Consider the following 230686-nt stretch of genomic DNA (forward strand, 5'->3'; position numbering starts at 1 on the left):
TGTGCTCTAACCAGCTGAGCTACAAACCCTTAATACCCTTAGCATTTCAAGTGTTAGCAGTGTCATGCATCAGATATACTTTTTTAGCTGGCTTCACTTAGGATTATAAACCCAACATACGCAGATATATTTATGGTTTTAAGTACCCTAAAGTGGTGGGCTCGCCGGGATTCGAACCCGGGACAACCTGATTAAAAGTCAAGTGCTCTACCAGCTGAGCTACGAGCCCTAAATACGCTCTCGATGTCATTCCAGCTAAAAGCGGGAATCCATACTTAAAAGCCATATATAATAAGCTTTACTTTATCGTTTGAAAAGGTTATGTTGTCAACTATCGTTTAAAAAGGTTATGTTGTCAACAATTATTTTGTGTTGTCAACACTTAAATTTTAGTAAATATAGTCATATGGTAGTTTATGCACTCTGATGTTGCAATTATTATTCCTTCAAGACTTGATTCAGTAAGACTTCCCAAAAAACCTCTACAACTTGTAGGGGGAATCTCAATAATTGAGCGTGTTCTTAAGCAAGTATATTTAACCAAACTAAAAAATATTTATGTGGCAACTGATTCAGAAACTATAGCTAAAAAAGTTACTGATTGCAGTGGACAATTTATTATGACAAACCAAGAATGTCAAACTGGTACCGAACGTGTATACGAAGCATTTCAGCTAATCCCTAACAATCACCATATTAATTATATCCTGAATGTACAGGGTGATATGCCTTTTGTTGAACCGGAATCAATTATCAAAGTTATTGAAAGCCTAAAGTCCAGTAGCCATGATATTATGACCCCAGTAGTGAAAGTTGGTATAGATGCCGTAAATGGTCATAGTAATGTCAAAGTTATTACTGACCATAATGATAAGGCTTTGTATTTCTCTCGTAATCTCATTCCACACGGTGCAGAAGAATTTCTATATCATGTAGGAATGTATGGCTTTCGCAAAGAAGCATTAACTAAATTCATAAACTTACCTGTTTCAACTTTAGAATTAAGCGAAAAACTTGAACAACTAAGAGCATTACAAAATAACATGTCCATAGGGGTATGTTATGTTAACAATATTCCTATCTCTGTTGATACAATAGAGGATTTAAACAAGGCTATAGAGTTTTATCAAAAAAATATCAGTTAATAAATTATTTCCGTAGCATAATTAACGCAACAAACCTGCCCTGAGGCAAGCTGAATCCTTATGCTCCCGTTCTCATCTATGTCTTTAAAAATTCCTGAAATTTTTGTGTTTCCATCATTTACAGTAACCGTCTTACCTAACTTATAAGCTCTTTTAAGCCAATATTGTCTTATTTTACTAAACCCTTCTTGTTTCCATCTACTAAAATATTTTGCAAAGTTAATCATGAGAAGCTCTAATAAATATTCTAGATCTTTTACTTCTATATTCTCATCAGATAAATTGGTTGCCAATTGATCAATATTTAAAGAGCTTCCCTTAACGTTGATGCCAACACCTATAATGAGATAATTATTATCATTTATACTAATAGACTCAAGCAATATACCTGATACTTTCTTGTCATTTATCAAAACATCATTGGGCCATTTTAATTTAATAGAATTTTCTGAGCTAGCAGTCAAAGAATTGATAGTTTTATAAACAACAATAGCCATAACAAAAGATAATAGCGGAATATAGCTAAGATTAATCTTATGATTTAATAATATACTAACATGCAAATTCCCTAGACTAGAATGCCAAATTTTACTATTTCTTCCACGCGATTTTGTTTGATTTTTTGCCAATATTACATAGTTACCATCAGGACAAGTCTTAGCCATCCTAATCGCTTCAGAACTGGTACTATCTATCTCATCAAAAACTAGTAGCTTATATTTTTTCTGCCACGACATAGCTATAAACCATCCATAGCATCAGCAAATGGTTGGATAAAAACACACAGAAGCAATAAAACTCCAATAATCAAATAGCATATAAATTTTAAGCTCTTAGGTGTTGGTACTAAAACTAGTTTCAAACTTTCTCGTTTCAAACTTTTATCCGCTTCAAAAAAATACATAAACTTAACTATTTTCAGGTAATAATAAGCCGCTACAACACTTGTGCCAATAGCTATAAATGCTAGAGTAAATTGTTTCTCTATAATAGCCTGATAGAAAACGCTGTATTTCGCAAGAAATCCTGCCAGTGGTGGAATGCCTATCATAGAGAACATGATAATCGCAATCCCAGCAGCTAACGCCTTACGGGTAGAAGCAAGACCTTTAATATCATCAAAAGTTGCTGAATCTGATTTTTTACCTAGCAGAGTAATTAGGCAGGCAAAAAAGCCAGTGACAGAAGCAGCATAAATAACCATATATAGTAATGCTACTCTATCACCGTAAGGAGTATGAAAAGAAATAGCCATTAAAACATAGCCTATATTTAGAATAGTGCTGTAACCCATTAGCCTTTTGAGGGAGGTTTGTCTAATAGCACCAGCTGCCCCAATAAGCATGGACAAAATCGCAGTGATTTTTATTAGATCAACTGAAATTTGCTTATAATCTCCAATTACCATAGTCATTATATTTAATAATACCACCACATTACCAATTTTTGTGGCAGCAGAGAAATAGGTAATTGAAGGAATGGGAGACCCTTCATATACATCTAACGTCCAACTATGCAAAGGAGCAGCTGATAATTTAAATAAGATACCACTTAAAAAAAACACTAAGCCCACTATTAAACCAATATTTGGCTGCGGTGAATGATTCAATTTCTGAAAAATATTACTATAATCTAAACTACCGCCAAATCCATAAATAAAAGAAATGCCAAATAACGTTAGGCAGCTAATCAAAGACCCAAGAATAAAATATTTTAACGCTCCTTCTGATGCTTTAATATTATTCAGATTAAAGCCAGCTAATACATAGGCTACCAGTGCCTGTAACTCCATAGCAACAAATAAAAGTAAAAAATTACGGGCTGATATAGTAATAAAAACACCAACAGTAGAAAGTAGCACTAAGGTTATAAATTCTGTTTTAAACTCCTCCTTGGTGATTTTACAATATGCCTGATAAATCATCATAGTCATTATTGAAAATAATAAAATAAAGAATTTAAAACCAACAGTAAAATGATTAACGACAAAAGAATTACGAAAAGCTATTATACCATTACCTGAACCTTGTAAAGCAAGATACTGCAACTGTTGAAAAGCGACAATAAGTAATATTGCCGATAGTAATATCTGAGTATACCTTTCGCCTTTCAAGTGTTGGCGTTGTGGCACGATGGAACTTCGCGTAGGAACAACGGTTTGACTACGCCTAGTCTGCTCACCACTCGCAGACCTAGCCAACTCTTGAAATTCATCAGGTATATTGCTAATGGTTTTAGTTTTTTTACTAAATAACACTGCATATGTCTGAGTAAACAAAGCTAGTAAGGTCAGCATTATCTCAGGTAAAATAATTACAAATTGTTTAAAAATTGGGTCTGTCATATTGCAAATTTCTAAGTTTTTATATAAATGCTAATATATATTATAAAATCGCTAGGTTCTGTTGACAAAAATTATAACGTAACCATATTAAAGTTCCAACGAAATTTAGAAAAGCTAAGAAAGTGGCTGGAGCCTTATCAAATCTAGAAAATATACGCCTAAAATGTTTGATTTTACCAAATAAGCACTCAATTAAATATCGTTCCTTATAAGTATGTTTATCATATTCACGTTGTACTTTACGGTTAGATTTTGGTGGTATAACAATCTCATACCAATTGCAATAATGAACACGGTGTATTTATCCAATCTCTATACATAATTGATTTTACTAAATCTACATTATGAGCAAGTTGATTCCAAGCGTAACAAGCCATAGTAACGATATCTTTATATACACCATAACATTGGTTAGACAAGAAATGATTTTTAATCCATTCCCAAACTTGTTCCATTGCATTAAGTTCCGGTGCATAGGGCGGAAGCGGTATCAAAGTGATATTGCTTGGCACAGTTAGTTTTTTGGCTGTGTGCCAACCTGAATTATCCGTTAGTAAAGCTATATGTCGGTTGCCTTGAATACTGCGAGAAAGCTCTTCTAAGAATTTATTCATTGCCTGTGTGTTTGCATATGGTAAAATTAATGCACAAGCTTCTCCTGTCTCATGGCAAGCAGCTCCGTAAATATATGTTGAAATAAATTGCTGTTGCCTGTTGCCCAACTCTAGTTTCATCCTGAGACCATATATCAACTTTACATCTATCGATATTTTTTGCTAATAATTTTGTTAACATGTCTGGAAAGTTTTTTTATATCTATTTTGAGTCTCTTGATTTGATTTTGGATGCATTGAACGAGAAGTAATCCAGCTAAAACCAAGGCGGTGCATAGTATTGTAGACTGTTTTTAAAGCACATTTAGCACCATATTCCTCAACTAACATGATATGTAGCTCCTTTCCAGTTATATACCCACCAGTTTTACTTTCACTGAGCGTATTGATTTTATCAAAAATAGCAGACTCTTGTATACTGTTAATCTTCCTAGGGGCACCGCTTCTTTGTGATTCAAATAATCCTTCAAAACCATGATTCCTAAATCTTCTGAGCGATGATTGCACAGTTTTCCAGTGTGACTTCACTATTTCAGATATGGCTTTAAAAGATTTGCCTAATTGAAGGTGATACATCGCCAATACACGTATACGATTTCGACCATGCGGCTCATGTTTCATCATTTTTATAAAATCATGACCTTCAAAACCTTGCGGTAATATTAACCTAGCTATTTGAGTACCTATTTATCAGTTAAAAACCCATTTTATAACACCGTGTTCATTATTGCAATTAGTATTAAACCATTTATAGCTTACTTTTCTACTACCTCTTCGGTTTATCCACTTATGTACCATTTGTACAGTTCTATAGTAAAACTTATACCAATTGCAATAATTAACACGGTGTTAATTATTGCAATTAGTATCAATTCTTAGAAGAGCTTTTTCGCAGTATTCAAGGCAACCGACATATAGCTTTACTAACGGATAATGCAGGTTGGCACACAGCCAAAAAACTAACTGTGCCAAGCAATATCACTTTGATACTGCTTCCGCCCTATGCACCGGAACTTAATGCAATGGAACAAGTTTGGGAATGGATTAAAAATCATTTCTTGTCTAACCAATGTTATGGTGTATATGAAGATATCGTTACTATGGCTTGTTACGCTTGGAATCAACTTGCTCATAATGTAGATTTAGTAAAATCAATTATGTATAGAGATTGGATAAATACACCGTGTTAATTATTGCAATTGGTATAAAGCCTCTTCTTCTTGATTACCTTTGATATATCCAGATGAGCAAGCATGTGCTCTCACAATAGTTGCATCAATCATAATTGATTCCATATCTGCATCTACTTTAACATAATCCATTAAATCATCCCATATACCTTTGTCAACCCATCTCTTAAATCTGCGATAAATACTGTACCAACAACCATAATCATCAGCTAGAAAACGCCATTGGCAAACTGTTCTAACAATAAACCATATTGCTTCAATAAAATGTCTCATTTTTTCTTCATTCTTGTTGTGTATACCATTTCTTTCATTACAAAATGATAAAATTACTTCGCATGCTTGTTCTTCTATGTAATACTTCATATTGGTAGTTCCTTTTTTTGATAACTAGAAACTACCATTGCTTCTTACTATGGCAACTTTTTATTCCTCTTGCCTAACTATAATTTTTGTCAACAGAACCTAGCATGAAGTACGAATAGTAAAAAATATTCAATTATATTTATCAAGTACCATAGCCATAATCTTACTAGCTATAGGGGCTGCTGCCCTGCCTCCACCTCCACCATGATCTACAAACACTAAAACAGAGTAACGAGGTTGTAGGTAAGGAGCAAACCCAGCGAATATAGCGTGGTTACGCCTTTCCCAAGCAATTGACTCTTTATTTAAATCATCATTGATATTAGCCTTTGATTGCACTTGTGCCGTACCTGTTTTACCAGCTAATTGATGCCCTTCTGTCAAAATTCTACTATAATAGGCAGTCCCACCTTGCGTATTAACTGCTCTATACATGCCTTCTTTTAAAATATCTAGATATTGTTGATTTATATTAATCTGATCGAATACTGACCCATCTTTTACTGATATATCTTTAGCAATTTTAGGATTATACAATTTCCCATTACTGGCAATTGCTGTTACAAATCTAGCTAACTGGATTGGAGTAGCTGATAAGAACCCTTGCCCTATCGATAAATTAAGAGTATCACCAATCGTCCATTTAGAGTTAAATTTTTTTATTTTCCACTCTTCTGAAGGAACAAAACCTGATGCTTCACCGGTTAAATCAATGCCAGTTTTTGTACCAAAACCAAAATTTCTTGCCATATCTAATATTCTTTTATGACCTATCAAGCGAGCTATTTCATACATATAAGAATTACAAGAATATTTGATAGCATTATACATATCAACGATGCCATGACCATGACGATTCCAACATCTAGCACTATTATTACCTAATACTGAAGCACCAGTACAATTAACAGTTTTAGTCGGTTTAATGCCATTCTCTAATCCAGCTAAAATTGTAATAATTTTAAAAATAGATCCCGGTGGGTAAGTACTTTGTATGGTCTTATTAATCAACGGCTTATAGGGATCATTGACTAAACTTTGCCAGTAATCTTGGGATAATTTTATAAAATTATTAGCCTCAAATACTGGTGACATAGCAAGCACTAGCACATTACCATTATTGGTATCGATAACTATTGCAGAGCAACCTTGTTTATTTAAGTATGGCTGCACTCTTTGTTGTAGTTCCACGTCAATATTTAGATGTAAGTCCTCACCTTGCTGGCTTTGAATATTGGTGATTTCTCTTACTTGTTTACCCAAGGCATTTACTTCTATCTGCTTATAACCAAATTTTCCACGTAACTTGTCTTCATAATATTTTTCTACACCAAATTTTCCAATATTAAAATCCCCTAAATTGTTAATTTGTAAATCTTGTTTTTCTTGCTTATTAATCTTTCCAGTGTACCCTATCACATGACAAGTCGCTTCTGAAAAATGATAAAATCTTGAATAACTAGCATCTACAAAAATAGAACTTAAATTTAACTTTTGTTCTTCAATAAGTGACATTTGTTGCCAGCTAAGATTATCTAGTATAACCAAAGGAATATGTTTATTGGCTTTTTTTATTTTTTGCTTAATGTAATTTTGTTCTTCTTCGGATAATTCTAGGATATTGGCAACTAGAGCTAATTCGTTTTTGTAATCATTGCCATTATGTATGTCAAGTAACAACCTAAAACAAGTTTGGTTTGTAGCCATAATGTTACCGTTGATATCATAAATTTGCCCTCTAAAAGGTGGAATTAGAATAAAACTTATACGATTTTTATCAGATAAAGTACGATATTTATCATTTTCAAGCAACTCCATAAAAAACATTCTTCCAGCCAATAACGAAAGCAATGTCAGTTTTCCTGAACCTATGAGAAAAGCCCTTCTTGATATTAACTGGCTATATAATATTTTACTATTTAGCATGTTTTCTAAAATATTCTAATGCTTTATCAAGTGGAATTCGTAGCAAATTATATGAGAATATAGTAGTTAGATACTGCATTAATATCATAAAATACCCCTCCGAAGATAAGCCTTTGCTTAAAATCAGCAAATATCTAAAATGTAATATAAAGAAATAATAGAAACAAAAGACGATAAAATTTGTTAAATAACTTCTAAGTACAAAAAATTTTCCTGTGAATTCTAAAATTATGTGAGCAATTATCAGAACCAAAGAATTTGTACCAATTGGCATGGAATATAACTGGTCAAAAGTTATTCCTGCTAAAAATATTAGCCAAAAACCAATATGATAAAATGTAGAAAAATAGTAGAGTAAACTAACTTCAAAAGCTGGGAAAATAATAGATTCTCCATTAATTCTAAAATTTTCTAACGGAAAAATTAATAATAACAAACAGAATTCTAATAATATTATTTTACCAAATATTGGTGATAACATTTGTGATAAATTGCCAAAAAACTTCATACTAATTTCAGTTCTTTAATTACTGATGAAATAATCGGTAATGTTAGATCATATTTTCTTATGAGATCCAATACCAGTTTAGCAGATTCTCGACCCTCCACTAAGTATAAATTTTCATTTAAAAATTTATTAACATCTAAGTGCTTCCCTAATTCATAACCAAATCTACTATTTCGCGACTCTTTAGAATAACAAGTTAGCACCAAATCCCCTAATACGCCTGGAGCATATAAAATAGAGCTATCCTCTAATTCTCCGTCAATGGCCTCAGATAAAATTTTTATTTCTTGAAGCCCCCCCGTTATCAGACCTGCTTTAGCATTCTGTCCATAACCTTTTGCCTCATACCAACCACTTTTTATCGCTACAATATTTTTAACAGCAGATGCCACTTGAATTGCTACCACATAGTCAGTTATAGTAACCTTAAATTGTTGTGATATTAAACTAATTGCCAATCTTCTTGAAAGGTCAATGTCTACAGAAGCAATAGTTACCGAACTTAATAAATTTTGGGCAACTTCTTTAGCTAGGTTAGGTCCAGCGATAAACGCCAATGGATTATTTGGTAATATCTTTTTTACTTTATCGGATAGTAGTTCTGTAGGATCTCTAGAAAAGCCCTTAGTTGCAACTAATAACGCCACATCCTTAGATATCCCAGTATCTTTTAATATATTCAGAGTATCATGAAAAGCAAAAGATGGTACAGCAATAATTATTACTTCTTGATCTAAAATAGCTGCCAACTCACTATACGGCACTATATTACTTGGTAATGTAACATCGCTACCCAAATATTTGCTATTGGTTTTACTATTTTTTATTTCTTCAACAATATTATTATCACGTAAAAATATGGGAGCATTATCGTAACATCTTGCCACTTGACAGGCTAGTGCAGTTCCCCAACTACCGCCACCATAAACAGCAATATTTTTAAACTTGTTCATACCAAAATTTCTGAAATCATATGATTATCTTCTATAGCAACTAGCCGAGCCTTAACAATTTGTCCTACGTCAAAATTACCTTCAAGCTTTACCGGAATAAAATTTTCTGTATGAGCCATGTTATTTTGTTCTACAAGTAGCTCTACTTCCTGCCCTATATTCCTGTCGAAAAATTTTTGTAATTGTTGTTCTCCGGCAGTTCTTAAAATTTCTGCTCTTGCTTTTCTAATCGATTTTGCTATTTGCGGCATTCTTGCAGCCGGAGTTTCATCGCGTTCAGAATATGGAAAAACGTGTAAATACTGTAAATCCGCCTCAGAGATAAGTCTTTTGGTATTGTCAAACATTACATCAGTTTCCGTCGGAAAACCAGCTATAATGTCTGAACCGAATGATACATTTGGCCTTAAATTACGCAATTTATGACAAAAATCAATAATATTTTGACGATTATGGCGACGTTTCATACGCTTAAGTATCATATCATCACCAGCTTGTAAACTAATATGAAAATGCGGCATAATCTTTGGTATATAGGCCATAAGATCAAACAAATCATCATCGATCTCAGCTACATCAATTGAAGATAATCTAAGCCTCTTTAGTTCTGGAACCAAGCCAATAATTCGTCTAATCATCTGAGCAAAAGTTGGAGTTCCTGGCAAATCTGGTCCATAAGCAGTCACATCAACACCTGTAAATACTACTTCATTGTAACCATTTTCTACTAATGCCCTTAACTGTCGTACTATAGCACCCATCGGTACTGACCTACTATTACCTCTACCATAAGGTATCATACAGAACGTACAACGATGATTACAACCATTTTGCACCTGAATGAAGGCACGAGATCTACCATCAAAACTACTCACCATATGATTAGCAGTTTCAGTAACCGACATTATATCATTTACTACCACTTTTTCTTCGGTAAATTGATAATTGCTAGCAATCAATTTTTCCTCATTACCAAGTACTTTATCAACCTCAACCATATTAGCAAAAATAGCTGGGTTATTCTGAGCAGCACAACCAGTAACAATAATTCTTACATCAGGATTATTTCTTTTAGCCTTACGAATTGCTTGACGTGATTGTTTTTCAGCTTCCTTAGTAACAGCACAAGTATTAAATACTATAACATTTTCAAGACCGGAAAGAGCTAAGTTATTTTTGATCACTTCACTCTCATAAATATTTAATCTGCAACCAAAAGTTATAACTTCTTGGGTTACAACTTCTTGTAATTTAGTCATAAAAAAACTCCCCGTGCGAAACTAAAGTAGCAGGACCAGTCATTATTATATTCTCACCTTGCTTTGACATTTGTAGACTACCCAATTGAAATACTACTTGACAAGGAGAGCTAATAAATCCTAGCTTGACCCCAGAAGCAAAACTAGCACATGCTCCACTACCACAAGCAAGAGTTAAGCCTGTACCTCTTTCCCAAACCGATAAATAAATTTTATTATTCTTGATTGAAGCAAAATTAACGTTAACACCATCAGCAAATAATTCTTTTCCCTGTAATTTTGCTCCTATTATTTCTTTATCTTCAATAGAGAGATCACTAAAAATAACAAAATGTGGATTACCAATATCGGCACAGATAACTTCCTTGATGTCGATCATATAACGTTCTACAACCGGCCAGATTTTTTCGGATGAAGGCATCCAATCTTCCTCGAAACTAACTATCCCTCTATCTACTTCAATCTCGTTCTCATTCAGTATCTTGCAAGATAATTCTTTTCCATATACCCTCAAAGTGATTTCCTTTATACCTAAATCAAGATATATCAGCTTGGTAAGACACCTTGAAGCATTACCACATAATTTGGCACTTGATCCATCTTGGTTATATATAATCATCTCATAGTAATTTGGTTTTTTATCATAAATAATAAACTGATCACAACCAATACCAGTATGGCGATTGGCAATCTTTAGAGATAATTGTTGCAAATCACAATTTTTAGGTAAATCACGCTGACTGATAATCACAAAATCATTACCTAAACCATGCATTTTAGCGAAATTGATTTTTTTTAACACGAGAATATCTTTAGTTGTTGGAGTTTAGGTTGCTACAAAGCAACTTAGCTATTATACCAAATATATGAAATTTATGTAGAAAATAATATACTCCTTGTTAGTATCATACCTATAATGATATTAACAACTAATGAATAACTATTAAAAATATATCATTGCATTAGCCAAAAATTAAAAGAACTTTATATGCCTTATTTGCAAAAATTTGTATTTGACTCACCTGTTATGTGTTTTCTATTTAGGAGGAAAAGTTGAAGGTTGCAATATAGAAATACATGATGTTGTATTTGCAGTCGGGAAATCTGATATTGAAATTTCTCAAAAAATTAAAAGCAAATGGTGTGGTATAAAAACATCTCTACATGTTGATTCTTGGTTCATACTATCTAGTCTTAATGGTTTTGATGTTAAAATTACGGAAATAAAACCTCAATCTAGTACCAATCATTTATATTTTGTTAACCTTGGTTCTTATAAGAGAAACTTTTTTGGAGAAAATCATTTTATCACTTTTGTTGTTGCACAATCGAGAAGCCAAGCTATTGAACAAGCAAGCAGAGAAGTGTCTAATACCAATTGCAATAATTAACACGGTGTATTTATCCAATCTCTATACATAATGTAGATTTAGTAAAATCAATTATGTATAGAGATTATCTATGGATAAATACACCGTGTTAATTATTGCAATTGGTATTAGACACGACGACCTTAATTCTTGAAGTTCACCGAGTATACTTTAGACTTGCTGCATAAATCAAAGATAGTTGAGGGATTTTTAGGAGAAACGCAGCCGAGCACCGCAGCGTACACAGACGTACGTGAGGAGCGGAGGCGAGTTTCGACGACAAAATCACCAACTAGATTGACTTATACAGTAAGTCTTTTGTTTTAATAGGAAATGACTCCTTGCATAACTAGTTGTAAAGAGTTATTTTAAGGTCATTGGAATCTAAATAAGTGATTAAATGGACTTTAATTCAAGCAAACTTAAAAATGGTCTAACTATTCTTACCTATAATATGTCTAATGTAAATTCTGTAGCTATTAATGTCATTGTTAATGTAGGTAGCCGCTATGAACAATCTTCAGAAATAGGCATATCCCATTTTCTTGAACATATGGCATTTAAAGGCACAACAACTAGGTCTGCTAAACAAATTGCTGAAGAATTTGACTCTATAGGAGGACATTTTAATGCATATACCTCGCTTGAACAAACTGTTTATTATTCAAAAATATTGAATGAAAACTGTTATAAAGCTTTAGAAATACTGGCAGATATCATCCAAAATTCAGTTTTTTCAAAGGAAGAAATAGCCAAAGAATATCAGGTGATTCTACAAGAAATTGCTCATGTTCAAGATAACCCTGATGAACTTATCCACGAGAAATTTTACAGTAGTGCTTATGAGAATCAAGCACTTGGCAGGTCAATTCTAGGAACTCACGACAGCTTGGCTAAATTTGATAGAGAACATTTTAGTAATTACGTTGACAAACATTATAATGCCGAAAATATTTACTTATCAGTAGCAGGAAATATTTCCCATGAGCAAGTTGTAGAATTTGCCACAAAATTATTTTGTTCATTAAAAAATAAACAAAACAGTCATTTTGAGAAAGTTAGATATACAGGGGGACATAGCTTTATTACCAAAGATCTTGAGCAAACTACTCTAGTTCTAGGTTTCGAGAGTGTGCCGTATTTTAACATACAACAATTATATCATACGCAAGTTCTTTCACTAATACTTGGCAATGGTATGTCATCGAGATTATTTCAACAAATCAGGGAAAAACTTGGACTGGTTTATTCAATTGGTAGCTATAATAGCTCCTACTATGATAGTGGGATTTTTGGCATATATGCCTCCACTAATCATGATAAACTACCATTCCTTACAGAACAATTAGTTAATGAAATAAAAAAAGTTTCTACAGACATCAAAGACTCAGAAATTGATAGGGCTAAAGTACAACTAAAAACTAGTATCTATATGGCTCATGAAGAATCTTCTTATAAATCAGAAGAAATTGGTAAGAATTTTGCTGTTTTTGGCAAATATATACCTACTGAACAAACTATTGAACATATTATGAATATAACAAAACAAGATATAATAAATATTGCTAACAAAATATTTGTTACAAAACCTACTTTATCTATTATTGGTCCTAAACCACTTGCCATAGATTATCAAGAATTATGCCATAAGCTAGCTTTATGAAATCGGTGCTATTAACTAGAAGTTTAGAGGATAATAATGAAACCATTAGAGAATTGGAGAAAAATTGTAGTTTTAAATATATCTGTTCTCCTTTAGTGGAATATCAAGCTTTGCCATTAAATAGCACCATTTTGCATAATTATGTTAATATAATTGTCACCAGTAAATTTGCTGCTAGAATCCTTGCTGAGCATCAAGAGGTAGAACAAAAGAACGTATGGATAGTTGGCAATTCATCAAAGTTAATTATAGAACAAAGAAATTTTGTAGTACGATATGTTGCTACAAATATTCAAGACCTACTAGAAAATATCCCTCAAGAAATATATGAGCAAACCATATATTTATCGTCAAATGAAATTACTCAAGATTTGCCTCAAAAAATAAAAAGACACATTATTTATCGGGTAAAATACGCGACCCAGCTGTACCAAATAGCAGAGATTGAAAAGGGCATCAATTTTATTTTACTATATTCACAGAACAGCACTAAGACTTTCATTGAATTATTAATAAAAAATAATTTGCTAAAACTACTAGATAATAGTTTAGTGATTACTATAAGTGAAAAAGTAGCAAATATTATTAGATATTTTGCCAAAAATGTGGTTTATTGTGATAATGGACAGCCGCAACAAATGTTAGAGTTATTAATTTATAATGCAAAAATCAGAAACTAATATAATAAAAGTTCGTAGTAATAATCCTATTATTCTTACAATTATTCTAATTGTGTTATTTGCCATATCAATAGGTTACATGACTTTTTTAAATAATAAAAAAGTAGATACTGAACTACCTGACAACCCAACTACTTCTAAACCAGCTACTATATCAGAAAATGTTGTACTTCAAAAAGATAGTAGTTTGAATCAAGAAGAAGTCTTATTAAACCACCAACCCAAATCATCTAAGCCCCCCCCTAATTATAGCATTTATTTACTTAGCGTTAATCTTTTAGTGATAAATTTTTTACAAGATAAAGATTATACACAGCAAATTCGTCAAATTGAAACTGTAGAGTTACCTACAAAAATAAAAAATATTTTGCTAGACCTACACAATTATAATGAAAATTATTTACTTAATAATAGTCTAGGTTTAGTCAAGATATTTCCAAAAGCAAATTGTTGGATCGAGAAATTTATTAAGATTGAAAGGAAATCTAGTTTTACCAAAGATAAAGAAAAACTAAAGTTGAGAATAATAGGCAATCTAGATTTTTTTATTAATTTCTTTTATTCAGAAGAATTACAGCAAAAATTTGTAGAGTAAAATAATGATAAGATTATTAATAATTTGTATTACATTTTTGTTATTATATTTAGGCTTTTCTGTCTTAAATCAGCTTGACTCAACATTAACCTTAAATTTATATGATTATTATATAGAAACCTCCTTTTTTACTTTCATTACTTTATATATATTATTTACACTTTTTAGTGCTATTTTTTTAAAAATAATATTTCTAATTATTGACCTACCTGCTAATTTACAAGATCTTTTCTTTTCCAAAAGAGCCACTACTGATAATGACCTACTGATGAAGGCGATGGCAGAATATATTGCTGGTGAAAAATCAAAGTCAGTAGCAACTAGTCAGAAAATAGCTTACCGTTTAAGCAAAGAAAACAAGGTATTTCATACTTTACTTTTAGCAGAAGCAGAATTAGATACTTCAATAAGAATACAATATTTTCAGGAATTAGAGCAATCTAAACATTATAGTGCCTTTGTTACTAAAAGACTTGCACAAATATTTTATCAAAATAATATGTATGAAACAGCTGAGAATTATGCTGTTAGATCATTTAACCTAAATGAATTTGATAGTGAAACTTTAGAAATTTTACTTGATTGTTATGCTAAACTTTCTCTGTGGACAAAATTTATCTTTGTGGTATCCAAACTTAACAGAGTTGACACACAAAAACTAGAGTCTATAAAGAACAAAATAGCTGATTATTATTTTGACGCTGCCAAAAATATGCTGGAAGCTAATCAGGAAAAAGATGCTATCCATTATTTAGAATCAGCTATTAAACTTATACCTTCACACATCTCCGCATTAAATCTTTATCTACCTCTGAACTCTTCTAGCTGGAATAATAAAAACATTGAAATATTAAAAGCTGCCTTCGCAAATAACCCTTCTTTTGAGATTGTAGAATTATACAAGCAATTTTCTTCTGTACCTCCTTTAAGAATTTATGAAGATCTAGTAACGTTAGTAAACCCTAAACAATATTTAGGGCTATTTTTAGCTATAGCGGCTTATTTAGACTTACCGGGAAAGATTAAAAATCTTAAAAATAAACCTGTACTATTACCTTTTCATGATATTTGAGATTAATATATCTCCTGAGAAGGATCTTTTTCGGGAGGGATATTATGGAAAGCATCATTATCTTGACCTTGGTGTTCTTCTTGATAATCTAATACTGGTATATCATGAATTTTGAATGCTTCCATAATACTACTAGCAGAAGTAATTTTACCAGTTGTTGGATCTATTGGTAACAATTTAATTGATTCTGGTACTTTAAATGCCAGTGATGGAATATCAGAATAAGCCTTCTCCATAAAATCAATAAATATAGGCAAGGCAACAGTTGGACCTGTTGCAGTTCTTCCTAGTGTTTTTGGCGTATCATAACCAATATATGTTCCGACAACTATTTTTGGAGTAAAACCAATAAACCAAGTATCCATACTATCGTTGGTAGTACCACTTTTACCAGCTATAACCTTACCAAGTTTTTTTGCAGCGGTTGCCGTACCTCTTTCAACTGCTCCAGTGAGAAATGAGATAATCTGATAATCACTTGCTTCATCGGTAATCATCCGATAGTCGGGTTGAGGTAGGATAGGGAGTGATAAGTTATCAGTAAGCTGGGAGTCAGATACATCACAATTTTTACATTCTCTATTATCTCTACGATAAATTATTTTACCATTACGATCTTTAATTAGCTCTACGAAATGCGGCATAACTTTTTTTCCTGAATTAGCAATTATTGCATAAGCATTGGTCATTTTTTCTAGTGTGGTTTCGAGCGAACCAAGCACCATAGAGTAAAATCTCTTCGGCTCATTATTAATACCAAATCGCTTGATTATCTCAGCAACTTTGCTTAGCCCTATAGCTTGTGCTACCCTAACAGTAACAAGGTTTCGTGATTTCTCAAGCCCTATACGCATAGTAATTGAACCTAGAAAATTCCCTTTATAATTTTTTGGTCGCCAAACTGGCATGCCAGGACCTTGCGGAATCTCTATTGGACCATCTTCAAAAATTCTATTTGGCTGGATTGCGTTTTCTAAAGCAGCAAGATAAACAAAAGTTTTACTGAGTGACCCTGGTTGTCGCAGTGCCTGAGTAGCACGATCAAATTTACTAACTGTGAAATCATATCCACCAACGCTGGCAAGTACCTGACCTGTTGTAGGATTCATCACTATAATCGCACCATTAACAGTAGGAATTTGCCGCAAATAGTAATTAGCATTTACTTTTTCGACTACTACAACGTCACCTTTCTTTAAAAGAGTTTTTACTGATTTAAGATCATTTTTTGCCCACTTCATTTCTGATAAAACTATTTTTGACTGACTCAAGTCACAAAGACCAATTTCTGCTTGATTATCCGAAACATTTAACACAACAGCTAATTGATATTCTAAAATAGCTGGAGGCTTTGCTACTTTATTTAAATTATCTTGCCAGTTATTTAGATCAATATTAGTTATGACTCCTCTAAAACCATGCTTCCTATCATATGCTCTTATACCTTGCCTAAGAGCATTTTCTGCAGCTTGCTGATAACCAGCATCAAGTGAAGTAATGACCGTTAACCCTCCAGTATAGAAATATTCTTTACTGCCAATTTTACTAATGACTTCTTCCCGTACTTGCACAGCATAATAACCGGCTGTAACGGTTTCATTACGATCCCGCTTTTGCAAAGTAATAGGACTATCTACTGATTCTTTTGCTGTCTCTTGAGTTATATAACCATCTTCCAACATTCTCATAATAACATAATCTCTACGATCTTTCACCCTAGCATAATTTCTCTCCGGATTAAAATTTGATGGTGCTTTTGGTAGACCAGCGATAAAAGCTGATTCGGCAACAGTTAAATCTTCAATAGACTTATTAAAATAATTCTGAGCAGCCATGGCAACTCCATAAGCTCCCCTACCAAAAAATGTTTGATTAAGATATAACTCCAAAATTTGATCTTTAGTAAAAGTTTTTGAGACCATATATGATAAAATCGCCTCTTTAATCTTACGTTCTATCGATACCTCAGAGCTTAATAAAAAATTCTTAACTACTTGCTGGGTAATAGTTGACCCTCCTTCCACTCTACGACGGTGTACGATATTAGAGATATTTAATATTGCTGCTCTGATTATACTTATAACATCAACTCCTGGATGTTCAAAGAAATTCTTATCTTCTGCTGAAATAAACGCCTCTATGAGAGAGCGTGGTACACTACTAATAGGTACAAAAACTCTACGTTCCAAAGCATACTCCTCAATTAATTTTCCATTTTGTGCATAAACTCTTGTTACCGATGGTGGATGATAATCGGCAAGTTGAGAATAGTCCGGTAAATCCTTAGAGTAATGATATAACAAATATATACACACACTAAGTGCTATTAACCCTAATATTGTAAATAATTTAAAAAATATATAAAAAAGTTTGAGCATTTTTGATAGTGTGTTTCTTACATTTATTCAAGTAAAAGTTTTATTTTATATAATATCATCATCTAATACCAATTGCAATAATTAACACGGTGTATTTATCCAATCTCTATACATAATTGATTTTACTAAATCTACATTATGAGCAAGTTGATTCCAAGCGTAACAAGCCATAGTAACGATATCTTCATATACACCATAACATTGGTTAGACAAGAAATGATTTTTAATCCATTCCCAAACTTGTTCCATTGCATTAAGTTCCGGTGCATAGGGCGGAAGCGGTATCAAAGTGATATTGCTTGGCACAGTTAGTTTTTTGGCTGTGTGCCAACCTGCATTATCCGTTAGTAAAGCTATATGTCGGTTGCCTTGAATACTGCGAGAAAGCTCTTCTAAGAATTTATTCATTGCCTGTGTGTTTGCATATGGTAAAATTAATGCACAAGCTTCTCCTGTCTCATGGCAAGCAGCTCCGTAAATATATGTTGAAATAAATTGCTGTTGCCGAACTTTACGGGGTCTAGTGCCACGCTTAGCCCATATACGAGTTAAGATACCTTGTTGCCCAACTCTAGTTTCATCCTGAGACCATATATCAACTTTACATCTATCGATATTTTTTGCTAATAATTTTGTTAACATGTCTGGAAAGTTTTTTTATATCTATTTTTGAGTCTCTTGATTTGATTTTGGATGCATTGAACGAGAAGTAATCCAGCTAAAACCAAGGCGGTGCATAGTATTGTAGACTGTTTTTAAAGCACATTTAGCACCATATTCCTCAACTAACATGATATGTAGCTCCTTTCCAGTTATATACCCACCAGTTTTACTTTCACTGAGCGTATTGATTTTATCAAAAATAGCAGACTCTTGTATACTGTTAATCTTCCTAGGGGCACCGCTTCTTTGTGATTCAAATAATCCTTCAAAACCATGATGCCTAAATCTTCTGAGCCATGATTGCACAGTTTTCCAGTGTGACTTCACTATTTCAGATATGGCTTTAAAAGATTTGCCTAATTGAAGGTGATACATCGCCAATACACGTATACGATTTCGACCATGCGGCTCATGTTTCATCATTTTTATAAAATCATGACCTTCAAAACCTTGCGGTAATATTAACCTAGCTATTTGAGTACCTATTTATCAGTTAAAAACCCATTTTATAACACCGTGTTCATTATTGCAATTAGTATTAATTCCTATCCCGAATTCACGTAAATTGGATCACAGCACCATTTCTCCGCTCAAACTACTTGCCCCAGCCTCGGTAATTTTTACGTCGATAATCTGACCGAACAAATCTTTTGCAGGGTTTATTACATGCACCGACTGCATATAACATGTTTTCCCTATCAGTTGATTGTCCAATTTACCGTCACGATCAAATAATACTGGCATTATTTTGCCAATATAACTTTCATTAAACAATAATTGTTGGCGAGATATTTCTTGCTGTAAAATTGCTACACGCCTAGATTTTATATGTTCAGGCACTTGCTCTTTAACCGCAGCAGGTGTAGCAGGTCTTGGACTATATTTAAAAGAATAACACTGACCATAACCAACCTTCTTTACTATATCTAAAGTGTCAGCAAAGTCTTCATCCGTTTCTCCGGGAAATCCCACAATAAAATCAGATGAAAAGACTATATCTCTTCTCGCATTTCTTAAACGATTAATAATATCAAAATAATAATCTCTGTTATGTCTACGATTCATTGATTTTAAAATTTTGTTAGAACCTGACTGTACTGGCAAGTGTAAAAACGGCATTAATTTTGGCTCAGACCCCATGTAACAGAATTAAATCTTCTGTCATATCAATAGGATGAGAAGTAACGTATCTAATACGCTCAAGACTTGGTATTTCTGCTATGTAGCTGATTAGATCTGCTAAACTATACTCTTTGCCTTCAATAGTTTTTCCATGATAAGCATTAACATTCTGACCTAGCAAGATTACTTCTCTTGCTCCGTTTGAAACGGAGCTTATAATTTCCCTGATATTTGTTCTAGACTCCTTGAGAATTTTGCACCCCGAGTATAAGGTACAACACAGAAAGTACAAAATTTGTCACAACCTTCTTGAACTGAAATAAGGCTACTTACTCCTTGTATATTAGACTGTTCAGGTAGCTTATCAAATTTAGCTTCTTCAACAAAATCCAATTTAATTACATGTTTTTCATGTCTAGCAATTTTTGCTATCAACTCTGGTAAATCGTAGTAAGATTGTGGTCCTACTACTATATCTACATAACTAGCTCTTCTAAAAATTTCATCAGCCTCAGCTTGTGCAACACATCCAGCAACAGTAACGATTACATTACCTTCTCCCTTTGATTTTCTATCATCTTTAATTTGTTTGATGCGACCAAGCTCGGAATACATTTTTTCTGCAGCTTTCTCCCTAATATGACAAGTATTTAAAATAATCATATCAGCTTGGTACATAGAATCAGTTGGCTGATAACCAAATGGGTCTAGCAAGTCCTGCATCTTGATGGAGTCATATACATTCATTTGACATCCATAAGTTTTAATAAAGAGCTTTTTTTTCACGTTTTTTACTTAACAAAAATAAATTAGGTTGCATTATATATAATACTGTAAAAAATATGACATATTTTTTTGGAATGATTTTATTTGAGGTTATTGAGGTTTAGAAAGTTATGAAGCTTATAGTATACTCAGGTAGAACTTCAAGAATTGGCGTTGTCGTGTCTAAAGATCGAAGCTGCTCCGTTACTCATGTACGCTACGCCGCTCGATTTTGCTACTGCCTAGCTCTTTTGTTATGTATCTCATCTAAATATTTTATAGTTTGCTGCCTTCCCCAATGTTTTGTATATAATCTGTAATATCTTCAAGATCACGTTTCGCACTATTTGTAAATTTACACTGAACCATTAAGCTTTATTTTTAAGTTATCAAAAACAACCTTATGAGAGTGTATTTTATTTTTTGCTAAGTCATCTAATCCTTCAGAAATTGCAAGTTTTAATACTTGTTCTTTAAAAGATTCTAATTCATGAAACTCTTTATCAGAAACTATTACAGCTATAGGCTTGCCATGTCTACTAATGCTGATAGGTTCTGTTTGCACTTTGGTAAGTAATTCACCAAACTCACGTTTTACTTCAGTTGCATTTAATTCTTCCATGATAATAATTATTATAATTAATAATATTAATTAGAACATAAATTATTAATATAATCAAGTTAATTACAATGTCTTTTCCTTTTGGAACATTACATTATGCCAATCACTAAAAGTTTGATTCTTAGTTCTTATTTGTACAAAATTATAGAATATTTTTAAGGTATTATAACGATCCCACTTCCATTGACAACGATAATTTTGATCACTAGGCTTACAACTTGGGACTAACTTATACCAATTGCAATAATTAACACGGTGTATTTATCCAATCTCTATACATAATTGATTTTACTAAATCTACATTATGAGCAAGTTGATTCCAAGCGTAACAAGCCATAGTAACGATATCTTCATATACACCATAACATTGGTTAGACAAGAAATGATTTTTAATCCATTCCCAAACTTGTTCCATTGCATTAAGTTCCGGTGCATAGGGCGGAAGCGGTATCAAAGTGATATTGCTTGGCACAGTTAGTTTTTTGGCTGTGTGCCAACCTGCATTATCCGTTAGTAAAGCTATATGTCGGTTGCCTTGAATACTGCGAGAAAGCTCTTCTAAGAATTTATACTAATTGCAATAATTAACACCGTGTTAATTATTGCAATTGGTATTATAGATTATCAGTGACAATTGTTACCTAAATTTCAGTGCTATGTGTATTATTCAATCCCCAAAGAGACATCGTTTTCCAGTAATCATTATTAGCCATGCAGTATGGTTATATCATCGAGTCAATAATAGTTACAGAGATGTACAAGAACAGATGGCCTATCGAGGTATTATTTTATGTCATGAGACAGTAAGATTTTGGTGCAATAAATTTGCGGTTTATTTTCAAGATGTTATCAGAAAGCGAGAGAGGAAACCAACTGATAAATGGCATTTAGATGAGATGAATATTAAGATTAAAGGCGAGGTATTGATATTATGGAGAGCTGTTGACTCTGAGGGGCATGAATTAGAAGTATTACTGCAGAAGCGTCGTAACAAAAAATCAGCTATTCGTTTTTTATCAAAATTATTGGGTCATTATCCAGCTCCAAGAGTAATTGTTACTGATAAGCTCAGAAGTTACATTAAGCCGATTAAGCTTATGTGCCCTAAAACTGAGCATCGCACTCATAAAAGACTAAATAATCGTGTTGAGAATGCTCATCAACCAACTAGGCGCAACGAGAAGATATTAATTAAATTTAAGCATCCTAATTCAGCCCACTGTAAATTATCACTGATGGGAAAAGTCAGAAATATATTTGCCGTAAATGTTGGAAGATATAGTAAAACAGCAATTGAGCAAAGAATTGCATTTGCATCAGCTAAATCCATTTGGGACGAAGCCACTCAAAGACTTCTTGCTGCCTGAAATCTAAAAATATAGCTCTTTTTGATACTATTTTACTTAACTTGACGGTGCCAGAGCTAGGCAGTAGCAAAGTCGAGCAGCGTAACGTACATGAGTAATGGGGCAGCTTCAATCTTTAGGTCACGGGAATCTTAATTCTTGAAGTTCTACCTAAGTAGAATAAATTTATTTAAACATTATCTCCAGTAATTCGTACTATATTTGCCCCGCAACTGGTTAGTTTTTTCTCCAATGTTTGGTATCCACGATCTAAGTGGTAAATTCGGTGTATTCTTGTTGAATCGTTGGCGGCAAGTCCAGCTAATACTAGGGATACTGATGCTCTGAGGTCGCTTGCCATTACTTCTGCTCCTGTCAAAAAAGGTATACCCCGTATTATAGCACTCTTTCCGTTAACTGTTATATTTGCACCCATTCTGCATAATTCAGGAACATGCATAAAGCGATTCTCAAAAATATTTTCTGTAATTATAGAAGAACCTTTGCAAAGAGTCATAAGGCTCATAAACTGAGCTTGTAAGTCTGTTGCAAAACCTGGATATGGGTTTGTATGGATGTCCACAGGATTTAATTTACCTACATAAGAGACTCTTAAACCATTATCAATAGGTAAAATTTCTATACCAGCTTCAATAAGTTTTAATACTATATTTTCAACGATATTATTGCTGATTCCATAAATGTTTAAATTGCCTTTAGTAATAGCAGCAGCAATCATGTAAGTACCGGCTTCAATACGATCCGGCATAATTGAATAATTGACATTTTTTAAATGAGATCTACCAATTATTCTTATTTCGTTTGTAGCAATTCCATCTATTTCTGCACCCATTTTGCTAAGACAATGGCACAGATCAATGATTTCTGGTTCTCTAGCACAGTTAAATAATATTGTTTCTCCTTCAGCCAAAGTAGCAGCCATTATGGCGTTAATTGTTGCTCCAACAGATATTTTATTAAAAACAAAATGTACAGCTTTTAATCTACCTTTAATTGTAGCATTAATATAACCATGATCGACGTCAATATTTGCCCCCATAGCTTGTAGAACTGCTACATGTAGATCCACTTGTCGAGCACCTATAGCACATCCTCCAGGTAAGGAAACCTTAGCTTTAGAAAATCTAGAGAGTAGAGGCCCTAGAATCCAAATAGAAGCACGCATTTTACGTACTATATCATATGGTGCAGTAAAATTATTAATATTGCTGCTGTCGATATCCATGCTCAATTGATCTTGATGATCAGTTACAGTAACAACGCTACCTAAATTCTCAAGTAATTTTTTCATTGTGAGAATATCAGTAAGCTTTGGAACATTGTTAATACTAAGCTTATCTGTAAGTAATGCTGCAGTCATAATTGGTAGGGTCGAATTTTTAGAACCACTAATGCTAATACTACCTTCAAGAGGGATACCGCCTTTAATTATCAAACTTTCCATGGAAAAATCCTATATATTACTTAACAAAAACCTGAAAATTAGTTTACCACTTTTCAAGTTTTTAGGTAAAAAGGTAAAAATTGAGTAGCAAAATTGAAGTAAAGGCTTCGATTTTGCTACAAAACAATAATAGATATCTTTGACAAAATCTACTTTTGTTGGTAATTTATTCGTGCTATCGATGCTCTGCTCCTCACATACATCATCGTCCGCTGCGGGTCAATATTCCGTGGCTTCTTTAAATTCCTCAGCATAAGTGAGTTTGCCAAAGTCTAATCAATATCAAGTTTTACTGTTTTTCTCTCCTTTATTGTCAAGAGCTGTTCCAAGTATGTCTCCTAGACTAGCAGCACTATCAGCAGAACCATATTCTTTGATAGCTTTTTCTCTCTTTTCTATTTCAAGTGCTTTTATTGACAAAGTAACTTTACGAGATTCCTTATCAATGGTAATGATTTTTGCATCAATTCTGTCATTAGGGACAAATCTTTCAGTTTTTTGATCAGCTTTTTCACTAGAAAGATCAGCTTTTTTGATGAAGCCCGGTATTTTGTCGTCTAAAATAACTTCTATCCCATCATCTTTAACTTCAGTAACTGAGCAAGTAACGACCATATTTTTTTTGTACATGCCAAATTCATCTTGCTGGGGGTCAAAGCTTAGTTGTTTAATACCTAAGCTTATACGTTCCTTTTCAATATCAATTGATAAGACTTTACACTCTATTTGATCATTCTTTTTATATGTTTTTAACAGCTCAGTACCATTGCCTTCCCAACTTATATCTGTTTCATGAATCATACCATCAATGTTGTCATCAAGTGCTACAAACATACCAAAGTCAGTGATATTTCGTATTGGTGCTTTAATTATACTACCTATTGCATGACTATGTGCAAACCCAATAATTGGGTTATCTTGACACTGTTTAATACTTAGAGATATTCTATGTTTATCGGTATCAACTTCTAGAATTGTGAATTGAACTTCTTGACCAATAGTAAGCATTTTCTTAGGATGTTGATTTGATTTTACCCAACTAATTTCACTTGAATGAACGAGTCCTTCAATACCATCTTTTAATTCAATAAATACCCCATAATCAGCAATATTTGTTACTTTGCCAGTCATTATTTTGCCAACGGGGAATTCTTCTTTTATACTTTGCCATGGATTATGATCAAGTTGCTTCATACCAAGTGAAATTCTCTTAGTTTCTTCATTAAATTTTATAACTATAACCCTAACCTTTTGATCTAGAGATAAAACTTCAGAAGGGTGATTTATTCTGCTCCATGAAATATCAGTAACGTGCAATAGACCGTCTACATTACTTGAATTACCTAAAGCAATAAACGCACCGTAATCAGTGATATTTTTTACTGTACCATCTAATATTATTCCTTCCTTAATTTTCGATAACATTTCGTCTCTAGCCTCAGATCTTGATTCCTCAAGTATAGCTCTTCTAGAAACTACGATATTACCAAGTTTCTTATCCATCTTTAAAATTTGGAATGGCTGCTTGATACCCATTAACGAAGCAATATCTTTTATTGGTCTAACATCTACCTGACTTCCAGGTAAGAAGGCCACAACCCCTGATACGTCAACAGTAAATCCACCTTTAACACGTCCGAATATTACACCATCAACAAACTGTTTATTGGCACATGCAATTTCTAAATGTCCCCATGATTCTTCTCTAATGGCCTTTTCACGACTTAATATAGTTCTACCGTTACGTCCTTCAATTTTCTCAATATATACATCAACTATCTCGCCAACTTCTGGTAAAGGTTGATTACTAACTAGAGCAAATTCTTCTATAGGAACTCTGCCTTCATTCTTTAATCCAACATCAACTATGATAATGCCTTTAGCAATCCCTACTACTTGACCTTTGACAACAGTACCTTCTTTGACGTGACTAGTACTTACGGCTTCAAGCATTTGTGCAAAATCTTCGTGAGATTGAATGCTAATTTCAGCAAGCTGAGAAACAAATTTTTTCTTAAATTTTTGCATATTATTCTCTAATACTAGTTGTGCCGTCTAGTATAAAAATTATAGTTAATTGAGTTGAATTTACATAAGCAAGTTGTTCTTTGCCTTAAGTAATCAAATTCAACTAAATTAACTATGCATGGTTAATAAAATGTAGATAAAACAACCTATGACACATAAAATATGTTGATGTTACCTAACTGAAATAAACTCCATGATCTTATCAATCACTTCTTTTGGTGATAGATAAGAAGTATCAATTTCTAAAGCTCCTTGTGGTGGAAGAGTTGGAGCAATATCACGCTCTATATCACGTTTGTCTCTTATTTTTAGTTGTTTCAAAACTGTATCAAATATATATTCTCCTTCTTTTTCTTGCAACTCTTTATATCTTCTCTTTGCTCTAATAACAATATCTGCTCTGATAAAAATCTTTAAGTCAGCATTTGGGACCACTACTGTTCCAATATCTCTACCTTCCATTATAATTCTAGGAGTTGTTTTTATTAATTTTCCTAGATATTTTCCTAGGTTATTTCTTACTTCCGGTATAATAGCAATTTTTGATGCTACATTACCTACAATCTCACTATCAAGTTCTGAATTTTGTACATATTCCGTAGATTTAGATAATTCAATTATTCCATTTATGTCAGTAAGATCAATTTTTTGGTTTATACAAGAAATAGCAAGGCTTCTATATACAATACTTGATTGAAAGTAAGTAAGCTTAAGTTTTTGTGCTAACATTTGACCAATTGTACTCTTACCCGATGCTGCTGGACCATCCAGTGCCACTACAAAATTATTGCTAATATTAAAAGCTTGAGATTTTAAGGTCATTTACTTAATAATTTTATGCTGAATTCTAGCTGAATATTTAAAATAACGCAAATAAAACTTGAAATTGAAGCTATTATGGATTAGACATGTTACTATGAAAACTTAATATATATTTCAAATGATTTGAAGAATTGGGACAACAAACAAGGGGTACCCGGACTAGGCGTACATTTGCTGCGTGAGTACGCGATAGACTCTGCAAGTACTTGAAAAAGCAATTCTTTAAAGCAGAAGAGTATACTTTGTTGTTTTAAGTATAAAATTAAATCAGAAAAGCAAGGGCGGTTAGCTCAGTTGGTTAGAGCATTACGTTGACATCGTAAAGGTCAGAGGTTCGAATCCCCTATCGCCCACCAGCATATCTCCAAGCTTTGCTTAATCTGCTAATTTTACCTACATACTCCGTATGCTCACTATATGCTCATCGCGTTTTTAAAAAAAGTACTCTAATTGCTACCGTTAAGTTAAGAGAAATGTAAATTAAGTATTGAGCAAATGTAGGGAATAATTTATAGATTATCAGTGACAATTGTTACCTAAATTTCAGTGCTATGTGTATTATTCAATCCCCAAAGAGACATCGTTTTCCAGTAATCATTATTAGCCATGCAGTATGGTTATATCATCGATTCAATAATAGTTACAGAGATGTACAAGAACAGATGGCCTATCGAGGTATTATTTTAAGTCATGAGACAGTAAGATTTTGGTGCAATAAATTTGCGGTTTATTTTCAAGATGTTATCAGAAAGCGAGAGAGGAAACCAACTGATAAATGGCATTTAGATGAGATGAATATTAAGATTCAAGTCGAGGTATTGATATTATGGAGAGCTGTTGACTCTGAGGGGCATGAATTAGAAGTATTACTGCAGAAGCGTCGTAACAAAAAATCAGCTATTCGTTTTTTATCAAAATTATTGGGTCATTATCCAGCTCCAAGAGTAATTGTTACTGATAAGCTCAGAAGTTACATTAAGCCGATTAAGCTTATGTGCCCTAAAACTGAGCATCGCACTCATAAAAGACTAAATAATCGTGTTGAGAATGCTCATCAACCAACTAGGCGCAACGAGAAGATATTAATTAAATTTAAGCATCCTAATTCAGCCCACTGTAAATTATCACTGATGGGAAAAGTCAGAAATATATTTGCCGTAAATGTTGGAAGATATAGTAAAACAGCAATTGAGCAAAGAATTGCATTTGCATCAGCTAAATCCATTTGGGACGAAGCCACTCAAAGACTTCTTGCTGCCTGAAATCTAAAAATATAGCTCTTTTTGATACTATTTTACTTAACTTGACGGTGCCCTTGTTACGCTTGGAATCAACTTGCTCATAAAGTACAACGTGAATATGATAAACATACTTATAAGGAACGATATTTAATTGAGTGCTTATTTGGTAAAATCAAACATTTTAGGCGTATATTTTCTAGATTTGATAAGGCTCCAGCCACTTTCTTAGCTTTTCTAAATTTCGTTGGAACTTTAATATGGTTACGTTATAATTTTTGTCAACAGAACCTAGAGAGATAAGTTAAAATCGTCCCTTTAAAGGAAAGAAATAAACCGTCATATATGGACTTCGTCCATATATGACGGTAATTTAGATATATATGATAAAAACACTGTTGCATTTTCCTATTGTTAGAATTTACCTAATATTTCATTTTATTACTCGTATTCTATTAAGCTCATATGCTTTATGGCAACAACAAATAACCATATATGATCTAGTGTCAATTTTTGTTATTGGTACATTTAATGATCTAATATCTCTTTGTTATTTTTTACCAGTAATTTCGCTTGTTATCATTGGCTTCTACAAGTTATTGGCTCGGTATAAATTTTTGTATGTAAGCTGCTCTTTTATCGCTTATTTTTGTACTATTGCTTTACTAATATTTATTGCCATTGCCGAGATTATCTTTTGGGATGAGTTCGGTGTTAGATTTAATTTTATTGCTGTAGATTATCTAATTTATACCCATGAAATCATTGGTACTGTAAAGGAATCTTTGCCCTATATAGAAATATTACTAGGCATTATAATTATTACACTATTAATTGTTTTTTTCTTGAGAAAATACATAATTAATCAAGCAAGTACTCTAAATGGCAAGAAACATATTTTTTGTGTGATAATGCTATTTTTGCTTAGCCTAGTTGCTTTTAATTTCTATAACCCTAATAAAATTGCTTTTAATTCTAATAAATATGCTATCGAACTTGCTAAAAACGGTCCATATGAGTTTTTCTCTGCCTATTTTAATAATAGCTTAGATTATAATAAATTTTATCCAGTAATTGATAAAAACCAGGCTTTAAATATCGTTCGCAGCAATTTATCGAAAGAACAACAAATATACTCAAATGCTACTACTATAGAACGTAATATCAGGGCAAGTTCTTTTAACAGTAATAAATATAATATTATTTTTATTACTGTAGAAAGTCTGAGTGGCGAATTCATGGGAAAATTTGGTAATCAACAAAATATTACGCCAAATTTGGATAAATTAGCTGAGCAAAGCATATTTTTTACCAATCTATATGCAGTAGGAACTAGAACAGTACGAGGTTTAGAAGCTATTACTTTATCAGTACCGCCAACTCCTGGCTCTTCTATTATCCGTCGTCCTGATAATCAGTCATTATTTAATATAGCTACTATTTTTAAGAATCAAGACTATGCTGTTAACTTCCTATTCGGTGGCTATAGTTACTTTGATAATTTACAAAATTATTTTCATGGTAATGGCTATAATATAGTTGATCAAGGTAATCTAAAATCCAACGAAATAAGTTTTGCTAATATTTGGGGAGTAGCTGATGAGGATATATTAATAAAATCACTAGAGTTAGCTGATCAAAATTATAAGGAAGGCAAAGCCTTTTTCTCATTAATTATGACTACCTCTAACCATCGTCCTTATACTTTCCCCGAAGGTAGGATTGATTTGCCATCTGGTGGTGGACGTCGTGCAGCTGTTAAATACACTGACTATGCTATTGGTAAGTTTCTTGCATTAGCTAAAACTCACCCTTGGTTTGATAATACTATCTTTGTTATTACGGCTGATCATTGTGCATCAAGTGCTGGTAAAACTGATTTACCAGTTAATAAATATCACATACCTCTATTAATATATGCTCCCAATATATTAAAACCACAGATAGTTGATAATTTAGCCAGTCAAATTGATATTGCTCCTACTATTTTGGGATTATTAAATTTTTCGTATAATAGTAAGTTTTTTGGTCAAGATATATTAAACATGCCAGCAAACAGAGCTTTTATCAGTACTTATCAATTGCTTGGCTTCATGAAGGATAATCACTTAGTTATCTTACGACCACAGGAGCAAGCGAAAACTTATAAATTAATTGCTGAAGATAAAATAGAGGTTGAGAATATTCCTAGTTTAGTGGAAGAAGCTAGTAGTTTTTATCAGGTAGCTCATGATTTATATATTCAGGGTGAAATGAGGGAATAGATTTCTTGAATTATATCTAATAGTAGCTTTTTTTAAATAAAAATCTACTATTAGATGCAATGAACCTAAGAGATTATAAATTAATTTTTAGACTTGCCAAAGGCACCGTCAAGTTAAGTAAAATAGTATCAAAAAGAGCTATATTTTTAGATTTCAGGCAGCAAGAAGTCTTTGAGTGGCTTCGTCCAAAATGGATTTAGCTGATGCAAATGCAATTCTTTGCTCAATTGCTGTTTTACTATATCTTCCAACATTTACGGCAAATATATTTCTGACTTTTCCCATCAGTGATAATTTACAGTGGGCTGAATTAGGATGCTTAAATTTAATTAATATCTTCTCGTTGCGCCTAGTTGGTTGATGAGCATTCTCAACACGATTATTTAGTCTTTTATGAGTGCGATGCTCAGTTTTAGGGCACATAAGCTTAATCGGCTTAATGTAACTTCTGAGCTTATCAGTAACAATTACTCTTGGAGCTGGATCATGACCCAATAATTTTGATAAAAAACGAATAGCTGATTTTTTATTACGACGCTTCTGCAGTAATACTTCTAATTCATGCCCCTCAGAGTCAACAGCTCTCCATAATATCAATACCTCGCCTTTAATCTTAATATTCATCTCATCTAAATGCCATTTATCAGTTGGTTTCCTCTCTCGCTTTCTGATAACATCTTGAAAATAAACCGCAAATTTATTGCACCAAAATCTTACTGTCTCATGACTTAAAATAATACCTCGATAGGCCATCTGTTCTTGTACATCTCTGTAACTATTATTGAATCGATGATATAACCATACTGCATGGCTAATAATGATTACTGGAAAACGATGTCTCTTTGGGGATTGAATAATACACATAGCACTGAAATTTAGGTAACAATTGTCACTGATAATCTATAAATTATTCCCTACATTTGCTCAATACTTAATTTACATTTCTCTTAACTTGACGGTGCCCGGTGTATTTATCCAATCTCTATACATAATTGATTTTACTAAATCTACATTATGAGCAAGTTGATTCCAAGCGTAACAAGCCATAGTAACGATATCTTCATATACACCATAACATTGGTTAGACAAGAAATGATTTTTAATCCATTCCCAAACTTGTTCCATTGCATTAAGTTCCGGTGCATAGGGCGGAAGCGGTATCAAAGTGATATTGCTTGGCACAGTTAGTTTTTTGGCTGTGTGCCAACCTGCATTATCCGTTAGTAAAGCTATATGTCGGTTGCCTTGAATACTGCGAGAAAGCTCTTCTAAGAATTTATTCATTGCCTGTGTGTTTGCATATGGTAAAATTAATGCACAAGCTTCTCCTGTCTCATGGCAAGCAGCTCCGTAAATATATGTTGAAATAAATTGCTGTTGCCGAACTTTACGGGGTCTAGTGCCACGCTTAGCCCATATACGAGTTAAGCTACCTTGTTGCCCAACTCTAGTTTCATCCTGAGACCATATATCAACTTTACATCTATCGATATTTTTTGCTAATAATTTTGTTAACATGTCTGGAAAGTTTTTTTATATGTATTTTGAGTCTCTTGATTTGACTTTGGATGCATTGAACGAGAAGTAATCCAGCTAAAACCAAGGCGGTGCATAGTATTGTAGACTGTTTTTAAAGCACATTTAGCACCATATTCCTCAAGTAACATGATATGTAGCTCTTTTCCAGTTATATACCCACCAGTTTTACTTTTACTGAGCGTATTGATTTTATCAAGAAGAGCAGATTCTTGTATAGTGTTAATCTTCCTAGGGGCACCGCTTCTTTGTGATTCAAATAATCCTTCAAAACCATGATTCCTAAATCTTCTGAGCGATGATTGCACGGTTTTCCAGTGTGACTTCACTATTTCATACCAATTGCAATAATTAACGCAGTGGTCTAAGATGGGTTTTTAACTGATAAAAGGTACTCAAATGGCTAGGTTAATATTACCACAAGGTTTTCATGGTCATGATTTTATAAAAATGATGAAACATGAGCCGCATGGTCGAAATCGTATACGTTTATTGGCGATGTATCACCTTCAATTAGGCAAATCTTTTAAAGCCATATCTGAAATAGTGAAGTCACACTGGAAAACCGTGCAATCATCGCTCAGAAGATTTAGGAATCATGGTTTTGAAGGATTATTTGAATCACAAAGAAGCGGTGCCCCTAGGAAGATTAACACTATACAAGAATCTGCTCTTCTTGATAAAATCAATACGCTCAGTAAAAGTAAAACTGGTGGGTATATAACTGGAAAAGAGCTACATATCATGTTACTTGAGGAATATGGTGCTAAATGTGCTTTAAAAACAGTCTACAATACTATGCACCGCCTTGGTTTTAGCTGGATTACTTCTCGTTCAATGCATCCAAAGTCAAATCAAGAGACTCAAAATACATATAAAAAAACTTTCCAGACATGTTAACAAAATTATTAGCAAAAAATATCGATAGATGTAAAGTTGATATATGGTCTCAGGATGAAACTAGAGTTGGGCAACAAGGTAGCTTAACTCGTATATGGGCTAAGCGTGGCACTAGACCCCGTAAAGTTCGGCAACAGCAATTTATTTCAACATATATTTACGGAGCTGCTTGCCATGAGACAGGAGAAGCTTGTGCATTAATTTTACCATATGCAAACACACAGGCAATGAATAAATTCTTAGAAGAGCTTTCTCGCAGTATTCAAGGCAACCGACATATAGCTTTACTAACGGATAATGCAGGTTGGCACACAGCCAAAAAACTAACTGTGCCAAGCAATATCACTTTGATACCGCTTCCGCCCTATGCACCGGAACTTAATGCAATGGAACAAGTTTGGGAATGGATTAAAAATCATTTCTTGTCTAACCAATGTTATGGTGTATATGAAGATATCGTTACTATGGCTTGTTACGCTTGGAATCAACTTGCTCATAATGTAGATTTAGTAAAATCAATTATGTATAGAGATTGGATAAATACACCGTGTTAATTATTGCAATTGGTATTATTCTAATGAATAGTCCTTTTCCTCTACCAAACCAACATTCATATTCTTCTTGAGCTATTGGTTTGCGTTCCGACCATGGCAAGTCCTTAGCTTCCAATAGCACAAATTCCCCAGTATCATATAGCAAAATTCCTTCATTTCTAATATCACGAAAAAAATACTTACCTTTCGCGAGTTGGTTATTTACAAAGTGAATAGGCTCAAGTATCAGTGTCACTGATGGTTCTTTCATAGATACTAATGGATCTTTGGTAATATCTATGGGGAATTTTCTATCTAATCTTTTATATATGTTATATTTTAAGTTAATAGCTTGATATCCAGCATATTTTCCTTTCTTTAAGACCAGTAACAGATCTATATCGCTCTCATAAACATAGGTTAATATGATTCTCTGTGTACACGTCTTGTACCCAATCCCCTCTAGCATATGAGCCAAATAAAACTATCATTGCTATTTTTGATTTGCTAGCAGCTAAAATTTCTTGGACAATAATGTCTAATCTTTCTTTAATAACTAATGAACGTTCAGGTAATGTGGTTTGCATAAGATTACTTTTATTAATCCATCAGATTACTATAACATAAAATAATGCTACCACTAAGAAGGCAATCGTTATAATGCAAAATATTTTAAGTAATATAATTAACCCTGTGCGGAGCTTAATACAACTAATATAATCTTCAATTACCACACGCATACCAAGCATTGAATGATAGAAAGCGGTAATAAGCAGTATTCCTAAAGGGACCATATTGTAAGGTCTTTGTAAAGTACTAACAAAATGAGTAAAACCCTCTCTAGTAGCATATTTAATAAAAAATATTAGCCAAATAGAACAAATTGCTAAAATAATAGCTGTTATTCTTTGATGCAACCAGTGATTCGAACCACTTTTTGCCGAACCAACCCCTTTAGCTTTTGCCAACTCTGTCCTTAAATTATTATTCATATAGAGGCCTTAAGTTAAATTATTATTTCACTTTACGTATAACACCCATGGCAATTTAAAAGTCATAGGAAAAACAACCTAGCGTCATTGCGAGGAGTGCGTAAGCACGACGAAGCAATCCATTTCTAATTACTTTATAGATTGCTTCAACCACTACGTGGTTTCGCAATGACGTCTTGTACTTTTCTGCAATTTTTAAATGCTATACGTAAGGTGAATCACTAATAGACACTTAGAAATTTATAAACAATAGATATCTTTCGAAACTCGCTTGTGCTGAGGAATTTGAAGAAGTCACGGAACGCAAAACCACAGCATACTTAGGCGTACGTGAGGATTTGAGTACCGGAACGACGTACAAATTACCAGCATAAGTAGAGTTTCGAAAGATATCTAATATTAACAACCTGTTCTGGTTAGCTATAACAACCAGAAAACTAACATTATCAATATCGAAGCTACTACCACAAACCAACCTGTGAAGTTAATAGCCCTTATTGAAAAGCAATGCCCACTATCCCAAATTAAGTGACGCACCCCATTACATAAATGATAAAACCATGCAAAACTTATGAATATTAGAGGAATTCTAAGTAAATTACATTTAAAGCACTGTAAATATTCAGGATCAAATTTACTAAAAGCTAATAAAATAAAGCACCACGACAATATTGATAGTCCAAAAAATAAGCCTATCCCCGTTATACGATGCAAAATAGACAAAACGGAGCTTATCTGCTTTTTATATATCGTCAAATGAGGAGAAGTAGGTCTACTATTATAAATTTCCTGCTTTGTTTTTGTCATAAGTTTCTGTCATAAATTATCTATAGGTGTAATCTATATCCTAAAACAAATTCAGGATGAAGCCCCTATAACTCTAAATAGCAACAGTATAAATGCTAGTTAGAAAATACTCAAGTTTTCATATTGTATTGTATTGTATTGTATTGTACAATAACTATTATACAATAATGAAGTTAATTTTATGAGAACGATGAGTATTAGTTTAAACGAGACCTTATATGATAAATTAAAATATATGATTCCTTCTAAAAAAATTAGTAACTTTGTAAGCAATGCTATTGCTAAAGAATTAGAAAAAAAGGAACTGGAACTTACTTTGGCATATAAAGATGCAGAGCAAGATAATGAACGTCAAAATTTGCTAAAAGAGTGGGATGCAATAGATGACATTAGTAAAAAATAAAGAAATAATACGAGGCAATATTTATTGGGTAAATCTTGATCCAACAATTGGAACTGAAATGCAAAAAATAAGACCTGCAATAGTTATATCTAATAATATTCAGAATAAAATATCTAGTAGAGTAATAATTATCCCCATTACCTCAAATATTAATAATATTTTTCCTTTTGAAGTAAGAGTTATAGTTAACAACAAAACTGCAAAAGCGTTAACTGATCAAATTAGAACCATAGATAAATCTAGATTGGGAGAGTTTATAGAACAGTTGAATAAAACTGAGATTATTAATATTGAAAAAGCTATTAAAGTTACTTTAAGTTTAACTTAAGTAACCTAGGTTTGATATAACAAGTTATCAGTATCATCTCTGCTCGGGTTGATGACATAGGGACTATTACTCCTTATACTTCATCTCCATAGAGTAAGGCACAACCTTTGAAAATATTTTACCAATTATTGGTACTTTAGTGATAACGTTACTTGCAAAAAAGAAAGAAGGTATTACATTACCTTTAAGCTTCATTTGATGTTGATTAGTATCAATTGTACCTTGCATTGTAAAATCAAAAAATGGTCCGGTAGCTGATGTATCAGCAATATTTATGGTATTACATATATAACTAAATCTACCTGTCATGTTCCTAAACATGATATCCTTATTATTTAATATAAAACTCATAAAACCTGGGAAAGAAACAACCGATACCATTCTAGTAAGAAAAGGCACATCGGTAGTAACAAAATGCTTGATATCAAATGTTCCATCTACGATTGGTATCACTTCTCCCTTTCTAGCATCATATCTTTTTGTATCAAGTGTCAGATTTATAATACCAGATTTCATTTTATTATACATACCAATACCTCTAAATAAAGCTCCAGCATTATCACAGGTAACTATCCATTGTTCTAGATCTTTTTTATCTGTAAGTAGCATTTTAAAAGATTTAGTACCAATTTTTGAATTTAAAGAACCAGAAAAACATTTGATTTTATTACAATCAATTTGTAAATTAAGCTTATCAAGCATTATATTATTTTTTAACCTTACCCTATCTACATCAACTGTTAAATGAATATTTTTTGGTTCTCCTTCTTTCTCTAAGAATTGCATCATATTAGATTCAGACAAATCTAGTTGTTTCCCATGAATCTGAGCATTCAAGCTATCTTTACCTAAAAGCAATTTTCCTACTAGATCAGTCGTATCATACTTCATCACAGGTAAAGTAACATCATACTTATCTTCTGCTACTTTAACCTTACCAACTATTTTTAAGTTATTTTCTCCCGAAAGATTAAAATCAATATCACCATTTAGGTTATTATATAACTTGCCAGTTAAAGTAAAGTTAGCTTCACTACCAAGTTTTTTATGTATAGATATTTTATCAATATAAAATTCTAAGTTTTTGAGGTTAGTATTGGCTTTAATTAAGCTTTTCCCATCTTTTTGCTCTTTATATTCAAAATCTAAGACACTACTACCTGAGATTAACTTTAATATACCAACCTTTTGGTTATTACCCATAATGGTAGTTTTTACTTTTAATAGATTCTGGTAATCATCTTGGTTATTATCAGTGACATTAACATCGATAAGTAAATTACTGTCATAGCCATTAATTTTACCTATACCGATCAAATTTACCTTATCGCCATTAAATGTTCCAGTTATTTTAGCATTTTTTAATATGACATTGTCACTAAATGCTTTGCCATTTACTCCCGTTATTATTGTAGAAATGTCATAAGTATTTTTGATAACTGGGCTAATCGGTATTATTATGCCAATTTTTGAGTTAGCGATTCCAGTAATCTTTTTAAGATCGATCCCTTGTTTTTTTATCTTGTTATAATCCTCATTTGATATGAAATCAATTAAATCGTTAACACTCCCCTTAGCATCAGCATTAACAATAAAATTTGATTTATCCATCCCTTGCCAATCAAAAGTTATTACCCCACCTGAAATAAGACTATTACTACTATATGCTTGATTTAATATGAACTTAACAGATAGCCCAGATATAGTAACATCAGTATCAATTTTTCGTAAAGGGGGATAGTCTTTATCATATTGATATTCAAGATCTACAACATGCAGCTTAGCCTTCAATGCAGTTTCTAAGGAAATATTCTTTTCTAAAGAATTTTTATCAAAATTAAAATCAAATTCTCCATTTCTAATATAACCACCTTTCATATATTCCTGTAGAAATAAAATTACTTGATTATCAGGAATAATTTTCTCAGCAATTTGATAAATCATTATAGGAATATTCTGAGCATTACCACTTGCTTGAATTATGCTACCATCCAATACACTATTGAATAATAGATAGGCTTTATCACCAAACTCTAGTTTGCAATTGATCGATTTCTTAGAAGCTCTAGAAATTTTACTGTTATAGGAACAACATCCTTCACCATCAGGTAATTTTTCACCATAACTATCAAGCAAAGAAATATTTTTTATAGGACCTAAGTTTAACTGTGTTTCAATCTTATTTTTAAAAAAATCCACAATGGATATAGCAGATATTTTGGCATTTATTACTAGTTGATGATCTTTAGAGATTAAGGAAAAACTATCTATGTCAATAGTACTAAGAATTAAAGGCTTGGTTGTTATATCATCAATAATAAAACTGATTTTGAAATTAGTAATTTCACCTTGGGCGTTATTTGCTAAATCCATAAAGATTTTATCGATTGATAGAATATTATTTCTTACTTGTAAGTTACCTATCCGTATTTTCATAGCTTTTTTATCAAGGTAAAATTCTATTATTTTCTTAATTGGCTTATCTAAATATCCTTTACTACTACTTAATATTAATAAAGTTAAAATTACTACAATTGTGCAAACTATTATGCTTAGGTTAATAAAAAATCTTTTAATGAGCATTATCTTGTTATTTAGTACTTGATCAGTTAATATATACTTTGCAGCAATATAGCACAACAAACTTGTTGCACTAAGTATATACTGAAAAAAATTTGAAAATTATTTATGAATATTAGACTTCATTTTATAGGTACTGGTTACGTTGGATTAGTATCTGGCGTAATGATGAGTTACTTAGGACACGACGTTACTTGCTTAGATACCGATATTTCTAAAATCGATCAGCTTAAAAAAAATATTTTACCAATTTATGAACCAAAATTAGCTCAGTACCTACCGCCATTAGTAAAGTCTAGTAAGTTGAAGTTTACAGCCAATTACTCGGCTGAATTAAGAAATGCCCAAGCGGTATTTATTACAGTAGGAACACCACCACTACCTTCAGGGGAGGCAGATTTACAATATATTTTTACTGCTATCGATAATTTATGTGAATGGATCAACGATGATTGTTTGATTGTTATTAAATCAACTGTACCTCCAACAACATGTAACCAAATTATTGATTATTTAAAAAAAAGAAATCTTAAATTTCCTATTGCCTCAAATCCTGAATTTCTTAGAGCAGGTACTGCTGTAGATGACTTTTTAAACCCTGATAGAATATTAATTGGCACAAATAATAAACACGCAGAAGATTTATTAAAAAAGATCTACCTGCCTTTGACTACAAAGAATATATCTCTTATATGTACTGATTTGGTTACGGCAGAACTTACCAAATATGCCTCAAACGCTTTCTTAGCAACAAAGATTGCTTTTATTAATGAAATGGCAAATTTATGTGAGAGGACTGGGGCAAATATCAAAGAACTATCGATTGCTATGGGACTCGACAAGAGAATAGGTAAAGAATGTTTAAATGCTGGTCCTGGATTTGGTGGCTCATGTTTTCCTAAGGATCTCTTAGCACTTTCACAAATAGCGTGTCATTATCAATGTAACTTACAAATAGTTAATTCTGTTATAAGTAGTAATGATCATAGGGTTTATGATATGGCGGATAGGATTGATTATATAATAAATGATAATTTGACTAATAAAAATATTACCGTATTGGGTCTTACTTTTAAGGCTGGTACAGATGATATTAGAAGCAGCCCTTCTATTAAAATCATCAAAATTCTAGTTGATAAAGGAGCTAATATTATAGCCTTCGATCCAATAGGTATGGATAATGCTAAAAAAGAGCTAAAAAATATTTTTTTTGCCGATTCAGCACTTAGTGCTTGCCAAAATAGTGATATAATTGTAGTGGCAACTGAATGGTTGGAGTTTAAAGATTTAGGTTGGTCACTTATTCGCCATCAAGTTAGATCTCCTATAATTATTGATTTCAGGCACATTCTTGACGGAGATATGCTAAAATCTTTTGGGTTTAAATATTATCTTATTGGTACACAATATGAAATTTGATTTTATTCACTTAAGAGTACAAAGCTCATATTCATTTCTTGAGAGTGCTTTAACAATTGATCGTATAGTAGAGCTGGCACAATTATACAAAATGCCAGCGATTTGTTTAGCAGATAAGGGTAACTTATTTGGCTCACTAGAGTTTGCTCTAGCTAGCTGCAGGGCAGGAGTACAACCTATAAATGGGGCAATTGTAAACGTTGCTTTTACTAAAGATAATTTTGGTGAAATGGTGCTGATTGCTAAAGATGAGGTAGGTTACAAAAATTTACTAAAAGCAGTTAGTGCTAGTTTCACTGAAAATGATCGCAAAATTTGTAATCATATTACTTTTGATGATTTAGTTAAGTACCATGAAGGGCTTATTATCTTATCCGCTTATACTGATGGGATAATTGGTAAAAGCCTGATTGATGGGAACGAAGAATTAGCCATTTTTTGGACCACTAAGCTACAAAGCATTTTTGGTGATCGTTTCTATTTTGAGATTATGCGGCATAATTTAGCAATAGAACAATCTATAGAAGTAAATTATATAAAAATAGCCGATGACCTTGATATTCCACTAATTGCTACCAACAAAGTATTGTTTAGCGATGTTAACATGCATGATGCACATGATGTATTATTATGTATATCTGCTGGTGTTAGTAAAGAAGAGGAGAATCGTAAAAAGGTTAGTACTGGTTGTTATTTTAAATCACCAAAAGAAATGCTAGAACTTTTTAGTGATTTACCTGATGCTGTACAAAATACCGTCCATTTAGCCCAAAGATGCCATTTTATGGCACATGCTAATCCACCAATGTTACCAAATTTCTCTAGTCTAGATATTAATGAAATAGATCTAATTAAGCAAAACTCCACAGCAGGATTACTATCAAGACTTGATACAAAATTTAAATGGGAAAATATTGCCATAGATAAACAGCAAGATATTAAACAACAATATCTCACTCGTCTTAATTACGAACTAGATATTATTTGTCGGATGGATTTTGCTGGCTATTTTCTTATAGTCTCTGACTTCATAAAATGGAGTAAAGAGCAAGGTATTATGGTAGGACCTGGTAGAGGCTCTGGGGCGGGTTCAATAGTTGCTTGGAGTCTTCTTATCACTGATCTCGATCCTATTAAATTTGGTCTACTATTTGAGCGTTTTTTAAATCCTGAACGTATATCAATGCCAGATTTTGATATTGATTTTTGTCAAGAACGGCGAGAAGAAGTTATTAATTATGTACGTTCTAAATACGGGGATAATAAAGTTGGTCAAATCATCACTTTTGGTAAGATGCAGGCAAAAGCTGTTATCAAAGATGTATCACGAGTTCTTGGCTTGCCTTATAAATATGCCGAATATCTAACTGAGCTGGTGCCATTTAATGCTGTTACTCCCGTTACATTAAATCAGGCTATAAAGGAAGTAAAGGAGTTGAACAACGCCGCCCATGGCAGTGGTCTATATAATTTAGATGGTCAAGAGGAGCTAATAAGACAAGTATTGGATACATCCTTAGTGCTTGAGGGACTTAACAGGCATGCTTCTACACATGCAGCGGGAATCGTTATAGCTGGCAAAGATTTAGTAGAAATATTACCAGTTTATAAAGACCTAAATTCGGATATGTTGGTAGTACAATATTCCATGAAATATGCTGAGATTGCTGGTTTAATTAAATTTGATTTTTTAGGTCTGCAAACTCTGACTATTATTACTAAATGTCTAGAATTATTAAAACAGCAAGACATAAATATTGATTTTACTAATATGCTATTTGATGATCAAAAAACTTATGAACTGCTGTGTAGTGGCAGAGCTACCGGTGTTTTCCAGTTTGAAAGTAGTGGAATGCAGGATGCTTTAAGACGTCTTAAACCTGACTCTATCCAAGATATAATAGCGTTAGGAGCATTATACCGCCCTGGTCCTATGGATAATATCCCAACTTATATTGCTTGTAAGCACGGTTTGCAGCTACCAGATTACTTGCATGAGATGCTTAAACCAATTTTAGAAGAGACTTATGGAGTTGTTATATATCAGGAACAGGTCTTAGAAATTGCCAAAGTAATTGCCGGCTATAGCTTAGGTGGAGCAGATTTACTTCGTAAAGCCATGGGCAAAAAAATAAAATCTGAAATGGCAGAGCAAGAAGAAACTTTTATTAAAGGTGCAATAGCTAACAATATTTCACGCCAACAAGCAGAGTCTATTTTTACAACAGTGGCTAAATTTGCTAGCTATGGTTTTAATAAAGCACACGCCTCAGCTTATGGTGTAATATCTTATCAAACCGCCTATCTGAAAGCAAATTTCCCAGCCGAATTTTTGGTAGCTTGTTTAAATCTTGAATTAAATAATCATGATAAAATCAATCTATTCATGCAAGAAGCTAGAAATAACAACATTACTATTATTCCTCCTAATATCAATCTTTCCACTGGTTATTTTAGTACTACTCATGAAGAAGGAAAGACATTTATCATCTATGCCCTAGGTGCTATCAAAAGTGTCACAGCTACTTTTGGCAAAATATTAGCAGAAGAAAGAGTTAAAAATGGTAAGTTTAAAAATATTATAGATTTTATTGAGAGGCTATCGCTTAAATCTATTAATCGAAAATTATTAGAGAATCTTATTAAAGCCGGGTGTTTTGATACGTTACATTCTAATCGTAATCAGTTACTGTTAAGTATCGCTAAACTTTTAGCTTACGCCTCTTCCTATCATGCAGAAAAAGTTTCTGATCAATTTAGCCTGATTAAGGTAAATTCTGCAAGTCAACAAGTGTTAATTGAAGCAGAACCACTTGATAATAATACTGTCTCTTCTTATGAATTTGAAGTATTAGGACTATTCATTACGCTACATCCATTATCAAGATATCAAGATTTGCTAGCTAGGCTTAATATTGCAACATCACTTGACTTACAAAATAATAGTGGTGCTACTTCTAATAGGCAGATAAGGATAGCTGGGGTAATACAAAAAAAAGATTCACGTATGTCATCTCGTGGAAGGTTTATAACCTTACAACTATCTGATCAGTTTGGTATTTTCGAATTAACTATTTATAGTGAAGAAATACTTAAAAATTTTGTTCACTTACTTGACATTCAATGTCTAGTTGTGACAAACTGTGATTTGTTTAAGGATGCTGGAGGAACAAGGTTAATCGCTAAAAGTTTCACAACTATTGACGATATAATGAATGAAGAACGACTAGAGATAAAACTCTATCCACAAAATCATTATGAACTATGTCAAATCGTTGATTTGCTTAAAAACCGTATTAGCCCTGAACGTAGTAATACAAGAATAATTTTACTGCTTAAAGTGAGTATACAAGATGAATTGCAAGAGTTGGCTAGGTGTACAAGTGGTGAGCGGACTAGGCGTAGTCAAATCGTTGTTCCTACGCGAAGTTCCATCGTGCCACAACGCCAACACTTGAAAGGCAAAAGGTATATAAATAATAACTTTACTGCTCGAGTCCATTTACCAGAAATTTTATGTCTAGAAACTGAAGATTTTGAATTTTTAAATCGGTTTATGTTAGGTTCTAGTTAACCTGAATTCGATGTAACAAGTTACATCGAATTCAGTATTATATATAGAAACAATCAGGTTTGAAGCGGCTGCCCAACTGATTGTTAAAATATAATACTCCATTCAATATGTGATTTTAATTATTAAAATCACATATTGAATGATGAAAAAAGTTAAAAAATCGTCTATTAGCGAAGTGCTATTGTAAGGGGCACCGTCAAGTTAAGTAAAATAGTATCAAAAAGAGCTATATTTTTAGATTTCAGGCAGCAAGAAGTCTTTGAGTGGCTTCGTCCCAAATGGATTTAGCTGATGCAAATGCAATTCTTTGCTCAATTGCTGTTTTACTATATCTTCCAACATTTACGGCAAATATATTTCTGACTTTTCCCATCAGTGATAATTTACAGTGGGCTGAATTAGGATGCTTAAATTTAATTAATATCTTCTCGTTGTGTCTAGTTGGTTGATGAGCATTCTCAACACGATTATTTAGTCTTTTATGAGTGCGATGCTCAGTTTTAGGGCACATAAGCTTAATCGGCTTAATGTAACTTCTGAGCTTATCAGTAACAATTACTCTTGGAGCTGGATAATGACCCAATAATTTTGATAAAAAACGAATAGCTGATTTTTTATTACGATGCTTCTGCAGTAATACTTCTAATTCATGCCCCTCAGAGTCAACAGCTCTCCATAATATCAATACCTCGCCTTTAATCTTAATATTCATCTCATCTAAATGCCATTTATCAGTTGGTTTCCTCTCTCGCTTTCTGATAACATCTTGAAAATAAACCGCAAATTTATTGCACCAAAATCTTACTGTCTCATGACTTAAAATAATACCTCGATAGGCCATTTGTTCTTGTACATCTCTGTAACTATTATTGAATCGATGATATAACCATACTGCATGGCTAATAATGATTACTGGAAAACGATGTCTCTTTGGGGATTGAATAATACACATAGCACTGAAATTTAGGTAACAATTGTCACTGATAATCTATAAATTATTCCCTACATTTGCTCAATACTTAATTTACATTTCTCTTAACTTGACGGTGCCGTATATTGTTATAAAGCATGACTTTAAATATAAGAGAGTCGCCAAGAAAGAGGTAAAGTAAGGAAAGAATATTAAGTGAAAATGTGATTTATCGACTTCGAATTATTGATCTTTAATTTTAATTCATCAAGGTTGAATGTTATGTTGACAATCGCTCCCCCCTCGTACTTGTTTGCTAACTCTAGTGTTGCACAATGATCTTGTGCTATTTTTTTGATAATGGCTAGTCCTAAACCAGTTCCTTTAGATCTAGTTGTTATATAGGGTTCTGTAGCCCTATCAATTAAATTTGCTTGGAATCCTACTCCATTGTCATTTATTGTAATACTGATCTGATGGTTAGACTTGGTTATAGAAACAGCAATAACACCTTGTTGAAATCTAGTAAGTCCTATAGATTCTTCGGCATTTTTTAATAAATTAACCATAATCTGATTAATTTGAGTTGTATCACAGATAAAATCTATGTGTTGATCAGTTGTGATGAATTTATATAATATTTTATCATTAATTAATTTTCGTGATTCAACCATATTCTTTATAAGAATTACTATATCACAATCCATAAATATTGGGGCTGGTAGTCTTGCAAAATTAACAAATTCAGAGACAATTTTCTTAATATCGTCAGTATGACGTACAATCATCTGTATGTATTTGTTGAACTCTGTCTTATCTTCAACTTGATTACTAAATTTCCTAAGTAATCTTTCGGAGGCAAGATGAATAGGTGTCAAAGGATTCTTAATCTCGTGAGCTACTTTCCTTGCTACGTCAGACCAAGCAAGTGCACGCTGAGCTATAACTAGATCTCTTTGTTGATGGTCAATTTGTTTAATCATCCTATTAAAAGCTGAGGATAAAACGCTTATTTCATCTTTATTAACAAGGTCTTCTGGTACTTGAATAGTTAAGTCACCATTTTTAACCTTTTCAGTAGCAATCACTAATTTCCGAATAGGCTTTACTATCTTTGTAGCAAAAATCATTCCCCAGCTTATTGCAGCTAATAGCAGTAATAAAGCAATAAAAATAAATACTATAGAAAATTTGATCTGCATACTGGATATATGTTTTTTAAGACGATAATATTCTTCAGCTGCACCGTTAGTTTTATCAATATGATCAATAATTTTAGCATCAATCAATCTACCTACCAACAAATATATATCATTATGATCTTTAAGTTTTGTAAGCATTCGAATCTTTTTAGGATCAGATTTTATTTCAACAATTTCTCCTAGCTCAGCTCTTTTCATTAAATGAGCTGGAATAGTAGCAAATGAAATTGCGAAACTTAAGAATGTATTAGCAATAACAGTATTAGTAGGTCTATGAAAAACTATAGCTTCATCAAGAGAACGCATCTCAACTTCAGTATTTAATGCTTCATTAAATGAAAGGGGATTATGTATTAGATTATAATACATCTCAGTTAAATCATCAGCGACAGATAATGCTGTTTCTCGTAACTGCAGTTTATGTTCGTCTATATAAGATTCTGCGACTATTATCGACTGATCAAGCACAGCAGAAATCTTTTTATCGAACCAAGATTGAATGCCAAAATTAAAAAAATATGCTGAAAAGACTGAAACAATAATGGTTGGGATTGTAGCAATTAAGCTAAAGGCAATAATGATACGATTTTGTAATTTCGAAGACGTCTCCCTTTCACCTTTATCAATAAAATCTCGTAAAAATTTACGAGCTAATAAAATGCCTAAAAGTAAGAATACAGCAAGATCTACTAATATAAGCCCTATAACTCTACTTGGGTCTGGACCAAGAGATTTCGACTCAATTGAAATCACATAATAAGTCGAGCAAGCCAATATAATGGCTACAATTATTAGAACAAATATTAATTTACCGCTACTACAATATTTTTTAAGATCTCGATAAAAGTAATTCAACATTTTTATTATTCAAAATCATTTGAGTATGCTAGGTTCTGTTGACAAAAATTATAGTTAGGCAAGAGGAATAAAAAGTTGCCATAGTAAGAAGAAATGGTAGTTTCTAGTTATCAAAAAAAGGAACTACCAATATGAAGTATTACATAGAAGAACAAGCATGGGAAGTAATTTCATCATTTTTTAAGGAAAGAAATGGTATACACAACAAGAATGAAGAAAAAATGAGACATTTTATTGAAGCAATATGGCACCGTCAAGTTAAGTAAAATAGTATCAAAAAGAGCTATATTTTTGGCACCGTCAAGTTAAGAGAAATGTAAATTAAGTATTGAGCAAATGTAGGGAATAATTTATAGATTATCAGTGACAATTGTTACCTAAATTTCAGTGCTATGTGTATTATACTAATTGCAATAATGAACACGGTGTTATAAAATGGGTTTTTAACTGATAAATAGGTACTCAAATAGCTAGGTTAATATTACCGCAAGGTTTTGAAGGTCATGATTTTATAAAAATGATAAAACATGAGCCGCATGGTCGAAATCGTATACGTTTATTGGCGATGTATCACCTTCAATTAGGCAAATCTTTTAAAGCCATATCTGAAATAGTGAAGTCACACTGGAAAACTGTGCAATCATGGCTCAGAAGGGCACCGTCAAGTTAAGTAAAATAGTATCAAAAAGAGCTATATTTTTAGATTTCAGGCAGCAAGAAGTCTTTGAGTGGCTTCGTCCCAAATGGATTTAGCTGATGCAAATGCAATTCTTTGCTCAATTGCTGTTTTACTATATCTTCCAACATTTACGGCAAATATATTTCTGACTTTTCCCATCAGTGATAATTTACAGTGGGCTGAATTAGGATGCTTAAATTTAATTAATATCTTCTCGTTGCGCCTAGTTGGTTGATGAGCATTCTCAACACGATTATTTAGTCTTTTATGAGTGCGATGCTCAGTTTTAGGGCACATAAGCTTAATCGGCTTAATGTAACTTCTGAGCTTATCAGTAACAATTACTCTTGGAGCTGGATAATGACCCAATAATTTTGATAAAAAACGAATAGCTGATTTTTTGTTACGACGCTTCTGCAGTAATACTTCTAATTCATGCCCCTCAGAGTCAACAGCTCTCCATAATATCAATACCTCGACTTTAATCTTAATATTCATCTCATCTAAATGCCATTTATCAGTTGGTTTCCTCTCTCGCTTTCTGATAACATCTTGAAAATAAACCGCAAATTTATTGCACCAAAATCTTACTGTCTCATGACTTAAAATAATACCTCGATAGGCCATCTGTTCTTGTACATCTCTGTAACTATTATTGACTCGATGATATAACCATACTGCATGGCTAATAATGATTACTGGAAAACGATGTCTCTTTGGGGATTGAATAATACACATAGCACTGAAATTTAGGTAACAATTGTCACTGATAATCTATAAATTATTCCCTACATTTGCTCAATACTTAATTTACATTTCTCTTAACTTAACGGTGCCCAAAGAAGCGGTGCCCCTAGGAAGATTAACAGTATACAAGAGTCTGCTATTTTTGATAAAATCAATACGCTCAGTGAAAGTAAAACTGGTGGGTATATAACTGGAAAGGAGCTACATATCATGTTAGTTGAGGAATATGGTGCTAAATGTGCTTTAAAAACAGTCTACAATACTATGCACCGCCTTGGTTTGAGCTGGATTACTTCTCGTTCAATGCATCCAAAATCAAATCAAGAGACTCAAAATAGATATAAAAAAACTTTCCAGACATGTTAACAAAATTATTAGCACAAAATATCGATAGATGTAAAGTTGATATATGGTCTCAGGATGAAACTAGAGTTGGGCAACAAGGTATCTTAACTCGTATATGGGCTAAGCGTGGCACTAGACCCCGTAAAGTTCGGCAACAGCAATTTATTTCAACATATATTTACGGAGCTGCTTGCCATGAGACAGGAGAAGCTTGTGCATTAATTTTACCATATGCAAACACACAGGCAATGAATAAATTCTTAGAAGAGCTTTCTCGCAGTATTCAAGGCAACCGACATATAGCTTTACTAACGGATAATGCAGGTTGGCACACAGCCAAAAAACTAACTGTGCCAAGCAATATCACTTTGATACCGCTTCCGCCCTATGCACCGGAACTTAATGCAATGGAACAAGTTTGGGAATGGATTAAAAATCATTTCTTGTCTAACCAATGTTATGGTGTATATGAAGATATCGTTACTATGGCTTGTTACGCTTGGAATCAACTTGCTCATAATGTAGATTTAGTAAAATCAATTATGTATAGAGATTGGATAAATACACCGTGTTAATTATTGCAATTGGTATAAGTACATTAATCTTAATGCGATATAAAACTTGTTTAACAAATTATATCATTTGGAAAATCTGTCTTATTTATAAATTAATAATTTGATCTTGACAGGGTAATAGTTTTTATTAATATTACAGGTATATTCGATGCTTTTGAAGAATTGCCTTCGTAAATACTTGCGAATTCTTGATAGTAAAGTACTATATAATAATCTAAATTAATAATTAAAGTAACAGTGTGCATTTTATGTTATACGAGGATGTTGATAATTTACACAATATCACTGATATTATTAGTACTAAATTGCAAGAGAATTCTATAGTAGCGAAGATATCTTGCAGATTAAAAGACCCTTATTCTATCGTAAAGAAATTGGTAAGAAAAGGTATTGGTTTTTATCAATTAACTGACCTCATTGCTTTTAGAATTATAGTTGATACGCTAGAAGACTGTTATAAAGTACTGGATATTATTAATGATATATATCCTAGTAAGCATGAAAAATATAAAGACTATATTGTTAATCCCAAAGATAATGGCTATAGTTCCTTGCATATTGTGACTACTATTGGTATATCTAGACGTAATGTGGAAATACAAGTACGGACTAGTCAAATGCATGATATAGCAGAGTTTGGCATCGCTAATCATGGTGAATATAAAGAAGCACAAGAAGCAAGGATAAAAAAATTATTTTCTCCAGAATTACTTAATATAATTGTTCTGCACATCGGACTAAATAATTTATATAAACTTTTTGAACAATTTAATTGGACTATGTCTGAACTGGTTGCTTACGAACAAGAAATTAAAAATTTTTGGGATAATTTTCAAGATAACTTGCAAACAATACAAGAGCAATTTATAAAAAAAATAAATAATGTAGAACCGTTAGAGAGAAATTTTGTCTAACTAATCCAAGGTTGGCGGTTGGCTAACCCTATAAATATTTGTGGGTAATAGTAAACTCTACTATCTAGAATAACGTCCATAACTGTCGAAAGTTAGTAAATAAATACATCTTCTCTATACGTCTATTAGCAAGGAGGGTTGTAAGACCGACGGAGCAATCCAGTAACATAATTTATCTATAGGTTGTTTCCCAGATTGCTTCGCTTACGCTCGCTAATAGACGCTGTGGTATACTGCTCGTAAATGAAGAGTTGGTAGACGATAGTATAACTTCAAGAAGAGCTAGGAGTGTCAAAGTCGAGCAACGGAGCGTACATTAGTACGTGAGCAGCGGAGATCTTTAGACACGACAACGCCAATTCTTGAAGTTCACCGAGTATATAGGTATTTATAAACTTTCAACAGTTGTGGGATAACATCAGAGTTGGTCATGCCAATCATTATAAAACTTGCCTAAATCAAGTCTTATTCTTTTCGATCGCTCAGCAGTGATTATAGAATATATTGTTTCAAGAGTGGTATCAAAATCATCGTTAATAACCACGTAATCATATTGTTTGGCATAATACACTTCTTTAGTAGCCAATTTCACACGCAACTTTATTGATTCTTTACTATCTTGCCCTCTATTTTTAACTCGTTGTTGCAAAATACTAAGACTCGGTGGCAAAATAAAAATTGTAATTACATTTTGCAAGGTTTTTTTTATTAGCTTTGTACCTTGCCAATCTATATCAAACAAAACATCTAACCCTTGACTTAGTAAGTCTTCTACAACTTTTTTAGGTGTTCCATAATAATTATTGTAAATATTTGCATATTCAAGCAATGCATCTTGCTCAATTAATTTATTAAATTCCTCTTTGGTCTTGAAATAGTAACTTACTCCATCAACTTCATCTGTTCTTGGCCTTCTAGTAGTTGCAGAAATGGATAATCTAAGATTCCTGTCGATTTTTAAAACTGCTTTAGCTAAGCTAGATTTACCAGTAGCCGAGGGCGAAGACAAAATAATAGCTAATCCTTTACTTCTAAGAGATAGTAGCATTCTTGGTGAAACCTTTATATAGCAATAGAATTTTATCTTTTAATATTAATTTTTGTTTCTTTAACTGCCTGACTTTAGTATTATCTTGCAAATGCAAAAATCCGGTATTTATTAGTCTTTCTAAATCATTATGTTTTTTTTGTAAACTTTGTATGTGGCTCATGAGACTCATCTGCAAACTCCATAATCAGTTAAAAGCTTGGTTTTTTGTAAACCAAGCATCATTTTAATATAAGCAAATACACTTTGAAAGGAAAAAATATAGCTATGACTAGCGATAATAAAAAAAAATTGCTTGTGGCAATCTCTGGAGCTTCTGGAGCAATATATGGTATAAGGTTACTTGAGATTCTGAGGCAGATAAATATTGAGAGTCATCTAATTATTTCAAAATCTGCTCATCTTACCATATTACATGAGACGAATTATTCCATAGAACAAGTAAAAGATCTAGCAGATTACTGTTACAATCTTTCTGATATTGGTGCTAGGGTTTCTTGCGGTGCTTTTAGGACATTTGGTATGCTCATAGCTCCATGTAGCATGAGAACTCTTGCATCAATTGCTGGCAGTATTGAGAATAATTTAATCAGTAGAGCAGCAGGGGTTACACTAAAAGAACGAAGAAAACTGGTGTTGATGATAAGAGAGACTCCTTTACATCTAGGTCATTTAGAAAATATGTTAAAAGTAACGAATTATGGTGGGATAATTGCACCTCCAGTACCTGCTTTTTATAGTTTACCTAAAACCTTGGATGACATGATAAATTATTCAATTTCGCGGGTTCTTGATATTTTTGATATTAATACTGATTTAATAAAACGTTGGGATGGTATGCCTACAAAAATTTAAAATCTATTAGTGCTTGAAAAGGCACCGTCAAGTTAAGTAAAATAGTATCAAAAAGAGCTATATTTTTAGATTTCAGGCAGCAAGAAGTCTTTGAGTGGCTTCGTCCAAAATGGATTTAGCTGATGCAAATGCAATGCTTTGCTCAATTGCTGTTTTATACCAATTGCAATAATTAACACGGTGTATTTATCCATAGATAATCTCTATACATAATTGATTTTACTAAATCTACATTATGAGCAAGTTGATTCCAAGCGTAACAAGCCATAGTAACGATATCTTCATATACACCATAACATTGGTTAGACAAGAAATGATTTTTAATCCATTCCCAAACTTGTTCCATTGCATTAAGTTCCGGTGCATAGGGCGGAAGCGGTATCAAAGTGATATTGCTTGGCACAGTTAGTTTTTTGGCTGTGTGCCAACCTGCATTATCCGTTAGTAAAGCTATATGTCGGTTGCCTTGAATACTGCGAGAAAGCTCTTCTAAGAATTTATTCATTGCCTGTGTGTTTGCATATGGTAAAATTAATGCACAAGCTTCTCCTGTCTCATGGCAAGCAGCTCCGTAAATATATGTTGAAATAAATTGCTGTTGCCGAACTTTACGGGGTCTAGTGCCACGCTTAGCCCATATACGAGTTAAGCTACCTTGTTGCCCAACTCTAGTTTCATCCTGAGACCATATATCAACTTTACATCTATCGATATTTTTTGGTAATAATTTTGTTAACATGTCTGGAAAGTTTTTTTATATCTATTTTGAGTCTCTTGATTTGATTTTGGATGCATTGAACGAGAAGTAATCCAGCTAAAACCAAGGCGGTGCATAGTATTGTAGACTGTTTTTAAAGCACATTTAGCACCATATTCCTCAACTAACATGATATGTAGCTCTTTTCCAGTTATATACCCACCAGTTTTACTTTTACTGAGCGTATTGATTTTATCAAAAAGAGCAGATTCTTGTATAGTGTTAATCTTCCTAGGGGCACCGCTTCTTTGTGATTCAAATAATCCTTCAAAACCATGATTCCTAAATCTTCTGAGCGATGATTGCACGGTTTTCCAGTGTGACTTCACTATTTCAGATATGGCTTTAAAAGATTTGCCTAATTGAAGGTGATACATCGCCAATAAACGTATACGATTTCGACCATGCGGCTCATGTTTCATCATTTTTATAAAATCATGACCATGAAAACCTTGTGGTAATATTAACCTAGCCATTTGAGTACCTTTTATCAGTTAAAAACCCATCTTAGACCACTGCGTTAATTATTGCAATTGGTATAATTCTATAGACCAAGAACATTATCATTATGATGTGAGATTTTTATTAAAAACCGTTTGCAACGACTATTTTATAAAAAATTCTGAATCAAACGAATTACGATGGATAGAATTTGCTTCTAATTATCAAGAACTTGTGCTAGATAATTCAGTAGAAAGGATGATAAAAAAGTACAATCTTATGCTTTGAAGGGCACCGTCAAGTTAAGAGAAATGTAAATTAAGTATTGAGCAAATGTAGGGAATAATTTATAGATTATCAGTGACAATTGTTACCTAAATTTCAGTGCTATGTGTATTATTCAATCCCCAAAGAGACATCGTTTTCCAGTAAGCATTATTAGCCATGCAGTATGGTTATATCATCGATTCAATAATAGTTACAGAGATGTACAAGAACAGATGGCCTATCGAGGTATTATTTTAAGTCATGAGACAGTAAGATTTTGGTGCAATAAATTTGCGGTTTATTTTCAAGATGTTATCAGAAAGCGAGAGAGGAAACCAACTGATAAATGGCATTTAGATGAGATGAATATTAAGATTAAAGGCGAGGTATTGATATTATGGAGAGCTGTTGACTCTGAGGGGCATGAATTAGAAGTATTACTGCAGAAGCGTCGTAACAAAAAATCAGCTATTCGTTTTTTATCAAAATTATTGGGTCATTATCCAGCTCCAAGAGTAATTGTTACTGATAAGCTCAGAAGTTACATTAAGCCGATTAAGCTTATGTGCCCTAAAACTGAGCATCGCACTCATAAAAGACTAAATAATCGTGTTGAGAATGCTCATCAACCAACTAGGCGCAACGAGAAGATATTAATTAAATTTAAGCATCCTAATTCAGCCCACTGTAAATTATCACTGATGGGAAAAGTCAGAAATATATTTGCCGTAAATGTTGGAAGATATAGTAAAACAGCAATTGAGCAAAGAATTGCATTTGCATCAGCTAAATCCATTTGAGACGAAGCCACTCAAAGACTTCTTGCTGCCTGAAATCTAAAAATATAGCTCTTTTTGATACTATTTTACTTAACTTGACGGTGCCGTATTTTTTTATAGATAAATCATAAAAAAATACTAAATCTGCTTAGTGGCAAGATAATTGCTGTTATAATAGTCTATGTTTAAATATTTAAGTCTAAGTATTAGTTACATGATTAACATGTCCAAACTACCTAAACTACAAGTTTTACTAAAAAAACTACATAAATTGGTTGTATATTTTTTATATAAAAGAAATATTATTATTTTAATAGGCGATAAAGGTACATTTCTTTGTGCTTTAATACACGATAAAATTGTGGATACTTTATTTGTTCCTGCTGAAAACCAAGATAATTTAGACTCCTATAAAGAATTTTTTGGTAAATTCAAAAACTATTACGTTTTCTTCTTATTAAACGGTTCTGCATGTGAAGTACGCCATGATATAGTACCTGTACTACATTCAATAGTAAAAACCAATCCTGTAGAAAAGTTTATAGAGGAGTATTTTTCTATAGATGATATAGTTGCTTACAATGTCTATAACATAAATACCAAATATAGTGAGGTGTGGAATACCTTGCTGGTATCTACTCCTTATACCCCACCTTTAAGTAAGTTACTTGAGAATCTTTTGGCAAGTAAGAGGAAAAAGTTTGGTGGGATTTATTTTTTAGCTTTGGAATGGAAAACAATTATAGATAAAATTGTAAAAAATGTTGAAAATAATAAGTATAGTGAATATTTACAAATTTTTGTATGTATTTTAAGTACAAATGGTATTAAACTTGTTGTTAAACATCAAGGTAATATAATCTCAATTCAAACATTTGATTATCCAGCTGATAAGTCAGCCTTATATATTCAAGGTATAATTGAACAAGAAGTGGAAGATTGTTTGATATCTTGTAAAAGCTATATTGATAGTTTAACCCTTAAAGTTTGTATAATTCTTATAGTAGACCAAAGTCTAAAGTTGTTATTAGAACAATCCAGTTTTGGTGAACATCCAGTAATATGTAAGTCTAGCAGTGTATTAGGTGATAATAGCAAATTTTCAGATGCAATGGTTGTCAAGTTATTTAATGAACAAAAAAGCTTTCTAGCCTCTAACAAATATTTAGAATCCATAGCTAAACTCAATATTATCAGTTCTTTAATTTTCAAACCATTTATCACTATAATAATAGTATTGATATTTGCTGCATGTGTTATCAAAATTAAAACCGTAGCAAATTACAGAAAATTGGATCTTTTAAATTCACACTATTTTAGTGCTGAACAAGATTATTATAATGTTAAGCAAGCCTATCCATATATTCAAAATACCACTAATTTAGCTGATTTATACGTATTTGAAGCATTATTGCAAATCCCCGTACCAACGCCATTTGACTCGTTAGAAAAGTTTTTAACAAATTTACCACCTAATCTGCACCTAGAGGAGATTAAATGGCAAAGGTCGGATCTAGATAATACGTTATTATCATCTAATCAGTATATAAAAATCGAGATATTATTAAAATTTATCGTTAGTAATATGCTAGTTGAAGATGCTACTCAGCTCTTAAAACAAGAAATTGTAAATTTTAGTAAAATATTTAGCAATATGGATATTAATTTTACGATATTTACTGATCAAATATTAGAGTTACCTAATAGAGTAGTAATACCTGCTGAGGTTATTATTACTAAGAAAAAAGGATAAGAGATGCTTAAGAAAAAAGGATAAGAGATGCTTAAAAATTTTATTGTTCATCTAAAAAATGTTATATTCTTTAAGTTTATTATGTGTTGTCTGTGTATTTCTACTATTTTATGGTTGCTGCAAAGTATTAATAAAGATTATATGGAATCAATTGCCAAGAATCAAAATATAGAAGAATCTCTAGCTCAAGAAACGTTAAAGTTGTATTCTATAATAAATTCTAAACATAAAATACTAGAAACTTATGCAAGATATTCAAAACTATTATCTATTTCTGCTAGACAAAATTGTTTAGAACGAGCAAGGTTAATAACAACAATTGATAGTTTCTCAAAAAAATACAACTTAAATGAGCCTATTACTATATCAATTAAACAAGAATTCTTAAGTGGTATTAACCCAATGGTGGGAACAAAGCAGGATACTATAAGGATAAAGAATTATGATGTTTACATAAGATTTGCCACCAAAGATTTTGCAACTTTCTTGACAATTATAAGAGAAATCTATTCTTGTATGCCGGAGAATACTATTGTACTATCTATAGACATAAAGAAAGAAGATGTATTAGAACCTAAGGTTGTTTATAAACTATCAACAGAAAGAACACCTGATATGATATTTACAAAACTTAACATGCGTATAAGAGAAATAACGGCAAATAAGTAATTGTAATCTCAAGTAGTTATCGTATATTGTTTATAACAAAACTATTAATAAATCTTAGAGAAGTATATGAATATTGTTGTAAAAAAGTTAGTAAGAGTTATCATTATTTTAAATATTATTTTTATTGCAGAAGTGACGATGGCTAGTAACTCCTCATCAAAAGAAACAAAAGATTATATCGCTACTAGTCAATATTACCATAATTTGATATCCAGTAACGATATGGCAGAGCTTAATATGTTTTTAAGTTTATTACCCAAAGGAGGGGAGCTTCATCATCATTTTAGTGGAGCTATATATGCAGAAAATTATTTAGATCTTATTAATAAGGCTGGTTTTTGTATAGATAAAAATAGCTATCACGTGCAAAAAAATAAACCAAATAAACTAAATAAAACATGCCTTAGTATTACTGCTCTCCAAGATAATTATGATCTATATACCGCTCTTTTAAGTCGCTGGTCATATGGTAGATTCTTTTACGATCATAACTGTACTCAAGAAGATGGATTAAAACATTTCTTTAATGTTTTTGGATATGTAGGTCCAATAGAAGCAGTTGATGTCAAAAGTAGTTTGACCTTATTAAAAGTAAGAGCTAAATCAGAAAATATCCAATATATTGAAACTATATTGTTCTTAGCCCCAATTAGTGAAAATCCTGCACTTGATAAGGTTAATCAACTAACAAGTAATACAGATGATGCCACTATCAATAGTGTTTTAAGTCAGGCTGTTGATGTTTTAGATAAAGATAGCATTATACAAAATGAAATCGCTCAAAATTTACGTGAAATCGTATCTAACTCCAAAGATATTGATGATGATGATTTTAGTATGCGATTTCAACCATATGTAGTACGTTTCAACAACCCATCGCTGATATTTTCTGGATTATATTCAGCGTTTTTAATGGTAAAGAATAATACCAAATTTGTTGGAGTTAACATTGTTGGTAATGAGGCTCATCCTATTGCTTTACGTGATTATAAGTTGCATATGAAAATGTTTCGTTTCTTAAAACAAAGATTTCCTAATGTAAAATTGTCGCGCTGCACTCGGGAGAGCTTACTTTAGGCCAAGTTACTCCTGAAGAATTGAGTTATCATATTAATGAAATGATGCGGTTAATGTGGCAGAGGCAAACCGTATAGGACATGGTGTCGATATTATGCATGAATCTAACCCCTACCAATTAATCAATACATTATTAAACAAAAATATACTTGTAGAAATTAATTTGACTAGTAATGAAGCGTTACTAGGATTACAAGGTAACGATCATCCAGTGAGACTTTATATGCAGTATGGAGTACCAATTGCAATTTCTACTGATGATCCAGGGGTGTCACGTAATAATTTAACTGATGAATATTTACAATTTGTCACTCGCTATAAACCATCTTATGATAAGCTAAAAGAAATAGTGTCTAATAGTATTAAATATTCTTTCTTAACAGAAGATGAAAAAACTAAGCAAATTGACTTACTAAATAAAAAATTTATTTTTTTGAGGATACGATAGCTTCATTTGTAAAAAAACACTCTCATGTTAAAAAATAAAGAGCCAAAGACTAATGAACATCTTTAGCAGTATAAACATTTATATATGTAAAAAAAGAATAAGTGCAGAGTTATTTAATAATATAACAAAACATGCATGTTTAACACTTGCTAATATAATAGCTATTGATTACGAAATTAGACTTAAATCAACACCTGAGATTGATGTCCATATAAGTAATTGTATTGGTAAATTAAGAGTTTTTCTTGGTCAGAAAGTTATTACGGATGATAGTTTTTCAACAGTTTTAATGTTATTTTCAGTAGCAATATCTCCTGATGCAGTAGAATATCAAGATAGAGGTAATATTCTAAACAAATCAGAAGACATAATAATTGATACACTAATAAGTACAAATTTTGCTAAGGCAAATTCTGAAGAGAGGAAAGTAATAAAACAAGTGTTAAAAGATTTACTGGCAGCAAGGAATAGTTATGAATTAACAAATTTTATACAGCTTGAACCAGAAATATTTTGTACAACGGTAATGCGTGCGGTAAAAAAATATCAAAACCCAAAGGAAGTCAGCACTAATGCTAGATTAGAAATTAATAGAATATTAAATGTTGCAGTAAAACATAATAAGAAAATTGAAATATTTAAACAAGCAACCAGCAAAATTATAACTGCTATTTTTGTTTTAGCAGTTGGGGCTATCAGTGTTGCAACAGCTGGTGCCACATTTGCTTTTATGGTAGTACCAGCTTCTATTCTAGCAATAGAATATGCTCCCAAAATCGGCGAGAAAATTGGTGGGATGATTCTCAGTACTGATAAATCCATGAGAGCACAAGAACAAAAAATTACTACTCTAAAAACTAATTTATGGAAAAATAATAAGGAATTCTTGTCTCAACAGCGAGCAGTAGAGTCTAATGTATCCATGCAAAAATTAGATAGTCAAATAAAGTCGGTAGTCAATCTAAAATCTAACAAATTAAATATAATAAAAGATCAGCTATCGGATAACTTACCTAGTAAAAAGTCTTTACAAAATAACAAAAATAGCAAATCTTCAGGACAAATTAAACAAAGGTAACAATATGCTAGTAACTTGGATTCTCCTTATATTTGCAGGATTATTTGAGGTAGGTTTCTCTATATCGCTGAAGTTGTCAGAGGGTTTTACCAAAGTAAAACCCATTATAGCTTTTATTATTTTTTCTATATTGAGTTTTGTTTGTCTAAGTAAAACTCTAGATAAACTTCCTCTTGGTACTGCTTATCTTCTGTGGACTGGTATCGGAGCTGTAGGAACAGTAATAGTAGGGATGGTGTGTTTTAACGAGCCATACTCTGCCATGCGAGTTTTCTTTATTACGACTATGATAATTTCTATGATAGGGCTTAAGTTGTCTTAAACTTATGATCAGGCTTATTTATCCTAAATTTTGGCACACCAAGAACATTATAGCATATTTATTATTACCACTAAGTTGGTTATATCTTTTTGCTAGTTATTTAAGAAAAATAATTGCACGCCCTATAATATTTCCTTGTAAAGTAATTTGTGTCGGTAATATAAGCATTGGAGGTACTGGTAAAACTCAAATAGTGATCTTCCTTGCGAAAATGTTGAAGGCTATTAATATTGATTTTATAATTATTACTAAAGGTTATGGCAGTAAACTGAAAACGGTGTTGTTAGTTGAACCACATCATACAGCACTAGATGTTGGAGATGAAGCAGTAATGCTATTAAAATATGGTAAAGTCATAGCTAGCAAGAAAATTCAATATATACTGCCTTTTATACAGAAAATTAAGCCAAAGGTGGTTATAGTAGATGATGCAATGCAGAATCCTAATTTTTATAAGGATATTGTTATTCTGTCAGTTGATGCTGACAGGTTATTTGGCAACGAATTGTTAATTCCAGCCGGTCCTTTGCGTGAGTATCCTAAACAAGCTATTGAAAAAGCGGATATAGTCATTCTTGTCGGTTCGAGTAATGTTGCTCCTTTTTTCTTACATAAGGAGCTTCCCTTTTTTCAAGCCCAAATAGTTCCAACTATAGACATAGATAAAACAAAGAGATATTTTGCGTTTAGTGGTATAGGTAATCCTGAACGGTTTTTTTCTACATTAGAAAATTATGGATTACAGTTAGTTGGTAATAAAATTTTTCCAGACCATCATCAATATCGTGAAGAAGATTTAGACTATTTAAAAGAACAATCAGAAAAATCTAATGCTCTTCTAATAACAACTAGAAAAGATTACGTAAAAATATGTTATACTAACTTGTCAATAATATGTTGTGATGTACATTTATTACTAAATAATCAAAAATTATTAGCAGATTTAATATATGAAAAAATTCTTTAAAAATATTAAGTATTTGCTTGAGTATTTTTTCGTTTTAATAGTACTAAAGATATTAGGAACATTTGGTATCGACAAATCTGTACAAATTTGTCGGTATATAGCAAGGAAAATAGGTCCTCTATTGCCAGTCAATAAAATTGCAAAAGAAAATATTCAAAATATTTTTGGCAAGAATCAGACAAATGGTCTAAGCATGGAGACTCAAGTAACCATTGATCAAGTATGGGATAATTTTAGCAGTTTTATAGGAGAATTCCCATATGTTAATAATATGTCAGAGGAAGAATTATCTAGAAGGGTAGAAATAATCGGACTTGATAATATAATAGAATTTCAGAAATCACAGCAACCTTTCTTATTATTTACGGGGCATTTTGCTAATTGGGATTTTGCACTTAAAATTATAAATAAATTTTATCCTAAATTTGCTATTATCTATCGTAAATTAAATAATCCTTATATTGATAAGCTGATTAATGATAGGCGTAAAACTAGTGATATAAAGCTAATTCCAAAAGGAGAAAAGGGTGCAAGAGATCTCATATCTGCAATCAAATCAGGATACGCAATTGGCATGCTTGTAGATCAAAAAATGAATAATGGCATTGAAGTACCATTTTTAGACCGACCGGCCATGACTGCTCACGCAATTGCTAAAATTGCCTTACAATTCGGCTATCCGATTATACCATTACAAGTGGTTCGGACTAATAGTAATAACAGTTATTTTAAAGCTATTATCCATCCACCAATACAATTACAAAAAACTAATAATAGTAAAACAGATTGTTATAATATAATGTTTACCATTAACCAAATTTTAGGTAATTGGGTTAAAGAAAATCCAGGCCAATGGTTTTGGTTTCATAATAGATGGAAGAATAATAACTATGCCCCAAATGACAAAATCTGCAAATAATAACATGTAGCCGAAAATGTAAATTTAATAAGTACTGGCTAAAAGTTTTTTTGCAAAAAAAGTATGGCTAAAAACCATATAGTAATCAAACATATCCAAAGCCCACCTCTAATGTCATATGTACGCTTGATTAGGATTTTTAGAGCATCTTCAGTTTTTTTAGCTTCTCTTATACACTCTGATCTCATGGCAACTATGTAACCTGATATAGTCATAATCTTGCTATATAGTTGTTTTAGATCTTTATCATTAAAATCATTTTGCATAAAACCCTCTTACTATGATTGTAGGTAAAATATTCCTATTCATTATTAGATAGGGTAGTTGAGGTTGCATTTTTAAAAAGAAAGTTGCTAAATAAGCAAGAATAAATTTGATTACTGAACAAATATTGTATATATTCATAAGGCATTTCCTTTTATGATTGAGGTTTTGTGCTTAACTAACAATTTAGTATTATTTCGTTTTTATTCAACTTACCTATATTTGTAGTAGTTGAATTTATGTACTGAATAGTTTTAGTTTTTAAAGTTTATCTTACTAAATAATTCCTTTAGTAAGATAAACAACTTTACTGTGACAATTTTTTATTGTCAAGAAAAAACCGTTTTTCACGGATCAAATTTATAAAAAAAAATATTTACAATGGGCTGGATTGAAAATATAAAAGAATTCCTTAGGAATAAAATGGAAGAGAATCAACTAAAGGCAAGTGATCTTGCTGAACTTGCAGTCATTCCTACGACTACTATGAGAGGGATGTTGAGTAATCGACGTCCTGAAATAAAGAACATAATCAAACTTGCAAATTATTTTGACTGCTCTGTTGATGAAGTCCTAAATAGAAAGGGATTTGAGCCTCAAGAAAAACAAGAATATATGCAACTATCTCCAGAAGCATTAAGTGCTAATTTGAAGAGTTTTATCACCGAAAAGATGAATAAAAACAAAATGACTCAATACGAATTAGGAGTAGAAGTTAGTGATAGTCCAGACAGCATTCGAGCTTTTTTAAGAGAAGATGGTAATAAGCAAAAAATGCTAAGTACTGGAGCAGTTATAGCTATTGCTGATTATTTTAAAGTTTCTATTGATGAAATACTAGGTAGAACTTCGCAGCTTGGAAGAGAGAAGAAGGTAGACATATCTTTAGGTAACTTAAAAACATTGAGCCCTGAAGTTCTAAAAGCCGCTCAACTGATTGGGAAATCCATTGCAAGTGATATATCACCTAAAGCTCTGACTACAGATAATGTTGCTCCCAGCCATGTGAGTTCTTTAATTAAGAAATCGCCTAATAGTACCAGAGGAAGATAATTCTTTTTTATTGATAATAATTTAATGCAAGAACGTATTAGCAATATTAGGGGGCTTTTCGCTAAGTATAAAATAGATGCCTATATAGTACCGTCTAATGATCGATATTTTAGCGAGTATGTTCATGAAAGTGCTAAACGACTGCAATATATGACTAACTTTAGTGGGTCAAATGGTATTGTGGTGATCTGTAAAGATCAGGCGGTATTTTTTACAGATGGTCGTTATCTAGAACAAAGTAAGCGTGAACTAGAACCAAAAATTTTTGAGATTTTTGATATTAAAGATTTACCCTATTTTCCTTGGGATGATTATTTAGGTAATGATGGTATATTAGGATATGATGCGAAACTCTTCACTAATGTTAAGTTAAAAATATTTTCTAAAATAAAGCCTCGTTTACATAAAGTATCTAATAATTTAGTAGATCAAATTTGGCGTAATAGACCAGCAGAGCCATCATCAAAAATATGTATTTATGATGATAAGTTTGCTGGTCAATCGTATAGTGATAAAATTACCATGTGTCGTAATCTACTCACTAAATATTCTGCAGATACCATGATTGTTACTGCAGCAGATTCAATATGCTGGTTATTAAATCTCAGAGCAAGTGACATTCCATATTCACCATTGATGCTTGCTATTATAGTCCTAATCACTAAGAACCAACTATATTTATTTATTAATCCAAATAGGGTAGACCAAGATATTATACTTGCTCGTCCTCATGTAACTATCTTACCTTCTGCACAATTTGCTGATATATTGAGTCAAGCTAATAAAGTCCTAATTGACGAAAACTTCACTTCCAATTATATCATAGATTTGCTAAGCACTAAGATAATAGAAAAAATAAATGATCCTTGTCAATTAGCTAAAGCCCGTAAAAACGATATTGAAATTAACCATGCAATTAATTCCCATATTAAGGATGCGGTGGCACTATGCGAATTCTTTGCATATTTATTCGAACTACCAAATTTGCAAGATCAAACTGAATATGATTTAGGAGCAATATTAACAGAGTTTAGATTTAAGCAAGATCAATATGTTATGGATAGCTTCCCGACTATATGTGGCTTTAAGGAAAATAGTGCTATAATTCATTACCGAGCAACAAGCACGGGGGCAAAGAAAATCTTGGGTAAAGGTATATTATTAATTGATTCTGGTGGTCAATATAACGGTTGTACTACTGATGTAACTAGGACTTTTGCTATAGGTGGGTATCCTAACAAAGAACAAAAATTACGTTACACTCAAGTTCTTAAGGGGCATATTGCTTTGTCGATGATTAAGTTTCCAGTTAATCTTATTACTGGAGGTAATTTAGATGTGCTAGCTAGGCAGTTTTTATGGAGAGATGGACACGATTACCCACATGGTACAGGTCATGGTGTTGGTAGCTTCTTAAGTGTTCATGAAGGACCGCAAAATATTAGTTTACGCAGTAACATTATTCTAGAACCTAGTATGATTGTATCTAACGAGCCAGGTTATTATAAAACAAACGAATTTGGTATTAGAATAGAAAATCTGATGTATGTCAAAAATACTTCACAGGATGAAAATTATCTAGAGTTTGATACTCTCACCCTTGTTCCTTATGCAAAAGATTTAATAGATCGCAGAATGCTAAACGCAGATGAGATAAATTATATAAAACAATACTATCAAAAAATTAAACAACAAGTTTATCCTCTACTTTCAATTAGAGGACAGAAATGGTTAAGTAATCAATTACTTTTCTAGCTTGTTGATTTCTTCAATACTCAAACCGGTAATCTTGGCTATATACTCAGACGTCATATTTTCTTTAAGTAAAAGGCACCGTCAAGTTAAGTAAAATAGTATCAAAAAGAGCTATATTTTTAGATTTCAGGCAGCAAGAAGTCTTTGAGTGGCTTCGTCCAAAATGGATTTAGCTGATGCAAATGCAATTCTTTGCTCAATTGCTGTTTTTTACTATATCTTCCAACATTTACGGCAAATATATTTCTGACTTTTCCCATCAGTGATAATTTACAGTGGGCTGAATTAGGATGCTTAAATTTAATTAATATCTTCTCGTTGCGCCTAGTTGGTTGATGAGCATTCTCAACACGATTATTTAGTCTTTTATGAGTGCGATGCTCAGTTTTAGGGCACATAAGCTTAATCGGCTTAATGTAACTTCTGAGCTTATCAGTAACAATTACTCTTGGAGCTGGATAATGACCCAATCATTTTGATAAAAAACGAATAGCTGATTTTTTATTACGACGCTTCTGCAGTAATACTTCTAATTCATGCCCCTCAGAGTCAACAGCTCTCCATAATATCAATACCTCGACTTGAATCTTAATATTCATCTCATCTAAATGCCATTTATCAGTTGGTTTCCTCTCTCGCTTTCTGATAACATCTTGAAAATAAACCGCAAATTTATTGCACCAAAATCTTACTGTCTCATGACTTAAAATAATACCTCGATAGGCCATTTGTTCTTGTACATCTCTGTAACTATTATTGAATCGATGATATAACCATACTGCATGGCTAATAATGCTTACTGGAAAACGATGTCTCTTTGGGGATTGAATAATACACATAGCACTGAAATTTAGGTAACAATTGTCACTGATAATCTATAAATTATTCCCTACATTTGCTCAATACTTAATTTACATTTCTCTTAACTTGACGGTGCCTATATGCATTTTCCAGTTAGCAATAATAAGTTTTTTCATAAAAATCGCTTGCAGATATTAGTGTACAGAACTATTGTAGTATACTACAAAAACTTGCAGAAGAAATTTATAATTTATGTTAAATAATATTAGAAACACTGCTGATAGTTTTGTAATGCGTGTTTTACTTGGAATGATTGCCTTTGCATTTGTTGGATGGGGAATTAAAGATGTATTACAGACTACCAATAATTTTGATTTGATTACATTTTCTGATGCAAAAACTATTAGTGAAGAAGATTTTCTAAAAGCAAAAGCCGAACAAATTCGTGTTATTCAAAAACAAACTGGAACACATCTTAGTGAAGAAGATATAAAGCAGTTGAATATTGATAATTTTATTATTAAAAAACTTATCAATAATCGCATTATGAATTATTTAGTACACTATTATAATCTAGATATAACTGATGATACTGTGATTCAGTTTATTAAAGAATCCGCTAATTTTAAGAATGAGCAAGGTCTATTTGACATAGCACTCTTTAAAGGTTTTTTAAAAAACTCTTATATTAATGAGGAGGACTATGTATTTGATGTTAAAGAACATACCTTAAAGAATACTCTAATTAGTATTTTTATAGAATCATTTCAAACACCAAAAATAATGGTCAAAAATATCGTAGACTATATGGCCGAAACAAGAGATGTCGACCTTGTACAAATTGACTTAAAAGCCCAACCTAAAGGTGCGTTTATGACTTATGCAACTCCGGTCGAGTTAGAAGAGCTATACAAGGAGAATCAAGAGTTATTTGAAATACCAGAAAAACGTAGCTTGTCTTATGTAAAAATATCAAGTGAAGTGTTAGGTAAGCAAATTCATAATAGCGATGCAGAATTATTAAAGTTGTATCAGGATAACCAAGAAGAATTTGCTAATAAAAAATTTAGCGAGGTACGAAAACAGGTTAATGAATTATTGCAACAACAAAAAATAGAAGAGCTGAAGCTACTGTTAGCAAAAAATCTAGAAGATGATGTGGCAGCTGGTTCAAGTTTAACAGAAATTGCCAAAAAATATGAATTACCAATACAGAATTTAGATTCTGTAAGTTATAAGGATTTAACTAATAATATACAAGATGAATTTCAAGAGTTGGCTAAGCCTGCGAGTGGCGAGCAGACTAGGCTTAGTCAAACCGTTGTTCCTACGCGAAGTCCCATCGTGCCACAACGCCAACACTTAAAAGGCGAATGGTATGTTGATCTTGGCAAAAATGCTGACAGTATTTTTGATCTTGCAGAAGGAGAATTATCATATCCAATGGAACTAACTGATACAGGAGCTTTTATATTGGTTGAGATTAAATCTATTCAGCCAAGTAAACTACAAGAATTCTCGGCAGTCAAGGATCAAGTATACGAACTATGGTATAAACAATATATTAGAAAGATAAATTTAGGAAACATAGAGAGTCTTGCTAAAGAATATAAACCTGGTAAAAGTAAAAAACCTCTAGATATTACTACCAACCAAGCTGCAACTTTTTCTAGGTATGAAGTTCATAATAATCAGCAATTACCAACAGAATTACTATCAGCAATTTTTAATGCTAACATTGATTCCAATACTCCAGTTTTTCAGTCACAAGATAGGGCGTATTTTGCTTACGTAAAATCAAAAAGAATTGATAAGATGAAAAGGCAAGAAATTCAGAAAAAAAATGAAGTAGATATTGCAGTAGCCATAAGAAACAATGCTATGGATGAGCTGATTAGCTATGCCATCAAGAAAAATAAAATGAAACAAAATAGTATGTGATCATGATATAAATTAGATAACTAATTTTAACTATATTGTTACTAAACCTTGCATATTAATATATATTAAGATTATAATATGTCATATTAATATAATTTTAATTATGTGTTTATTATGTCAAAAGATCGTACGCTATTAGTAAGGCTTTCTACCGCAAAACAATTACTTGAGAATAAAATTTATAAGACAGAACGAGCTATAAAGTTGTTTGCTACTGATAGTAGTGTTTATGAGATATTGAAGGCTGCTAATTTGGAGGAATGTTGTAATTTTGTAAAAACTACGGAAGATAGATCATCAGCTAGTCAGGAATTAAAAGCTAGTTTAAAAGGTCTGCATAGTCAACAATCTGTCTTATCAAAGTATAATACAGTTAATTGCAAAAAGTTTGAAGAACGTAGTGACCAAATACACACAATAATTCAAGCTAGAAAGTTACTTAAATGTATTGACCAACATGATTTTAAGGAAACACTGAAGATTGCTGGGTTGAGCTATATAATTAAGAAGGGTGCACCAGGAATAACTAGAATATGGATAACAGAAAATACTTTTTTTGAAAATTTGGATAAATATTTAGAAGTTAAACGGGAAGAATATAAGATAATACTAGAAGCACATCAAGCTGAATGTGGAGCAAGTACTCCAGCACTACCCCTATCAACTCTTCTTGAAGGATCAAGTAACTGTAATAATACGTATGTTACTAATAACAACCATCCAGCAGTAGCTTCTGCACCACCTAGTGTACTACCACTTAATCAACATTTATACCCACAATTATCTCCAAATATTACAACTACAGCCCATACAGTGCACTATCCGCCGAAAGTTCGTAAACATGCCCCACCACCTCCATATAGTGAAGCAGTGCATGATGTTTCAAGATCAGAATCTGATGAGAATAACCTAGAGTTTTCAGGTATTGTATATCATCATGATTAAGCTCAGCTTTGTGGTTATACCACAATTGTTGAAAGTTAAAAAACGGCACCGTCAAGTTAAGTAAAATAGTATCAAAAAGAGCTATATTTTTAGATTTCAGGCAGCAAGAAGCCTTTGAGTGGCTTCGTCCCAAATGGATTTAGCTGATGCAAATGCAATTCTTTGCTCAATTGCTGTTTTAGGCACCGTCAAGTTAAGAGGGCACCGTCAAGTTAAGTAAAATAGTATCAAAAAGAGCTATATTTTTAGATTTCAGGCAGCAAGAAGTCTTTGAGTGGCTTCGTCCAAAATGGATTTAGCTGATGCAAATGCAATTCTTTGCTCAATTGCTGTTTTACTATATCTTCCAACATTTACGGCAAATATATTTCTGACTTTTCCCATCAGTGATAATTTACAGTGGGCTGAATTAGGATGCTTAAATTTAATTAATATCTTCTCGTTGCGCCTAGTTGGTTGATGAGCATTCTCAACACGATTATTTAGTCTTTTATGAGTGCGATGCTCAGTTTTAGGGCACATAAGCTTAATCGGCTTAATGTAACTTCTGAGCTTATCAGTAACAATTACTCTTGGAGCTGGATAATGACCCAATAATTTTGATAAAAAACGAATAGCTGATTTTTTATTACGACGCTTCTGCAGTAATACTTCTAATTCATGCCCCTCAGAGTCAACAGCTCTCCATAATATAAATACCTCGCCTTTAATCTTAATATTCATCTCATCTAAATGCCATTTATCAGTTGGTTTTCTCTCTCGCTTTCTGATAACATCTTGAAAATAAACCGCAAATTTATTGCACCAAAATCTTACTGTCTCATGACTTAAAATAATACCTCGATAGGCCATCTGTTCTTGTACATCTCTGTAACTATTATTGAATCGATGATATAACCATACTGCATGGCTAATAATGATTACTGGAAAACGATGTCTCTTTGGGGATTGAATAATACACATAGCACTGAAATTTAGGTAACAATTGTTACTGATAATCTATAAATTATTCCCTACATTTGCTCAATACTTAATTTACATTTCTCTTAACTTGACGGTGCCTTAAAAATAGATTTTTTTGTAGGTCAAATTTCAGGAAATTTGTCTGAGAAGTTACATATGAAATTTTTAGTAAAGTAAGAAAATCCTGAAACCCTGATAGGGATTGGCGGGAGTGATGGGACTCGAACCCACGACCTTCTGCGTGACAGGCAGACGCTCTAACCAACTGAGCTACACCCCCTTTATCAGGCTTACTATGATATACTACTCGTAAATGAAGAGTTGATAGACGAAGATCAAAATTATGATAGTAGCAGGAGTCGAAGGGTCAAGGAGCGGAGAGTACATTTAGTACGTGGCTACCTACGATCCCTGAAGACAACAACGCAATTCTTGATTTTCATCGAGTATATATAGGTAAGCCGTAATATATATAAAGTCAACTCCCCTGTCAAGAACTCATCAGTAACTAATTGAACTTGATTGCTTATAGGCACCGTCAAGTTAAGAGAAATGTAAATTAAGTATTGAGCAAATGTAGGGAATAATTTATAGATTATCAGTGACAATTGTTACCTAAATTTCAGTGCTATGTGTATTATTCAATCCCCAAAGAGACATCGTTTTCCAGTAAGCATTATTAGGGCACCGTCAAGTTAAGAGAAATGTAAATTAAGTATTGAGCAAATGTAGGGAATAATTTATAGATTATCAGTAACAATTGTTACCTAAATTTCAGTGCTATGTGTATTATTCAATCCCCAAAGAGACATCGTTTTCCAGTAATCATTATTAGCCATGCAGTATGGTTATATCATCGATTCAATAATAGTTACAGAGATGTACAAGAACAGATGGCCTATCGAGGTATTATTTTAAGTCATGAGACAGTAAGATTTTGGTGCAATAAATTTGCGGTTTATTTTCAAGATGTTATCAGAAAGCGAGAGAGAAAACCAACTGATAAATGGCATTTAGATGAGATGAATATTAAGATTAAAGGCGAGGTATTTATATTATGGAGAGCTGTTGACTCTGAGGGGCATGAATTAGAAGTATTACTGCAGAAGCGTCGTAATAAAAAATCAGCTATTCGTTTTTTATCAAAATTATTGGGTCATGATCCAGCTCCAAGAGTAATTGTTACTGATAAGCTCAGAAGTTACATTAAGCCGATTAAGCTTATGTGCCCTAAAACTGAGCATCGCACTCATAAAAGACTAAATAATCGTGTTGAGAATGCTCATCAACCAACTAGGCGCAACGAGAAGATATTAATTAAATTTAAGCATCCTAATTCAGCCCACTGTAAATTATCACTGATGGGAAAAGTCAGAAATATATTTGCCGTAAATGTTGGAAGATATAGTAAAACAGCAATTGAGCAAAGAATTGCATTTGCATCAGCTAAATCCATTTTGGACGAAGCCACTCAAAGACTTCTTGCTGCCTGAAATCTAAAAATATAGCTCTTTTTGATACTATTTTACTTAACTTGACGGTGCCGCTTCGATCTTTGGTCGCGAGAACGCCAATTCTTGAAGTTCACCGAGTATATAAGGTGAAATAATCAGCAATTTCTTTAAATTATTAAGCCTTTTACTTGTGATTTCCATAGTTTTTTGTACAATTTACTGTTTTTTAGTAATTCCTCATGTTGTCCATCTTCAACTATGCTACCTTCATTAAAAACCAAAATTCTATCCATATTCAACAAAGTTGATAATCTATGAGCTATAACTAATACAGTTTTATTTTGCATTAAGTAATATAGAGAATCTTGTATCAACTCCTCAGTCTCAGTATCTAGACTACTTGTTGCTTCATCAAGAATTAATATTGGAGCATTCTTTAATATTGCCCGTGCTATTATTATTCTCTGCCTCTGACCACCTGACAAGTTATTACCCCTTTCACCACATAAGCTTTGGTATCCTTCTGTTAGGCTCTCAATAAATTCATGTATATGAGCTAGTTTTGCTGCCTCTATTATCTCTTCTAAGCTAGCATCTTTTTTTCCATATCTAATATTATCCATGACTGTCCTATGAAATAGGATTGGTTCTTGCGGTATTATACTAATATTTTCTCGTAAAGAATCTTGAGTTACATATCTAATATTTTGCCAATCAATTAGAATTTCTCCTTGGTCTATATCGTGCAACCGTGTAATAAGATTAATAAAAGTTGTTTTTCCTGAACCAGAAAACCCTACTAATCCGACCCTTTGTTGACTCAAAATTGTAACGGATTTATTCTCAAATAAATTATTATTATGGTAATATTTAAAACTAACATTTTTAAATATTATCTCACCTTTTGTAACCTTTAGAAGATGGGCATTCTCAATATCTTCTATAATATGAGGTTTCATTAATGATACACTTTGATTAAAAGAACCAAACTCTTCGAACATATCTCCTACTTCCTGCGTTAGATCCCAAATTTCACTACTAACCGTTATAGATAAAGTAAGTATCAACACGCAATCTCCTATAGTTATTTGCATTTGACTACGAAGTTGAGCTAGATAATAAACCATTATAAAAATCATTATAGAACAAGCTATGCCTAGTACAATACGTAGCTTAAACATAAAGAGTTGCATAATTTGTTCATTAACTACAGCATCATCTATCCTTACTTCTAGATTCTGGCGTTCAAATTTATGAGAAGTAAACATCCGTATTGCACCAATATTTGCAATTGCATCAACAATACTGCCGGCAACTATTGATTTGCTTCGTGCATAATTTACTGAATATTTGTTTATTGTACTTGAACAGATAACACTAGTCCCTACAAAAACACAAATATGTATAAGGAATATAGTAGCAAATATTTGATGTATCCAGTACATTGTTCCAAGAGCAAAAACAATTATAGCTAGTTTGTATAGAATTTTCTCTCCAAATAAAGACAAAACCATTTCAAAAGATCTAGCCCCTTCAGTAATACGATTGGTAATATGACCAGCAAGGTTTTCTTGAAAAAATCTATGATTATGGTACTGAGTGTAATTATACATTTCGTCTAATATCTGAGCTTTGATATATGGCATGGTTTTTAGATAAATATAATCATAAATTCGCCACATAGTATTTACACATACCCACCAAAATGCATATATTATTGCCCAAAACAACATGGAGGAAGGTAGGTCTTTAACTGTTTCATTAGAAAAAGACTCAATCAAATTTATAACTTTTTGTAGCAACACACTATCAATAGCTGGTATCATTCCCCGTATTATGCATAACACCCCTAAAATAGTTAGTTTAATTCTTCTTTTCTTTAAAAAATAGAAAAATAACCTTATTGCAGACTTTGAAAAATCAAAACCTTCTAACACAGCACACACCTCATTACAAAAAAAACTAATTAGACTAAATAACCTAAATTAATCTAACAACAAACTCTTGCCACCTTATTACTAAACTATTATAAAAACGTACAGAATATCTGAAGTTGTTTAGAATGAAAGAAAAAAACGTACCTATTTTGAATACCCCAACTAAGAAAACTACAAACTCATTAGATACTGATAATAATCCCTTTTTTAATGTTAGGTATATTTGTCAATCAACGACTCTAATTACTGAATCTATACAAAAAGGCTTTGATGTTGCACAGTTACCTAATGGAGATATTACAGTTACAGAAATTAAAACAGTAAATGTTCATTATCATTGGGATTCTTTTAAACAAAAATTTGTTAAAGTAAGCCAAAGTTAGCATTATACACTATAAATATATTATTTTTTTGCAAAATATACTTAGTGTATGTATAATATGTATATAATTAAGTGAATCGATTGTGTAATTAATTTATGGTAATAATATGCTACTTAAGAACATAGTAACCTTCATTGCTGTTACTTTATATTTTAGTCTATCAATATGTTTTGCAACTACCATGCCAAGTAATAACAATCCAGCAGCATCATTAGAAGCATCAGCTCCTACTGCATTAACTGCATCTGTTACAATACTAAATGCTTGGGCAAGACCTTCTGCTACTGTTAGCAAAAATAATAATTCTGCAATATATTTTGAGATTTTGAATGACTCTGACCTCGATTACAATTTGGTAAATATTTCTTCAGATATAGCTAACAAGGTTGAATTACATAAAAGTTTTGTTGATGAAAAAGGGGTTAGTAAAATGGTAAAACTTGATAAGCTAGTCATCCCAGCTAAAAGTAGTGCTATTTTACAACCGGGTGGTATGCATATTATGCTCTTGGATCTAAGAACTATACTAAAAGTTGGTGATAATTTTGATTTATCCTTATATTTCGATAATGGTCTTCAGAAAGTTGTTCAAGTAGAAGTAAAAACAAAGTAGTTAGTCGTTCTTATAATAGACCTCTTTCGAAACTTGCTTATGCTGAGGGATTTGCAGGAGACGCTTCACCTCGAACCGCAGCGTACTCTAATTCCGTTACGGATTCGAGTACCGCATCATTCCAAATCACCAGCAGAAGTAGAGTTTCGAAAGAGGTCTAATGAATGGATATTTGCCTTATATGCCAGCTATTGTTAACTCTAGTATCGGTAGTCTAGATGTCATCCTATGCTGGCAAAGCTTTCCTTGTTTGTTGTTCCCATTCTTTAGATCATCCGAGTATACTCTTTTGCTCCTACGAATTGTTTTTTGAAAATATCATGGATTCGCATGCTCATCATTCATTTTCAAATCCAATTCTTCAAATTATTTGAGTATATACGTGAATCTCCTACAGTTTTGCGAAACTAATTATTTAAATTAACCTGAATTCGATGTAACAAGTTACATCGAATTCAGTATTATATATAGAAACAATCAGGTGTAGAACCGCTTCAAGAGTGCATTTTTCCTTATAACAAAGCAAGTATCGATATAAGAATTATTAATTCTTATATCGCACTAAGGTTAAAGTAGAAGAATATATAAATATTTTAATGAGGATGCTCTGCTAATTAAAGCTGCTAATTAAAGTTTTAGTACTTTTAATTTTTAACTATATCATTTATATTCGGTAATTTAAACATAGTATGTGTAATTATATATGACCATTATGTCTGATAATTGGATAAGAAAAATGTGTATAGAACACGATATGATTGCACCTTTTACTGACACGCAGGTTAGATTGAATACTTCAGAGAGAATTATTTCTTATGGTTTATCTTCATACGGTTATGATGCAAGAGTCTCGAAGGAATTTAAAATATTTACTAATATTAATTCGGCAATAGTTGATCCAAAAAATTTTGATGAATATAGTTTAGTAGACAGAGAGGTTGATGTTTGTATTATTCCGCCAAACAGTTTTGCCTTAGCAAGAACAATTGAGTATTTTAAAATTCCAAGAGATGTGCTAGTTATCTGTGTTGGTAAATCAACCTATGCAAGATGTGGTATAATTGTTAACGTAACGCCGTTAGAACCGGAATGGGAAGGGCATGTAACATTAGAGTTTTCCAATACTACCCCACTGCCAGCAAGAATTTATGCTAATGAAGGAGCATGTCAATTTTTGTTTTTAAAAGGTGAACAAACTTGTAATATATCTTATGCCGATCGTTATGGGAAATATATGAAACAAAAAGGTGTTACCCTTCCAATAACTTAAAATTTAAAATGTAAAGGATTATATTATTATGAAAGATACTAACCAAAAAGAAATGCCTCATATCGCTGTTAATGCACAATACATAAAGGATTTATCTTTTGAAAATCCAGACGCTCCGAGAGCTTTAGTATCTTTGGAACGTAATCCACAAATTGACTTATTCCTAGACCTCAATATTTCTAATTTACCTGAAGAGAATTTTTATGAGGTAGAATTAAGTATAGAAGCTAAAGCAATGAGTGAAAAGCATAGACTATTTATAGTGGACTTAAAATATGCAGGGGTTTTTAATTTAATTAATATAGAGGAAGATCAACACCAAATAATACTAGCAATTCATTGTCCAGCAATGATTTTCCCATTTGCTAGAAAAATTATTGCTGATGTCACTCAGGATGGTGGTTTCCAACCATTGATGATTGACCCGATTGATTTTGGTGCTTTATATCATAAAAAAATGCAAGAAAATGATAATTAACCATTCACCTTACGTATAGCATTTAAAAAGGCACCGTCAAGTTAAGTAAAATAGTATCAAAAAGAGCTATATTTTTAGATTTCAGGCAGCAAGAAGTCTTTGAGTGGCTTCGTCCCAAATGGATTTAGCTGATGCAAATGCAATTCTTTGCTCAATTGCTGTTTTACTATATCTTCCAACATTTACGGCAAATATATTTCTGACTTTTCCCATCAGTGATAATTTACAGTGGGCTGAATTAGGATGCTTAAATTTAATTAATATCTTCTCGTTGCGCCTAGTTGGTTGATGAGCATTCTCAACACGATTATTTAGTCTTTTATGAGTGCGATGCTCAGTTTTAGGGCACATAAGCTTAATCGGCTTAATGTAACTTCTGAGCTTATCAGTAACAATTACTCTTGGAGCTGGATAATGACCCAATAATTTTGATAAAAAACGAATAGCTGATTTTTTGTTACGACGCTTCTGCAGTAATACTTCTAATTCATGCCCCTCAGAGTCAACAGCTCTCCATAATATCAATACCTCGACTTGAATCTTAATATTCATCTCATCTAAATGCCATTTATCAGTTGGTTTTCTCTCTCGCTTTCTGATAACATCTTGAAAATAAACCGCAAATTTATTGCACCAAAATCTTACTGTCTCATGACTTAAAATAATACCTCGATAGGCCATCTGTTCTTGTACATCTCTGTAACTATTATTGAATCGATGATATAACCATACTGCATGGCTAATAATGATTACTGGAAAACGATGTCTCTTTGGGGATTGAATAATACACATAGCACTGAAATTTAGGTAACAATTGTTACTGATAATCTATAAATTATTCCCTACATTTGCTCAATACTTAATTTACATTTCTCTTAACTTGACGGTGCCCTCCTAGCTCTTCTTGAAGTTATACTATCGTCTACCAACTCTTCATTTACAAGCAGTATACGTAAGGTGAGTGATTATTTATTACATGACTTATAGTTCTCGTACCATTTCCGATTATGGCATACACTCAACTATTGATTGCAATTTTTAAATTACTCTGCTAATTCATTTAAGATTTGGTATTGTAATACGTTATTATTTTGTGTATCATAACTTGAGTTCGATGTAAGACATCGGTTTAATAGCCTAGGGTGACATCACCCCTAATGAGGATAATTACTTGAGCCTAGTATTAATTTGCTACATCGATACTTAAGGTTATCATAAGAAATATTTTTAATCACTTGAAACTGAAGGAATTTAAAATGCAAGTATTCGTTGGAAAAGCTGCACCGGATTTTACAGCTAAAGCTATTATGCCTGATAATAGTATAGAATCTGAATTTAATCTTAAAAATTATGCTAAGGGTCATAAAGTTGTATTGTTTTTTTATCCCCTAGATTTTACTTTTGTTTGTCCATCAGAAATTATAGCCTTTAATAATAGATTAGGAGAATTTACTGAAAGAAATACAAAGTTAATAGCAATAAGCGTTGACTCGCATTTTTCTCATTTGGCTTGGAAGAATACTCCTTACAATAAAGGTGGTGTTGGCAATATCCAAATTCCTATGGTGGCAGATCTTAATAAAAATGCCTCACATAGTTATAATGTACTTCATGATGATGGAATATCACTGCGTGGTACTTTTGTTATTGATGAAGAATTCATAGTACGCCATTTGTCAGTTAATGATTTGCCAATTGGTAGAAATATTGATGAAGTAATAAGACTGATAGATGCCCTAGACTATAATGCAAAGCATGGTGAAGTATGTCCAGCTGGGTGGCATAAAGGTGATGAAGGTATTACCCCATCACATAAAGGAGTCGCAGATTACTTAGCTTCCAATGCAGAAAAATTATAGTATATAGAGTAGGTTTGCTGGATCAGTAGATGTCATTGCTAGCTACGAACACCAATGTACCGTATACCGTAGCTAGAGATGACATCGAGATTACCATATATGACACGCATAGGTTTATGCAGGTTTCTACCGCTAGTTGTAGCTTTTAAACTTCTCTAGTTAGAAATTAATTGTTTTTTTACTTAGTGGGGGAAAATTTTGTTATATACTGCAAATATCATCTAAGAGACTCCAATTTGGGATAAGAATTGACAAATTCTTATCTCGAATTCGCGTAAGGGATAATTTATATCAAAGTAAGCTTAATAGCCAAAGCAAGAGATTTGATACTTAAGGAGCTATTTTTGGATACTAACCGAGTATCTTATACAAAAGAAACAATTGATATTCTAAGACTAATTAGGAGTGAAAATGTTGGTCCAAGGACTTTTTGGAGTTTAATAAAGATATTTGGTAGTAGTAGTACTGCAATTGAAAATATACAAGAATTCTCACTGCGAGGTGGACGCTCTAAACCAGTAAAGGTATTTTCACAAAGTGAGGCAAGTTAAAGAACTTGAGCTTTTGGAAAAGAATAACGCCAAAATTATTACCTATAAGTCTTTAGAATATTCAAGGTTATTGTTAGAGATTTTTGATTGCCCGCCTATACTAAGTTATAAGGGCAATATCGGGTTATTATCACACGAAAGATGTTTAGCAATTGTTGGAGCAAGAAATGCTTCAGTAAATGGTCGTGCTTTTGCAGCTAGAATCGCTAAGGAATTGACGGACGCAGATTATATAATGGTTTCTGGACTTGCAAGAGGTATTGATACGGCAGTGCATCAAGTTAATATCTCTAAAACAATAGGAGTTATCGCTGGAGGAATTGATCATGTCTATCCCCTAGAAAATGTTAAATTATTCGAGCAAATTCAGCAAGAGGGGTTAATAATTGCTGAATTACCAATAGGTTCAAAACCTCTTGGACAACATTTCCCACAACGTAATCGATTGATTTCTGGTATATCTCTTGGAACGGTAGTAATTGAGGCAAGCCTAAAATCTGGATCATTAATAACAGCAAGGTTTGCTTTAGAACAGAATAGAGAAGTATTCGCAGTGCCAGGATTTCCGTTAGATCCTAGATGTCAGGGTACTAATAAACTTATCAAGGAAGGAGCATATATGGTGGAATCTACCCAAGATATAGTAACTAATCTACCACATGTTTCTAAGGTTGTCAGCAAATCTAAGGATGTGGCGAATGATTCAGCTGAGAATAACCAGTTTAAAGCGTTAGATATAAAATATGCTAACCCAATTACCAACGATATGCGTATGAAAGTTAAGGAGCTTTTATCTTCAACTCCTATAGATTTTGATTGTTTGCATCAAACGCAGCTACCTTTGCAGGTTATATATATGATGGCGTTAGGCAAAGCGGGTAAATTACAGTTGGTGAAAATCCAACCTACGTAAAGTTTAGCCAACAGCGTAGAACCAAATTTCACATATATGGAGGTAACGAATTATGTGAAGCTGAGAGGAGGGATGTAGTGGGTTGTAACGTAAGTGAAGGATATAAGCTCCGAAATATGCGATATCATAGAGGTTGACATGCTTCATTTCATGGAAAACAGGATGTGTAGTTGCGATAAGGCGAGCAACTATTGCTCTACCGGAGTCACAGACCATGACACGCTACAAGACGGAATTTACCTGAACCTCTAGGAGATCCATTGTATTCTTACGCAAGTGAGTACTTTAAAACAAGCTGTTAAGAGCAAGAATTAAAGTATGATACAATGGAAGTCGGACTGACTCATAGTATTCTGAGCATGGGAAAGCCATGTACATGGGGAAGGGGTCAGCAATATAGCGTTAGTGTAAGTACGCTTAATTCACTAATACACGGAGGTTAGAGAGTAGAATGGAAAGTAAACTTAAACTTATATCTGCTAAAGCTAAGGAAGATAAGAAGCTAAAATTTACAGCACTTGTGCATCATATAAATAAGGAGAATCTTATTAAATGTTACAAAGAGCTGAAAAGGAACAGAGCTTATGGCATAGATGAAGTAACGGTTGAAGAATATGGCAAGAATCTAGAGGAGCATGTAGAAAAGCTTGTGCAGAGATTAAAAGATAGAAGCTACAGGGCTAGTGCAGTTAGAATGGTATATATACCTAAAACTAACAGCAAAGAAAAGCGAGGGCTTGGTATTTCAACAGTTGAAGATAAAATAGTGCAATTAGCAGTAAAGAAATTGTTAGAAGCAATATATGAGCAAGATTTTCTAAAATGCTCTTACGGATTTCGACCTAACTTAAGCTGTCATTCAGCAATAAAAGCCTTAAATGAAGTGGTAATGAAAAAGCCAATTAATTATGTTGTAGAAGTAGATATTAGGAAATTTTTCGATAACATAAATCATTATTGGTTGCAAAGGTGTTTAGAAGAAAGAATATTAGACAAGAATTTTATGTGGCTAATAAGAAGACTTTTAAAAGCTGGAGCAACTAAGGATGGTGTTGTTAGTAGCAGTGATCAAGGTATACTGCAAGGCTCAGTAGCAAGTCCAATACTTGCAAATATTTACTTACATTATGTCTTAGATCTATGGTTTGAGAAAGTCTTTAAGTCAAAAGCTAAAGGCTATGTTGAGTTAATAAGATACTGTGATGATTATGTGGTGTGTTGTGAAAGTGCTAAAGATGCAGAAGAATTTTTAAACTTACTACAAGATAGGCTAAAAGGTTTTGGATTAAGCATATCAGAAGAGAAAACAAGGAAGGTTAAGTTTGGTAGACGACCTTGGCAACTAGCAAGTAAAAGGAAAGAGAAAGTGGAGACATTTAACTTTCTTGGTTTTACTCACTATTGTGGAAAAAGTAGGCAAGGATACTTTGTAATGGGTCATAAGACAATGAAGAGTAGCTTTGCAAGAAAACTAAAAGAAACTCAAGAATGGTTAAAGTCAATAAGATCGCAAATAGCTTTGAAAGAATGGTGGCCAACACTAAAATCAAAACTAACAGGACATTATAATTATGTTGGTATTAGCGGTAATTTTCAATCGATCTCTAAGTTTTACTATAGAACTGTACAAATGGTACATAAGTGGATAAACCGAAGAGGTAGTAGAAAAGTAAGCTATAAATGGTTTAAAAACTATTTGCAGTGGAATCCGCTACCAATGCCAAAAATAAAGTTTTCTTTATATGGTACTACTTCAAAGCAGAATAGCTATATTGAAGAGCCGTGTGTGGGAAAACCACAAGCACGGTTCTGTGAGGGCTATAATAGCAATGAAACTTTATTAATTAAAGGATGGTAAGAGCTATGATTTCTACTCGGCTAATACTGGAGCTAGAACTGGCTGGAAAAATAACTAGATATCCTGGCAACAAGATATCTTTAATTTATAAATAAATATGAAATTAGTAATAGTAGAATCGCCAGCAAAGGCGAAAACGATAAATAAATATCTAGATAATGGTTTTAAAGTTATTGCTTCGTTTGGGCATATTAGAGATTTACCATCTAAAAATGGTTCAGTTCTGCCAAATGAAGATTTTGCTATGAAATATATTATATCAGATAAAGCAGAAAAATATGTTGAAGCAATAACTAAAGATGCTGCCAAGGCTGAAATGGTTTATCTAGCAACAGATCGAGACCGAGAAGGAGAATCAATTGCTTGGCATGTTGCAGAAATAATAAAAGAAAGAAACTTGGTTAAATCTAGTGATTTCTTTAAAAGAGTAGCATTTGATGAAGTTACAAAAAAAGCTATTTTACATGCAATTGAAAACCCAAGAAAGATTGATATTGATTTGGTTAATGCTCAGCAAGCAAGGAGGGCTTTAGACTATTTGGTAGGATTTACTTTATCGCCGATATTATGGCGTAAATTGCCAGGATGTAGATCAGCCGGAAGAGTCCAGTCTGTAGCACTGAGACTTATTTGCGAACGAGAAGACGAAATTGAACGTTTTAAATCGCAAGAATATTGGGATATTAGTCTTAATATTCTTAATAGTAATAATGAACCGTTTTTAGTAAGATTAACTCATGTGAATGGTAAAAAATTAGAGAAATTCTCAATTACTAATGCACTAGCTGCCAATGATCTAGTCGAGAAAATAAAACTAAAGAATTTTCATGTTGCCTCTATAGAAAAAAAACAGCAAAAACGTCAACCGCAACCACCTTTTATTACCTCTTCGCTGCAGCAAGAGGCTGCAAGAAAATTAGGGTTTACTGCTAAGAAGACTATGCAAATTGCCCAAAAACTTTATGAAGGTATGGATATAGGTAATGAAACTATAGGTTTGATCACTTATATGAGAACGGACGGGACAACTCTTGCTAGTGAAGCTGTTGAGCAAATACGTCAGTTGATAGATAAGAATTTTGGGGATAAATATCTGCCAGCTAGCCAGAGAGTTTATAAATCTAAAGCTAAAAATGCCCAAGAAGCTCACGAAGCGATTAGACCAACTGATATTACCCTGCTACCAGAAAAGTTAAAGGATAAACTAGATAAAGATTTTTACAAGCTTTATAACCTAATTTGGAAGAGGACGGTAGCTTGCCAAATGGAAAATGTTATTATTGATTTGCTAGTAGCTCAGCTTGATACAGAAGATAAAGAATTTACATGCAGAGCAAATGGCTCAATTATTGCGTTTGATGGTTTTTATAAAATTTATCAAGAAGGTCTAGATAATGAAACAGAAGAAGAAAATAGGCTTCTACCACCGCTAAAAGAAGGAGAGAAATTAATTACAGATTCAGTGAATCCAGCACAACATTTCACTGATCCGCCACCAAGATATTCTGAAGCTAGTTTAGTAAAGAGGCTTGAGGAACTTGGTATTGGTCGCCCGTCTACTTATGCTTCGATTATATCAGTGTTGCAAGATAGAAAATATGTAGTTGTTGAGAAAAAACGATTCTTTCCAGAGGAATTAGGGCGTTTAGTTACAACATTTTTAACAGGTTTTTTTAAGAAATATGTGGAATATGATTTTACAGCTGATCTGGAAAATGATTTAGATGAGGTGGCAGAAGGTAAAATAGAATGGAAGTCTTTACTAAAAAAATTCTGGGATGGGTTTAATAACAATGTAGAAGTAGTTAGTGGAAAGAAAATATCTGATATAATTATTTATGTTGAAGAAGCCTTAGATTATCACTTATTTGGAGAAAAGTCAGAAAGTAATAAGTCAAGAATTTGCCCATCCTGCTCTACAGGTCAATTAGATCTGAAGCTTGGTAAGTTTGGAGCATTCTTAGCTTGTAGTAATTACCCAGAATGTACTTTCAAAAAACAAATTACCTCTAAAAATAGTGATGATATTGCTACTACTATGGAAGAGAACAAACTATTAGGAGTAAATAAGGATGGTTTTGATGTTTTTCTAAAGAAAGGCCCATATGGTTTATATGTACAGACTAGTGAGCAAGTTGCCAAGGGTGAAAAGCCAAAGCGTGCATCATTGCCACCTTCTATTGCCCAAAATGATGTCACTCTTGCTTTAGCTATGAGGTTGCTTGAGTTACCGGCTAAATTATGTTTGCATCCTGAATCTCAACAAGAGATTATACTTGGTATAGGTAGATATGGCCCGTATCTTAAATATCTTGATAGGTTTATTTCAATACCAAAAAGATACGATCCTTTTAACATAACAACAGAGATCGCTGTAGAAATAATTGAAGCTAGTAATAATAAGTTAAAGAATAAACAAGAGAAAGATAATGGCGAGCAGGTAATAGTTGCAAAAAAAACTTCTAAAAAGAATGCTACAGCAAAAAAAACAACAAAAAAGAAAAAAGTACAATAAGCGGTTAAGATAAAATTATGGGAAGGGTTATCACAAGATTCGCACCATCACCAACAGGTATGCTGCATATAGGTAATAGTAGAACAGCTCTTATAAATTGGTTATATACTAGAAAGCATAATGGCATATTCATTTTAAGGTTTGATGACACCGATCTTGAACGTAGCAAGCAACAATATAAAAATGCTATTGAACAGGATTTGAAATTTCTAGGACTTAACTGGGATCAAACTTTTTGTCAATCTAATAGGCTTGATAGGTATGAGGCGATAAAAACATTATTATTACAAAAAAATAAATTATATCCTTGTTTTGAGACTCAGGAAGAGCTTGAATTAAAGCGTAAATTACAATTATCTAGAGGACTCCCTCCTATATATGATCGTGCAGCTTTGAATTTAACTCAACAACAAATAAACGATTACATTAGCCAAGGAAGAAAACCACATTATCGATTTTTGGTATCGCATACCCCCATTATTTGGCAAGATATGATTAAGGGTGAAGTTAAATATGAAGGTAAGAATATTGGTGATCCGATAGTTATCAGAGAAGATAATAGTATGACTTATATGCTTTGTTCAGTTATTGATGATATTGATTATTCGATTACCCATATTATTCGAGGCGAGGATCATGTAACTAATACCGCAATTCAGATGCAAATGTTTGAAACTTTAGGGGTAGAGATACCAAATTTTGCTCATTTGAGTCTAGTTATTAGCCGAGATGAAAAAATATCTAAAAGAATAGGAGGATTTGAAATCGCTGCTCTAAGGGATGAAATTGGATTAGAACCAATGGCAATTAACAGTTTTTTTAGTTTAATTGGTTCGTCATCAAGTATTGTATCGTTTAAGAATTTAGATCAGCTAATAAAAGAGTTTGACATTAATAATTTTTCTAAAAGTCCAACAACTTATTTGCCGGAAGAATTAGAACGTCTGAATCATAAATTACTAATTAGCCTTAGTTTTGATGAAGTAAAAGATCGCTTAAGAGAGATTAAGGCTGAGCAAGTAACTGAACAGTTTTGGTTGGCAGTGAGAGCTAACTTGCAAAAATTATATGAAATAAAAGATTGGTGGAATATTTGTTACTCACCATCCAAAGTTGAAGGATTAGATAAAGATTTTTTAAAACAGGCAGCTATATTGTTACCAGACGAACCAATAACCCTCGATAGCTGGTGCATTTGGACTAAAAGGATTATGATCGTTACTGGTAAAAAAGGCAAGGAGGTATTTCTGCCTTTAAGACTTGCTATAACGGGAATGGCATCTGGACCGGAAATGTCAGTAATATTACCATTACTTCGCAGAGAGGAAATTATAAAAAGATTAAGTTGATTTTTTTGTTGATCTAAAAAAATAACCTGAAAGGCTATTAATCCCCATTCGCGTCTCACCTTCGAGATAAATATGAGCAAAAATTATGCTTCAAAGTAGTATTATTATGCGATGTGTGGGATGAAAATTTACATTAGACTTCTTTCGAAACTCTACTTCTACTGATGATTGTACGTCAAGCCGGTACTCGAATCCTCATGTACATTCAAGTACGCTGCGGTTCAAGGTGAAGTGTCTCCTTCAAATCTTTCAGTATAAGCGAGTTTCGAAAGAAGTCTATTTTAGTTACTGGCTACATATTGTCATTTTGCAGATTTTGTCATTTGGGGCATAGTTAAATCAAATAAATTGAACAAACTTTACCCTAGACTATCAAACCGATATCTTCTAACAAACTGTTCTAATAGTTTGTTTATATTTTTACATAATGCATAGCATTGTGTTTGCTGCTTACATAAAACTGAAATTAAAGTAAATTAGGGAACACCATAACCTCCTACCTTCCGAGTTTTAAAAGTAGTAACTGGCTTTTTGGATTCTTGCTTAATTTCAACAATTCTATCATGTAGGAATTTTTGTAAATTTACATCATCTTTAACATTAACATGTTCTCCTTTCTGTTGGTATCCCATTTTAGGAGAGCCATTTATACTTTCTTTCCTCTGTGCTGTCATTACTCTAACCGGCCCTACATTCGCTTCTTCTTCTCCTCCAAGAGCAATTTGTTGAACTTTTTCCATCCTTTTATCCGATTCAACCCGTACCAATTCATGTAATAGTTCTATCTTTTCTTGAGGAGTTGATAATTTGTCTAATTCTCCATTGATATGTTCTTTTTTTCCTGCAAGATCTTTTCCACGTAAATTTGCATATAAAGATTCTGCTAGTTTCGTAATATCCTTACTGATTTTCCGCACTGGAAATAATAGAGAGTGCCTAAGACTACTCACCGTCTTTTCCAAAGTGTCCTCTAAATGCTTTGGCATAGCTGGTTTGCTGGCTGTATATACCATACCATCGTTTGTTGGGAATTGCATGAGATCAACTTCAGGAGTTTTAACCTCTAATTTCACTTCTTCACTTTTGAGTTCATGAGAAGAGGAAACCACAGCTTCTTTTGTTCTATCCAACTCCTCAGTCTTCTGAGGGGAAGTTATAATACTGTCCACAGATAGTGGATCGATAGATTGTGAAATATCCACGCTATGTCCCTTGTTTTTGGCTACTTCTTGCATCATTGCTTTATATTTTTCTTGCGTTACTGGCAAGGTATAGATTTGTCCCCCATGTTCTATATACCCAACTGCATCAGAACCAATTCCATTAAACTTAACTGGACGTGGCGAGCTGACCTCGATTAGCTTACCATCATCATCATAGTGAGCCGTAAAATATACAGCCTTACTTGCAGCAATATTCCTGCCATGCTGATCCTTTACCGCTAGCGATAAATGCATTGGACCACCATCCTTAAGTTCTATCGGAAAATCTATCGTCCTATAATTTTTAATTTCTACTGTAGTACCATCACTTTTTTGCACTGTTTTAGGAGGATTTATTTGATGTGTTGCTTCTGTTAATGTAGCAATCTCGTGACCACTTGCATCTCCTACTATCTGCGTTTTAGTAGTAATACCATTGCCACTTTCTCCAACTCCATCCTTCCATTCCATAGGACTAAATCTATCTGTAAACTGGGTATGAACATTTTTGTAGCCGGCAATTTCTACTTGTTCTAAAGCTCTTTTTAACTCAGATCCTTTAAGAACTTCACTGATTTTCTCTTTGTTTTCTTCATTTTCACAGTACACACGAAATTTAGTTATATCTTCAATTGCTTCTAGTTCTACCATATTATTCTTTACTAGAGCTTCAACTATTAGCTCCCTCTGCTTGGTTAAGATTTGGTTTCTAATTGCTTGGGTTATAGGGTCAACATCTCGATCAGCAGCAGAAAAAGAAGGGGTACGGATAGCGTCAAGATAATGGTCTGCTAATTCTCTAGGATTTTCCTCAGCAGGATCTTGTAACACAAAAACGTCCTGAGCAAGTTCTTCTTGAGCAGGTTCTTCTCCTTTAGTAAAAGCAATGATTGCCTGCAACTTATCTTTATATCCTTGCCAACCATCAGGCATTTTCTCTTGCTGCATGGACTGTGCCAATTTGTCAGCTAGTTCCTGAAACACTATAGCTTTATTAAGTGTTAATTTATCTTGTTCAGTTAAATCATCTCTAGCCTTGTCCCCTATCTTTTTACCTTCATCAGCAGTAGTCTTGATTGTTTCAGCCAAGCCGTCTAATACATCATTTATTACAACAACCTTGTTTTTTTGTGGAATCGAATGATTTCCCGAAACTCTATTTGGAATTTCCAGTAGATAGTCAAATAGAGAATTAATGACCTGATTTTCAACGGGGCTATCTTTTACATTACTGTCTACTTTTTTTCTAGCTTCATCTATTTCAATCATCAAGTCTGTATAATAATCAAAATACTCTCTAGGATTTTTCTCTTTACTCATTTTTACCACCCTATTCTTAAATTCTAGCTATATTTGATGCTAGATAATATTCTTCTTTAAAGCAACTAATTTGTTTTTATTTTGTTTTATTTTTAAGGCAACTTCCTTAAAAAGGATAGTCCATCACTTTAATTATATCATAAATAATATTAGCACTAAGCATATACGCAATTATATCTTGACATTTTCTTTGCCTAGAGGCAAACTAAGCTTTAACAGGCAACAGTAATGGTAATTATGATCTTGATATTTATTTTAATGTTTTATGTTTTTACAATTAATAGGCACAGAGATAGTCAAAAGAGCTATAATCTTATCATACCATTATTTTATATTAATTTTTTAATAGCTAGTATCTATTTTTACTTACATGCTACTGACCACTTAAATATCTCTTTTTAATCTGTTCTGAAACCAGTTTCAAGCCAACCTACAATTATATATATTGCTATTGCTATTTTATGTATAGTAACAAATGTCATAGCCTTTATTTTCCAATTTTTTTATTATGAACCACCCTGCCCTTTATGTTTATTACAAAGATTCGGTTTTATTGCTATCGGACTTGGAGCACTACTTAGCATAATATATAATCCTTATTGGAAATATGATATGATTATATTCACCTCTAGTATTTATACGTTGATGGTAGGGCTTAGGCAGGTTTTGCTGCATATTTTACCCCATGATTTAGGATATGGTAATACTTTCCTTGGGTTACATTTTTATACATGGTCAGCAATAATTTCTTTTTCTTTAATCCTATTAATGTCTATAATTCCTATAATTAGCCTTATTCTAAGTAAATTTAGTATACTACAATTTTATCCTAGTTTTGTACCTACATTAATTGAGATTAGTTTGATAATTATCACTCTTGTTAATGTGTTTGCAACTTATTTTGAATGTGGTTTTGGCATGTGTCCTAGCGATCCTACAACTTACTTAGAATGGAAAAATTTACAGCAATTATTTAGTATTAGTTAAGCAATTTTAATTTATTAGATATACTCGGTGAACTTCAAGAATTGGCGTCGTCGTGTCTAAAGATCTCCGCTGCTCACGTACTAATGTACGCTCTGCTGCTCGACTTTGACACTCCTAGCTCTTCTTGAAGTTATACTATCGTCTACCAACTCTTCATTTACGAGCAGTATATACGTTTAAAAAAAATAACTATTCAAGCAGTTTAATTCTATTATTATAACAGAACATCATGAAAATTTTTAATAATAACCAATAAATGGAGGATAAAATGCCAAAAAGTTTTGTAGAACAATTAAAAAAAGGAGCAGCAAAATTAGCAGATAAGGTAGAACAAAAGGTAGATCAATTTGTTGATGCTGTACCAACTGATGATGAGATAATAGACAAACTCCGAGATGGATTAAAAAAAGTTAACTCTAAAGTTGCTCAAGTAAGCCCAGAAACTGCAAAAACTTTGCGGAAGATAGAAGAAAAAATAGGGGTTAAGCCAAGTCCACAAAATCTTGCTGAAATAGTTGATGACTTACATAATCTCAAAGATAATTTTATGAAAGATATGAAAACTCCAAAAGTTATCACTCAATTCGGTGATTTTTTAAAATCTACTGTCGCTTTAATAGGATCTATTGGTAAATCTCCAGCAGAGCGTGGAAAAGCTTATAATAACTTTACCAAATCTGCAGAAGCTCTAGGTAAAGCGATTAGCAAAGCATTCGAGGGGTCAAGAACACGTTGAAGATAAAATAATACTACCAAGGCAGATATTGATTCCCGCGTGGGTTCATTAGTGTCCGGAGGGCACCGTCAAGTTAAGAGAAATGTAAATTAAGTATTGAGCAAATGTAGGGAATAATTTATAGATTATCAGTGACAATTGTTACCTAAATTTCAGTGCTATGTGTATTATTCAATCCCCAAAGAGACATCGTTTTCCAGTAAGCATTATTAGCCATGCAGTATGGTTATATCATCGATTCAATAATAGTTACAGAGATGTACAAGAACAAATGGCCTATCGAGGTATTATTTTAAGTCATGAGACAGTAAGATTTTGGTGCAATAAATTTGCGGTTTATTTTCAAGATGTTATCAGAAAGCGAGAGAGGAAACCAACTGATAAATGGCATTTAGATGAGATGAATATTAAGATTAAAGGCGAGGTATTGATATTATGGAGAGCTGTTGACTCTGAGGGGCATGAATTAGAAGTATTACTGCAGAAGCGTCGTAATAAAAAATCAGCTATTCGTTTTTTATCAAAATTATTGGGTCATTATCCAGCTCCAAGAGTAATTGTTACTGATAAGCTCAGAAGTTACATTAAGCCGATTAAGCTTATGTGCCCTAAAACTGAGCATCGCACTCATAAAAGACTAAATAATCGTGTTGAGAATGCTCATCAACCAACTAGGCGCAACGAGAAGATATTAATTAAATTTAAGCATCCTAATTCAGCCCACTGTAAATTATCACTGATGGGAAAAGTCAGAAATATATTTGCCGTAAATGTTGGAAGATATAGTAAAACAGCAATTGAGCAAAGAATTACATTTGCATCAGCTAAATCCATTTGGGACGAAGCCACTCAAAGACTTCTTGCTGCCTGAAATCTAAAAATATAGCTCTTTTTGATACTATTTTACTTAACTTGATGGTAACATTCATTGTTATAATAATTTAATATTTCTCTACCTATTACAACTAACGATAGTATAATATTCTGGCTTAATCAAGTAATTTTTTATTGATATTGATAAGATTTTTTATTAAAATATCACTAATTAGGATAAATATTATTGCTAATAAAGCACTTATATCCCCAAATTGGGAGTATAAAGTTTCATATTCTAGCTTATTTGCTAATAAACTATCTATATAACCTACTTCATTGAGAGCTCGTTGTTGAATAATTCTGCCTACTGGATCTATTACGGCAGATATACCATTATTAGCCGTTCTAAGCATAGGAAGACCATTTTCTATACTACGCATACGACTAATCTGTAAATGTTGGTATGGACCAGAGGAATTTCCATACCATGTATCGTTAGTGGCATTAATAATCACATCTGAAAGTTTATTACTCGTTTGAACAAGGTTTGGAAAGATCGCTTCATAACAAATAAGCGGTTTTATGATTATATTAGGTGTATCAAGACTAACAAGTTGTCTACTCCCTTCAGTATAATCTAATAACCCAGGGGTTAATTTCTTCAAGGGTAATATCCATTTAAGAGGCATATATTCACCAAATGGTACTAAATGAGACTTATGATATTCAAATAATTTATCCCCTTCTTTTGTTAAAGCGTATAAGCTCGTGTAAATCTCAAAATCATCCCCTTTTTTACCATTATTTGTTATACCGCCAGTAATTAAAATTGCTTTTTTCCTTTCCAACATTTTTGATAGTTTCACTTTGATCGGTTTATAATCATACGGTACTACCATAGCGGCTTCTGACCATATAATTAGGTCTACGTCGCCCGGCTCTTTAGACAATGTGATATGAAGATTTAAATTTTTCCAAAATTCTTCAACATCCCATTTAGCAGTTTGTGGGATACTTGGCTGAACTAATCGAACTTTTACATTTGAGAAACTGGTAGGGTTGTTATGCAGCCTTAATAAACCATAGGAAGTTATCAGAGACATTATTAGCAATGAATTTGCTAATAATATTTTTAGTAGATTATATTGTTTAGTAAATAGGTGATAAAAACTTGTTGATATATATACTACAATAAAACTTAAACCGTATACTCCTATAATACTAGAAGGCTGGATAAGAGTATCAGAAAATGAAAAAGCGTATCCAAGCAAATTCCAAGGTAATCCGGTAAATATCCATGATCTTACCCATTCAAAAAATACCCAATAAAGGCAAAAGATAAACTGATACAAACCATGATTCTTTGCTAAAAACCCTAGACCGCAGGTTACAGAAATAAAACAAGCAAGAATAATTGGAAAGCCAAATAATGCCAGTGGTACTGCCCACCAAAATTCATCAATATATACAGTAACTCCTATACTAATCCAGTACATATTGACTAAAAAATGCCCAAAACCAAATATAAAGCCTAATATAGAGGCTTCTTTCCAGCTATTAGCAATTTGTACTTGATAACATAGCAGTGCCAAGGCAAATAATCCAGGTATAAAGAAAATTGGAGCAAAAACTAAACCACTAATCATACCTGAAATCAGGGTGAATATTTTGGATGAGAACATTAATGTTACTTTGATAAAAATTGTTTACAAAAATATACATCATGCTATTGTTTGGGCAAGGTTTTAATAAAAATAAGGAATATGTATGCAAGTTAAAGTTACTGCTTTGCTTGATGGTAAGAAAGGATTAATTACAGGTGTCGCTAATAATTTATCAATATCTTGGGCTATTGCTCAAATTGCCAAAGAACATGGTGCAAACTTAGCCCTTACCTATCAAGGAGAAGTGCTTGAGAAACGCGTTATACCACTTGCTGAAGAAATTAAGTGTGATTTCGTTGTTCCATGTGATGTAACAGATGAAGAATCACTTGATAATTTGTTTAAAATTATTGAGCAAAAGTGGGGTAAACTCGATTTTTTGGTTCATTCTATAGGTTTCTCTGACAGGAATGAATTAAAAGGCAGATACATAGATACCTCATTGTCTAACTTTCTTAATACCATGAATATATCATGTTATTCTCTAATTGCCTTGGCAAAACGTGCAGAACCTTTGATGAAAGACGGTGGTAGTATCCTTACCCTAACTTATTATGGCTCACAAAAAGTAGTTCCTAATTATAATGTCATGGGGCCTGCTAAAGCTGCGTTAGAATCTAGTGTAAAATATCTTGCAACTGATATGGGCTCAAATAACATCCGAGTAAATGCCATATCAGCTGGGCCTATAAAAACTCTAGCATCTAGTGGTATTAATGATTTCAAAACTATGTTAGCTCTCCATGAAGCTGCATCGCCGTTACGCAGAAACACTTCTCAGCGTAATGTTGCAGGGGCTGCATTATATTTGCTGAGTAACTTAGCAGAAGGAGTTACTGGTGAAATACATTATGTAGATTGTGGCTATAACACTACAGTAGGGATGGGTAAAGGTTCTAGTAATTGCCATTAACTATTGGTCGCGGGAACGCCAATTCTTGAAGTTCTACCTGAGTATATTCGGTTTCCTAAATCACTTTGATAAAGTTATCATCAGGAATCAATGGGGCACCGTCAAGTTAAGAGAAATGTAAATTAAGTATTGAGCAAATGTAGGGAATAATTTATAGATTATCAGTGACAATTGTTACCTAAATTTCAGTGCTATGTGTATTATTCAATCCCCAAAGAGACATCGTTTTCCAGTAAGCATTATTAGCCATGCAGTATGGTTATATCATCGATTCAATAATAGTTACAGAGATGTACAAGAACAGATGGCCTATCGAGGTATTATTTTAAGTCATGAGACAGTAAGATTTTGGTGCAATAAATTTGCGGTTTATTTTCAAGATGTTATCAGAAAGCGAGAGAGAAAACCAACTGATAAATGGCATTTAGATGAGATGAATATTAAGATTAAAGGCGAGGTATTTATATTATGGAGAGCTGTTGACTCTGAGGGGCATGAATTAGAAGTATTACTGCAGAAGCGTCGTAATAAAAAATCAGCTATTCGTTTTTTATCAAAATGATTGGGTCATTATCCAGCTCCAAGAGTAATTGTTACTGATAAGCTCAGAAGTTACATTAAGCCGATTAAGCTTATGTGCCCTAAAACTGAGCATCGCACTCATAAAAGACTAAATAATCGTGTTGAGAATGCTCATCAACCAACTAGGCGCAACGAGAAGATATTAATTAAATTTAAGCATCCTAATTCAGCCCACTGTAAATTATCACTGATGGGAAAAGTCAGAAATATATTTGCCGTAAATGTTGGAAGATATAGTAAAACAGCAATTGAGCAAAGAATTGCATTTGCATCAGCTAAATCCATTTGGGACGAAGCCACTCAAAGACTTCTTGCTGCCTGAAATCTAAAAATATAGCTCTTTTTGATACTATTTTACTTAACTTGACGGTGCCATTTTATCATTTTTTAAGGAAAGAAATGGTATACACAAAAGAATGAAGAAAAAATGAGACATTTTATTGAAGCAATATGGTTTATTGTTAGAACAGGTTGCCAATGGTGTCTTCTAGCTGATGATTATGGTTGTTGGTACAGTATTTATCGCAGATTTAAGAGATGGGTTAACAAAGGTATATGGGAGGATTTAATGGATTATGTTAAAGTAGATGCAGATATAATCAATTATGATTGATGCAACTATTGTGAGAGCACATGCTTGCTCATCTGGATATATCATACCAATTGCAATAATTAACACGGTGTATTTATCCAATCTCTATACATAATTGATTTTACTAAATCTACATTATGAGCAAGTTGATTCCAAGCGTAACAAGCCATAGTAACGATATCTTCATATACACCATAACATTGGTTAGACAAGAAATGATTTTTAATCCATTCCCAAACTTGTTCCATTGCATTAAGTTCCGGTGCATAGGGCGGAAGCGGTATCAAAGTGATATTGCTTGGCACAGTTAGTTTTTTGGCTGTGTGCCAACCTGCATTATCCGTTAGTAAAGCTATATGTCGGTTGCCTTGAATACTGCGAGAAAGCTCTTCTAAGAATTTAGACTAATTGCAATAATTAACACCGTGTTAATTATTGCAATTGGTATTATTTCAACATATATTTACGGAGCTGCTTGCCATGAGACAGGAGAAGCTTGTGCATTAATTTTACCATATGCAAACACACAGGCAATGAATAAATTCTTAGAAGAGCTTTCTCGCAGTATTCAAGGCAACCGACATATAGCTTTACTAACGGATAATGCAGGTTGGCACACAGCCAAAAAACTAACTGTGCCAAGCAATATCACTTTGATACCGCTTCCGCCCTATGCACCGGAACTTAATGCAATGGAACAAGTTTGGGAATGGATTAAAAATCATTTCTTGTCTAACCAATGTTATGGTGTATATGAAGATATCGTTACTATGGCTTGTTACGCTTGGAATCAACTTGCTCATAATGTAGATTTAGTAAAATCAATTATGTATAGAGATTGGATAAATACACCGTGTTCATTATTGCAATTGGTATAAGATAGTTACAACACAAGAACAAAAAGAAAAGCAAATACAGACTAACTTTGATCAGCCAACAGAGAGTAAATTAGAACTGTTAGATGAAGTTCTTCCTTCCCTAGGAGATTTAGACTACTCTTATGACATATTATAGGGATTATACTATTTTGCTTTAAAGAAAAGACAATAGCAAAACTTCTAGGACTCCTAGTATAATTTTCATCAAAACTAAGGATTATTTCTCCCATTTTTCTTAAAGCTTTGTACTAATCATTCTAGTTACAAACCTTTTTGATAGATGGTATACTGCTCGTAGGATCATCTGAATATACCACTAGAATCTTGGATAAATGACGACGCAATTTTTGGTTTTCTATTCTAGAGTATTATAGTATACTTCTGATGAGTTTTTTATCATTAGACCTCTTTCGAAACTATACTTCTGCTGGTGATTTGTACGTCGATGCGGTACTCGAATCCTCACGTACATTAGAGTACGCTGCGGTTCTGCGTTCCGCGTCTCCTTCAAATCCCTCAGCACAAGCGAGTTTCGAAAGAGGTCTATTCTATTCAATTTTTAGGTTCATAACAACCTATTTTGACTATCCAAGTTAGTAATACCTCCTCACGAAAGCAGGAACGTCCATATATGACATCCTAGGCTATTAAACCGATGTCTTACATCAACTGAGGTTATATACCTCCTACTTAAACTTGTACATTTGGTTAATTTATGAAGTCATATACTTTTAAAGAGCATTTTTTAGAGCTAAAGGCTAGGTTCTTACGAGTATTTGCTGCATTCATTATTGGTTTTATTATTTGTTATTGTTTCAGTAACGATATATATAACATTTTATTAGAGCCACTTGCAGAATTAGATCATGCTGATATAAGGAAAGTAATCTATACTGGTCTTACTGAAGCATTCTTTACTTATATAAAACTTGCAGCTTTTGTTTCTTTTGTCATGATTATGCCAATTATCGCTATAGAATGTTTTTTATTTATAAGACCTGGGTTATATTCAGGTGAGAAGAAATATGCAGCTTTTATTCTTTTTATGTCGCCTGTTTTGTTTTGGTGTGGGAGCATTTTTGTATTTTATTTTGTTATGCCGCGTGCATGGCAATTTTTTCTAAGCTTTGAAGATAATAATGCTATTATTCCACTAATTCTAGAAGCTAGAATTAGTGAATATTTAAACTTAGTAATTCAGTTAATTATTGCGTTTGGTATAGCTTTCCAATTACCAATTATTATGTTAATATTAAATTTATTAAAAATATTAACAGCAAAAGACTTAGTGGACAAAAGAAGATCGTCTATAGTAATTATTTTTATTATTGCTGGTATTTTAACTCCACCGGATGTACTTAGCCAATTTGCCCTTGCAATACCAATGCTTTTATTATATGAAACTTCAATTATTATGTGTAAATTTGTAGAAAATCGAGGAAGTTAAATGTTAGATATATGTTAGATATAAAGTGGATTAGGGAGAATAAGCAGGAATTTGATGATCTACTTATCAAAAGGGGAATTCCCCCAATGTCCGATAAAATTACTAAACTAGATGAAAGCAAACGCCAGCTAACTAATCTTATTCAGCAATTTCAGCATGCAAGAAGGAAGAAATCTAGGGATCTAGGCAACATGCCTAACAAATTTAGTAAAGAATTTGAAGAAATAAAGCGTGATGTGGACCACATAAATGAGAAACTGGAAGAACTGAATTTAAAATTAAATAGTAATCACCAGTTAAACGATATGTTGGAGGTATTGCCAAACCTTCCTGATCCCGACGTACCATATGGCACTGATGGCAGTATGAATAAACTGCTTAAAACAGTAGGAGACATTACAACAAAACTATCTCTTCCATTACCTAAGCAGCATTTTGAACTTGGTGAAAGTTTAGGAATGATGGATTTTGTACGTACTGCTAAAATGTCTGGTAGTAGGTTTGTGACTCTAAAGGGAGATTTAGCAAAGCTAGAACGTGCATTGATTAATTTTATGATTGATACACATACTCAAGAATTTGATTTTACTGAACTATCTCCTCCATCTTTGGTGCGACCAGCTGCTATGTATAATAGTGGTCAATTGCCAAAATTTGCAGAAGAGTCGTTTGAAACGGTGAATAATTACAGGTTAATTCCAACAGGTGAAGTACCTCTTGTTAATATGGTGACCGATACCATAATAGCTAGGGAAGAATTGCCTATACGTTATGTTGCTTACACACCCTGTTACAGATCAGAATCTGGAAGTAGTGGTAGAGATACTAGAGGTATGATACGTATGCACCAGTTTGGTAAAGTTGAGTTGGTTACAATAACTACTGCAGAAGAATCTCAGCGTGAACATGAATATATAACTAATGCAGCTGAAACCATTCTAAAAAAACTTGATCTACCATATAGAGTTATGTTGCTTTGTACTGGAGATATGGGATTTACTGCCAAAAAGACCTATGATTTGGAAGTATGGTTGCCTGGTCAAAATCTATACCGTGAGATTTCAAGTTGTTCTAATTGTGGAGATTTTCAGGCTAGAAGGATGAAAGCTAGATATAAAGAATTTGGTAGCAACGAAACCACTCTTGCCCATACTTTGAATGGTTCTGGTTTACCAATTGGTAGGACAATAATCGCAATTCTAGAAAATTACCAAAATGCAGATGGTTCAATAACAGTTCCAGATGTTTTGGTGAGTTACATGGGTGGGTTGGAGAGAATTCATACCACTAAAGAGTATAAATAACATGTATTTGATAGGTATCATTGGTGTTCAAAATAGCTAGCAACTCAAGAAAAGTTGATAAGGATTTATATAATAATTCTGCAGAGGATTTCATTCCAATTGCTTGTCATTATAATGAGAATACTTTGTTAACTAAGAATGGCGAACTACTCCAAACTATCCAAATAAATGGTATCAATGCAGAAAATATTAGCACTAAGTTATTCAATTTACGAGAAGTAGTGCGTAATGCGATTAAGAAAAATGTTCATAATAAAAATTTTGCATTTTGGATACATACTGTACGACGTAAGACAAACTTAGATGACCCAACTCCTTACAATAAATTGTTACCAGCTAATATTCACAATTTATGGCAACAAAAAAATTACTGGGATGATAAATTTGTTAATACCTTATATATCTCAATAATTTATGATTCTAATAACATTAAAGTTAAAGATATCAACTCTTTAATAACTTCTTTGTCTTTCGATAAACTTGTCAATTACCAAAATAACTATTTAGATAGTGTTTTTAAAATGCTAAATAGTACTGTTGACAAAATACTTTTGGATTTACAAGATTTTGGTGCAGTAAAGTTAGGAATAAGATTTGAAGGGGAAGAATCTTACTCTGATTTGATGTTTTTATATCGTAGAATAATTCATCTCAACGAAGAATATTGCTTAGTACCGATTGCAAATCTATCTAATGCTTTAGCCTCTAATCAATATGCAGTTGGTAACGATAAGATTGAAGTAATAAGTAGACATGATAAAAAGTTTGCATCCATTATTTCAATCAAGGAATATCAAGAAGTATCATCAGCTGCACTTGATGGATTCCTACAATTACCTGTGGAATTAATAGCAACAGAAATATTTTACTTCGTTGATAAAAAAGAAGTATCTAAAACATTTGAACAACAGGCATATATTTTACAAGTTAGTAAGGATACTAAACTTGCTGAAATTACAGGAATAGATAAGATAATGAACCTTGATGCTTCAATCCCGAACCAATTTTGTAAACAACAAATTTCTATTGCTATTATAGGGTCAGATTTGGAGAAATTGGATCAATCAATTGCCCAAGCATCTAAGGAACTTGCTAAAATTGGTATTGTCCATGTGCGGGAAGATATAAACTTAGAGCAAACATTTTGGGCACAGCTCCCAGGGAACTTTTCCTATGTTAGGAGGCTCGCTCCCACAATTATAGAAAATACCGCCGCTTTGGCCTCATTACATAATTTCCCGACCGGAAACCAAAATAACATATGGGGTAAAGCGGTGACTTTGCTTAGAACAGAAAAAGGAACTCCTTACTTTATGAATTTTCATGCTAAAAGTAATAATAGAGGAAATACTTGTATTTTTGGCACAGCTAATACTGGTAAGACTGTACTAATAAATTTTTTAATTTCTGAAGCAACTAAATACAAGCCAACAATATTATATCTTTCCAATAATAATAATTCAAAGATTTTTGTTGAATCAATTGAAGGGCAATGGTTTGAAAAGGAGAAGAACCTAATAAATCCATTTCTACTAGATGATACTCTAGAGTCAAGGCATTTCGTTATCGAATTTCTTAAGATAATTTGCAATCATTCTTTTTACCCTCTAACCAAAGCAGAATTAGCTTTTCTAGAAAACTTCGCTGATAAAATTTGGACTTTAGATAATAAAGATCGTAATTTTTCCTCCATTTTAAAAACAATGGACTTTTCTATAGAAGATGGAGATTTAATTAAACTAAGGTTAACTGATTATACAAAAGGAGGATTATATGATGGTATATTTGATAGTGATAAATTCCCTTTATCTGAAGGCGGCATAATCGGATTTAATTTGTATCCTTTTTCTGGGAAGTCTTTGACTGAACGTTTTTATCCAACAGATAGAAAACTTCTAGAAGATTTTTCAATAAATTTGACTAAACATAATAGTTTATGTGCAGGATTAATATATGCTTTTAATTATCACTTAACTATTATAGGGAAGAGTCCAAAAATATTAGCCATAGATAATCTAGATTCCTTATATAGACCGGAAAATTTTGATAACATATCACAAATGATTTCTGATAGATTGCTGAGTAATAATGGAATAATGGTTAGTAATTTTAATTTTAGTTATCTACAGTCAACAAAAACAAAGGTGCTACAGAATTGGTTGGATTTAATAGACACTAAAATAATTTTACCATCAGAAATAAAATCACAGTATTTAGAACAAATTTTAGGATTAAATGAATCAGAAATAAATAAATTATCGAAATTTACAATTGCTTCTAGAATGTTCTTAATAAATCAAAATAATCAATCTATTGCTTTGGAGTTAAGTATAGGAAGTTTAATTGGCATTATCAAGATTCTATCCTGTAGAACCGAGGAATTAAAAATATATCAAGAAATATTACAACAATATCCAGGACATCCTGATAATTGGATTAATCCTTTGTATATAGCATTAAATCATATTTAGTTGTAAGAGGAGTTTGGTGCTAAAAAAATATTATCTAGCATTTTTTTTGTTGATTTACTCTAGCAAGAGTTATTCTTCATTTTGGGATGGAGTTGCACAAGGTCTAAGTGATCCTTGCAATTGCGGGTATAGTGAGATAAATGAAACATGGAATGGAAGTATAAAACGAACAATAAAGCCAAATCCTATATGCCCACCATGGAATAGGCGGGATGGACGTGATACAGATAATTGCTTGGTTCAATTTAACCCTCCTGAGATATTTATTGGATTTTATCTTCAGCACTGTGCGGAACGTACACCAGAAAGCTCTTATTTTTCACCAAAGATTCGTATAAGAACTCAAAGTTGTAATGCAGTTGCATGCTGGAATCAATCCACTACTTTGAATTGGGATGGTGAATGCATAATATGGCCTGGGGCTTATGCCCTACCCTTACTCAGAATTTGTGCTAGGGTTGCTGTTCCTGCAGTTGCACCAACAGCCTTGAATAGTAAAGGAACGCCAGCAGACCCTGGTTATACACCTGGAAAACATTTGAATGATGTTGGCTTTACAGAAGATGATAAACCGATTATTGGAAGTGATGGAAAACCGATCGTTGGAGATGATGGAAAACCGTTTAATAGACCAAAGCTATGTGCATATAGTGATCCTGGCTTGGTAAACCTCGTCTCAGCTACCGGAGTTCACTTAGATCCGATGGACTGGAATCCAATAAGACAACCTCTTCATAAAACAGATGAGTTACACCCTTTTGCAAAAATTCTAAAGTTTTTAATAGACATTAAGTCTAGTATGAGTATATCAGTACTATTAGGTAAGTTATTAGACATGATTGCTTCTGACAATACACCGGGTCTTGATGTTATAAAAGAAATAGTTAAATGGATAGGATATATTTTTGAACAACAATGGATGTATGAGGTGGCAAAACAAATAGTAGAAGCACTTGGTGCACTAAATCGTTCTGTTGATGACTACCAATTTGGTTGCGTTGAATTACCATTAGGTCCTTTCCCACCACCATATTGCCCTAAATTAAAACAGTTCATTATTACTCCTACGACAAAGCTTGTATGCAGTAAAAAGAAAGGTAATTTATTTGTTCAATCTTCAAATGCACCATGTGTGGTGTCTAAATTAAGAAATAATTTTATTCATAATGTCGTACGTGTTAGTTTAGACAATCTTGTCCCTCTTTGTAGAAATAAAGAAAATCCACAAGAAACCGATAAATGTGTAGTAATAGATAATCTTGGTCCATTTTCTTCAGCCAAAGGAATTCATATTGCTACCATTCAACGCGATGCAATAAAAAAATGTTCAGCTCATGATAAAGAACGTTGTGTTAACACAAAAATTCCCTTTGAATGTACTATTGAGGATGGTTGCAAAGATGGCTTTAGGATAGTTTACGCACAAAAAGTAGGTGATCATTCTGCACCAAGTAGTTACTATGTTGATGATTTACCTGATTGTAATAGCGAAGAAGCAAATGGTAAGATTACTTGTCAAGAAATATGGGGCATAAATATTGGTGAGTTTATTGATGTTAGTCTTGCATTTCCTCCTATACAAGGTCAAGATCCTACAAGTTTACTACCGCTCAAAAAAACCTTTAAGCTCAGAGATAATGTCAGTGATAGGACTTTTGTTGCTTCAATTACTAGGAATACTATATTGGATACTACCTTAAATCCTAATCTTCGTCGTGATCCAAAATCTATTTGTGTAGCGGAAGGAGATAACTTGGTTGGTTGTGAAGACAGAGTAACAGATGGTTACCAAATCCTAACCTATCCATGTGGAGGACTTCCTGGAGTTACTTGCCATAATAATAGCTATTATAACCCTCAATTTATTGCGTCAATAGTGTCAGACGATAAAGGGAATACTGTTGATTCAACTAGTACTGTTATTACACCATTGTCGGTTACTCAGTCAATAGCAGGCGAGACAGAAGCAATAATAAATTTAGCAGGATTTAATTTTACTTCCTTCATGGCATATATTTCTAATACCCCCCCCACTATATATACTGCTATGCCATTTTCTGGCAAAAAATCTATGAATCCTTTAACGATATATGGTAATTATAAAGACGACAAGATCCCCTATGATGCTAAGACAGGAATTCCTACTACAGATGCTGTATATTTAAAGGGTCTTGAATATATAAATGGTAAATATATTCAAGGTGCAACGCATGGTTGTTTACAATTAAAAGATATAGACAAATGTATTCCTGGAGTAAATAATACTAACTGTGTACTAGCAAGACTACTTGAATCAGATACAGTTGATTGCTCAAAATTTAAGACAAAAAGTATGCAATACCTAGGTCTGCAAATCTGTCAGGATACTCATACTGGTTGTAACTCTGCGGAGACTATAGACGATCTTAAGACAAAGGGTATTACGATTTATAAATGTGATAACTCTATGTATTGTTATAAAAATAATCGTAAGCCAAATATTGAAGTATGTAAAGTGTCTATAGATAGTAATAATAGAATCGATCCTTCCCCGTCACTAGGTCCTACAATAAACATTGATGGGCAGCATTATACTGCTAAGTTTAATGAGCAAGGTATTCTTGTCGATAAGGATGGTATTTCTCTTGACAAAACTGCTGCAATCCGAGATAAAACCCCACAAGAATTAGGTTTTTGTACTTCAGTTCTTGCCCCTAAATGTCAAGCAATTACCACCCCAACTAATGACAGTGGTAATGCAACATGGTCTAGCACAGAAACAGATGATCCTGACACAAAAATAGGTGATTTGGCACTAGGTACTTGTAAGCCTGGTTGGGTATTAATTGATCCGAATAAACCGCTACAACGTTATTGTCTATCAAATATCGATACTAAAACAGTGGCCTTTGAAGCCTTACCGGACGGTGTTGGATGTAAAGAGAATACTGGTCTTAATTTCCAATATACAAGTGATAAAAAAGATTTCCCTGTTAACAATAACTACGATACTTTAACTAAGGTTGGAACCTTTATACTTGGTGGACCATACCGTTCTGCAGCACATACTTACGATACATTTTATTGCGTAAATTATGAGTTTGATATACCAAATACTAACATGCTAAACTCTTTCACCATAGGTGGTACTGGCTCATATTATGATGATTACATAATGATTAAAGTTAATAATCAGCTTATTCATACTGGTCCTGATAACTTTAACTCTATGGAATGTAGAAATTACAATGCTGACCGTACTCACTGTGATGTTTACATTTCTAGAAATGGCAAATTTGTAAAAGCATCCGACATAGGTAGAGCTAATAACCTAGCACAACTTAATCTTATGCCACATTTACAAAATGGTAAAAATAATATTAATACTTGTGTGGGAATAGTTGGTGGAGGAACTTTAAATGTTACTATTAAATATCAACTGAAATAACCTGAGTTTGATAAAGACATCAGGCTATCACCATTACTATTAGTCAACAGACCTCTTTCGAAACTCTACTTCTGCTGGTGATTTGGACAATGATGCGGTACTCGAATCCGTAACGGAATTAGAGTACGCGTTATGGTGTATATGAAGATATCGTTACTATGGCTTGTTACGCTTGGAATCAACTTGCTCATAATGTAGATTTAGTAAAATCAATTATGTATAGAGATTGGATAAATACACCGTGTTAATTATTGCAATTGGTATGATATGTTTGAATATTGCAAACAATATAACATGGATTTGTGGAGCAAGAACAATTAAACATTAAGGTTGCTGTTGACAGATCATCTTTAGGTTAAAGAATAGACTTTTAATTTTTAGTTGTAATTTTTAAATCACTATGATATTAATATTTGTAATTATTTTACTGGATTTTCCTCGTATGTTACTTTATAAATTTAATTTGCTTTTATTAAGCTGATTCTAGAAATGAACGTTATAGACAAAGAAAGAGCATTGCTTGCTGCAGTTAGCCAAATTGAAAAAAGTTACGGCAAAGGTTCTGTCATGAAACTCGGTCAACGTCCTGCTGTAAATGTTGAGGCAATACCAACAGGATCGCTAGGGCTTGACTTGGCACTCGGTATAGGTGGGTTACCCAAGGGAAGAATTATTGAAATTTTTGGGCCGGAAAGTTCGGGAAAGACCACTTTAACTCTACATATGATTGCTGAAGCACAGAAGAAAGGTGGTACTTGTGCTTTTATTGATGCAGAACATGCTTTAGACCCAGCATATGCCAAAAAACTTGGCATAAATATTGACGAGCTTATTATTTCTCAACCAGATACTGGAGAGCAGGCACTTGAAATAACTGATACTCTAGTACGCTCTGGAGCTATTGATATGGTCGTTATAGATAGTGTCGCTGCTCTTGTGCCTAAAGCAGAGATTGAAGGGGAAATGGGTGACTCTCATATGGGGTTACAAGCTAGATTAATGAGCCAAGCACTTAGAAAACTCACTGCATCAATTTCAAGAACTAATTGTATAATTATTTTTATTAACCAAATTAGAATGAAAATAGGAGTCATGTTTGGTAGTCCAGAAACTACCACAGGTGGTAATGCTTTAAAATTTTATGCCTCAGTAAGGCTAGATATTAGAAGAATTTCAACAATCAAGGATAAAGAAGATATAGTAGGAAGTCAAACTAAGATCAAAGTTGTTAAAAATAAAGTCTCCCCGCCGTTTAAAACGGCAGAGTTTGATATAACGTATGGTAGTGGTATTTCTAGAGAAAGCGAGATAATTGATCTTGGTGTTAAATTTGAAATAATAGAAAAATCGGGTTCTTGGTTTTCATATAATGACACTCGTATAGGTCAAGGTAGAGAAAATGTCAAGCATTACCTAAGAGAGCACCCTACTATCTGCTCTGAAATAGAACAACTAATTCGTCAAAAGTCTTCTGATAATACTAGTGTTACTTTTAATAGCGAAACGATAACTATAGAAGAGGAAGAATAGAAATGATAGATTTAACTGCTAAAAAATCTCTAATTACTGGAGCATCTGGGACAATTGGTGGTAGCATTGCTAAGCTATTCCACTCTCTTGGTAGTCATGTGATAATTAGTGGTAGTAACCAAGAGAAATTACAAGAACTTGCAAATAACTTAAAAGATAATTATACGATAGTACCATGTAATCTAGCAAATATTGATGAATGTACTAACTTGGTGTCTAGTCTTGAGCAAATCGACATTTTAGTTTGTAATGCCGGAATCACTAAAGATATGCTAGCAATAAAAATGTCCAATGAAATGTTTGATCAAGTTATAGATATAAACTTAAAAGCTAGCTTTATTCTAAATCGTGAAGCGATAAAGAAAATGATGAAAACTCGTTATGGTAGAATAATTAACATATCGTCTGTGGTTGCAGTTTCCGGCAATCCAGGACAGGCAAATTATTGTGCTTCCAAAGCTGGTTTGATCGGTATGACAAAGTCTCTAGCAATTGAGGTAGCAAGTAGGGGTATCACAATTAATGCAGTTGCTCCTGGTTTTATTAAATCAAACATGACTGATAAATTAAACAAAGCTCAAAAAGAGGCTATAATGCAAAAAATTCCTCTTAGAACTTTCGGAGAAGCTGAAGATGTTGCAAATGTAGTAGCTTTTCTAGCAAGTTACAAAGCTTCCTACATCACCGGTCAAACTATCCATGTTAATGGTGGAATGTTGATGATATAGTTGATGATATAATTGAAGAGGTGAAATTATGAAATGAAGTGATGCCTATTATACCTCCTTCGAAACTCTACTTCTGCTGGTGATTTGGACAATGATGCGGCACTCGAATTCGTAACAGAATCAGAGTACGCTGCGGTTCGAGGTAAAGCGTCTCCTTCAAATCCCCTCAGCACAAGCGAGTTTCGAAAGGTCTATTCTTCCGCTTTCAAGGATATTCTCTTAGTAGGTAATTAAATTCTGCACCATATATAAAAATCATGTTAATAATATTAAAAAATATTAAAGTCACTATTATACTACCAAGTGAACCATATATTATACTTAATTGGTTATAATATATTATATAGGTAGATAATAAATATCCACTTATCACCCATAAAATTACCGTTAATAAAGCTCCAGGAACTACGTCTGTAAAATTTAATTTTGCATTAGGGATTATATAATATAGTGATGAGGAGGTAATAAATAATGAGCAGAAAATGATAACATATCGAAAAAGGGTTAAAGTGTGCTTATGTTCTTCTATCATTTGTAAAATTATTGGTAGTTTTGTTAATATTATTGGTACTATAATAAGAATAAGCATGGCAAAGGTAATGAATATACTGATTACTAAAAACTGTGCTATGCTAAGTAATCTTCGCCTTATGTAGGTGGGAGGAGATTTTATCTCATATACCCTATTTAAAATTGTTCTTAAACATTCCACAAAAGATGAAGCAGTCCAAATACTTCCCATTATTGCTAAGGTCATTAGGCTCTGAGGAGGAGTTTTCCCAAGTTCATTTATCCTAGTTTTTATTGAGTCAGTAGCCAGTTCTGGCATACTTTCAAGAAGAATAGTGATAAAATTCTTTCCAAGTTCTGATGCTCCAACAAAACTTGTTAGTGCTAACAAAAAAACTAAAAAAGGAAAGATTGTTAGGAGTACCATAAATGACATATACCCTGAATGTTCAACACCATCGTGTTCAATTGTTCTAAAGGCTGCCTGATATAGGCATTTTATAATTCTTTGCATCAAGTAACTTTCTTTTATTTTATATAATCATTCAAGTATATATATAAAATTCAACATTATCACTTATTTATATTAAGTATATTTTTTAAACCTCAATAGAACCTAAATTATTCTAGCCAGTTTTGTATTAAAATTTTTAATTTTAATACAAAACTGAAGTTTTAACATTCTGCAATAATTCTTTAAAAATCATAGTTATACCAATTGCAATAATGAACACGGTGTATTTATCCAATCTCTATACATAATTGATTTTACTAAATCTACATTATGAGCAAGTTGATTCCAAGCGTAACAAGCCATAGTAACGATATCTTCATATACACCATAACATTGGTTAGACAAGAAATGATTTTTAATCCATTCCCAAACTTGTTCCATTGCATTAAGTTCCGGTGCATAGGGCGGAAGCGGTATCAAAGTGATATTGCTTGGCACAGTTAGTTTTTTGGCTGTGTGCCAACCTGCATTATCCGTTAGTAAAGCTATATGTCGGTTGCCTTGAATACTGCGAGAAAGCTCTTCTAAGAATTTATTCATTGCCTGTGTGTTTGCATATGGTAAAATTAATGCACAAGCTTCTCCTGTCTCATGGCAAGCAGCTCCGTAAATATATGTTGAAATAAATTGCTGTTGCCGAACTTTACGGGGTCTAGTGCCACGCTTAGCCCATATACGAGTTAAGCTACCTTGTTGCCCAACTCTAGTTTCATCCTGAGACCATATATCAACTTTACATCTATCGATATTTTTTGCTAATAATTTTGTTAACATGTCTGGAAAGTTTTTTTATATCTATTTTGAGTCTCTTGATTTGATTTTGGATGCATTGAACGAGAAGTAATCCAGCTAAAACCAAGGCGGTGCATAGTATTGTAGACTGTTTTTAAAGCACATTTAGCACCATATTCCTCAACTAACATGATATGTAGCTCTTTTCCAGTTATATACCCACCAGTTTTACTTTTACTGAGCGTATTGATTTTATCAAAAAGAGCAGATTCTTGTATAGTGTTAATCTTCCTAGGGGCACCGCTTCTTTGTGATTCAAATAATCCTTCAAAACCATGATTCCTAAATCTTCTGAGCGATGATTGCACGGTTTTCCAGTGTGACTTCACTATTTCAGATATGGCTTTAAAAGATTTGCCTAATTGAAGGTGATACATCGCCAATAAACGTATACGATTTCGACCATGCGGCTCATGTTTCATCATTTTTATAAAATCATGACCATGAAAACCTTGTGGTAATATTAACCTAGCCATTGGAGTACCTTTTATCAGTTAAAAACCCATCTTAGACCACTGCGTTAATTATTGCAATTGGTATAAATGGTTTAAAAACTATTTGCAGTGGAATCCGCTACCAATGCCAAAAATAAAGTTTTCTTTATATGGTACTACTTCAAAGCAGAATAGCTATATTGAAGAGCCGTGTGTGGGAAAACCACAAGCACGGTTCTGTGAGGGCTATCATAGCAATGAAACTTTATTAATTAAAGGATGGTAAGAGCTATGATTTCTACTCGGCTATAACTCAAGCGGGAAATCTTACTCAAGATGTTCAGAATACGACTGTGATAGCCGATAAAGGATACGATAGTAGTGCATTTGTAGAAAGTTTAGAAAATAAGGGGTGTGAGATTGTTATACCACCAAAATCTAACCGTAAAGTACAACGTGAATATGATAAACATACTTATAAGGAACGATATTTAATTGAGTGCTTATTTGGTAAAATCAAACATTTTAGGCGTATATTTTCTAGATTTGATAAGGCTCCAGCCACTTTCTTAGCTTTTCTAAATTTTGTTGGAACTTTAATATGGTTACGTTATAATTTTTGTCAACAGAACCTAGCTAGCTCTTGGTAATACTACCATAATATTACTCTTATATTTCCTAATATTACTTTCAAATGAAGCTCTCTGTTTATTCCTCAAAAGCATGTTTGTTGGTAGAGGAGGTGTATTATTATAATAATTGTACCCACTATACATGTTAATAGAGTTTTTATACAAGTTCATATTGTTAGCAATTTTGATAACATCTTGTTTATATCTATAGCCAAACTCATGGGTGGCTGAATGGTAATGAGCAATTGCTTTGTGCCAACTACCTAACTGATCATATTTAGCTTTTAGGAATTTAGCAGCATAGGCGACGTTTTTCTTAGGATCAAAAGCTTGATTTAAAGAGTTAAATGCATTTAAATGATGTTTTAAGTTGATTTGCATACATCCTACATCAATATTGTCTTTGCCTTGAATAATTTGTTTTTTTACAAATGATATTGCCTCTTTTTTAGTATTAAAATAATAGCCTTTACCTTCAACATTGACAGTCCAAGGCCAAACCACTTTAATTTTATATTCAGTATGTTTTTTGCCCGATTCTTTTAAAGCTATCGAGTGTAACGTATTAGGAGGAATTTTATGTACCTTTTCAAAGTAAGGAAACATCCTTGAGCATTTATGTGATTCAGCAATTTCTACATCTATATTAGCATATGCTACATTAACATATAAATATAATGGAAAAAGAAACGATAAATATAGGGCTAATATTGACCTAATGGACATAATTATTATCATTTTACTTTATCTTTTGGAGCATATTAAAAATTTTCCTACAAGGCAAGTTATGTCTCGTTGTCCTATAATTTTGTCACATAAATAATTTTGTTAATAGAAAAATATGCTTATTTTCATTGACTTTATTAACATAGAGCTTTAAAAGGTTTAGTTCGGCTTCATTACATTATCTGTGTTAAATAGTGTTAATCTTTAGGTAATTTTTTGTATAAAATAATGTTACCATTCAAAAGTATTTTTACTAAAATTCAGGAAATCATTTGGCCTATAGAAAGAGAGGAATTGAAACTTTTTTTGCCTATGGCATTAATGATGCTGTGTATTCTTTTTAATTTTGGAACACTTAGATCCGTTAAAGACGGATTGGTCATACCATCAATAGGAGCAGAAGTCATTAGTTTCCTAAAACTTTGGTTTGTTCTTCCTTCCTCTATATTATTTACTATAATATATGTAAAACTTAGTAATCACGTACGTTTTGAATATATTTTTTATATAGTAATTTCGAGTTTTTTGCTTTTTTTCCTGATATTTGCTTATATCATTTACCCTAATCAGGAGTTTTATCATCCAAATGCTGAGCAGGTAGAACATTTAGTATCATTGTATCCTAATTTTCGATGGTTTATCAAGATAATGGGTAAATGGAGTTATGCTCTCATGTATATTTGTTCAGAATTATGGAGTGCAGTAATTATTAATCTAATGTTTTGGCAATTTGCTAATAATATTTTTGATAGCAGTAAAGCGAAACGTTTCTATCCAATTTTAGGAATGGTAGGTAATGTTGGTTTGATTTTAGCTGGCAATGTATTAGTAGCTTTCTCAAATGTACGAGGGGTAGTCGATGCTCAAGTTATAATAAATGAAGATTTGCCATATAAATCAGAACTAATGCTACAACCTGTTATTTCTATAATAGTGTTTGTTGGTATAATTTCCATGCTGTTATTTAGGTTAATTAATTATCTTATTTTGAATGACGAGGTGCTAAAGGCTGATTTCCAAATAGTTCAAATACAGGCAAAAACTTCCTTATCACTTATGGATAGTATAAGGTTGGTTATTAACTCAAAATATATTGGACGCATTGCTTTATTGATAATTTGTTATGCATTACTAATTAATATAGTGGAAGGTCCTTGGAAAACTAAGGTAAGGGAGCTTAATCCCAATATGTTAGATTATATACATTTTATGGGTAGGTTTAATATTTGGATGGGAATTTCCAGCGTTACTTTTATGATAGTTGGTAGTAATGTGATTAGGAAATTTACTTGGTTAATTTCAGCATTATTAACACCCTTAATGCTTTTGATAACTGGCTTAATGTTTTTTATCTTTGTTATTTTTTCAGAATATATAAGTTTTGGTATAAAAGACTTTAATCCAATTTATGTGGCTGTAATTATCGGAGGAGTACAAAATATTTTAAGTAAATCAACTAAATATTCGTTATTTGATTCAACAAAGGAAATGGCATATATTCCTTTATCATTAGAACTTCGAACAAAAGGTAAAGCTGCTGTTGAGGTTATTGGTATTAAATTTGGTAAGTCCTTAGGAGCTTTTATCCAGTCTTTTATATTTATTATAGTGCCTACTGCCACATGTGATTCAATAGTAGTTTATTTACTAACAATTTTTATTATTATAGTTATTTTGTGGTTTTGGAATATAGTACAACTAAACCGGGAATATGTGAAGTTATGTAATTAGCATGCGAAAAAAGTTAATATATATATCAGTTATAATTGCTGTAATCCTATTGATTTATACCATTTCATGGTTGGTAATTGTTACTTCTTTAGCTAGTAAGATTAATGGGCAATATAGTAACCGCTATATCGCTGCTAATTCGATAGATAGTGAACAAAAATATTTCATTAAATTTAATAAAGTTGTTAGCTATGGTTTTCCGTTTAAAATTGCCTTGCAAGTAATTGGTTGGCATGAAGAGGGAGAGAATAGTATAATTGAATTTAATTCCCCGATTTATATAGGTTATGATTTACTGAAACAGGCTTGCTTTGTTAGTTATTTTGGTGACGCAACAGGTCGCTATAAACCTATTGAGTTGGGATTTGGTACAAAATTCGAAAGTGGTAATTATTCTTTTATAGCCACAATGCCTTTAAGCTTTAAATTATTTAAGATTTTTATACAAAAAAAAGATCCGTTTGAAATTATAAATTTTATAAAAAAGTTGGAATTAACATCTGAGAAAACAAAAATTTTTGATTTAGTTGACGGGCAGAAATTATATGATGAAGATCATACAATTATTTCATTTTCATTAGAAAGGAATAAATATTATACTGATCTAGAAGATTTTAAAAATAATGTGCCACAAAAATTAAATGTTACTTATTCAACAAACATCTTAGAAAGTAATATTATAAACAGAAGAATACCAGCTGGTCTTTTATTATATAGATTTGCTTGGCCGATACCTTTTAGTTTTGAAGGTAAGTTTTATATAAAAACTAATAAATCTTTATATAGTGAATTTGCTAAAGATTTGGAAATAAAAATGATATCCAACAAGTTTTCAAGTAGTATCCAAGAATCCTTGACTACTTTATTGTATCAAAGTAAAGTAGAAGAAGGTAGCAATGATAGTCATCTTAAGGTTGAATCAAAAATTGATTTGAAGCCAGGATTTTCTGATAATATATTGAATTCTATACAGTATTTATTGTCATATATATCGCTACTCCCTAATAGTTCATCTTTAATAGAAGAATTACAGTATATTAACAGTAATAAAGATAAATTCAACTTGACTGAATTAGAGAACCATCAATATATTTTTGATTTAGATATAAATTTTCTTGCTAGAAAAAAAGATATAATGAGAGTTCAAATAAATAATCTTAGTTTATTTTCTAATAATACCGGATTTCGATTATCAAGCGAATGCAGGCTAGATGCATTTAGAAAATTTGATATTAAGGGACTTATTGTCTTCAATAATTATTTAAAGGCAACGGATATTATAACCAATTATTTCTTTAACTTGGGTAGGTTTAAAACATTCTCAGAAGATAGTCGTATTGTATACAAAGAAGGTACGAAGTATTTTTTAAGAACCATATCAGATCATCCTGATTCTAACTCAGGTGACATAAGTTTTGAGTATAATTTAGATTCAAGTAATATAGAAAAAGGCAAAATAGGTTCCTTAGACTTTAATAAATTTTTGCCATTATATTATCTAGCATTATACAAAAAAGCCTCGGAAAAAATACATATTGGTGATAATGTAACAAAAATGATACAAGAACTAGTACCTGATTTTAATGAGCATCATTCATTGTTAAAACAATTAATGATCCAGCCTTTTTTGGAGGTTGATAGTGATGTTTGGCAGGAAGTCATAAAATAACCTGAATTCGATGTAACAAGTTACATCGAATTCAGTATTATATATAGAAACAATCAGGTTTGAAGCGGCTGCCCACCTGATTGTTAAAATATAATACTCCATTCAATATGTGATTTTAATTATTAAAATCACATATTGAATGATGAAAAAAGTTAAAATGCACCCGCGTCAGCCGCTTCAAGAGTGCATTTTTCCTTATAACAAAGCAAGTATCGATATAAGAATTATTAATTCTTATATCGAACTGAGGTTAAAATAGCATTAGAGATGTAAATTGGATACTATAAAAATAATACATAAAGATTTAGCAGTAGAACTGTCTAGCTTAAATAAACTTATTCTGACCCACTTAGCTGCCAAAGAACAACTAGTTGGCGTAATAGGTAAATATTTACTAGAATTTGGTGGAAAAAGAATCCGGCCATTACTAACAATTCTAACTAGTAAAATGTTTGGTTATGTCGGTGAAGATAATATCAAACTTGCTGGAGCTGTAGAATTTATTCATGCAGCAACTTTACTTCATGACGATGTAGTAGATGAAAGTACAATGAGAAGATCCAAACCTACTGCTAATGTTGTGTGGGGGAGTAAGGCTAGTATTCTAGTTGGAGATTTTTTATTTAGTCAATCATTTCAGTTAATGGTAGATACCAAATCTGTTAAAGCTATGAAATCTTTATCAAGAGCTTCAGCAATTATATCAGAAGGTGAAGTTTCTCAGCTTGTGAAATTGAATCAGCGGAGAATTATTGACGAAACAGAATATAATGAAATAATTATGGCTAAAACTGCAGAGTTATTTGGAGTATCTTGTGAAGTAGGAGCAATTATTTCTAGTCAATCTAACGAGATCTGTGAAAGTTTACAAAATTTTGGTAGATATTTAGGAAATATTTTCCAAATTATTGATGATTTATTTGATTATTTAGGAAATAGTCATGATATTGGCAAGAATATAGGTGATGATTTTTTAGAAGGGAAAATAACTCTACCCCTAATCTTTTTATATAAGAAGCTTGATGATACCGGGCAATTAACAGTTCAGAAAATGATTAAGGCGGATAATAGATCTGAGAGTGAATTTGAGATAATACGAAGTTTTATGATACAACATGGTATTAAGCAACAAATTATCGACCATCTAGCAAACATTAAGAATGAGGCTAGTAATTTATTAGAGCAAATCCCTATACAGAATATTTATAAAGATCATTTAGCTTCTTTACTTGAGTTTACGTTAAATAGGTCTTATTAGGTTATGTTGCAAAGGTTTATGCGATAATAATAATTTAACCTGAGTTCAATACAACATTACCGTACCTCATACCTAGGTTCTGTTGACAAAAATTATAACGTAACCATATTAAAGTTCCAACAAAATTTAGAAAAGCTAAGAAAGTGGCTGGAGGGCACCGTCAAGTTAAGTAAAATAGTATCAAAAAGAGCTATATTTTTAGATTTCAGGCAGCAAGAAGTCTTTGAGTGGCTTCGTCCCAAATGGATTTAGCTGATGCAAATGCAATTCTTTGCTCAATTGCTGTTTTACTATATCTTCCAACATTTACGGCAAATATATTTCTGACTTTTCCCATCAGTGATAATTTACAGTGGGCTGAATTAGGATGCTTAAATTTAATTAATATCTTCTCGTTGCGCCTAGTTGGTTGATGAGCATTCTCAACACGATTATTTAGTCTTTTATGAGTGCGATGCTCAGTTTTAGGGCACATAAGCTGAATCGGCTTAATGTAACTTCTGAGCTTATCACTAACAATTACTCTTGGAGCTGGATAATGACCCAATAATTTTGATAAAAAACGAATAGCTGATTTTTTATTACGACGCTTCTGCAGTAATACTTCTAATTCATGCCCCTCAGAGTCAACAGCTCTCCATAATATCAATACCTCGCCTTTAATCTTAATATTCATCTCATCTAAATGCCATTTATCAGTTGGTTTCCTCTCTCGCTTTCTGATAACATCTTGAAAATAAACCGCAAATTTATTGCACCAAAATCTTACTGTCTCATGACTTAAAATAATACCTCGATAGGCCATTTGTTCTTGTACATCTCTGTAACTATTATTGAATCGATGATATAACCATACTGCATGGCTAATAATGCTTACTGGAAAACGATGTCTCTTTGGGGATTGAATAATACACATAGCACTGAAATTTAGGTAACAATTGTCACTGATAATCTATAAATTATTCCCTACATTTGCTCAATACTTAATTTACATTTCTCTTAACTTGACGGTGCCTTGTAGACTGTTTTTAAAGCACATTTAGCACCATATTCCTCAACTAACATGATATGTAGCTCCTTTCCAGTTATATACCCACCAGTTTTACTTTCACTGAGCGTATTGATTTTATCAAAAATAGCAGACTCTTGTATACTGTTAATCTTCCTAGGGGCACCGCTTCTTTGTGATTCAAATAATCCTTCAAAACCATGATGCCTAAATCTTCTGAGCCATGATTGCACGGTTTTCCAGTGTGACTTCACTATTTCAGATATGGCTTTAAAAGATTTGCCTAATTGAAGGTGATACATCGCCAATAAACGTATACGATTTCGACCATGCGGCTCATGTTTCATCATTTTTATAAAATCATGACCATGAAAACCTTGTGGTAATATTAACCTAGCCATTTGAGTACCTTTTATCAGTTAAAAACCCATCTTAGACCACTGCTAATTATTGCAATTGGTATTAGTAAAATCAATTATGTATAGAGATTGGATAAATACACCGTGTTAATTATTGTAATTGGTATAAAACAGCAATTGAGCAAAGAATTGCATTTGCATCAGCTAAATCCATTTTGGACGAAGCCACTCAAAGACTTCTTGCTGCCTGAAATCTAAAAATATAGCTCTTTTTGATACTATTTTACTTAACTTGACGGTGCCATCTGAAGCTAAGGAACTATCATGGAAGGAACGTAGACCAATAGCTGAGAAAGATTACAAATATTGGTTTAAAAAAGCTAAGGACTTTCTATTGCTTGCTCATTTGTGTTTGGATATAGAACAATTGAATAATGCAGCCTTTATGCTTCACCAAGCTACCGAGAGCTTGTATAATGCTATCCTGTTAGTTTTTACTGGTTACAAGGCTAAGTCACATGATATACTAGGACTTGGCGATAGGGCTAGAAGTCATCATCACGATCTCTATAAGATATTTCCACATGAGACTCCTGAGCAAAAAGAGTGCTTTACGTTATTGCGAAATGCTTATGTTGATGCAAGATATGATCAAGATTATACAATTAGTAAAGAACAGTTACTTTACCTTATTAACCGGGTAGAGGAATTAAAGATAGTGACTGAAAAGATATGTCTAGAAAGGATTAATAAAATAGAAGTATACTCAAATGATTTGAAGAATTGGAGCGTAAAATAAGGGGTTAGCCGACTAGGCGTAGTAAACCGTTGTTCGTACGCGAATTCCCCGCAAGTATTTGCAAAAGCCAATTCTTCAAAGCAGAAGAGTATACTGCTCGTAAATGAAGAGTTGGGTAGACAATAGTATAACTTCAAGAAGAGCTAGGCAGTAGCAAAGTCGAGCGGCGTAGCGTACATGAGTAACGGAGCAGCTTCGATCTTTAGACATGACGACGCCAATTCTTGAAGTTCACCGAGTATATAATCAAAAATTAAATTCTAATATGCGTATACCATCAATATTTAAGAAAATATTACTAATTATTCGCCAAAGTAGTCGTATAATTGTTAAATTAGTAATTATAGATCAACTAGTAAAATGGTATTTTATAAATTATCTAAGAGGTAAAGTTGGTCTAACACTAGAAGTAACTAGCTTTTTAGATATGGTTTATATTTGGAATTATGGAATTAGTTTTGGGATACTTCGAAATTATTATCAGTATAGTAATATACTTTTTATAGTTGTTAACTCTGCCCTTATAGCATATTTGTGGTATATCTTATTAAAATGTAAGACAATGCCAAGCTTTGTTGGTTGTAGTTTTTTCATTGGTGGTGCTATTGGTAATTTGATCGACCGTTTTGTTCATGGGGCGGTATTTGATTTTATTTATTTTCACTATAAAGATTTTGGTTTTCCGGTATTTAATCTAGCAGATAGTTTCATTTCATTAGGTGCAATATTCTTATTACATGATTATTATAAGACCAAGAAAATTGTTGAACAACAACAAGATGTTGAATATAATCACGCTCGATTGCAAACTGAAGCGGATAGGATTCGTGAGCTTGATTCTAAGAAAAATATAAATTTATAAAGAGGATTGATATGTACTCAAATGATTTGGAGGATGGGGAAAACAAACAAGGGATAAGCGAACGCAAACAGTACAATAAGGTACGTGAGTACGCGAATACCCAGCCAGTATTTGCAAAAACCAATTCTTTAAAGCAGAAGAGTATGCGTATAATTTTTTTGTTATTTACTACCTTAGTAACACTATCTGCCTGCAATAAAAAAGTAAAAGAAACAATAGGTATAGTGACACCTGGTCCTAATGAGTATAGGGTACAACGCAATAAAACCTTAGAAGTTCCCCCTCACTATGAATTGCCTTCTATCGAAAAAAAAGATACAAAGAGCCACAAAATTCATTCTCCAAAAAATCTCAATGATGGAGAGCAAGCTTTAATAGAGGACATGGAAAATTAATGCTATTATTTTAATATTATATAATTTTTTTACTTAGTGGACAAAAATTTTGGTATATACTCGATTAAAATTAACAAGTGCCGGGGTCTAAAACAAGGTGGGTGATAATAATAAAAGTGTTGTGTTAAATTTTGGTCCACAACATCCAGCTACCCATGGGGTCTTAAGATTAATTTTAGAAATGGATGGTGAGGTTATCAATAAAGCAGACCCGCATATTGGACTGCTGCATCGTGGTACTGAAAAATTAATTGAGCATAAAACATACCTACAAGCTATACCATATTTTGATCGGTTAGATTACGTATCGCCAATGTGCCAAGAACACGCTTTTGCCTTAGCAGTTGAAGGATTGCTTGGCTGCAACGTGCCAAGACGAGCAGGGTTTATTCGAGTGATGTTTTCTGAGCTTACTCGTATCCTTAACCACATAATGAATATAACAACACAAGCCCTAGATGTTGGTGCTACTACCCCCCTATTATGGTTATTTGAGGAACGCGAAAAAATTATGGAATTTTATGAGCGTGTCTCCGGCTCTAGAATGCATGCAAATTATTTTAGACCTGGTGGGGTTGCACAGGACTTACCGAATGGTATACTAGAAGATATAAATATTTTTGTTCAGCAATTCTCAAAAAAACTAGAAGACGTCGAGACTCTGTTAAATGACAATAGAATTTGGAAACAACGCTTAGTAGATATCGGAGTAGTAAGTCAAAAAGAAGCTATGGATTGGGGGTTTTCTGGCCCAATGCTTAGAGGCTCAGGCATCGCATGGGATCTTAGAAAGGCTACTCCGTATGATGTATATGATGAGCTAGATTTTGATATACCAATTGGCAAATCTGGTGATTGTTATGATAGGTATTTGGTTCGTATTGAAGAAATGTATCAATCGCTTAAAATTATACAGCAATGTCTTGAAAAAATGCCAAAGGGTGCTATTAAAACAGATGATTCTAGAATTGCACCACCCTCAAGAGAAAAAATGAAAGAATCAATGGAAGCCATGATTAATCATTTTAAACTTTACACTGAAGGATATGATGTGCCAAAAGGCGAAATATATAAATTTGTTGAAGCACCAAAAGGCGAGTTTGGTGTGTATTTATACTCTGATGGAACAAACAGACCTTATAGATGCCGGATTAAAGCCCCTGGGTTTGCCCATCTCCAAGGTCTAGATTTCATGTCAAAAGGACATTTGATGGCAGATGTGGTAACTATTATTGCCAGTCTTGATATTGTTTTTGGAGAAATTGATCGATGAATGATGAACCACTAAATTTCAGTTTTAATGATGAGAACTTAAAAAAAACCCAAAATATCATTAAGAAATATCCTGAAAACAAACAAAAGAGTGCTATTCTGCCATTACTTGACCTTGCACAACGCCAAATGAATGGTTGGTTACCAATAGGCTGCATAGAGTATGTAGCAAATTTTCTAAATTTACCTTTCATCCGAGCATATGAAGTTGCAACATTTTATACCATGTTTAATCTAAAGCCAGTAGGACGATATCATATACAAATTTGTGGGACTACTCCTTGTTGGCTAAGGGGTAGCGATAAAATTGTAACTATTTGTAAAAAAAAACTTGGTATTAACTTTGGTGAACTAACAAGTGATAAAAAATTTAGCCTTACAGAAGTTGAATGTTTGGGAGCTTGTGTCAATGCACCAGTTGTACAAATTAATGATGATTTCTTTGAGGACTTAGATGAAAAAAAAATGGCTGATTTAATTGATAACCTCACCTGACTTCTGCTGGTAATTTATTCGTGCTACCTCTGCTCCTCACATACATTTGAGTACGCTGTGGGTCAAGATTCCGTGGCTTCTTTAGATTCCTCAGCATAAGCAAGTTTGCCAAAGATATCTAGGTTCTGTTGACAAAAGCTATAGTTAGGCAAGAGGAATAAAAAGTTGCCATAGTAAGAAGAAATGGTAGTTTCTAGTTATCAAAAAAAGGAACTACCAATATGAAGTATTACATAGAAGAACAAGCATGGGAAGTAATTTTATCATTTTTTAAGGAAAGAAATGGTATACACAACAAGAATGAAGAAAAAATGAGATATTTTATTGAAGCAATATGGTTTATTGTTAGAACAGGTTGCCAATGGCGTCTTCTAGCTGATGATTATGGTTGTTGGTACAGTATTTATCGCAGATTTAAGAGATGGGTTGACAAAGGTATATGGGAGGATTTAATGGATTATGTTAAAGTAGATGCAGATATGGAATCAATTATGATTGATGCAACTATTGTGAGAGCACATGCTTGGGCACCGTCAAGTTAAGTAAAATAGTATCAAAAAGAGCTATATTTTTAGATTTCAGGCAGCAAGAAGTCTTTGAGTGGCTTCGTCCAAAATGGATTTAGCTGATGCAAATGCAATTCTTTGCTCAATTGCTGTTTTACTATATCTTCCAACATTTACGGCAAATATATTTCTGACTTTTCCCATCAGTGATAATTTACAGTGGGCTGAATTAGGATGCTTAAATTTAATTAATATCTTCTCGTTGCGCCTAGTTGGTTGATGAGCATTCTCAACACGATTATTTAGTCTTTTATGAGTGCGATGCTCAGTTTTAGGGCACATAAGCTTAATCGGCTTAATGTAACTTCTGAGCTTATCAGTAACAATTACTCTTGGAGCTGGATAATGACCCAATAATTTTGATAAAAAACGAATAGCTGATTTTTTGTTACGACGCTTCTGCAGTAATACTTCTAATTCATGCCCCTCAGAGTCAACAGCTCTCCATAATATCAATACCTCGACTTGAATCTTAATATTCATCTCATCTAAATGCCATTTATCAGTTGGTTTTCTCTCTCGCTTTCTGATAACATCTTGAAAATAAACCGCAAATTTATTGCACCAAAATCTTACTGTCTCATGACTTAAAATAATACCTCGATAGGCCATTTGTTCTTGTACATCTCTGTAACTATTATTGAATCGATGATATAACCATACTGCATGGCTAATAATGCTTACTGGAAAACGATGTCTCTTTGGGGATTGAATAATACACATAGCACTGAAATTTAGCTAACAATTGTCACTGATAATCTATAAATTATTCCCTACATTTGCTCAATACTTAATTTACATTTCTCTTAACTTGACGGTGCCCCAATAACACATATTTTCTCTATTTTCTTCTCTATTTTATCTTCCATCTTATTCACCAAACCTTTGTAACGAGCATCGCAACTATTATATCATGAATTTCTTGTACACTAAGAGTTGAGGCATTTATTTTTACTATTCTATTTGGAAATTTAGCTGATATATATTGAAATCCGTCATAGACTTTTTGATGAAATTCAATATTTTTGCTTTCAAATTTGTTATTATTCCCTCGCACTAATGCCCTTGGTAAGGCAATATTTGGATCTATATCAATAAAAAATGTAATATCAGGCATCACATCAGATATTAAAGACTTATGAAGATCATAAACTAAATCAATCCCTATATCTTGCCCTTGATAACAAGCAGTAGAATCTACAAACCTATCACAAATAACTGATATCCCACAATCTCGTTTAGGAATAATCCTTTTATGAACATGTTCATAACGTGCTGCCATGATTTGCAGCAATTCTGACATAGGTAGCAAATCTTGATTAACTAAAATGTCACGCATCTTCTCCGCAGAAATAGTCCCCCCTACTTCACGTGTTAAATCTGCTGAAATATTTTGTGATAGTAAATACTGGTATAACATATTACTTTGGGTGGATTTACCGCACCCTTCTCCACCCTCAAACGTAATAAATTTACCCTTTTTAATTGACATAGCTATCACTATTCATCTCATATAATCTTGAAATAGTTCTGTTAAATTCACCTTTGCGAAAACCATTCTGATATATTTTTATAGGTTCATCTTGTAATGTCATGAATAATACAACCTTATCAAAATAAGCATTATCAACAAAATTAATAAACCTAACAGCTAAGTCTGTGTTATCAGAACTTATTATACGAATATTTTCTACTATTATGATAGAAAATTTTTGGTAAATATTTACATTTCTCTTAACTTGACGGTGCCTGCACAAGTGCTGTAAATTTTAGCTTCTTATCTTCCTTAGCTTTAGCAGATATAAGTTTAAGTTTACTTTCCATTCTACTCTCTAACCTCCGTGTATTAGTGAATTAAGCGTACTTACACTAACGCTATATTGCTGACCCCTTCCCCATGTACATGGCTTTCCCATGCTCAGAGTACTATGAGTCAGTCCGACTTCCATTGTATCATCCTTTAATTCTTGCTCTTAACAGCTTGTTTTAAAGTACTCACTTGCGTAAGAATACAATGGATCTCCTAGGTTCAGGTAAATTCCATCTTGTAGCGTGTCATGGTCTGTGACTCCGGTAGAGCAGTTGCTCGCCTTATCGCAACTACACATCCTGTTTTCCATGAAATGAAGCATGTCAACCTCTACGATATCGCATATTTCGGAGCTTATATCCTTCACTTACGTTACAACCCACTACATCCCTCCTCTCAGCTTCACATAATTCGTTACCTCCATATATGTGAAATTTGGTTCTACGCTGTTGGCTAAACTTTACGTAGGTTGGATTTTCACCAACTGTAATTTACCCGCTTTGCCTAGCGCCATAATTTCTTTGCCCAGCAGTTAGTATAAACTTTAATGGATTACCAAGGACATCAACAAGGGTATGAATTTTAGTACTAACACCACCTCTGCTTCTACCTAAAGCCGCTTCTTCTTGATTACCTTTGATATATCCAGATGAGCAAGCATGGGCACCGTCAAGTTAAGAGAAATGTAAATTAAGTATTGAGCAAATGTAGGGAATAATTTATAGATTATCAGTGACAATTGTTACCTAAATTTCAGTGCTATGTGTATTATTCAATCCCCAAAGAGACATCGTTTTCCAGTAAGCATTATTAGCCATGCAGTATGGTTATATCATCGAGTCAATAATAGTTACAGAGATGTACAAGAACAGATGGCCTATCGAGGTATTATTTTAAGTCATGAGACAGTAAGATTTTGGTGCAATAAATTTGCGGTTTATTTTCAAGATGTTATCAGAAAGCGAGAGAGGAAACCAACTGATAAATGGCATTTAGATGAGATGAATATTAAGATTAAAGTCGAGGTATTTATATTATGGAGAGCTGTTGACTCTGAGGGGCATGAATTAGAAGTATTACTGCAGAAGCGTCGTAATAAAAAATCAGCTATTCGTTTTTTATCAAAATTATTGGGTCATTATCCAGCTCCAAGAGTAATTGTTACTGATAAGCTCAGAAGTTACATTAAGCCGATTAAGCTTATGTGCCCTAAAACTGAGCATCGCACTCATAAAAGACTAAATAATCGTGTTGAGAATGCTCATCAACCAACTAGGCGCAACGAGAAGATATTAATTAAATTTAAGCATCCTAATTCAGCCCACTGTAAATTATCACTGATGGGAAAAGTCAGAAATATATTTGCCGTAAATGTTGGAAGATATAGTAAAACAGCAATTGAGCAAAGAATTGCATTTGCATCAGCTAAATCCATTTGGGACGAAGCCACTCAAAGACTTCTTGCTGCCTGAAATCTAAAAATATAGCTCTTGTTGATACTATTTTACTTAACTTGACGGTACCCGGTTATATACTAAAAAAGTTGTTATTGCAGTAGACACCACACCCCAAATTTTCTATAATACTGCTATCTTCAAGAATTTTACAATATTAAGAGCCTAAATTATACCCCAAATTTGAGATTGCTAAGTTTTAATAACTCTTGATTTGCAAGTATGTAGAGTCAGTATAATCAATTGAAGAGGTGAATTTAATAAAGAGTAGTTTAGTATGAATAAATTGTTGAATATAATTCACCCCCATCCTTCTAAAGACATATCAGATAAAATTGGGGGCAAGGAGAGTTATATCAATATGACAGTAGGCAATCCAAATTTCAACCTTCCTGAAAAACTTTTGAATAGTTTAAAGGCTACAATAGAAAGCAATGATAGTACCCTTAATAAATATGCAGATTCAAGAGGATTTTACCCTTTACGTACCGCTATTGCAGAAAGATACAAGATAAAATACAACATTAAGCTGCAACCAAATAACCAAATACTTGTTACTAACGGTTGTGCTGAAGCTATTTGGTTAACAATCTTTACTGCAACTAACATAGGAGATGAAGTAATAATTCCTGATCCATGTTATATGCTTTATGAACCTATTATTATTTCATTAGGACGTTTACCTGTAAGAAGTGTTACTTCACATCTTAATAGATTTGAATTAGATGTTGACGATATTTTAAAGTGCATAACTCCTAAAACCAAATTAATCATCATTAATACTCCGTGTAATCCAACGGGTACAGTTTATACTTTAGAAACATTAAAAAAATTGTACCAAATTATAGTAGAAAAAGATATTTATCTTATGCAAGATGAAGTTTTTGATGATTTTATCTTTACAGGACAACCTCATATACCAATAATTAAATTTTGTGATAACATGAATAATTTAATTGTTGTAAACAGCTTTTCAAAAAGATTAGGCATTACTGGTTGGAGAGTAGGATGGCTAGTTGCATCAGAGAAGTTTACTGCACAAGCACTAAAGGCTCATACTTATAATTGTTTGGCTGTCAACACATTGATACAAAAAGCACTAGTTGAGGTAATGAATGATCAAGAGGTAATAAATACGACCAAAAGTAATGTATCACTGTTAGAGAAAAAACTAACTCGCTTTTTCTCTTCACTGCAAGAAATTGATGGTTTTGAGCTTGATAAAGCTCCAAATTCAGGTATGTATTTATTTCCTAACATTAGTACCTTATACAAAAAAATCCCTAATAGCTATCAGAATAATTCTGTAAGTGAATCTGTTGCTAATTTTATTTTAGATAAAACTCGTGTTGCGGTTGTCCCTGGGACAGCCTTTGGTAAAGCCGGAGAGAATCATATAAGAATATCTATAACTGGCTCAGAAGCAAATTTATTGGAAGCCATAGAAAGGCTTAATACGCAATTACAGTATGTCTAATTTTTAAGGATCATTACTAATGACTAAACTTACCACTGAAGAAATTAGAAGTAAATTTATAAGTTATTTTGTTGCAAATAATCATATACACGTTCCAGCTAGTTCCCTAATTCCTCATAATGATCCTAGTTTAATGTTTGTTAATTCCGGGATGGTACAATTTAAAAATGTTTTTACCGGTCAGGAAACTAGAAACTATCAAAAAGCCACTACTAGTCAGAAATCACTACGGGCTGGTGGTAAGCATAATGATCTTGAAAATGTTGGTTATACTGCACGACATCATACGTTCTTTGAAATGTTAGGTAATTTTTCTTTTGGTGATTATTTTAAAGAACAAGCAATATATTACGCGTGGAATCTCTTAACCAAGGAATTTGCTATCGCCAAAGAAAAATTATATGTAACTGTTTATCATACTGATGAAGAAGCAGCAAGCTATTGGAAAAAGATTGCTAATTTAAGTGATGACCGAATTATTAAAATAGCAACCAATGATAATTTTTGGTCAATGGGAGATACCGGACCTTGTGGACCATGTTCAGAAATTTTCTATGATCATGGAGAAAAGATACCAGGTGGCTTACCTGGTACAAAAGATCAAGATGGCGATCGCTATATTGAGATTTGGAATATGGTCTTTATGCAATTTGAACAATTGGATAGCAATACTGGGATTGCCTTACCTAAACAATCCGTTGATACCGGCATGGGACTAGAACGTATTAGTGCTGTATTGCAAAATGTATATGATAATTATGACATAGATTTATTTAAGGAAATAATTGCTTATACGGAAAGTATAGTAAAAGTTAAAGTAGAAGGAGAAGCAAAATTTTCTTACCGGGTTATTGCTGATCATTTACGAGCTTGTGCCTTTCTAATTAGTGATGGTGTCATGCCGTCAAATGAAGGCAGAGGATATGTACTTAGGCGTATTATGCGTCGGAGTATGAGGCATGCACATATACTTGGTAGCAGTGAACCTTTAATGCACCGATTGCTAGCAAAATTAGTAGATATTATGGGTGCAACTTATCCTGAACTGAAGAGGGCTGAGCCTTTTACCCGTAGTATCTTGGAACAGGAAGAATTAAGATTTAAAGCAACTCTTGCACGAGGTCTGAAACTGCTTGACGATGAAACACAGCATCTGAGTAAAAATTCAGAACTTTCAGGAGAGATAGCCTTTAAATTATATGATACATATGGTTTTCCTCTTGATTTAACTGAAGACATATTAAAAGGTAAACAGATATCAGTTGATCTTGATAGCTTTAATAATAAGATGCAAGAGCAAAAAGAAAGGGCAAGAAAAGCTTGGTTAGGTTCAAATGAGTCACAAATTGACCAAATATGGTTTGATATTAAAGGCGAATTTGGTAGTACTGAATTTTTGGGTTACTCTTTGGATAAGGCAGAAGGTAAGATATTAGCTCTAATTAAAGATAATAAGTTAGTCAACAATATAGAAACTAGCGAAGAGCAATTTATTCTAATTAGTAATCAAACTCCTTTTTATGGAGAATCTGGTGGACAGATGGGAGATATAGGCTTTATCAAATCAACAGGCAGCAAAATTAGAGTAATAGATACTTTAAAATATCTTGGTTCAATAATTGCTCATATATGTGTTTTACAGGAAGGAGCTATCCAAACAGGAGATAGTGCTGATTTTGCTATTGAGGTCAAGTACCGTAAAAATTTAAGAATTCATCATTCTGCAACTCATATATTACATACAGTATTACATGAAGTGCTGGGCAAACATGTAACACAAAAAGGATCGCTCGTAGCACATGATCGTCTGCGTTTTGATATTAGCCATATGACACCACTAACAAAACAAGAAGTTATATTGATAGAAGATAAGGTAAATCAAATTATCACTGATAATTTTAAGGTTACCACAACATTAATGTCAACAGATGAAGCTATTAAGGCAGGTGCTATGGCTTTATTTGGTGAGAAATACGATTCTGAAGTAAGAGTGGTGGCAATGGGCAACTCGCTTGAGTTATGTGGAGGCACGCATGTTAGTAGAACTGGTGATATTGGAATATTTAAAATTATTAGCGAAAGTAGCGTTGCAGCTGGCGTTCGAAGGATAGAAGCTGTTTGTGGTGAATTTGCCTTAAAATTAATTAGACAAAACGATACTATAATTGATGACTTGTCTTCAACCTTAAAAATAGGTAAGAATGAAATTACTGATAAAGTAAATAACCTGATTGCCAGTAAAAAACAATTAGAAGATAAGTTAGTAGCTACTCAGGTCTCTATGCTTGATTTGAATATTGAGCAAATTGCCAAAGAATCAATCCGTGTATCAGGTATAAATTTTCTCTATAAACTAGTACAAAACTTGGATACTAAAGTATTACGCTTATCTGCACAGCGAATAGTTGATAAGTCAGATAATCTAGTGATTGTATATATAGGTATGCCTGATTTGCAGGGTAAATTATCTATTACTATTGCGGTTAGTAAAGAAATTAGCAATAAGGTACATGCAGGTAACTTAGCTAAAGAAGTGTCTGTATTCCTTGGCGGTAGCGGCGGTGGTGGTCAGGCGAATATAGCCCAGGCTGGTGGCACGGATGTAAGTAAAGTAGGAAAGTTACAAGATATGATAAGGGAGTTGTTATCTAAGTTCTGAATTATTAAACGTCGGCTATATACGATATTTTTACCACATTTATCCAAGAGTTTAATGCTAAAACTATTTTAGGCTTTTAACTAACAGTATGATAATATATAATACACAGGTAGGATGTTTAACAATTTTTTCTGTTAAGCAAATATAATCAATAGCTTTAGTTAAATTAAGGAGTTTGTTATGCTAATACAAAAAACTGCAATAGCTTTTTTAGCACTATTTGTGCTTTCTGGTTGTGGTACTAAAAAGAAACCGACAGAAGCGGAGGTGACTGCTAGTGTCGAGGAAAGTTCTTTAGCTGCTGATTTCGAAAGAAATGTTGGTGATAGGATATTTTTTGCTTTCAATAAATCAGATATTTCAAGTAAATCAAAAGAACAGCTAAATAAACAAGCCGTTTGGTTAAAAAAACATTGTTGTACTAAAGCTACTATTCAAGGACATTGTGATCAAAGAGGCACAAGAGAGTATAACTTAGCACTTGGTGAAAGAAGAGCAGAAGCTGTACGAAAATACTTGATTGGTCTAGGAATTGATAATAACAGACTTGATACTATCTCTTACGGTAAAGAGAAACCAGCTGTTATGGGTTGTGACGAAGCAGCTTGGGCACAGAACCGTAGAGCTGTAACTGTTATAAAATAAAGTATCCTACTATTTGCTCTTTTCAAGAGTTGTTTTTACAACTCTTGAAAGTTAAAATGCCCTGCAAACAGCAGTCATTTCTTGTATATCACCACTACAATGTAGTACTAAGTCACAACCAGCTACAATAGTTTGTCTAGCAACTTCAACTATACTTGTAACAAATTCTGCCTTCAGTTTTGGGAATTCTTTTACTAAATATTTTTTTAGTCCGGTTTGGTCGGATTTGTCTTTAATAATTCCGTATTCAATAAGTTTTTCTAAATCTTGATTACTTATCGTAGTTGTAGAATCCTGCTTTTCAAAAATCGTCAGAGGTTTTTTAACTATTGAGTATTTAGCTCCAATTTCACCATGCAGGGCAAGCATACAAATATCATCTGAAACTAACATACCTTTAAAACTAATGTCATTTCTAATGAACTTTATAGCAGTGGGCGATAAAGTTACTGGTAGATTGGTATCTAAAGCCTCAAATACAATGTGAGCTGTCATAGCCCATCCTGCCTTAGCATCTTTAGATAGTTGTCTAAACACTTCAAAATCTGTATTATTTAATTCAGCAAGCGAACTGGTAACACGCGGCAACTTATAATGACTATCACACGTAGCTCGACCATGCCCTGGTATATGCTTAATAATGGCAATGCCTCCCTGCTCTTCTATCGCCTCTATTGTTTTTGCACATAAGCCAACTACTTTTACTACAGAATCTCCAAAGCTACGATCTCCAATAGCATTATCAGTATAAGGGTAACGCAAATCAGCAACTGGACAACATGGCGAGTCTATTCTATATTCTTTTAAACTCTTCATCAGACTTGAATAATTTGCAAAAACTTTTAAGTATGCATTCTCTGCACCTTCTTGATCATATATTCTACCGAAATCACCAGCAGGGGGATATTCTATATCTATGATAGGTGGCTTCAACCTTGCAACCCTGCCTCCCTCCTGATCGACAAAAATCAATATATTATAGTCATATAAGCCTCTTAAATCTTGTACTAACTTTAGTAACTGTTCTCGATCCACAATATTTCTTTTAAAGAGAATAAAGCCATATATTGAATTTTTTGATAATAATTCCTTTTCTTGCACAGTCAAACTAGTACCAGCAATACCAAATATTAAAGGTTTCTTGAACATATTATTATCCCTATAATGCGAATTCAGGATAAGAATTAGTTAATTCTTATCCCGAAAGGGGGTCTATAGTGTTTTCTGTAAATTACTAAATTTTGAATACTGACCATCATAGTGAAGTTTTACGCTACCAACACGACCATTACGATGTTTTGCTATTATAATATCCGCAATATTATATACTTGATTTATATTATTTTGCCACTTTGCATGTTCTTCATTACCTGAAGAAGGCTCTTTACGAGTTAGATAATATTCTTCTCGATAAATAAACATCACTATATCCGCATCTTGTTCAATAGACCCAGATTCTCGCAAGTCAGATAACATTGGTCTCTTATCTTCTCTAAGTTCTACAGCTCTAGATAATTGTGATAAAGCAATTACTGGAATATTTAATTCTTTGGCTATAGCTTTCAATCCTTGAGTAATTTCTGAAATTTCATTTACTCTATTATCATATTTATTTATCCCTCTAATTAACTGCAGATAATCTATAAATAATATACCAAGGTTATGTTTACGCTTCATTTTTCTTGCCCTAGTACGAATAGCTGCAATAGATAAAGCTGGCGTATCATCAATAAGAAATGGTAGGCTTGACAGATCTATAACTTCTCTACGTAATCTATTATAATGTTCTTCCGTCACATGACCTGTACGTAGCGAAGACGAGTTAATTTCAGTATGCATGGAAAGAATACGAGTAGCAAGCTGCTCAGATGACATTTCAAGAGAGAAAAAACCTACTGACTTATCTTTTTCTTGTTCCTTATTTTTTAACTTCATAGAATTACAAGCATTTATAGCAAGATTTATGGCAAAAGCTGTTTTCCCCATTGATGGGCGTGCAGCAATGACAACTAAATCTGAGTTATGAAAACCTGATAACTCCTTATCTAAATCAATTAATCCTGTAGAAATACCTATTACATGATTAGAATTCTTCATTGCTCTGTTAATATTGGCAAGGGACTCCGAGAGAGAAACAGCAATTTTAACAAAACTCTTGTCATTAACTCCTTCACTAGCAAGGTTATAGAGTTTACCCTCTGCATGCTCTATTTGTTGCCTTGCATCATATTCTAAAGAGGAGTCATAAGCATTATTAACTACCTCCTCCCCTATCTGAATTAAATTACGCCTTACTGCCAAATCATAGATTATTCTTCCATAATCAAGAGGATTAATTACCATCATTGACAGAGTAGCCAGCTTATTGAGATAGTCACTGCCACCTAATTGCTGAAATAATTCGTCTCGTTCTAACATGCTTCTAAGCGTTACCGGAGTAGCAATTAAGCCTTTTTCGGTAATAACTTCAATAGCATTATAAATCTTTTGATGTATCGACTCAAAAAAATGATCTGGTCTTAGGAATTCTGAGACAGTATTTAAGTAATCATGGTTGACTAAAATTGCTCCTATTAACATTTGCTCGGCCTGAACATTTGCTGGCAAAGTTCGAGCAACAGGCAAAATTATACTTGACTCACTTGATCCGCTTGACTTATATAATTTATCACTCACTTTTTTACTACGAGACATAATTTTAATTTAATGATTTAAAAACTTTTCTACTTCTAAAGCTGCCATACATCCTGTACCAGCAGCGGTAACTGCTTGTCTAAAAATTTTATCTTGTACATCTCCAGCAGCGAAAACACCTTTAACACTGGTTTCCGTTGAATTTGGTTTAGTAATAATATAATTATCACTATCTATATCTAGTTGCCCTTTGAATAAACCAGTATTCGGCATATGACCAATTGCTACGAATATACCAGTACAATTAATTGAACTAAGCTCACCTGTTTGAGTGTTTTCAAGCTTGGCTGAATTAACCGATTTAGGATTATCAGTACCAATGACCTCAATCAGTCTATGATTCCAAATGACCGATATTTTGGGATTTCTAAATAATCTCTCTTGTAAAATCTTCTCGGCTCTAAAACTATCCCGACGATGAACAATAGTCACCTGACGTGCATGATTAGTTAAATATAATGCCTCTTCAACAGCACTATTCCCCCCACCAATAACTAATACATCCTGATTCTTGAAAAAAAAACTATCACAAGTAGCACAAGCTGAGACACCATATCCTTTGAATTGTGCTTCGGAAGGAATATTCAGCCACCTTGCTTCTGCACCGGTACATATTATAACGCTGTCCGCCCTAATTATACCAGACGAGGTGGTTACCACTAAGGTTTTTTTTGAAAAATCAACCTTTTCTACATAATCATAGATAATTTCTGCACCAACATTTTTTGCCTGTTGCGTCATTTGTTCCATTAACCATGGACCTTGAATAGGCTCTGCAAAACCTGGATAATTTTCAACATCTGTAGTAATAGTTAGCTGCCCACCTGGCTGCATACCATGCAATAATATTGGTTTTAGTGCTGCCCTAGCTGTATAGATTGCTGCACTTAGTCCAGCAGGGCCTGACCCTATAATAAGTACTTTAGTAGAACGATTCATAACAACCTAAATTTTCATATTTTTAAAGCATTTACCCAAGATTTTATATAACTAATCTGATCATCGGTCATTAATGAAGGTACATGACCAGCATAATCAACAACGAACAAATCAAAATCTTTGGTTTCTTTCATCTTCTCAATAATAGCTTGTTGCAAAATTTCTGATTTAGCCCCGTGGATAACCAACAATTTACAAACAATCTTATTCCATATAGTCCATATATCAACATTTTTTGGCTTATTTGCATTAGCATTCATACCTTGTACTATGGCAGGATCATAATTCATTTTATATTTTCCATCTTGGATTTTTATAAAACTATATTTGGTAAGATGATCCCAATCTTCCTCACTACTAATACCGAATTGGCTATATATTAGCTTTAAATGTTGCTTGGCACTAACTAAATCAACAAATGAGGGAGTGTGACATGCATATTGACCAATTTTAACTAGAGGAGATGCTGGAATAAAAGGTCCTACATCATTTATAATCATTGCTTTGATAAGTTCCTTATATTTACTAGCTAGCACATAACCAATTATTCCACCCATGGAAGTACCAAGCCAAATACAGTTGTTAATACCTAATTTTTTTAAAAAAAGCACCGTATCTTTTACATATACTTGATAATTATAATGCTTTTTCGTTTTAAAAACATCACTATCCCCACGTCCTGGATAATCTATAGCAATTACTCGAAAATTATCACTTAATACCATAGCGATTTTATCAAAATCATGAGCATTCCTAGTTAAACCATGGGTACAAATTATTACATTTTCATTATTAGGGTCACCAAACTCAAGATAAGCTATTTTATGAGCTGGAATATATTGTGAGCCTAACCAATTAATATAAGGTCCAACTTGGATAAATTTTTGTATCATTTTTTTATATCATTAGTGCTATAGCTAACCTGACTAGCATTACACCAAATTCACAGTCGCTATTAGCGACGAAGCAATCTATAATTTCGCGTTAATCAGGTTAGCTATAATAATTAATTCAAATCACTTAAAAATATAGTTACCATAACTGGTATATATACTACACCAAAAAGCAGGGAAAGAAATACTGTGGTAGCAACTTTTTCTGGATAGAATTTTTGTAAACTGGCTATGACAATTACGTTTGCTGCCATAGGAGCAGTTGAAAGAAGCCTTAAAGCATTGTAATAATTCTCATCATACCATCCTAAAACAAACTTATCCAAAAGAATAAATATGTTAACCCCTAGTGGATAGAATAAAAATTTTGCCATGAAAGTAGCTAAAGTAAACTTTATGTCTATTTCAAACTTTTGCAAAGCTGAAAGAGCTAAACCAACCATAACCATACCAAGTATAGAAAATGCCCCCCGCATGTTATATATAAAATCATCTAGGAAATCAGGTAAAGTAAAACCAGCAAAACTAAATAAACAACCAAGTAAAAAACCGTTTAAAATTGGTAACTTTACAACCTTCAAGATACTTTCACTACTATTAGCAAAGCTCCTAGCACAAATATAAAAGCCTACTGATGATTCGAAAATATTTATTCCTATAACTGCCATCATATAGATGCTTAAAACATAATCATCAAAGAGAGTAGCGGCTATTGGCAGCATAAAATAACCACCATTAGCGGTACCTGCAGATAATGCTATAATGTTTCGTGTATGATCAAGCCAATATCGCCCGAAAAAATAGTAGGAAAATATTGATAACGCAGTGGCAATGAAAAAAACAACTACAGTAACGCTTAATGCTGATAAAGTCAAAGTAGTACTGGCGGGAATAGCAAAAAAAACAATAGGAGATATAAAATAGAATAACAAAGAAGCTATACTATCTCTCTCAACTTTAGAATATCTTCCTGCTAAAAAACCAATTACTACACTCAGTAATACAGAAATGGTTTTAAAAAAAACTATAGTAAAAATTGCCATGCTCTAAAAGCCAAAAGATATCAGATGCTGTTTTACTTAACCTTTTAGAAAATAGCAAATTTATTCTACAATTAACATAAATAAAGTACCTTTATTCACCTAATTCTTGTATAGCAAGACACAGATCTGCTAATTGAGTTCTATATTTTTGTTTACTAAGATAGCGACTATTTAATTTAAGATTTTCAAAATCTTTATTACTGGTAGGTAAATATTGACAAATCTGTACTAATTCCTCATCAGAAATAAAATGTCTCCTTGGTAAATCTATTGTACTGGCTTGTTCCTCCCGATAAGCTGCCATAATTTTCATTTTATGAATAAAAGACTCTGAATGATTATTGAATCTAACTTTTTGCCAAGCTTTTTGTACATTAATAATATAATTTTCAATATTAAGCAAAGATTTTATTTGCTTGTCATATTCGTTTTGTAAGTTATTATCTTGAATTATTTGTTGCAATACCTTGTAAATCGGCTCTAAATATTCAACATCTTTAATAGCATAATTTAACATATTAGCATTAATTGGACGCTTTAACCAATCAGACCGTTGGTAAGTTTTATCAATGTGAACTAAGCAAATTTTGCTACATATATCCGAATAACTCAAATATTTACCAAAATCACAAATACCAGCTGCAATTTGTATGTCAAAAACATTTTTTGGCAGTTTCTTAAATAAACGATAAAATATCTCGAAATCCTCTCTAGGGGCGTGAACTATTTTAAGAATTTTATCGTTCAGAAATATTTCGTTAATAGGAGAAAGATTCAAATTGCTCAAAGTGTCAATTATCACTTTATAACTACTGGCCATAATTTGAATTATGCTAAGCTGAGCAAAATAGGTATTTTTACGCAAGAACTCAGTATCAACACTTATAGCCTTACAATCCAATAACTGTCGACAGAATTTATTTAATGCTTTCTGATTATCAATAATAAGTATTTTTGAAGTATTAGTAATTAAATTGCTCCTATATAATAAACTTGGTATTTTTCTATACGCGAATTTGGGATAAGAATTTGTCAATTCTTATATACTCTTCTGTTTTGAAGAATTGTTTTTTGAAAATATCATGGATTCGCATGTGTAACTATACTATATGTATGCTACGCCTTCTCACCATTCATTTTCAAATCCAATTCTTCAAATCATTTGAGTATCCTAAATTCGGTGAAATTATATATTGCTTCGTCGACCTACGGTCTCCTCGCTAATAGACGTTTTATAGACGTATATGTCTATTAGCGAGCGAACGTATGTGAGCGTGGCAATCCATTTTGCTAAAAACATGATTTTAATCTTTTAAAATCATGTTTTTAGCTTTAGAAAGGTTTAAAATGTATTCGCGTTAACCGCTTTAAGAATGCATTTTTCCTTATATTAAAGCCAATTTTGGATAAGAACTAACTAATTCTTATCCAAAATTGGGGTTCTATGCTTTTTTGTGGTTAAAAGTAGCGTAACACTTTTACGCTACTTTGTCAAAGATGGAATCCTTAATTTATAAAACTCATCTTAAAATAAGTGTTTCATAAGTGCTACAATTAAAAAAACAATTAAGACATTTCAAGAAATAGATAATCAGAAGGCACCGTCAAGTTAAGTAAAATAGTATCAAAAAGAGCTATATTTTTAGATTTCAGGCAGCAAGAAGTCTTTGAGTGGCTTCGTCCCAAATGGATTTAGCTGATGCAAATGCAATTCTTTGCTCAATTGCTGTTTTACTATATCTTCCAACATTTACAGCAAATATATTTCTGACTTTTCCCATCAGTGATAATTTACAGTGGGCTGAATTAGGATGCTTAAATTTAATTAATATCTTCTCGTTGCGCCTAGTTGGTTGATGAGCATTCTCAACACGATTATTTAGTCTTTTATGAGTGCGATGCTCAGTTTTAGGGCACATAAGCTTAATCGGCTTAATGTAACTTCTGAGCTTATCAGTAACAATTACTCTTGGAGCTGGATAATGACCCAATAATTTTGATAAAAAACGAATAGCTGATTTTTTGTTACGACGCTTCTGCAGTAATACTTCTAATTCATGCCCCTCAGAGTCAACAGCTCTCCATAATATAAATACCTCGACTTTAATCTTAATATTCATCTCATCTAAATGCCATTTATCAGTTGGTTTCCTCTCTCGCTTGCTGATAACATCTTGAAAATAAACCGCAAATTTATTGCACCAAAATCTTACTGTCTCATGACATAAAATAATACCTCGATAGGCCATTTGTTCTTGTACATCTCTGTAACTATTATTGAATCGATGATATAACCATACTGCATGGCTAATAATGCTTACTGGAAAACGATGTCTCTTTGGGGATTGAATAATACACATAGCACTGAAATTTAGGTAACAATTGTCACTGATAATCTATAAATTATTCCCTACATTTGCTCAATACTTAATTTACATTTCTCTTAACTTGACGGTGCCCATCGTCTCCCTCGCTAAATAGGCGGTTCTTTGGCTAAAACCTTTCCAGTTTAGCTATAGCTTCGATTAATCCTTTAAATAAATTTAAATCTAAATCATTAGGGTTTAAATATTCAGGATGCCATTCTACTCCTATAACAAATTTGTGATTTATTGACTCAATTGCTTCAATTATTCCGTCCGGTGCTGTTGCTGCAACTTGGAGCTCCTTGCCTATTTTTCCTACTGCTTGATGATGGCTCGAGTTAACCATACAAGTTTGCTTATTTCCCGATAAGTTTGCAAGAATAGTGTTTGGTTCTATCGTTATAGAATGCGATAATGTATGTTTGGGGACAGGTTGCTCGTGGTTAATAACCGTAGCTACTCCTGCTTGTGACTTTATGTAATCAGGTATATGCTGGATAAGGTTGCCACCACATACTACATTTAACATCTGCATACCACGACATATTCCAAGGAATGGCATATTCTTTTCTAGAGCTTTTTGGATAAGTAGTAACTCAAAATTATCACGTTGCTCGTTGGTAGCTGTTCTATCACAAGTGAATTCTTGACCATAAAATTTAGGGTGAATATCCTCATCGCCACCGGGAATAATTAGCCCATCGATAATTGACAGCATCACTTCAATTGTATCATATTGATAGGGTAGCATTAAGGGGATTCCCCCAACTTTTATCACGCTATCTGCATAATTTTGTCTAATTGCATACCAAGGAAAAGGAGCATAGGCATACTTTTCAGAATTATTAGCCAAATCTAGAGTAATCCCTATTACTGGTTTTTTTTGTATCATATTAACCTTAGCGCTTTACCATGCGAGTACCACAAATCATGTCATGTAGAAACTTTTTCTCATTAGTACATATCATGCAGATAATACTTATAATCCCCAATATTACAGTACTACTTATTAGTGCTAATATAATAAATCTAATCAACGATTTTAAAAAGCTCATTCGATTATCATCCTCGTTTATGATCTTCATACCTAAAATATAGCAACCAAGAGTTGCTTGCATTGAAGATGACTCAAGTATTGGATCATATAATATTGTTAATGATAGTATTATTGATGTCGAAATGAAAGAATCGGATAGTGTATCGGCTAGTGGAAGGTTACTTAGTAGTATCATAATAATACAAATTAAAAGAAAAGTAATTAAGAAAATTCGATCCAAAACTACAGCAATAGATCTTCGCCAAAAGCCACAATAGATATATTCATTCATAAAATTAGTTTCCTTTCATGTGATGTTTCAAAAGTATGAAATGGTGGTGGAGATGATACTGACCATTCAAGGGTATCAGCCCCATCACCCCAAGGATTATTTGGGCATTTTTTGCCATATTTCATAGTATAAATAACAATAAATACAAAATAAAGAGCTGCAATAAATGAAATACTAGCTCCGATAGATGAAACCATATTCCAGCCGGCAAACGCATCCGGATAATCCGGTATTCTTCTTGGCATACCCGCTAATCCTAGAAAATGCTGAGGAAAGAATGTCAAATTAACGCCAATAAAGGTAATCCAAAAATGAATTTTACCCATCATTTCAGGATATTGCCGCCCTGACATTTTACCAAACCAATAATAGAACCCAGCAAATGCGGTAAATAAAGCCCCTAGCGACATAGTGTAATGGAAATGTGCTACAACATAATATGTATCATGTAAAATTCTGTCGATTGCTGAATTTGATAATATTATGCCGGTAACGCCGCCAATAGTAAATAGCAAGATAAACCCTATGGAAAACAACATAGGGGTTTCAAAAGTAATTGTTCCTCCCCACATTGTGGCAATCCAGCTAAAGATTTTGATACCAGTAGGTACAGCTATAATCATAGTACCAGCAGTAAAATATATTAATGCATTGTACGAAAGACCAACAGTAAACATATGGTGAGCCCAAACTATAAAGCCAACAAATCCTATAATTACCATAGCTACCACCATACCAAAATAACCGAATATTGGCTTACGGGAGAAAGTAGAGATGACCTGACTGACTATACCAAATCCCGGTAATACTACGATATATACTTCTGGATGACCAAAAAACCAAAATAAATGCTGAAATAACACTGGATCTCCGCCACCATCAGGCTTGAAAAAAGTAGTACCAAAATTTCGATCAGTCAGTAACATGGTTATTGCACCCCCTAACACAGGAATTGCTAGTATCAGCAAGAAGGCAGTAACCAAAATTGACCAAACAAATAAGGGCATTTCAAATAACCCCATACCATCAGTTCTCATATTAAAGATAGTGACAATCATATTAATTGAACCAAGAATGGAGGAAAGCCCTGTAAGATGTAAGCTTAAAATCGCCATATCGACAGCAGCCCCAGGATGCCCTACTAGACTACTTAGAGGAGGATACAGTGTCCAGCCAGTACCAGCTCCTCCATCAACCAAACCTGACAGCATTAATAATATAAAAGCAGGGACAAGTAGCCAAAAACTTATATTATTTAGCCTAGGAAAAGCCATATCCGGGGCACCTATTAAAATTGGTACAAAGTAATTACCCAATCCACCAAATAAAGCTGGCATAATCATGAAAAATACCATAATTATAGCATGAGCGGTAATTAATACATTGTATAGCTGATAATTACCACCTAGTAGATGCCCGCCGGGTACTGCTAGTTCTAACCTAAAAATAACAGAAAATAATCCACCAACAAGCCCAGCAAATATGGCGAATATAATATACATTACGCCAATATCTTTGTGATTAGTAGAAAAAATCCATCTTTGTAACCCCTTAGGGGTTTCGTGATGATCAGATATTACTTCTGCAAGAGGTCTAATAGAGGCTTTAGCTTTAAGTGTCATAATGGTTACTATTTACATTCTTTAAGTTGATCAATATCTGCACCTACTATGACTTCGATATTTCTAGTAATTTTATCATAATCCCAGTCCCACCATTTTATTTGTGCTAATTTGTCTACTATGTCTTCTGAGAATCTTTTTCTAATAATTCTACTAAGGATTACCTACAGCTATAGAATAGGGTGGTACATCCTTGGTGACCACTGAATATGCTCCGATAATTGCTCCGTCTCCTATTGTTACTCCTGGCATAATGACTGAATTCATACCAAACCACACATCATTACCAACTATTGTACTTCTAGCTTTGTTGCAAGTTGGAGTATAATTATTCCAACCTTCAAAAATAAAAAACGGATAAGTAGAAAAACCATCCATGAGATGGTTTACATCATCCATGATGAAGGTAGTTCCTTTGGCAATAGCACAAAACTTACCGATAATTAATTTACACTGATGACAACCTATAACATTATTACGTTCAAACTGTTCTGGATAGTGGCTATCATGATAGTAACTATAATCACCTACCATTATGTTAGGATTATGAATAAAATGTTTTAAAAATATAGTTTCTTTAACCTGTTTTGCGTAAAGATGGGGATAATACTTGTTGAAATGTACCATAGTAACTCTTTTATTTAATTTATTTGAAGGCTAATTTTTTGTTAGTCTTCATATTCATAGAGAATTTTGACTTTACCATAATCAACCAGTTTTGAAATTCTTCCTTGCTTACCACTTCAATGGCAATCGGCATAAAACCGTGATTAACACCGCAAAGTTCTGAACACTGACCATAATACACGCCTTTTTTGCTAATTTTAGTCCAAGTTTCATTGATTCTTCCAGGAACGGCATCGATCTTTATACCTAATGCTGGTACTGCAAAGCTATGTATAACATCTCCTGCGGTAATTAAAAATTTCACAGTTGTATTTTCTGGTATAATAATACGGTTATCAACTTCTAATAATCTTTTCTGACCAGGTTTTAAGTTTTCATCAGTAATTAAATAACTATCAAATTCAATATTCTCATGATCAGGGTAGATATAGTGCCAATACCATTGATATCCTATAACTTTAACCGTCATGTCTATCTCAGGGATTTTTTCTGCAAAACGTAAAATACGAAATGATGGTATGGCAATAATAACTAAAATTATTATAGGGATTATCGTCCAAATAACTTCAATTAAGATATTATGAGAGAATTTTGCTGGAATAGGGTTGGATTGTGCATTAAATCTAATACAAACATAGACTAGTAGAATGGTAATAAAGACAACTATTCCTCCTGATATTAACAGTAGGAAATTGTGAAACCCGTGAAGCTCTTCCATAAGAGGGCTTGCTGGAGTTTGTAACAGCATTTGCCACGCCTGAGGTTCTGATGCGAAGCAATCGTGAGCAAATAAAAGACATAAAATTACAAATTTTTTCATATTTGGTATTAGTGGGTTTGATTCTATGTGTTATACTTAGCTAGTATAAAACGATATGCAGTTTTATTAAAGTAAAAAATGACTCTAATGTTGGAAAAGCTTGAAGAATTTATCATTGACTTTAAGCTGCCTTCTGATACGATTTGGTTCAAAATGATTTAAGATTACAATATGGCTGGTCATTCAAAATTTAAAAATATTCAACACCGAAAAGGTGCACAAGATAAGAAAAGAGCAAAAGTTTTTACTAAGCTAATTAGAGAAATTATCACTGCTGCTAAAATGGGAACTGATGTAAGCAATAATCCACGCCTGCGGAATAGCATAGCTGCAGCACGCAGTCAGAATTTGCCAAAGGATCGAATAGATAAGGCAATAAGTGCAGCAAGTGATTCGAATAATAACGAAAATTATGCAGAGATTAGATATGAAGGCTTTGCTCCTGGTGGGATTGCGATAATAATAGAGGCTTTAACTGATAATAAAAATCGTACGGCTGCGGAAATTAGAGCAGCTTTTAGCAAATTTGGTGGTAATTTAGGTGAAACTGGAAGTAGCAGTTATATGTTTGATCATCTTGGAGTAATACAATATCCGGCAAATTTAGCAACAACAGAAGCTATGTTTGACAGTAGCCTAGAGGCTGGGGCAAAAGATGTGATTTCTGAAGAAGATACATATTTAATCTACACGGATATTGAGAACTTTATGCAAGCTGTTGATTTTCTGACCAATAAATATGGACATCCTGAAGAATCTTACGTAGGTTGGGTGCCTAAAAATACCATAATTATAGAAGATAATGATAAAGCAGAGAAGCTATTAAAATTAGTGGATATTTTAGAAGAAATCGATGACGTACAAAAAGTTTTTGGTAATTAGGAATTATCTGATGCAATTTATCAAGCTATGAAGGACATTTAATATGGATTGCCAAATTATTATTTTAGCTGCCGGTAATGGGAGAAGAATGGAATCTTCGTTACCAAAAGTAATGCACGAAGTTGGTGGTAGACCTATGCTTGATAGGGTGATAACAAATGCTAACAAAGTGACTAACGATATCATTTTAGTTCGTTCATTGCAATTAGAAGAATATACCTCTTCTTATAAGGATGTTTGTAAATTTGCATTACAGCTAGAACCTCTTGGTACTGCTCATGCAGTATATACTGCTTTAGACTTAGTTGATGACAATAAAATTGTAGCAGTGCTTTACGGAGATAATCCTTTAATCACCGCAAATATTATTAACGATTTATTAGACCACCTAATTTCTACAAATTCAGCCATTACAACGTTATGCTTTAGACGTGATAACCCGGGGCAATATGGACGAATAGTTACTGATGAACTAGGATATTTCTTAAAAATTGTGGAATTTAAAGAGGCAACAAGTGCAGAACAAGCTATAATAATTTGTAATTCTGGTATTATGGCTTTTGAAGCTGGTATATTAAAAAAATATCTACCTACTATTTTTTTAGGTAAGGTTGATAGATCAAAAGAGTTATATTTGACAGCCCTTGTAAAAATAGCTAAGGATAGCGGAGAAAAAGTATCATATTTGCTATCTTCAGACCACGACATAGTGCTTGGAGTAAATACTAAACAGGAGCTAGAAGAAGCTAATAAAACTATTGCTAAGTTAATGGGAAGGTAATACACACAAAATTCTTCAACGTAACTTAGCGTGTGCAATCACAATGATTTTACGCATTAATGCTACCATCGCCACCATTTTCTTTTTTCCTCTATTGATCAATTCTTCATAAAATACCTTCAGTTCAGAGTTAGAATTTCTAGCAGCCATAGCAGCTACAAACAACATAGGTCTAATACTAATTGCAATAATGAACACGGTGTTATAAAATGGGTTTTTAACTGATAAATAGGTACTCAAATAGCTAGGTTAATATTACCGCAAGGTTTTGAAGGTCATGATTTTATAAAAATGATGAAACATGAGCCGCATGGTCGAAATCGTATACGTTTATTGGCGATGTATCACCTTCAATTAGGCAAATCTTTTAAAGCCATATCTGAAATAGTGAAGTCACACTGGAAAACCGTGCAATCATGGCTCAGAAGATTTAGGAATCATGGTTTTGAAGGATTATTTGAATCACAAAGAAGCGGTGCCCCTAGGAAGATTAACACTATACAAGAATCTGCTCTTTTTGATAAAATCAATACGCTCAGTAAAAGTAAAACTGGTGGGTATATAACTGGAAAAGAGCTACATATCATGTTACTTGAGGAATATGGTGCTAAATGTGCTTTAAAAACAGTCTACAATACTATGTGCACCGCCTTGGTTTTAGCTGGATTACTTCTCGTTCAATGCATCCAAAGTCAAATCAAGAGACTCAAAATAGATATAAAAAAACTTTCCAGACATGTTAACAAAATTATTAGCAAAAAATATCGATAGATGTAAAGTTGATATATGGTCTCAGGATGAAACTAGAGTTGGGCAACAGGCAACAGCAATTTATTTCAACATATATTTACGGAGCTGCTTGCCATGAGACAGGAGAAGCTTGTGCATTAATTTTACCATATGCAAACACACAGGCAATGAATAAATTCTTAGAAGAGCTTTCTCGCAGTATTCAAGGCAACCGACATATAGCTTTACTAACGGATAATGCAGGTTGGCACACAGCCAAAAAACTAACTGTGCCAAGCAATATCACTTTGATACCGCTTCCGCCCTATGCACCGGAACTTAATGCAATGGAACAAGTTTGGGAATGGATTAAAAATCATTTCTTGTCTAACCAATGTTATGGTGTATATGAAGATATCGTTACTATGGCTTGTTACGCTTGGAATCAACTTGCTCATAATGTAGATTTAGTAAAATCAATTATGTATAGAGATTGGATAAATACACCGTGTTAATTATTGCAATTGGTATTATTATGTTACCATTTTTAGTGGATTGTAATATAACACAAGTTTCTTCAAAGGATTGGATATTGCTATTAGTCAACGCTCTGTTGATGCTTTTACATCAAATATTATTAAATAAGGGATTAGAAATTGGTTTAGCTACTGAAATGAGTATACTAGCTTATAGTAGCGTTGTATTTTCTTTAATTTTAAGTGTAGTTATATGGCAGGAAATACCAGATAATTTTTCGATTATTGGGGCAATAATAATAATCTTAAGTGGAATATATATATCTAGGAGACAAAAATCGTAAGCAAAAAGTAGAGTAAGATGAATATATCTATTAGTTTATGCTTTTGCAGGGATAACATTGGTGAATTTTAGATATCCTCAAGACTACTAACGTCTAACAAGTAGTAAATGAAGCTTTACAAATTGGCAACATTTGTAGTATAAGAGCCTAGGATTAAATTATTTAAAGAATTATAAAAATGAATATTCATGAATACCAAGCAAAGATGATTTTGAGGCAATATGGTATACCTACTTCTACAGGAGTTGTAATATTGCAAAAAGAAGATATCGATAGGCTAATTGATGGTTTAGAAGCAGAAATATATGTGGTTAAAGCCCAAATCCACGCAGGTGGTAGGGGAAAAGCTGGGGGTGTAAAAGTTGTAAGAACTAAAGAAGAGGCAAAGAAAGCAGCACACGCAATGTTTGGCATTAACTTAGTAACTCATCAGACGTCAGCTATTGGGCAAAAGGTTCGCTATCTCTATGTTGAATCTGGGTGTGATATTTTAAAAGAATATTATTTTAGTGTCGTTTTTGATCGTAGTAATAGCAAGGTAACTTTTATAGCTTCTACTGAAGGTGGGGTAGATATAGAAGAAGTTGCTCATAATACTCCAGAGAAAATTATTAAAGTATCAGTTGAACCTGCAACAGGCATACAGCCATTTCATTGTCGTAGAATGGCATACAAGCTTGGTTTTAAGAATGAGCAGGCAAAACAAATGATGAAAATTGTTGAATCAACCTATCGAGCTTTTATAGCAACTGATGCTAACCAAATTGAAATTAATCCATTAATAACAAAAGCTGATGGTAGTTTATTGGCACTTGATGCCAAGATTAACTTTGATGATAATGGATTATTTAAACATCCTGATATTTTAAATATGCGGGATGATGAAGAAGAAGATGCTCTTGAAATAAAAGCAGCTAGCCTTGGTCTTAGTTATGTTAAGATGGATGGTACTATTGGTTGTATGGTGAATGGGGCTGGGCTAGCTATGGCTACAATGGATATTATCAAGCTTTATGGTGCTGAACCGGCAAACTTTTTAGATGTTGGTGGTGGGGCTGATCGTGAGAAAGTAACGGAAGCACTAAAAATAATTTTAGCAGATTCACATGTACAAGGGGTTTTAGTTAATATTTTTGGTGGTATAATGCGTTGTGATATAATAGCCGAAGGCATTATTGCTGCAGTGAAAGAGATTGGCATTACAGTTCCACTGGTTGTACGTTTAGCTGGAACCAATTTTGAATTAGGTAAAAATATTTTAGCAAATTCTGGTTTAAAAATAATTGCTGCAAATGATTTAGGTGATGCTGCTGTTAAGATCGTCGATGCAGTAAAATAATTCATATAAAAATACGGAAAATGCATATATGTCAATATTAGTTGATAAAAATACAAAAGTAATTTGCCAAGGTTTTACTGGCACTCAAGGGACTTTTCATTCTGAGCAGGCAATCAGTTATGGTACTAAAATGGTAGGAGGGGTAACTCCTGGAAAAGGTGGCAATACTCATCTAGATCTACCTGTATATAATACAGTACATGAGGCAGTTGCAAAAACTAAGGCTACTGCCAGCGTTATTTATGTTCCACCACCTTTTGCTGCTGATTCAATTTTGGAAGCTATAGATGCAGGAATTAGTTTGGTAGTGTGTATTACAGAGGGAATACCGATACTTGATATGATAAAGGTCAAAAGGGCATTAATCGGATCAAAAACTAGATTAATTGGGCCAAATTGTCCTGGCATTATTACTCCTGATGAATGCAAAATCGGCATAATGCCTGGTTATATTCATAAGAGAGGCAGGGTAGGAATTATATCCCGGTCCGGTACTTTGACTTATGAAGCAGTAGCACAGACTACAGATTTTGGTCTTGGTCAATCTACCTGTATTGGTATTGGTGGAGATCCAGTTAACGGCACTGATTTTGTTGATTGTATTGAAATGTTTTTACAAGATGATGAAACAGAATCGATTATTATGATTGGTGAAATAGGAGGGGATGCTGAGGAAAAGGCTGCTGAATTAATAAAAAGCTCAAAGATTAAAAAGCCAATAGTTACTTTCATTGCTGGTGTTACTGCTCCTGAAGGTAAAAGAATGGGGCATGCTGGTGCAATTATTTCTAATGGACAGGGTTCAGCTGAAGATAAGTTGGAGGCATTGCAAAGTGCGGGTGTTACTATCACTAGATCGCCAGCTGATATTGGTAAAACTATGTTTGAACTATTAAAGAAGCTCTAAACCTTAGAGGTAATAACTGCAAAAGCTACAGAAATTGGGTAATCGTCTGAAATGGACAAGTGAATTTTGATTTGTCCAAATTTGTTTGGATTTTCAGGATGACAAATTTGGACAAAGGGCTTGCCTAAGGCATCATTTAGTATAGAGATGTCTTTAAATCGTAAACCCCGCCCAATTCCGATACCAAGGGCTTTGCTAACTGCCTCTTTCGCAGCAAACCTTTTTGCCACAAAACCACCATATTGGTCTTTGCTTAGAGAAGTTAGCTTTTGTATTTCCGTTTTAGAAAGAATTATGTTTACAAAACGCTGGTCATATAGGTTTAATATCCTTTCTATTCTTGGAATTTGTACTATATCTGTACCAACACCAATAATCATTTTTGTTCATCATCACTAGCATTATCATCAAATATTTGATCATCTAAATCAGAGTAGTCTTCAGTAACACAAAGATCTGAGCCGGTTGGTAAATAATCAAACTCTTCTACAGCAGTATCAAGGGAAGCATCAGTATTTTCTTCATCAATAGGATCGATTCTGCTTTTTGTTCGAAGACGTTTTAATAATTGTGCCTTTAGGGCTGGAATCGTTATATGGCCAGCAGCTATTTCACGTAATGCCAGTACAGTTGCCTTATCGCCTTTCACGTTATTAATAGTCATTTTACTACCAGAATTTATATCATTTGCTCTTTGAGCAGCTAAAGCTACAAGCTTAAATCTATCGTGAATCTTTCCAACACAATCTTCAATCGTTATCCTAGCCATAATACTCTCTTTTTAATTTTATAAGATATATATACAATAACGGATCAGTATAAAGTATAATTAGTAGATTTCAAGAATAGAATTTTCATTGCCTCTCTAGGGTAGTTTAAAAATCATAGATACAGGTGGAAAGATGTAAGGACACTACAAAGAATTGGGGAAAATATTATGTTTTTTTGAGCATTTCTTTATATAGATCTAAGGTTTTACTAAGCATTAAATCAAGGGAAAAATTATCGATGACTGCTTTTCTTGCTGCTTGTTGTATTTTGTTACCTTCATTGGTTTTGAGTATAGATAAGCAATGTTCGATTTTTTCTGCTAAATCAACAGCATCGTTTGGTTTGACATGAAATCCAGTTTTTTTATCTAATATTGTTTCAATAGCTCCACCTATATTTGTAGCAATTACTAGCTTTTCCATTGATTGTCCTTCAGTTATAGTGCGACCAAATGCTTCTGGCTCAATTGAAGTAGATATTACTATATCTGAAACACCGTAAAGGCTGAGCATATCAGCTTCATTACCAAAAATTTGAATTTTACTTTGTAGCTTCAATAAGTTTATAAGAGATTTTACTCGATTGGTAAAATTGGGATGTTTGGATAAATCTCCAACCATTAGACAGTAGAAATCTAGATGTTTTAATTTGCCAAGTGCTTCAACAAGGGTAAGATGCCCCTTCCAACTGGTCATTCTTGATGGTAACAATATTATAGGAGTATTGTTAGATATACCGTATTTCTTTTTATGTTTTAGTAACTTTTCTTCTGTAACATTTTTTGGATCAAAATAACTATAATCTACCCCTCGATATATTACAACAATTTGATCTTCTAGGATTTGATAATTAATTAATATATGGTGTTTTACAAAATTAGACACAGCTATGATCTTTTCGCCTTTGACTATGACGCTATTATAAAAATGTTTGAAAGGATTCGAGATGTTGTAAATTCCGTGGAATGTGGTTAAGAATTTAGTGCCTGTAGCCTTTGCCGCCATATAACAACTCCAAGCTGGAGCTCTCGATCTTGCATGTACTATATCTACGTTATATTCCTTAATTATTTCTGACAGAATTCTTGCGTTTTTCCATATTGTCAAAGGATTTTTCGTAGCACTATTCATAGAAATATGTGGCACTCCTGCTGCCACTAATTCTTCAACCAATGAACCACCAGATGAGACTACAATAACATTATAATCAACTTTTTTTAACATTTTAGCCACTTCAATTGTTCCTCGCTCTACTCCACCAGAGAATAAAGCTGGAACTACTTGCAAAATGGTGGGTTTATGATATCGTTTGGGTGAATCTGATGAAATCATTAATCTTTTACGTAATTAATTTAAATGCATAAAATATATAATACAGAAAAGAAAAGATTTATCACTTACAATCATCACAAAAGTAGCAAAAAAAATATGCCATCGGTAATTTTTTTGCATGGCTTGATGTCGGGTATGAATGGTAAAAAGGCTATATTTCTTGAGAATTACTGTAAAAAACGTGATTATAATTTTATCACATTTGATAATTTTGGTCATGGAGAATCATCAGGTAGATTTCGAGATGAAACGATTGGATCTTGGCTTACAGGGGTTGAACTAGTTTTAAATAAACTTGTAATGCAACCAGCTATTATCATAGGCTCCAGCATGGGTGGTTGGTTAGCCATTCTTGCTGCTATAAAATTTCCTAGTAAAGTTTGTGGTCTTGTTTGTATTGCTCCTGTCCTAGATTTTACAGAAACTATTTGGCAAAACTTAACTGAAATGCAAAAAACACAAATGCAACAACAAAAATACCTTGAGATTAGTGGGCGTAATTGCAACGATAAATATCCAATAAGTTATCAATTAATACTCGAAGCTAGAAATCACTTGTTACTAAATTCAAATAGTATTAATCTTAAGGGAGCTATACATTTAATTCACGGGATGCTAGATGAGGACGTACCTTATACCATCTCAAATAACCTTGCAGAAAAAATTACTAGTGACATGGTAGTGATAAAATTGATAAAAGATGGAGTTCATACTCTTGTACGAGAATCAGAATTAGCTATAATAGCTAATTCTTTGGAAGAAATAATAAACTTATCATTAGAACGATGAATAAACATATATTTGCTAAAATAACTAAAGTTTCCGATTTTTTAAAGATATCGGAAGTAATAGATAAATTAGATCAAGATAGCTTGGTGCTTTTTGATGTAGATGACGTACTTATCATGGATCAAGATGAATATCGCTTAACTCATCCTTATAGGCGGCAGTGGCGTGCTGAAAGCAAAAACCGTCTTACGAGAGAAGAAAGGCATCTTTTATACAGTATTATTTTAAAAAATCGTACTATTCGCTTAGTGGACTATAATATAACTGATATACTAGGTAGATTATGGGAGATGCAAGTCCCAACTGCTGCTCTGACCAAATTATACACAGGGAAATTTGGTGTTATTGAGGATTTTACCAATTGGCGTCTTACAGAGCTTAAAGGGATAAATATAGATTTTATGAAATCTACTCCGATAAAAGAGGAAATATTAGTTGATGAATTACATATTAGGGGTGGTATGCCAACGATGAAAGAAGGTGTGATTCTTACAGCCGATGTTGATAAAGGTGCAGTATTAGAGAATATTTTACATAGAAAAAACTACTATCCTACAACAATAATATTTGTTGATGATATTTTAGAAAATATTGAGTCAGTGGCAAAAATATGTAGCAAATTACAGATTAATTTTTATGGTTTTGAATTTGACGGAGCTTCTTTGATCCCGGAAACAGAACTAGATGAAAAAAGTGAAAAAATTCGTTTTGAGATTTTAGAGAAGGAACATCGTTGGATAACAGATTTAAAACTATAATTATTTTTTTGTGTATATGCATTACTTCTTGCTATGCTATAGCTGAAGAACAAGAGAGTATTGGGGTAAAAGCTACTAAAGTACAAATGGCTGATTTATATAATGTTTTCAGTGTTATAGGACAATGTAAGAGTGGTATGAGCCGTGATTATTATGCAAATGTTTCTGGTAGACTTGATTTAGTATCTACTTCCCAAGGAGGTAAGATCCATCAAGGTGATGTTTTGCTTATTATTGACCAAGATTTAGCTGTGTCAATTAAGTCACAAGCGGAAGTCTCTTTAAGAAAAACTATGGCTTCTTATAACCGTGACAAGGAATTATTTGCCAAAAAATATATTAGTAGTGATGTGCTAGAAAAATCTAATAGCGAGTTAGAAGAAGCTAGGCTTGCTTTTGCTAAAGCAATGAATAGTTACAACGATATGGTTCTTATAGCTCCATTTGATGGATATATTGGTATAATAAAATCTAAAATAGGGGATAAGATAAAACAAGGAAATTATCTTTTTAGCATTATTGCTCAAAACTCTACTACTAATAATATTTTAATGGAGCTACCTGAGGGGCTTTATAATCAGGTGTCAGAATCCACGAATTTAGTGATAACCGATAATAAGGGCGGATTAATTAATGGAAAAATTGCTGAAATCTCACAATATGTTTCAGATAATGGTACTATAAGTGCTAAAGTTATCATTGATTCTAATAGTAATATTGTGCATGGAAGCTATGTAAATATAGATCTAATTCTTAACAAACATAGGAATTTAGCTGTGCCTAATCAATTGGTACAGAGTAATAATAAAGGTGAGTATTTTGTATATAAAGTCAATGACAATAAGGTACAACAACTTTATGTTAAACTTGGCACTAGTTTAAATGGTTTAACAGAGATTATCTCAAGTGAAATTAAAGAAGGAGATATGGTGGTATTAGAAGGGATTACTAAGATTTATGATGGTAGTGTCGTCAAATTGTTAGATTAACCTGAATTCATATAACAGGTTACATTGTTAAGCATCAACTGCGAACGATGTCACCGAGCTAAGATTAAATTAACAGAGGATTAAAATGGAATATATATTATTAGTTTGTAGTATCGTGGCAATTCTTATTATTGTACAGATGGTTAAGGTTGTACCACAACAACAAGCATGGGTTGTAGAACAGTTTGGAAAATTTGATAAGGTTCTGCAGCCAGGATTGAATATTTTGATTCCAGTGATTCAGAGAGTAGCCTATAAACACACCCTGAAGGAAGAAGCTATTGATGTTACTGCTCAAACAGCCATTTCAAATGATAATGTTACGTTATTAATAGATGGTGTTTTATATGTAAAAATTGTTGATCCAGTCGCTGCATCTTATGGTGTTAATAGTCCATATTATGCCATCACACAGCTTGCACAGACCACCATGCGTTCAGAAATAGGTAAATTACCATTAGATAGGACTTTTGAAGAACGGGAAACGTTAAACATCGCTATTGTGTCTGCTATTAACCAAGCTGCAATGAATTGGGGGATACAATGTATGCGTTATGAAATTAAAGATATTCAGCCACCACAAACAATACTTAAAGCGATGGAATTACAAGTTGCAGCAGAACGTCAGAAACGAGCTCAAATTTTGGATTCAGAAGGCAATAGACAAGCAAAAATAAACCATGCAGAAGGTGAGAAGGCTCAAGTTGTATTAAATTCTGAAGCTTCCTATACTGACCAAGTAAATAGAGCTAAAGGTGAAGCTGAGGCAATAGGATTAGTAGCAATGGCTACTGCTAAAAGTATTGAAGTTATTGCCGCATCTATTCAAAAGTCTGGGGGTAATGACGCAGTATCTTTAAAAATTGCTGAACAATATATAAATGCTTTTGGTGAGTTAGCCAAAGATAGCAATACAGTAATTCTTCCGGCAAATCTTTCTGAACCAGGAAGTTTTATAACTCAAGCTTTAAGCATTTTTGATCAGCTAAAATCAGTGAGCAATAAGAAATTGTCTAAGGAATCTTCTATGAAGAAACAAACGAGTGCTAGTGAGTAATTACTTATTTCACTTGAATTCGACATAAAAATAATTATTATTCTAAGCATTTTCGAATGTCAACCCTAACAGGGACTATATTGATAACAAGTTATATCGAACTCAGGTTACAATAATCAGGTTACAATAAATTTAGGAGAAAATTTAATGACATACGTGCCTATAGTAGTTGAACAAACCCCTAGAGGGGAAAGAGCCTATGATATCTATTCTAGGTTATTAAAGGAACGCATCGTTTTTGTTTGTGGTCAAATTGAAGATTTGATGGCCAATGTGGTGGTTGCACAATTACTATTCTTAGAGGCAGAGAATCCAGAAAAAGATATTTTCATGTATATTAATTCTCCTGGTGGTGTTGTGACTTCTGGTTTGGCAATTTACGATACTATGCAATATATTAAGCCTAAAATTTCTACGCTTTGTATAGGACAGGCTTGTTCAATGGGTTCTATGTTACTCACTGCTGGAGAGAAAGGTATGCGTTATGCTCTGCCGCATAGTCGTATAATGATCCATCAACCGTCAGGTGGTTACCAAGGGCAAGCTACAGATATAGAAATTCATGCTAAAGAAACCATGAAATTAAAAAGAATGCTCAATAACTTGTATGTCAAGCATACAGGACAAGAACTAGATTCTATTGAAAAAAGCATGGAACGTGATAATTTCATGGATCCTGAAGTAGCTAAATCATTTGGACTAGTTGATGAAATTATCACCGATAGAGCAAAAATCTTAGTAAGAAAATAGTTTAAAAGGCTGTTAGATGTTATGGATTCCCGCTTACGCGGGAATGACATTGTACCGAGTCTTGACTCTATTCATCCATTGGCAATGCTCCTATTAGTGGCGGTTCATCATTATAATTAGGACAATAAATCTCTTCGCAAGTATTATTTCTTATATATCTTGATACTTCTTTATGATTCATTTGTTCAGTAAATAACATTAATTTTTTATTATTTTTGTTTATATAAGTTTTATAAGCAACTAATCTGTCGTCACAACTACAATCTTTTGCTTCATAAATATCAGGTTTTAATACCAATTGCAATAATTAACGCAGTGGTCTAAGATGGGTTTTTAACTGATAAAAGGTACTCAAATGGCTAGGTTAATATTACCACAAGGTTTTCATGGTCATGATTTTATAAAAATGATGAAACATGAGCCGCACGGTCGAAATCGTATACGTTTATTGGTGATGTATCACCTTCAATTAGGCAGATCTTTTAAAGCCATATCTGAAATAGTGAAGTCACACTGGAAAACTGTGCAATCATCGCTCAGAAGATTTAGGAATCATGGTTTTGAAGGATTATTTGAATCACAAAGAAGCGGTGCCCCTAGGAAGATTAACACTATACAAGAATCTGCTCTTTTTGATAAAATCAATACGCTCAGTAAAAGTAAAACTGGTGGGTATATAACTGGAAAAGAGCTACATATCATGTTACTTGAGGAATATGGTGCTAAATGTGCTTTAAAAACAGTCTACAATACTATGCACCGCCTTGGTTTTAGCTGGATTACTTCTCGTTCAATGCATCCAAAGTCAAATCAAGAGACTCAAAATAGATATAAGAAAACTTTCCAGACATGTTAACAAAATTATTAGCACAAAATATCGATAGATGTAAAGTTGATATATGGTCTCAGGATGAAACTAGAGTTGGGCAACAAGGTAGCTTAACTCGTATATGGGCTAAGCGTGGCATAGACCCCGTAAAGTTCGGCAACAGCAATTTATTTCAACATATATTTACGGAGCTGCTTGCCATGAGACAGGAGAAGCTTGTGCATTAATTTTACCATATGCAAACACACAGGCAATGAATAAATTCTTAGAAGAGCTTTCTCGCAGTATTCAAGGCAACCGACATATAGCTTTACTAATGGATAATGCAGGTTGGCACACAGCCAAAAAACTAACTGTGCCAAGCAATATCACTTTGATACCGCTTCCGCCCTATGCACCAGAACTTAATGCAATGGAACAAGTTTGGGAATGGATTAAAAATCATTTCTTGTCTAACCAATGTTATGGTGTATATGAAGATATCGTTACTATGGCTTGTTACGCTTGGAATCAACTTGCTCATAATGTAGATTTAGTAAAATCAATTATGTATAGAGATTGGATAAATACACCGTGTTAATTATTGTAATTAGTATTAGATACAAGAACCAGTTATATTAGAAGAAAAGTTATTATTTTTTGCACTTGAAAAAGATCACCTTAGCTGATATAAAACAAACATCTTTGTATATATACTCTTCTGCTTTGAAGAATTGGCTTTTGCGAATACTTGCAGGAATTTCGCGTACTCACGTACTTTATGTACTGCTTGCGTTCGCTCATCCCTTGTTTATTTATTGTCGTAATTCTCCAAATCATTTGAGTATACGCACCCTTAGCTCAGCTGGATAGAGCAACGGATTTCTAATCCGTAGGTCAGAGGTTCGAATCCTCTAGGGTGTGCCATTCTTCGATTTTAGTGCGTTTTGCGAATGCATCAAACGGTGGACGTAGCATAAAGTCTAGCTTTCCGTCTTGTAATTTTAGGTTCGAAAATACTAAATTCATTAATTTACGTTTTCCTTCCGTAGTCGAACCTTTAAAGGTTTCTAACGCTCTGGAAGCCAGTTCTACTAGGTTAATCAATAGTTCTGCAAATTCATCATCAGCATTATTATGGCTTTCTATTTCTCTCACGATATCTTCACGTTTTTGTATTAATTGCTGACGTTTTCCTTCATGATCTTCCTTGCTAATATTACCATCTAAAAATAAATCAGTTAACCTATCCATACGCGTTTTGATCTTAGTATGCTCAGCATGTAGCTTTCCTATACGCATTTTATGAAAACCTTGCTCTATTTTTGCCGAGCTTTTAATATAATACCAATTGTAATAATTAACACGGTGTATTTATCCAATCTCTATACATAATTGATTTTACTAAATCTACATTATGAGCAAGTTGATTCCAAGCGTAACAAGCCATAGTAACGATATCTTCATATACACCATAACATTGGTTAGACAAGAAATGATTTTTAATCCATTCCCAAACTTGTTCCATTGCATTAAGTTCCGGTGCATAGGGCGGAAGCGGTATCAAAGTGATATTGCTTGGCACAGTTAGTTTTTTGGCTGTGTGCCAACCTGCATTATCCGTTAGTAAAGCTATATGTCGGTTTGCCTTGAATACTGTGAGAAAGCTCTTCTAAGAATTTATTCATTGCCTGTGTGTTTGCATATGGTAAAATTAATGCAAAAGCTTCTCCTGTCTCATGGCAAGCAGCTCCGTAAATATATGTTGAAATAAATTGCTGTTGCCGAACTTTACGGGGTCTAGTGCCACGCTTAGCCCATATACGAGTTAAGCTACCTTGTTGCCCAACTCTAGTTTCATCCTGAGACCATATATCAACTTTACATCTATCGATATTTTTTGCTAATAATTTTGTTAACATGTCTGGAAAGTTTTTTTATATGTATTTTGAGTCTCTTGATTTGACTTTGGATGCATTGAACGAGAAGTAATCCAGCTAAAACCAAGGCGGTGCATAGTATTGTAGACTGTTTTTAAAGCACATTTAGCACCATATTCCTCAACTAACATGATATGTAGCTCCTTTCCAGTTATATACCCACCAGTTTTACTTTCACTGAGCGTATTGATTTTATCAAAAATAGCAGACTCTTGTATACTGTTAATCTTCCTAGGGGCACCGCTTCTTTGTGATTCAAATAATCCTTCAAAACCATGATTCCTAAATCTTCTGAGCCATGATTGCACAGTTTTCCAGTGTGACTTCACTATTTCAGATATGGCTTTAAAAGATTTGCCTAATTGAAGGTGATACATCGCCAATAAACGTATACGATTTCGACCATGCGGCTCATGTTTCATCATTTTTATAAAATCATGACCTTCAAAACCTTGCGGTAATATTAACCTAGCTATTTGAGTACCTATTTATCAGTTAAAAACCCATTTTTTAACACCGTGTTAATTATTGCAATTAGTATAAGAGAGGGAATCCAAAAATAATACACTAATACTCTATCTGAGGTCTCTGTTTTTAGTAAGTTGTGTAATGATATAATAGTTAATGCCATAAATATTCCGCTAAGTAATCCAAAAATGATTCCTGAAGTTATAATTTCTACTGATGGCTTCAGTATTAATAAACAGCCAATAAAGCCAATTATTGCTAAAAATAATAGATCATTTTTGATAGATTTATTAGTAAAAATACCCGTTATTAGCAGTACCCAAATTGGAGACAGATTCGTAAGTGTACTAACATTGAAAAGAGACAAGTAATTTACTGCTGAAAACATGCAATACCAATATGCTGCCCCCAATAATCCCATTGTAATTAATGCACAATATCGCTGTGATACTATTAATTGACCACGAGACCTAATAACTTTTGGTAAAAAAAAGATAGCACAAAGAAAGAATTGTAAAAATACAACTAGAGAAATAGGTATACTACTATTAAAAGATTTTACTATACTAGCTTTCATTGCTCCAAGTCCAAATGAACTTAAGATATATAATGTTGCTTTCATAGCAGTTCTACTTTTTAATTGACAACTGGGGTTATACAAATAATCCTACTTCAATTGGAGCATAAAACAATCCATAATGGGTAACTCGCATTAATCAATAAATTGTCCTGCCACTACCTTTAAAATTCTGATGAGCCTTATCTAATTTTTTGATAAATTCTGGAGAATAAGATTTAAGATCATTTTTCGATCCACCCTCATATTTTTTTGCTAGATCTATCCCCCCTCTAATCATATTATAAGCAAAATTTTCTTCCTTTGTTTCTCCAGCTATTCTTTTAGGGTTCATGAACTTATAAACTTGGTATAAAGCAAAATTTTTCACTAAACGTTTTGCTTCCAATCTAGATTGATTACCTATGCCTTGTAGCTTATCTTTTGATTTTATCAAACCTTGGTTAGCTTCTTTTACCAATTGTGAATGTTGTTGCATTAAGTAACTACTTACTTCAGCAACATTCTTACTAACAAGGTTCTCATCAATTTTAACACCTAATTTTCCTAATTTCTTGTGTGCAATTTTACCTAAATATTTTTTTATTAATAGGATGATCTGTGTCTGTAATTTTGTTAGATCCATTGTTTGCTCGTTAAGACAAGCCAATATTTGTTCTATTTCCTGTTCGAAAGCATCGTTTTGACTTAACTCATTGAAAATTTCCATCGCCTCATCAGATCCAAGTTCATTATCAGTGATGCCTACTAATGCATCTTTAATTTGGTCTGCCAATTTTCTAGAGTCCCTTGGTTTTTTGTCATCTGTTTCCATTTATTATACCAATTGTAATAATTAACACGGTGTATTTATCCAATCTCTATACATAATTGATTTTACTAAATCTACATTATGAGCAAGTTGATTCCAAGCGTAACAAGCCATAGTAACGATATCTTCATATACACCATAACATTGGTTAGACAAGAAATGATTTTTAATCCATTCCCAAACTTGTTCCATTGCATTAAGTTCCGGTGCATAGGGCGGAAGCGGTATCAAAGTGATATTGCTTGGCACAGTTAGTTTTTTGGCTGTGTGCCAACCTGCATTATCCGTTAGTAAAGCTATATGTCGGTTGCCTTGAATACTGCGAGAAAGCTCTTCTAAGAATTTATTCATTGCCTGTGTGTTTGCATATGGTAAAATTAATGCACAAGCTTCTCCTGTCTCATGGCAAGCAGCTCCGTAAATATATGTTGAAATAAATTGCTGTTGCCGAACTTTACGGGGTCTAGTGCCACGCTTAGCCCATATACGAGTTAAGATACCTTGTTGCCCAACTCTAGTTTCATCCTGAGACCATATATCAACTTTACATCTATCGATATTTTTTGCTAATAATTTTGTTAACATGTCTGGAAAGTTTTTTTATATCTATTGTGAGTCTCTTGATTTGATTTTGGATGCATTGAACGAGAAGTAATCCAGCTAAAACCAAGGCGGTGCATAGTATTGTAGACTGTTTTTAAAGCACATTTAGCACCATATTCCTCAACTAACATGATATGTAGCTCCTTTCCAGTTATATACCCACCAGTTTTACTTTCACTGAGCGTATTGATTTTATCAAAAATAGCAGATTCTTGTATAGTGTTAATCTTCCTAGGGGCACCGCTTCTTTGTGATTCAAATAATCCTTCAAAACCATGATTCCTAAATCTTCTGAGCGATGATTGCACAGTTTTCCAGTGTGACTTCACTATTTCAGATATGGCTTTAAAAGATTTGCCTCATTGAAGGTGATACATCGCCAATAAACGTATACGATTTCGACCATGCGGCTCATGTTTCATCATTTTTATAAAATCATGACCTTCAAAACCTTGCGATAATATTAACCTAGCTATTTGAGTGGCACCGTCAAGTTAAGTAAAATAGTATCAAAAAGAGCTATATTTTTAGATTTCAGGCAGCAAGAAGTCTTTGAGTGGCTTCGTCCCAAATGGATTTAGCTGATGCAAATGCAATTCTTTGCTCAATTGCTGTTTTACTATATCTTCCAACATTTACGGCAAATATATTTCTGACTTTTCCCATCAGTGATAATTTACAGTGGGCTGAATTAGGATGCTTAAATTTAATTAATATCTTCTCGTTGCGCCTAGTTGGTTGATGAGCATTCTCAACACGATTATTTAGTCTTTTATGAGTGCGATGCTCAGTTTTAGGGCACATAAGCTTAATCGGCTTAATGTAACTTCTGAGCTTATCAGTAACAATTACTCTTGGAGCTGGATAATGACCCAATAATTTTGATAAAAAACGAATAGCTGATTTTTTATTACGACGCTTCTGCAGTAATACTTCTAATTCATGCCCCTCAGAGTCAACAGCTCTCCATAATATCAATACCTCGACTTTAATCTTAATATTCATCTCATCTAAATGCCATTTATCAGTTGGTTTCCTCTCTCGCTTTCTGATAACATCTTGAAAATAAACCGCAAATTTATTGCACCAAAATCTTACTGTCTCATGACTTAAAATAATACCTCGATAGGCCATCTGTTCTTGTACATCTCTGTAACTATTATTGAATCGATGATATAACCATACTGCATGGCTAATAATGATTACTGGAAAACGATGTCTCTTTGGGGATTGAATAATACACATAGCACTGAAATTTAGGTAACAATTGTCACTGATAATCTATAAATTATTCCCTACATTTGCTCAATACTTAATTTACATTTCTCTTAACTTGACGGTGCCCATTATTTACCTGAATTATAACAAGTGATATTAGAGCATTTTCAAACTAATTTGCTGTTGCTTTCATTATCAAACAGCCCACATTATTATTTTGTTCATCAGAGATGTCCAATGCCGTTCTACAATGATAATTAGTAGCCTTAATGTTTATACCACGCATAATTAACAATTTTGCTATATAGTAATTATTAGTTTCTGCAGCTTCATGTAAAAGAGTATAATTATCATTCCCCCTTCTTTGGATGATTGGATAATTATCCAAAAGAACCCTAAGAACAAATAAATTATTTTTTCTAACTGCCTCAAATGCTCTGCCTGTTGCATCACTTACTATAGTAGTATGGAAATCACTATCATAATTATCAATAAAATTATCTATCATCTTTCTTTGCTGCTTTCTATTGTCACTATCATAAATTTTCTTAAACATTTGAATAAATGAATACATATCCATTTGCTCCAATCTTGCCTCTTCTGTAAGCTCTCCCAATACGACATCATCATTTGGTAAAAGTAACATTTGTGCTTCATCTTGTACAAATTCAGTTATTTTAGGAGATGTTTCTTTGATGGTGCTAGCTTTATCTTTTGTAACTGTAGATTGATTAAGTTGATGCTTATTTACTTCTTGTACTTCTTTGGTTACATTACTATCTTTCTCTAGGACAGTTTTACTAGAGTCATCTAGTTGCTTATCCTTTTTTACAAATACTGGTATAGGAGTTTGATGCTTAGTCATTTTAGATTCAGTATTTTCCTTAGGTGATACTATCGGTACGATAGGAGCAGTTATTTGTGGTTCAGTAGGCTTTTTTTCTTGCGAAGAAGGCAATATATCTAGATTAGGAGCAACTACTTCTTTATTATCTGCATTACTTGGCTGCTGTAATATTACTGGATATTTCTCTTTATCAGCTATAGTTACAGAAGGTACGATAGGAGTAATAGCTTGTGGCTCAGACTTATTATTACTCGGAATATCTATTTGAGGTTCAGACTGGGCAGATGAATCAAGTGGCTTAGTAGGTACAGCATCTTTAAGCTCAGTTGCTGGAAGAGTAGGAGAATCTTTGTTGGTATTACTGTCATTCTTGCTAGGTGGATCTAAATCAATTTTTTGGTACGGATGTTTATCTAATTGATCCAATTCTTTTGTATTTTCTAAGGTTGGTAATTTATTATTCCCTAAATCAATGAAGGAATCTGTCTCACCTTCTTCATTATTAGTATCTTGTGGTGTGGATGCTGGTTTTCTTGATCCTGATACTTCATTATCAATTTTCTTAGAATGCATAAATTGCTGTATTTTTTCCAGCAAAGAATCTGCCTCTTCTTTCTGTTTATTCACTTTATCACTTTCTAATTGTGGCAGTGCTGGAGGAAGAGGTGGTGGAGCAGCATCAGCCTTATCCATAAACAAAAAGATAGTTATTAGGACTATAAAAAATTTGTTACCTAAGATAATCTCCTTACTCTCCATGTTAAAGTACATATTATAATTATTTTCACGTTAAATTTACCCAACTCTTAAAATCATAGCAGTATACAACTTATTTATCAAAGCTTATAGCTAGACTTTTAAATTACCCTGTTAACCTCAATTTTAGATTAAAATTTTTAATTTTGATCTAAAACTGAGGTTGTTATACCAATTGCAATAATTAACACGGTGTATTTATCCAATCTCTATACATAATTGATTTTACTAAATCTACATTATGAGCAAGTTGATTCCAAGCGTAACAAGCCATAGTAACGATATCTTCATATACACCATAACATTGGTTAGACAAGAAATGATTTTTAATCCATTCCCAAACTTGTTCCATTGCATTAAGTTCCGGTGCATAGGGCGGAAGCGGTATCAAAGTGATATTGCTTGGCACAGTTAGTTTTTTGGCTGTGTGCCAACCTGCATTATCCATTAGTAAAGCTATATGTCGGTTGCCTTGAATACTGCGAGAAAGCTCTTCTAAGAATTTATTCATTGCCTGTGTGTTTGCATATGGTAAAATTAATGCACAAGCTTCTCCTGTCTCATGGCAAGCAGCTCCGTAAATATATGTTGAAATAAATTGCTGTTGCCGAACTTTACGGGGTCTAGTGCCACGCTTAGCCCATATACGAGTTAAGATACCTTGTTGCCCAACTCTAGTTTCATCCTGAGACCATATATCAACTTTACATCTATCGATATTTTTTGGTAATAATTTTGTTAACATGTCTGGAAAGTTTTTTTATATCTATTTTGAGTCTCTTGATTTGATTTTGGATGCATTGAACGAGAAGTAATCCAGCTAAAACCAAGGCGGTGCATAGTATTGTAGACTGTTTTTAAAGCACATTTAGCACCATATTCCTCAAGTAACATGATATGTAGCTCTTTTCCAGTTATATACCCACCAGTTTTACTTTTACTGAGCGTATTGATTTTATCAAAAAGAGCAGATTCTTGTATAGTGTTAATCTTCCTAGGGGCACCGCTTCTTTGTGATTCAAATAATCCTTCAAAACCATGATTCCTAAATCTTCTGAGCCATGATTGCACGGTTTTCCAGTGTGACTTCACTATTTCAGATATGGCTTTAAAAGATTTGCCTAATTGAAGGTGATACATCGCCAATAAACGTATACGATTTCGACCATGCGGCTCATGTTTCATCATTTTTATAAAATCATGACCATGAAAACCTTGTGGTAATATTAACCTAGCCATTTGAGTACCTTTTATCAGTTAAAAACCCATCTTAGACCACTGCGTTAATTATTGCAATTGGTATTAAAATAAGAATAACACAAATGATAGGCACCGTCAAGTTAAGAGAAATGTAAATTAAGTATTGAGCAAATGTAGGGAATAATTTATAGATTATCAGTGACAATTGTTACCTAAATTTCAGTGCTATGTGTATTATTCAATCCCCAAAGAGACATCGTTTTCCAGTAATCATTATTAGCCATGCAGTATGGTTATATCATCGAGTCAATAATAGTTACAGAGATGTACAAGAACAGATGGCCTATCGAGGTATTATTTTAAGTCATGAGACAGTAAGATTTTGGTGCAATAAATTTGCGGTTTATTTTCAAGATGTTATCAGAAAGCGAGAGAGAAAACCAACTGATAAATGGCATTTAGATGAGATGAATATTAAGATTAAAGTCGAGGTATTGATATTATGGAGAGCTGTTGACTCTGAGGGGCATGAATTAGAAGTATTACTGCAGAAGCGTCGTAACAAAAAATCAGCTATTCGTTTTTTATCAAAATTATTGGGTCATTATCCAGCTCCAAGAGTAATTGTTACTGATAAGCTCAGAAGTTACATTAAGCCGATTAAGCTTATGTGCCCTAAAACTGAGCATCGCACTCATAAAAGACTAAATAATCGTGTTGAGAATGCTCATCAACCAACTAGGCGCAACGAGAAGATATTAATTAAATTTAAGCATTCTAATTCAGCCCACTGTAAATTATCACTGATGGGAAAAGTCAGAAATATATTTGCCGTAAATGTTGGAAGATATAGTAAAACAGCAATTGAGCAAAGAATTGCATTTGCATCAGCTAAATCCATTTGGGACGAAGCCACTCAAAGACTTCTTGCTGCCTGAAATCTAAAAATATAGCTCTTTTTGATACTATTTTACTTAACTTGACGGTGCCCTTCTATGATATCAGCAATTTCTTCGATAGATTCACTTTCTAAAAATTCTTCTACCTCTTCAGAAAGTTTCTGTCTTAATAATTGTTTATACTCAGCCAATTCTGCAATACGAAAGACTGGTATTCGACCAGATTTTAAGATAATTTGCGGAACTAAATCTCTCACTAATTTTGTCATATTACCTGTGTATTATTGGTTAAAGGTTAACCAATCGTCATAAAATTGGCATTTTCTAGCCATAAAATTCTGCAAATAATTTCCTTGTTAGGATATAGTTTTGCTACTATATGTCGATAAAAATTTAACTGGTCAATATAAGATTCCTTAACTAATTGACAGGTCTTAGGTGGACTAGCATCGGATTTATAATCAATAATGGTTATTTTTCCCGTATCAATAGCAAGTAAATCAATTCGTCCTATTTTAACCTCATCATTTAGAGTTGTCCCTATCGCCATTTCAGTTTTTAGCTCTTGGGAAATAAGTGCCATAAATTCTATATTATTCAGTAATTTATCAATATTGCTATGAATATTTTCTTGCAGATTTATTGGTAACTTGTGAATAAACGGATGTTTATTCATCATAGAAAAATCATTGATCTTTGTGGCATCTTCTAGAATTTTATGAAATATCTTACCATATTCCAAATGATCATTAACTATAAGAGGAGAATTGACTGAATAATTTTGCTTTGTATTTTTGGTGATTTTATTAATTAAAAAAAGGTTTGGTATCCAATCTTCAATGTCATTACGGCTGCCTTCAATGTCATCCTGCTTTGGTGCGGGATCTAGAATATCTAAAGCACCTTTTTGGTCTATTTCTTTAGATTCCTGCCCATTTCCACTTCCTTCAATAACTGATTCATAAACTATAATACCATTTTCCTGTACCTTCCCGTGCATATTCATTGTTCTAGCAACCAACTCATACCAACAATTTTGTGGTAGCTTACTACTTGACTGATAACCACATATCACTAAATGGTCTTCGGCTCTAGTCATTGCAACATAAAGTAGTCTGATATATTCTTGTAAGTCTTTTTGTTGCTCCTTTTCTTTGAGAGCTTTAAAGAATTCTGGGCTATTGGCTGATTGAGTGGTAGAGAACACTTGATTTTCGTCCCAAATGAATTTATTACTATTAGTTGGTACTGAACTAGTATCGCACAGAATAACAATAGGTGCTTGCAGACCTTTAGAAGCATGCACGGTCATAATTTTTATCTTATTTGACGATTCTAAGTTTCTTTTAATCTCAATTTTTTTATTTTCAAACCAATAAACAAAGCTTTGCAAAGAGCTATCTATATTATTAGCATAATTGCTACTCAAATATATCAATTCATTTATTACATCATTACTATCAAATCCATTAGCTTCAACTAAAACCTTTCTAACATCCAAACAATCGACAATAAGTGAAAAAAAATTCTCACAATTTGTAACCTTGTATAGCTGTAAGAAATGACACAGTTTCTTATATATACTTGCATAGTTTGAGACAGTTTGTAGGTAACCCCAAATAGAATTCTTACCTCGAGAAATTGCAATAGTTTGTAGTGCCTGTTCACTCATACCAATTATTGGTGATTTTAACAGACTAGCCAAATTCAAATCATCTTGAGGTAGTAGTACAAATTTCGCTATGCTCATTAAGTCTAATACTGACAAATTTTTATTTAAAGTGATCCGATCAACATCTTCTACTGGCAAACTACGTCGCTTAAGACAGTTAATAATTTCAAGAATCAACTCATCTCTCTTGCGTACCAAAATCATAAAATCTGATTCTTTAACTTCGGAATTAGTAGCAGGCAGGATTCTTCGACTTGCTATTTGGCTTTTTATAAAACTAGCAATTTGTTGTGCAAGTAATTGCTGAGCAGATTTGGATTTATTATGCTCTTCCAGTAAAGACCAAAACAACTTACTCTCTTTTTCACCCTTAACTAATGACCAAAGTTCAACTCTACCTTTATGAGTTTGACGAAATGGCAAAATTTTAGGATTATCAGATGTAAATAATTGTGGAGTAGTATGTTTAATTTGTTGAAAAATTAGATAAACAATATCAATAATTTCTTTAGTAGATCTATAAGACCACTGGAGGGTAATATTTCTGAAATTCTTATTTGCATCAGATAGGTTTTTATACAAATTTTCATTAACATAACTAAAAGAGCTAATATCTGCTCCTTGGAAGCTAAAAATCGACTGTTTCTCATCGCCTACGACAAAAATAGTACTTTTTTGCTTAGTGTTAGAAGTAAAGTCTGCTATAATTGCAGTGATAATGTCCCATTGTTCCGGGCTAGTATCTTGTGCTTCGTCAACAAGCAAGTGGTCAATCCCGCCATTAAGTTTATAAGCTACCCAATTTTTTGCAGCATTATCCATTAATAATAACTGCGTAAGATAAATTAAATCATCATAATCAAGCAAACTATGCTGGGTTTTGTAGGAATCATATTTATCAAGAAAAATCTTTGCCAAGTTACGTAATGAATTTGAGTAATTCTCCATATCTTGCATTTTAGCTTGTTGATCTAGCTGAAAAATTTTCTCTTGAATATATTCAAGTTCATTCAATAACTTTGGGTACTTCATTGCCATAGATTTAGGCAATATATTCTTACGCTTAAGGTTTTCTGTAGTAAGAAAAAATTGCTGAATTTCTTGATCTAAGTCAATAGCTATTGAGTATTTTGCCAATAATTGCTTGGCTTGGTCATAAATATTTGATAATTGTGCAAAAATAGTTTGAGCATCGTACTCTACAAAATCCATTTGTTTGGCAAATAATTTCTTAAACTTAATTTTTTGCTGGATTATTTCAGAGAAAATATCATTGATAGTTGTTTCATGGAAATTTGTCAGAAAAAAACTAATCAGCTCATTATAAGTCGGATCTAAATAGATTTGGTTTCTTATTTTGCTAAGAACCCCTTGTGTTGTAATCTCGTCAAGAACCTGAAATTCTGGATTAATGCCAACTTCAAAAGGAAATAATTTAAGCATCTTCTGACAGAAAGCATGGATAGTGTAAATATTAATACCATCTTCAGAGTTTAGTAGTCTGTTATATAAAGTTTTGGTATATTGCACCTCACTTTCTAAAGGCTCTCTAGTAAGTAATAAACCTAACTCTTCAGTTAATTTAGCGGTTTCGTTTGCAGCAAATTGAGCAAGCTTATTTTTAATCCTACTCTGCATTTCAAGGGTGGCTGCATTAGTAAAAGTTAAGCATAGGATCTTTTCAAATGGAACTCCCTTAATTAGTAACCGTAGCACCCTATCTGTTAAAATTTTGGTTTTGCCTGTACCAGCTGAGGCAGAAACCCAAACAGAATATTCTGGGTCAGATGCTTGTTGTTGTAATTCATTCATTTTATTTCTATTTAAGTAACTTAAACTTTTTTACTCACATTAATAGCCATATTACACATTAATTGAATAACTGTATTAATTAAGGAAGCAAATACTACCTTACTACTACCTTGTACTAGAGCTATATCTTTATGTTCAATTTCCTCAGCCTGAAATTGTTTTATGCTATTTACTAATTCTTTCTCTAAATTATACAATTCGAGATAATCTATTTGTTTCTGATAATGTTGTTCAATCACTTCTTCTACACTTTGTGTTAGTAGCATGGCAGTTTCTGTTCCTATCAATATCGAACCACTACCAAGTACATAGCCAATAGTATGCCAAAATGGTATCAAAATAGTTGGTCTCACATTATGTTGTAATAACAAGTTAGTAAAGTAGCTCAAATGTGCTTCTTCTTGCTGCATCATATGTTTTATTGTAGAGGAATCTTCGTGGTTTTTGCAATAATTTAATTGCCCTTGATAAATTCGTTTAGCCCCATATTCTCCAGCATGATTTACTCTAATCATTTCTTTTATGATATTGTCTGAATTGGTGAAATCGGGTCTTGCCATATGCTGCCTTAGTATCTAAATAACGGATAATTTATTGCATTACGCGAATTCTGGTATTTTATAATAGACCTTATATCTTACAAATGTGTTATAAGTAATTAAAGAGGGTGACTTGAATAGACCTTGACTAAAATAGTCGCTAAGAGAATAAGTACCCTCTTTTTGGTAGTTTACCTTGAACAAATTGCAGAAGGTGGTCTTAAAAAGAGCAGCCTTGCACAATAAGAAGAAGGAGATTATATCATGAATAAAATAATAGGTCTAGACGTAAGTAAAAACTGGCTTGATGGCACCGTCAAGTTAAGTAAAATAGTATCAAAAAGAGCTATATTTTTAGATTTCAGGCAGCAAGAAGTCTTTGAGTGGCTTCGTCCCAAATGGATTTAGCTGATGCAAATGCAATTCTTTGCTCAATTGCTGTTTTACTATATCTTCCAACATTTACGGCAAATATATTTCTGACTTTTCCCATCAGTGATAATTTACAGTGGGCTGAATTAGGATGCTTAAATTTAATTAATATCTTCTCGTTGCGCCTAGTTGGTTGATGAGCATTCTCAACACGATTATTTAGTCTTTTATGAGTGCGATGCTCAGTTTTAGGGCACATAAGCTTAATCGGCTTAATGTAACTTCTGAGCTTATCAGTAACAATTACTCTTGGAGCTGGATAATGACCCAATAATTTTGATAAAAAACGAATAGCTGATTTTTTATTACGACGCTTCTGCAGTAATACTTCTAATTCATGCCCCTCAGAGTCAACAGCTCTCCATAATATAAATACCTCGCCTTTAATCTTAATATTCATCTCATCTAAATGCCATTTATCAGTTGGTTTTCTCTCTCGCTTTCTGATAACATCTTGAAAATAAACCGCAAATTTATTGCACCAAAATCTTACTGTCTCATGACTTAAAATAATACCTCGATAGGCCATCTGTTCTTGTACATCTCTGTAACTATTATTGAATCGATGATATAACCATACTGCATGGCTAATAATGATTACTGGAAAACGATGTCTCTTTGGGGATTGAATAATACACATAGCACTGAAATTTAGGTAACAATTGTTACTGATAATCTATAAATTATTCCCTACATTTGCTCAATACTTAATTTACATTTCTCTTAACTTGACGGTGCCATCTGTTCTTGTACATCTCTGTAACTATTATTGAATCGATGATATAACCATACTGCATGGCTAATAATGATTACTGGAAAACGATGTCTCTTTGGGGATTGAATAATACACATAGCACTGAAATTTAGGTAACAATTGTTACTGATAATCTATAAATTATTCCCTACATTTGCTCAATACTTAATTTACATTTCTCTTAACTTGACGGTGCCGTATTATTCAATCCCCAAAGAGACATCGTTTTCCAGTAATCATTATTAGCCATGCAGTATGGTTATATCATCGATTCAATAATAGTTACAGAGATGTACAAGAACAGATGGCCTATCGAGGTATTATTTTAAGTCATGAGACAGTAAGATTTTGGTGCAATAAATTTGCGGTTTATTTTCAAGATGTTATCAGAAAGCGAGAGAGAAAACCAACTGATAAATGGCATTTAGATGAGATGAATATTAAGATTAAAGGCGAGGTATTTATATTATGGAGAGCTGTTGACTCTGAGGGGCATGAATTAGAAGTATTACTGCAGAAGCGTCGTAATAAAAAATCAGCTATTCGTTTTTTATCAAAATTATTGGGTCATTATCCAGCTCCAAGAGTAATTGTTACTGATAAGCTCAGAAGTTACATTAAGCCGATTAAGCTTATGTGCCCTAAAACTGAGCATCGCACTCATAAAAGACTAAATAATCGTGTTGAGAATGCTCATCAACCAACTAGGCGCAACGAGAAGATATTAATTAAATTTAAGCATCCTAATTCAGCCCACTGTAAATTATCACTGATGGGAAAAGTCAGAAATATATTTGCCGTAAATGTTGGAAGATATAGTAAAACAGCAATTGAGCAAAGAATTGCATTTGCATCAGCTAAATCCATTTGGGACGAAGCCACTCAAAGACTTCTTGCTGCCTGAAATCTAAAAATATAGCTCTTTTTGATACTATTTTACTTAACTTGACGGTGCCGAACAGATGGCCTATCGAGGTATTATTTTAAGTCATGAGACAGTAAGATTTTGGTGCAATAAATTTGCGGTTTATTTTCAAGATGTTATCAGAAAGCGAGAGAGAAAACCAACTGATAAATGGCATTTAGATGAGATGAATATTAAGATTAAAGGCGAGGTATTTATATTATGGAGAGCTGTTGACTCTGAGGGGCATGAATTAGAAGTATTACTGCAGAAGCGTCGTAATAAAAAATCAGCTATTCGTTTTTTATCAAAATGATTGGGTCATTATCCAGCTCCAAGAGTAATTGTTACTGATAAGCTCAGAAGTTACATTAAGCCGATTAAGCTTATGTGCCCTAAAACTGAGCATCGCACTCATAAAAGACTAAATAATCGTGTTGAGAATGCTCATCAACCAACTAGGCGCAACGAGAAGATATTAATTAAATTTAAGCATCCTAATTCAGCCCACTGTAAATTATCACTGATGGGAAAAGTCAGAAATATATTTGCCGTAAATGTTGGAAGATATAGTAAAACAGCAATTGAGCAAAGAATTGCATTTGCATCAGCTAAATCCATTTGGGACGAAGCCACTCAAAGACTTCTTGCTGCCTGAAATCTAAAAATATAGCTCTTTTTGATACTATTTTACTTAACTTGACGGTGCCAAACAGGTTATTCATCTTTTTTCTTATCAATGTCTTTCATTCCTTCCTTGAAAGCTTTCAGACCTTTTGCAAGATCTGACATCACTTGAGGCAACTTACCAGCTCCAAACAACACTAAGATGATTAATAAGATCCCTAATAAGTGGCTGAAGCTCATTCCCATAATATCAATTTTATAAGTTTTAAGTTAGAATTACCTATAATATTATAGCAAATAGTTAATTTGATCTAGCATAAAAAAATACAAATTTATCATCAACATCAATTTCGGATTAATTTGATTAATCCGAAATTGGAATTAGAATGTAAACAATCAGGCTTAAAGCGGTTTGACGCATAATTGTTAAAGGCACCGTCAAGTTAAGAGAAATGTAAATTAAGTATTGAGCAAATGTAGGGAATAATTTATAGATTATCAGTGACAATTGTTACCTAAATTTCAGTGCTATGTGTATTATTCAATCCCCAAAGAGACATCGTTTTCCAGTAAGCATTATTAGCCATGCAGTATGGTTATATCATCGAGTCAATAATAGTTACAGAGATGTACAAGAACAAATGGCCTATCGAGGTATTATTTTAAGTCATGAGACAGTAAGATTTTGGTGCAATAAATTTGCGGTTTATTTTCAAGATGTTATCAGAAAGCGAGAGAGGAAACCAACTGATAAATGGCATTTAGATGAGATGAATATTAAGATTAAAGGCGAGGTATTGATATTATGGAGAGCTGTTGACTCTGAGGGGCATGAATTAGAAGTATTACTGCAGAAGCGTCGTAATAAAAAATCAGCTATTCGTTTTTTATCAAAATTATTGGGTCATTATCCAGCTCCAAGAGTAATTGTTAGTGATAAGCTCAGAAGTTACATTAAGCCGATTCAGCTTATGTGCCCTAAAACTGAGCATCGCACTCATAAAAGACTAAATAATCGTGTTGAGAATACTCATCAACCAACTAGGCGCAACGAGAAGATATTAATTAAATTTAAGCATCCTAATTCAGCCCACTGTAAATTATCACTGATGGGAAAAGTCAGAAATATATTTGCCGTAAATGTTGGAAGATATAGTAAAACAGCAATTGAGCAAAGAATTGCATTTGCATCAGCTAAATCCATTTGGGACGAAGCCACTCAAAGACTTCTTGCTGCCTGAAATCTAAAAATATAGCTCTTTTTGATACTATTTTACTTAACTTGACGGTGCCCTTGACGGTGCCGTTCTAAAATATTAGAAAAAAATATGGAAATGTAGGGAATTTACTACATTTATTTGGCGAAGCCGGGGGGATTCGAACCTCCGACCTAGCGATTAGGAATCGCTTGCTCTATCCTACTGAGCTACGGCTTCTTTTTTACTGATTTTGAAGATTAATCATTAGACAAGAGCTCTATTATAGCAAAAGGCACCGTCAAGTTAAGTAAAATAGTATCAAAAAGAGCTATATTTTTAGATTTCAGGCAGCAAGAAGTCTTTGAGTGGCTTCGTCCCAAATGGATTTAGCTGATGCAAATGCAATTCTTTGCTCAATTGCTGTTTTACTATATCTTCCAACATTTACGGCAAATATATTTCTGACTTTTCCCATCAGTGATAATTTACAGTGGGCTGAATTAGGATGCTTAAATTTAATTAATATCTTCTCGTTGCGCCTAGTTGGTTGATGAGCATTCTCAACACGATTATTTAGTCTTTTATGAGTGCGATGCTCAGTTTTAGGGCACATAAGCTTAATCGGCTTAATGTAACTTCTGAGCTTATCAGTAACAATTACTCTTGGAGCTGGATAATGACCCAATCATTTTGATAAAAAACGAATAGCTGATTTTTTATTACGACGCTTCTGCAGTAATACTTCTAATTCATGCCCCTCAGAGTCAACAGCTCTCCATAATATCAATACCTCGCCTTTAATCTTAATATTCATCTCATCTAAATGCCATTTATCAGTTGGTTTCCTCTCTCGCTTTCTGATAACATCTTGAAAATAAACCGCAAATTTATTGCACCAAAATCTTACTGTCTCATGACTTAAAATAATACCTCGATAGGCCATCTGTTCTTGTACATCTCTGTAACTATTATTGAATCGATGATATAACCATACTGCATGGCTAATAATGATTACTGGAAAACGATGTCTCTTTGGGGATTGAATAATACACATAGCACTGAAATTTAGGTAACAATTGTCACTGATAATCTATAAATTATTCCCTACATTTGCTCAATACTTAATTTACATTTCTCTTAACTTGACGGTGCCATTAGAAGTATTACTGCAGAAGCGTCGTAATAAAAAATCAGCTATTCGTTTTTTATCAAAATTATTGGGTCATTATCCAGCTCCAAGAGTAATTGTTACTGATAAGCTCAGAAGTTACATTAAGCCGATTAAGCTTATGTGCCCTAAAACTGAGCATCGCACTCATAAAAGACTAAATAATCGTGTTGAGAATGCTCATCAACCAACTAGGCGCAACGAGAAGATATTAATTAAATTTAAGCATCCTAATTCAGCCCACTGTAAATTATCACTGATGGGAAAAGTCAGAAATATATTTGCCGTAAATGTTGGAAGATATAGTAAAACAGCAATTGAGCAAAGAATTGCATTTGCATCAGCTAAATCCATTTGGGACGAAGCCACTCAAAGACTTCTTGCTGCCTGAAATCTAAAAATATAGCTCTTTTTGATACTATTTTACTTAACTTGACGGTGCCAATATATACTATAAATTTCTAACACTAAGTGTTTTAAGAAAAAATTATTTCAAGTTTTTGCGGATATACCAAGCATATCCCAAATTTTGTCAATCTTTTCAACGACTTCACTAGTCATTTCTATTTTCTTACCCCAAACTCTATTAGTTTCTGGGACTATTTTATTAGTTGCATCTATTCCCATTTTACTACCAAGGCTAGACACAGGTGAGGCAAAATCAAGATAATCTATTGGTGAATTATCGATAAAAGTAGTATCCCTAGAAGGATCTACCCTAGTAGATATTGCCCAAACCACTTCCTTCCAGTCACGAATATCTATATCATCATCTACCACAATAATAAATTTTGTATACATGAATTGTCTTAAAAATGACCAAATCCCCATCATTATTCTTTTTGCATGACCTGCATAAGCCTTACGAATAGATACCACAGCAACTCTGTAAGAACAACCTTCAGGTGGTAACCAAAAATCAACGATCTCTGGAAATTGCTGTTGAATTATCGGAATAAACATTGCATTTAATGCTTCACCAAGTATAGATGGCTCATCTGGGGCTTTACCAGTATAAGTACTTAAATATATAGGTTGTCTTTTCATGGTAATAGTCTTAACATTAAACACTGGAAAATATTCAACGTCATTATAGTAACCTGTATGATCGCCAAATGGTCCTTCTGGTAGATACTCATCAAAACTTACATGCCCTTCAATAACAATTTCACTATGAGCTGGCACTTTCATATCTATACTGACGCAATTTACCAGTTCAATTGACTTACCTCTTAATAATCCAGCAAAATTATACTCAGACATATTATCGGGTAGCGGCATAACAGCAGCCATAGTCACGGCAGGACTTGCCCCAATAACCACTGCAGCAGGGAAAGGATCAATCTTTGCTGATTGCCAACGCTTATGTTGCTGAGCTCCACCTCGCATTTTAAGCCAGCGCATAATAAGTTTGTTACGCTCTACTACTTGCATTCGGTATATACCAAGGTTAAAATTATCTATTTTTTCTAAGCTAGGTCCTTTTGTAACAACTATTGACCAAGTAAGTAGTGGCGAAATATCAAGAGGCCAGCAGGTTTGTATCGGCAATATATTAACATCAGGATCATTAATTATCACTTCTTGACAAGGAGCTTTTGACAAAATCTTGGGTGACATGGCCCATATTCTTTTGGCGAGTGGCCACATAGCAAAGGTTTCTTTAAAGGAAGAAGGTAGTTCTGGTGCTTTAAGAAAAGCTAGCAATTCACCAAATTTCCTCAACTCTTCTATATTTTTTAAACCAAGTCCTAAGGCAATCCGCCGCGTGCTGGCATATAAATTAGTTAAAACTGGCATATCAGACTTAGTCCCATCATCTCTAATAACATTTTCAAACAAAAGAGCAGGACCATCTTTTTTTAAAACTCTTCTACTGATTTCTGTTATTTCAAGGTTAGATGATACAGGATAAGATATACGATTTAGGAGACCATTTTGCTCTAAAATTTTTAGGAATTGTGGTAAATCTTGAAAACTCATATAATTTTACGAAAATATAAATACAGGCTTAAAATAATAGCAATAATAATGTTAGCATAACAAGCAAAGATAAAATTTGAATCTTTAGAAGCAAGATTTTGTAATACAAAGTGTAAATATGTGATAATTATTGCAGAAAGTGCTGTAATTAGAATCTGCCTCAGACTAGATTTTTTATTATAAGGCTGTCTTAAAAAAACCGACAATGTTAGAAAAACAAGTACAACATTATACATTGGCCAAATCAATCTTTGGTGTCCCTCAGCAACTAATTTAATCTGTCTCTGCTTTGATAGATTATTGTTGGGTTTTAATAATTCATGAATATAATATTCATTGATTTCTCGACTATACTCTTCCTTTACCAATCTTTTAGCATCATTACTGACTAATTCTACTGTTAGAACATCAAATGATAAATTAGTTAAATTACCATTATAGTCATATTCCTGTCTCGCTCCATCTTTTAGTTGGAAAAACGAAGAGTTATTATATATTTTAAATATCCCCAATCTAGAAAATAAAATTGCATGATTATCATGTTTACGATTATCAAAAAGGATTAAATCTTTCATAGTACCATCAGCCAATTTTTTATCAAAATAAACTGTGATATCTTTAGAAATTGTATTAAATGTCTTCTCATCTAGTAGAGTGGATGCATAATTATTTTTCATGAAATTAAGATCTGATTTAAGCTTTGCATAAGATAATGGCAATAAACTAATCGAAATATAATAAGCAAATAACGTAACTGTCAAAGCTACAATCAATGCTGGACTAGCTAGTTGTATATTACTTAATCCCAAATTTTGCAGAATAATTATCTGACGCCTCTCACTTAAAGCATTATAAGTATAAATAATAGTGATAATAGTTGCAAAAGGTAGTAAAATAAATAGCAAAGATGGAATAACTAAAATAATTAAATTTAAGAAATCCTGAGCTTTTATTCCTTTATCAATTAAGTACAAAAACTTTAATATCTGAGTAATCCATACAAGGCTAGTGATCGAGAAAATAATTATCACCAAGGATGGTACAATATTTCTTATTATATAACGTTTATATATTAACATTCTGTAATCATTTATAGTCTTTCAAATATGTATACTCGAATGAGTTATCACAGTACTATTATCTACCAAATCGGCACCGTCAAGTTAAGTAAAATAGTATCAAAAAGAGCTATATTTTTAGATTTCAGGCAGCAAGAAGTCTTTGAGTGGCTTCGTCCAAAATGGATTTAGCTGATGCAAATGCAATTCTTTGCTCAATTGCTGTTTTTTACTATATCTTCCAACATTTACGGCAAATATATTTCTGACTTTTCCCATCAGTGATAATTTACAGTGGGCTGAATTAGGATGCTTAAATTTAATTAATATCTTCTCGTTGCGCCTAGTTGGTTGATGAGCATTCTCAACACGATTATTTAGTCTTTTATGAGTGCGATGCTCAGTTTTAGGGCACATAAGCTTAATCGGCTTAATGTAACTTCTGAGCTTATCAGTAACAATTACTCTTGGAGCTGGATAATGACCCAATAATTTTGATAAAAAACGAATAGCTGATTTTTTATTACGACGCTTCTGCAGTAATACTTCTAATTCATGCCCCTCAGAGTCAACAGCTCTCCATAATATCAATACCTCGACTTGAATCTTAATATTCATCTCATCTAAATGCCATTTATCAGTTGGTTTCCTCTCTCGCTTTCTGATAACATCTTGAAAATAAACCGCAAATTTATTGCACCAAAATCTTACTGTCTCATGACTTAAAATAATACCTCGATAGGCCATCTGTTCTTGTACATCTCTGTAACTATTATTGAATCGATGATATAACCATACTGCATGGCTAATAATGCTTACTGGAAAACGATGTCTCTTTGGGGATTGAATAATACACATAGCACTGAAATTTAGGTAACAATTGTCACTGATAATCTATAAATTATTCCCTACATTTGCTCAATACTTAATTTACATTTCTCTTAACTTGACGGTGCCGCTAGGAGGCATTTTAGGTGGCAACGAATGAGTTATATAGAACCTTAATGGGTTATAAAACAATAATTTTTTAAAGCAGAAGGTATAATTGTATTTTTTAACTTAGTGGATAGAAATTTTATAGTATACTACATGGATTTGGTGGCACCGTCAAGTTAAGAGAAATGTAAATTAAGTATTGAGCAAATGTAGGGAATAATTTATAGATTATCAGTGACAATTGTTACCTAAATTTCAGTGCTATGTGTATTATTCAATCCCCAAAGAGACATCGTTTTCCAGTAATCATTATTAGCCATGCAGTATGGTTATATCATCGATTCAATAATAGTTACAGAGATGTACAAGAACAGATGGCCTATCGAGGTATTATTTTAAGTCATGAGACAGTAAGATTTTGGTGCAATAAATTTGCGGTTTATTTTCAAGATGTTATCAGAAAGCGAGAGAGGAAACCAACTGATAAATGGCATTTAGATGAGATGAATATTAAGATTAAAGTCGAGGTATTGATATTATGGAGAGCTGTTGACTCTGAGGGGCATGAATTAGAAGTATTACTGCAGAAGCGTCGTAATAAAAAATCAGCTATTCGTTTTTTATCAAAATTATTGGGTCATTATCCAGCTCCAAGAGTAATTGTTACTGATAAGCTCAGAAGTTACATTAAGCCGATTAAGCTTATGTGCCCTAAAACTGAGCATCGCACTCATAAAAGACTAAATAATCGTGTTGAGAATGCTCATCAACCAACTAGGCGCAACGAGAAGATATTAATTAAATTTAAGCATCCTAATTCAGCCCACTGTAAATTATCACTGATGGGAAAAGTCAGAAATATATTTGCCGTAAATGTTGGAAGATATAGTAAAACAGCAATTGAGCAAAGAATTGCATTTGCATCAGCTAAATCCATTTGGGACGAAGCCACTCAAAGACTTCTTGCTGCCTGAAATCTAAAAATATAGCTCTTGTTGATACTATTTTACTTAACTTGACGGTGCCCTTCAAAGCAGAAGAGTATATATGTCATTCTCACTTTCGCACACTGGTTCTACAACCAAGTTGGAGAAAGAATTTTTGACAAAAACTCTTTATGTTTTTGTAACTCTTCCTTAGTTGGTTTGATAACTATAGTATTCTTTTTATTTGCCATAGTAGTTTGAACCACTAACTCGTCTATATTTTGTGCCTTTTGGCTATTAATATTGAAACTTATCTGCCTACCTCCAGTAAGTTCAACATAAACTTCTGCCAGTAATGCCGCATCTTTAAGTGCCCCATGCAACTTACGTGAGGAATTGTCAATTTTATATCTTTTACATAATGCGTCAAGATTAGCTTTCATTCCAGGAAACATCTTCCGAGCTAAAGCAAGAGTATCGATAATATTGGAAAGTTCTAAATACTCTGTAGAAGGTCTTTTGAGCAGAGATAACTCATAATTAATAAATTTAATATCGAATGCTGAATTATGTATAATAAGTCTGCTATTGCTAATAAACCCTAAGAACTCGTCAACAATTTCTTCAAAAGGTGGTTTATCTTTTAAAAATTCTCCCGATATGCCATGTATTCGATAAGCTTCCGTCGGCATATCTCGCTTTGGATTAATATAAAAATGAAAATGTTTGCCGGTTAAAACTTTATTAACCATCTCAAGAGCACCAATCTCAACAATTCGGTGACCATTTTTGGGGTCTAAACCAGTTGTCTCAGTATCTAAAATTACTTCTCTTAATTGCTGCATTTTAATTTTTCTATTAGTTGAGTTATTTGTTTATCTAAATCTACTAGATTAACATCAGTATTAATAACAAAATCTGCTTTTTCTATTTTAATCTGTTGTGGCAATTGAATTTGTGCTATTTTATTATAAGCTGTTAAATTAAAAGCCTCTCTAGACATTGCACGTTTTAATCTAGATTCTTCTGAGCAGAATATTGTAACATAAAAATCAAAATATTGATCAAATCCAGCTTCAAAAAGTAATGGTATCTCAGCAAATGTAATCTCTGATTTACTATTTTGCTGTTTAAAAAGAAACAAACTTTCCACTACAAATGGATGAATAAAATTTTGCAGTTTATTTCTTGCTGAATCATTAGCATAAATTAGCTCTGCAATTTTTCTTTTATCAAAGCTTTTTAGATCAGGTAGTAAGTTAAGAACCATATTTTGTATTTCTGACTCTTCGTATAGGTTCTTAACATATTCGTCAACAGAAAAAGTTATAAATCCTAGATTAGCTAAATAATTTAAGACAAAAGTTTTCCCTGAAGCATAACTACCGGTGATTCCTACCGCGATCATTCTAATAAATATTTTATTTTTTCTAAGTAATTTTCACTTTAAGGGATTTAAATTTAGATAACGTAATTACCTAACTCATAATTTTTCATTTCTTTTATAAATTCATACATTCTCAGTTGCAATTGAATGTTATTACCTGGGTGAGTTGGGTCGGTTTTTATTTTATGCGAACATAACTTACCATTTCCCCCTTTTCTTTTAAAAGTTATCAAATTACCAATAAGCAAATTACCACCTTTAGATGTAAAAGATATGTCATATTTTAAATGTTTTACAATATTTTTCATTGAATAAATATGCATAATACTTTCTTGTCTATCGTATAGTACTAGGTTCTGTTGACAAAAATTATCGTTAGGCAAGAGGGCACCGTCAAGTTAAGTAAAATAGTATCAAAAAGAGCTATATTTTTAGATTTCAGGCAGCAAGAAGTCTTTGAGTGGCTTCGTCCCAAATGGATTTAGCTGATGCAAATGCAATTCTTTGCTCAATTGCTGTTTTACTATATCTTCCAACATTTACGGCAAATATATTTCTGACTTTTCCCATCAGTGATAATTTACAGTGGGCTGAATTAGGATGCTTAAATTTAATTAATATCTTCTCGTTGCGCCTAGTTGGTTGATGAGCATTCTCAACACGATTATTTAGTCTTTTATGAGTGCGATGCTCAGTTTTAGGGCACATAAGCTTAATCGGCTTAATGTAACTTCTGAGCTTATCAGTAACAATTACTCTTGGAGCTGGATAATGACCCAATCATTTTGATAAAAAACGAATAGCTGATTTTTTATTACGACGCTTCTGCAGTAATACTTCTAATTCATGCCCCTCAGAGTCAACAGCTCTCCATAATATCAATACCTCGCCTTTAATCTTAATATTCATCTCATCTAAATGCCATTTATCAGTTGGTTTCCTCTCTCGCTTTCTGATAACATCTTGAAAATAAACCGCAAATTTATTGCACCAAAATCTTACTGTCTCATGACTTAAAATAATACCTCGATAGGCCATCTGTTCTTGTACATCTCTGTAACTATTATTGAATCGATGATATAACCATACTGCATGGCTAATAATGATTACTGGAAAACGATGTCTCTTTGGGGATTGAATAATACACATAGCACTGAAATTTAGGTAACAATTGTTACTGATAATCTATAAATTATTCCCTACATTTGCTCAATACTTAATTTACATTTCTCTTAACTTGACGGTGCCTAACCAACAAATACATAAGGTCAATACATATAGTTTGGCACCGTCAAGTTAAGTAAAATAGTATCAAAAAGAGCTATATTTTTAGATTTCAGGCAGCAAGAAGTCTTTGAGTGGCTTCGTCCAAAATGGATTTAGCTGATGCAAATGCAATTCTTTGCTCAATTGCTGTTTTACTATATCTTCCAACATTTACGGCAAATATATTTCTGACTTTTCCCATCAGTGATAATTTACAGTGGGCTGAATTAGAATGCTTAAATTTAATTAATATCTTCTCGTTGCGCCTAGTTGGTTGATGAGCATTCTCAACACGATTATTTAGTCTTTTATGAGTGCGATGCTCAGTTTTAGGGCACATAAGCTTAATCGGCTTAATGTAACTTCTGAGCTTATCAGTAACAATTACTCTTGGAGCTGGATAATGACCCAATAATTTTGATAAAAAACGAATAGCTGATTTTTTGTTACGACGCTTCTGCAGTAATACTTCTAATTCATGCCCCTCAGAGTCAACAGCTCTCCATAATATAAATACCTCGCCTTTAATCTTAATATTCATCTCATCTAAATGCCATTTATCCGTTGGTTTCCTCTCTCGCTTTCTGATAACATCTTGAAAATAAACCGCAAATTTATTGCACCAAAATCTTACTGTCTCATGACTTAAAATAATACCTCGATAGGCCATCTGTTCTTGTACATCTCTGTAACTATTATTGAATCGATGATATAACCATACTGCATGGCTAATAATGATTACTGGAAAACGATGTCTCTTTGGGGATTGAATAATACACATAGCACTGAAATTTAGGTAACAATTGTCACTGATAATCTATAAATTATTCCCTACATTTGCTCAATACTTAATTTACATTTCTCTTAACTTGACGGTGCCATTTGAGTACCTATTTATCAGTTAAAAACCCATTTTATAACACCGTGTTAATTATTGCAATTAGTATAACAGTCTATTTTCCAAGAACATATACAAAAGTGAACAAAAACAACCATACTACATCAACAAAATGCCAGTACCAAGCTGCAAATTCAAAACCCAAATGACCATTACCTTTCACAAAGTCACCTCGCCGCACTCTATAATAACAAACACTTAGAAATATAGTGCCAATTATTACGTGAACTCCGTGAAAACCTGTTGCTAAGTAAAAATTAGAAGAATAGATACCATCTTTAAATTTAAAAGTTGCATGATGATATTCGTAAGCTTGCATTAAACTAAATAATACCCCAAGTATTATGGTAAAGCTAAGAGCAGTCATACAATCCTTTTGGTTATTTTCCTCAAGAGCATAATGTGCCCAAGTTACTGTTGTACCGGACAACAAAAGAATCAATGTGTTAATAAAAGGAATGTCAAAAGGATCAAATGTTTGAATACCAGCAGGAGGCCATACACCAGGCTTTACCACCCATACACCATCTAGCAGTCCTACAGGGAAAAGGTTTGCTTTAAAAAATGACCCAAAAAATACAGCAAAAAACATTATTTCTGACAAAATAAATAGTGCCATACCTATCCTTAAGCCAATTCTTACTGGCTGCGTATGATGTTTTCCAATTAATCCCTCTTTAATTACATCACTCCACCATGAATATAAACAAAAAATCACTGAAAGAATACCAGCTCCAAAAACATATTCACCAAATCTATGTGCATGCATAAACATTATGCTACCGCTAGCTAAAAGCAATAAGGCAAATGAAGTCAGGATTGGCCAAGGACTCGGATCAACGAGATGAAATAGATGTTGTTTTTCTTCTAAAGAAACAACATCATTGTTTTTAATAGATCTATGTAACATAACAAACTCATAAGCAATTCACTGCTTGGTTATTTTATGCTATCTTCTGTAAATATCAAGAATATACTCAACAGACACGAATTCGGGATAAGAATTAGTTAATTCCCGAATGGGGTAATTACAATTAATACACTTCAGGAGGAGCGTGTGAAAAATCTGAGCCTCTTCCATCACACAGTACTTCTTGAGCTAAAGCTTCTTGACCACAAGTATTCGAAAGCGAAGCATAATCATTATCAGGTATAAACATCTTACTAAAAGAGCTAAGAAGCATATTTTGAGAATTAGTTAACTCAGGTATCTCTTGCATATGATTACCGTTGATGATTGAGCTAATCCGACCGGATAAAGCTTCAATTTGTGTATTATCTAATACTTGTAAGAACATTTCTAGAAGCTGAGATTCCCTAGGAGTTAAAGTACTCAAGCCTTTTTGTAAAGTTTCATATTGACTATCATTTAAATCTTTAATCAATAATTGTTGTTTATCACATTCTTTCGATATTACACGATTACTAACAGTACTGGAAGCATTATTATCTTGCTCTTCATTAGTATTATCACTCGCTACTAACGCACTAGAAACATTAGATATGTTTGCTGCTTTTAAATTCTCCTCCATAGCTTTGGCATTCTTGACCAAATCCTTACATAGATTCTCAATAAACTCTTTATTATCTTCTATATATTTTGTACTAGCTGCTTTTAATTTAGCCATATTCTTTGGACTAGAATTATCTAATTTCGTAGATCCTTTCGGCACAGGAAGTAATAAGTTTACAAATTGCCCTTCTCTCGGTAGATCTCGTTCAACTTCTACCGTAGAACTACTTTGAGCAGCTTTCATTATGTCGCTCACTAGCCCATTAGCTAACTGAGGTAATATACCATCAAGATGAGGTGGCAGTACTTTTTTCTCTTCATGAGGTGATTGAAAATTAAGGGAAACCATCTTCAGGTTCTCTAACATTTCTTTTTGTTGTTCAAAACTTAATCCTTGTTTAAGATGTTTTAGAACCTCTGCTGCTGGACGATTATAACCTACCCCTCCATCAACGAGAATATGATCACCATCCTCATCTTTAATTGTCACACTTTTAAAATAGCTAGGAGCTGCTGTAGTAGCAAGAATTACATCTTTTACTTTAATACCAGGAGCATTATGACTATCAAATATCTTAATAGGATTTTCTTTATTTGCCTCAAAAGTTGTTATAAAAACACGACATTTCATATCCTCAAACATCATATCACCGAAATATTTGTCTAATAATTCCTTAAAAGGTTTTTGACTATATTTATGACTAAATATCTGACCAATTTTTCCCACATGATACCAGTGTTGAGGGAAAATATTAGCCGCGGTCTCTTCAAATAGTTCTAAAAGTTGTTTTCCTGTAAAAATACCAGAGGCTATTGTACAGGCAAGGAGTCCACCAACGCTAGTACCGGCAATAACCTGGAATGTTTCATATAGAGGCTGCCCTGTTTGCTCTTCAAACTCTCTAACCATCTCTGCCTGCTGAAACCCCTTGACCCCTCCGCCTGCAAGAGAGAGTACATTTTTTATTCCACTCATAATTATGACTCATTAAGTTAATAATTTATTTAATTTTATAGTAAAGACCCTATTAAAAAAAATCAAGCTATAGATTGATACAAACTACTAATTATTATCTACCTGTATTGTATAATAATCACTATATACTAAATAGTAATTAACTTTCCTGTAATATATATAGCTTGTCGCAAAAAATAAAATTATTTTACACTTTATAAGTTGGTTAAGTAGTCTATAATCCGATTTAATTAAATTTGATTGATAAGATATAGATGAGCAAACCTAAATCCGTTTTTTTATCAGCAATTTCAGGAAATATACTAGAATATTATGATTTCACAGTATATTCAGTATTTGCATTAGTAATTGGTCACACATTTTTTCCTTCAAGCTCAAAATTTTTACAAATATTATGGACTCTCGGGGTATTTGCAGTAGGATTCATTACTAGACCAATTGGTGGTATATTTTTTGGTTATGTTGGCGATAAATATGGAAGGCGTATAGCCTTAATTATTTCCATGCTTGGTATGACTATACCAACATTTACTATGGGACTAATTCCTTCTTATCATGACATAGGAGTTTATGCACCGATAATATTAATCATAATGCGTCTTTTTCAAGGCTTATGTATTAGTGGTGAAGGAGCTGGAGCTGCCATTTTTATTCTAGAACATCATCAAAATTTACGACCAGGTTTTACTGCTGGTTTAGTACATGGCTCAAATATGGCTGGTACGTTAATAGCCACTCTTGTAGGAATTATTATTGGACAATATTTTTATCATTTTGATTTTGCTTGGCGTTTTGCATTTTTACTAGGCGGAGTTATGGGGCTTGTTGGTTTCTATTTGCGCCTTCGTGTATCAGAGACTCCAATTTTTAAAATGTTATCTGAACAAAAGAAAACTTTAGAAGTACCTTTTATCAACGTAGTTAAGACAGCTTGGAAAGCGATGTTTTTAACCTTTTGTACAGGTGCAGTTGCTAGTAGCGTCGTCTATTTAGTAAAAACCTACATTAATTTGTATTACCAGGATGTTATGCATTTTGATAATACAACTTCCCTTATTTATTCATTATATGCAAATTTTATAGCGATGGTATCTATGCCATTATTTGGTGGATTAACTGATATTATTGGAAAATTTAAGACTTTAGCTTTAGTAAGCCTAGCGATCTTGATATTAGCTTTACCTATTTTGTTATCTATGTCATTACCGTTCATGTGGCAACAAATTCTAGCACTAACTATCTTAGGTATTCTTAGTGGGGCAATAGCTGGGGCAGCCTATAGCTTTATTATATCTTTATTTACTCCTGAACAAAAATTTTCAGGGGTATCCTTTAGTTATAATTTGGGCATTGCTATATTTGGTGGTACTTCTCCTCTTATTTCTCGTTGGCTTGTTGAAAAAACAGGCTTGTTTTATGCCCCTGCCTTTTATATTATGACTATTTCTAGTATATTTTTAGTTATCATTTATTTTATGAGAAATGAAATAAGACGTTTACTTAGCAGGAATTCTTTCAAAACTAGAAAGAGAGATAATAAGTTGTTTTAACATTCCCACTATAGTGATAGTATAAATTATTATGATTAGCAACAAAGAGAAAGTAGTAACATGGTTTGCAAATTTACATGATCAAGTATGTACTGAATTCGAGAAAATTGAGCTTGAATATAGTAAGGGGCAAGGTTTAGCTGCTGCGAGATTCATACGAACACCATGGGACAGAAAAAACGGCGGTGGTGGCATAATGTCTGTAATGCGTGGTAACTTATTCGAGAAAGTTGGGGTGAATATTTCTACAGTTTTTGGAGAATTATCTCCAAAGTTTAGTAAAAATATACCAGGTACGGAAAATAGTAGGCAATTCTTTGCTACTGGTATTTCTATCGTGGCTCATCTTACTTCTCCATTGGTACCAGCGGTACATTTCAACACCCGCTATATTGAAACTGCTAATCATTGGTTTGGCGGTGGTGGAGACCTAACGCCATTTTACCCTAATGAAAATGAGACGACAAAATTTCATAATGCTTTTAAACATGCTTGTGATAAACATGATCCAAATTATTATCCTAAATTTACAAAACAATGTGATGAGTATTTTTACTTAAAACATAGAAATGAGCCAAGGGGAGTAGGCGGTATATTTTATGATTATTTAAATACTGGAAATTTTAATAATGATTTTTCTTTTACTAAGGACGTAGGACAAACATTTGTAACAGTATATCCTGAAATTGTTAGAACAAAGATGCTACTGCCTTGGACTAATGAACAAAAGGATTATCAATTAGTGCGTCGTGGTAGATATGTTGAATTTAACTTATTATATGATCGTGGGACAATGTTTGGCTTAATGACAGATGGCAACGTTGAAGCAATATTAATGTCTCTACCCCCAGAAGTACGTTGGTAACCTTTATAATAAATATCAAATGTGTGCAAAAGGTAAAAAGCACTATTATAGAACCTTTTTCACTCATTATTCAATCCTTAGACTCTCAAGCAATTGGTGCATTCGATTGGATTCGAACCAACGACCTCTGCCTTCGGAGGGCAACGCTCTATCCAGCTGAGCTACGAATGCTTAATTTATTGCTGCTTCTCAAACATGAAAATATAATAGATATTTTTCGCTAATAGCAACTACTGATCGTGACTTTTAAATTACCCTATGGCTTTATCTGAGAGAAGAATTTTTAACCTCACAAATATGGGGCGAATGACGGGACTTGAACCCGCGACCCTCAGATCCACAATCTGATGCTCTAACCAACTGAGCTACATCCGCCATGTAACCTGCGTTAAAGTAAATTATTATCACCCATAAGTCAAGTATATTCAAACCAAGTTACCATGACTTAATACTTTTATTCTTAGAATTTTTGCTGTCATAATTATATGATATTATTTTACTAATTCATCTAACTTACCTTCTTCTTCAAGTTTATGAAGAGCATCACATCCACCAATATGCTTATCATTAATAAATATTTGTGGTAATGTACGTTGTCCATTAGCTTTAGCTTGCAACTCTAATCTTTGCTTATCATTATAATTATCTACGATTATTTCTTGATAAGGTATATTTTTTTGATCAAGTAGCTTTTTGACCTTAGTGCAATAGGGACAATATGTTAATGTATAAATGATGACCGTATAAAAAAGAATGCTTTTCATAAGAGTTACCCTATTTAATTGGTTATAAAACTATTATCCACATATAATAAACTTTTAGCAAGTTACAAGTTAATGATAAATAAGTTTTCAATAGTATCTAAATATAGTCCAGCTGGCGATCAGCCAAAAGCAATTAATGAAATCGTTAAAGGTCTTGAATCTAGAATGCGTTCACAAATACTCTTTGGTATTACTGGTTCTGGTAAGACCTTTACTATGGCAAATATTATTGAGAGAACCGGTCGACCATCGCTTATTATGGTACATAATAAGACATTAGCTGCACAAATTTATTCAGAAATGAAGGCAATTTTTCCCAATAATGCCGTTGAATATTTTGTATCATATTATGATTATTTCCAACCTGAAGCATATATTGCAAAAACCGATACTTATATAGAAAAAGATTCTTCGATAAATGAACAAATAGATTTATTAAGACACTCTGCTACTAGGTCACTGCTGGAACGTCGGGATGTAATTGTTGTATCCTCAGTTTCTTGTATTTATGGTCTTGGTTCACCAAATCTTTATTATCAGATGACAATAAGCCTTAAGTCTGAGGAAATTTATGCTAGAGAAAAATTGCTTAATGACCTGGTAAGTTTACAATATAAGCGTAATGATGTGGGGTTTGAGCGTGGTACGTTTAGGGTAAAAGGTGATAATATTGATATATTTCCAGTACATTATAACGATAAAGCTTGGCGATTGTCATTTTTTGGCAATGAACTTGAAGATATAAGCGAATTTGATCCGCTTACAGGTGAAAAATTAGCTAAATTGGATCAAGCTGTGATTTATGCTAAGTCCCACTTTGTAACACCTAAAGAAGTAGTACAAAATGCTATATCGCAAATTGAAGAGGAATTACAACGACGCTTAGAATTTCTTAAAGCACATGATAAATTAGTAGAGGCTCAAAGATTAAATCAACGTACCCAATATGATATGGAAATGATGATAGAAACTGGAAGTTGCAAAGGCATTGAGAATTACTCTCGATTCCTAACTGGTAAAGCAAATGGGCAACCCCCACCAACCTTATTTGAATATTTGCCTAAAGATGCTTTACTATTTGTCGATGAAAGTCACGTATCTGTCCCGCAAATTAGAGCAATGTATAATGGTGATAGGGCAAGAAAAGAAGTATTAGTGGAACACGGGTTTCGCCTTCCATCAGCCTTAGATAACAGACCATTAAAATTTGAAGAATGGCAAGATTTTAGACCTCAAACGGTTTTTGTTTCGGCTACACCGGGGTCTTTCGAATTGGAAGAAACAGCAGGAGTTACGGTTGAGCAAATTATTAGACCAACAGGGCTACTTGACCCAGAATGTATTATAAAACCAGCAACCAACCAAGTTGAAGATTTGCTAAACGAAATTCAATCTACGATAAATGCAGGATTTCGTGTTTTAGTGACAACATTAACTAAAAAAATGTCAGAAGATTTAACAAATTATCTACAAGAATTAGGGTATAAAGTATCATATTTGCACTCTAATGTTCATACTCTTGAACGTATGGAAATCATAAGAGATTTACGCCAAGGTACTATAGATATTATTGTTGGTATTAATTTATTGCGAGAAGGTTTAGATATTCCAGAATGTGGACTTGTTGCGATACTTGATGCTGATAAAGAAGGTTTTTTGCGTTCTGAAGTCTCATTAATTCAAACTATCGGCAGGGCTGCAAGGAATAGTCAAGGAAGAGTAATACTCTACGCAGATCGCAACACCAAGTCTATTGATAAGGCTGTAGGTGAGACATATAGAAGAAGAAAAATTCAGGAGGAATATAATAGGCAACATGGTATAGTACCGCAGACAATTAATCACCATATCCATGCACTAATCGAATTAGAAAAATTGGATAGTAAGTTAGAGAATAAAAAACAAACTCATATATTATTGGACAATCCAATGAAATTGAAAGCTCATATCGATAGATTAAAGAAGGAAATGTATGAAAAGGCTAGTAATTTAGAATTTGAACAGGCGACAAAAATACGAGATCAAATTAATGTACTAGAAGAAGTAGCCTTAGAGCTAACTTAATTTAAAGTACTTTCTGTTCCAATTAACCATTAGTTTGGGATAAGAATAAGCCTTTTAAAGAATGAGTAATACCAATTGCAATAATTAACGCAGTGGTCTAAGATGGGTTTTGAACTGATAAAAGGTACTCAAATGGCTAGGTTAATATTACCACAAGGTTTTCATGGTCATGATTTTATAAAAATGATGAAACATGAGCCGCATGGTCGAAATCGTATACGTTTATTGGCGATGTATCACCTTCAATTAGGCAAATCTTTTAAAGCCATATCTGAAATAGTGAAGTCACACTGGAAAACTGTGCAATCATCGCTCAGAAGATTTAGGAATCATGGTTTTGAAGGATTATTTGAATCACAAAGAAGCGGTGCCCCTAGGAAGATTAACACTATACAAGAATCTGCTCTTTTTGATAAAATCAATACGCTCAGTAAAAGTAAAACTGGTGGGTATATAACTGGAAAAGAGCTACATATCATGTTACTTGAGGAATATGGTGCTAAATGTGCTTTAAAAACAGTCTACAATACTATGCACCGCCTTGGTTTTAGCTGGATTACTTCTCGTTCAATGCATCCAAAATCAAATCAAGAGACTCAAAATAGATATAAAAAAACTTTCCAGACATGTTAACAAAATTATTAGCAAAAAATATCGATAGATGTAAAGTTGATATATGGTCTCAGGATGAAACTAGAGTTGGGCAACAAGGTAGCTTAACTCGTATATGGGCTAAGCGTGGCACTAGACCCCGTAAAGTTCGGCAACAGCAATTTATTTCAACATATATTTACGGAGCTGCTTGCCATGAGACAGGAGAAGCTTGTGCATTAATTTTACCATATGCAAACACACAGGCAATGAATAAATTCTTAGAAGAGCTTTCTCGCAGTATTCAAGGCAACCGACATATAGCTTTACTAACGGATAATGCAGGTTGGCACACAGCCAAAAAACTAACTGTGCCAAGCAATATCACTTTGATACCGCTTCCGCCCTATACACCGGAACTTAATGCAATGGAACAAGTTTGGGAATGGATTAAAAATCATTTCTTGTCTAACCAATGTTATGGTGTATATGAAGATATCGTTACTACGGCTTGTTACGCTTGGAATCAACTTGCTCATAATGTAGATTTAGTAAAATCAATTATGTATAGAGATTGGATAAATACACCGTGTTCATTATTGCAATTGGTATAACATCCGGTTTATCATCAGATGAGCATGGTAATGGTGTCATACTAATAAAAGTATCTATGCCACAAGTAAGCCAAGAATCCTTACTTAAATACTGTATTGCTCTTGCGATAGATGTTTTACCAGAGAGCCACATCCATTTAAAAATATAATCTTACTCATATGTACAGCTCCTCCAAGGTGGAACAACCAAAGAAACAGGTAAGTTTTTTACAGTAATAGCTGTATTTTGCGATACATGATAATCGTCCACTCTAATTAAAGCTATTGCACTATTCTTATAGCTTGAACATACTACTCCAATTTTTGTATTATTTGCCATAATTTCATCATCTTTTGAGATATCTAAACTGTCTGTAGTAGCAGATATACTCTCCTTCCCCTTCGAATTGGAACGTAAAGCAAGGGGTGAGTGAGCGGAGCGTACATCTAGTACGTGAGCACGCGCATCCCCCACAGTTTTACGAAGCCAATTCGAAGGGGAAGGAGAGTATAATTTAAATATTTTTTTCCTTACTACTCCTTGGTATTTTGTTCTTGAAATAACTTCCTGTCCAATATAGCAACCCTTAGTGTAACTTACAGCGTTTAATTCCTCACAGCCATATTCGACAGGAATGGATCTGTTGAAAATTAGATCCTCATACCCATCAACTATGGATAAATTATATTTATCTTGCAGGTATAGTCCTGCTGTTCCTGTAGTTATTGGTACATCTTTACTAACAATGGAACGAAAACCGAGTTGATCATAACGAGGGTCTTTGTATCCATTAAATTCCAGCTGTTGTTTTGAGTAAATAACCTGATAGATGTTAGTTAAGTCGTTCACTTCAATTTTAGCACGTAATTTATACTGCACTAAGTGATTTTTAAATAAATCAGACTGATTAACATTTATATCAATAAAAAGTCTTGTTGCTGATAGTTTTAATACAAAAAAATCACATAAATACCTTCCTTGATTATTTAGAGCATAACTGTAACAATAATCATTATTTTTTATATCATTAGTTGTCAAATTATGCAAAAAATTCATCGCATCATCACCCACAACTTCAATAATTGCTCTATTTGTTAATATTTCATGCATAATTACCAACTATGATATTTTAATTGACTTTAATAAGTTTTATAATACTATATTATACCGATGCAATAGTTGTTTGCTATAAATTATTTATTATATGAGATGTGCTTCCTACTGTACGACTTCTGAATATAAGATGAATGACTTAGTAATAAATCTCAATAAGATTGGTCTTGAACCTAAACACTTTGATGATGTACTATATATTCAAAAAGAACAAGTAAAAAACTTAGACCCTATAGATGTTTTCTTTTTCCCATTTGGCTGTGTTACTATATGGGGAGCTGCAGAAAGCCAAGAGAAAATGATTCTAGACGATATAGTAGCTCTGCAAGCTAATCAAACTGACGAGATAATGTCTGACTTTATTTATTTTGATTATGATAAAACTACAGGTAAAACCTTTATAGATGAAGAAAAAAACCAAATCATTCTAGCAGATAAATCAACTTTTATAAAATTATCTATATCGCATGCTTTAGCTCAGTCAGTTAAACTTAGTGTACTAGAAAAATCAGTAAGTAATTTAATTGTAAAAACAACGCCAATTCAACAAGAACTAGCCAGCACTGGCAGTGTATCACTTTCAAAAAAGGAAATATCTCAACAAATTGGCATATTATTTAACGAACGATATTCCATTAATTTACACAGCGATATACTAGATACTCCTGAATTTTTTTGGCGTCGTCCTAATTATGAACCTTTATACTTAATGACTGCAGAGTTTCAAGATATTCAAATTCGTCAGAATATTCTTAACCATCGACTGAACATGATCCATGAACTCTATAACATTTTGTCAAATGACTTAAACTATAAACACTCAACTAGACTTGAATGGATCATTATAATATTAATTACCATAGAAGTAGTACTATCCCTTATTCATGATAAACTCTTTTTCAAAATAATTGGTTATCTTCTGAATAAAATTTAATTGACTCTACTTACATTAGACCATATGACTTTACATATGGATTCTCAGTTTTAGTATAAGTAAATCTTATTGGCACACCGGGTAAATTAAAAGCTTCCCGCAAGTTGTTTACAAGGTATCTAGTATAACTATCCGTGATTTTCTCAGGATTATTAGAGAATAATTTAAAAGTTGGTGGGCGAGTTTTTATTTGGGTCATATATTTAATTCTAACACGTCTACCACCTTTTTGTAAGGGCAGCGGATGTTGCTCGAGTGCAAAACCTAACCAATTATTCAGTTTACTAGTAGCAATTTTTTTATTCCATAAAGTATAAACTTTTATAGCCTCATCTAATACCATATTAATATTCTGCTTTTTTAAGGCTGATATGAATATTATCGATACTCCCTTAACTTGTGGTAGATTGGTTTCTATCTTATAAAAAAATTCTTCCTTAAATTTATCTCTATTTTTCCCTTCAATTAAATCCCACTTATTAACTACTATAAGCAGGCTTCTGCCTTGCTCTATAACATAACTAGCAATATTTAGATCTTGTTGCTCCAAATTCATTTGTGCATCAACCATCAGAATAACAGTATTAGCAAACTTAATACTATTAATAGTATCAGAAGCTGATAATTTTTCTAAGGACTTGTTAATAGCTCCCTTTTTTCTTAGACCAGCCGTATCAATTAATTTAAATTTATTATCATTATATAGCCAATCAATTTCTATAGATTCCCTTGTTATACCGGCTTCAGGTCCTGTTAACAATCTTTCATTATTAATAATACTATTAATAAAAGTAGATTTTCCTGCATTTGGTCTACCACTCACCACTATTTGTATATAGTCAGCCTTTATTGGGTCGATTAATTCTTCCTCTACTTCCTCATCTCCTAATTTTTCAGTTATTGCATCGTGTAAATCTGCCATACCAACACCATGTTCTGCAGAAATTGGCACTACATTATCAAAACCAAGCTTGTAGTATTCTTTAGCAAAATCAAACCGTCCTTCACATTTATTGACAATCAACACAGATTTTTTATCATATTTTCTAATAAAATTAGCAAAAAACTTATCTTCCGGTAATACACCATTTTTGCCATCCACCATAAGGCATAGCAAGTCTGCTTCTAGAATGGCTTCTACAGTCTGCTGCATCATTCTATATTCTAATTTCGCACCTTCCGCTTCTTCTAAACCAGGAGTATCAATTACCATAAAATCAAATGGTCCAATTTGAGCATCAGCATATTTTCGATCACGTGTTACCCCCGGGAGATCATGTACGATAGCCTTTTTCCTGATAGCCAAACGATTAAAGAGCGTAGACTTCCCTACATTGGGTCTACCAATAATCGCCACAATTTTTTTATGCATCACCTTTATATTATCATAATAATTCATTAGCACTAATACTCAAATACACAAATTCGGGATAAGAATTTATCAATTCTTATCCAAATTGGGGTAACTCATTTGAATATTGCAGTATTTGAGTATATTATTAACACTTAATTATATAAAATTAAAGCATAAACAGACTTCTAAAGGACAAATATTATGCATAATGGCAGTTCTAATAATCTTTATTATGCACTAGAAGGCTTTAAAACTATGCTTATTCCAATGCGAGCAAACATAGAAATTTTAGAGCAGTGGTTTAAAAATAGTAATAATCCTGTAAAAGATAGCGGCTATACTCACGTTATGTTAGCATATTTGACACTTGCTGAAAGGATGACTAGAACATACAAGAAGCCAGAATTTAACATTAATGAATGTATTATACTAATTGCAATAATGAACACGGTGTTATAAAATGGGTTTTTAACTGATAAATAGGTACTCAAATAGCTAGGTTAATATTACCGCAAGGTTTTGAAGGTCATGATTTTATAAAAATGATGAAACATGAGCCGCATGGTCGAAATCGTATACGTTTATTGGCGATGTATCACCTTCAATTAGGCAAATCTTTGAAAGCCATATCTGAAATAGTGAAGTCACACTGGAAAACCGTGCAATCATCGCTCAGAAGATTTAGGAATCATGGTTTTGAAGGATTATTTGAATCACAAAGAAGCGGTGCCCCTAGGAAGATTAACACTATACAAGAATCTGCTCTTTTTGATAAAATCAATACGCTCAGTAAAAGTAAAACTGGTGGGTATATAACTGGAAAAGAGCTACATATCATGTTAGTTGAGGAATATGGTGCTAAATGTGCTTTAAAAACAGTCTACAATACTATGCACCGCCTTGGTTTTAGCTGGATTACTTCTCGTTCAATGCATCCAAAATCAAATCAAGAGACTCAAAATAGATATAAAAAAACTTTCCAGACATGTTAACAAAATTATTACCAAAAAATATCGATAGATGTAAAGTTGATATATGGTCTCAGGATGAAACTAGAGTTGGGCAACAAGGTAGCTTAACTCGTATATGGGCTAAGCGTGGCACTAGACCCCGTAAAGTGCGGCAACAGCAATTTATTTCAACATATATTTACGGAGCTGCTTGCCATGAGACAGGAGAAGCTTGTGCATTAATTTTACCATATGCAAACACACAGGCAATGAATAAATTCTTAGAAGAGCTTTCTCGCAGTATTCAAGGCAACCGACATATAGCTTTACTAACGGATAATGCAGGTTGGCACACAGCCAAAAAACTAACTGTGCCAAGCAATATCACTTTGATACCGCTTCCGCCCTATGCACCGGAACTTAATGCAATGGAACAAGTTTGGGAATGGATTAAAAATCATTTCTTGTCTAACCAATGTTATGGTGTATATGAAGATATCGTTACTATGGCTTGTTACGCTTGGAATCAACTTGCTCATAATGTAGATTTAGTAAAATCAATTATGTATAGAGATTGGATAAATACACCGTGTTATACCAATTGCAATAATTAACGCAGTGGTCTAAGATGGGTTTTTAACTGATAAAAGGTACTCAAATGGCTAGATTAATATTACCACAAGGTTTTCATGGTCATGATTTTATAAAAATGATGAAACATGAGCCGCATGGTCGAAATCGTATACGTTTATTGGCGATGTATCACCTTCAATGAGGCAAATCTTTTAAAGCCATATCTGAAATAGTGAAGTCACACTGGAAAACTGTGCAATCATCGCTCAGAAGATTTAGGAATCATGGTTTTGAAGGATTATTTGAATCACAAAGAAGCGGTGCCCCTAGGAAGATTAACACTATACAAGAATCTGCTATTTTTGATAAAATCAATACGCTCAGTAAAAGTAAAACTGGTGGGTATATAACTGGAAAAGAGCTACATATCATGTTACTTGAGGAATATGGTGCTAAATGTGCTTTAAAAACAGTCTACAATACTATGCACCGCCTTGGTTTTAGCTGGATTACTTCTCGTTCAATGCATCCAAAATCAAATCAAGAGACTCAAAATAGATATAAGAAAACTTTCCAGACATGTTAACAACATTATTACCAAAAAATATCGATAGATGTAAAGTTGATATATGGTCTCAGGATGAAACTAGAGTTGGGCAACAAGGTAGCTTAACTCGTATATGGGCTAAGCGTGGCACTAGACCCCGTAAAGTTCGGCAACAGCAATTTATTTCAACATATATTTACGGAGCTGCTTGCCATGAGACAGGAGAAGCTTGTGCATTAATTTTACCATATGCAAACACACAGGCAATGAATAAATTCTTAGAAGAGCTTTCTCGCAGTATTCAAGGCAACCGACATATAGCTTTACTAACGGATAATGCAGGTTGGCACACAGCCAAAAAACTAACTGTGCCAAGCAATATCACTTTGATACCGCTTCCGCCCTATGCACCGGAACTTAATGCAATGGAACAAGTTTGGGAATGGATTAAAAATCATTTCTTGTCTAACCAATGTTATGGTGTATATGAAGATATCGTTACTATGGCTTGTTACGCTTGGAATCAACTTGCTCATTGTAGATTTAGTACAATCAATTATGTATAGAGATTGGATAAATACACCGTGTTCATTATTGCAATTGGTATTAATTATTACAATTGGTATAACATGATATGTAGCTCTTTTCCAGTTATATACCCACCAGTTTTACTTTTACTGAGCGTATTGATTTTATCAAAAAGAGCAGATTCTTGTATAGTGTTAATCTTCCTAGGGGCACCGCTTCTTTGTGATTCAAATAATCCTTCAAAACCATGATTCCTAAATCTTCTGAGCGATGATTGCACGGTTTTCCAGTGTGACTTCACTATTTCAGATATGGCTTTAAAAGATTTGCCTAATTGAAGGTGATACATCGCCAATAAACGTATACGATTTCGACCATGCGGCTCATGTTTCATCATTTTTATAAAATCATGACCTTCAAAACCTTGCGGTAATATTAACCTAGCTATTTGAGTACCTATTTATCAGTTAAAAACCTATTTTATAACACCGTGTTAATTATTGCAATTAGTATGAGACAGTTCTGCATCTGATTGTTTCGATAATTTCACTGAATTTGGGATAAGAATTGACAAATTCTTATCCCAAATTCACGTTACTTAAGGATATTATTTTGATAAAATTACTTGCTCTTATAGAGATAAAGTGAGAACATAGATGTGTAATAAAGAATAATAAATTAATAATTATAAAAAAGTTAATGGGAGAAATATCATGAGGGTACTGTTAGTAGAAGATAATAGTGATATAGCTAGTTCTATTGAATTAACGTTAGCTTCAGAAGGAATTATTTGTGAGGTGGTGGAGTTTGGTACAGAAGGAATAGAAATAGCTAAAATTTATAATTATGATTTAATTATTTTAGACCTGATGCTGCCAGATATTAGTGGGTTCGAAGTCCTACTGAGATTACGTTCTGCTAAAGTAAAAACACCTATACTGATTTTATCAGGTATTACTACAGTTGATCAAAAAATTAAAGGACTTACGTGTGGGGCAGATGATTATATCACAAAACCATTTAACCTCGAAGAGTTAATTGCTCGTATTTATGCAATTGTTCGTCGTTCTAAAGGACATTCTGAGTTAGTTGTTAGGTTTGACAAGGTAAGTATTCATCTTGATACTAGAATTGTAGAAGTTGATGGAACAAGGGTTCATTTAACGAATAAGGAATATGCTATTTTAGAATTATTAGTCTTACGTAGGGGAACAGTACTGAATAAGGAGATGTTCTTAGACCATCTTTATAGTAGTGTTGATGAGCCGGAAATTAAAATTATAGACGTATTTGTATGCAAATTACGTAAGAAATTAGCTGATGCTGCTGGTGGTACAAATTATATTGATACAGTATGGGGGCGTGGCTATATGTTGAAAGAATATGATGAACAAGAATCACTATTGCATCATTTTCAAGGAGAAGTTATTGAACCTTCTCTAGAATCAGAGGTAGAAGATAACAAAGAGTCGTGATATAAAATAAAGGATTATGATTTTGATTCTATCGTCTATCAACTCTTCATTTACGAGCAGTATAACAGAAGCTTATTTTAATATAGAGAGAGAATTATGATACCTAGCAAGATAGAATTAACTGGTAAAGTCTATATTAAATATGTTGATCCTATACCAGTCCCAAATGTTGGGGATGTTAAGCTTTTATTAAATGATGATGCATTGAGTCTTAACAAAGGAGATTATGATAACTTAAAGTCAAGTGGTTATATTAAAGCAAAAATTTTTGATGGACTTGTTTGGCAAAATATTAATATAAGTGAGTTATGTCTTGAAAAAAAACATAAATTTACTAAAAAACAAAAATCTATTGACTCAGCCTTACTGTGCCGAAGTATAATTGAAAAACATCGGGGAGTCACGTTGCACCGAACTTATAGAGGACATTTTACTACTCAAGAATAGACTTTGTAAACAGAGGACTAATACTAATTGTAATAATTAACACGGTGTTATAAAATGGGTTTTTAACTGATAAATAGGTACTCAAATGGCACCGTCAAGTTAAGAGAAATGTAAATTAAGTATTGAGCAAATGTAGGGAATAATTTATAGATTATCAGTGACAATTGTTACCTAAATTTCAGTGCTATGTGTATTATTCAATCCCCAAAGAGACATCGTTTTCCAGTAAGCATTATTAGCCATGCAGTATGGTTATATCATCGATTCAATAATAGTTACAGAGATGTACAAGAACAGATGGCCTATCGAGGTATTATTTTAAGTCATGAGACAGTAAGATTTTGGTGCAATAAATTTGCGGTTTATTTTCAAGATGTTATCAGAAAGCGCGAGAGGAAACCAACTGATAAATGGCATTTAGATGAGATGAATATTAAGATTAAAGGCGAGGTATTGATATTATGGAGAGCTGTTGACTCTGAGGGGCATGAATTAGAAGTATTACTGCAGAAGCGTCGTAACAAAAAATCAGCTATTCGTTTTTTATCAAAATTATTGGGTCATTATCCAGCTCCAAGAGTAATTGTTACTGATAAGCTCAGAAGTTACATTAAGCCGATTAAGCTTATGTGCCCTAAAACTGAGCATCGCACTCATAAAAGACTAAATAATCGTGTTGAGAATGCTCATCAACCAACTAGGCGCAACGAGAAGATATTAATTAAATTTAAGCATCCTAATTCAGCCCACTGTAAATTATCACTGATGGGAAAAGTCAGAAATATATTTGCCGTAAATGTTGGAAGATATAGTAAAACAGCAATTGAGCAAAGAATTGCATTTGCATCAGCTAAATCCATTTGGGACGAAGCCACTCAAAGACTTCTTGCTGCCTGAAATCTAAAAATATAGCTCTTTTTGATACTATTTTACTTAACTTGACGGTGCCAAATGATATCCTCCACTAAGTCATTTTTTATCATTTGGTATTAATTTTTGAATTTCTTTTTCTACCAATTGTTTTACTAATAAAGGCAAGTTTGTATTTAACCATTGACTCAATTGTGGTCGTAACATTTCAATAATTATATCCTCTAATGTTTTGACCGTAGGGTTCGAAGCATTTGCACTAATCTCCTGAGCTGTTTTAGAGAAATGCTGAAAAATCTTAGTAGTTTCTGCTGCAGATTTATCGGATGCCAAGGATGTCTGCAATAGTTCCTCTTCTAGTTCACTATGCCTATTATTTTCTAACTTATTTGCCTCATCCTCTACTATATTTGTCAATTCTAGTATTTCATCATCGTTAGATTGGCTATTACTATAGTTAATTGAGGAGAAGTTGGTAGAGTCATCTTTATATGTAGGCGGTGTCGCTCCATCGCTCCTATTACCCAATCCTCCTGCATTGATTGTAGCACGACTATCAATCATTCCTTTAATTGATTTCAATATCTCTTCAACTGACATATCTTGGTTTTTTTTATGATCTTTACTCATTAAAAACCTATAATAAGTTTCTTTTTAAGTCCTTTAAACTCATCTTCAGGAGTAAAATATTTAACTTTCAATTTTAAGCTTTTTGCTGTCAATTCCCCAATTAAAGATTTCATTTGGTAAGCTGCTAAAATAGACTCTCTCTGTGCATCAACTTTTGACACCCTAGCACTATGTAATTTTTCTTCAGCAGTTAAAACGTCTAAGATTGTTTTAGAACCAACAATTTCTTCCTGTATTGTGCCATAATAAGCTATTTGAGCGGCTTCTACACCTTGTGATGTGGCAATAATTTTAGACTTTGCTGCTTCAAATCCTTCCCAACTACCAATAGCACTTGCTCGAATTTGTTTTATTGTATCATCAAGTTGAATAGCTGTGCTCCTAGTACTATTTTTAGCTTTCCTAATTCTTGAATATTCGCTACCTCCGTGAGAATAAATAGGTATATTAATTGATAATCTAGATGTAGTACTTCTATTGTTGGTATTATATGGACTTTCTGGAGTGTAATAGGTTTTACCAGATTGAACTTTAAAGCTTACCTTGGGTAAAAGTTCAGCTTTTGCTGCCAGTTCACTAGCTTTATGACTTTTAACACTATGTCTTGTACTATCTATGTTAGGATTAACATTTATCGCTCTTTGCATTAAATCCTCTAATGAAGTAGGTAAGTTATCAGGTATAGGAGGCATATCAATATCATTCGCTTCTATACCGAACATTCGAATGAAGCTTGCTTTTGTTGCTTGATAATTAGCATATGCAGTTAACTTCTCAGTTTCAGCTTTTGCAAGACCAGCCTTGGCACTAGCTAAATCTATTGATGTTGCCTCACCTAATTTTAGTTTTTCTTCAATGGTTTCTAATTGCTTTTTGTTAGCTTTTACACTAGTTTCAGAAATCTCATATTTTTCTTTTGTTTCATAACAATCGAGATAAGTTTTTATTAGGTTAAGAAGAATTTTTTGTTCTTCTGCATAATATTTAGCACGTGATGCCCTAAAAGCTGATTGGGCGGCTTCCAAATTTGCAACACTACTCCCACCACTGAATAGAGGCAGCTCTATTACTAAAGCTCCCTGTTGTGATTTCAGCTCTTTTTTATTAGAAGGAGCATATTGACTATTTGGTTTATTCGTATTAATAGCAGAATCAATATTATAAGACGCACTGGGCATAAAACCTGAAAAAGCTGCAGGGAACTGTTCAATTTCATTTAAAAAAGTCTGCCTATTGATTTGTAACTCACCATTATTATTATACGCACTAGTTAGAGCATCAGATAAGTTAACAGCATAAACTGAATAGTTTAATAAAATGATAACGGTGAAGTATATGAATTTATGCATAATTGGTTTTCTAAAAATATGTTTATGTTAAAAAATTTTGCTAGCTTATGCAAGAAGTTAAAGGTATTCTTGATCTAAAACTTGATTTGTTGTGATAAAGCTAGCACGTATAGCTCAAAATATTTAATCAGATCAAATCAAGTAGCCACAATTTGGGATAAGAATTAGTTAATTCTTATCCCAAATTCGCGTAAGTAGCTATAACATATCAAAAACTAACTGTCAGAGCAATATAACAGTTTTAAAGTGTAGTTTTTATTTGTATTATTTGAGTAATAATTTAAAAATTTTAATATAATTCAATTATCTATTATGCCTAATATATACTCTTTCCTTTCAAAAGTCGCTTTACCCGCTATCTTATCAAATGCTTCTATTGCTAGTGCTATAGAACAGTTAAAGTTTGATTCTATGAAAACACCCAAAACGTTTCCTAGGAACTTAAGAGCTATTAAAAAAAGAGTTGACTATATATATAATACCAATTGCAATAATTAACGCAGTGGTCTAAGATGGGTTTTTAACTGATAAAAGGTACTCAAATGGCTAGGTTAATATTACCACAAGGTTTTCATGGTCATGATTTTATAAAAATGATGAAACATGAGCCGCATGGTCGAAATCGTATACGTTTATTGGCGATGTATCACCTTCAATTAGGCAAATCTTTTAAAGCCATATCTGAAATAGTGAAGTCACACTGGAAAACCGTGCAATCATCGCTCAGAAGATTTAGGAATCATGGTTTTGAAGGATTATTTGAATCACAAAGAAGCGGTGCCCCTAGGAAGATTAACACTATACAAGAATCTGCTCTTTTTGATAAAATCAATACGCTCAGTAAAAGTAAAACTGGTGGGTATATAACTGGAAAAGAGCTACATATCATGTTAGTTGAGGAATATGGTGCTAAATGTGCTTTAAAAACAGTCTACAATACTATGCACCGCCTTGGTTTTAGCTGGATTACTTCTCGTTCAATGCATCCAAAATCAAATCAAGAGACTCAAAATAGATATAAAAAAACTTTCCAGACATGTTAACAAAATTATTACCAAAAAATATCGATAGATGTAAAGTTGATATATGGTCTCAGGATGAAACTAGAGTTGGGCAACAAGGTAGCTTAACTCGTATATGGGCTAAGCGTGGCACTAGACCCCGTAAAGTTCGGCAACAGCAATTGATTTCAACATATATTTACGGAGCTGCTTGCCATGAGACAGGAGAAGCTTGTGCATTAATTTTACCATATGCAAACACACAGGCAATGAATAAATTCTTAGAAGAGCTTTCTCGCAGTATTCAAGGCAACCGACATATAGCTTTACTAACGGATAATGCAGGTTGGCACACAGCCAAAAAACTAACTGTGCCAAGCAATATCACTTTGATACCGCTTCCGCCCTATGCACCGGAACTTAATGCAATGGAACAAGTTTGGGAATGGATTAAAAATCATTTCTTGTCTAACCAATGTTATGGTGTATATGAAAGGTAAAGGAATAGATATTATTCTTTGAAGATGCTTTCATTGAGCTAATAATAAAAGTTCTTGAAAGTATTTTGGAGTTTCAAAATAAACTAGATAACTTGTATCCTGGAGCGTCAAAAGATATAGTTGATTATTTAGGTAATTTATTAGTTGGTATAATAGCTGTACAAATGCCTGTAGTTGGTTTAATACTCAAGGGAAGTGGCTTATTAGACTCAGTAAAATCTTTTCTCAGTATTGAGAATCTAACGAAGACAGTAGATAATTGGCAAGAAAAACTAGAAATAGTTAGAGAAAAACGAGCCGAAATAGAAAAAAGTGCAAACCTTAAAGAAAAATATTCTAAAGCTACGCAGATTGTTGAAATCGCAGAAATAGCAGGAGTATCACCTGTAGCTGTAGCAGAATTAGGGTTAGATATTGACTCTTTGAAGAAAGTTAATAAATTGGTTGTACAAGATCCAAAAGAAAAAAAATCTTTTAAAAAACTTATTGACTTATCTGAAGAAATTCCACCATACTCAAGATGGTACAATGGGAGGTGTTAACCTTCTACGTAAAGGTATGACTAAAATCCTTGGAAATATACCTAATCAAGGAAAAGATCTAAAAAAATTAATTGAAACCGAATTATCTCACATAAAAGAAAACCTCATTGCTGCATTAGATCCCAATAAAAGCATTCTTGAGAAGTTAGGATATTGCCAAAAAGCAGCCAAAAATATATTGATTATTGAATCAAAAATACAAGAAACAGTCAAATTAATACCTGACAGGGAAAAAATCACCACATCTTTTGCGAATTTAGTTAAGGATAAGACAAAGAATATTCTACCAGCATATTTTTTGAAGAACCTTACATCGTTAAGAACCCCGTTAAAATCATTGCTTGAACTACTACGAGTAGGAAATGCTATGAAAGTAGTCCTTGAAAATAATAGTAGTAAAACCCAAGGTGTAGTACGAAAAAGGTAATATTTAGTATATATAGTCAATTGATGAGAATTTGGTGACGTCGTCACTCGTCGCTCCTACTACCCACTTCTCCTAAATGGACTATTTTTTTAGTAAACTACTTGAAAAGTATACACTTGCTGTAATTTTTGTGTATAGTTATTCTTTATCTTTCATTTTATGTATAAATATGTCCACTAATCAACAGCAATCAATAGCAGAAGTAGAATATGGAGCTGACTCCATCAAAGTTTTAAAAGGTCTTGAGGCAGTTAAGAAAAGACCTGGTATGTATATTGGTGATACTGACGATGGTTCAGGATTACATCATATGATTTACGAAGTCGTTGATAACGCCATAGATGAAGCTTTAGCTGGTCACTGTGACCTAATTAAAGTAATCCTAAATGCTAACGGATCTATAACAGTGCGTGATAATGGACGTGGGATACCTGTTGATATTCACGAAGAAGAAGGTATATCAGCAGCTGAAGTTATTATGACCCAATTACATGCTGGTGGTAAGTTTGATCAAAATTCTTATAAAATATCTGGTGGATTGCATGGTGTTGGTGTATCTGTGGTAAATGCTCTGTCAGAATGGTTAGAACTTAGAATTTGGCGGGATAATAAGGAATATTTTATAAAATTTAGAGATGGGGCGGCTGAAACGCCACTTGTACTAAAAGGAGAGTCCGTAGAAAAAAAAGGCACTGAGATTACTTTCCTTCCATCTATTACCACTTTTAGCTCAATTGAATTTACTTTTGCTACTGTAGAGCATAGACTTAGAGAACTAGCCTTTTTAAATTCTGGTGTTAGGATATTACTAAAGGATCATCGTTTTGCTGAACAACAAGAAGTAGAGTTTTGTTTTACTGGTGGTGTAGACGCTTATGTCAAATATATAGATAAAGCTAAAACTTCATTACATAAATGTATATCACTTAATACTAATAATCAGGCAACAGGGATTACTTTTGAATTGGCAATGAATTGGAATGATTCATATCATGAGAATATTTTGTGCTTTACTAATAATATAAGACAACGTGATGGCGGTACGCATCTTATTGCCTTTAAAGCTGCTCTTACTAGAGTTATTACCACTTATACCGAGAATATTGGGCTTAACAAAAAAAATAAAGTAAATTTCACTGGTGATGATACGAGAGAAGGTCTCTCATGTATTTTATCAGTAAAAGTACCAGACCCTAAGTTTTCTTCACAAACTAAAGATAAATTAGTTAGTTCTGAAGTTCGACCTATCGTAGAAAGTGCCGTATATACTAAGATTTTAGAATGGTTTGAAGAACATCCTAGTGACGCAAAAATAATTATTAATAAAATTATTGAAGCCGCAACTGCTAGAGAGGCAGCAAAAAGAGCAAGAGAATTAACTCGTCGGAAATCGGCTCTTGAAATTTCTAACTTACCTGGAAAACTTGCCGATTGTCAAGAGAAAGACCCTGCTCTTTCAGAGTTATTTATTGTAGAAGGAGACTCTGCCGGTGGTACAGCAAAGCAGGGTAGAGATAGAAAATTTCAAGCAATTTTGCCACTGCGAGGTAAAATCTTAAACGTTGAAAGAGCTAGATTTGATAAAATGTTAAATTCTGAGCAAGTAGGGACTCTAATAACAGCTCTTGGCACTGCTATTGGTAGTGAAGACTTTTCTTTGGATAAGTTAAGATATCATAAAATAATTATTATGACTGATGCTGATGTTGATGGTTCGCACATCAGAACCTTATTACTTACTTTCTTTTACCGGCATATGCGTCAATTAATTGATAAAGGATATCTATATATAGCTCAGCCGCCTTTATATAAAGTAAAAAAAGGTAATAACGAGCTTTACTTGAAAAATGAACAAGCTCTGCAAGAGTATTTAATCAAATCTACTATTAGTGATGCAACAATTATGTTGTATAATGGAGCAGAGATCATTGGTAATGATCTTGAGGGAGTAATAAAGGGGATTATCAGGTTTACTACGTTACTTGACCAAGTAAGCAAAAAATTTAATAGGCAAATTGCAGAATGTCTAGCTATAAAAGGTTTATTAGGTAATCAAATATTTGATGAAAATAAAACGAATGAAATAAATCAGGCTTTAAATATTTTAAATCTTGGTGATATCACACCTGATAAGACAGACTGGCAGTTTATAGTTAACGCAAATAATATAGAATTTTTCCGTTTTGTTCGTGGAGTAAAAGAAAGTAAAATTTTATCAAAAGAACAGCTTGAATCTTTTGAATTTATTCAGCTAGCTAAAGCATTTACCCCACTTGTAAATTTATTTATTGGACAAGCAAAGCTGTTGATCAAAAACCAAGAATATATTATTACACTGGCTAGTATGTTGCTAAATTATATATTAGAAAGCGGCAAGAAAGGTATAGCTATTCAACGTTTTAAAGGTCTTGGAGAGATGAATTCCGATCAGTTAGGAGAGACAACATTAGATCCACAAAAAAGAACTTTACTGCAAGTTAAAGTACATGAGCAAGATAGTGCCGAGATGATTTTTTCAACATTAATGGGAGATTTTGTTGAACCTAGAAGACAATTCATTCAAGCAAATGCTTTGAATGTAGTTAATTTAGATGTTTAAAACTCATAGGCACTACCGTTAACTAAATTGTTATAGCAAAAAGTAGAAGTATATTGGGATACCATTCATCCAAATGGCGACTAAAAATAGATATCATCAAGATAGGTTGTGTAATGATGGCGCTAGGCAAAGCGGGTAAATTACAGTTGGTGAAAATCCAACCTACGTAAAGTTTAGCCAACAGCGTAGAACCAAATTTCACATATATGGAGGTAACGAATTATGTGAAGCTGAGAGGAGGGATGTAGTGGGTTGTAACGTAAGTGAAGGATATAAGCTCCGAAATATGCGATATCATAGAGGTTGACATGCTTCATTTCATGGAAAACAGGATGTGTAGTTGCGATAAGGCGAGCAACTATTGCTCTACCGGAGTCACAGACCATGACACGCTACAAGACGGAATTTACCTGAACCTCTAGGAGATCCATTGTATTCTTACGCAAGTGAGTACTTTAAAACAAGCTGTTAAGAGCAAGAATTAAAGGATGATACAATGGAAGTCGGACTGACTCATAGTACTCTGAGCATGGGAAAGCCATGTACATGGGGAAGGGGTCAGCAATATAGCGTTAGTGTAAGTACGCTTAATTCACTAATACACGGAGGTTAGAGAGTAGAATGGAAAGTAAACTTAAACTTATATCTGCTAAAGCTAAGGAAGATAAGAAGCTAAAATTTACAGCACTTGTGCATCATATAAATAAGGAGAATCTTATTAAATGTTACAAAGAGCTGAAAAGGAACAGAGCTTATGGCATAGATGAAGTAACGGTTGAAGAATATGGCAAGAATCTAGAGGAGCATGTAGAAAAGCTTGTGCAGAGACTAAAAGATAGAAGCTACAGGGCTAGTGCAGTTAGAATGGTATATATACCTAAAACTAACAGCAAAGAAAAGCGAGGGCTTGGTATTTCAACAGTTGAAGATAAAATAGTGCAATTAGCAGTAAAGAAATTGTTAGAAGCAATATATGAGCAAGATTTTCTAAAATGCTCTTACGGATTTCGACCTAACTTAAGCTGTCATTCAGCAATAAAAGCCTTAAATGAAGTGGTAATGAAAAAGCCAATTAATTATGTTGTAGAAGTAGATATTAGGAAATTTTTCGATAACATAAATCATTATTGGTTGCAAAGGTGTTTAGAAGAAAGAATATTAGACAAGAATTTTATGTGGCTAATAAGAAGACTTTTAAAAGCTGGAGCAACTAAGGATGGTGTTGTTAGTAGCAGTGATCAAGGTATACTGCAAGGCTCAGTAGCAAGTCCAATACTTGCAAATATTTACTTACATTATGTCTTAGATCTATGGTTTGAGAAAGTCTTTAAGTCAAAAGCTAAAGGCTATGTTGAGTTAATAAGATACTGTGATGATTATGTGGTGTGTTGTGAAAGTGCTAAAGATGCAGAAGAATTTTTAAACTTACTACAAGATAGGCTAAAAGGTTTTGGATTAAGCATATCAGAAGAGAAAACAAGGAAGGTTAAGTTTGGTAGACGACCTTGGCAACTAGCAAGTAAAAGGAAAGAGAAAGTGGAGACATTTAACTTTCTTGGTTTTACTCACTATTGTGGAAAAAGTAGGCAAGGATACTTTGTAATGGGTCATAAGACAATGAAGAGTAGCTTTGCAAGAAAACTAAAAGAAACTCAAGAATGGTTAAAGTCAATAAGATCGCAAATAGCTTTGAAAGAATGGTGGCCAAGGCACCGTCAAGTTAAGAGAAATGTAAATTAAGTATTGAGCAAATGTAGGGAATAATTTATAGATTATCAGTGACAATTGTTACCTAAATTTCAGTGCTATGTGTATTATTCAATCCCCAAAGAGACATCGTTTTCCAGTAATCATTATTAGCCATGCAGTATGGTTATATCATCGATTCAATAATAGTTACAGAGATGTACAAGAACAAATGGCCTATCGAGGTATTATTTTAAGTCATGAGACAGTAAGATTTTGGTGCAATAAATTTGCGGTTTATTTTCAAGATGTTATCAGAAAGCGAGAGAGGAAACCAACGGATAAATGGCATTTAGATGAGATGAATATTAAGATTAAAGGCGAGGTATTTATATTATGGAGAGCTGTTGACTCTGAGGGGCATGAATTAGAAGTATTACTGCAGAAGCGTCGTAACAAAAAATCAGCTATTCGTTTTTTATCAAAATTATTGGGTCATTATCCAGCTCCAAGAGTAATTGTTACTGATAAGCTCAGAAGTTACATTAAGCCGATTAAGCTTATGTGCCCTAAAACTGAGCATCGCACTCATAAAAGACTAAATAATCGTGTTGAGAATGCTCATCAACCAACTAGGCGCAACGAGAAGATATTAATTAAATTTAAGCATTCTAATTCAGCCCACTGTAAATTATCACTGATGGGAAAAGTCAGAAATATATTTGCCGTAAATGTTGGAAGATATAGTAAAACAGCAATTGAGCAAAGAATTGCATTTGCATCAGCTAAATCCATTTGGGACGAAGCCACTCAAAGCCTTCTTGCTGCCTGAAATCTAAAAATATAGCTCTTTTTGATACTATTTTACTTAACTTGACGGTGCCACATAACCATTTGTCCTAATAACAAAATGACCAACGAAACAATTAACAAAAATACTTTATTAATAATTGATGGTTATGGATTTGTCTTCAGAGCATACCATGTTCAGCCACCATTAACTTCTCCGAGTGGCTTAGCTGTTGGAGCATTGTATGGTTTTACCTCCATGTTGTTAAAGCTATTGAACGATTTTAAGCCAAAGCATGCTGTCATTATTCTTGATTCCGGTGGTAAGAATTTTCGTCACCAAATTTATGAGCAATATAAAGCAAATAGACCTCCTACACCAAAGGACTTGAATGATCAATTACCACTTATTCGTCTAGCAGCAAGTAGCCTAAATTTCCCAATAATTGAAAAAGCTGGTTGTGAGGCAGATGATATAATTGCCACTCTAGCCAATAAAACAACTACCTTACAAGAAAATACTATTATTATATCTTCTGATAAAGATTTAATGCAATTAATTAATTCGCATACTAAAATGTATGACCCTATAAAAGCAAAATACATATCTGAAGATGACGTGATAGAAAAATTTGGTGTAGAACCAAATAAGCTCAGGGAAGTAATGGCTTTGATTGGGGATAAGTCAGATAATATACCAGGTGTTCCAAGCATTGGTCCTAAAACTGCTGCAACACTTATAAAACAGTTTGCTTCATTAGCAGAGCTGTTAAATTCACTAGATCAAATCAGTAACGATCGTCAGAGAGAAATTATTAACTCCTCCAAGGATCTAGCATTAATTTCCTGGCAACTAGTTGGTTTAGATTATAATGTTGATATCGATTTAGACTTTAGTGTATTGCAATATACTCCACCTGATAGTAAGCAAATCTCTGATTTTCTAGCAGAGTATGGTTTTAAATCTCTAAACAAACGAGTGGAAAATTTATTCCAAATACAAATTACCAACGAATCTTTACCTACTAAGCAAATCATAGTTCAGGAGATATCTTCTAAACAACAACTTGATTCTATGATGATTAAAGCTGAAGAGCATGGGGGTCATCAGTATTTATCTATCAGATCATCTAGGACAAAATCCTTCCATAATTTTATCTATTGATGATAAGTGCTACAACATTAAGTTTACAGCTAGAACCCCTAGCGATATGTCTGATTTACTTTCTGATGATTCTTGCCAAAATTATCTGCATCAATGGTTTATACCTGATATTCTCAAATTGCTAAAAAATAAGTCTATTAAGAAAATCACTTATAAACTTAAATCATTATTAAAATTCTTTGTCGATAGTGAAATAGTATCGTGTGAGGATCTTGAACTAATGCAATATCTGATATCTGCTGGCAAACCTCAAAAAGACCCGTTTAATTCGGTAAAAAAGGATAATTTAGAAGCCATGGCAGAAATAATTACTGGCTTTAGTACTGATTATCAAAAACTATTGTTAGAGTTAAAGGATAATCATGCCTTAGCGCTATACAAAGAAATTGATTTACCTTTATGCTATATAATAGATAAAATGGAGAAAGCCGGAGTTAAAATCGATTCACAGTATCTTAAACAGCTATCAAGTGAATTTGGTAATGAAATTACTAAATTAGAGCAGGAAGTTTTTACCATTACTGGCACAAAGTTTAATATTGCCTCGCCAAAGCAACTGGGGGACATTTTGTTTGAGAAAATGCAACTACCCTTTGGTAAATTGTCATCGAAAGCTAAGTCTTATTCTACTAGTGCAGAAATACTTGAAAAAATTAGCGAGAGTGGTTTTGCTATTGCCGATTTATTATTAAAATGGCGTCATTTAACTAAATTAAAAAATACTTATACAGATAGCTTACCCCTGCAAGTAAATCCAATAACTAATAGGGTACATACCACATTTTTACAAACTTCAACTAGCACTGGTAGGCTTAGTTCTCAAGATCCGAACTTACAGAATGTGCCAGTTCGCTCGAAAGAAGGCAACAAAATCAGAGCAGCTTTTATTGCAGAATATGGGCATAAATTAATTTCAGCTGACTATTCACAAATTGAACTCCGAATCTTAAGTAGCATGGCAGATATACCCTCCTTAAAGCAAGCTTTCGTTAATGGTGAGGATATACATAGTAAAACGGCTTGTAATATATTTAAAATTACTGAAAAAGATTTCACACTAGAACATAGGCGTAAAGCAAAAGCCATAAATTTTGGTATTATTTATGGTATCAGTAGCTTTGGACTGGCAAAACAGTTAAATATTAGCTCTTTACAAGCAGCAGAATATATAAAAAAATATTTTGAAGAATATCCAGAAATTCAAAAATATATGGAATATATAAAAAACTATGCCAAGGAACATGGTTATGTCCTAAACCTATTCGGACGGAAATGTTTTATTCCCTTAATCCATGATAAGAAACACTCCCTACAGCAATTTGCCGAAAGGGCAGCAATCAACGCTCCAATTCAAGGAACTAGTGCAGACATTATAAAAGTGGCAATGATTGATCTTGACCGTAAAATACGGAAATTAAAATTAAGAACCAAGCTAATTCTGCAAATCCATGACGAGTTACTTTTTGAGTCTCCTATTGATGAAATAGAAGTAGCTACTCACCTAATCAAAACCACTATGGAGAACTCACCTAAATTAGCCATTCCACTTATTGTTGAAACCAAGGTAGGAGATAATTGGCTAAATACATATATCCTCAACTAACTGCACAAATTATTAAAACAACTTTTGAATTTAAAGAAGACTAAGGAAACACACGAAATATGGAAGGTCAAGTAGCCTAGGTTCTGTTGACAAAAATTATAGTTAGGCAAGAGGAATAAAAAGGGCACCGTCAAGTTAAGTAAAATAGTATCAAAAAGAGCTATATTTTTAGATTTCAGGCAGCAAGAAGTCTTTGAGTGGCTTCGTCCCAAATGGATTTAGCTGATGCAAATGCAATTCTTTGCTCAATTGCTGTTTTTTACTATATCTTCCAACATTTACGGCAAATATATTTCTGACTTTTCCCATCAGTGATAATTTACAGTGGGCTGAATTAGGATGCTTAAATTTAATTAATATCTTCTCGTTGCGCCTAGTTGGTTGATGAGCATTCTCAACACGATTATTTAGTCTTTTATGAGTGCGATGCTCAGTTTTAGGGCACATAAGCTTAATCGGCTTAATGTAACTTCTGAGCTTATCAGTAACAATTACTCTTGGAGCTGGATAATGACCCAATAATTTTGATAAAAAACGAATAGCTGATTTTTTGTTACGACGCTTCTGCAGTAATACTTCTAATTCATGCCCCTCAGAGTCAACAGCTCTCCATAATATCAATACCTCGACTTGAATCTTAATATTCATCTCATCTAAATGCCATTTATCAGTTGGTTTCCTCTCTCGCTTTCTGATAGGCACCGTCAAGTTAAGTAAAATAGTATCAAAAAGAGCTATATTTTTAGATTTCAGGCAGCAAGAAGTCTTTGAGTGGCTTCGTCCCAAATGGATTTAGCTGATGCAAATGCAATTCTTTGCTCAATTGCTGTTTTACTATATCTTCCAACATTTACGGCAAATATATTTCTGACTTTTCCCATCAGTGATAATTTACAGTGGGCTGAATTAGGATGCTTAAATTTAATTAATATCTTCTCGTTGCGCCTAGTTGGTTGATGAGCATTCTCAACACGATTATTTAGTCTTTTATGAGTGCGATGCTCAGTTTTAGGGCACATAAGCTTAATCGGCTTAATGTAACTTCTGAGCTTATCAGTAACAATTACTCTTGGAGCTGGATAATGACCCAATAATTTTGATAAAAAACGAATAGCTGATTTTTTGTTACGACGCTTCTGCAGTAATACTTCTAATTCATGCCCCTCAGAGTCAACAGCTCTCCATAATATAAATACTTCGCCTTTAATCTTAATATTCATCTCATCTAAATGCCATTTATCAGTTGGTTTCCTCTCTCGCTTTCTGATAACATCTTGAAAATAAACCGCAAATTTATTGCACCAAAATCTTACTGTCTCATGACTTAAAATAATACCTCGATAGGCCATCTGTTCTTGTACATCTCTGTAACTATTATTGAATCGATGATATAACCATACTGCATGGCTAATAATGCTTACTGGAAAACGATGTCTCTTTGGGGATTGAATAATACACATAGCACTGAAATTTAGGTAACAATTGTCACTGATAATCTATAAATTATTCCCTACATTTGCTCAATACTTAATTTACATTTCTCTTAACTTGACGGTGCCTAAAACAGCAATTGAGCAAAGAATTGCATTTGCATCAGCTAAATCCATTTGGGACGAAGCCACTCAAAGACTTCTTGCTGCCTGAAATCTAAAAATATAGCTCTTTTTGATACTATTTTACTTAACTTGACGGTGCCTATTGAACTTATATAAAATAATTATAGAAATATAAACGATTCAATGCTATAAGTGACTCATAATATAATCATGTTATAATTTGGAGAGGTGGCCGAGAGGCTGAAGGCGACGGTTTGCTAAACCGTTATACGGGTTAACCGTATCGAGGGTTCGAATCCCTCTCTCTCCGCCATTCGGTACAAGTTGTTGTTTTTTCAAAAATATCGAACGGGAAACGTAGGGAGGTCTCAAGTTTTTTGGGCACCGTCAAGTTAAGTAAAATAGTATCAAAAAGAGCTATATTTTTAGATTTCAGGCAGCAAGAAGTCTTTGAGTGGCTTCGTCCCAAATGGATTTAGCTGATGCAAATGCAATTCTTTGCTCAATTGCTGTTTTAGGCACCGTCAAGTTAAGAGAAATGTAAATTAAGTATTGAGCAAATGTAGGGAATAATTTATAGATTATCAGTGACAATTGTTACCTAAATTTCAGTGCTATGTGTATTATTCAATCCCCAAAGAGACATCGTTTTCCAGTAATCATTATTAGCCATGCAGTATGGTTATATCATCGATTCAATAATAGTTACAGAGATGTACAAGAACAGATGGCCTATCGAGGTATTATTTTAAGTCATGAGACAGTAAGATTTTGGTGCAATAAATTTGCGGTTTATTTTCAAGATGTTATCAGAAGGCACCGTCAAGTTAAGAGAAATGTAAATTAAGTATTGAGCAAATGTAGGGAATAATTTATAGATTATCAGTGACAATTGTTACCTAAATTTCAGTGCTATGTGTATTATTCAATCCCCAAAGAGACATCGTTTTCCAGTAAGCATTATTAGCCATGCAGTATGGTTATATCATCGATTCAATAATAGTTACAGAGATGTACAAGAACAGATGGCCTATCGAGGTATTATTTTAAGTCATGAGACAGTAAGATTTTGGTGCAATAAATTTGCGGTTTATTTTCAAGATGTTATCAGAAAGCGAGAGAGGAAACCAACTGATAAATGGCATTTAGATGAGATGAATATTAAGATTAAAGGCGAAGTATTTATATTATGGAGAGCTGTTGACTCTGAGGGGCATGAATTAGAAGTATTACTGCAGAAGCGTCGTAACAAAAAATCAGCTATTCGTTTTTTATCAAAATTATTGGGTCATTATCCAGCTCCAAGAGTAATTGTTACTGATAAGCTCAGAAGTTACATTAAGCCGATTAAGCTTATGTGCCCTAAAACTGAGCATCGCACTCATAAAAGACTAAATAATCGTGTTGAGAATGCTCATCAACCAACTAGGCGCAACGAGAAGATATTAATTAAATTTAAGCATCCTAATTCAGCCCACTGTAAATTATCACTGATGGGAAAAGTCAGAAATATATTTGCCGTAAATGTTGGAAGATATAGTAAAACAGCAATTGAGCAAAGAATTGCATTTGCATCAGCTAAATCCATTTGGGACGAAGCCACTCAAAGACTTCTTGCTGCCTGAAATCTAAAAATATAGCTCTTTTTGATACTATTTTACTTAACTTGACGGTGCCATTTGAGTACCTATTTATCAGTTAAAAACCCATTTTATAACACCGTGTTAATTATTGCAATTAGTATAACATGTGTTTATCAGACATCTGAGTTAGAGAACAAAAAATATACAAAAAGGGCAAAAAAACTATACGACAAACTTTGCCATTTTGCTATAATGTATGAATAAAAAATATTATGTTTTACGAATATTGGTTGAATATGTAAGAGTTTCGTCTGAAAATGAAAGATAGAATACAGATTTGCAATATAATGCTTTGATAAAAGCTTGAGTTGATCAACGTAATATATATAAAGATCAAACTAACTTACACAAAGGAAATTATTTACTCGATGTTAGTTATATGTGGACCTACCGCTAGTGGCAAGTCTTATTTGGCACATTATTTAGCTAAAATGTATAATGGTGAGATAGTTAATTGTGATTCTATGCAGATATATAGGCAGATTCCCATTATTACTGCCTCGCCATCACAAATATACCGTAATGAGATTCCTTATCATCTTTATAATTTTTTATCTATAGAACAAGAATTTTCAGTAATACAATATGTAAATCATGCTCTTGAGAAAATTACAGACATTCGTAGTAGAGGCAAGTTACCAATAATTGTTGGTGGTACTGGGTTATATATTAATTCATTACTTGTTGGTTATAATGAAATACCATCAATATCTCCTAAAATTAGGCAATATGTTAGAGAGCTACACTCTAAGATTGGTTCGACTCAGTTTTTTTATAAACTAAAAGAGCTAGATAACCTAGCTGTTCAGAAGTTACATGAACACGACACTCAAAGGGTTATAAGAGCCTATGAAGTATTTATGGAAACCGGGCAATCTATATTTGCTTTCCAAAGCTTACAAAATAAATCTATTCTTCCAGCATTTGATTTTAAGGTAATTTTTCTACATCCAAAGAGGGAATTTCTTTATCAAACATGTAATACTAGGTTAGAAAAATTATTTAATGAAGGAGCAATTGAAGAAGTAGTTCAAATTAAAAAAGATTTTCCTGATATATATTCTTCTGCAATAAAAACCATTGGTCTACGGGAAATATTATGCTATTTAAATAATGAAATTACTTTGCAAAATGCCATAAATCTAGCACAAATTAAGACTAGGCAATACGCAAAAAGGCAAATTACTTGGTTTAAAAACCAAATACAAGACAAGATAACTCTACAATATTCTAATAATCAGCAATTTGAAGAGTTGATTATTGATTTGTCGATGATTTTATAAAAAATTTATCAAATAATTTGCATATATCTATTAGTGTAGTTGATTTTTGTGATATATTGTCATGCGGGAAGGATGAGTTTTATAGTTAATCCGTTATATGGGCACCGTCAAGTTAAGTAAAATAGTATCAAAAAGAGCTATATTTTTAGATTTCAGGCAGCAAGAAGTCTTTGAGTGGCTTCGTCCCAAATGGATTTAGCTGATGCAAATGCAATTCTTTGCTCAATTGCTGTTTTACTATATCTTCCAACATTTACGGCAAATATATTTCTGACTTTTCCCATCAGTGATAATTTACAGTGGGCTGAATTAGGATGCTTAAATTTAATTAATATCTTCTCGTTGCGCCTAGTTGGTTGATGAGCATTCTCAACACGATTATTTAGTCTTTTATGAGTGCGATGCTCAGTTTTAGGGCACATAAGCTTAATCGGCTTAATGTAACTTCTGAGCTTATCAGTAACAATTACTCTTGGAGCTGGATAATGACCCAATCATTTTGATAAAAAACGAATAGCTGATTTTTTATTACGACGCTTCTGCAGTAATACTTCTAATTCATGCCCCTCAGAGTCAACAGCTCTCCATAATATCAATACCTCGCCTTTAATCTTAATATTCATCTCATCTAAATGCCATTTATCAGTTGGTTTCCTCTCTCGCTTTCTGATAACATCTTGAAAATAAACCGCAAATTTATTGCACCAAAATCTTACTGTCTCATGACTTAAAATAATACCTCGATAGGCCATCTGTTCTTGTACATCTCTGTAACTATTATTGAATCGATGATATAACCATACTGCATGGCTAATAATGATTACTGGAAAACGATGTCTCTTTGGGGATTGAATAATACACATAGCACTGAAATTTAGGTAACAATTGTCACTGATAATCTATAAATTATTCCCTACATTTGCTCAATACTTAATTTACATTAATCGCTCCCCATAATCCACAATCAAAACATTGTCCCGCCCATTTTGATGTACTATTACCACAATTTGTACATATATATTGCTTTTTAATTTTACTCACTTTCCTAATTTTAATTCCTTTTCGCCCTATATGATATTATGCAACCAATAATTGCTCCAACAGACTATTCGCTTCCTCTATAATATCTTTTCCTACCAATGTTTTGGTAAATACTAACTTAGTATCCGGTTTTATTTTGGTTTGCTGAGGATGTTTTATAACAAAATTCCTAACCTTATCAGCTATATCTGCTTCTTTATAAAATTTTAAAACAAATCCTCGATCACCAGAGTCTAAATTTTCAATATTAAGCTTACTGCATTTATGCTTTATTTTTACTATATTAAGTAGATTATTAAATTCTGATGGGATAGGACCGAAACGATCAACCATTTCGTCCTTAAAATTTTCAATATCTACATCATCAATTAAATTTCCAACTCTTCTGTACAAACTTAGTTTAAGAGCAGAATCTGCAATATAATTGTCAGAAATGAAAACAGGTAATCCCAAATTAATTATTGGAATAAAAGCTTTTGGCTGCTCAATAACTTCATCCTTAAGAATTGCTATTTGTTCATCTAACATCTCCTGATAAAGCTCCACTCCTACTTCTTTAATCTGCCCAGACTGCTCTTCTCCTACCAAGTTACCAAAACCACGTAAATCCATATCATGGCTGGCAATGGTAAAACCAGAACCAAGAGTACAGCTACTCTGCATTATTTCTAGACGTTTTATTGAATGTGCGGTCATTTTCTTATAATTAGCTAAGGTTAAATAGGCATAACCTCTGACTTTACTTCGTCCTATCCTACCTCTGAGCTGATATAACTGACTCAAACCAAGCATATCAGATTTATGAATAATCATTGTATTAGCTTCGGCAATATCTATACCTGACTCAATTATTGTGGTAGAAACGAGTATGTCAAACTTACCATCACAAAATTCACTCATAATCTCATCTACTTTGGCAGCTGGCATTTGGCCATGAGCAACTTTGTACTTTAGTTCAGGTACAACCTCCTGTAAGTATTTCTCTATATCCGGAATGTCCTTAATTCTAGGCACTACATAGAAACTTCTACCACCACGGAAACGTTCTCTAAGTAAAGCATCTCTAATAATCACCGGATCAAACGGCATAACTGTTGTCCGAACTTCTAGCCTATCAATCGGTGGTGTGGCAATGATACTAAGGTCTTTCAGCCCTACCATAGACATCTGCATTGTACGAGGAATTGGTGTGGCCGAAAGAGATAGAACATGCATTGTAGTTCTTAGTTTCTTTAAATGTTCCTTTTGAGCAACACCAAAATGTTGTTCTTCATCAATTATTAATAATCTGAGGTTACTAAATTCTATATTCTTACTCAGCAAGGCATGTGTACCAATTATTATATTAGCTGTACCCTTTTTGATTTGTTCTTTAACAATTTTAGCCTCACTATTGGTAACTAGGCTAGATAATTGTACTATATTCAGCCCTAAATCCTTAAATCTTTTACGAAATCTTAAATAATGCTGCTTACCTAGAATAGTAGTTGGTACGACAATGGCTACTTGAGGGGAGACGTCACAGTTTGATTTAGCTACCATAAAAGTTGCCCTTATTGCCACTTCAGTTTTTCCAAAACCAACATCACCACAAATTAATCTATCCATTAAAATACCTGAGTCAAAATCTTTTCTAATATCATTTATGGCATTTAATTGATCTTCAGTTTCGGTATATTTAAATCTCTGACAGAATTTGTCATATTCTTCATGATCAAACTCTATTGGATTAGTTACAGTTAATTTCCTCTTAGCGGCTATTGCTAATAATTGCTCGGCAATTTCTGTAATACGATTCTTGAGCTTAGCCTTACTTCTTTGCCAGCTACTGCTACCTAACTTGGCTAGCTGTGCTTCACTACTACCATATTTCTTAATTAGCTCTATATTCTCAACAGGAATATATAATTTATCATTATTCTCATATAAAATTTTTAGGAAATCATGAGCCTTGCCTTTAACATCTAGTGTTTCAACATTAAGAAATTGACCAATACCATGATCCTTATGAACAACTAACTCCCCTTCGCCTAAATTATCTAATTCCATTAGAATGTTTTTAAGCTTACGTTTAGCACCTTGCTGGCGAACGTTTACCGCACTTTTTCCTAAAATATCGTGAGCTGCAATAAACAAATATTTATCACTATAAAATCCTTGACTAAGTTGGACATATGCAAGATTTATCACACCAATTTTTGCCTGTTGTAGATTGTCTATCTCTATATATTCTCGTGAGTAGCTATTTATCAAGCTCTTCAGTCTTTCCAAATTACTTTTAGACTGACAAAAAATAATTGGTATTTTAGTATTATTGTTCTCTATAATCTCAAATAGCTTATCAAAAACTGTCTTATTCTCAATAAAACTAGTTGCAATAATTTTTTCTAATGAATATGCATAAGATGAATCTTCAGGACTAATTAAAATATTCTTATCCTGTTCTAGTAAAGTTTGTATTTCTTGACTGGTAAAGTAAATCTGCTCAGGAGGCAATGCAGGATAGAATGTGTTTAATTTTATTTTGTTAGACTCAATCCGCGACCTGTAAAGATCTGTATAATTATTCTCCTGCTCAATAATTGATTGTAACAACAAATTATCATAAATAATAATAGGGTCATCTAAATAATTAATTAAGCTACTGAAAGAATTATAGAATAAAGGAGATAAATGTTCATATCCTTGAAATTTTTTTCCTTCAATTACTGATTCATATAAAGGGCTATTCACGTAATTAACACCAAAAGCTTTTAGATAATTATCTCTAAAATTCTTTATTGTTTCTAAATTTAATATTACCTCACTGACAGAATTAATTATTAACTCTGTACAGCTATTAGTAGAAATTTGACTATCAATATCAAATTCTCTTATTGACTCTATGTGATCCCAACTAAAATTAATACGATAGCCCTTATACCCTGGCAAAATTATATCTACTATCTCTCCTCTTACTGAAAATTCACCACTATCAATGCTACTACTACTCCTTGTAAAACCATTATGTACTAGGAATTCGGCGAGCTTGCCCACTGAAAACTTCATTTTATTATGTAATTTCAGAAAAGACTTAACTAAGAATTCCGAAGGTGGTAATTTGCTCAGTAAATTCACCGCATTAGTAACTACCAATTTTTTTTCATTATTAGTTGCTAAATAACTTAGTGCATTAGCTCTTTCTGATAAAATGTTAGACTGGGGCGAAATGCGATCATATGGTATAGTATCAAAACTAGGAAAATATAATATATTACTAGTCTGAATGCTTTGTGCAAAAAATAATAATTGTTTATAGCTATTAATTGCATCATCTTCACTGGCAAAAATAAGTAAAATATTCTTAGTTGGTTTATTTAAGAAATACTCATTAGCAAAAAAACTTTTTGCACTGAGTGGTAGAGGTTGTTGTATCATTGTTTATTAAGCTTATAGGCGGTTAATATCAAAATTAAGTATTTGTAACATCACTTTTGAATTTAAGTGAACAGGAGGAGTTGTTTTATTGGTAATCCAATCATAAATATCTATATCATTTTGATTAAGTATTAAAGCAAAATCTGTTAAACTATCTATATCCATATTAGCAAGAAATTGTTCAGCAAATTTACCTAATATTAACCCGGTTTCTTTGCAACCACGATTTTTGCTTTGGTATAGTAATTTTTTAGCTAGGAATGCTTTTTTTAAATAGTCCATATTGATAATCCTATAAAAAAATATCATAATATGATTCAGATAGTTTGACAATTACCAAATATAAAATATAAACTGTAAACTGTATATTAAGTAGTATATACTCAATTAGTCTAAATCTTATTCTTATTCAATAAATTTTAATATATTCAAAAAAATGCAGATGCCTATAAGTATCAAAAATATATCTTCCTTAGAAGCTTATAAGTTGCTAGAAATGGATGAATGTACCATTGTTGTTGATATTAGAACTACTGAAGAATGGCAAAAAATAGGTATTCCAAAGCTTGATAAATATCAAGTACTTTTTCTTAGCTGGCGTTTATTGCCTGATATGTCATTAAATCGTGAATTTAACAACCAGTTTATGTCGAAAGTCAGTAATAAAAATAATGTATTATTCCTTTGTCGTTCAGGTGTCCGATCTCATGAAGCGGCCTTGTGTGCTGGTGGTTTAGGTTATACAAAATGCTACAACATCGTTGATGGTTTTGAAGGAGGAGGTAATGGAGCTGGTTGGAAACAAAATAATTTACCATGGCAAGTTCTGTGAATACTAACCAAAATCAATTGACTGTAGAAAAGGAAGTAGCTCATTATAGAGATATTTGGCAGCATGTTTGTTCTGATCTTAATAAATATTACGGTGAGTCTTTGTATAAAAGTTGGTTCAGTAAGATTAACTTTCTAGAAGCTTCTACTACTACTATTATACTTTCTACACCAACAAATTTTATCCGAGATTGGATAAAATCAAAATATGCACGTGATATATTGCAATCTTGGCAGTCTTATGACAAAGATATTAAATCAATTGAGATAGTTACTAAAGAATTACTAGAACAAAATCCAAATATACCTGAATATTTAGCAAAAATTCCATCAATAAAAGAAGGAATGGATCTCAATTCCGAAGGCATTTTTTCAGCATTAGACTTACGATTTACTTTTGAAAATTTTGTAGTTGGTGGACCAAATGAGTTAGCATATGCAGCCTCTAGAGCAGTTGCTGAATCAGAAAGTGCCGTAGCTGAATCTAACCCCTTATTTTTGTATGGGGGTGTTGGTCTTGGTAAGACACACTTAATGCATGCTATTGCTTGGTATATAAGACATAATAACCCGACTCGCAAAGTAATTTACATGTCGGCAGAAAAGTTTATGTATCAATTCATCAAAGCACTTCGTAATAAAGATGTTATGTCATTTAAAGAAGAATTTCGTTCAGTTGACGTGCTAATGATCGATGATATTCAATTTATATCTGGTAAAGATAGTACTCAAGAAGAGTTTTTTCATACTTTCAATGCTTTGATTGATAATAATCGTCAAATGGTTATATCATGTGACCGTTCACCGTCAGATTTAGATAATATTGAAGAGCGGATTAAGTCTAGACTTGGTTGGGGCTTGGTTGCAGATGTTCACAGTACTACTTATGAACTAAGATTGGGGATATTAGAATCTAAGCTTGAACAGATGAATATTCACATACCTAAAAATGTTGTAGAATTCTTAGCATCAAAAATAACGTCAAATGTCAGAGAGTTAGAGGGGGCTCTTAATAAAGTTATTGCTCATTCAACTTTAGTGGGTAGGGAGATAACTTTAGAAAATACCCAAAATATTTTACGTGACTTACTACGTTCCAATGAAAGAATTATAACGATTGAAGATATTCAAAGAAAAGTAGCTGATCGTTATAATATTAAATTTTCTGATATGTCTTCTCCTAGACGTATTCGCTCAATAGCTAGACCAAGGCAAGTAGCTATGTATTTAAGTAAAACATTAACCCCAAAAAGCCTTACTGATATCGGCAAGAAATTTGGTAAGAAAGATCATACTACAATAATGCATGCTATCAAAAAAGTAGAAGAATTATGTGAAATTGATACAGAATTTCGTGAGGAACTTAGTCTGTTAATGAAAATACTGCAAAACTAGATTACGATGAACTTAAAGAAAAGCACGTTTCCCATAATAGAAGTCTTATCCCGAATTGGCTTTAATATTTCGAGGTATTATGCTATTATAACCTCAGCATCCGTAATGGAAGTCAATAAGAAAATAATAACTTACCATAAATTTTCATTGCAAGAAGAATTATTTTTGACAATAGAGTGCATAAAAGCTAGTAATTTACGCATAACAGCAACAAGAGCAACTTTTGCTGGTTTATGTTTAGCAATTAAGGGCACCGTCAAGTTAAGTAAAATAGTATCAAAAAGGGCACCGTCAAGTTAAGAGAAATGTAAATTAAGTATTGAGCAAATGTAGGGAATAATTTATAGATTATCAGTGACAATTGTTACCTAAATTTCAGTGCTATGTGTATTATTCAATCCCCAAAGAGACATCGTTTTCCAGTAATCATTATTAGCCATGCAGTATGGTTATATCATCGATTCAATAATAGTTACAGAGATGTACAAGAACAAATGGCCTATCGAGGTATTATTTTAAGTCATGAGACAGTAAGATTTTGGTGCAATAAATTTGCGGTTTATTTTCAAGATGTTATCAGAAAGCGAGAGAGGAAACCAACTGATAAATGGCATTTAGATGAGATGAATATTAAGATTAAAGGCGAGGTATTGATATTATGGAGAGCTGTTGACTCTGAGGGGCATGAATTAGAAGTATTACTGCAGAAGCGTCGTAATAAAAAATCAGCTATTCGTTTTTTATCAAAATTATTGGGTCATTATCCAGCTCCAAGAGTAATTGTTACTGATAAGCTCAGAAGTTACATTAAGCCGATTAAGCTTATGTGCCCTAAAACTGAGCATCGCACTCATAAAAGACTAAATAATCGTGTTGAGAATGCTCATCAACCAACTAGGCGCAACGAGAAGATATTAATTAAATTTAAGCATCCTAATTCAGCCCACTGTAAATTATCACTGATGGGAAAAGTCAGAAATATATTTGCCGTAAATGTTGGAAGATATAGTAAAACAGCAATTGAGCAAAGAATTGCATTTGCATCAGCTAAATCCATTTGGGACGAAGCCACTCAAAGACTTCTTGCTGCCTGAAATCTAAAAATATAGCTCTTTTTGATACTATTTTACTTAACTTGACGGTGCCGTTCGAGGTGAAGCATCTCCTTCAAATCTCTCAGCACAAGCGATTTTCGAAAGAGGTCTATTAACAAAAAGATGTCATCCCTACAAAAAAGCAGAGGGATGACATCAAAGTACGCGAACTTTGGATAAGCATCAACTAATTCTTATCTAGAGTTGAGGTAAAGTGTTATTCGTATGAAGAAATGAGCGTTAGAAGTCCATACCGCCCATGCCGCCCATACCACCACGTGGCATAGCAGGCTCATCTTTATCAGCTGGTTCATCGATAATAAATGCTTCAGTAGTAATAATCAAAGAAGCAACCGATGCTGCATCTTGTAAAGCAGTACGCACGACCTTAGTTGGATCGATAATACCAGCCTTAATCATATCAACATAAGTCATATCTTGAGCATTGAAGCCAAAGTTTTTCTCTTTACTATCAGTAAGTTTTCCAACTACAATAGCTCCGTCCATACCAGCGTTCTCTGCAATTTGCCTTACTGGAGCTTGTAGAGCTTTCTTAACGATGTTAATACCAGCTTGCTGATCTTCATTAGTACTTTTTAACGACTCTAAGGATCTTGCTGCATAGAAAAGAGTAACACCACCGCCAGCAACAACACCTTCTTCCACTGCAGCTCTAGTAGCATGCAATGCATCCTCAACACGATCTTTTCTTTCTTTTACTTCAACTTCAGTAGCACCACCAACTTTTAAGACAGCTACGCCACCAGCAAGTTTAGCTAAACGCTCTTGTAATTTCTCTTTATCGTAATCTGAGCTAGATTCATCAACTTGTGTACGAATTTGGGAACAACGATCAGCGATATCCGCCTTGCTACCAGCACCATCAATTATAACGGTATTTTCTTTGGAAATAGTAACTTTTTTAGCAGTACCTAGCATTTTGATATTAACATTTTCAAGTTTCATACCAAGCTCTTCACTGATAAGCTGACCACCTGTTAAAATAGAGATATCTTCCATCATGAATTTTTTTCTATCGCCAAAGCCAGGAGCTTTGACTGCAGCAACTTTTAACCCACCACGTAATTTATTTACTACCAGAGTAGCAAGTGCTTCTCCTTCTACATCTTCAGCGATTACTAGTAAAGGACGCCCTGATTGCACTACTGCTTCAAGTACTGGTAACATTTGTTGTAAATTTGATAATTTCTTTTCAAATAGTAAGATAAACGGATTTTCCAATTCTGCTACCATCTTTTCGGAATTAGTAACAAAATATGGTGATAGATAGCCTCTATCAAACATCATGCCTTCAACTACATCTACTTCAAAACTAAAATTCTTAGCTTCTTCAACAGTAATTACGCCTTCTTTACCAACTTTTTCCATCGCCACGGCAATTTTTTCGCCAATTTCTTTGTCACCATTTGATGAAATAGTACCAACTTGAGCAATCTCCTCTTGGCTGCTGATTTTTTTACTAGCTTTCTTAATGTCTTCAACTACTAGGTTAACAGCTGAATCTATACCACGTTTTATATCCATAGGGTTAAAACCAGCTGCTACTGCTTTGTTACCTTCTCTTGCTATTGCTTGAGTTAGAACAGTTGCAGTAGTTGTTCCATCACCAGCAACATCAGATGTTTTACTTGCCACAGATTTTACCAATTGAGCTCCCAAATTCTGAGCATTATCTTTTAGTTCAATGGCTTTTGCCACTGTTACACCATCTTTGGTTAGTCTTGGTGAACTGAATGACTGTTCAATTGCAACATTTCTACCTTTTGGACCTAATGTTACTTTTACGGTATCAGCTAAAATATCAATACCTCTTAGCATTTGTTCACGTGCATTTGAGCCGTGTCTTATTAATTTTGTTGCCATATTTATGTTCTCCTTACAATAAATAAATTATTAACCAATTATGTCCACAACTGTTAAAAGTTTACAAATACCTATACCACAACATCATTGCAAGCGTAAGCGAAGCAATCCAGGAAACAATCTATAGATAAATGATGTTACTGGACTGCTTCGTCGACCTTACGGCCTTCTCGCTAATAGACGTATAAAGAAGCTGTATTTACTAACTTTCAATAGTTATGCAATTATGCCCATGACATCATTTTCTTTCATAATGACCAAATCTAAACCATCAACTTTTACTTCAGTGCCAGCCCATTTGCCATAAAGTACTTTATCTCCTACTTTAATTTCTAATGGATGGACAGTACCATTCTCACTTTTTGTTCCCTTACCTACAGCTACTACTTCACCTTGTATTGGTTTTTCCTTTGCTGTATCAGGAATAATAATTCCTCCACTTGTTTTTTCTTCTTGTTGAATTGGTTTTACCGCAATTCTATCGTGCAATGGTCTAAAAGACATTCTTACCTCCATAGATTTAATACTTAATAATGTGTATTCTATATATGCTTGATTTTGTAACAGTTCAAGGGGTAAAAAGAAAAATTTTAAAGAATAATTGCTGTGAGCAAATTGTGTATAATACCAATTGCAATAATTAACACGGTGTATTTATCCAATCTCTATACATAATTGATTTTACTAAATCTACATTATGAGCAAGTTGATTCCAAGCGTAACAAGCCATAGTAACGATATCTTCATATACACCATAACATTGGTTAGACAAGAAATGATTTTTAATCCATTCCCAAACTTGTTCCATTGCATTAAGTTCCGGTGCATAGGGCGGAAGCGGTATCAAAGTGATATTGCTTGGCACAGTTAGTTTTTTGGCTGTGTGCCAACCTGCATTATCCGTTAGTAAAGCTATATGTCGGTTGCCTTGAATACTGCGAGAAAGCTCTTCTAAGAATTTATACTAATTGCAATAATTAACACCGTGTTAATTATTGCAATTAGTATTACTTAACTTGACGGTGCCCTTTTTATTCCTCTTGCCTAACTATAATTTTTGTCAACAGAACCTAGGGGCGATTCAAAAATTGCTGGATTTAAACATAGTAATAAGGTATTGTAGGCTGAATTTAGTTCGTTATTAAATAATAATTATGCAAACAACAACTGCGGTTACCAACAAAAAAACACAAATTAAAGAATATACGTCTTTTATCTTGACAATATTTTTGGCACTGATGATAAGATTTTTTGTCATGGAACTTTTTTTTGTGCCAACAGGTTCAATGAAAGCAACAGTTCTAGAGAATGATTATATTTTTTCAACAAAATATTCTTATGGATATAGTAATTATTCTTTTCCTTTTAGTCCCAATATTTTTAATGGGAGAATATGGGCGTCACAGCCACAAAGAGGAGATATAATAGTTTTTCGCCCACCAAATAATATGGATATTCGATTTATAAAAAGATTAATTGGGCTACCTGGAGATAAAGTACAATTAATCAATGATGTAGTGTATATAAATGATAAAGCCATAGAACGCACTGAAATTGGTACATATACAAGTGAAGAAGGGAAAAATTATATAAAATATAAGGAAATATTACCTAATAGTGTAAGTTATTTTTCTTATAAATTAAAACAAAATAATCATTCATTAGTAAATAAATATGGTAATACGGAAATCTTTTATGTACCTGAAGGTAAGTATTTCTTTCTTGGAGATAATAGAGATGAATCGAATGATAGTAGGATAGATCTAGGATTTGTACCGTTTAAAAACTTTATTGCCAAAGGACAATTTATTATTTTTTCTACAAAAGAAGAATTATGGCAAAGTGATATTGGGATAATTAATCAAATACTCCGTGTTGCTACTTGGCTGGCATCTATTAGATTTAACAGAATATTTATGTCCCTTTATACAGATAAAATACAAAATGATAACAAGTAAAGAATCAGCTCTTTCTGCTCCGGAAAAGCTTGAACAAGATATAGGATATAATTTTAATAATAAAGCTCTTTTACTTGAAGCGTTAAGTCATCCTTCTCTTAAGCAACATGTACTAAAGCATGGAATTCAAAAAAACTATGAACGTTTAGAATTACTTGGTGATGCAATAATTAATTTTATCATTACTGAAATTTTATTTAAAAATTTCTCTACTTATGATGAGGGGAAATTAGCAAAAATTAGAGCATATCTAGTCTGTAAAGAATCACTTTGCAAAGTAGCTGCAAAAATCAATTTGTCAGACTATATTATTATGACCCATGGCGAGGAAGTATTAGGGGGAAGGCAAAATCCTAATAATATTGAGAATACTATGGAAGCATTAATTGCTGCCATTTATCTTGATAGTAACATTGATACGACCCAAAAAATAGTATATAATTTGTGGTATGAGTTTATATCTATTACTGATTTAGCTGATTATGACCCTAAAACTACTCTTCAGGAATTAGCACAAAGAAAAGGAATTGAAAGACCCGTGTATGAAGTGATAAAAAGAGAAGGATCACCACATGCATCTATCTTCACTGTATTAGTAAAAATGGAAGCCTACCAACAAACTGGTACTGGTCATTCAGTTAAAGAAGCAGAAAAAGTTGCTGCCCGTAAATTAATGAACTACCTCCACAAGTTGTAAAGTTGTAAAGTTTAATCCGTGAAAATATCTCAAAAGACAATTTCTCTATGTATAATCGGCAAACCAAATGCTGGTAAATCATCATTATTAAACAAACTTATAGGACAAAAAATATCGATAGTAACGAATAAAGTTCAGACAACCCGCTCTATTATAACCGGAATAGTTACCATAAAAGATACGCAGCTGATAATATTAGATACGCCAGGTATATTCGAGCCAAAGAAACAGCTGGAAAAAGCAATGGTACGATGTGCATGGTCAAGCTTACATGGCGTAGATTTAGTTTTATTGATAATAGATAGTACGAAACCTATTGATCAATTTACGTTACAAATACTTAAAAAGTTGCAAACTCTTAAAATAAATTTAATCTTTTTGTTAAATAAGATTGATAGCCCTTCTGAATATCTAGAAGAAATAGAAAATACTCTAAAATCTCAGTTCATAGATAATTATATACTGAAGACATCCGTTTTATCCGGTAAAAATATCAATAAATTACTCAATTATATACAAAGCCAATCTAAAGAATCGCCTTGGTTGTATGAAGAGGATGATGTTACTAACTTGCCTATGCGATTTTTAGCTGCTGAGATAACTAGGGAACAATTATTCTTGAATCTCCACCAAGAATTACCTTATAATTTAACTGTTCAAACTGAAATGTGGCAAGAGAATAATGATAAGTCTATCAAAATTCATCAGGTAATAGTGGTTTCAAAGAATTCTTATAAGACTATTATTTTAGGAAACAATGGTTGTAAAATTAAAGAAATAGGATCTAAGGCAAGAATAGAGATGCAGCTAGCTTTTGATTGTAAAATTCACCTTTTCCTTTTTGTGAAAGTACGTGAGCTTTGGGAAAATGATCCGCACTCATATAGATATATGAGATTGAAACAAGTTTAAATATGAATTTTAAAGATATAGGTATAATAATTGCCAAAAAACCACTAAAAGAAAATACGGCTATTATTACAGTTTTTACTGAAAATCATGGCTTATATTCCGGTGTAATACGAGAAACATCTAAAAAATTTGGTTCTGTAAATCAACAAGGTAATATTGTTGATTTTTTTTGGCAAGCTAGATTACACGAGCATCTAGGAATGGCTAAATGCGAATTAATAAAATCTTACGCTGGTCTTTTAATAACTAATAAAATTAAGCTTTACGCTTTTAATTCAATTATTAGCCTTATTAAGATGGCATTTCATGAAAGAGAAAATCACAATAAATTTTTTCCAATTTTTGTAAAATATTTAAGTAGTCTAGCAAATAATTTTATTTTTGAGGAATATATTAAATTTGAATTAGCCATACTTCAAGAATCAGGTTATGGTCTTGATTTGCATAAATGTGCAGTAACAGGTACTAGGGAAAATCTATCTTACGTCTTGCCAAAATCTGGAAGAGCTGTATGCTTATCAGAGGGATTACCATATCAAGACAGGCTTCTAATCTTACCACAATTCTTAACCTCCACTAATAGCCAAATTACTAATAATGATAAAAAACAAGCTTTTAATTTAACTACATATTTTTTTAACCGGTATTTCTTTCACAACCAACAACAACTACATGTACGAGAGAATTGCATAGAATATATTATTCGATTTGCAACATTCACATAAAATAAAACCTATAGAAAATCAGCCTCCAAAAGCAGATTCTGAAGAATTGTTTTGCTTTCTAGAACCACCCCGAAAACTACTAAGTTTTTTAGATCTAGTCGGATGCTTCAATTTGCGTAGTGCTTTGGACTCTATTTGCCTAATACGTTCCCTAGTAACGTTGAATTGTTGTCCAACTTCTTCTAGTGTATGATCGGTACTCATTCCTATACCAAATCTCATTCTTAGAACTCTTTCTTCACGAGGAGTAAGAGTTGCTAACACTCTAGTTGTGACCTCTCGTAAGTTCGATTGAATTGCTGCGTCAAGCGGTAATATAGCATTTTTGTCTTCAATAAAGTCTCCAAGATAACTACCATCATCATCGCCTATTGGATTTTCTAAGCTAATTGGTTCTTTAGCTATTTTCATTACTTTTCGTACTTTATCAACTGGCATAGAAAGGCGAGCAGCAATTTCTGCCGGAGTCGGTTCATAACCTAGCTCGTTAAGCATTTGCCTAGAAGTACGAATAATTTTATTGATCGTTTCAATCATATGCACGGGAATACGTATGGTTCTAGCTTGATCAGCTATAGATCTAGTAATAGCTTGCCTAATCCACCAAGTAGCATAAGTGGAAAATTTATATCCCCTACGATAGTCAAATTTATCAACAGCCTTCATTAACCCAATATTTCCTTCCTGAATTAAATCTAAAAACTGTAATCCACGATTTGCATATTTTTTAGCAATTGAGATAACTAGACGCAAATTAGCCTCTATCATAGCTTTTTTTGCCCTAAGGACTTGTCTTTCACCCTTTTGTATTGTATGCACTAACTTTTTAAATTCAATCATTGGCAAACCAATAGTCATTTCCATGGTTTTTAATTCACTAATCATTTGATCAATAGCATCAGATTCTTTAGCAAGAAAATTCTTCCAATTAGATTGCTTGTTTTTTTGCATTTGCCTTTTCCAGTTTTCATCAATTACTGCTCCCATATATTCATTTAGGAAGTTCTGACGACTTATGCCATATTTTTCAGCTAATTTAAGGAAGTTCCCTTCTTTAGTTACTAATTCTCTATTTAGACTATATATTCTATTAAGAATTTCTTCTGTCCTTTTAGAGTGAAAATGGATACTAGAAATTTCAATAATTAGTAATTGTAGATTTTTGGCATATTTTTTGTTATCATGCAATCCCTTAGGTTGAGGATAACGTGTGTAATGTTTTTTTGCTTCAATTAACAACTCTTCAGAAAGTCTAGAAACTCTTTCCATACGCTTGACAACACTAGGTAATAACTGTAACTCAATAGTAGCTATTGATAAATTACTAGCTTCTTCATGTTCTTCATGATCTGATTCTATATAATTATTTTGATTCTCTTCAGAATTACTATCATCCCCGTTAACCATATTAGCTTCTAGATCAATCAAATCTCGGAGTAGTATTTTTTCATTAACTAAAGCTTCATGCCATTTTATAAAGAATTTCATCGATATTGGATTTTCACAAAGTGACTTAACCATTATCTCTTTGCCTTCTTCAATATCTTGGGCTACTTCTATTTCAGTCTCACGAGAAAAAAGCCCAACTCCTCCCATATCTCGTAAATATAACCTTACTGGATCATCGGTTGTACCTAAGTTTTCTTCTTCACTTTCGTCTTCAGGCTCACGATCAACATTATTAGACAGTTTAAATTCATCATCTACATTAATATCAAGTTTGATCTCGTCATCATCACCTTCTATAATATCAACTCCAGCCTCAGAAAACTTTGATATTACCTTTTCTAGATCTTTTACTGATATATTATTAGTCATTGGAATGACTTTATTTAGATCATAATAAGTGACTGCAGTGCCTTTTTCTTTAGCTGTTTTAACTAGGTTATCAACTGCAGTACTTTTTACATCTATTTTCTCTTTTGCTTCTGTCATAATTTATAAACCTTGGGTCAATTAGTAAAAGATTCGTTTAGATTATAAATCTCTTTGGAGATTTTCAAAATTTCTTCTCGATATAATATAGCTTTTTTTAGCTCTTCGTCTGAGCCATTTTGAATAATTGAGCTATATTCTTGTTTTAATAGTACTAGGTGATGTTTTTTATGCAACCATTGCCAAAGTAAGTCAGAATCGATATCGTCCTGATTAAATGACAAATCTAGAAATAGATTATTGGATTTTGACAATACTGAAAAAGTGTCATAAAATCCAGTTTTTTCTGCCAAAGCAATAATATTTTCCTGATCTAATATATCGTTGCTAATAATTTCTGCAAAATACCAATCACGAAAAGCTTCAAGCATTTTATTTTGGAAATTTAACGTTAACAAGAAATCCTTTGTTTCTTGCTTTTTGGCCATTTCAGGAAATTTAACCAATATTATACAAACAGCTTGTTCTAATATTTCGATTTCTGAATAGTTAGGAGTGGTAGATGTAATATTTGAACTTGTTATAGTTACTTTATTTTGCCGTTTAATTAAATTTTGCCATATTTGATCTTTAAAATATCGATAATAATTATTGCTAAGTAGTTTATCCTTTATTTGTTTACAATAATCTCCAAGATTTCTTTCCAAAATAGCTTTGTCTTCTGGAGTTGAAAAAGTCTTACCTTCATATTCGGAACGCCAAATCATTTCAGATAGATTAATTCTTTTATCAAAAATTTGTGTGAAACTTCCCGCTCCATCTTTATTTATAATATCATCAGGGTCACTTCCGCTAGGTAACATCACAAAGGAAATTTTCTTATTGCCATTTATCAGAGGTAGTACTAGATTAATTACCCGATGGGTGGCTTTTATTCCTGCTATATCACCATCTAAACAGAGTACTATTTCATCTCCAGCACGCCATAATTTTTGTAGGTGATTCTCTGTAACCGAAGTACCAAGACTTGCCATTGCCTCTTTAAAACCAGCTTGGTGCAAGGCAATAACATCCAAGTACCCTTCAACTAAGATTGAATGATTTTTTTTATAGGCAACACTAATTGCATTATTCTCCCCATATAATGTTTCATTTTTTTGAAATAATATGGTTTCCGGAGAATTTAAATATTTAGGTAACCCATCACCAAGCACTCGCCCTCCAAAACCAACTACTTTATTATAAACATTTTTAATCGGAAAGATTATCCGATTATAAAATATCTCATATATTGTACCATCATCTCGCTTGCCCACTAAGCCTGCTTTTTGAAGTTTTGTCAAAGATATTGATTTTTCTTCAAAAAATTTCTGTAATGCTTTAGCTGGAGGAGCAAAACCAATGGAGAATTCCTTAATTGCTTCTTTACTAATACCGCGGTCATGTAAGTAGCTACATACTTCTTGTGACAATTGTGATGTAAAAAATCTTTCAGCCATCTCTAAGATATCAAATAGTTCATCCGATTCTTCATAGAGTTTTTGTTGTGCTACTGTTAATTTAGGCAATTCAATGCCATAATCATTAGCAAGTTTAATGGCTGCTTCCTTATAAGATAAACCGCTAAAGTTGGAAACAAACTTTATAACATCCCCGTGAACAGAACAGCCAAAGCAATAATAAAACTTCTTGGCATCATTTACAGTGAATGATGGAGATTTTTCAACATGGAAAGGACATAGTCCCAAGTAATTTCCAGATTTCTTAGTTAAGACTACTTTTTGTCTAACAACATCTGATAAATTAATC

228 protein-coding genes, 9 tRNA genes and 19 pseudogenes (2 of these 256 only partly in view) are annotated in these 230686 nt (G+C 33.1%); 132 read left to right on the forward strand and 124 right to left on the reverse strand.

Annotated features, from left to right (window positions below):
* Positions 1 to 29: transfer RNA gene (locus tag ACFE3K_RS03805), tRNA-Ile, on the reverse strand (it extends 48 nt beyond the left edge of the window).
* A 124-nt stretch (positions 30 to 153) separates the two neighbouring features.
* A tRNA-Lys gene (locus ACFE3K_RS03810) sits at positions 154 to 229 on the reverse strand.
* A gap of 187 nt (positions 230 to 416) precedes the next feature.
* On the opposite strand from ACFE3K_RS03810, the gene ACFE3K_RS03815 reads away from it, so the two are divergent.
* Complete coding sequence (locus tag ACFE3K_RS03815) at positions 417 to 1145, forward strand: 3-deoxy-manno-octulosonate cytidylyltransferase (RefSeq protein WP_375359420.1); 729 nt, start codon at positions 417 to 419, stop codon at positions 1143 to 1145.
* On the opposite strand, the gene ACFE3K_RS03820 is transcribed toward ACFE3K_RS03815, so the two are convergent.
* The 5 genes from ACFE3K_RS03820 to ACFE3K_RS03840 form a co-directional block, all read right to left on the reverse strand.
* On the reverse strand, positions 1142 to 1882 hold the full coding sequence (locus tag ACFE3K_RS03820; protein WP_375359421.1) for a biotin--[acetyl-CoA-carboxylase] ligase: 741 nt from the start codon (positions 1880 to 1882) through the stop codon (positions 1142 to 1144). The two genes, ACFE3K_RS03815 and ACFE3K_RS03820, sit on opposite strands and share 4 nt — an antisense overlap.
* A gap of 2 nt (positions 1883 to 1884) precedes the next feature.
* Entirely contained in the window at positions 1885 to 3489 is a 1605-nt protein-coding gene (locus ACFE3K_RS03825) for an NADH-quinone oxidoreductase subunit N (protein ID WP_375359422.1), read from the reverse strand.
* 269 nt (positions 3490 to 3758) lie between these two features.
* A complete protein-coding gene (locus tag ACFE3K_RS03830; RefSeq protein ID WP_375359474.1) occupies positions 3759 to 4211 on the reverse strand; it encodes a transposase in 453 nt (150 codons plus the stop codon).
* On the reverse strand, positions 4153 to 4284 hold the full coding sequence (locus ACFE3K_RS03835; RefSeq protein ID WP_375358425.1) for a hypothetical protein: 132 nt from the start codon (positions 4282 to 4284) through the stop codon (positions 4153 to 4155). Before ACFE3K_RS03835 ends, ACFE3K_RS03830 begins: the two co-directional genes overlap by 59 nt.
* On the reverse strand, positions 4278 to 4727 hold the full coding sequence (locus tag ACFE3K_RS03840; RefSeq protein ID WP_375359423.1) for a helix-turn-helix domain-containing protein: 450 nt from the start codon (positions 4725 to 4727) through the stop codon (positions 4278 to 4280). The genes ACFE3K_RS03835 and ACFE3K_RS03840 overlap by 7 nt, the downstream gene beginning before the upstream one ends.
* A gap of 257 nt (positions 4728 to 4984) precedes the next feature.
* Between ACFE3K_RS03840 and ACFE3K_RS03845 the strand changes: the two are divergent.
* Positions 4985 to 5293: pseudogene (locus ACFE3K_RS03845) on the forward strand (transposase); the annotation flags it as partial.
* On the opposite strand, the gene ACFE3K_RS03850 reads toward ACFE3K_RS03845, so the two are convergent.
* The 6 genes from ACFE3K_RS03850 to dapF form a co-directional block, all read right to left on the reverse strand.
* Entirely contained in the window at positions 5294 to 5656 is a 363-nt protein-coding gene (locus ACFE3K_RS03850) for a transposase (RefSeq protein ID WP_375359424.1), read from the reverse strand.
* A gap of 129 nt (positions 5657 to 5785) precedes the next feature.
* Positions 5786 to 7582 (reverse strand): penicillin-binding protein 2, encoded by a 1797-nt coding sequence (gene mrdA, locus ACFE3K_RS03855; protein WP_375359425.1) that lies wholly within the window; start codon positions 7580 to 7582, stop codon positions 5786 to 5788.
* Complete coding sequence (locus ACFE3K_RS03860) at positions 7572 to 8063, reverse strand: hypothetical protein (RefSeq protein WP_375359426.1); 492 nt, start codon at positions 8061 to 8063, stop codon at positions 7572 to 7574. Before ACFE3K_RS03860 ends, mrdA begins: the two co-directional genes overlap by 11 nt.
* A gap of 23 nt (positions 8064 to 8086) precedes the next feature.
* Complete coding sequence (locus ACFE3K_RS03865; RefSeq protein ID WP_375359428.1) at positions 8087 to 9043, reverse strand: NAD(P)H-dependent glycerol-3-phosphate dehydrogenase; 957 nt, start codon at positions 9041 to 9043, stop codon at positions 8087 to 8089.
* On the reverse strand, positions 9040 to 10302 hold the full coding sequence (gene mtaB / locus ACFE3K_RS03870) for a tRNA (N(6)-L-threonylcarbamoyladenosine(37)-C(2))-methylthiotransferase MtaB (RefSeq protein WP_375359429.1): 1263 nt from the start codon (positions 10300 to 10302) through the stop codon (positions 9040 to 9042). The genes ACFE3K_RS03865 and mtaB overlap by 4 nt, the downstream gene beginning before the upstream one ends.
* Positions 10295 to 11104, reverse strand: a complete 810-nt coding sequence (gene dapF, locus ACFE3K_RS03875; protein ID WP_375359430.1) for a diaminopimelate epimerase — start codon at positions 11102 to 11104, stop codon at positions 10295 to 10297. Before dapF ends, mtaB begins: the two co-directional genes overlap by 8 nt.
* A 211-nt stretch (positions 11105 to 11315) precedes the next feature.
* On the opposite strand from dapF, the gene ACFE3K_RS03880 reads away from it, so the two are divergent.
* The 5 genes from ACFE3K_RS03880 to ACFE3K_RS03900 all read left to right on the forward strand — a co-directional run bounded on the left by ACFE3K_RS03880 (position 11316) and on the right by ACFE3K_RS03900 (position 15682).
* Positions 11316 to 11693, forward strand: a complete 378-nt coding sequence (locus tag ACFE3K_RS03880) for a DUF1543 domain-containing protein (protein WP_375359431.1) — start codon at positions 11316 to 11318, stop codon at positions 11691 to 11693.
* Between the two features lie 379 nt (positions 11694 to 12072).
* Positions 12073 to 13335, forward strand: coding sequence for a M16 family metallopeptidase (locus tag ACFE3K_RS03885; RefSeq protein ID WP_375359433.1), 1263 nt, complete (start codon positions 12073 to 12075; stop codon positions 13333 to 13335).
* A complete protein-coding gene (locus tag ACFE3K_RS03890; protein ID WP_375359434.1) occupies positions 13332 to 14015 on the forward strand; it encodes a uroporphyrinogen-III synthase in 684 nt (227 codons plus the stop codon). The genes ACFE3K_RS03885 and ACFE3K_RS03890 overlap by 4 nt, the downstream gene beginning before the upstream one ends.
* The gene (locus tag ACFE3K_RS03895) at positions 13996 to 14610 is read left to right on the forward strand and encodes a hypothetical protein (protein ID WP_342271659.1); all 615 of its coding nucleotides are present in this window, start codon (positions 13996 to 13998) and stop codon (positions 14608 to 14610) included. Before ACFE3K_RS03890 ends, ACFE3K_RS03895 begins: the two co-directional genes overlap by 20 nt.
* Before the next feature lie 37 nt (positions 14611 to 14647).
* Positions 14648 to 15682: a tetratricopeptide repeat protein gene (locus ACFE3K_RS03900; RefSeq protein WP_375359435.1), complete on the forward strand. Its 1035-nt coding sequence runs from the start codon at positions 14648 to 14650 to the stop codon at positions 15680 to 15682.
* 2 nt (positions 15683 to 15684) lie between these two features.
* Here ACFE3K_RS03900 and ACFE3K_RS03905 read toward each other — a convergent pair whose 3' ends face one another.
* From ACFE3K_RS03905 to ACFE3K_RS03930, 6 genes and pseudogenes are all read right to left on the reverse strand, one after another.
* Entirely contained in the window at positions 15685 to 18060 is a 2376-nt protein-coding gene (locus ACFE3K_RS03905; RefSeq protein ID WP_375359436.1) for a penicillin-binding protein 1A, read from the reverse strand.
* Positions 18061 to 18141: 81 nt separating this feature from the next.
* Positions 18142 to 18702 carry an IS630 family transposase gene (locus tag ACFE3K_RS03910; protein ID WP_375358447.1) on the reverse strand — a complete coding sequence of 187 codons (561 nt, stop codon included), beginning with the start codon at positions 18700 to 18702 and terminating at the stop codon, positions 18142 to 18144.
* Between the two features lie 21 nt (positions 18703 to 18723).
* The gene (locus ACFE3K_RS03915) at positions 18724 to 19146 is read right to left on the reverse strand and encodes a helix-turn-helix domain-containing protein (protein ID WP_375359437.1); all 423 of its coding nucleotides are present in this window, start codon (positions 19144 to 19146) and stop codon (positions 18724 to 18726) included.
* Between the two features lie 147 nt (positions 19147 to 19293).
* Positions 19294 to 20631: pseudogene (gene miaB / locus ACFE3K_RS03920) on the reverse strand (tRNA (N6-isopentenyl adenosine(37)-C2)-methylthiotransferase MiaB).
* Between the two features lie 334 nt (positions 20632 to 20965).
* Complete coding sequence (locus ACFE3K_RS03925) at positions 20966 to 21232, reverse strand: type II toxin-antitoxin system Phd/YefM family antitoxin (protein ID WP_375359438.1); 267 nt, start codon at positions 21230 to 21232, stop codon at positions 20966 to 20968.
* Between the two features lie 247 nt (positions 21233 to 21479).
* Positions 21480 to 21788 (reverse strand): annotated as a pseudogene (locus ACFE3K_RS03930) (transposase); the annotation flags it as partial.
* Between the two features lie 100 nt (positions 21789 to 21888).
* On the opposite strand from ACFE3K_RS03930, the gene ACFE3K_RS03935 reads away from it, so the two are divergent.
* The gene (locus tag ACFE3K_RS03935; protein ID WP_375359439.1) at positions 21889 to 22599 is read left to right on the forward strand and encodes an IS6 family transposase; all 711 of its coding nucleotides are present in this window, start codon (positions 21889 to 21891) and stop codon (positions 22597 to 22599) included.
* A 169-nt stretch (positions 22600 to 22768) separates the two neighbouring features.
* Here ACFE3K_RS03935 and murA read toward each other — a convergent pair whose 3' ends face one another.
* From murA to cmk, 3 genes are all read right to left on the reverse strand, one after another.
* A complete protein-coding gene (gene murA, locus ACFE3K_RS03940; RefSeq protein ID WP_375359440.1) occupies positions 22769 to 24043 on the reverse strand; it encodes a UDP-N-acetylglucosamine 1-carboxyvinyltransferase in 1275 nt (424 codons plus the stop codon).
* 282 nt (positions 24044 to 24325) lie between these two features.
* The gene (locus ACFE3K_RS03945) at positions 24326 to 26071 is read right to left on the reverse strand and encodes a 30S ribosomal protein S1 (RefSeq protein ID WP_375359441.1); all 1746 of its coding nucleotides are present in this window, start codon (positions 26069 to 26071) and stop codon (positions 24326 to 24328) included.
* Positions 26072 to 26242: 171 nt separating this feature from the next.
* Positions 26243 to 26893, reverse strand: coding sequence for a (d)CMP kinase (gene cmk / locus ACFE3K_RS03950; protein WP_375359442.1), 651 nt, complete (start codon positions 26891 to 26893; stop codon positions 26243 to 26245).
* A 279-nt stretch (positions 26894 to 27172) separates the two neighbouring features.
* Here cmk and ACFE3K_RS03955 point away from each other — a divergent pair.
* The 3 genes from ACFE3K_RS03955 (at position 27173) to ACFE3K_RS03965 (ending at position 30395) form a co-directional block, all read left to right on the forward strand.
* Positions 27173 to 27249 (forward strand) — tRNA-Val (locus tag ACFE3K_RS03955).
* 195 nt (positions 27250 to 27444) lie between these two features.
* Entirely contained in the window at positions 27445 to 28155 is a 711-nt protein-coding gene (locus ACFE3K_RS03960) for an IS6 family transposase (protein ID WP_375358336.1), read from the forward strand.
* Between the two features lie 479 nt (positions 28156 to 28634).
* Positions 28635 to 30395, forward strand: a complete 1761-nt coding sequence (locus ACFE3K_RS03965; RefSeq protein WP_375358337.1) for an LTA synthase family protein — start codon at positions 28635 to 28637, stop codon at positions 30393 to 30395.
* A 153-nt stretch (positions 30396 to 30548) separates the two neighbouring features.
* On the opposite strand, the gene ACFE3K_RS03970 is transcribed toward ACFE3K_RS03965, so the two are convergent.
* The 3 genes from ACFE3K_RS03970 to ACFE3K_RS03980 form a co-directional block, all read right to left on the reverse strand.
* The gene (locus ACFE3K_RS03970; RefSeq protein WP_375358338.1) at positions 30549 to 31259 is read right to left on the reverse strand and encodes an IS6 family transposase; all 711 of its coding nucleotides are present in this window, start codon (positions 31257 to 31259) and stop codon (positions 30549 to 30551) included.
* 72 nt (positions 31260 to 31331) lie between these two features.
* Positions 31332 to 31913, reverse strand: coding sequence for an IS630 family transposase (locus tag ACFE3K_RS03975; RefSeq protein ID WP_375358339.1), 582 nt, complete (start codon positions 31911 to 31913; stop codon positions 31332 to 31334).
* Positions 31907 to 32260, reverse strand: a complete 354-nt coding sequence (locus ACFE3K_RS03980; protein ID WP_375358340.1) for a helix-turn-helix domain-containing protein — start codon at positions 32258 to 32260, stop codon at positions 31907 to 31909. Before ACFE3K_RS03980 ends, ACFE3K_RS03975 begins: the two co-directional genes overlap by 7 nt.
* 70 nt (positions 32261 to 32330) lie before the next feature.
* Between ACFE3K_RS03980 and ACFE3K_RS03985 the strand changes: the two genes are divergently transcribed.
* Both ACFE3K_RS03985 and ACFE3K_RS03990 read left to right on the forward strand, forming a co-directional pair.
* Positions 32331 to 32831 (forward strand): helix-turn-helix domain-containing protein, encoded by a 501-nt coding sequence (locus ACFE3K_RS03985; RefSeq protein ID WP_375358341.1) that lies wholly within the window; start codon positions 32331 to 32333, stop codon positions 32829 to 32831.
* Entirely contained in the window at positions 32825 to 33385 is a 561-nt protein-coding gene (locus ACFE3K_RS03990) for an IS630 family transposase (protein WP_375358342.1), read from the forward strand. Before ACFE3K_RS03985 ends, ACFE3K_RS03990 begins: the two co-directional genes overlap by 7 nt.
* Here ACFE3K_RS03990 and ACFE3K_RS03995 read toward each other — a convergent pair.
* From ACFE3K_RS03995 to sdhC, 3 genes are all read right to left on the reverse strand, one after another.
* Positions 33351 to 33842 (reverse strand): hypothetical protein, encoded by a 492-nt coding sequence (locus ACFE3K_RS03995; RefSeq protein ID WP_375358343.1) that lies wholly within the window; start codon positions 33840 to 33842, stop codon positions 33351 to 33353. The genes ACFE3K_RS03990 and ACFE3K_RS03995 overlap by 35 nt on opposite strands.
* A gap of 130 nt (positions 33843 to 33972) precedes the next feature.
* The gene (gene sdhD, locus ACFE3K_RS04000; RefSeq protein ID WP_375358344.1) at positions 33973 to 34356 is read right to left on the reverse strand and encodes a succinate dehydrogenase, hydrophobic membrane anchor protein; all 384 of its coding nucleotides are present in this window, start codon (positions 34354 to 34356) and stop codon (positions 33973 to 33975) included.
* Between the two features lie 420 nt (positions 34357 to 34776).
* Complete coding sequence (gene sdhC, locus ACFE3K_RS04010; RefSeq protein ID WP_375358345.1) at positions 34777 to 35163, reverse strand: succinate dehydrogenase, cytochrome b556 subunit; 387 nt, start codon at positions 35161 to 35163, stop codon at positions 34777 to 34779.
* A gap of 190 nt (positions 35164 to 35353) precedes the next feature.
* Here sdhC and ACFE3K_RS04015 point away from each other — a divergent pair, with 190 nt between their 5' ends.
* On the forward strand, positions 35354 to 35566 hold the full coding sequence (locus ACFE3K_RS04015) for a hypothetical protein (RefSeq protein ID WP_341748051.1): 213 nt from the start codon (positions 35354 to 35356) through the stop codon (positions 35564 to 35566).
* Positions 35547 to 35894: a type II toxin-antitoxin system PemK/MazF family toxin gene (locus ACFE3K_RS04020; RefSeq protein WP_375358346.1), complete on the forward strand. Its 348-nt coding sequence runs from the start codon at positions 35547 to 35549 to the stop codon at positions 35892 to 35894. Before ACFE3K_RS04015 ends, ACFE3K_RS04020 begins: the two co-directional genes overlap by 20 nt.
* Positions 35895 to 35960: 66 nt before the next feature.
* Here the strand turns inward: ACFE3K_RS04020 and ACFE3K_RS04025 are convergent, their stop codons facing one another.
* Complete coding sequence (locus tag ACFE3K_RS04025; RefSeq protein WP_375358347.1) at positions 35961 to 38477, reverse strand: DUF3971 domain-containing protein; 2517 nt, start codon at positions 38475 to 38477, stop codon at positions 35961 to 35963.
* Between the two features lie 111 nt (positions 38478 to 38588).
* Here ACFE3K_RS04025 and ACFE3K_RS04030 point away from each other — a divergent pair, with 111 nt between their 5' ends.
* Together ACFE3K_RS04030 and dnaE are read left to right on the forward strand one after the other, a co-directional pair.
* Positions 38589 to 39893 carry a UDP-glucose dehydrogenase family protein gene (locus tag ACFE3K_RS04030; protein WP_375359476.1) on the forward strand — a complete coding sequence of 435 codons (1305 nt, stop codon included), beginning with the start codon at positions 38589 to 38591 and terminating at the stop codon, positions 39891 to 39893.
* Complete coding sequence (gene dnaE / locus ACFE3K_RS04035; RefSeq protein WP_375358348.1) at positions 39883 to 43467, forward strand: DNA polymerase III subunit alpha; 3585 nt, start codon at positions 39883 to 39885, stop codon at positions 43465 to 43467. The genes ACFE3K_RS04030 and dnaE overlap by 11 nt, the downstream gene beginning before the upstream one ends.
* A 241-nt stretch (positions 43468 to 43708) precedes the next feature.
* Here dnaE and ACFE3K_RS04040 read toward each other — a convergent pair whose 3' ends face one another.
* Both ACFE3K_RS04040 and ACFE3K_RS04045 read right to left on the reverse strand, forming a co-directional pair.
* Positions 43709 to 44419 (reverse strand): IS6 family transposase, encoded by a 711-nt coding sequence (locus tag ACFE3K_RS04040; protein WP_375358349.1) that lies wholly within the window; start codon positions 44417 to 44419, stop codon positions 43709 to 43711.
* A 170-nt stretch (positions 44420 to 44589) separates the two neighbouring features.
* A complete protein-coding gene (locus ACFE3K_RS04045; protein WP_375358350.1) occupies positions 44590 to 46437 on the reverse strand; it encodes a sensor histidine kinase NtrY-like in 1848 nt (615 codons plus the stop codon).
* 131 nt (positions 46438 to 46568) lie between these two features.
* On the opposite strand from ACFE3K_RS04045, the gene ACFE3K_RS04050 reads away from it, so the two are divergent.
* Positions 46569 to 46703, forward strand: a complete 135-nt coding sequence (locus tag ACFE3K_RS04050) for a hypothetical protein (protein ID WP_375358351.1) — start codon at positions 46569 to 46571, stop codon at positions 46701 to 46703.
* Between the two features lie 251 nt (positions 46704 to 46954).
* Entirely contained in the window at positions 46955 to 47107 is a 153-nt protein-coding gene (locus ACFE3K_RS04055) for a hypothetical protein (RefSeq protein ID WP_375358352.1), read from the forward strand.
* Between the two features lie 36 nt (positions 47108 to 47143).
* Here the strand turns inward: ACFE3K_RS04055 and ACFE3K_RS04060 are convergent, their stop codons facing one another.
* On the reverse strand, positions 47144 to 47854 hold the full coding sequence (locus ACFE3K_RS04060; RefSeq protein ID WP_375358353.1) for an IS6 family transposase: 711 nt from the start codon (positions 47852 to 47854) through the stop codon (positions 47144 to 47146).
* 195 nt (positions 47855 to 48049) lie between these two features.
* Between ACFE3K_RS04060 and ACFE3K_RS04065 the strand changes: the two genes are divergently transcribed.
* From ACFE3K_RS04065 to ACFE3K_RS04075, 3 genes are all read left to right on the forward strand, one after another.
* Positions 48050 to 48229: a helix-turn-helix domain-containing protein gene (locus ACFE3K_RS04065; RefSeq protein WP_375359477.1), complete on the forward strand. Its 180-nt coding sequence runs from the start codon at positions 48050 to 48052 to the stop codon at positions 48227 to 48229.
* Entirely contained in the window at positions 48223 to 48783 is a 561-nt protein-coding gene (locus tag ACFE3K_RS04070; protein WP_375358354.1) for an IS630 family transposase, read from the forward strand. Before ACFE3K_RS04065 ends, ACFE3K_RS04070 begins: the two co-directional genes overlap by 7 nt.
* A 248-nt stretch (positions 48784 to 49031) precedes the next feature.
* Positions 49032 to 49697 carry a bifunctional (p)ppGpp synthetase/guanosine-3',5'-bis(diphosphate) 3'-pyrophosphohydrolase gene (locus ACFE3K_RS04075; RefSeq protein ID WP_375358355.1) on the forward strand — a complete coding sequence of 222 codons (666 nt, stop codon included), beginning with the start codon at positions 49032 to 49034 and terminating at the stop codon, positions 49695 to 49697.
* Between the two features lie 418 nt (positions 49698 to 50115).
* On the opposite strand, the gene gmk is transcribed toward ACFE3K_RS04075, so the two are convergent.
* Positions 50116 to 50745: a guanylate kinase gene (gmk, locus tag ACFE3K_RS04080; protein WP_375358356.1), complete on the reverse strand. Its 630-nt coding sequence runs from the start codon at positions 50743 to 50745 to the stop codon at positions 50116 to 50118.
* Complete coding sequence (locus ACFE3K_RS04085) at positions 50729 to 50917, reverse strand: DUF465 domain-containing protein (protein ID WP_375358357.1); 189 nt, start codon at positions 50915 to 50917, stop codon at positions 50729 to 50731. The genes gmk and ACFE3K_RS04085 overlap by 17 nt, the downstream gene beginning before the upstream one ends.
* Positions 50918 to 51012: 95 nt before the next feature.
* Between ACFE3K_RS04085 and ACFE3K_RS04090 the strand changes: the two genes are divergently transcribed.
* The gene (locus tag ACFE3K_RS04090; protein WP_341747929.1) at positions 51013 to 51600 is read left to right on the forward strand and encodes a UbiX family flavin prenyltransferase; all 588 of its coding nucleotides are present in this window, start codon (positions 51013 to 51015) and stop codon (positions 51598 to 51600) included.
* A gap of 172 nt (positions 51601 to 51772) precedes the next feature.
* On the opposite strand, the gene ACFE3K_RS04095 is transcribed toward ACFE3K_RS04090, so the two are convergent.
* Both ACFE3K_RS04095 and ACFE3K_RS04100 read right to left on the reverse strand, forming a co-directional pair.
* Entirely contained in the window at positions 51773 to 52339 is a 567-nt protein-coding gene (locus tag ACFE3K_RS04095) for an IS630 family transposase (RefSeq protein ID WP_375358358.1), read from the reverse strand.
* Positions 52333 to 52833 (reverse strand): helix-turn-helix domain-containing protein, encoded by a 501-nt coding sequence (locus ACFE3K_RS04100; protein WP_375358359.1) that lies wholly within the window; start codon positions 52831 to 52833, stop codon positions 52333 to 52335. Before ACFE3K_RS04100 ends, ACFE3K_RS04095 begins: the two co-directional genes overlap by 7 nt.
* A gap of 354 nt (positions 52834 to 53187) precedes the next feature.
* Here ACFE3K_RS04100 and ACFE3K_RS04105 point away from each other — a divergent pair, with 354 nt between their 5' ends.
* The 9 genes from ACFE3K_RS04105 to ACFE3K_RS04145 all read left to right on the forward strand — a co-directional run bounded on the left by ACFE3K_RS04105 (position 53188) and on the right by ACFE3K_RS04145 (position 61077).
* The gene (locus tag ACFE3K_RS04105) at positions 53188 to 53865 is read left to right on the forward strand and encodes an IS6 family transposase (protein ID WP_375358360.1); all 678 of its coding nucleotides are present in this window, start codon (positions 53188 to 53190) and stop codon (positions 53863 to 53865) included.
* A gap of 202 nt (positions 53866 to 54067) precedes the next feature.
* The gene (locus tag ACFE3K_RS04110) at positions 54068 to 55597 is read left to right on the forward strand and encodes a hypothetical protein (RefSeq protein WP_375358361.1); all 1530 of its coding nucleotides are present in this window, start codon (positions 54068 to 54070) and stop codon (positions 55595 to 55597) included.
* Positions 55598 to 55624: 27 nt separating this feature from the next.
* A complete protein-coding gene (locus ACFE3K_RS04115) occupies positions 55625 to 56266 on the forward strand; it encodes a hypothetical protein (protein WP_341755088.1) in 642 nt (213 codons plus the stop codon).
* 66 nt (positions 56267 to 56332) lie between these two features.
* Positions 56333 to 57343, forward strand: a complete 1011-nt coding sequence (locus ACFE3K_RS04120; RefSeq protein WP_375358362.1) for a hypothetical protein — start codon at positions 56333 to 56335, stop codon at positions 57341 to 57343.
* Between the two features lie 55 nt (positions 57344 to 57398).
* Positions 57399 to 57791, forward strand: a complete 393-nt coding sequence (locus tag ACFE3K_RS04125) for a hypothetical protein (protein ID WP_375358363.1) — start codon at positions 57399 to 57401, stop codon at positions 57789 to 57791.
* A 52-nt stretch (positions 57792 to 57843) separates the two neighbouring features.
* Positions 57844 to 58869 carry an RP853 family protein gene (locus tag ACFE3K_RS04130; protein WP_375358364.1) on the forward strand — a complete coding sequence of 342 codons (1026 nt, stop codon included), beginning with the start codon at positions 57844 to 57846 and terminating at the stop codon, positions 58867 to 58869.
* Positions 58870 to 58873: 4 nt separating this feature from the next.
* A complete protein-coding gene (locus ACFE3K_RS04135) occupies positions 58874 to 59191 on the forward strand; it encodes a DMT family transporter (RefSeq protein WP_375358365.1) in 318 nt (105 codons plus the stop codon).
* Positions 59192 to 59195: 4 nt separating this feature from the next.
* Positions 59196 to 60158, forward strand: coding sequence for a tetraacyldisaccharide 4'-kinase (gene lpxK / locus ACFE3K_RS04140; RefSeq protein WP_375358366.1), 963 nt, complete (start codon positions 59196 to 59198; stop codon positions 60156 to 60158).
* Positions 60142 to 61077 carry a lipid A biosynthesis lauroyl acyltransferase gene (locus tag ACFE3K_RS04145; RefSeq protein WP_375358367.1) on the forward strand — a complete coding sequence of 312 codons (936 nt, stop codon included), beginning with the start codon at positions 60142 to 60144 and terminating at the stop codon, positions 61075 to 61077. Before lpxK ends, ACFE3K_RS04145 begins: the two co-directional genes overlap by 17 nt.
* Positions 61078 to 61115: 38 nt before the next feature.
* On the opposite strand, the gene ACFE3K_RS04150 is transcribed toward ACFE3K_RS04145, so the two are convergent.
* The gene (locus ACFE3K_RS04150) at positions 61116 to 61343 is read right to left on the reverse strand and encodes a hypothetical protein (RefSeq protein ID WP_341747284.1); all 228 of its coding nucleotides are present in this window, start codon (positions 61341 to 61343) and stop codon (positions 61116 to 61118) included.
* Between the two features lie 379 nt (positions 61344 to 61722).
* Between ACFE3K_RS04150 and ACFE3K_RS04155 the strand changes: the two genes are divergently transcribed.
* Positions 61723 to 62394, forward strand: a complete 672-nt coding sequence (locus tag ACFE3K_RS04155; RefSeq protein WP_375358368.1) for a helix-turn-helix domain-containing protein — start codon at positions 61723 to 61725, stop codon at positions 62392 to 62394.
* A 24-nt stretch (positions 62395 to 62418) separates the two neighbouring features.
* A complete protein-coding gene (locus ACFE3K_RS04160; RefSeq protein ID WP_375358369.1) occupies positions 62419 to 64149 on the forward strand; it encodes an aminopeptidase P family protein in 1731 nt (576 codons plus the stop codon).
* 119 nt (positions 64150 to 64268) lie between these two features.
* On the opposite strand, the pseudogene ACFE3K_RS04165 reads toward ACFE3K_RS04160, so the two are convergent.
* Positions 64269 to 64988, reverse strand: a pseudogene (locus tag ACFE3K_RS04165) (IS6 family transposase).
* A 214-nt stretch (positions 64989 to 65202) separates the two neighbouring features.
* Between ACFE3K_RS04165 and ACFE3K_RS04170 the strand changes: the two are divergent.
* Together ACFE3K_RS04170 and ACFE3K_RS04175 are read left to right on the forward strand one after the other, a co-directional pair.
* Entirely contained in the window at positions 65203 to 66891 is a 1689-nt protein-coding gene (locus tag ACFE3K_RS04170; RefSeq protein WP_375358370.1) for a peptidylprolyl isomerase, read from the forward strand.
* 105 nt (positions 66892 to 66996) lie between these two features.
* Complete coding sequence (locus ACFE3K_RS04175) at positions 66997 to 67836, forward strand: hypothetical protein (RefSeq protein WP_375358371.1); 840 nt, start codon at positions 66997 to 66999, stop codon at positions 67834 to 67836.
* Between the two features lie 252 nt (positions 67837 to 68088).
* Here ACFE3K_RS04175 and ACFE3K_RS04180 read toward each other — a convergent pair whose 3' ends face one another.
* Together ACFE3K_RS04180 and ACFE3K_RS04185 are read right to left on the reverse strand one after the other, a co-directional pair.
* Positions 68089 to 68799, reverse strand: coding sequence for an IS6 family transposase (locus ACFE3K_RS04180; RefSeq protein ID WP_375358372.1), 711 nt, complete (start codon positions 68797 to 68799; stop codon positions 68089 to 68091).
* A gap of 203 nt (positions 68800 to 69002) precedes the next feature.
* Positions 69003 to 69079, reverse strand: a tRNA-Asp gene (locus tag ACFE3K_RS04185).
* A gap of 502 nt (positions 69080 to 69581) precedes the next feature.
* On the opposite strand from ACFE3K_RS04185, the gene ACFE3K_RS04190 reads away from it, so the two are divergent.
* Positions 69582 to 70292 carry an IS6 family transposase gene (locus tag ACFE3K_RS04190; protein ID WP_375358373.1) on the forward strand — a complete coding sequence of 237 codons (711 nt, stop codon included), beginning with the start codon at positions 69582 to 69584 and terminating at the stop codon, positions 70290 to 70292.
* Positions 70293 to 70420: 128 nt separating this feature from the next.
* Here ACFE3K_RS04190 and ACFE3K_RS04195 read toward each other — a convergent pair whose 3' ends face one another.
* Positions 70421 to 72190 (reverse strand): ABC transporter ATP-binding protein, encoded by a 1770-nt coding sequence (locus ACFE3K_RS04195; protein WP_375358374.1) that lies wholly within the window; start codon positions 72188 to 72190, stop codon positions 70421 to 70423.
* Positions 72191 to 72315: 125 nt separating this feature from the next.
* On the opposite strand from ACFE3K_RS04195, the gene ACFE3K_RS04200 reads away from it, so the two are divergent.
* The 4 genes from ACFE3K_RS04200 to secB all read left to right on the forward strand — a co-directional run bounded on the left by ACFE3K_RS04200 (position 72316) and on the right by secB (position 74934).
* Positions 72316 to 72573, forward strand: a complete 258-nt coding sequence (locus ACFE3K_RS04200; protein WP_342260299.1) for a DUF2671 domain-containing protein — start codon at positions 72316 to 72318, stop codon at positions 72571 to 72573.
* A 181-nt stretch (positions 72574 to 72754) separates the two neighbouring features.
* Entirely contained in the window at positions 72755 to 73186 is a 432-nt protein-coding gene (locus ACFE3K_RS04205) for a copper chaperone PCu(A)C (RefSeq protein ID WP_375358375.1), read from the forward strand.
* Between the two features lie 703 nt (positions 73187 to 73889).
* Complete coding sequence (dcd, locus tag ACFE3K_RS04215; RefSeq protein WP_375358376.1) at positions 73890 to 74456, forward strand: dCTP deaminase; 567 nt, start codon at positions 73890 to 73892, stop codon at positions 74454 to 74456.
* A gap of 28 nt (positions 74457 to 74484) precedes the next feature.
* Positions 74485 to 74934 carry a protein-export chaperone SecB gene (secB, locus tag ACFE3K_RS04220; RefSeq protein ID WP_375358377.1) on the forward strand — a complete coding sequence of 150 codons (450 nt, stop codon included), beginning with the start codon at positions 74485 to 74487 and terminating at the stop codon, positions 74932 to 74934.
* Positions 74935 to 75015: 81 nt separating this feature from the next.
* Here secB and ACFE3K_RS04225 read toward each other — a convergent pair whose 3' ends face one another.
* Entirely contained in the window at positions 75016 to 75726 is a 711-nt protein-coding gene (locus ACFE3K_RS04225) for an IS6 family transposase (protein WP_375358336.1), read from the reverse strand.
* 464 nt (positions 75727 to 76190) lie between these two features.
* Between ACFE3K_RS04225 and ACFE3K_RS04230 the strand changes: the two genes are divergently transcribed.
* From ACFE3K_RS04230 to gltX, 6 genes are all read left to right on the forward strand, one after another.
* Positions 76191 to 76793, forward strand: a complete 603-nt coding sequence (locus ACFE3K_RS04230; protein ID WP_341747226.1) for a peroxiredoxin — start codon at positions 76191 to 76193, stop codon at positions 76791 to 76793.
* Between the two features lie 323 nt (positions 76794 to 77116).
* The gene (locus ACFE3K_RS04235; protein ID WP_375358378.1) at positions 77117 to 77344 is read left to right on the forward strand and encodes a DNA processing protein DprA; all 228 of its coding nucleotides are present in this window, start codon (positions 77117 to 77119) and stop codon (positions 77342 to 77344) included.
* Positions 77331 to 78257: a DNA-processing protein DprA gene (gene dprA / locus ACFE3K_RS04240; protein ID WP_375358379.1), complete on the forward strand. Its 927-nt coding sequence runs from the start codon at positions 77331 to 77333 to the stop codon at positions 78255 to 78257. The genes ACFE3K_RS04235 and dprA overlap by 14 nt, the downstream gene beginning before the upstream one ends.
* A 451-nt stretch (positions 78258 to 78708) precedes the next feature.
* Entirely contained in the window at positions 78709 to 80115 is a 1407-nt protein-coding gene (ltrA, locus tag ACFE3K_RS04245) for a group II intron reverse transcriptase/maturase (protein WP_375358380.1), read from the forward strand.
* Between the two features lie 97 nt (positions 80116 to 80212).
* Positions 80213 to 82630: a type I DNA topoisomerase gene (gene topA / locus ACFE3K_RS04250; protein ID WP_375358381.1), complete on the forward strand. Its 2418-nt coding sequence runs from the start codon at positions 80213 to 80215 to the stop codon at positions 82628 to 82630.
* A gap of 17 nt (positions 82631 to 82647) precedes the next feature.
* The gene (gltX, locus tag ACFE3K_RS04255; protein WP_375358382.1) at positions 82648 to 83979 is read left to right on the forward strand and encodes a glutamate--tRNA ligase; all 1332 of its coding nucleotides are present in this window, start codon (positions 82648 to 82650) and stop codon (positions 83977 to 83979) included.
* 476 nt (positions 83980 to 84455) lie between these two features.
* Here the strand turns inward: gltX and ACFE3K_RS04260 are convergent, their stop codons facing one another.
* Positions 84456 to 86501 carry a Sca4 family protein gene (locus tag ACFE3K_RS04260; protein WP_375358383.1) on the reverse strand — a complete coding sequence of 682 codons (2046 nt, stop codon included), beginning with the start codon at positions 86499 to 86501 and terminating at the stop codon, positions 84456 to 84458.
* 450 nt (positions 86502 to 86951) lie between these two features.
* Here ACFE3K_RS04260 and ACFE3K_RS04265 point away from each other — a divergent pair, with 450 nt between their 5' ends.
* From ACFE3K_RS04265 to ACFE3K_RS04275, 3 genes are all read left to right on the forward strand, one after another.
* Entirely contained in the window at positions 86952 to 87488 is a 537-nt protein-coding gene (locus tag ACFE3K_RS04265; RefSeq protein WP_375359478.1) for a disulfide bond formation protein B, read from the forward strand.
* A 268-nt stretch (positions 87489 to 87756) separates the two neighbouring features.
* Positions 87757 to 88224, forward strand: a complete 468-nt coding sequence (locus ACFE3K_RS04270; RefSeq protein WP_375358384.1) for a hypothetical protein — start codon at positions 87757 to 87759, stop codon at positions 88222 to 88224.
* 160 nt (positions 88225 to 88384) lie between these two features.
* On the forward strand, positions 88385 to 89095 hold the full coding sequence (locus tag ACFE3K_RS04275) for an IS6 family transposase (RefSeq protein ID WP_375358385.1): 711 nt from the start codon (positions 88385 to 88387) through the stop codon (positions 89093 to 89095).
* Between the two features lie 118 nt (positions 89096 to 89213).
* Here ACFE3K_RS04275 and lnt read toward each other — a convergent pair whose 3' ends face one another.
* The gene (lnt, locus tag ACFE3K_RS04280) at positions 89214 to 90722 is read right to left on the reverse strand and encodes an apolipoprotein N-acyltransferase (RefSeq protein WP_375358386.1); all 1509 of its coding nucleotides are present in this window, start codon (positions 90720 to 90722) and stop codon (positions 89214 to 89216) included.
* Positions 90723 to 90807: 85 nt separating this feature from the next.
* On the opposite strand from lnt, the gene ACFE3K_RS04285 reads away from it, so the two are divergent.
* The 3 genes and pseudogenes from ACFE3K_RS04285 to ACFE3K_RS04295 form a co-directional block, all read left to right on the forward strand.
* Positions 90808 to 91617, forward strand: coding sequence for an enoyl-ACP reductase (locus ACFE3K_RS04285; RefSeq protein WP_375358387.1), 810 nt, complete (start codon positions 90808 to 90810; stop codon positions 91615 to 91617).
* Between the two features lie 193 nt (positions 91618 to 91810).
* Positions 91811 to 92521, forward strand: a pseudogene (locus ACFE3K_RS04290) (IS6 family transposase).
* Positions 92522 to 92620: 99 nt separating this feature from the next.
* A pseudogene (locus tag ACFE3K_RS04295) lies at positions 92621 to 92812 on the forward strand (transposase); the annotation flags it as partial.
* Positions 92813 to 92871: 59 nt separating this feature from the next.
* On the opposite strand, the pseudogene ACFE3K_RS04300 reads toward ACFE3K_RS04295, so the two are convergent.
* Positions 92872 to 93180, reverse strand: a pseudogene (locus ACFE3K_RS04300) (transposase); the annotation flags it as partial.
* Between the two features lie 36 nt (positions 93181 to 93216).
* Here ACFE3K_RS04300 and ACFE3K_RS04305 point away from each other — a divergent pair.
* The 7 genes and pseudogenes from ACFE3K_RS04305 (at position 93217) to fabG (ending at position 104576) form a co-directional block, all read left to right on the forward strand.
* Positions 93217 to 93669 carry a transposase gene (locus ACFE3K_RS04305; protein ID WP_375358388.1) on the forward strand — a complete coding sequence of 151 codons (453 nt, stop codon included), beginning with the start codon at positions 93217 to 93219 and terminating at the stop codon, positions 93667 to 93669.
* 715 nt (positions 93670 to 94384) lie between these two features.
* Positions 94385 to 95136: pseudogene (tatC, locus tag ACFE3K_RS04315) on the forward strand (twin-arginine translocase subunit TatC); the annotation flags it as partial.
* Positions 95128 to 96420: a serine--tRNA ligase gene (gene serS, locus ACFE3K_RS04320; protein WP_375359479.1), complete on the forward strand. Its 1293-nt coding sequence runs from the start codon at positions 95128 to 95130 to the stop codon at positions 96418 to 96420. The pseudogene tatC and the gene serS, both read left to right, overlap by 9 nt.
* A 32-nt stretch (positions 96421 to 96452) precedes the next feature.
* Positions 96453 to 98891, forward strand: coding sequence for a VirB4 family type IV secretion/conjugal transfer ATPase (locus ACFE3K_RS04325; protein WP_375359480.1), 2439 nt, complete (start codon positions 96453 to 96455; stop codon positions 98889 to 98891).
* 235 nt (positions 98892 to 99126) lie between these two features.
* Positions 99127 to 102318 (forward strand): hypothetical protein, encoded by a 3192-nt coding sequence (locus tag ACFE3K_RS04330; RefSeq protein WP_375358389.1) that lies wholly within the window; start codon positions 99127 to 99129, stop codon positions 102316 to 102318.
* Positions 102319 to 102807: 489 nt separating this feature from the next.
* Entirely contained in the window at positions 102808 to 103848 is a 1041-nt protein-coding gene (gene recA, locus ACFE3K_RS04335) for a recombinase RecA (RefSeq protein WP_375358390.1), read from the forward strand.
* A gap of 2 nt (positions 103849 to 103850) precedes the next feature.
* Positions 103851 to 104576, forward strand: a complete 726-nt coding sequence (gene fabG, locus ACFE3K_RS04340) for a 3-oxoacyl-ACP reductase FabG (RefSeq protein ID WP_375358391.1) — start codon at positions 103851 to 103853, stop codon at positions 104574 to 104576.
* 205 nt (positions 104577 to 104781) lie between these two features.
* On the opposite strand, the gene ACFE3K_RS04345 is transcribed toward fabG, so the two are convergent.
* The 3 genes from ACFE3K_RS04345 to ACFE3K_RS04355 all read right to left on the reverse strand — a co-directional run bounded on the left by ACFE3K_RS04345 (position 104782) and on the right by ACFE3K_RS04355 (position 106868).
* Complete coding sequence (locus ACFE3K_RS04345) at positions 104782 to 105600, reverse strand: YihY/virulence factor BrkB family protein (protein ID WP_375358392.1); 819 nt, start codon at positions 105598 to 105600, stop codon at positions 104782 to 104784.
* A gap of 195 nt (positions 105601 to 105795) precedes the next feature.
* Positions 105796 to 106374, reverse strand: coding sequence for an IS630 family transposase (locus ACFE3K_RS04350; RefSeq protein ID WP_375358393.1), 579 nt, complete (start codon positions 106372 to 106374; stop codon positions 105796 to 105798).
* Positions 106368 to 106868, reverse strand: a complete 501-nt coding sequence (locus ACFE3K_RS04355; protein WP_375358359.1) for a helix-turn-helix domain-containing protein — start codon at positions 106866 to 106868, stop codon at positions 106368 to 106370. Before ACFE3K_RS04355 ends, ACFE3K_RS04350 begins: the two co-directional genes overlap by 7 nt.
* Positions 106869 to 106971: 103 nt before the next feature.
* Between ACFE3K_RS04355 and ACFE3K_RS04360 the strand changes: the two genes are divergently transcribed.
* Both ACFE3K_RS04360 and ACFE3K_RS04365 read left to right on the forward strand, forming a co-directional pair.
* On the forward strand, positions 106972 to 107112 hold the full coding sequence (locus ACFE3K_RS04360) for a hypothetical protein (RefSeq protein WP_375358394.1): 141 nt from the start codon (positions 106972 to 106974) through the stop codon (positions 107110 to 107112).
* A 22-nt stretch (positions 107113 to 107134) separates the two neighbouring features.
* Positions 107135 to 107476 (forward strand): transposase, encoded by a 342-nt coding sequence (locus ACFE3K_RS04365; RefSeq protein WP_375359481.1) that lies wholly within the window; start codon positions 107135 to 107137, stop codon positions 107474 to 107476.
* Here ACFE3K_RS04365 and ACFE3K_RS04370 read toward each other — a convergent pair.
* Complete coding sequence (locus ACFE3K_RS04370) at positions 107459 to 108184, reverse strand: lytic transglycosylase domain-containing protein (protein ID WP_375358395.1); 726 nt, start codon at positions 108182 to 108184, stop codon at positions 107459 to 107461. The two genes, ACFE3K_RS04365 and ACFE3K_RS04370, sit on opposite strands and share 18 nt — an antisense overlap.
* A gap of 228 nt (positions 108185 to 108412) precedes the next feature.
* Here ACFE3K_RS04370 and ACFE3K_RS04375 point away from each other — a divergent pair, with 228 nt between their 5' ends.
* The 3 genes from ACFE3K_RS04375 (at position 108413) to ACFE3K_RS04385 (ending at position 112842) form a co-directional block, all read left to right on the forward strand.
* Positions 108413 to 109915: an Npt1/Npt2 family nucleotide transporter gene (locus tag ACFE3K_RS04375; RefSeq protein WP_375358396.1), complete on the forward strand. Its 1503-nt coding sequence runs from the start codon at positions 108413 to 108415 to the stop codon at positions 109913 to 109915.
* 1 nt (position 109916) lies between these two features.
* On the forward strand, positions 109917 to 111584 hold the full coding sequence (locus tag ACFE3K_RS04380; protein WP_375358397.1) for a hypothetical protein: 1668 nt from the start codon (positions 109917 to 109919) through the stop codon (positions 111582 to 111584).
* Between the two features lie 274 nt (positions 111585 to 111858).
* Positions 111859 to 112842: a polyprenyl synthetase family protein gene (locus ACFE3K_RS04385; protein ID WP_375358398.1), complete on the forward strand. Its 984-nt coding sequence runs from the start codon at positions 111859 to 111861 to the stop codon at positions 112840 to 112842.
* 205 nt (positions 112843 to 113047) lie between these two features.
* Here the strand turns inward: ACFE3K_RS04385 and ACFE3K_RS04390 are convergent, their stop codons facing one another.
* Entirely contained in the window at positions 113048 to 113758 is a 711-nt protein-coding gene (locus tag ACFE3K_RS04390; protein WP_375358399.1) for an IS6 family transposase, read from the reverse strand.
* 83 nt (positions 113759 to 113841) lie between these two features.
* Positions 113842 to 114252 (reverse strand): helix-turn-helix domain-containing protein, encoded by a 411-nt coding sequence (locus ACFE3K_RS04395; protein WP_375358400.1) that lies wholly within the window; start codon positions 114250 to 114252, stop codon positions 113842 to 113844.
* A gap of 256 nt (positions 114253 to 114508) precedes the next feature.
* On the opposite strand from ACFE3K_RS04395, the gene ACFE3K_RS04400 reads away from it, so the two are divergent.
* From ACFE3K_RS04400 to ACFE3K_RS04425, 6 genes are all read left to right on the forward strand, one after another.
* On the forward strand, positions 114509 to 115009 hold the full coding sequence (locus tag ACFE3K_RS04400; RefSeq protein ID WP_375358401.1) for a HEPN domain-containing protein: 501 nt from the start codon (positions 114509 to 114511) through the stop codon (positions 115007 to 115009).
* Positions 115010 to 115280: 271 nt separating this feature from the next.
* A complete protein-coding gene (lspA, locus tag ACFE3K_RS04405; protein WP_342260460.1) occupies positions 115281 to 115871 on the forward strand; it encodes a signal peptidase II in 591 nt (196 codons plus the stop codon).
* Positions 115872 to 115882: 11 nt separating this feature from the next.
* Positions 115883 to 116266 carry a hypothetical protein gene (locus tag ACFE3K_RS04410; RefSeq protein WP_375358402.1) on the forward strand — a complete coding sequence of 128 codons (384 nt, stop codon included), beginning with the start codon at positions 115883 to 115885 and terminating at the stop codon, positions 116264 to 116266.
* A 97-nt stretch (positions 116267 to 116363) separates the two neighbouring features.
* Complete coding sequence (gene nuoD / locus ACFE3K_RS04415) at positions 116364 to 117539, forward strand: NADH dehydrogenase (quinone) subunit D (protein WP_375358403.1); 1176 nt, start codon at positions 116364 to 116366, stop codon at positions 117537 to 117539.
* Positions 117536 to 118033: an NADH-quinone oxidoreductase subunit NuoE gene (gene nuoE / locus ACFE3K_RS04420; protein ID WP_375358404.1), complete on the forward strand. Its 498-nt coding sequence runs from the start codon at positions 117536 to 117538 to the stop codon at positions 118031 to 118033. The genes nuoD and nuoE overlap by 4 nt, the downstream gene beginning before the upstream one ends.
* 221 nt (positions 118034 to 118254) lie before the next feature.
* On the forward strand, positions 118255 to 118575 hold the full coding sequence (locus ACFE3K_RS04425; protein ID WP_375358405.1) for a transposase: 321 nt from the start codon (positions 118255 to 118257) through the stop codon (positions 118573 to 118575).
* A 36-nt stretch (positions 118576 to 118611) separates the two neighbouring features.
* Here ACFE3K_RS04425 and ACFE3K_RS04430 read toward each other — a convergent pair whose 3' ends face one another.
* From ACFE3K_RS04430 to ACFE3K_RS04445, 4 genes and pseudogenes are all read right to left on the reverse strand, one after another.
* A complete protein-coding gene (locus ACFE3K_RS04430; protein ID WP_375358406.1) occupies positions 118612 to 119322 on the reverse strand; it encodes an IS6 family transposase in 711 nt (236 codons plus the stop codon).
* Positions 119323 to 119473: 151 nt separating this feature from the next.
* Positions 119474 to 120091 carry a dTMP kinase gene (gene tmk / locus ACFE3K_RS04435; RefSeq protein ID WP_375358407.1) on the reverse strand — a complete coding sequence of 206 codons (618 nt, stop codon included), beginning with the start codon at positions 120089 to 120091 and terminating at the stop codon, positions 119474 to 119476.
* A pseudogene (gene zapE, locus ACFE3K_RS04440) lies at positions 120081 to 120326 on the reverse strand (AFG1/ZapE family ATPase); the annotation flags it as partial. The pseudogene zapE and the gene tmk, both read right to left, overlap by 11 nt.
* 598 nt (positions 120327 to 120924) lie before the next feature.
* A pseudogene (locus ACFE3K_RS04445) lies at positions 120925 to 121029 on the reverse strand (IS5/IS1182 family transposase); the annotation flags it as partial.
* Between the two features lie 141 nt (positions 121030 to 121170).
* On the opposite strand from ACFE3K_RS04445, the gene ACFE3K_RS04450 reads away from it, so the two are divergent.
* From ACFE3K_RS04450 to pal, 4 genes are all read left to right on the forward strand, one after another.
* Complete coding sequence (locus ACFE3K_RS04450) at positions 121171 to 121881, forward strand: IS6 family transposase (protein ID WP_375358408.1); 711 nt, start codon at positions 121171 to 121173, stop codon at positions 121879 to 121881.
* A 268-nt stretch (positions 121882 to 122149) separates the two neighbouring features.
* Positions 122150 to 123340, forward strand: coding sequence for a pyridoxal phosphate-dependent aminotransferase (locus ACFE3K_RS04455; protein ID WP_375358409.1), 1191 nt, complete (start codon positions 122150 to 122152; stop codon positions 123338 to 123340).
* A gap of 19 nt (positions 123341 to 123359) precedes the next feature.
* Positions 123360 to 125999: an alanine--tRNA ligase gene (alaS, locus tag ACFE3K_RS04460; protein ID WP_375358410.1), complete on the forward strand. Its 2640-nt coding sequence runs from the start codon at positions 123360 to 123362 to the stop codon at positions 125997 to 125999.
* Between the two features lie 180 nt (positions 126000 to 126179).
* On the forward strand, positions 126180 to 126644 hold the full coding sequence (gene pal / locus ACFE3K_RS04465) for a peptidoglycan-associated lipoprotein Pal (RefSeq protein ID WP_375358411.1): 465 nt from the start codon (positions 126180 to 126182) through the stop codon (positions 126642 to 126644).
* Between the two features lie 51 nt (positions 126645 to 126695).
* Here the strand turns inward: pal and ACFE3K_RS04470 are convergent, their stop codons facing one another.
* From ACFE3K_RS04470 to coxB, 12 genes and pseudogenes are all read right to left on the reverse strand, one after another.
* Complete coding sequence (locus ACFE3K_RS04470; protein WP_375358412.1) at positions 126696 to 127793, reverse strand: glycoside hydrolase family 3 N-terminal domain-containing protein; 1098 nt, start codon at positions 127791 to 127793, stop codon at positions 126696 to 126698.
* 63 nt (positions 127794 to 127856) lie between these two features.
* Positions 127857 to 129338, reverse strand: coding sequence for a replicative DNA helicase (locus tag ACFE3K_RS04475; RefSeq protein ID WP_375358413.1), 1482 nt, complete (start codon positions 129336 to 129338; stop codon positions 127857 to 127859).
* Positions 129339 to 129347: 9 nt separating this feature from the next.
* Positions 129348 to 130277, reverse strand: coding sequence for a thioredoxin-disulfide reductase (gene trxB / locus ACFE3K_RS04480; RefSeq protein ID WP_375358414.1), 930 nt, complete (start codon positions 130275 to 130277; stop codon positions 129348 to 129350).
* A 14-nt stretch (positions 130278 to 130291) separates the two neighbouring features.
* Positions 130292 to 131170, reverse strand: a complete 879-nt coding sequence (locus ACFE3K_RS04485; protein ID WP_375358415.1) for an alpha/beta fold hydrolase — start codon at positions 131168 to 131170, stop codon at positions 130292 to 130294.
* Positions 131171 to 131283: 113 nt separating this feature from the next.
* On the reverse strand, positions 131284 to 132213 hold the full coding sequence (locus tag ACFE3K_RS04490) for an AEC family transporter (RefSeq protein WP_375358416.1): 930 nt from the start codon (positions 132211 to 132213) through the stop codon (positions 131284 to 131286).
* Between the two features lie 91 nt (positions 132214 to 132304).
* A complete protein-coding gene (locus tag ACFE3K_RS04495; RefSeq protein WP_375359482.1) occupies positions 132305 to 133165 on the reverse strand; it encodes a ribonuclease D in 861 nt (286 codons plus the stop codon).
* Between the two features lie 697 nt (positions 133166 to 133862).
* Positions 133863 to 134573, reverse strand: coding sequence for an IS6 family transposase (locus ACFE3K_RS04500; RefSeq protein WP_375358417.1), 711 nt, complete (start codon positions 134571 to 134573; stop codon positions 133863 to 133865).
* A gap of 133 nt (positions 134574 to 134706) precedes the next feature.
* Positions 134707 to 135468 carry a gamma-glutamyl-gamma-aminobutyrate hydrolase family protein gene (locus ACFE3K_RS04505; protein WP_341756029.1) on the reverse strand — a complete coding sequence of 254 codons (762 nt, stop codon included), beginning with the start codon at positions 135466 to 135468 and terminating at the stop codon, positions 134707 to 134709.
* A gap of 10 nt (positions 135469 to 135478) precedes the next feature.
* Positions 135479 to 135907 (reverse strand): RDD family protein, encoded by a 429-nt coding sequence (locus tag ACFE3K_RS04510; RefSeq protein ID WP_375358418.1) that lies wholly within the window; start codon positions 135905 to 135907, stop codon positions 135479 to 135481.
* Entirely contained in the window at positions 135904 to 137529 is a 1626-nt protein-coding gene (gene ctaD / locus ACFE3K_RS04515; RefSeq protein WP_375358419.1) for a cytochrome c oxidase subunit I, read from the reverse strand. The genes ACFE3K_RS04510 and ctaD overlap by 4 nt, the downstream gene beginning before the upstream one ends.
* Positions 137530 to 137537: 8 nt before the next feature.
* Positions 137538 to 138156: pseudogene (locus ACFE3K_RS04520) on the reverse strand (CatB-related O-acetyltransferase).
* A gap of 19 nt (positions 138157 to 138175) precedes the next feature.
* The gene (gene coxB, locus ACFE3K_RS04525) at positions 138176 to 138976 is read right to left on the reverse strand and encodes a cytochrome c oxidase subunit II (protein ID WP_375358420.1); all 801 of its coding nucleotides are present in this window, start codon (positions 138974 to 138976) and stop codon (positions 138176 to 138178) included.
* 171 nt (positions 138977 to 139147) lie between these two features.
* Here coxB and ACFE3K_RS04530 point away from each other — a divergent pair, with 171 nt between their 5' ends.
* Positions 139148 to 139858, forward strand: a complete 711-nt coding sequence (locus ACFE3K_RS04530) for a YebC/PmpR family DNA-binding transcriptional regulator (protein ID WP_375358421.1) — start codon at positions 139148 to 139150, stop codon at positions 139856 to 139858.
* Between the two features lie 43 nt (positions 139859 to 139901).
* Positions 139902 to 140639, forward strand: coding sequence for a sugar phosphate nucleotidyltransferase (locus tag ACFE3K_RS04535; protein WP_375358422.1), 738 nt, complete (start codon positions 139902 to 139904; stop codon positions 140637 to 140639).
* A gap of 15 nt (positions 140640 to 140654) precedes the next feature.
* Here the strand turns inward: ACFE3K_RS04535 and ACFE3K_RS04540 are convergent, their stop codons facing one another.
* Positions 140655 to 140837, reverse strand: coding sequence for a hypothetical protein (locus tag ACFE3K_RS04540; protein WP_375358423.1), 183 nt, complete (start codon positions 140835 to 140837; stop codon positions 140655 to 140657).
* A gap of 93 nt (positions 140838 to 140930) precedes the next feature.
* On the opposite strand from ACFE3K_RS04540, the gene ACFE3K_RS04545 reads away from it, so the two are divergent.
* The 6 genes from ACFE3K_RS04545 to sucD all read left to right on the forward strand — a co-directional run bounded on the left by ACFE3K_RS04545 (position 140931) and on the right by sucD (position 144434).
* Positions 140931 to 141410 carry a helix-turn-helix domain-containing protein gene (locus ACFE3K_RS04545; RefSeq protein ID WP_375358424.1) on the forward strand — a complete coding sequence of 160 codons (480 nt, stop codon included), beginning with the start codon at positions 140931 to 140933 and terminating at the stop codon, positions 141408 to 141410.
* Entirely contained in the window at positions 141376 to 141507 is a 132-nt protein-coding gene (locus tag ACFE3K_RS04550) for a hypothetical protein (RefSeq protein ID WP_375358425.1), read from the forward strand. The genes ACFE3K_RS04545 and ACFE3K_RS04550 overlap by 35 nt, the downstream gene beginning before the upstream one ends.
* Entirely contained in the window at positions 141449 to 141883 is a 435-nt protein-coding gene (locus tag ACFE3K_RS04555) for an IS630 family transposase (RefSeq protein ID WP_375359483.1), read from the forward strand. The genes ACFE3K_RS04550 and ACFE3K_RS04555 overlap by 59 nt, the downstream gene beginning before the upstream one ends.
* Positions 141877 to 142188 (forward strand): EamA family transporter, encoded by a 312-nt coding sequence (locus tag ACFE3K_RS04560; protein WP_375358426.1) that lies wholly within the window; start codon positions 141877 to 141879, stop codon positions 142186 to 142188. The genes ACFE3K_RS04555 and ACFE3K_RS04560 overlap by 7 nt, the downstream gene beginning before the upstream one ends.
* A gap of 178 nt (positions 142189 to 142366) precedes the next feature.
* Complete coding sequence (gene sucC / locus ACFE3K_RS04565; protein ID WP_375358427.1) at positions 142367 to 143527, forward strand: ADP-forming succinate--CoA ligase subunit beta; 1161 nt, start codon at positions 142367 to 142369, stop codon at positions 143525 to 143527.
* 28 nt (positions 143528 to 143555) lie between these two features.
* On the forward strand, positions 143556 to 144434 hold the full coding sequence (gene sucD, locus ACFE3K_RS04570; protein ID WP_375358428.1) for a succinate--CoA ligase subunit alpha: 879 nt from the start codon (positions 143556 to 143558) through the stop codon (positions 144432 to 144434).
* On the opposite strand, the gene acpS is transcribed toward sucD, so the two are convergent.
* From acpS to ACFE3K_RS04585, 3 genes are all read right to left on the reverse strand, one after another.
* On the reverse strand, positions 144431 to 144814 hold the full coding sequence (gene acpS, locus ACFE3K_RS04575; protein ID WP_375358429.1) for a holo-ACP synthase: 384 nt from the start codon (positions 144812 to 144814) through the stop codon (positions 144431 to 144433). The genes sucD and acpS overlap by 4 nt on opposite strands.
* Positions 144811 to 145203, reverse strand: a complete 393-nt coding sequence (gene rpoZ, locus ACFE3K_RS04580; RefSeq protein WP_375358430.1) for a DNA-directed RNA polymerase subunit omega — start codon at positions 145201 to 145203, stop codon at positions 144811 to 144813. Before rpoZ ends, acpS begins: the two co-directional genes overlap by 4 nt.
* Before the next feature lie 166 nt (positions 145204 to 145369).
* A complete protein-coding gene (locus tag ACFE3K_RS04585) occupies positions 145370 to 146536 on the reverse strand; it encodes a glycosyltransferase family 4 protein (RefSeq protein ID WP_375358431.1) in 1167 nt (388 codons plus the stop codon).
* 24 nt (positions 146537 to 146560) lie between these two features.
* On the opposite strand from ACFE3K_RS04585, the gene ACFE3K_RS04590 reads away from it, so the two are divergent.
* The 5 genes from ACFE3K_RS04590 to clpP all read left to right on the forward strand — a co-directional run bounded on the left by ACFE3K_RS04590 (position 146561) and on the right by clpP (position 150879).
* Positions 146561 to 147325 (forward strand): alpha/beta hydrolase, encoded by a 765-nt coding sequence (locus ACFE3K_RS04590; protein WP_375358432.1) that lies wholly within the window; start codon positions 146561 to 146563, stop codon positions 147323 to 147325.
* Positions 147322 to 148083, forward strand: coding sequence for a DUF2608 domain-containing protein (locus ACFE3K_RS04595; RefSeq protein ID WP_375358433.1), 762 nt, complete (start codon positions 147322 to 147324; stop codon positions 148081 to 148083). Before ACFE3K_RS04590 ends, ACFE3K_RS04595 begins: the two co-directional genes overlap by 4 nt.
* 8 nt (positions 148084 to 148091) lie before the next feature.
* On the forward strand, positions 148092 to 149072 hold the full coding sequence (locus tag ACFE3K_RS04600) for an efflux RND transporter periplasmic adaptor subunit (RefSeq protein ID WP_375358434.1): 981 nt from the start codon (positions 148092 to 148094) through the stop codon (positions 149070 to 149072).
* 85 nt (positions 149073 to 149157) lie between these two features.
* A complete protein-coding gene (locus tag ACFE3K_RS04605; protein WP_375358435.1) occupies positions 149158 to 150129 on the forward strand; it encodes an SPFH domain-containing protein in 972 nt (323 codons plus the stop codon).
* Between the two features lie 147 nt (positions 150130 to 150276).
* Entirely contained in the window at positions 150277 to 150879 is a 603-nt protein-coding gene (gene clpP / locus ACFE3K_RS04610) for an ATP-dependent Clp endopeptidase proteolytic subunit ClpP (RefSeq protein WP_375358436.1), read from the forward strand.
* A 67-nt stretch (positions 150880 to 150946) separates the two neighbouring features.
* On the opposite strand, the gene ACFE3K_RS04615 is transcribed toward clpP, so the two are convergent.
* Positions 150947 to 151183 carry a hypothetical protein gene (locus tag ACFE3K_RS04615; RefSeq protein WP_375358437.1) on the reverse strand — a complete coding sequence of 79 codons (237 nt, stop codon included), beginning with the start codon at positions 151181 to 151183 and terminating at the stop codon, positions 150947 to 150949.
* Between the two features lie 51 nt (positions 151184 to 151234).
* Here ACFE3K_RS04615 and ACFE3K_RS04620 point away from each other — a divergent pair, with 51 nt between their 5' ends.
* From ACFE3K_RS04620 to ACFE3K_RS04635, 4 genes are all read left to right on the forward strand, one after another.
* Positions 151235 to 151735: a helix-turn-helix domain-containing protein gene (locus tag ACFE3K_RS04620; RefSeq protein ID WP_375358438.1), complete on the forward strand. Its 501-nt coding sequence runs from the start codon at positions 151235 to 151237 to the stop codon at positions 151733 to 151735.
* Positions 151729 to 151935, forward strand: a complete 207-nt coding sequence (locus tag ACFE3K_RS04625; protein WP_375358439.1) for a hypothetical protein — start codon at positions 151729 to 151731, stop codon at positions 151933 to 151935. Before ACFE3K_RS04620 ends, ACFE3K_RS04625 begins: the two co-directional genes overlap by 7 nt.
* Positions 151890 to 152288, forward strand: coding sequence for a transposase (locus ACFE3K_RS04630; protein ID WP_375359484.1), 399 nt, complete (start codon positions 151890 to 151892; stop codon positions 152286 to 152288). The genes ACFE3K_RS04625 and ACFE3K_RS04630 overlap by 46 nt, the downstream gene beginning before the upstream one ends.
* A gap of 249 nt (positions 152289 to 152537) precedes the next feature.
* A tRNA-Arg gene (locus tag ACFE3K_RS04635) sits at positions 152538 to 152614 on the forward strand.
* Here ACFE3K_RS04635 and ACFE3K_RS04640 read toward each other — a convergent pair.
* The 12 genes from ACFE3K_RS04640 to ACFE3K_RS04695 all read right to left on the reverse strand — a co-directional run bounded on the left by ACFE3K_RS04640 (position 152585) and on the right by ACFE3K_RS04695 (position 160146).
* Complete coding sequence (locus ACFE3K_RS04640; RefSeq protein ID WP_375358441.1) at positions 152585 to 152941, reverse strand: recombinase RecB; 357 nt, start codon at positions 152939 to 152941, stop codon at positions 152585 to 152587. The genes ACFE3K_RS04635 and ACFE3K_RS04640 overlap by 30 nt on opposite strands.
* Before the next feature lie 106 nt (positions 152942 to 153047).
* Positions 153048 to 153272 (reverse strand): transposase, encoded by a 225-nt coding sequence (locus ACFE3K_RS04645; RefSeq protein ID WP_375358442.1) that lies wholly within the window; start codon positions 153270 to 153272, stop codon positions 153048 to 153050.
* A 31-nt stretch (positions 153273 to 153303) separates the two neighbouring features.
* Positions 153304 to 153609 (reverse strand): transposase, encoded by a 306-nt coding sequence (locus tag ACFE3K_RS04650; RefSeq protein WP_375358443.1) that lies wholly within the window; start codon positions 153607 to 153609, stop codon positions 153304 to 153306.
* Complete coding sequence (locus ACFE3K_RS04655; RefSeq protein WP_375358444.1) at positions 153603 to 154052, reverse strand: helix-turn-helix domain-containing protein; 450 nt, start codon at positions 154050 to 154052, stop codon at positions 153603 to 153605. The genes ACFE3K_RS04650 and ACFE3K_RS04655 overlap by 7 nt, the downstream gene beginning before the upstream one ends.
* Positions 154053 to 154111: 59 nt before the next feature.
* Complete coding sequence (locus tag ACFE3K_RS04660; protein WP_375358445.1) at positions 154112 to 154717, reverse strand: EamA family transporter; 606 nt, start codon at positions 154715 to 154717, stop codon at positions 154112 to 154114.
* A 94-nt stretch (positions 154718 to 154811) separates the two neighbouring features.
* Positions 154812 to 155486 carry a DUF5394 family protein gene (locus ACFE3K_RS04665; RefSeq protein WP_375358446.1) on the reverse strand — a complete coding sequence of 225 codons (675 nt, stop codon included), beginning with the start codon at positions 155484 to 155486 and terminating at the stop codon, positions 154812 to 154814.
* Positions 155487 to 155507: 21 nt separating this feature from the next.
* Entirely contained in the window at positions 155508 to 156068 is a 561-nt protein-coding gene (locus ACFE3K_RS04670) for an IS630 family transposase (protein WP_375358447.1), read from the reverse strand.
* Positions 156062 to 156415: a winged helix-turn-helix domain-containing protein gene (locus ACFE3K_RS04675; RefSeq protein WP_375358448.1), complete on the reverse strand. Its 354-nt coding sequence runs from the start codon at positions 156413 to 156415 to the stop codon at positions 156062 to 156064. Before ACFE3K_RS04675 ends, ACFE3K_RS04670 begins: the two co-directional genes overlap by 7 nt.
* A gap of 205 nt (positions 156416 to 156620) precedes the next feature.
* Positions 156621 to 157331, reverse strand: coding sequence for an IS6 family transposase (locus ACFE3K_RS04680; protein WP_375358449.1), 711 nt, complete (start codon positions 157329 to 157331; stop codon positions 156621 to 156623).
* Positions 157332 to 157476: 145 nt separating this feature from the next.
* On the reverse strand, positions 157477 to 158844 hold the full coding sequence (locus tag ACFE3K_RS04685; RefSeq protein ID WP_375358450.1) for an ankyrin repeat domain-containing protein: 1368 nt from the start codon (positions 158842 to 158844) through the stop codon (positions 157477 to 157479).
* 247 nt (positions 158845 to 159091) lie between these two features.
* The gene (locus ACFE3K_RS04690) at positions 159092 to 159652 is read right to left on the reverse strand and encodes an IS630 family transposase (protein ID WP_375358452.1); all 561 of its coding nucleotides are present in this window, start codon (positions 159650 to 159652) and stop codon (positions 159092 to 159094) included.
* A complete protein-coding gene (locus ACFE3K_RS04695) occupies positions 159646 to 160146 on the reverse strand; it encodes a helix-turn-helix domain-containing protein (protein WP_375358453.1) in 501 nt (166 codons plus the stop codon). Before ACFE3K_RS04695 ends, ACFE3K_RS04690 begins: the two co-directional genes overlap by 7 nt.
* 188 nt (positions 160147 to 160334) lie before the next feature.
* Between ACFE3K_RS04695 and ACFE3K_RS04700 the strand changes: the two genes are divergently transcribed.
* On the forward strand, positions 160335 to 161045 hold the full coding sequence (locus ACFE3K_RS04700; protein WP_375358454.1) for an IS6 family transposase: 711 nt from the start codon (positions 160335 to 160337) through the stop codon (positions 161043 to 161045).
* A 32-nt stretch (positions 161046 to 161077) separates the two neighbouring features.
* Here ACFE3K_RS04700 and ACFE3K_RS04705 read toward each other — a convergent pair whose 3' ends face one another.
* From ACFE3K_RS04705 to ACFE3K_RS04730, 6 genes and pseudogenes are all read right to left on the reverse strand, one after another.
* The gene (locus ACFE3K_RS04705) at positions 161078 to 161275 is read right to left on the reverse strand and encodes a hypothetical protein (protein ID WP_375358455.1); all 198 of its coding nucleotides are present in this window, start codon (positions 161273 to 161275) and stop codon (positions 161078 to 161080) included.
* A gap of 26 nt (positions 161276 to 161301) precedes the next feature.
* A complete protein-coding gene (locus ACFE3K_RS04710) occupies positions 161302 to 162012 on the reverse strand; it encodes a PD-(D/E)XK nuclease family protein (RefSeq protein WP_375359485.1) in 711 nt (236 codons plus the stop codon).
* Positions 162013 to 164490: pseudogene (locus ACFE3K_RS04715) on the reverse strand (UvrD-helicase domain-containing protein); the annotation flags it as partial.
* A gap of 20 nt (positions 164491 to 164510) precedes the next feature.
* Positions 164511 to 165050 carry a demethoxyubiquinone hydroxylase family protein gene (locus ACFE3K_RS04720; RefSeq protein ID WP_375358456.1) on the reverse strand — a complete coding sequence of 180 codons (540 nt, stop codon included), beginning with the start codon at positions 165048 to 165050 and terminating at the stop codon, positions 164511 to 164513.
* Positions 165051 to 165390: 340 nt separating this feature from the next.
* The gene (locus tag ACFE3K_RS04725) at positions 165391 to 166101 is read right to left on the reverse strand and encodes an IS6 family transposase (RefSeq protein ID WP_375358457.1); all 711 of its coding nucleotides are present in this window, start codon (positions 166099 to 166101) and stop codon (positions 165391 to 165393) included.
* An 83-nt stretch (positions 166102 to 166184) separates the two neighbouring features.
* Complete coding sequence (locus ACFE3K_RS04730; RefSeq protein WP_375358458.1) at positions 166185 to 166313, reverse strand: hypothetical protein; 129 nt, start codon at positions 166311 to 166313, stop codon at positions 166185 to 166187.
* Positions 166314 to 166417: 104 nt separating this feature from the next.
* Between ACFE3K_RS04730 and ACFE3K_RS04735 the strand changes: the two genes are divergently transcribed.
* Entirely contained in the window at positions 166418 to 167119 is a 702-nt protein-coding gene (locus ACFE3K_RS04735) for an IS6 family transposase (protein ID WP_375359486.1), read from the forward strand.
* Positions 167120 to 167177: 58 nt separating this feature from the next.
* Positions 167178 to 167777, forward strand: a pseudogene (locus tag ACFE3K_RS04740) (IS6 family transposase).
* Between the two features lie 59 nt (positions 167778 to 167836).
* Here the strand turns inward: ACFE3K_RS04740 and ACFE3K_RS04745 are convergent.
* Entirely contained in the window at positions 167837 to 167992 is a 156-nt protein-coding gene (locus ACFE3K_RS04745; protein WP_375358459.1) for a Sec-independent protein translocase subunit TatA, read from the reverse strand.
* 284 nt (positions 167993 to 168276) lie between these two features.
* Between ACFE3K_RS04745 and ACFE3K_RS04750 the strand changes: the two genes are divergently transcribed.
* The gene (locus ACFE3K_RS04750; protein WP_375358460.1) at positions 168277 to 168987 is read left to right on the forward strand and encodes an IS6 family transposase; all 711 of its coding nucleotides are present in this window, start codon (positions 168277 to 168279) and stop codon (positions 168985 to 168987) included.
* A 118-nt stretch (positions 168988 to 169105) separates the two neighbouring features.
* Here the strand turns inward: ACFE3K_RS04750 and ACFE3K_RS04755 are convergent.
* Positions 169106 to 169182 (reverse strand) — tRNA-Arg (locus ACFE3K_RS04755).
* A 106-nt stretch (positions 169183 to 169288) separates the two neighbouring features.
* Positions 169289 to 169999: pseudogene (locus ACFE3K_RS04760) on the reverse strand (IS6 family transposase).
* Positions 170000 to 170021: 22 nt separating this feature from the next.
* On the opposite strand from ACFE3K_RS04760, the gene ACFE3K_RS04765 reads away from it, so the two are divergent.
* Entirely contained in the window at positions 170022 to 170504 is a 483-nt protein-coding gene (locus ACFE3K_RS04765; protein ID WP_375358461.1) for a DDE-type integrase/transposase/recombinase, read from the forward strand.
* Positions 170505 to 170605: 101 nt separating this feature from the next.
* Here the strand turns inward: ACFE3K_RS04765 and ACFE3K_RS04770 are convergent, their stop codons facing one another.
* The 3 genes from ACFE3K_RS04770 to ACFE3K_RS04780 all read right to left on the reverse strand — a co-directional run bounded on the left by ACFE3K_RS04770 (position 170606) and on the right by ACFE3K_RS04780 (position 174012).
* On the reverse strand, positions 170606 to 172096 hold the full coding sequence (locus ACFE3K_RS04770) for a UbiD family decarboxylase (RefSeq protein WP_375358462.1): 1491 nt from the start codon (positions 172094 to 172096) through the stop codon (positions 170606 to 170608).
* The gene (locus ACFE3K_RS04775) at positions 172093 to 173175 is read right to left on the reverse strand and encodes an LptF/LptG family permease (protein ID WP_375358463.1); all 1083 of its coding nucleotides are present in this window, start codon (positions 173173 to 173175) and stop codon (positions 172093 to 172095) included. The genes ACFE3K_RS04770 and ACFE3K_RS04775 overlap by 4 nt, the downstream gene beginning before the upstream one ends.
* 117 nt (positions 173176 to 173292) lie before the next feature.
* Complete coding sequence (locus tag ACFE3K_RS04780) at positions 173293 to 174012, reverse strand: IS6 family transposase (protein WP_375358465.1); 720 nt, start codon at positions 174010 to 174012, stop codon at positions 173293 to 173295.
* A gap of 341 nt (positions 174013 to 174353) precedes the next feature.
* Between ACFE3K_RS04780 and ACFE3K_RS04785 the strand changes: the two genes are divergently transcribed.
* Entirely contained in the window at positions 174354 to 175064 is a 711-nt protein-coding gene (locus ACFE3K_RS04785; RefSeq protein ID WP_375358449.1) for an IS6 family transposase, read from the forward strand.
* Between the two features lie 101 nt (positions 175065 to 175165).
* Here ACFE3K_RS04785 and dnaQ read toward each other — a convergent pair whose 3' ends face one another.
* From dnaQ to ACFE3K_RS04820, 7 genes and pseudogenes are all read right to left on the reverse strand, one after another.
* Positions 175166 to 175861 carry a DNA polymerase III subunit epsilon gene (dnaQ, locus tag ACFE3K_RS04790; RefSeq protein WP_375358466.1) on the reverse strand — a complete coding sequence of 232 codons (696 nt, stop codon included), beginning with the start codon at positions 175859 to 175861 and terminating at the stop codon, positions 175166 to 175168.
* Positions 175849 to 176424 (reverse strand): dephospho-CoA kinase, encoded by a 576-nt coding sequence (gene coaE / locus ACFE3K_RS04795; RefSeq protein WP_375358468.1) that lies wholly within the window; start codon positions 176422 to 176424, stop codon positions 175849 to 175851. The genes dnaQ and coaE overlap by 13 nt, the downstream gene beginning before the upstream one ends.
* A 53-nt stretch (positions 176425 to 176477) precedes the next feature.
* Positions 176478 to 176711, reverse strand: coding sequence for a hypothetical protein (locus ACFE3K_RS04800; RefSeq protein ID WP_375358469.1), 234 nt, complete (start codon positions 176709 to 176711; stop codon positions 176478 to 176480).
* A gap of 130 nt (positions 176712 to 176841) precedes the next feature.
* Positions 176842 to 177552 (reverse strand): annotated as a pseudogene (locus ACFE3K_RS04805) (IS6 family transposase).
* A gap of 187 nt (positions 177553 to 177739) precedes the next feature.
* Entirely contained in the window at positions 177740 to 178450 is a 711-nt protein-coding gene (locus ACFE3K_RS04810) for an IS6 family transposase (protein WP_375358470.1), read from the reverse strand.
* A gap of 172 nt (positions 178451 to 178622) precedes the next feature.
* A complete protein-coding gene (locus tag ACFE3K_RS04815) occupies positions 178623 to 179477 on the reverse strand; it encodes a cytochrome c oxidase subunit 3 (RefSeq protein ID WP_375358471.1) in 855 nt (284 codons plus the stop codon).
* Positions 179478 to 179601: 124 nt separating this feature from the next.
* Positions 179602 to 181056 (reverse strand): patatin-like phospholipase family protein, encoded by a 1455-nt coding sequence (locus ACFE3K_RS04820; RefSeq protein ID WP_375358472.1) that lies wholly within the window; start codon positions 181054 to 181056, stop codon positions 179602 to 179604.
* Positions 181057 to 181310: 254 nt separating this feature from the next.
* Between ACFE3K_RS04820 and ACFE3K_RS04825 the strand changes: the two genes are divergently transcribed.
* Together ACFE3K_RS04825 and hemF are read left to right on the forward strand one after the other, a co-directional pair.
* On the forward strand, positions 181311 to 182606 hold the full coding sequence (locus tag ACFE3K_RS04825) for an MFS transporter (RefSeq protein WP_375358473.1): 1296 nt from the start codon (positions 181311 to 181313) through the stop codon (positions 182604 to 182606).
* Positions 182607 to 182634: 28 nt separating this feature from the next.
* A complete protein-coding gene (gene hemF / locus ACFE3K_RS04830) occupies positions 182635 to 183471 on the forward strand; it encodes an oxygen-dependent coproporphyrinogen oxidase (RefSeq protein ID WP_375359487.1) in 837 nt (278 codons plus the stop codon).
* Positions 183472 to 183565: 94 nt separating this feature from the next.
* On the opposite strand, the gene ACFE3K_RS04835 is transcribed toward hemF, so the two are convergent.
* The 3 genes from ACFE3K_RS04835 to grxC form a co-directional block, all read right to left on the reverse strand.
* A tRNA-Arg gene (locus ACFE3K_RS04835) sits at positions 183566 to 183642 on the reverse strand.
* Between the two features lie 127 nt (positions 183643 to 183769).
* Positions 183770 to 183846 (reverse strand) — tRNA-His (locus ACFE3K_RS04840).
* 116 nt (positions 183847 to 183962) lie between these two features.
* Positions 183963 to 184235 carry a glutaredoxin 3 gene (grxC, locus tag ACFE3K_RS04845; RefSeq protein WP_375358474.1) on the reverse strand — a complete coding sequence of 91 codons (273 nt, stop codon included), beginning with the start codon at positions 184233 to 184235 and terminating at the stop codon, positions 183963 to 183965.
* Between the two features lie 75 nt (positions 184236 to 184310).
* Between grxC and uvrB the strand changes: the two genes are divergently transcribed.
* The 3 genes from uvrB (at position 184311) to ACFE3K_RS04860 (ending at position 187504) form a co-directional block, all read left to right on the forward strand.
* Positions 184311 to 186299 carry an excinuclease ABC subunit UvrB gene (gene uvrB / locus ACFE3K_RS04850; RefSeq protein WP_375359488.1) on the forward strand — a complete coding sequence of 663 codons (1989 nt, stop codon included), beginning with the start codon at positions 184311 to 184313 and terminating at the stop codon, positions 186297 to 186299.
* A 132-nt stretch (positions 186300 to 186431) separates the two neighbouring features.
* On the forward strand, positions 186432 to 186932 hold the full coding sequence (locus tag ACFE3K_RS04855; RefSeq protein WP_375358475.1) for a helix-turn-helix domain-containing protein: 501 nt from the start codon (positions 186432 to 186434) through the stop codon (positions 186930 to 186932).
* A complete protein-coding gene (locus tag ACFE3K_RS04860; RefSeq protein WP_375358476.1) occupies positions 186926 to 187504 on the forward strand; it encodes an IS630 family transposase in 579 nt (192 codons plus the stop codon). Before ACFE3K_RS04855 ends, ACFE3K_RS04860 begins: the two co-directional genes overlap by 7 nt.
* Here ACFE3K_RS04860 and ACFE3K_RS04865 read toward each other — a convergent pair.
* Both ACFE3K_RS04865 and ACFE3K_RS04870 read right to left on the reverse strand, forming a co-directional pair.
* On the reverse strand, positions 187452 to 187637 hold the full coding sequence (locus ACFE3K_RS04865; RefSeq protein WP_375358477.1) for a phosphotransferase-like protein: 186 nt from the start codon (positions 187635 to 187637) through the stop codon (positions 187452 to 187454). The genes ACFE3K_RS04860 and ACFE3K_RS04865 overlap by 53 nt on opposite strands.
* Positions 187638 to 187655: 18 nt before the next feature.
* Positions 187656 to 188594, reverse strand: a complete 939-nt coding sequence (locus ACFE3K_RS04870) for a YgfZ/GcvT domain-containing protein (RefSeq protein WP_375358478.1) — start codon at positions 188592 to 188594, stop codon at positions 187656 to 187658.
* Between the two features lie 133 nt (positions 188595 to 188727).
* Between ACFE3K_RS04870 and ACFE3K_RS04875 the strand changes: the two genes are divergently transcribed.
* Positions 188728 to 189531 carry an RMD1 family protein gene (locus ACFE3K_RS04875; protein ID WP_375358479.1) on the forward strand — a complete coding sequence of 268 codons (804 nt, stop codon included), beginning with the start codon at positions 188728 to 188730 and terminating at the stop codon, positions 189529 to 189531.
* 10 nt (positions 189532 to 189541) lie between these two features.
* On the opposite strand, the gene der is transcribed toward ACFE3K_RS04875, so the two are convergent.
* The gene (der, locus tag ACFE3K_RS04880; protein ID WP_375359489.1) at positions 189542 to 190903 is read right to left on the reverse strand and encodes a ribosome biogenesis GTPase Der; all 1362 of its coding nucleotides are present in this window, start codon (positions 190901 to 190903) and stop codon (positions 189542 to 189544) included.
* A 183-nt stretch (positions 190904 to 191086) separates the two neighbouring features.
* Here der and ACFE3K_RS04885 point away from each other — a divergent pair, with 183 nt between their 5' ends.
* From ACFE3K_RS04885 to ACFE3K_RS04905, 5 genes are all read left to right on the forward strand, one after another.
* Positions 191087 to 191344, forward strand: a complete 258-nt coding sequence (locus ACFE3K_RS04885) for a hypothetical protein (RefSeq protein ID WP_375358481.1) — start codon at positions 191087 to 191089, stop codon at positions 191342 to 191344.
* A gap of 83 nt (positions 191345 to 191427) precedes the next feature.
* Positions 191428 to 191877, forward strand: a complete 450-nt coding sequence (locus ACFE3K_RS04890; protein WP_375358482.1) for a helix-turn-helix domain-containing protein — start codon at positions 191428 to 191430, stop codon at positions 191875 to 191877.
* Positions 191871 to 192449 carry an IS630 family transposase gene (locus tag ACFE3K_RS04895; RefSeq protein WP_375358483.1) on the forward strand — a complete coding sequence of 193 codons (579 nt, stop codon included), beginning with the start codon at positions 191871 to 191873 and terminating at the stop codon, positions 192447 to 192449. The genes ACFE3K_RS04890 and ACFE3K_RS04895 overlap by 7 nt, the downstream gene beginning before the upstream one ends.
* 191 nt (positions 192450 to 192640) lie before the next feature.
* A complete protein-coding gene (locus tag ACFE3K_RS04900; protein ID WP_375358484.1) occupies positions 192641 to 192994 on the forward strand; it encodes a helix-turn-helix domain-containing protein in 354 nt (117 codons plus the stop codon).
* Positions 192988 to 193521 (forward strand): IS630 family transposase, encoded by a 534-nt coding sequence (locus ACFE3K_RS04905; protein ID WP_375358485.1) that lies wholly within the window; start codon positions 192988 to 192990, stop codon positions 193519 to 193521. The genes ACFE3K_RS04900 and ACFE3K_RS04905 overlap by 7 nt, the downstream gene beginning before the upstream one ends.
* A 47-nt stretch (positions 193522 to 193568) precedes the next feature.
* On the opposite strand, the gene ACFE3K_RS04910 is transcribed toward ACFE3K_RS04905, so the two are convergent.
* Positions 193569 to 193880 (reverse strand): helix-turn-helix domain-containing protein, encoded by a 312-nt coding sequence (locus ACFE3K_RS04910; protein ID WP_375358486.1) that lies wholly within the window; start codon positions 193878 to 193880, stop codon positions 193569 to 193571.
* A gap of 316 nt (positions 193881 to 194196) precedes the next feature.
* Here ACFE3K_RS04910 and ctrA point away from each other — a divergent pair, with 316 nt between their 5' ends.
* From ctrA to ACFE3K_RS04925, 3 genes are all read left to right on the forward strand, one after another.
* The gene (gene ctrA / locus ACFE3K_RS04915) at positions 194197 to 194958 is read left to right on the forward strand and encodes a response regulator transcription factor CtrA (RefSeq protein WP_375358487.1); all 762 of its coding nucleotides are present in this window, start codon (positions 194197 to 194199) and stop codon (positions 194956 to 194958) included.
* 96 nt (positions 194959 to 195054) lie between these two features.
* Positions 195055 to 195405: a hypothetical protein gene (locus ACFE3K_RS04920; protein WP_375358488.1), complete on the forward strand. Its 351-nt coding sequence runs from the start codon at positions 195055 to 195057 to the stop codon at positions 195403 to 195405.
* 186 nt (positions 195406 to 195591) lie between these two features.
* Positions 195592 to 196302, forward strand: a complete 711-nt coding sequence (locus ACFE3K_RS04925; RefSeq protein WP_375358489.1) for an IS6 family transposase — start codon at positions 195592 to 195594, stop codon at positions 196300 to 196302.
* A 72-nt stretch (positions 196303 to 196374) separates the two neighbouring features.
* Here ACFE3K_RS04925 and ACFE3K_RS04930 read toward each other — a convergent pair whose 3' ends face one another.
* Together ACFE3K_RS04930 and ACFE3K_RS04935 are read right to left on the reverse strand one after the other, a co-directional pair.
* Complete coding sequence (locus ACFE3K_RS04930; protein ID WP_375358490.1) at positions 196375 to 196905, reverse strand: DUF2497 domain-containing protein; 531 nt, start codon at positions 196903 to 196905, stop codon at positions 196375 to 196377.
* Complete coding sequence (locus ACFE3K_RS04935) at positions 196905 to 198254, reverse strand: TolC family protein (protein ID WP_375358491.1); 1350 nt, start codon at positions 198252 to 198254, stop codon at positions 196905 to 196907. The genes ACFE3K_RS04930 and ACFE3K_RS04935 overlap by 1 nt, the downstream gene beginning before the upstream one ends.
* Before the next feature lie 542 nt (positions 198255 to 198796).
* Here ACFE3K_RS04935 and ACFE3K_RS04940 point away from each other — a divergent pair.
* The 8 genes and pseudogenes from ACFE3K_RS04940 (at position 198797) to polA (ending at position 208566) form a co-directional block, all read left to right on the forward strand.
* Positions 198797 to 199297, forward strand: a complete 501-nt coding sequence (locus tag ACFE3K_RS04940) for a helix-turn-helix domain-containing protein (protein ID WP_375358359.1) — start codon at positions 198797 to 198799, stop codon at positions 199295 to 199297.
* Positions 199291 to 199755, forward strand: coding sequence for an IS630 family transposase (locus ACFE3K_RS04945; protein WP_375358492.1), 465 nt, complete (start codon positions 199291 to 199293; stop codon positions 199753 to 199755). Before ACFE3K_RS04940 ends, ACFE3K_RS04945 begins: the two co-directional genes overlap by 7 nt.
* A gap of 65 nt (positions 199756 to 199820) precedes the next feature.
* Positions 199821 to 200297, forward strand: a complete 477-nt coding sequence (locus ACFE3K_RS04950; protein WP_375358493.1) for a hypothetical protein — start codon at positions 199821 to 199823, stop codon at positions 200295 to 200297.
* Between the two features lie 16 nt (positions 200298 to 200313).
* Positions 200314 to 200724 (forward strand): hypothetical protein, encoded by a 411-nt coding sequence (locus ACFE3K_RS04955; protein WP_375358494.1) that lies wholly within the window; start codon positions 200314 to 200316, stop codon positions 200722 to 200724.
* Between the two features lie 169 nt (positions 200725 to 200893).
* The gene (gene gyrB / locus ACFE3K_RS04960; protein WP_375359490.1) at positions 200894 to 203323 is read left to right on the forward strand and encodes a DNA topoisomerase (ATP-hydrolyzing) subunit B; all 2430 of its coding nucleotides are present in this window, start codon (positions 200894 to 200896) and stop codon (positions 203321 to 203323) included.
* A 621-nt stretch (positions 203324 to 203944) separates the two neighbouring features.
* Positions 203945 to 205063, forward strand: a complete 1119-nt coding sequence (gene ltrA / locus ACFE3K_RS04965; RefSeq protein WP_375358495.1) for a group II intron reverse transcriptase/maturase — start codon at positions 203945 to 203947, stop codon at positions 205061 to 205063.
* 67 nt (positions 205064 to 205130) lie between these two features.
* Positions 205131 to 205841: an IS6 family transposase gene (locus ACFE3K_RS04970; RefSeq protein WP_375358496.1), complete on the forward strand. Its 711-nt coding sequence runs from the start codon at positions 205131 to 205133 to the stop codon at positions 205839 to 205841.
* Between the two features lie 78 nt (positions 205842 to 205919).
* A pseudogene (gene polA, locus ACFE3K_RS04975) lies at positions 205920 to 208566 on the forward strand (DNA polymerase I).
* Between the two features lie 168 nt (positions 208567 to 208734).
* On the opposite strand, the gene ACFE3K_RS04980 reads toward polA, so the two are convergent.
* Together ACFE3K_RS04980 and ACFE3K_RS04985 are read right to left on the reverse strand one after the other, a co-directional pair.
* The gene (locus tag ACFE3K_RS04980) at positions 208735 to 209352 is read right to left on the reverse strand and encodes a transposase (RefSeq protein ID WP_375358497.1); all 618 of its coding nucleotides are present in this window, start codon (positions 209350 to 209352) and stop codon (positions 208735 to 208737) included.
* Positions 209316 to 210026 (reverse strand): IS6 family transposase, encoded by a 711-nt coding sequence (locus ACFE3K_RS04985; protein ID WP_375358498.1) that lies wholly within the window; start codon positions 210024 to 210026, stop codon positions 209316 to 209318. Before ACFE3K_RS04985 ends, ACFE3K_RS04980 begins: the two co-directional genes overlap by 37 nt.
* A 22-nt stretch (positions 210027 to 210048) precedes the next feature.
* Between ACFE3K_RS04985 and ACFE3K_RS04990 the strand changes: the two genes are divergently transcribed.
* Together ACFE3K_RS04990 and ACFE3K_RS04995 are read left to right on the forward strand one after the other, a co-directional pair.
* Positions 210049 to 210210, forward strand: a complete 162-nt coding sequence (locus ACFE3K_RS04990; protein WP_375358499.1) for a hypothetical protein — start codon at positions 210049 to 210051, stop codon at positions 210208 to 210210.
* Between the two features lie 134 nt (positions 210211 to 210344).
* Positions 210345 to 210435, forward strand: a tRNA-Ser gene (locus tag ACFE3K_RS04995).
* Between the two features lie 119 nt (positions 210436 to 210554).
* Here the strand turns inward: ACFE3K_RS04995 and ACFE3K_RS05000 are convergent.
* Positions 210555 to 210716: a hypothetical protein gene (locus ACFE3K_RS05000; protein WP_375358499.1), complete on the reverse strand. Its 162-nt coding sequence runs from the start codon at positions 210714 to 210716 to the stop codon at positions 210555 to 210557.
* Positions 210717 to 210738: 22 nt separating this feature from the next.
* On the opposite strand from ACFE3K_RS05000, the gene ACFE3K_RS05005 reads away from it, so the two are divergent.
* The 3 genes from ACFE3K_RS05005 to miaA all read left to right on the forward strand — a co-directional run bounded on the left by ACFE3K_RS05005 (position 210739) and on the right by miaA (position 213048).
* On the forward strand, positions 210739 to 210969 hold the full coding sequence (locus ACFE3K_RS05005; RefSeq protein WP_375358500.1) for a hypothetical protein: 231 nt from the start codon (positions 210739 to 210741) through the stop codon (positions 210967 to 210969).
* Between the two features lie 67 nt (positions 210970 to 211036).
* Positions 211037 to 211747, forward strand: a complete 711-nt coding sequence (locus ACFE3K_RS05010; RefSeq protein ID WP_375358498.1) for an IS6 family transposase — start codon at positions 211037 to 211039, stop codon at positions 211745 to 211747.
* A 386-nt stretch (positions 211748 to 212133) separates the two neighbouring features.
* A complete protein-coding gene (miaA, locus tag ACFE3K_RS05015) occupies positions 212134 to 213048 on the forward strand; it encodes a tRNA (adenosine(37)-N6)-dimethylallyltransferase MiaA (RefSeq protein ID WP_375358501.1) in 915 nt (304 codons plus the stop codon).
* A 152-nt stretch (positions 213049 to 213200) separates the two neighbouring features.
* On the opposite strand, the pseudogene ACFE3K_RS05020 reads toward miaA, so the two are convergent.
* The 4 genes and pseudogenes from ACFE3K_RS05020 to ACFE3K_RS05035 all read right to left on the reverse strand — a co-directional run bounded on the left by ACFE3K_RS05020 (position 213201) and on the right by ACFE3K_RS05035 (position 217788).
* A pseudogene (locus tag ACFE3K_RS05020) lies at positions 213201 to 213911 on the reverse strand (IS6 family transposase).
* A gap of 79 nt (positions 213912 to 213990) precedes the next feature.
* Positions 213991 to 214089: pseudogene (locus ACFE3K_RS05025) on the reverse strand (hypothetical protein); the annotation flags it as partial.
* Positions 214090 to 214125: 36 nt separating this feature from the next.
* Positions 214126 to 217506 (reverse strand): transcription-repair coupling factor, encoded by a 3381-nt coding sequence (mfd, locus tag ACFE3K_RS05030; protein ID WP_375358502.1) that lies wholly within the window; start codon positions 217504 to 217506, stop codon positions 214126 to 214128.
* Positions 217507 to 217518: 12 nt separating this feature from the next.
* Positions 217519 to 217788 carry a succinate dehydrogenase assembly factor 2 gene (locus tag ACFE3K_RS05035; protein WP_342259491.1) on the reverse strand — a complete coding sequence of 90 codons (270 nt, stop codon included), beginning with the start codon at positions 217786 to 217788 and terminating at the stop codon, positions 217519 to 217521.
* A 160-nt stretch (positions 217789 to 217948) separates the two neighbouring features.
* On the opposite strand from ACFE3K_RS05035, the gene ACFE3K_RS05040 reads away from it, so the two are divergent.
* From ACFE3K_RS05040 to ACFE3K_RS05050, 3 genes are all read left to right on the forward strand, one after another.
* Positions 217949 to 218338 carry a rhodanese-like domain-containing protein gene (locus tag ACFE3K_RS05040; RefSeq protein ID WP_375358503.1) on the forward strand — a complete coding sequence of 130 codons (390 nt, stop codon included), beginning with the start codon at positions 217949 to 217951 and terminating at the stop codon, positions 218336 to 218338.
* Positions 218323 to 219732, forward strand: coding sequence for a chromosomal replication initiator protein DnaA (gene dnaA, locus ACFE3K_RS05045; RefSeq protein WP_375358504.1), 1410 nt, complete (start codon positions 218323 to 218325; stop codon positions 219730 to 219732). The genes ACFE3K_RS05040 and dnaA overlap by 16 nt, the downstream gene beginning before the upstream one ends.
* A gap of 383 nt (positions 219733 to 220115) precedes the next feature.
* On the forward strand, positions 220116 to 220826 hold the full coding sequence (locus ACFE3K_RS05050; protein WP_375358505.1) for an IS6 family transposase: 711 nt from the start codon (positions 220116 to 220118) through the stop codon (positions 220824 to 220826).
* 240 nt (positions 220827 to 221066) lie between these two features.
* Here ACFE3K_RS05050 and groL read toward each other — a convergent pair whose 3' ends face one another.
* The 3 genes and pseudogenes from groL to ACFE3K_RS05065 all read right to left on the reverse strand — a co-directional run.
* On the reverse strand, positions 221067 to 222710 hold the full coding sequence (gene groL, locus ACFE3K_RS05055; RefSeq protein ID WP_375358506.1) for a chaperonin GroEL: 1644 nt from the start codon (positions 222708 to 222710) through the stop codon (positions 221067 to 221069).
* Positions 222711 to 222926: 216 nt separating this feature from the next.
* Positions 222927 to 223214 (reverse strand): co-chaperone GroES, encoded by a 288-nt coding sequence (locus ACFE3K_RS05060; RefSeq protein ID WP_375358507.1) that lies wholly within the window; start codon positions 223212 to 223214, stop codon positions 222927 to 222929.
* A 136-nt stretch (positions 223215 to 223350) separates the two neighbouring features.
* A pseudogene (locus tag ACFE3K_RS05065) lies at positions 223351 to 223659 on the reverse strand (transposase); the annotation flags it as partial.
* A gap of 205 nt (positions 223660 to 223864) precedes the next feature.
* Between ACFE3K_RS05065 and lepB the strand changes: the two are divergent.
* From lepB to recO, 4 genes are read left to right on the forward strand one after another with little or no spacing between them, the layout of a single operon-like run.
* Positions 223865 to 224668 carry a signal peptidase I gene (lepB, locus tag ACFE3K_RS05070; RefSeq protein WP_375358508.1) on the forward strand — a complete coding sequence of 268 codons (804 nt, stop codon included), beginning with the start codon at positions 223865 to 223867 and terminating at the stop codon, positions 224666 to 224668.
* Positions 224655 to 225365 (forward strand): ribonuclease III, encoded by a 711-nt coding sequence (gene rnc, locus ACFE3K_RS05075; RefSeq protein WP_375358509.1) that lies wholly within the window; start codon positions 224655 to 224657, stop codon positions 225363 to 225365. The genes lepB and rnc overlap by 14 nt, the downstream gene beginning before the upstream one ends.
* An 18-nt stretch (positions 225366 to 225383) precedes the next feature.
* Positions 225384 to 226277: a GTPase Era gene (era, locus tag ACFE3K_RS05080; protein WP_375358510.1), complete on the forward strand. Its 894-nt coding sequence runs from the start codon at positions 225384 to 225386 to the stop codon at positions 226275 to 226277.
* Positions 226278 to 226279: 2 nt separating this feature from the next.
* The gene (gene recO, locus ACFE3K_RS05085) at positions 226280 to 227002 is read left to right on the forward strand and encodes a DNA repair protein RecO (RefSeq protein WP_375358511.1); all 723 of its coding nucleotides are present in this window, start codon (positions 226280 to 226282) and stop codon (positions 227000 to 227002) included.
* 18 nt (positions 227003 to 227020) lie between these two features.
* Here recO and rpoD read toward each other — a convergent pair whose 3' ends face one another.
* Together rpoD and dnaG are read right to left on the reverse strand one after the other, a co-directional pair.
* Complete coding sequence (rpoD, locus tag ACFE3K_RS05090) at positions 227021 to 228937, reverse strand: RNA polymerase sigma factor RpoD (protein ID WP_375358512.1); 1917 nt, start codon at positions 228935 to 228937, stop codon at positions 227021 to 227023.
* A gap of 17 nt (positions 228938 to 228954) precedes the next feature.
* Positions 228955 to 230686: the 3' portion of a DNA primase gene (gene dnaG / locus ACFE3K_RS05095; RefSeq protein ID WP_375358513.1), read on the reverse strand. The gene runs 41 nt beyond the window's last position; only the last 1732 of its 1773 coding nucleotides appear in the window; its start codon lies beyond the right edge, outside the window — the gene reads right to left on this strand; its stop codon occupies positions 228955 to 228957.

It is taken from the genome of Candidatus Tisiphia endosymbiont of Neophilaenus lineatus (assembly GCF_964264975.1).
In the GTDB taxonomy this organism is placed as follows: Bacteria; Pseudomonadota; Alphaproteobacteria; order Rickettsiales; family Rickettsiaceae; genus Tisiphia.

Excerpts from the sequence above, each read along its gene's own strand:
- ACFE3K_RS03850 (WP_375359424.1), bottom strand. The coding sequence starts at position 5,656 with ATGAAGTATTACATAGAAGAACAAGCATGCGAAGTAATTTTATCATTT.
- ACFE3K_RS03895 (WP_342271659.1), top strand. The coding sequence starts at position 13,996 with ATGCAAAAATCAGAAACTAATATAATAAAAGTTCGTAGTAATAATCCT.
- ACFE3K_RS04665 (WP_375358446.1), bottom strand. The coding sequence starts at position 155,486 with ATGGAAACAGATGACAAAAAACCAAGGGACTCTAGAAAATTGGCAGAC.
- ACFE3K_RS03865 (WP_375359428.1), bottom strand. The coding sequence starts at position 9,043 with ATGAACAAGTTTAAAAATATTGCTGTTTATGGTGGCGGTAGTTGGGGA.
- ACFE3K_RS04550 (WP_375358425.1), top strand. The coding sequence starts at position 141,376 with ATGTTAACAAAATTATTAGCAAAAAATATCGATAGATGTAAAGTTGAT.
- clpP (WP_375358436.1), top strand. The coding sequence starts at position 150,277 with ATGACATACGTGCCTATAGTAGTTGAACAAACCCCTAGAGGGGAAAGA.
- ACFE3K_RS04100 (WP_375358359.1), bottom strand. The coding sequence starts at position 52,833 with ATGGCTAGGTTAATATTACCACAAGGTTTTCATGGTCATGATTTTATA.
- mtaB (WP_375359429.1), bottom strand. The coding sequence starts at position 10,302 with ATGACTAAATTACAAGAAGTTGTAACCCAAGAAGTTATAACTTTTGGT.
- ACFE3K_RS04545 (WP_375358424.1), top strand. The coding sequence starts at position 140,931 with ATGATGAAACATGAGCCGCATGGTCGAAATCGTATACGTTTATTGGCG.
- ACFE3K_RS04935 (WP_375358491.1), bottom strand. The coding sequence starts at position 198,254 with ATGCATAAATTCATATACTTCACCGTTATCATTTTATTAAACTATTCA.
- sdhC (WP_375358345.1), bottom strand. The coding sequence starts at position 35,163 with ATGACAAAAACAAAGCAGGAAATTTATAATAGTAGACCTACTTCTCCT.
- recO (WP_375358511.1), top strand. The coding sequence starts at position 226,280 with ATGAATTTTAAAGATATAGGTATAATAATTGCCAAAAAACCACTAAAA.
- ACFE3K_RS04660 (WP_375358445.1), bottom strand. The coding sequence starts at position 154,717 with ATGAAAGCAACATTATATATCTTAAGTTCATTTGGACTTGGAGCAATG.
- ACFE3K_RS04955 (WP_375358494.1), top strand. The coding sequence starts at position 200,314 with ATGACTAAAATCCTTGGAAATATACCTAATCAAGGAAAAGATCTAAAA.
- ACFE3K_RS04745 (WP_375358459.1), bottom strand. The coding sequence starts at position 167,992 with ATGGGAATGAGCTTCAGCCACTTATTAGGGATCTTATTAATCATCTTA.
- ACFE3K_RS04530 (WP_375358421.1), top strand. The coding sequence starts at position 139,148 with ATGGCTGGTCATTCAAAATTTAAAAATATTCAACACCGAAAAGGTGCA.
- pal (WP_375358411.1), top strand. The coding sequence starts at position 126,180 with ATGCTAATACAAAAAACTGCAATAGCTTTTTTAGCACTATTTGTGCTT.
- ACFE3K_RS04060 (WP_375358353.1), bottom strand. The coding sequence starts at position 47,854 with ATGTGTATTATTCAATCCCCAAAGAGACATCGTTTTCCAGTAATCATT.
- ACFE3K_RS04730 (WP_375358458.1), bottom strand. The coding sequence starts at position 166,313 with ATGTGTATTATTCAATCCCCAAAGAGACATCGTTTTCCAGTAATCATT.
- ACFE3K_RS04410 (WP_375358402.1), top strand. The coding sequence starts at position 115,883 with ATGTACTCAAATGATTTGGAGGATGGGGAAAACAAACAAGGGATAAGC.
- ACFE3K_RS04050 (WP_375358351.1), top strand. The coding sequence starts at position 46,569 with ATGAAGTATTACATAGAAGAACAAGCATGGGAAGTAATTTCATCATTT.
- acpS (WP_375358429.1), bottom strand. The coding sequence starts at position 144,814 with ATGATTATTGGTGTTGGTACAGATATAGTACAAATTCCAAGAATAGAA.
- gltX (WP_375358382.1), top strand. The coding sequence starts at position 82,648 with ATGGGAAGGGTTATCACAAGATTCGCACCATCACCAACAGGTATGCTG.
- ACFE3K_RS04275 (WP_375358385.1), top strand. The coding sequence starts at position 88,385 with ATGTGTATTATTCAATCCCCAAAGAGACATCGTTTTCCAGTAAGCATT.
- ACFE3K_RS03860 (WP_375359426.1), bottom strand. The coding sequence starts at position 8,063 with ATGTTATCACCAATATTTGGTAAAATAATATTATTAGAATTCTGTTTG.
- ACFE3K_RS04070 (WP_375358354.1), top strand. The coding sequence starts at position 48,223 with ATGTTAACAAAATTATTAGCACAAAATATCGATAGATGTAAAGTTGAT.
- ACFE3K_RS04640 (WP_375358441.1), bottom strand. The coding sequence starts at position 152,941 with ATGGATAGGTTAACTGATTTATTTTTAGATGGTAATATTAGCAAGGAA.
- trxB (WP_375358414.1), bottom strand. The coding sequence starts at position 130,277 with ATGAATCGTTCTACTAAAGTACTTATTATAGGGTCAGGCCCTGCTGGA.
- ACFE3K_RS04860 (WP_375358476.1), top strand. The coding sequence starts at position 186,926 with ATGTTAACAAAATTATTAGCAAAAAATATCGATAGATGTAAAGTTGAT.
- ACFE3K_RS04270 (WP_375358384.1), top strand. The coding sequence starts at position 87,757 with ATGCCAAAAAGTTTTGTAGAACAATTAAAAAAAGGAGCAGCAAAATTA.
- ACFE3K_RS04680 (WP_375358449.1), bottom strand. The coding sequence starts at position 157,331 with ATGTGTATTATTCAATCCCCAAAGAGACATCGTTTTCCAGTAATCATT.
- ACFE3K_RS04890 (WP_375358482.1), top strand. The coding sequence starts at position 191,428 with ATGATGAAACATGAGCCGCATGGTCGAAATCGTATACGTTTATTGGCG.
- ACFE3K_RS03820 (WP_375359421.1), bottom strand. The coding sequence starts at position 1,882 with ATGTCGTGGCAGAAAAAATATAAGCTACTAGTTTTTGATGAGATAGAT.
- ACFE3K_RS04350 (WP_375358393.1), bottom strand. The coding sequence starts at position 106,374 with ATGTTAACAAAATTATTAGCAAAAAATATCGATAGATGTAAAGTTGAT.
- dnaE (WP_375358348.1), top strand. The coding sequence starts at position 39,883 with ATGAAATTTGATTTTATTCACTTAAGAGTACAAAGCTCATATTCATTT.
- ACFE3K_RS04485 (WP_375358415.1), bottom strand. The coding sequence starts at position 131,170 with ATGATACAAAAATTTATCCAAGTTGGACCTTATATTAATTGGTTAGGC.
- rpoZ (WP_375358430.1), bottom strand. The coding sequence starts at position 145,203 with ATGGCTAGGATAACGATTGAAGATTGTGTTGGAAAGATTCACGATAGA.
- ACFE3K_RS04815 (WP_375358471.1), bottom strand. The coding sequence starts at position 179,477 with ATGTTACATAGATCTATTAAAAACAATGATGTTGTTTCTTTAGAAGAA.
- ACFE3K_RS04895 (WP_375358483.1), top strand. The coding sequence starts at position 191,871 with ATGTTAACAAAATTATTACCAAAAAATATCGATAGATGTAAAGTTGAT.
- ACFE3K_RS04905 (WP_375358485.1), top strand. The coding sequence starts at position 192,988 with ATGTTAACAACATTATTACCAAAAAATATCGATAGATGTAAAGTTGAT.
- sucC (WP_375358427.1), top strand. The coding sequence starts at position 142,367 with ATGAATATTCATGAATACCAAGCAAAGATGATTTTGAGGCAATATGGT.
- ACFE3K_RS03910 (WP_375358447.1), bottom strand. The coding sequence starts at position 18,702 with ATGTTAACAAAATTATTAGCAAAAAATATCGATAGATGTAAAGTTGAT.
- ACFE3K_RS04925 (WP_375358489.1), top strand. The coding sequence starts at position 195,592 with ATGTGTATTATTCAATCCCCAAAGAGACATCGTTTTCCAGTAAGCATT.
- recA (WP_375358390.1), top strand. The coding sequence starts at position 102,808 with ATGAACGTTATAGACAAAGAAAGAGCATTGCTTGCTGCAGTTAGCCAA.
- ACFE3K_RS03935 (WP_375359439.1), top strand. The coding sequence starts at position 21,889 with ATGTGTATTATTCAATCCCCAAAGAGACATCGTTTTCCAGTAATCATT.
- ACFE3K_RS04205 (WP_375358375.1), top strand. The coding sequence starts at position 72,755 with ATGCCAAGTAATAACAATCCAGCAGCATCATTAGAAGCATCAGCTCCT.
- ACFE3K_RS04650 (WP_375358443.1), bottom strand. The coding sequence starts at position 153,609 with ATGTTAACAAAATTATTAGCAAAAAATATCGATAGATGTAAAGTTGAT.
- ctrA (WP_375358487.1), top strand. The coding sequence starts at position 194,197 with ATGAGGGTACTGTTAGTAGAAGATAATAGTGATATAGCTAGTTCTATT.
- ACFE3K_RS04390 (WP_375358399.1), bottom strand. The coding sequence starts at position 113,758 with ATGTGTATTATTCAATCCCCAAAGAGACATCGTTTTCCAGTAAGCATT.
- ACFE3K_RS05050 (WP_375358505.1), top strand. The coding sequence starts at position 220,116 with ATGTGTATTATTCAATCCCCAAAGAGACATCGTTTTCCAGTAATCATT.
- ACFE3K_RS04920 (WP_375358488.1), top strand. The coding sequence starts at position 195,055 with ATGATACCTAGCAAGATAGAATTAACTGGTAAAGTCTATATTAAATAT.
- ACFE3K_RS05040 (WP_375358503.1), top strand. The coding sequence starts at position 217,949 with ATGCCTATAAGTATCAAAAATATATCTTCCTTAGAAGCTTATAAGTTG.
- ACFE3K_RS04025 (WP_375358347.1), bottom strand. The coding sequence starts at position 38,477 with ATGCTCATTAAAAGATTTTTTATTAACCTAAGCATAATAGTTTGCACA.
- ACFE3K_RS03945 (WP_375359441.1), bottom strand. The coding sequence starts at position 26,071 with ATGCAAAAATTTAAGAAAAAATTTGTTTCTCAGCTTGCTGAAATTAGC.
- ACFE3K_RS04750 (WP_375358460.1), top strand. The coding sequence starts at position 168,277 with ATGTGTATTATTCAATCCCCAAAGAGACATCGTTTTCCAGTAAGCATT.
- ACFE3K_RS03960 (WP_375358336.1), top strand. The coding sequence starts at position 27,445 with ATGTGTATTATTCAATCCCCAAAGAGACATCGTTTTCCAGTAATCATT.
- topA (WP_375358381.1), top strand. The coding sequence starts at position 80,213 with ATGAAATTAGTAATAGTAGAATCGCCAGCAAAGGCGAAAACGATAAAT.
- ACFE3K_RS03840 (WP_375359423.1), bottom strand. The coding sequence starts at position 4,727 with ATGATGAAACATGAGCCGCATGGTCGAAATCGTATACGTGTATTGGCG.
- ACFE3K_RS04355 (WP_375358359.1), bottom strand. The coding sequence starts at position 106,868 with ATGGCTAGGTTAATATTACCACAAGGTTTTCATGGTCATGATTTTATA.
- gmk (WP_375358356.1), bottom strand. The coding sequence starts at position 50,745 with ATGCTACTATCTCTTAGAAGTAAAGGATTAGCTATTATTTTGTCTTCG.
- ACFE3K_RS04800 (WP_375358469.1), bottom strand. The coding sequence starts at position 176,711 with ATGAAAAATATTGTAAAACATTTAAAATATGACATATCTTTTACATCT.
- dnaA (WP_375358504.1), top strand. The coding sequence starts at position 218,323 with ATGGCAAGTTCTGTGAATACTAACCAAAATCAATTGACTGTAGAAAAG.
- ACFE3K_RS04430 (WP_375358406.1), bottom strand. The coding sequence starts at position 119,322 with ATGTGTATTATTCAATCCCCAAAGAGACATCGTTTTCCAGTAAGCATT.
- ltrA (WP_375358495.1), top strand. The coding sequence starts at position 203,945 with ATGGAAAGTAAACTTAAACTTATATCTGCTAAAGCTAAGGAAGATAAG.
- gyrB (WP_375359490.1), top strand. The coding sequence starts at position 200,894 with ATGTCCACTAATCAACAGCAATCAATAGCAGAAGTAGAATATGGAGCT.
- miaA (WP_375358501.1), top strand. The coding sequence starts at position 212,134 with ATGTTAGTTATATGTGGACCTACCGCTAGTGGCAAGTCTTATTTGGCA.
- ACFE3K_RS04970 (WP_375358496.1), top strand. The coding sequence starts at position 205,131 with ATGTGTATTATTCAATCCCCAAAGAGACATCGTTTTCCAGTAATCATT.
- ACFE3K_RS04595 (WP_375358433.1), top strand. The coding sequence starts at position 147,322 with ATGAATAAACATATATTTGCTAAAATAACTAAAGTTTCCGATTTTTTA.
- ACFE3K_RS03825 (WP_375359422.1), bottom strand. The coding sequence starts at position 3,489 with ATGACAGACCCAATTTTTAAACAATTTGTAATTATTTTACCTGAGATA.
- ACFE3K_RS04865 (WP_375358477.1), bottom strand. The coding sequence starts at position 187,637 with ATGTGGCTCTCTGGTAAAACATCTATCGCAAGAGCAATACAGTATTTA.
- ACFE3K_RS04775 (WP_375358463.1), bottom strand. The coding sequence starts at position 173,175 with ATGTTAATATATAAACGTTATATAATAAGAAATATTGTACCATCCTTG.
- groL (WP_375358506.1), bottom strand. The coding sequence starts at position 222,710 with ATGGCAACAAAATTAATAAGACACGGCTCAAATGCACGTGAACAAATG.
- fabG (WP_375358391.1), top strand. The coding sequence starts at position 103,851 with ATGATAGATTTAACTGCTAAAAAATCTCTAATTACTGGAGCATCTGGG.
- ACFE3K_RS04510 (WP_375358418.1), bottom strand. The coding sequence starts at position 135,907 with ATGAATGAATATATCTATTGTGGCTTTTGGCGAAGATCTATTGCTGTA.
- ACFE3K_RS04705 (WP_375358455.1), bottom strand. The coding sequence starts at position 161,275 with ATGACAAAATTAGTGAGAGATTTAGTTCCGCAAATTATCTTAAAATCT.
- coaE (WP_375358468.1), bottom strand. The coding sequence starts at position 176,424 with ATGATCGCGGTAGGAATCACCGGTAGTTATGCTTCAGGGAAAACTTTT.
- dnaQ (WP_375358466.1), bottom strand. The coding sequence starts at position 175,861 with ATGCAGCAATTAAGAGAAGTAATTTTAGATACTGAGACAACTGGTTTA.
- ACFE3K_RS04020 (WP_375358346.1), top strand. The coding sequence starts at position 35,547 with ATGACATTAGTAAAAAATAAAGAAATAATACGAGGCAATATTTATTGG.
- ACFE3K_RS03990 (WP_375358342.1), top strand. The coding sequence starts at position 32,825 with ATGTTAACAAAATTATTAGCAAAAAATATCGATAGATGTAAAGTTGAT.
- ACFE3K_RS04345 (WP_375358392.1), bottom strand. The coding sequence starts at position 105,600 with ATGCAAAGAATTATAAAATGCCTATATCAGGCAGCCTTTAGAACAATT.
- ACFE3K_RS04085 (WP_375358357.1), bottom strand. The coding sequence starts at position 50,917 with ATGAGTCTCATGAGCCACATACAAAGTTTACAAAAAAAACATAATGAT.
- ACFE3K_RS04095 (WP_375358358.1), bottom strand. The coding sequence starts at position 52,339 with ATGTTAACAAAATTATTACCAAAAAATATCGATAGATGTAAAGTTGAT.
- ACFE3K_RS04135 (WP_375358365.1), top strand. The coding sequence starts at position 58,874 with ATGCTAGTAACTTGGATTCTCCTTATATTTGCAGGATTATTTGAGGTA.
- ACFE3K_RS03925 (WP_375359438.1), bottom strand. The coding sequence starts at position 21,232 with ATGGAAGAATTAAATGCAACTGAAGTAAAACGTGAGTTTGGTGAATTA.
- ctaD (WP_375358419.1), bottom strand. The coding sequence starts at position 137,529 with ATGACACTTAAAGCTAAAGCCTCTATTAGACCTCTTGCAGAAGTAATA.
- sdhD (WP_375358344.1), bottom strand. The coding sequence starts at position 34,356 with ATGAATAATAATTTAAGGACAGAGTTGGCAAAAGCTAAAGGGGTTGGT.
- ACFE3K_RS04855 (WP_375358475.1), top strand. The coding sequence starts at position 186,432 with ATGGCTAGGTTAATATTACCACAAGGTTTTCATGGTCATGATTTTATA.
- ACFE3K_RS04180 (WP_375358372.1), bottom strand. The coding sequence starts at position 68,799 with ATGTGTATTATTCAATCCCCAAAGAGACATCGTTTTCCAGTAATCATT.
- ACFE3K_RS04590 (WP_375358432.1), top strand. The coding sequence starts at position 146,561 with ATGCATAAAATATATAATACAGAAAAGAAAAGATTTATCACTTACAAT.
- ACFE3K_RS04105 (WP_375358360.1), top strand. The coding sequence starts at position 53,188 with ATGTGTATTATTCAATCCCCAAAGAGACATCGTTTTCCAGTAAGCATT.
- mrdA (WP_375359425.1), bottom strand. The coding sequence starts at position 7,582 with ATGCTAAATAGTAAAATATTATATAGCCAGTTAATATCAAGAAGGGCT.
- ACFE3K_RS04605 (WP_375358435.1), top strand. The coding sequence starts at position 149,158 with ATGGAATATATATTATTAGTTTGTAGTATCGTGGCAATTCTTATTATT.
- ACFE3K_RS04820 (WP_375358472.1), bottom strand. The coding sequence starts at position 181,056 with ATGAGTGGAATAAAAAATGTACTCTCTCTTGCAGGCGGAGGGGTCAAG.
- ACFE3K_RS04090 (WP_341747929.1), top strand. The coding sequence starts at position 51,013 with ATGACTAGCGATAATAAAAAAAAATTGCTTGTGGCAATCTCTGGAGCT.
- ACFE3K_RS05005 (WP_375358500.1), top strand. The coding sequence starts at position 210,739 with ATGTGTATTATTCAATCCCCAAAGAGACATCGTTTTCCAGTAATCATT.
- ACFE3K_RS04625 (WP_375358439.1), top strand. The coding sequence starts at position 151,729 with ATGTTAACAAAATTATTAGCACAAAATATCGATAGATGTAAAGTTGAT.
- ACFE3K_RS04910 (WP_375358486.1), bottom strand. The coding sequence starts at position 193,880 with ATGATGAAACATGAGCCGCATGGTCGAAATCGTATACGTTTATTGGCG.
- ACFE3K_RS04870 (WP_375358478.1), bottom strand. The coding sequence starts at position 188,594 with ATGCATGAAATATTAACAAATAGAGCAATTATTGAAGTTGTGGGTGAT.
- ACFE3K_RS05035 (WP_342259491.1), bottom strand. The coding sequence starts at position 217,788 with ATGGACTATTTAAAAAAAGCATTCCTAGCTAAAAAATTACTATACCAA.
- ACFE3K_RS04685 (WP_375358450.1), bottom strand. The coding sequence starts at position 158,844 with ATGGATAAGGCTGATGCTGCTCCACCACCTCTTCCTCCAGCACTGCCA.
- ACFE3K_RS04500 (WP_375358417.1), bottom strand. The coding sequence starts at position 134,573 with ATGTGTATTATTCAATCCCCAAAGAGACATCGTTTTCCAGTAAGCATT.
- ACFE3K_RS04040 (WP_375358349.1), bottom strand. The coding sequence starts at position 44,419 with ATGTGTATTATTCAATCCCCAAAGAGACATCGTTTTCCAGTAATCATT.
- ACFE3K_RS04710 (WP_375359485.1), bottom strand. The coding sequence starts at position 162,012 with ATGAATATGCACGGGAAGGTACAGGAAAATGGTATTATAGTTTATGAA.
- der (WP_375359489.1), bottom strand. The coding sequence starts at position 190,903 with ATGCATAAAAAAATTGTGGCGATTATTGGTAGACCCAATGTAGGGAAG.
- ACFE3K_RS04155 (WP_375358368.1), top strand. The coding sequence starts at position 61,723 with ATGGGCTGGATTGAAAATATAAAAGAATTCCTTAGGAATAAAATGGAA.
- ACFE3K_RS05010 (WP_375358498.1), top strand. The coding sequence starts at position 211,037 with ATGTGTATTATTCAATCCCCAAAGAGACATCGTTTTCCAGTAAGCATT.
- ACFE3K_RS03835 (WP_375358425.1), bottom strand. The coding sequence starts at position 4,284 with ATGTTAACAAAATTATTAGCAAAAAATATCGATAGATGTAAAGTTGAT.
- ACFE3K_RS03985 (WP_375358341.1), top strand. The coding sequence starts at position 32,331 with ATGGCTAGGTTAATATTACCACAAGGTTTTCATGGTCATGATTTTATA.
- ACFE3K_RS04825 (WP_375358473.1), top strand. The coding sequence starts at position 181,311 with ATGAGCAAACCTAAATCCGTTTTTTTATCAGCAATTTCAGGAAATATA.
- ACFE3K_RS04075 (WP_375358355.1), top strand. The coding sequence starts at position 49,032 with ATGTTATACGAGGATGTTGATAATTTACACAATATCACTGATATTATT.
- ACFE3K_RS04945 (WP_375358492.1), top strand. The coding sequence starts at position 199,291 with ATGTTAACAAAATTATTACCAAAAAATATCGATAGATGTAAAGTTGAT.
- ACFE3K_RS04150 (WP_341747284.1), bottom strand. The coding sequence starts at position 61,343 with ATGCAAAATGATTTTAATGATAAAGATCTAAAACAACTATATAGCAAG.
- ACFE3K_RS04015 (WP_341748051.1), top strand. The coding sequence starts at position 35,354 with ATGAGTATTAGTTTAAACGAGACCTTATATGATAAATTAAAATATATG.
- ACFE3K_RS03975 (WP_375358339.1), bottom strand. The coding sequence starts at position 31,913 with ATGTTAACAAAATTATTAGCAAAAAATATCGATAGATGTAAAGTTGAT.
- tmk (WP_375358407.1), bottom strand. The coding sequence starts at position 120,091 with ATGTCAATTAAAAAGGGTAAATTTATTACGTTTGAGGGTGGAGAAGGG.
- ACFE3K_RS04875 (WP_375358479.1), top strand. The coding sequence starts at position 188,728 with ATGAATGACTTAGTAATAAATCTCAATAAGATTGGTCTTGAACCTAAA.
- ltrA (WP_375358380.1), top strand. The coding sequence starts at position 78,709 with ATGGAAAGTAAACTTAAACTTATATCTGCTAAAGCTAAGGAAGATAAG.
- ACFE3K_RS04670 (WP_375358447.1), bottom strand. The coding sequence starts at position 156,068 with ATGTTAACAAAATTATTAGCAAAAAATATCGATAGATGTAAAGTTGAT.
- ACFE3K_RS04725 (WP_375358457.1), bottom strand. The coding sequence starts at position 166,101 with ATGTGTATTATTCAATCCCCAAAGAGACATCGTTTTCCAGTAATCATT.
- ACFE3K_RS04225 (WP_375358336.1), bottom strand. The coding sequence starts at position 75,726 with ATGTGTATTATTCAATCCCCAAAGAGACATCGTTTTCCAGTAATCATT.
- ACFE3K_RS04785 (WP_375358449.1), top strand. The coding sequence starts at position 174,354 with ATGTGTATTATTCAATCCCCAAAGAGACATCGTTTTCCAGTAATCATT.
- ACFE3K_RS04810 (WP_375358470.1), bottom strand. The coding sequence starts at position 178,450 with ATGTGTATTATTCAATCCCCAAAGAGACATCGTTTTCCAGTAATCATT.
- ACFE3K_RS04055 (WP_375358352.1), top strand. The coding sequence starts at position 46,955 with ATGATAAAACATGAGCCGCATGGTCGAAATCGTATACGTTTATTGGCG.
- rpoD (WP_375358512.1), bottom strand. The coding sequence starts at position 228,937 with ATGACAGAAGCAAAAGAGAAAATAGATGTAAAAAGTACTGCAGTTGAT.
- lpxK (WP_375358366.1), top strand. The coding sequence starts at position 59,196 with ATGATCAGGCTTATTTATCCTAAATTTTGGCACACCAAGAACATTATA.
- ACFE3K_RS04380 (WP_375358397.1), top strand. The coding sequence starts at position 109,917 with ATGCGAAAAAAGTTAATATATATATCAGTTATAATTGCTGTAATCCTA.
- ACFE3K_RS04940 (WP_375358359.1), top strand. The coding sequence starts at position 198,797 with ATGGCTAGGTTAATATTACCACAAGGTTTTCATGGTCATGATTTTATA.
- ACFE3K_RS04475 (WP_375358413.1), bottom strand. The coding sequence starts at position 129,338 with ATGTCTCGTAGTAAAAAAGTGAGTGATAAATTATATAAGTCAAGCGGA.
- ACFE3K_RS04930 (WP_375358490.1), bottom strand. The coding sequence starts at position 196,905 with ATGAGTAAAGATCATAAAAAAAACCAAGATATGTCAGTTGAAGAGATA.
- ACFE3K_RS04535 (WP_375358422.1), top strand. The coding sequence starts at position 139,902 with ATGGATTGCCAAATTATTATTTTAGCTGCCGGTAATGGGAGAAGAATG.
- cmk (WP_375359442.1), bottom strand. The coding sequence starts at position 26,893 with ATGACCTTAAAATCTCAAGCTTTTAATATTAGCAATAATTTTGTAGTG.
- sucD (WP_375358428.1), top strand. The coding sequence starts at position 143,556 with ATGTCAATATTAGTTGATAAAAATACAAAAGTAATTTGCCAAGGTTTT.
- ACFE3K_RS03885 (WP_375359433.1), top strand. The coding sequence starts at position 12,073 with ATGGACTTTAATTCAAGCAAACTTAAAAATGGTCTAACTATTCTTACC.
- mfd (WP_375358502.1), bottom strand. The coding sequence starts at position 217,506 with ATGATACAACAACCTCTACCACTCAGTGCAAAAAGTTTTTTTGCTAAT.
- ACFE3K_RS04285 (WP_375358387.1), top strand. The coding sequence starts at position 90,808 with ATGCAAGTTAAAGTTACTGCTTTGCTTGATGGTAAGAAAGGATTAATT.
- ACFE3K_RS04375 (WP_375358396.1), top strand. The coding sequence starts at position 108,413 with ATGTTACCATTCAAAAGTATTTTTACTAAAATTCAGGAAATCATTTGG.
- ACFE3K_RS04130 (WP_375358364.1), top strand. The coding sequence starts at position 57,844 with ATGAACATCTTTAGCAGTATAAACATTTATATATGTAAAAAAAGAATA.
- ACFE3K_RS04160 (WP_375358369.1), top strand. The coding sequence starts at position 62,419 with ATGCAAGAACGTATTAGCAATATTAGGGGGCTTTTCGCTAAGTATAAA.
- ACFE3K_RS04260 (WP_375358383.1), bottom strand. The coding sequence starts at position 86,501 with ATGAGTAAAGAGAAAAATCCTAGAGAGTATTTTGATTATTATACAGAC.
- secB (WP_375358377.1), top strand. The coding sequence starts at position 74,485 with ATGAAAGATACTAACCAAAAAGAAATGCCTCATATCGCTGTTAATGCA.
- ACFE3K_RS05060 (WP_375358507.1), bottom strand. The coding sequence starts at position 223,214 with ATGTCTTTTAGACCATTGCACGATAGAATTGCGGTAAAACCAATTCAA.
- ACFE3K_RS04700 (WP_375358454.1), top strand. The coding sequence starts at position 160,335 with ATGTGTATTATTCAATCCCCAAAGAGACATCGTTTTCCAGTAATCATT.
- ACFE3K_RS04190 (WP_375358373.1), top strand. The coding sequence starts at position 69,582 with ATGTGTATTATTCAATCCCCAAAGAGACATCGTTTTCCAGTAATCATT.
- ACFE3K_RS04985 (WP_375358498.1), bottom strand. The coding sequence starts at position 210,026 with ATGTGTATTATTCAATCCCCAAAGAGACATCGTTTTCCAGTAAGCATT.
- ACFE3K_RS04655 (WP_375358444.1), bottom strand. The coding sequence starts at position 154,052 with ATGATGAAACATGAGCCGCATGGTCGAAATCGTATACGTTTATTGGCG.
- ACFE3K_RS04230 (WP_341747226.1), top strand. The coding sequence starts at position 76,191 with ATGCAAGTATTCGTTGGAAAAGCTGCACCGGATTTTACAGCTAAAGCT.
- ACFE3K_RS04115 (WP_341755088.1), top strand. The coding sequence starts at position 55,625 with ATGCTTAAAAATTTTATTGTTCATCTAAAAAATGTTATATTCTTTAAG.
- alaS (WP_375358410.1), top strand. The coding sequence starts at position 123,360 with ATGACTAAACTTACCACTGAAGAAATTAGAAGTAAATTTATAAGTTAT.
- ACFE3K_RS04145 (WP_375358367.1), top strand. The coding sequence starts at position 60,142 with ATGAAAAAATTCTTTAAAAATATTAAGTATTTGCTTGAGTATTTTTTC.
- ACFE3K_RS04110 (WP_375358361.1), top strand. The coding sequence starts at position 54,068 with ATGTCCAAACTACCTAAACTACAAGTTTTACTAAAAAAACTACATAAA.
- ACFE3K_RS04885 (WP_375358481.1), top strand. The coding sequence starts at position 191,087 with ATGCATAATGGCAGTTCTAATAATCTTTATTATGCACTAGAAGGCTTT.
- ACFE3K_RS04470 (WP_375358412.1), bottom strand. The coding sequence starts at position 127,793 with ATGTTCAAGAAACCTTTAATATTTGGTATTGCTGGTACTAGTTTGACT.
- murA (WP_375359440.1), bottom strand. The coding sequence starts at position 24,043 with ATGGAAAGTTTGATAATTAAAGGCGGTATCCCTCTTGAAGGTAGTATT.
- ACFE3K_RS04690 (WP_375358452.1), bottom strand. The coding sequence starts at position 159,652 with ATGTTAACAAAATTATTACCAAAAAATATCGATAGATGTAAAGTTGAT.
- lepB (WP_375358508.1), top strand. The coding sequence starts at position 223,865 with ATGCAAACAACAACTGCGGTTACCAACAAAAAAACACAAATTAAAGAA.
- ACFE3K_RS04770 (WP_375358462.1), bottom strand. The coding sequence starts at position 172,096 with ATGAGTTTTCAAGATTTACCACAATTCCTAAAAATTTTAGAGCAAAAT.
- ACFE3K_RS04395 (WP_375358400.1), bottom strand. The coding sequence starts at position 114,252 with ATGGCTAGGTTAATATTACCACAAGGTTTTCATGGTCATGATTTTATA.
- ACFE3K_RS04045 (WP_375358350.1), bottom strand. The coding sequence starts at position 46,437 with ATGTTGAATTACTTTTATCGAGATCTTAAAAAATATTGTAGTAGCGGT.
- ACFE3K_RS04720 (WP_375358456.1), bottom strand. The coding sequence starts at position 165,050 with ATGGCAAGACCCGATTTCACCAATTCAGACAATATCATAAAAGAAATG.
- grxC (WP_375358474.1), bottom strand. The coding sequence starts at position 184,235 with ATGAAAAGCATTCTTTTTTATACGGTCATCATTTATACATTAACATAT.
- ACFE3K_RS04360 (WP_375358394.1), top strand. The coding sequence starts at position 106,972 with ATGCCAAAAATAAAGTTTTCTTTATATGGTACTACTTCAAAGCAGAAT.
- ACFE3K_RS04780 (WP_375358465.1), bottom strand. The coding sequence starts at position 174,012 with ATGTGTATTATTCAATCCCCAAAGAGACATCGTTTTCCAGTAAGCATT.
- coxB (WP_375358420.1), bottom strand. The coding sequence starts at position 138,976 with ATGAAAAAATTTGTAATTTTATGTCTTTTATTTGCTCACGATTGCTTC.
- ACFE3K_RS04120 (WP_375358362.1), top strand. The coding sequence starts at position 56,333 with ATGAATATTGTTGTAAAAAAGTTAGTAAGAGTTATCATTATTTTAAAT.
- ACFE3K_RS04620 (WP_375358438.1), top strand. The coding sequence starts at position 151,235 with ATGGCTAGGTTAATATTACCACAAGGTTTTCATGGTCATGATTTTATA.
- ACFE3K_RS04425 (WP_375358405.1), top strand. The coding sequence starts at position 118,255 with ATGAAGTATTACATAGAAGAACAAGCATGGGAAGTAATTTTATCATTT.
- serS (WP_375359479.1), top strand. The coding sequence starts at position 95,128 with ATGTTAGATATAAAGTGGATTAGGGAGAATAAGCAGGAATTTGATGAT.
- ACFE3K_RS04695 (WP_375358453.1), bottom strand. The coding sequence starts at position 160,146 with ATGGCTAGGTTAATATTACCACAAGGTTTTCATGGTCATGATTTTATA.
- ACFE3K_RS03915 (WP_375359437.1), bottom strand. The coding sequence starts at position 19,146 with ATGATGAAACATGAGCCGCATGGTCGAAATCGTATACGTGTATTGGCG.
- rnc (WP_375358509.1), top strand. The coding sequence starts at position 224,655 with ATGATAACAAGTAAAGAATCAGCTCTTTCTGCTCCGGAAAAGCTTGAA.
- ACFE3K_RS03905 (WP_375359436.1), bottom strand. The coding sequence starts at position 18,060 with ATGCTCAAACTTTTTTATATATTTTTTAAATTATTTACAATATTAGGG.
- ACFE3K_RS04170 (WP_375358370.1), top strand. The coding sequence starts at position 65,203 with ATGTTAAATAATATTAGAAACACTGCTGATAGTTTTGTAATGCGTGTT.
- lnt (WP_375358386.1), bottom strand. The coding sequence starts at position 90,722 with ATGTTCTCATCCAAAATATTCACCCTGATTTCAGGTATGATTAGTGGT.
- ACFE3K_RS04200 (WP_342260299.1), top strand. The coding sequence starts at position 72,316 with ATGAAAGAAAAAAACGTACCTATTTTGAATACCCCAACTAAGAAAACT.
- ACFE3K_RS03815 (WP_375359420.1), top strand. The coding sequence starts at position 417 with ATGCACTCTGATGTTGCAATTATTATTCCTTCAAGACTTGATTCAGTA.
- ACFE3K_RS03890 (WP_375359434.1), top strand. The coding sequence starts at position 13,332 with ATGAAATCGGTGCTATTAACTAGAAGTTTAGAGGATAATAATGAAACC.
- ACFE3K_RS04490 (WP_375358416.1), bottom strand. The coding sequence starts at position 132,213 with ATGGCAATTTTTACTATAGTTTTTTTTAAAACCATTTCTGTATTACTG.
- ACFE3K_RS04450 (WP_375358408.1), top strand. The coding sequence starts at position 121,171 with ATGTGTATTATTCAATCCCCAAAGAGACATCGTTTTCCAGTAAGCATT.
- ACFE3K_RS04370 (WP_375358395.1), bottom strand. The coding sequence starts at position 108,184 with ATGTCCATTAGGTCAATATTAGCCCTATATTTATCGTTTCTTTTTCCA.
- dcd (WP_375358376.1), top strand. The coding sequence starts at position 73,890 with ATGACCATTATGTCTGATAATTGGATAAGAAAAATGTGTATAGAACAC.
- nuoE (WP_375358404.1), top strand. The coding sequence starts at position 117,536 with ATGAATGATGAACCACTAAATTTCAGTTTTAATGATGAGAACTTAAAA.
- ACFE3K_RS04585 (WP_375358431.1), bottom strand. The coding sequence starts at position 146,536 with ATGATTTCATCAGATTCACCCAAACGATATCATAAACCCACCATTTTG.
- ACFE3K_RS03970 (WP_375358338.1), bottom strand. The coding sequence starts at position 31,259 with ATGTGTATTATTCAATCCCCAAAGAGACATCGTTTTCCAGTAATCATT.